The 198293-nt window shown below is 71.1% G+C and carries 192 protein-coding genes, 2 tRNA genes, 6 pseudogenes and 1 riboswitch (1 of these 201 cut by a window edge); of the genes and pseudogenes, 130 read left to right on the top strand and 70 right to left on the bottom strand.

Annotation, left to right across the window (positions count from 1 at the left end; genetic code table 11):
- Positions 1 to 238: 238 nt before the first annotated feature.
- Positions 239 to 3292, bottom strand: coding sequence for a DEAD/DEAH box helicase (locus DDE18_RS17635; RefSeq protein WP_116573553.1), 3054 nt, complete (start codon positions 3290 to 3292; stop codon positions 239 to 241).
- Between the two features lie 186 nt (positions 3293 to 3478).
- Between DDE18_RS17635 and DDE18_RS17630 the strand changes: the two genes are divergently transcribed.
- The gene (locus DDE18_RS17630) at positions 3479 to 4714 is read left to right on the top strand and encodes a pyridoxal phosphate-dependent aminotransferase (RefSeq protein ID WP_116573552.1); all 1236 of its coding nucleotides are present in this window, start codon (positions 3479 to 3481) and stop codon (positions 4712 to 4714) included.
- Positions 4715 to 4736: 22 nt separating this feature from the next.
- On the opposite strand, the gene DDE18_RS17625 is transcribed toward DDE18_RS17630, so the two are convergent.
- Positions 4737 to 5129: a hypothetical protein gene (locus DDE18_RS17625; protein WP_133241258.1), complete on the bottom strand. Its 393-nt coding sequence runs from the start codon at positions 5127 to 5129 to the stop codon at positions 4737 to 4739.
- Between the two features lie 175 nt (positions 5130 to 5304).
- Here DDE18_RS17625 and DDE18_RS17620 point away from each other — a divergent pair, with 175 nt between their 5' ends.
- On the top strand, positions 5305 to 6027 hold the full coding sequence (locus DDE18_RS17620; RefSeq protein ID WP_116573550.1) for a glutamine amidotransferase: 723 nt from the start codon (positions 5305 to 5307) through the stop codon (positions 6025 to 6027).
- Positions 6028 to 6062: 35 nt separating this feature from the next.
- Positions 6063 to 6455, top strand: a complete 393-nt coding sequence (locus DDE18_RS17615; protein WP_116573549.1) for a DUF2237 family protein — start codon at positions 6063 to 6065, stop codon at positions 6453 to 6455.
- An 80-nt stretch (positions 6456 to 6535) separates the two neighbouring features.
- Here DDE18_RS17615 and DDE18_RS17610 read toward each other — a convergent pair whose 3' ends face one another.
- From DDE18_RS17610 to DDE18_RS17605, 3 genes are all read right to left on the bottom strand, one after another.
- Positions 6536 to 7567, bottom strand: coding sequence for an alkaline phosphatase PhoX (locus tag DDE18_RS17610; protein ID WP_211754615.1), 1032 nt, complete (start codon positions 7565 to 7567; stop codon positions 6536 to 6538).
- 85 nt (positions 7568 to 7652) lie between these two features.
- Positions 7653 to 8021, bottom strand: a complete 369-nt coding sequence (locus DDE18_RS23435) for an alkaline phosphatase PhoX (RefSeq protein ID WP_211754614.1) — start codon at positions 8019 to 8021, stop codon at positions 7653 to 7655.
- Between the two features lie 79 nt (positions 8022 to 8100).
- Positions 8101 to 8478: a nuclear transport factor 2 family protein gene (locus DDE18_RS17605; protein WP_116573548.1), complete on the bottom strand. Its 378-nt coding sequence runs from the start codon at positions 8476 to 8478 to the stop codon at positions 8101 to 8103.
- Positions 8479 to 8540: 62 nt separating this feature from the next.
- Between DDE18_RS17605 and ppnP the strand changes: the two genes are divergently transcribed.
- Entirely contained in the window at positions 8541 to 8849 is a 309-nt protein-coding gene (ppnP, locus tag DDE18_RS17600; protein ID WP_116573547.1) for a pyrimidine/purine nucleoside phosphorylase, read from the top strand.
- Between the two features lie 23 nt (positions 8850 to 8872).
- Here ppnP and DDE18_RS17595 read toward each other — a convergent pair whose 3' ends face one another.
- On the bottom strand, positions 8873 to 9319 hold the full coding sequence (locus DDE18_RS17595) for a hypothetical protein (protein ID WP_116573546.1): 447 nt from the start codon (positions 9317 to 9319) through the stop codon (positions 8873 to 8875).
- A 259-nt stretch (positions 9320 to 9578) separates the two neighbouring features.
- Here DDE18_RS17595 and DDE18_RS17590 point away from each other — a divergent pair, with 259 nt between their 5' ends.
- Together DDE18_RS17590 and DDE18_RS17585 are read left to right on the top strand one after the other, a co-directional pair.
- The gene (locus DDE18_RS17590) at positions 9579 to 11015 is read left to right on the top strand and encodes an HNH endonuclease signature motif containing protein (RefSeq protein ID WP_211754613.1); all 1437 of its coding nucleotides are present in this window, start codon (positions 9579 to 9581) and stop codon (positions 11013 to 11015) included.
- Positions 11016 to 11043: 28 nt separating this feature from the next.
- Positions 11044 to 11514, top strand: a complete 471-nt coding sequence (locus DDE18_RS17585) for a GNAT family N-acetyltransferase (RefSeq protein ID WP_245916823.1) — start codon at positions 11044 to 11046, stop codon at positions 11512 to 11514.
- A gap of 100 nt (positions 11515 to 11614) precedes the next feature.
- Here the strand turns inward: DDE18_RS17585 and DDE18_RS17580 are convergent, their stop codons facing one another.
- The gene (locus tag DDE18_RS17580) at positions 11615 to 12331 is read right to left on the bottom strand and encodes a YwaF family protein (RefSeq protein WP_116573545.1); all 717 of its coding nucleotides are present in this window, start codon (positions 12329 to 12331) and stop codon (positions 11615 to 11617) included.
- Positions 12332 to 12364: 33 nt separating this feature from the next.
- Here DDE18_RS17580 and DDE18_RS17575 point away from each other — a divergent pair, with 33 nt between their 5' ends.
- Positions 12365 to 12808, top strand: a complete 444-nt coding sequence (locus DDE18_RS17575) for a winged helix-turn-helix domain-containing protein (RefSeq protein WP_116573544.1) — start codon at positions 12365 to 12367, stop codon at positions 12806 to 12808.
- Between the two features lie 16 nt (positions 12809 to 12824).
- Here the strand turns inward: DDE18_RS17575 and DDE18_RS17570 are convergent, their stop codons facing one another.
- Together DDE18_RS17570 and DDE18_RS17565 are read right to left on the bottom strand one after the other, a co-directional pair.
- Complete coding sequence (locus tag DDE18_RS17570) at positions 12825 to 13739, bottom strand: matrixin family metalloprotease (RefSeq protein WP_116573543.1); 915 nt, start codon at positions 13737 to 13739, stop codon at positions 12825 to 12827.
- Between the two features lie 39 nt (positions 13740 to 13778).
- On the bottom strand, positions 13779 to 14141 hold the full coding sequence (locus DDE18_RS17565) for a hypothetical protein (protein WP_116573542.1): 363 nt from the start codon (positions 14139 to 14141) through the stop codon (positions 13779 to 13781).
- Positions 14142 to 14307: 166 nt separating this feature from the next.
- Here DDE18_RS17565 and DDE18_RS17560 point away from each other — a divergent pair, with 166 nt between their 5' ends.
- The gene (locus tag DDE18_RS17560; RefSeq protein WP_116573541.1) at positions 14308 to 14649 is read left to right on the top strand and encodes a hypothetical protein; all 342 of its coding nucleotides are present in this window, start codon (positions 14308 to 14310) and stop codon (positions 14647 to 14649) included.
- Positions 14650 to 14685: 36 nt separating this feature from the next.
- On the opposite strand, the gene DDE18_RS17555 is transcribed toward DDE18_RS17560, so the two are convergent.
- Both DDE18_RS17555 and DDE18_RS17550 read right to left on the bottom strand, forming a co-directional pair.
- A complete protein-coding gene (locus tag DDE18_RS17555) occupies positions 14686 to 15267 on the bottom strand; it encodes a mismatch-specific DNA-glycosylase (protein WP_116573540.1) in 582 nt (193 codons plus the stop codon).
- Between the two features lie 19 nt (positions 15268 to 15286).
- On the bottom strand, positions 15287 to 16741 hold the full coding sequence (locus DDE18_RS17550) for a phosphodiester glycosidase family protein (protein ID WP_116573539.1): 1455 nt from the start codon (positions 16739 to 16741) through the stop codon (positions 15287 to 15289).
- Positions 16742 to 16795: 54 nt separating this feature from the next.
- Between DDE18_RS17550 and DDE18_RS17545 the strand changes: the two genes are divergently transcribed.
- A complete protein-coding gene (locus DDE18_RS17545; RefSeq protein ID WP_245916821.1) occupies positions 16796 to 18013 on the top strand; it encodes a site-specific DNA-methyltransferase in 1218 nt (405 codons plus the stop codon).
- Here the strand turns inward: DDE18_RS17545 and DDE18_RS17540 are convergent.
- A complete protein-coding gene (locus DDE18_RS17540; protein WP_116573537.1) occupies positions 17982 to 19382 on the bottom strand; it encodes a WS/DGAT/MGAT family O-acyltransferase in 1401 nt (466 codons plus the stop codon). The genes DDE18_RS17545 and DDE18_RS17540 overlap by 32 nt on opposite strands.
- Positions 19383 to 19496: 114 nt before the next feature.
- Positions 19497 to 20624 (bottom strand): glutamate--cysteine ligase, encoded by a 1128-nt coding sequence (locus DDE18_RS17535; protein WP_116573536.1) that lies wholly within the window; start codon positions 20622 to 20624, stop codon positions 19497 to 19499.
- Between the two features lie 51 nt (positions 20625 to 20675).
- Between DDE18_RS17535 and DDE18_RS17530 the strand changes: the two genes are divergently transcribed.
- Entirely contained in the window at positions 20676 to 21998 is a 1323-nt protein-coding gene (locus DDE18_RS17530; RefSeq protein ID WP_116573535.1) for a threonine/serine exporter family protein, read from the top strand.
- On the opposite strand, the gene DDE18_RS17525 is transcribed toward DDE18_RS17530, so the two are convergent.
- From DDE18_RS17525 to DDE18_RS17515, 3 genes are read right to left on the bottom strand one after another with little or no spacing between them, the layout of a single operon-like run.
- Positions 21995 to 22561, bottom strand: coding sequence for a DUF402 domain-containing protein (locus DDE18_RS17525; RefSeq protein WP_116573534.1), 567 nt, complete (start codon positions 22559 to 22561; stop codon positions 21995 to 21997). The two genes, DDE18_RS17530 and DDE18_RS17525, sit on opposite strands and share 4 nt — an antisense overlap.
- Before the next feature lie 34 nt (positions 22562 to 22595).
- Positions 22596 to 23471, bottom strand: a complete 876-nt coding sequence (locus tag DDE18_RS17520; protein WP_116573533.1) for an SDR family NAD(P)-dependent oxidoreductase — start codon at positions 23469 to 23471, stop codon at positions 22596 to 22598.
- Complete coding sequence (locus DDE18_RS17515) at positions 23468 to 25048, bottom strand: flavin-containing monooxygenase (protein WP_116573532.1); 1581 nt, start codon at positions 25046 to 25048, stop codon at positions 23468 to 23470. The genes DDE18_RS17520 and DDE18_RS17515 overlap by 4 nt, the downstream gene beginning before the upstream one ends.
- Before the next feature lie 49 nt (positions 25049 to 25097).
- Here DDE18_RS17515 and DDE18_RS17510 point away from each other — a divergent pair, with 49 nt between their 5' ends.
- Positions 25098 to 25691, top strand: a complete 594-nt coding sequence (locus tag DDE18_RS17510) for a TetR/AcrR family transcriptional regulator (protein ID WP_116573531.1) — start codon at positions 25098 to 25100, stop codon at positions 25689 to 25691.
- A 223-nt stretch (positions 25692 to 25914) separates the two neighbouring features.
- Here the strand turns inward: DDE18_RS17510 and DDE18_RS17505 are convergent, their stop codons facing one another.
- From DDE18_RS17505 to DDE18_RS17495, 3 genes are read right to left on the bottom strand one after another with little or no spacing between them, the layout of a single operon-like run.
- Complete coding sequence (locus tag DDE18_RS17505) at positions 25915 to 27324, bottom strand: sensor histidine kinase (protein ID WP_245916819.1); 1410 nt, start codon at positions 27322 to 27324, stop codon at positions 25915 to 25917.
- A gap of 11 nt (positions 27325 to 27335) precedes the next feature.
- On the bottom strand, positions 27336 to 28040 hold the full coding sequence (locus DDE18_RS17500; RefSeq protein WP_116573529.1) for a response regulator transcription factor: 705 nt from the start codon (positions 28038 to 28040) through the stop codon (positions 27336 to 27338).
- Between the two features lie 49 nt (positions 28041 to 28089).
- Positions 28090 to 29121 (bottom strand): GTP pyrophosphokinase, encoded by a 1032-nt coding sequence (locus DDE18_RS17495; protein ID WP_281258403.1) that lies wholly within the window; start codon positions 29119 to 29121, stop codon positions 28090 to 28092.
- Positions 29122 to 29295: 174 nt separating this feature from the next.
- Between DDE18_RS17495 and DDE18_RS17490 the strand changes: the two genes are divergently transcribed.
- The 5 genes from DDE18_RS17490 to DDE18_RS17470 all read left to right on the top strand — a co-directional run bounded on the left by DDE18_RS17490 (position 29296) and on the right by DDE18_RS17470 (position 36349).
- Entirely contained in the window at positions 29296 to 29745 is a 450-nt protein-coding gene (locus tag DDE18_RS17490) for a hypothetical protein (RefSeq protein ID WP_133241257.1), read from the top strand.
- Between the two features lie 41 nt (positions 29746 to 29786).
- The gene (gene hrpA / locus DDE18_RS17485; protein ID WP_116573526.1) at positions 29787 to 33659 is read left to right on the top strand and encodes an ATP-dependent RNA helicase HrpA; all 3873 of its coding nucleotides are present in this window, start codon (positions 29787 to 29789) and stop codon (positions 33657 to 33659) included.
- Positions 33660 to 33692: 33 nt separating this feature from the next.
- A complete protein-coding gene (locus DDE18_RS17480) occupies positions 33693 to 34259 on the top strand; it encodes a hypothetical protein (RefSeq protein ID WP_170313293.1) in 567 nt (188 codons plus the stop codon).
- A 127-nt stretch (positions 34260 to 34386) separates the two neighbouring features.
- The gene (locus DDE18_RS17475; RefSeq protein WP_165821215.1) at positions 34387 to 34890 is read left to right on the top strand and encodes a type II toxin-antitoxin system PemK/MazF family toxin; all 504 of its coding nucleotides are present in this window, start codon (positions 34387 to 34389) and stop codon (positions 34888 to 34890) included.
- An 85-nt stretch (positions 34891 to 34975) separates the two neighbouring features.
- Complete coding sequence (locus DDE18_RS17470; protein ID WP_116573524.1) at positions 34976 to 36349, top strand: ABC transporter substrate-binding protein; 1374 nt, start codon at positions 34976 to 34978, stop codon at positions 36347 to 36349.
- Position 36350: 1 nt separating this feature from the next.
- On the opposite strand, the gene DDE18_RS17465 is transcribed toward DDE18_RS17470, so the two are convergent.
- Together DDE18_RS17465 and DDE18_RS17460 are read right to left on the bottom strand one after the other, a co-directional pair.
- A complete protein-coding gene (locus DDE18_RS17465) occupies positions 36351 to 37592 on the bottom strand; it encodes an HRDC domain-containing protein (protein WP_116573595.1) in 1242 nt (413 codons plus the stop codon).
- A 14-nt stretch (positions 37593 to 37606) separates the two neighbouring features.
- The gene (locus tag DDE18_RS17460) at positions 37607 to 38221 is read right to left on the bottom strand and encodes a DUF3000 domain-containing protein (protein WP_116573523.1); all 615 of its coding nucleotides are present in this window, start codon (positions 38219 to 38221) and stop codon (positions 37607 to 37609) included.
- A gap of 71 nt (positions 38222 to 38292) precedes the next feature.
- On the opposite strand from DDE18_RS17460, the gene hemE reads away from it, so the two are divergent.
- Entirely contained in the window at positions 38293 to 39321 is a 1029-nt protein-coding gene (hemE, locus tag DDE18_RS17455) for a uroporphyrinogen decarboxylase (protein WP_116573522.1), read from the top strand.
- Here hemE and DDE18_RS17450 read toward each other — a convergent pair.
- Complete coding sequence (locus tag DDE18_RS17450) at positions 39309 to 40070, bottom strand: class I SAM-dependent methyltransferase (RefSeq protein ID WP_116573521.1); 762 nt, start codon at positions 40068 to 40070, stop codon at positions 39309 to 39311. The genes hemE and DDE18_RS17450 overlap by 13 nt on opposite strands.
- Before the next feature lie 28 nt (positions 40071 to 40098).
- Positions 40099 to 41016, bottom strand: a complete 918-nt coding sequence (locus DDE18_RS17445) for a DUF4349 domain-containing protein (RefSeq protein ID WP_116573520.1) — start codon at positions 41014 to 41016, stop codon at positions 40099 to 40101.
- Positions 41017 to 41140: 124 nt separating this feature from the next.
- Between DDE18_RS17445 and DDE18_RS17440 the strand changes: the two genes are divergently transcribed.
- From DDE18_RS17440 to DDE18_RS23790, 6 genes and pseudogenes are all read left to right on the top strand, one after another.
- Positions 41141 to 41986 carry a methyltransferase domain-containing protein gene (locus DDE18_RS17440; protein ID WP_211754612.1) on the top strand — a complete coding sequence of 282 codons (846 nt, stop codon included), beginning with the start codon at positions 41141 to 41143 and terminating at the stop codon, positions 41984 to 41986.
- Positions 41987 to 42182: 196 nt separating this feature from the next.
- Positions 42183 to 43529, top strand: a complete 1347-nt coding sequence (locus DDE18_RS17435; protein ID WP_116573519.1) for an LLM class flavin-dependent oxidoreductase — start codon at positions 42183 to 42185, stop codon at positions 43527 to 43529.
- A gap of 26 nt (positions 43530 to 43555) precedes the next feature.
- Positions 43556 to 44596 (top strand): ABC transporter substrate-binding protein, encoded by a 1041-nt coding sequence (locus DDE18_RS17430; protein ID WP_116573518.1) that lies wholly within the window; start codon positions 43556 to 43558, stop codon positions 44594 to 44596.
- 10 nt (positions 44597 to 44606) lie between these two features.
- Positions 44607 to 45425: an ABC transporter ATP-binding protein gene (locus DDE18_RS17425; RefSeq protein WP_116573517.1), complete on the top strand. Its 819-nt coding sequence runs from the start codon at positions 44607 to 44609 to the stop codon at positions 45423 to 45425.
- Entirely contained in the window at positions 45415 to 46257 is an 843-nt protein-coding gene (locus DDE18_RS17420; protein WP_116573516.1) for an ABC transporter permease, read from the top strand. The genes DDE18_RS17425 and DDE18_RS17420 overlap by 11 nt, the downstream gene beginning before the upstream one ends.
- Positions 46250 to 47626: pseudogene (locus DDE18_RS23790) on the top strand (MFS transporter); the annotation flags it as partial. The gene DDE18_RS17420 and the pseudogene DDE18_RS23790, both read left to right, overlap by 8 nt.
- A 1-nt stretch (position 47627) precedes the next feature.
- On the opposite strand, the gene DDE18_RS17410 reads toward DDE18_RS23790, so the two are convergent.
- Positions 47628 to 48566, bottom strand: a complete 939-nt coding sequence (locus DDE18_RS17410) for a LysR family transcriptional regulator (RefSeq protein ID WP_116573514.1) — start codon at positions 48564 to 48566, stop codon at positions 47628 to 47630.
- Positions 48567 to 48771: 205 nt separating this feature from the next.
- Here DDE18_RS17410 and DDE18_RS17405 point away from each other — a divergent pair, with 205 nt between their 5' ends.
- From DDE18_RS17405 to DDE18_RS17385, 5 genes are all read left to right on the top strand, one after another.
- Positions 48772 to 49293, top strand: coding sequence for an NADPH-dependent FMN reductase (locus tag DDE18_RS17405; protein ID WP_116573513.1), 522 nt, complete (start codon positions 48772 to 48774; stop codon positions 49291 to 49293).
- Entirely contained in the window at positions 49290 to 49817 is a 528-nt protein-coding gene (locus tag DDE18_RS17400; protein ID WP_116573512.1) for a flavin reductase family protein, read from the top strand. The genes DDE18_RS17405 and DDE18_RS17400 overlap by 4 nt, the downstream gene beginning before the upstream one ends.
- A 24-nt stretch (positions 49818 to 49841) precedes the next feature.
- Positions 49842 to 51239 carry a protoporphyrinogen oxidase gene (hemG, locus tag DDE18_RS17395; protein WP_245916817.1) on the top strand — a complete coding sequence of 466 codons (1398 nt, stop codon included), beginning with the start codon at positions 49842 to 49844 and terminating at the stop codon, positions 51237 to 51239.
- Positions 51236 to 51946, top strand: a complete 711-nt coding sequence (gene hemQ, locus DDE18_RS17390; RefSeq protein ID WP_116573510.1) for a hydrogen peroxide-dependent heme synthase — start codon at positions 51236 to 51238, stop codon at positions 51944 to 51946. Before hemG ends, hemQ begins: the two co-directional genes overlap by 4 nt.
- Positions 51947 to 52055: 109 nt before the next feature.
- The gene (locus DDE18_RS17385) at positions 52056 to 52973 is read left to right on the top strand and encodes a hypothetical protein (RefSeq protein ID WP_116573509.1); all 918 of its coding nucleotides are present in this window, start codon (positions 52056 to 52058) and stop codon (positions 52971 to 52973) included.
- Positions 52974 to 52982: 9 nt separating this feature from the next.
- On the opposite strand, the gene msrB is transcribed toward DDE18_RS17385, so the two are convergent.
- Positions 52983 to 53387, bottom strand: coding sequence for a peptide-methionine (R)-S-oxide reductase MsrB (gene msrB, locus DDE18_RS17380; protein WP_116573508.1), 405 nt, complete (start codon positions 53385 to 53387; stop codon positions 52983 to 52985).
- An 18-nt stretch (positions 53388 to 53405) separates the two neighbouring features.
- Between msrB and DDE18_RS17375 the strand changes: the two genes are divergently transcribed.
- Genes DDE18_RS17375 through DDE18_RS17365 form a run of 3 tightly spaced genes read left to right on the top strand, consistent with a single transcriptional unit; the run spans position 53406 to position 56099 of the window.
- Positions 53406 to 54491, top strand: coding sequence for a DNA polymerase domain-containing protein (locus DDE18_RS17375; RefSeq protein ID WP_116573507.1), 1086 nt, complete (start codon positions 53406 to 53408; stop codon positions 54489 to 54491).
- Entirely contained in the window at positions 54488 to 55045 is a 558-nt protein-coding gene (locus DDE18_RS17370) for a mycothiol transferase (RefSeq protein ID WP_245916816.1), read from the top strand. The genes DDE18_RS17375 and DDE18_RS17370 overlap by 4 nt, the downstream gene beginning before the upstream one ends.
- A 10-nt stretch (positions 55046 to 55055) precedes the next feature.
- Positions 55056 to 56099, top strand: a complete 1044-nt coding sequence (locus DDE18_RS17365) for a sulfotransferase family protein (protein WP_116573506.1) — start codon at positions 55056 to 55058, stop codon at positions 56097 to 56099.
- A gap of 1 nt (position 56100) precedes the next feature.
- Here DDE18_RS17365 and DDE18_RS17360 read toward each other — a convergent pair whose 3' ends face one another.
- Genes DDE18_RS17360 through DDE18_RS17350 form a run of 3 tightly spaced genes read right to left on the bottom strand, consistent with a single transcriptional unit; the run spans position 56101 to position 60561 of the window.
- Entirely contained in the window at positions 56101 to 58812 is a 2712-nt protein-coding gene (locus tag DDE18_RS17360) for a stealth conserved region 3 domain-containing protein (RefSeq protein ID WP_116573505.1), read from the bottom strand.
- Between the two features lie 59 nt (positions 58813 to 58871).
- The gene (locus tag DDE18_RS17355; protein ID WP_116573592.1) at positions 58872 to 59462 is read right to left on the bottom strand and encodes a hypothetical protein; all 591 of its coding nucleotides are present in this window, start codon (positions 59460 to 59462) and stop codon (positions 58872 to 58874) included.
- Positions 59455 to 60561, bottom strand: a complete 1107-nt coding sequence (locus DDE18_RS17350) for an ATP-dependent DNA ligase (RefSeq protein WP_116573504.1) — start codon at positions 60559 to 60561, stop codon at positions 59455 to 59457. Before DDE18_RS17350 ends, DDE18_RS17355 begins: the two co-directional genes overlap by 8 nt.
- A 51-nt stretch (positions 60562 to 60612) precedes the next feature.
- Between DDE18_RS17350 and DDE18_RS17345 the strand changes: the two genes are divergently transcribed.
- From DDE18_RS17345 to DDE18_RS17330, 4 genes are all read left to right on the top strand, one after another.
- Entirely contained in the window at positions 60613 to 61134 is a 522-nt protein-coding gene (locus DDE18_RS17345) for a putative molybdenum carrier protein (protein ID WP_211754611.1), read from the top strand.
- Between the two features lie 14 nt (positions 61135 to 61148).
- Positions 61149 to 61230 (top strand) — tRNA-Gln (locus DDE18_RS17340).
- A gap of 214 nt (positions 61231 to 61444) precedes the next feature.
- Positions 61445 to 62944, top strand: coding sequence for an NHL repeat-containing protein (locus tag DDE18_RS23430; protein WP_211754610.1), 1500 nt, complete (start codon positions 61445 to 61447; stop codon positions 62942 to 62944).
- Positions 62941 to 65625 carry a hypothetical protein gene (locus tag DDE18_RS17330; RefSeq protein ID WP_116573503.1) on the top strand — a complete coding sequence of 895 codons (2685 nt, stop codon included), beginning with the start codon at positions 62941 to 62943 and terminating at the stop codon, positions 65623 to 65625. The genes DDE18_RS23430 and DDE18_RS17330 overlap by 4 nt, the downstream gene beginning before the upstream one ends.
- Positions 65626 to 65633: 8 nt before the next feature.
- On the opposite strand, the gene DDE18_RS17325 is transcribed toward DDE18_RS17330, so the two are convergent.
- Positions 65634 to 65822 (bottom strand): DUF1918 domain-containing protein, encoded by a 189-nt coding sequence (locus DDE18_RS17325; RefSeq protein WP_116573502.1) that lies wholly within the window; start codon positions 65820 to 65822, stop codon positions 65634 to 65636.
- 148 nt (positions 65823 to 65970) lie between these two features.
- Between DDE18_RS17325 and glmU the strand changes: the two genes are divergently transcribed.
- Entirely contained in the window at positions 65971 to 67431 is a 1461-nt protein-coding gene (glmU, locus tag DDE18_RS17320) for a bifunctional UDP-N-acetylglucosamine diphosphorylase/glucosamine-1-phosphate N-acetyltransferase GlmU (protein WP_116573501.1), read from the top strand.
- 84 nt (positions 67432 to 67515) lie between these two features.
- Positions 67516 to 68487: a ribose-phosphate diphosphokinase gene (locus tag DDE18_RS17315; RefSeq protein WP_116573500.1), complete on the top strand. Its 972-nt coding sequence runs from the start codon at positions 67516 to 67518 to the stop codon at positions 68485 to 68487.
- A gap of 74 nt (positions 68488 to 68561) precedes the next feature.
- On the opposite strand, the gene pepN is transcribed toward DDE18_RS17315, so the two are convergent.
- From pepN to DDE18_RS23055, 3 genes are read right to left on the bottom strand one after another with little or no spacing between them, the layout of a single operon-like run.
- Entirely contained in the window at positions 68562 to 71039 is a 2478-nt protein-coding gene (gene pepN, locus DDE18_RS17310) for an aminopeptidase N (RefSeq protein WP_116573499.1), read from the bottom strand.
- Between the two features lie 32 nt (positions 71040 to 71071).
- The gene (locus DDE18_RS17305) at positions 71072 to 71545 is read right to left on the bottom strand and encodes a DUF2269 domain-containing protein (protein ID WP_245916814.1); all 474 of its coding nucleotides are present in this window, start codon (positions 71543 to 71545) and stop codon (positions 71072 to 71074) included.
- Positions 71546 to 71568: 23 nt separating this feature from the next.
- Positions 71569 to 71739: a hypothetical protein gene (locus DDE18_RS23055; RefSeq protein WP_165821192.1), complete on the bottom strand. Its 171-nt coding sequence runs from the start codon at positions 71737 to 71739 to the stop codon at positions 71569 to 71571.
- Between the two features lie 236 nt (positions 71740 to 71975).
- Here DDE18_RS23055 and DDE18_RS17300 point away from each other — a divergent pair, with 236 nt between their 5' ends.
- The 3 genes from DDE18_RS17300 (at position 71976) to DDE18_RS17290 (ending at position 74769) form a co-directional block, all read left to right on the top strand.
- Positions 71976 to 72641: a 50S ribosomal protein L25/general stress protein Ctc gene (locus DDE18_RS17300; RefSeq protein ID WP_116573498.1), complete on the top strand. Its 666-nt coding sequence runs from the start codon at positions 71976 to 71978 to the stop codon at positions 72639 to 72641.
- A gap of 129 nt (positions 72642 to 72770) precedes the next feature.
- On the top strand, positions 72771 to 73361 hold the full coding sequence (gene pth / locus DDE18_RS17295; protein WP_116573497.1) for an aminoacyl-tRNA hydrolase: 591 nt from the start codon (positions 72771 to 72773) through the stop codon (positions 73359 to 73361).
- Positions 73362 to 73653: 292 nt separating this feature from the next.
- Positions 73654 to 74769 carry a DegT/DnrJ/EryC1/StrS family aminotransferase gene (locus DDE18_RS17290; RefSeq protein ID WP_116573496.1) on the top strand — a complete coding sequence of 372 codons (1116 nt, stop codon included), beginning with the start codon at positions 73654 to 73656 and terminating at the stop codon, positions 74767 to 74769.
- A 62-nt stretch (positions 74770 to 74831) separates the two neighbouring features.
- On the opposite strand, the gene DDE18_RS17285 is transcribed toward DDE18_RS17290, so the two are convergent.
- Complete coding sequence (locus tag DDE18_RS17285) at positions 74832 to 75524, bottom strand: response regulator transcription factor (protein WP_116573495.1); 693 nt, start codon at positions 75522 to 75524, stop codon at positions 74832 to 74834.
- Positions 75505 to 76791 (bottom strand): sensor histidine kinase, encoded by a 1287-nt coding sequence (locus tag DDE18_RS17280; protein ID WP_116573494.1) that lies wholly within the window; start codon positions 76789 to 76791, stop codon positions 75505 to 75507. Before DDE18_RS17280 ends, DDE18_RS17285 begins: the two co-directional genes overlap by 20 nt.
- Positions 76792 to 77246: 455 nt before the next feature.
- Here DDE18_RS17280 and DDE18_RS17275 point away from each other — a divergent pair, with 455 nt between their 5' ends.
- Both DDE18_RS17275 and DDE18_RS17270 read left to right on the top strand, forming a co-directional pair.
- Positions 77247 to 77957, top strand: a complete 711-nt coding sequence (locus DDE18_RS17275) for a helix-turn-helix transcriptional regulator (protein WP_116573493.1) — start codon at positions 77247 to 77249, stop codon at positions 77955 to 77957.
- Positions 77958 to 77967: 10 nt separating this feature from the next.
- Positions 77968 to 78747, top strand: a complete 780-nt coding sequence (locus tag DDE18_RS17270) for a 3'(2'),5'-bisphosphate nucleotidase CysQ (protein WP_245916812.1) — start codon at positions 77968 to 77970, stop codon at positions 78745 to 78747.
- A 9-nt stretch (positions 78748 to 78756) separates the two neighbouring features.
- On the opposite strand, the gene DDE18_RS24085 is transcribed toward DDE18_RS17270, so the two are convergent.
- The 3 genes from DDE18_RS24085 to DDE18_RS23045 all read right to left on the bottom strand — a co-directional run bounded on the left by DDE18_RS24085 (position 78757) and on the right by DDE18_RS23045 (position 80550).
- The gene (locus DDE18_RS24085) at positions 78757 to 79749 is read right to left on the bottom strand and encodes a lytic transglycosylase domain-containing protein (RefSeq protein WP_116573492.1); all 993 of its coding nucleotides are present in this window, start codon (positions 79747 to 79749) and stop codon (positions 78757 to 78759) included.
- 135 nt (positions 79750 to 79884) lie between these two features.
- The gene (locus tag DDE18_RS17260) at positions 79885 to 80391 is read right to left on the bottom strand and encodes a hypothetical protein (RefSeq protein WP_116573491.1); all 507 of its coding nucleotides are present in this window, start codon (positions 80389 to 80391) and stop codon (positions 79885 to 79887) included.
- A gap of 15 nt (positions 80392 to 80406) precedes the next feature.
- Positions 80407 to 80550, bottom strand: a complete 144-nt coding sequence (locus DDE18_RS23045) for a hypothetical protein (protein WP_165821214.1) — start codon at positions 80548 to 80550, stop codon at positions 80407 to 80409.
- A 189-nt stretch (positions 80551 to 80739) separates the two neighbouring features.
- Here DDE18_RS23045 and mfd point away from each other — a divergent pair, with 189 nt between their 5' ends.
- The 12 genes and pseudogenes from mfd (at position 80740) to DDE18_RS17200 (ending at position 92568) form a co-directional block, all read left to right on the top strand.
- Positions 80740 to 84372 carry a transcription-repair coupling factor gene (gene mfd / locus DDE18_RS17255; protein WP_116573490.1) on the top strand — a complete coding sequence of 1211 codons (3633 nt, stop codon included), beginning with the start codon at positions 80740 to 80742 and terminating at the stop codon, positions 84370 to 84372.
- 47 nt (positions 84373 to 84419) lie between these two features.
- Entirely contained in the window at positions 84420 to 85103 is a 684-nt protein-coding gene (locus DDE18_RS17250) for a hypothetical protein (protein ID WP_116573489.1), read from the top strand.
- A 24-nt stretch (positions 85104 to 85127) separates the two neighbouring features.
- Positions 85128 to 86273: a gluconokinase, GntK/IdnK-type gene (locus DDE18_RS23785; protein ID WP_245916810.1), complete on the top strand. Its 1146-nt coding sequence runs from the start codon at positions 85128 to 85130 to the stop codon at positions 86271 to 86273.
- 126 nt (positions 86274 to 86399) lie between these two features.
- Positions 86400 to 87677 (top strand): phosphopyruvate hydratase, encoded by a 1278-nt coding sequence (gene eno, locus DDE18_RS17235; RefSeq protein ID WP_116573488.1) that lies wholly within the window; start codon positions 86400 to 86402, stop codon positions 87675 to 87677.
- Positions 87678 to 87752: 75 nt separating this feature from the next.
- Positions 87753 to 88271: an FtsB family cell division protein gene (locus tag DDE18_RS17230; RefSeq protein ID WP_245916808.1), complete on the top strand. Its 519-nt coding sequence runs from the start codon at positions 87753 to 87755 to the stop codon at positions 88269 to 88271.
- A pseudogene (locus tag DDE18_RS23780) lies at positions 88255 to 88728 on the top strand (DUF501 domain-containing protein); the annotation flags it as partial. The gene DDE18_RS17230 and the pseudogene DDE18_RS23780, both read left to right, overlap by 17 nt.
- Positions 88729 to 88965: 237 nt before the next feature.
- Positions 88966 to 89778, top strand: coding sequence for a Ppx/GppA phosphatase family protein (locus DDE18_RS17225; protein ID WP_281258404.1), 813 nt, complete (start codon positions 88966 to 88968; stop codon positions 89776 to 89778).
- The gene (locus tag DDE18_RS17220; protein ID WP_281258401.1) at positions 89760 to 90614 is read left to right on the top strand and encodes a uracil-DNA glycosylase; all 855 of its coding nucleotides are present in this window, start codon (positions 89760 to 89762) and stop codon (positions 90612 to 90614) included. Before DDE18_RS17225 ends, DDE18_RS17220 begins: the two co-directional genes overlap by 19 nt.
- Positions 90611 to 91273 carry a hypothetical protein gene (locus tag DDE18_RS17215; RefSeq protein ID WP_133241256.1) on the top strand — a complete coding sequence of 221 codons (663 nt, stop codon included), beginning with the start codon at positions 90611 to 90613 and terminating at the stop codon, positions 91271 to 91273. Before DDE18_RS17220 ends, DDE18_RS17215 begins: the two co-directional genes overlap by 4 nt.
- 12 nt (positions 91274 to 91285) lie before the next feature.
- A complete protein-coding gene (locus DDE18_RS17210) occupies positions 91286 to 91804 on the top strand; it encodes a glycine cleavage system transcriptional repressor (RefSeq protein WP_116573484.1) in 519 nt (172 codons plus the stop codon).
- A 79-nt stretch (positions 91805 to 91883) separates the two neighbouring features.
- A complete protein-coding gene (locus tag DDE18_RS17205) occupies positions 91884 to 92441 on the top strand; it encodes a peptide deformylase (protein ID WP_116573483.1) in 558 nt (185 codons plus the stop codon).
- A gap of 53 nt (positions 92442 to 92494) precedes the next feature.
- Positions 92495 to 92568: transfer RNA gene (locus tag DDE18_RS17200), tRNA-Leu, on the top strand.
- Positions 92569 to 92591: 23 nt separating this feature from the next.
- On the opposite strand, the gene DDE18_RS17195 is transcribed toward DDE18_RS17200, so the two are convergent.
- Positions 92592 to 93272: a hypothetical protein gene (locus DDE18_RS17195; protein WP_116573482.1), complete on the bottom strand. Its 681-nt coding sequence runs from the start codon at positions 93270 to 93272 to the stop codon at positions 92592 to 92594.
- A gap of 124 nt (positions 93273 to 93396) precedes the next feature.
- Between DDE18_RS17195 and DDE18_RS17190 the strand changes: the two genes are divergently transcribed.
- Positions 93397 to 94278: a Bax inhibitor-1/YccA family protein gene (locus DDE18_RS17190; protein WP_116573481.1), complete on the top strand. Its 882-nt coding sequence runs from the start codon at positions 93397 to 93399 to the stop codon at positions 94276 to 94278.
- Between the two features lie 145 nt (positions 94279 to 94423).
- Here the strand turns inward: DDE18_RS17190 and DDE18_RS17185 are convergent, their stop codons facing one another.
- A complete protein-coding gene (locus DDE18_RS17185) occupies positions 94424 to 95458 on the bottom strand; it encodes an SGNH/GDSL hydrolase family protein (protein ID WP_116573480.1) in 1035 nt (344 codons plus the stop codon).
- A 40-nt stretch (positions 95459 to 95498) separates the two neighbouring features.
- Here DDE18_RS17185 and DDE18_RS17180 point away from each other — a divergent pair, with 40 nt between their 5' ends.
- The 5 genes from DDE18_RS17180 to DDE18_RS17160 are packed head-to-tail and all read left to right on the top strand — an operon-like array spanning position 95499 to position 99802.
- Positions 95499 to 96917 (top strand): cystathionine beta-synthase, encoded by a 1419-nt coding sequence (locus DDE18_RS17180; protein WP_116573479.1) that lies wholly within the window; start codon positions 95499 to 95501, stop codon positions 96915 to 96917.
- Positions 96918 to 96932: 15 nt separating this feature from the next.
- Entirely contained in the window at positions 96933 to 97358 is a 426-nt protein-coding gene (locus DDE18_RS17175) for a hypothetical protein (RefSeq protein ID WP_133241255.1), read from the top strand.
- Positions 97355 to 98161, top strand: coding sequence for a sulfite exporter TauE/SafE family protein (locus DDE18_RS17170; RefSeq protein ID WP_342748969.1), 807 nt, complete (start codon positions 97355 to 97357; stop codon positions 98159 to 98161). The genes DDE18_RS17175 and DDE18_RS17170 overlap by 4 nt, the downstream gene beginning before the upstream one ends.
- A gap of 10 nt (positions 98162 to 98171) precedes the next feature.
- On the top strand, positions 98172 to 99176 hold the full coding sequence (locus tag DDE18_RS17165) for a YihY/virulence factor BrkB family protein (RefSeq protein ID WP_245916804.1): 1005 nt from the start codon (positions 98172 to 98174) through the stop codon (positions 99174 to 99176).
- Positions 99173 to 99802, top strand: coding sequence for a YigZ family protein (locus DDE18_RS17160; RefSeq protein WP_116573476.1), 630 nt, complete (start codon positions 99173 to 99175; stop codon positions 99800 to 99802). Before DDE18_RS17165 ends, DDE18_RS17160 begins: the two co-directional genes overlap by 4 nt.
- On the opposite strand, the gene DDE18_RS17155 is transcribed toward DDE18_RS17160, so the two are convergent.
- Positions 99784 to 100161 carry a YchJ family protein gene (locus DDE18_RS17155; RefSeq protein WP_116573475.1) on the bottom strand — a complete coding sequence of 126 codons (378 nt, stop codon included), beginning with the start codon at positions 100159 to 100161 and terminating at the stop codon, positions 99784 to 99786. The two genes, DDE18_RS17160 and DDE18_RS17155, sit on opposite strands and share 19 nt — an antisense overlap.
- Before the next feature lie 32 nt (positions 100162 to 100193).
- Between DDE18_RS17155 and DDE18_RS17150 the strand changes: the two genes are divergently transcribed.
- From DDE18_RS17150 to DDE18_RS17120, 7 genes and pseudogenes are all read left to right on the top strand, one after another.
- Complete coding sequence (locus tag DDE18_RS17150; RefSeq protein ID WP_245916802.1) at positions 100194 to 101438, top strand: sensor histidine kinase; 1245 nt, start codon at positions 100194 to 100196, stop codon at positions 101436 to 101438.
- Positions 101431 to 102097 (top strand): annotated as a pseudogene (locus DDE18_RS17145) (response regulator). The gene DDE18_RS17150 and the pseudogene DDE18_RS17145 overlap by 8 nt, the downstream one beginning before the upstream one ends.
- Positions 102098 to 102180: 83 nt before the next feature.
- Positions 102181 to 102807, top strand: a complete 627-nt coding sequence (locus tag DDE18_RS17140) for a DUF2867 domain-containing protein (RefSeq protein WP_116573474.1) — start codon at positions 102181 to 102183, stop codon at positions 102805 to 102807.
- On the top strand, positions 102804 to 103823 hold the full coding sequence (locus DDE18_RS17135; RefSeq protein WP_116573473.1) for a hypothetical protein: 1020 nt from the start codon (positions 102804 to 102806) through the stop codon (positions 103821 to 103823). Before DDE18_RS17140 ends, DDE18_RS17135 begins: the two co-directional genes overlap by 4 nt.
- Positions 103824 to 103832: 9 nt before the next feature.
- Positions 103833 to 104579: a VOC family protein gene (locus DDE18_RS17130; RefSeq protein WP_116573472.1), complete on the top strand. Its 747-nt coding sequence runs from the start codon at positions 103833 to 103835 to the stop codon at positions 104577 to 104579.
- A 95-nt stretch (positions 104580 to 104674) separates the two neighbouring features.
- The gene (locus DDE18_RS24280) at positions 104675 to 105205 is read left to right on the top strand and encodes a mycothiol transferase (protein WP_116573471.1); all 531 of its coding nucleotides are present in this window, start codon (positions 104675 to 104677) and stop codon (positions 105203 to 105205) included.
- A gap of 30 nt (positions 105206 to 105235) precedes the next feature.
- The gene (locus tag DDE18_RS17120; RefSeq protein ID WP_281258400.1) at positions 105236 to 105826 is read left to right on the top strand and encodes a hypothetical protein; all 591 of its coding nucleotides are present in this window, start codon (positions 105236 to 105238) and stop codon (positions 105824 to 105826) included.
- A gap of 7 nt (positions 105827 to 105833) precedes the next feature.
- On the opposite strand, the gene DDE18_RS17115 is transcribed toward DDE18_RS17120, so the two are convergent.
- Both DDE18_RS17115 and DDE18_RS17110 read right to left on the bottom strand, forming a co-directional pair.
- The gene (locus DDE18_RS17115; protein ID WP_116573470.1) at positions 105834 to 106775 is read right to left on the bottom strand and encodes an SPFH domain-containing protein; all 942 of its coding nucleotides are present in this window, start codon (positions 106773 to 106775) and stop codon (positions 105834 to 105836) included.
- 16 nt (positions 106776 to 106791) lie between these two features.
- On the bottom strand, positions 106792 to 107037 hold the full coding sequence (locus DDE18_RS17110; protein ID WP_116573469.1) for a hypothetical protein: 246 nt from the start codon (positions 107035 to 107037) through the stop codon (positions 106792 to 106794).
- A 109-nt stretch (positions 107038 to 107146) separates the two neighbouring features.
- Here DDE18_RS17110 and DDE18_RS17105 point away from each other — a divergent pair, with 109 nt between their 5' ends.
- Genes DDE18_RS17105 through DDE18_RS17090 form a run of 4 tightly spaced genes read left to right on the top strand, consistent with a single transcriptional unit; the run spans position 107147 to position 112094 of the window.
- Positions 107147 to 108553, top strand: coding sequence for a sigma 54-interacting transcriptional regulator (locus DDE18_RS17105; protein WP_116573468.1), 1407 nt, complete (start codon positions 107147 to 107149; stop codon positions 108551 to 108553).
- Entirely contained in the window at positions 108546 to 108935 is a 390-nt protein-coding gene (locus tag DDE18_RS17100; RefSeq protein ID WP_116573467.1) for an OsmC family protein, read from the top strand. The genes DDE18_RS17105 and DDE18_RS17100 overlap by 8 nt, the downstream gene beginning before the upstream one ends.
- The gene (locus DDE18_RS17095) at positions 108932 to 110980 is read left to right on the top strand and encodes a vWA domain-containing protein (RefSeq protein WP_116573466.1); all 2049 of its coding nucleotides are present in this window, start codon (positions 108932 to 108934) and stop codon (positions 110978 to 110980) included. The genes DDE18_RS17100 and DDE18_RS17095 overlap by 4 nt, the downstream gene beginning before the upstream one ends.
- Before the next feature lie 4 nt (positions 110981 to 110984).
- Positions 110985 to 112094 carry a MalY/PatB family protein gene (locus DDE18_RS17090; protein WP_211754605.1) on the top strand — a complete coding sequence of 370 codons (1110 nt, stop codon included), beginning with the start codon at positions 110985 to 110987 and terminating at the stop codon, positions 112092 to 112094.
- A 34-nt stretch (positions 112095 to 112128) separates the two neighbouring features.
- On the opposite strand, the gene DDE18_RS17085 is transcribed toward DDE18_RS17090, so the two are convergent.
- Complete coding sequence (locus DDE18_RS17085; RefSeq protein ID WP_116573465.1) at positions 112129 to 113460, bottom strand: ABC1 kinase family protein; 1332 nt, start codon at positions 113458 to 113460, stop codon at positions 112129 to 112131.
- 228 nt (positions 113461 to 113688) lie between these two features.
- On the opposite strand from DDE18_RS17085, the gene DDE18_RS17080 reads away from it, so the two are divergent.
- Complete coding sequence (locus DDE18_RS17080) at positions 113689 to 114972, top strand: HNH endonuclease signature motif containing protein (RefSeq protein WP_165821213.1); 1284 nt, start codon at positions 113689 to 113691, stop codon at positions 114970 to 114972.
- Positions 114973 to 115278: 306 nt separating this feature from the next.
- Complete coding sequence (locus tag DDE18_RS17070) at positions 115279 to 115659, top strand: RidA family protein (RefSeq protein ID WP_116573462.1); 381 nt, start codon at positions 115279 to 115281, stop codon at positions 115657 to 115659.
- A 107-nt stretch (positions 115660 to 115766) separates the two neighbouring features.
- Here DDE18_RS17070 and DDE18_RS17065 read toward each other — a convergent pair whose 3' ends face one another.
- Entirely contained in the window at positions 115767 to 116657 is an 891-nt protein-coding gene (locus DDE18_RS17065) for a S66 peptidase family protein (protein ID WP_211754604.1), read from the bottom strand.
- A 40-nt stretch (positions 116658 to 116697) separates the two neighbouring features.
- Positions 116698 to 117063 (bottom strand): thiol-disulfide oxidoreductase DCC family protein, encoded by a 366-nt coding sequence (locus DDE18_RS17060; protein ID WP_165821212.1) that lies wholly within the window; start codon positions 117061 to 117063, stop codon positions 116698 to 116700.
- A gap of 41 nt (positions 117064 to 117104) precedes the next feature.
- Here DDE18_RS17060 and DDE18_RS17055 point away from each other — a divergent pair, with 41 nt between their 5' ends.
- Entirely contained in the window at positions 117105 to 117389 is a 285-nt protein-coding gene (locus DDE18_RS17055) for a DUF1905 domain-containing protein (RefSeq protein WP_116573460.1), read from the top strand.
- A gap of 23 nt (positions 117390 to 117412) precedes the next feature.
- On the opposite strand, the gene DDE18_RS17050 is transcribed toward DDE18_RS17055, so the two are convergent.
- From DDE18_RS17050 to DDE18_RS17035, 4 genes are all read right to left on the bottom strand, one after another.
- Positions 117413 to 117763 (bottom strand): YciI family protein, encoded by a 351-nt coding sequence (locus tag DDE18_RS17050; RefSeq protein WP_116573459.1) that lies wholly within the window; start codon positions 117761 to 117763, stop codon positions 117413 to 117415.
- Positions 117764 to 117851: 88 nt separating this feature from the next.
- Positions 117852 to 118499 carry a peptide-methionine (S)-S-oxide reductase MsrA gene (gene msrA, locus DDE18_RS17045; RefSeq protein ID WP_116573458.1) on the bottom strand — a complete coding sequence of 216 codons (648 nt, stop codon included), beginning with the start codon at positions 118497 to 118499 and terminating at the stop codon, positions 117852 to 117854.
- A gap of 98 nt (positions 118500 to 118597) precedes the next feature.
- Positions 118598 to 118783 (bottom strand): hypothetical protein, encoded by a 186-nt coding sequence (locus tag DDE18_RS17040; RefSeq protein ID WP_116573457.1) that lies wholly within the window; start codon positions 118781 to 118783, stop codon positions 118598 to 118600.
- A complete protein-coding gene (locus tag DDE18_RS17035; RefSeq protein ID WP_116573456.1) occupies positions 118780 to 119283 on the bottom strand; it encodes a sigma factor-like helix-turn-helix DNA-binding protein in 504 nt (167 codons plus the stop codon). The genes DDE18_RS17040 and DDE18_RS17035 overlap by 4 nt, the downstream gene beginning before the upstream one ends.
- A 153-nt stretch (positions 119284 to 119436) precedes the next feature.
- Here DDE18_RS17035 and DDE18_RS17030 point away from each other — a divergent pair, with 153 nt between their 5' ends.
- From DDE18_RS17030 to ilvA, 4 genes are read left to right on the top strand one after another with little or no spacing between them, the layout of a single operon-like run.
- The gene (locus DDE18_RS17030; protein ID WP_245916801.1) at positions 119437 to 120612 is read left to right on the top strand and encodes a cystathionine gamma-synthase; all 1176 of its coding nucleotides are present in this window, start codon (positions 119437 to 119439) and stop codon (positions 120610 to 120612) included.
- A 4-nt stretch (positions 120613 to 120616) separates the two neighbouring features.
- Positions 120617 to 122035, top strand: coding sequence for a glutamate mutase L (locus tag DDE18_RS17025; RefSeq protein ID WP_245916799.1), 1419 nt, complete (start codon positions 120617 to 120619; stop codon positions 122033 to 122035).
- 10 nt (positions 122036 to 122045) lie between these two features.
- Positions 122046 to 123416 (top strand): AI-2E family transporter, encoded by a 1371-nt coding sequence (locus DDE18_RS17020; RefSeq protein ID WP_245916798.1) that lies wholly within the window; start codon positions 122046 to 122048, stop codon positions 123414 to 123416.
- Complete coding sequence (gene ilvA, locus DDE18_RS17015) at positions 123413 to 124615, top strand: threonine ammonia-lyase (protein ID WP_116573452.1); 1203 nt, start codon at positions 123413 to 123415, stop codon at positions 124613 to 124615. The genes DDE18_RS17020 and ilvA overlap by 4 nt, the downstream gene beginning before the upstream one ends.
- Before the next feature lie 135 nt (positions 124616 to 124750).
- On the opposite strand, the gene greA is transcribed toward ilvA, so the two are convergent.
- Both greA and DDE18_RS17005 read right to left on the bottom strand, forming a co-directional pair.
- Positions 124751 to 125248 (bottom strand): transcription elongation factor GreA, encoded by a 498-nt coding sequence (gene greA, locus DDE18_RS17010; RefSeq protein ID WP_116573451.1) that lies wholly within the window; start codon positions 125246 to 125248, stop codon positions 124751 to 124753.
- Between the two features lie 237 nt (positions 125249 to 125485).
- Positions 125486 to 125878 (bottom strand): DUF4307 domain-containing protein, encoded by a 393-nt coding sequence (locus DDE18_RS17005; RefSeq protein WP_116573450.1) that lies wholly within the window; start codon positions 125876 to 125878, stop codon positions 125486 to 125488.
- Between the two features lie 131 nt (positions 125879 to 126009).
- Here DDE18_RS17005 and mca point away from each other — a divergent pair, with 131 nt between their 5' ends.
- Both mca and DDE18_RS16995 read left to right on the top strand, forming a co-directional pair.
- The gene (gene mca / locus DDE18_RS17000; RefSeq protein ID WP_245916833.1) at positions 126010 to 126861 is read left to right on the top strand and encodes a mycothiol conjugate amidase Mca; all 852 of its coding nucleotides are present in this window, start codon (positions 126010 to 126012) and stop codon (positions 126859 to 126861) included.
- 43 nt (positions 126862 to 126904) lie between these two features.
- Positions 126905 to 127150 carry a hypothetical protein gene (locus DDE18_RS16995; protein ID WP_116573448.1) on the top strand — a complete coding sequence of 82 codons (246 nt, stop codon included), beginning with the start codon at positions 126905 to 126907 and terminating at the stop codon, positions 127148 to 127150.
- Positions 127151 to 127163: 13 nt separating this feature from the next.
- Here the strand turns inward: DDE18_RS16995 and DDE18_RS16990 are convergent, their stop codons facing one another.
- Complete coding sequence (locus tag DDE18_RS16990; RefSeq protein ID WP_116573447.1) at positions 127164 to 127790, bottom strand: class I SAM-dependent methyltransferase; 627 nt, start codon at positions 127788 to 127790, stop codon at positions 127164 to 127166.
- A 38-nt stretch (positions 127791 to 127828) separates the two neighbouring features.
- Here DDE18_RS16990 and DDE18_RS16985 point away from each other — a divergent pair.
- A pseudogene (locus tag DDE18_RS16985) lies at positions 127829 to 127981 on the top strand (DUF255 domain-containing protein); the annotation flags it as partial.
- A 514-nt stretch (positions 127982 to 128495) separates the two neighbouring features.
- Here DDE18_RS16985 and DDE18_RS24080 read toward each other — a convergent pair.
- Complete coding sequence (locus DDE18_RS24080) at positions 128496 to 129152, bottom strand: AI-2E family transporter (protein WP_165821211.1); 657 nt, start codon at positions 129150 to 129152, stop codon at positions 128496 to 128498.
- A 61-nt stretch (positions 129153 to 129213) separates the two neighbouring features.
- The gene (locus DDE18_RS24075; RefSeq protein WP_165821210.1) at positions 129214 to 129684 is read right to left on the bottom strand and encodes an AI-2E family transporter; all 471 of its coding nucleotides are present in this window, start codon (positions 129682 to 129684) and stop codon (positions 129214 to 129216) included.
- A 332-nt stretch (positions 129685 to 130016) separates the two neighbouring features.
- Between DDE18_RS24075 and DDE18_RS16970 the strand changes: the two genes are divergently transcribed.
- Positions 130017 to 130400 carry a TerC family protein gene (locus DDE18_RS16970; RefSeq protein ID WP_342748965.1) on the top strand — a complete coding sequence of 128 codons (384 nt, stop codon included), beginning with the start codon at positions 130017 to 130019 and terminating at the stop codon, positions 130398 to 130400.
- 164 nt (positions 130401 to 130564) lie between these two features.
- Here the strand turns inward: DDE18_RS16970 and DDE18_RS16965 are convergent, their stop codons facing one another.
- The gene (locus tag DDE18_RS16965) at positions 130565 to 131035 is read right to left on the bottom strand and encodes a universal stress protein (protein ID WP_116573443.1); all 471 of its coding nucleotides are present in this window, start codon (positions 131033 to 131035) and stop codon (positions 130565 to 130567) included.
- A 588-nt stretch (positions 131036 to 131623) separates the two neighbouring features.
- On the bottom strand, positions 131624 to 132262 hold the full coding sequence (locus DDE18_RS23415; protein WP_211754603.1) for a site-specific integrase: 639 nt from the start codon (positions 132260 to 132262) through the stop codon (positions 131624 to 131626).
- Positions 132263 to 132837: 575 nt separating this feature from the next.
- Between DDE18_RS23415 and DDE18_RS16955 the strand changes: the two are divergent.
- Both DDE18_RS16955 and DDE18_RS16950 read left to right on the top strand, forming a co-directional pair.
- A pseudogene (locus tag DDE18_RS16955) lies at positions 132838 to 133020 on the top strand (DUF255 domain-containing protein); the annotation flags it as partial.
- A 10-nt stretch (positions 133021 to 133030) separates the two neighbouring features.
- Positions 133031 to 133393: a hypothetical protein gene (locus DDE18_RS16950; RefSeq protein ID WP_116573442.1), complete on the top strand. Its 363-nt coding sequence runs from the start codon at positions 133031 to 133033 to the stop codon at positions 133391 to 133393.
- Here the strand turns inward: DDE18_RS16950 and DDE18_RS16945 are convergent.
- From DDE18_RS16945 to DDE18_RS16935, 3 genes are read right to left on the bottom strand one after another with little or no spacing between them, the layout of a single operon-like run.
- The gene (locus DDE18_RS16945) at positions 133390 to 134814 is read right to left on the bottom strand and encodes an aldehyde dehydrogenase family protein (protein WP_116573441.1); all 1425 of its coding nucleotides are present in this window, start codon (positions 134812 to 134814) and stop codon (positions 133390 to 133392) included. The two genes, DDE18_RS16950 and DDE18_RS16945, sit on opposite strands and share 4 nt — an antisense overlap.
- Positions 134811 to 135563: an enoyl-CoA hydratase/isomerase family protein gene (locus DDE18_RS16940; protein ID WP_116573440.1), complete on the bottom strand. Its 753-nt coding sequence runs from the start codon at positions 135561 to 135563 to the stop codon at positions 134811 to 134813. Before DDE18_RS16940 ends, DDE18_RS16945 begins: the two co-directional genes overlap by 4 nt.
- 1 nt (position 135564) lies before the next feature.
- A complete protein-coding gene (locus tag DDE18_RS16935; RefSeq protein ID WP_245916796.1) occupies positions 135565 to 136773 on the bottom strand; it encodes a DUF993 family protein in 1209 nt (402 codons plus the stop codon).
- Positions 136774 to 137054: 281 nt separating this feature from the next.
- Between DDE18_RS16935 and DDE18_RS16930 the strand changes: the two genes are divergently transcribed.
- The 14 genes from DDE18_RS16930 to DDE18_RS16865 all read left to right on the top strand — a co-directional run bounded on the left by DDE18_RS16930 (position 137055) and on the right by DDE18_RS16865 (position 151677).
- Complete coding sequence (locus DDE18_RS16930; RefSeq protein WP_211754601.1) at positions 137055 to 138653, top strand: GMC family oxidoreductase; 1599 nt, start codon at positions 137055 to 137057, stop codon at positions 138651 to 138653.
- On the top strand, positions 138650 to 139072 hold the full coding sequence (locus tag DDE18_RS16925) for a hypothetical protein (RefSeq protein ID WP_116573438.1): 423 nt from the start codon (positions 138650 to 138652) through the stop codon (positions 139070 to 139072). Before DDE18_RS16930 ends, DDE18_RS16925 begins: the two co-directional genes overlap by 4 nt.
- A 57-nt stretch (positions 139073 to 139129) precedes the next feature.
- Positions 139130 to 140206, top strand: a complete 1077-nt coding sequence (locus tag DDE18_RS16920) for a substrate-binding domain-containing protein (protein ID WP_165821209.1) — start codon at positions 139130 to 139132, stop codon at positions 140204 to 140206.
- A 78-nt stretch (positions 140207 to 140284) separates the two neighbouring features.
- Positions 140285 to 141304 carry an ABC transporter permease gene (locus DDE18_RS16915; protein WP_211754600.1) on the top strand — a complete coding sequence of 340 codons (1020 nt, stop codon included), beginning with the start codon at positions 140285 to 140287 and terminating at the stop codon, positions 141302 to 141304.
- Positions 141301 to 142836: a sugar ABC transporter ATP-binding protein gene (locus DDE18_RS16910; protein ID WP_116573435.1), complete on the top strand. Its 1536-nt coding sequence runs from the start codon at positions 141301 to 141303 to the stop codon at positions 142834 to 142836. The genes DDE18_RS16915 and DDE18_RS16910 overlap by 4 nt, the downstream gene beginning before the upstream one ends.
- A 14-nt stretch (positions 142837 to 142850) precedes the next feature.
- Positions 142851 to 144026, top strand: coding sequence for an acyl-CoA dehydrogenase family protein (locus DDE18_RS16905; RefSeq protein WP_211754599.1), 1176 nt, complete (start codon positions 142851 to 142853; stop codon positions 144024 to 144026).
- Entirely contained in the window at positions 144023 to 144805 is a 783-nt protein-coding gene (locus DDE18_RS23770; RefSeq protein ID WP_116573433.1) for an SDR family NAD(P)-dependent oxidoreductase, read from the top strand. Before DDE18_RS16905 ends, DDE18_RS23770 begins: the two co-directional genes overlap by 4 nt.
- Positions 144802 to 146394, top strand: coding sequence for an acyl CoA:acetate/3-ketoacid CoA transferase (locus DDE18_RS16895; RefSeq protein ID WP_116573432.1), 1593 nt, complete (start codon positions 144802 to 144804; stop codon positions 146392 to 146394). Before DDE18_RS23770 ends, DDE18_RS16895 begins: the two co-directional genes overlap by 4 nt.
- Positions 146381 to 147385 carry a LacI family DNA-binding transcriptional regulator gene (locus DDE18_RS16890; protein WP_245916829.1) on the top strand — a complete coding sequence of 335 codons (1005 nt, stop codon included), beginning with the start codon at positions 146381 to 146383 and terminating at the stop codon, positions 147383 to 147385. The genes DDE18_RS16895 and DDE18_RS16890 overlap by 14 nt, the downstream gene beginning before the upstream one ends.
- Positions 147382 to 147819, top strand: a complete 438-nt coding sequence (locus DDE18_RS16885; RefSeq protein ID WP_211754597.1) for a MaoC family dehydratase — start codon at positions 147382 to 147384, stop codon at positions 147817 to 147819. Before DDE18_RS16890 ends, DDE18_RS16885 begins: the two co-directional genes overlap by 4 nt.
- Positions 147812 to 148804: a glycerate kinase family protein gene (locus DDE18_RS16880; protein WP_116573430.1), complete on the top strand. Its 993-nt coding sequence runs from the start codon at positions 147812 to 147814 to the stop codon at positions 148802 to 148804. Before DDE18_RS16885 ends, DDE18_RS16880 begins: the two co-directional genes overlap by 8 nt.
- Positions 148801 to 149250 carry a hypothetical protein gene (locus tag DDE18_RS16875; RefSeq protein WP_116573429.1) on the top strand — a complete coding sequence of 150 codons (450 nt, stop codon included), beginning with the start codon at positions 148801 to 148803 and terminating at the stop codon, positions 149248 to 149250. Before DDE18_RS16880 ends, DDE18_RS16875 begins: the two co-directional genes overlap by 4 nt.
- Positions 149247 to 150008 (top strand): SDR family NAD(P)-dependent oxidoreductase, encoded by a 762-nt coding sequence (locus DDE18_RS16870; protein ID WP_116573428.1) that lies wholly within the window; start codon positions 149247 to 149249, stop codon positions 150006 to 150008. Before DDE18_RS16875 ends, DDE18_RS16870 begins: the two co-directional genes overlap by 4 nt.
- A gap of 751 nt (positions 150009 to 150759) precedes the next feature.
- Complete coding sequence (locus tag DDE18_RS16865) at positions 150760 to 151677, top strand: DMT family transporter (RefSeq protein ID WP_245916795.1); 918 nt, start codon at positions 150760 to 150762, stop codon at positions 151675 to 151677.
- A gap of 1137 nt (positions 151678 to 152814) precedes the next feature.
- On the opposite strand, the gene DDE18_RS16860 is transcribed toward DDE18_RS16865, so the two are convergent.
- On the bottom strand, positions 152815 to 153276 hold the full coding sequence (locus tag DDE18_RS16860; RefSeq protein ID WP_116573427.1) for a hemerythrin domain-containing protein: 462 nt from the start codon (positions 153274 to 153276) through the stop codon (positions 152815 to 152817).
- A 1806-nt stretch (positions 153277 to 155082) separates the two neighbouring features.
- On the opposite strand from DDE18_RS16860, the gene DDE18_RS16855 reads away from it, so the two are divergent.
- From DDE18_RS16855 to DDE18_RS16840, 4 genes and pseudogenes are all read left to right on the top strand, one after another.
- Positions 155083 to 156216 carry a matrixin family metalloprotease gene (locus DDE18_RS16855; RefSeq protein WP_116573426.1) on the top strand — a complete coding sequence of 378 codons (1134 nt, stop codon included), beginning with the start codon at positions 155083 to 155085 and terminating at the stop codon, positions 156214 to 156216.
- Positions 156217 to 156596: 380 nt separating this feature from the next.
- Positions 156597 to 157388 (top strand): hypothetical protein, encoded by a 792-nt coding sequence (locus DDE18_RS16850; RefSeq protein ID WP_116573425.1) that lies wholly within the window; start codon positions 156597 to 156599, stop codon positions 157386 to 157388.
- Entirely contained in the window at positions 157385 to 158935 is a 1551-nt protein-coding gene (locus DDE18_RS16845) for a glycoside hydrolase family 16 protein (protein ID WP_116573424.1), read from the top strand. The genes DDE18_RS16850 and DDE18_RS16845 overlap by 4 nt, the downstream gene beginning before the upstream one ends.
- A 240-nt stretch (positions 158936 to 159175) precedes the next feature.
- Positions 159176 to 159319: pseudogene (locus tag DDE18_RS16840) on the top strand (helix-turn-helix domain-containing protein); the annotation flags it as partial.
- Between the two features lie 35 nt (positions 159320 to 159354).
- On the opposite strand, the gene DDE18_RS16835 reads toward DDE18_RS16840, so the two are convergent.
- From DDE18_RS16835 to DDE18_RS16830, 3 genes are all read right to left on the bottom strand, one after another.
- The gene (locus tag DDE18_RS16835; protein ID WP_116573423.1) at positions 159355 to 160212 is read right to left on the bottom strand and encodes a GNAT family N-acetyltransferase; all 858 of its coding nucleotides are present in this window, start codon (positions 160210 to 160212) and stop codon (positions 159355 to 159357) included.
- 84 nt (positions 160213 to 160296) lie between these two features.
- Positions 160297 to 160431, bottom strand: coding sequence for a hypothetical protein (locus DDE18_RS24070; RefSeq protein WP_281258399.1), 135 nt, complete (start codon positions 160429 to 160431; stop codon positions 160297 to 160299).
- Between the two features lie 387 nt (positions 160432 to 160818).
- Positions 160819 to 162723: a helix-turn-helix domain-containing protein gene (locus tag DDE18_RS16830; RefSeq protein ID WP_165821207.1), complete on the bottom strand. Its 1905-nt coding sequence runs from the start codon at positions 162721 to 162723 to the stop codon at positions 160819 to 160821.
- A gap of 182 nt (positions 162724 to 162905) precedes the next feature.
- On the opposite strand from DDE18_RS16830, the gene DDE18_RS16825 reads away from it, so the two are divergent.
- The 10 genes from DDE18_RS16825 to DDE18_RS16785 all read left to right on the top strand — a co-directional run bounded on the left by DDE18_RS16825 (position 162906) and on the right by DDE18_RS16785 (position 173221).
- A complete protein-coding gene (locus tag DDE18_RS16825) occupies positions 162906 to 163676 on the top strand; it encodes an SDR family NAD(P)-dependent oxidoreductase (protein WP_116573421.1) in 771 nt (256 codons plus the stop codon).
- 26 nt (positions 163677 to 163702) lie between these two features.
- Positions 163703 to 164872 (top strand): thiolase family protein, encoded by a 1170-nt coding sequence (locus DDE18_RS16820; RefSeq protein ID WP_116573420.1) that lies wholly within the window; start codon positions 163703 to 163705, stop codon positions 164870 to 164872.
- Entirely contained in the window at positions 164869 to 165654 is a 786-nt protein-coding gene (locus tag DDE18_RS16815; protein ID WP_211754596.1) for an enoyl-CoA hydratase-related protein, read from the top strand. Before DDE18_RS16820 ends, DDE18_RS16815 begins: the two co-directional genes overlap by 4 nt.
- A gap of 45 nt (positions 165655 to 165699) precedes the next feature.
- The gene (locus tag DDE18_RS16810) at positions 165700 to 167379 is read left to right on the top strand and encodes an AMP-binding protein (RefSeq protein ID WP_342748963.1); all 1680 of its coding nucleotides are present in this window, start codon (positions 165700 to 165702) and stop codon (positions 167377 to 167379) included.
- Positions 167380 to 167434: 55 nt separating this feature from the next.
- Entirely contained in the window at positions 167435 to 168577 is a 1143-nt protein-coding gene (locus tag DDE18_RS16805) for an alcohol dehydrogenase catalytic domain-containing protein (protein WP_116573418.1), read from the top strand.
- Positions 168519 to 169034 carry an acyl-CoA thioesterase gene (locus DDE18_RS16800; protein ID WP_245916793.1) on the top strand — a complete coding sequence of 172 codons (516 nt, stop codon included), beginning with the start codon at positions 168519 to 168521 and terminating at the stop codon, positions 169032 to 169034. Before DDE18_RS16805 ends, DDE18_RS16800 begins: the two co-directional genes overlap by 59 nt.
- Positions 169035 to 169039: 5 nt before the next feature.
- Complete coding sequence (locus tag DDE18_RS23760; RefSeq protein ID WP_245916791.1) at positions 169040 to 169288, top strand: acyl-CoA dehydrogenase family protein; 249 nt, start codon at positions 169040 to 169042, stop codon at positions 169286 to 169288.
- A gap of 48 nt (positions 169289 to 169336) precedes the next feature.
- Complete coding sequence (locus DDE18_RS23755; RefSeq protein WP_425437579.1) at positions 169337 to 170197, top strand: acyl-CoA dehydrogenase family protein; 861 nt, start codon at positions 169337 to 169339, stop codon at positions 170195 to 170197.
- 66 nt (positions 170198 to 170263) lie between these two features.
- Positions 170264 to 171700: an NAD-dependent succinate-semialdehyde dehydrogenase gene (locus DDE18_RS16790; RefSeq protein WP_116573417.1), complete on the top strand. Its 1437-nt coding sequence runs from the start codon at positions 170264 to 170266 to the stop codon at positions 171698 to 171700.
- A 153-nt stretch (positions 171701 to 171853) separates the two neighbouring features.
- Positions 171854 to 173221 (top strand): MFS transporter, encoded by a 1368-nt coding sequence (locus DDE18_RS16785; protein ID WP_116573416.1) that lies wholly within the window; start codon positions 171854 to 171856, stop codon positions 173219 to 173221.
- 388 nt (positions 173222 to 173609) lie between these two features.
- Here the strand turns inward: DDE18_RS16785 and DDE18_RS16780 are convergent, their stop codons facing one another.
- Positions 173610 to 174575 carry a site-specific integrase gene (locus tag DDE18_RS16780; protein ID WP_211754595.1) on the bottom strand — a complete coding sequence of 322 codons (966 nt, stop codon included), beginning with the start codon at positions 174573 to 174575 and terminating at the stop codon, positions 173610 to 173612.
- 575 nt (positions 174576 to 175150) lie between these two features.
- Here DDE18_RS16780 and DDE18_RS16775 point away from each other — a divergent pair.
- Positions 175151 to 177142: a thioredoxin domain-containing protein gene (locus DDE18_RS16775; protein WP_116573415.1), complete on the top strand. Its 1992-nt coding sequence runs from the start codon at positions 175151 to 175153 to the stop codon at positions 177140 to 177142.
- A 36-nt stretch (positions 177143 to 177178) separates the two neighbouring features.
- Complete coding sequence (locus tag DDE18_RS16770) at positions 177179 to 178099, top strand: DUF1353 domain-containing protein (protein ID WP_116573414.1); 921 nt, start codon at positions 177179 to 177181, stop codon at positions 178097 to 178099.
- Between the two features lie 6 nt (positions 178100 to 178105).
- Here DDE18_RS16770 and trhA read toward each other — a convergent pair whose 3' ends face one another.
- Genes trhA through DDE18_RS16755 form a run of 3 tightly spaced genes read right to left on the bottom strand, consistent with a single transcriptional unit; the run spans position 178106 to position 179911 of the window.
- Complete coding sequence (trhA, locus tag DDE18_RS16765; RefSeq protein WP_116573413.1) at positions 178106 to 178828, bottom strand: PAQR family membrane homeostasis protein TrhA; 723 nt, start codon at positions 178826 to 178828, stop codon at positions 178106 to 178108.
- 58 nt (positions 178829 to 178886) lie between these two features.
- Positions 178887 to 179372, bottom strand: coding sequence for a DUF421 domain-containing protein (locus DDE18_RS16760; protein ID WP_116573412.1), 486 nt, complete (start codon positions 179370 to 179372; stop codon positions 178887 to 178889).
- Entirely contained in the window at positions 179372 to 179911 is a 540-nt protein-coding gene (locus DDE18_RS16755; protein ID WP_116573411.1) for a hypothetical protein, read from the bottom strand. The genes DDE18_RS16760 and DDE18_RS16755 overlap by 1 nt, the downstream gene beginning before the upstream one ends.
- Before the next feature lie 67 nt (positions 179912 to 179978).
- On the opposite strand from DDE18_RS16755, the gene DDE18_RS16750 reads away from it, so the two are divergent.
- The 4 genes from DDE18_RS16750 (at position 179979) to DDE18_RS16735 (ending at position 183902) form a co-directional block, all read left to right on the top strand.
- Positions 179979 to 180755 carry an isoprenyl transferase gene (locus DDE18_RS16750; protein ID WP_116573410.1) on the top strand — a complete coding sequence of 259 codons (777 nt, stop codon included), beginning with the start codon at positions 179979 to 179981 and terminating at the stop codon, positions 180753 to 180755.
- A 362-nt stretch (positions 180756 to 181117) separates the two neighbouring features.
- Complete coding sequence (gene phoH2 / locus DDE18_RS16745) at positions 181118 to 182458, top strand: RNA 5'-3' helicase PhoH2 (RefSeq protein WP_116573576.1); 1341 nt, start codon at positions 181118 to 181120, stop codon at positions 182456 to 182458.
- Positions 182459 to 182732: 274 nt separating this feature from the next.
- Positions 182733 to 183392 carry an aggregation-promoting factor C-terminal-like domain-containing protein gene (locus DDE18_RS16740; RefSeq protein ID WP_211754594.1) on the top strand — a complete coding sequence of 220 codons (660 nt, stop codon included), beginning with the start codon at positions 182733 to 182735 and terminating at the stop codon, positions 183390 to 183392.
- Between the two features lie 24 nt (positions 183393 to 183416).
- Positions 183417 to 183902, top strand: a complete 486-nt coding sequence (locus tag DDE18_RS16735; protein WP_116573409.1) for an HIT family protein — start codon at positions 183417 to 183419, stop codon at positions 183900 to 183902.
- Here the strand turns inward: DDE18_RS16735 and DDE18_RS16730 are convergent.
- Both DDE18_RS16730 and DDE18_RS16725 read right to left on the bottom strand, forming a co-directional pair.
- Positions 183899 to 185290: a class II fumarate hydratase gene (locus tag DDE18_RS16730; protein WP_281258398.1), complete on the bottom strand. Its 1392-nt coding sequence runs from the start codon at positions 185288 to 185290 to the stop codon at positions 183899 to 183901. The two genes, DDE18_RS16735 and DDE18_RS16730, sit on opposite strands and share 4 nt — an antisense overlap.
- 61 nt (positions 185291 to 185351) lie before the next feature.
- Complete coding sequence (locus tag DDE18_RS16725; protein WP_116573408.1) at positions 185352 to 186050, bottom strand: spermine/spermidine synthase domain-containing protein; 699 nt, start codon at positions 186048 to 186050, stop codon at positions 185352 to 185354.
- A gap of 94 nt (positions 186051 to 186144) precedes the next feature.
- Here DDE18_RS16725 and DDE18_RS16720 point away from each other — a divergent pair, with 94 nt between their 5' ends.
- Positions 186145 to 186573 carry a DoxX family protein gene (locus DDE18_RS16720; RefSeq protein WP_116573407.1) on the top strand — a complete coding sequence of 143 codons (429 nt, stop codon included), beginning with the start codon at positions 186145 to 186147 and terminating at the stop codon, positions 186571 to 186573.
- Between the two features lie 28 nt (positions 186574 to 186601).
- Here DDE18_RS16720 and DDE18_RS16715 read toward each other — a convergent pair whose 3' ends face one another.
- Positions 186602 to 188308, bottom strand: a complete 1707-nt coding sequence (locus tag DDE18_RS16715; protein WP_116573406.1) for a fumarate hydratase — start codon at positions 188306 to 188308, stop codon at positions 186602 to 186604.
- 76 nt (positions 188309 to 188384) lie between these two features.
- Here DDE18_RS16715 and DDE18_RS16710 point away from each other — a divergent pair, with 76 nt between their 5' ends.
- From DDE18_RS16710 to DDE18_RS16660, 11 genes are all read left to right on the top strand, one after another.
- Entirely contained in the window at positions 188385 to 189086 is a 702-nt protein-coding gene (locus tag DDE18_RS16710) for a DUF1707 SHOCT-like domain-containing protein (protein WP_116573405.1), read from the top strand.
- 40 nt (positions 189087 to 189126) lie between these two features.
- Positions 189127 to 189236: riboswitch (TPP riboswitch) on the top strand.
- Positions 189205 to 189819, top strand: coding sequence for a thiamine phosphate synthase (locus DDE18_RS16705; RefSeq protein WP_165821206.1), 615 nt, complete (start codon positions 189205 to 189207; stop codon positions 189817 to 189819). Its footprint overlaps the riboswitch before it by 32 nt.
- Positions 189819 to 190859 carry an FAD-dependent oxidoreductase gene (locus DDE18_RS16700; protein WP_211754593.1) on the top strand — a complete coding sequence of 347 codons (1041 nt, stop codon included), beginning with the start codon at positions 189819 to 189821 and terminating at the stop codon, positions 190857 to 190859. Before DDE18_RS16705 ends, DDE18_RS16700 begins: the two co-directional genes overlap by 1 nt.
- The gene (gene thiS, locus DDE18_RS16695) at positions 190856 to 191044 is read left to right on the top strand and encodes a sulfur carrier protein ThiS (RefSeq protein ID WP_116573403.1); all 189 of its coding nucleotides are present in this window, start codon (positions 190856 to 190858) and stop codon (positions 191042 to 191044) included. Before DDE18_RS16700 ends, thiS begins: the two co-directional genes overlap by 4 nt.
- Positions 191037 to 191804, top strand: a complete 768-nt coding sequence (locus tag DDE18_RS16690; protein ID WP_116573402.1) for a thiazole synthase — start codon at positions 191037 to 191039, stop codon at positions 191802 to 191804. The genes thiS and DDE18_RS16690 overlap by 8 nt, the downstream gene beginning before the upstream one ends.
- On the top strand, positions 191801 to 192364 hold the full coding sequence (locus DDE18_RS16685; RefSeq protein WP_116573401.1) for a thiamine phosphate synthase: 564 nt from the start codon (positions 191801 to 191803) through the stop codon (positions 192362 to 192364). The genes DDE18_RS16690 and DDE18_RS16685 overlap by 4 nt, the downstream gene beginning before the upstream one ends.
- Positions 192361 to 193212 carry a hydroxymethylpyrimidine/phosphomethylpyrimidine kinase gene (locus DDE18_RS16680; RefSeq protein ID WP_116573400.1) on the top strand — a complete coding sequence of 284 codons (852 nt, stop codon included), beginning with the start codon at positions 192361 to 192363 and terminating at the stop codon, positions 193210 to 193212. The genes DDE18_RS16685 and DDE18_RS16680 overlap by 4 nt, the downstream gene beginning before the upstream one ends.
- Positions 193209 to 194888, top strand: a complete 1680-nt coding sequence (gene thiC, locus DDE18_RS16675) for a phosphomethylpyrimidine synthase ThiC (protein WP_116573399.1) — start codon at positions 193209 to 193211, stop codon at positions 194886 to 194888. The genes DDE18_RS16680 and thiC overlap by 4 nt, the downstream gene beginning before the upstream one ends.
- Before the next feature lie 108 nt (positions 194889 to 194996).
- Positions 194997 to 196361: an ABC transporter substrate-binding protein gene (locus DDE18_RS16670; RefSeq protein ID WP_116573398.1), complete on the top strand. Its 1365-nt coding sequence runs from the start codon at positions 194997 to 194999 to the stop codon at positions 196359 to 196361.
- A complete protein-coding gene (locus tag DDE18_RS16665) occupies positions 196358 to 197503 on the top strand; it encodes a carbohydrate ABC transporter permease (RefSeq protein ID WP_245916787.1) in 1146 nt (381 codons plus the stop codon). The genes DDE18_RS16670 and DDE18_RS16665 overlap by 4 nt, the downstream gene beginning before the upstream one ends.
- Positions 197500 to 198293 carry the 5' portion of a carbohydrate ABC transporter permease gene (locus DDE18_RS16660; RefSeq protein ID WP_245916785.1) on the top strand. 121 nt of this gene lie beyond the right edge of the window, so the window shows 794 of its 915 coding nt (coding positions 1-794); the start codon lies at positions 197500 to 197502; the stop codon falls past the right edge of the window. Before DDE18_RS16665 ends, DDE18_RS16660 begins: the two co-directional genes overlap by 4 nt.

Raw genomic sequence — 198293 nt, 5'->3', positions numbered from 1 at the left:
GGGCACTGCGGGGCGTCTCAAGAATCCAGCGCGGTCGACTCTCACCCGCTCATCGACACTTCGGATCAGCCACTTCCCGGACCCGCGACCACGACGCTACGCCCACGACCGCCCACCCGGAAGAGGGACCTCGAAACCACCGGTTGACAACAGAAGGGAGCCGGAGTGACGCTCGTTTCCCGGGGCGCCTTGGGTTAAGGACCCCGGGGCTGGCCGATCCGTACGTCTGTTGGCTGGATCAGCCGGCAGCCACGGTCGCGTCGGCGAAGAACTCCGCAGGCATCGGGTGATCCAACTGCCAGGTGATCGCGATCGGACGCTCGCCCACGTGCGAGACGCAGTGCGCCGGCCCGAGGAAGAGGTAGGGCGCGGTCCCGAACTCGTTGTCGGCCTCCTGACGCACGAAGAGCAGGACGTTGCTGCTCCCCAAGAGATATCGCTGCCCAGTGGGCGACGCCACGGTCGTCGTCGACTGGGACTCCCAGTGGAACAGCGTCGGGCTGATCGGGTAGTCGCGGTACATCGTTGTCGGCGAGTAGTCGGCCTCGGACTTCTTCAAGGTGATGAAGAAGATGTCGGTGTTCGTCTCCGCCGAATAGGCGACGCCCTGCATCACGCTGGTCGGCTTCCGCTCGAGACTCGCGTAGCCAAGCGCGGCGAGGATCTCCTCCCGCTGGTAGCGCGCGTGCACCATCAGTGGCACTCCAGTCAACGAGCCGGTGAGGGGGAGGGGCTCGTGTCGCGCCCGGTCGAAGGCCAGGTCGACCACGGCGCCTGCTTCGGCGCGTAGTGCGGGGTCGGCTGCCAAAGCTGTAAGGCCTGACTCGACCGAGCCATACCCGCCGCCGTCCGGCCACACGGAAAAGAAGAGCATCTCCGCGAGTCGGCGCTCTGACCCGCTCAGCGCATCGAAGTCAACATCAGGATCGGCCAGCAGTCGACCGTACGACGAGGCTCGAAGTGGGTCGTCGACGTGCGCGAATGCCCTGACCCGCTTGAGCAGAGCAGCCTCGGCGGGAGACCCGGGAGGAGTCGAAAGCCCGGCTTCGCGACGAAGAGACGTCCACGAGCGGCTGCCGCGACGCAAGATGTCGGCCAGCTCGAGACCGGACTCGGCGAGGAAGCTGCCCAGGTCGTGATCGCCGTACGAACGAAGTTCGGCGACGATCTGCGGCCAGCGCTGAGCCACCTGGCTGCGGATGTTGTCGAGGACGATCGACTGGGCCTGGCGATCCATGACGATCTGGCAGCCCGACGGCAGGAAAGGGAAGCCGCGCTCGATCTCGCGCATCAGGCCCTGCCGTGTCGCCCCGGTCAGGGCGCGGAGCTTCTGGTCGAAGCGGAACTCCTTGCGGTGGTGCCCGACGAAGTCGAGCACGGTGAGGACAGCTTTGTCGCGGGTGCGGCGGAGGCCGCGGCCGAGCTGCTGCAGGAAGATCGTGGCGCTTTCGGTGGGGCGAAGGAACAGGACGGTGTCGACGTCGGGCAGGTCTAGGCCTTCGTTGAACAGGTCGGCCGCGAACAGTGCGTTGATGCGGCGATCACGCAGGTCTCGAAGTGCCTGAGCACGATCCGTTGCGCTGGTCTGTCCGCTGACGGCACGCGCCGGGATGCCGGCCTCCACAAAGCACCGCGCCATGAACTCCGCATGCGCGACGCTGACGCAGAACCCCAGGGCGCGCATGGCGCCCGGCTCCAGGATCTTGTCGCGCAACTGGTTGAGCACGATCGCGGCGCGAGCCTTGTTGCCCGTGAAGAGCTGCTCGAGTTCGTGCTCGTCGTAGCGGCCACGCGACCAGGTCACATCGCGGAGGTCCGTGCCGTCCGAGACCACGAAGTAGTGGAAGGGACAGAGCAGATCCGCGCCGAGTGCGTCCCACAGGCGCAGCTCCGCGGCGATGCGGCCTCCGAAGAGGTCCATCACGTGCGTGCCGTCCGCGCGCTCCGGCGTGGCCGTCAGCCCCAAGAGCTCGCGCGGCGCCAGATGCTCCATGATCCGGCGGTACGTCGGGGCGGCGGCGTGGTGGAACTCGTCTATGACGACCACGTCGAACGCGTCCGGAGGGATGCGGTCGACGCCGTGACTGGTCAGGGACTGAACGCTGGCGAAGACATGACGCCAACGCTCAGGCCTCGCGCCGCCGACGTACAGCTCTCCGAAGTCGCCGTCCGCCAGCACCTCTCGGTAGGTGCGCACCGATTGCTCGAGGATCTCCTTGCGATGGGCGATGAACAGGAGGCTTGGGCGGTCGCCGTCCTTGCAGAGTCGGCGGTAGTCGAGGGCCGCGACGACGGTCTTACCGGTCCCGGTTGCAGCGACGACGAGGTTGCTATGCCGGTCGTGCAGTGTGCGCTCTGCCTGGATTGCTTCGAGCATCTCCTGCTGGTACGCGAAAGGGCGCACCTCGAGACCGGACAGGCTGATTGTGACGCGATCGTGCTGCGTGCGCCCGGCCGCCTCGTTGAGGGCGTCGTCGAGCCGATCCGCGTCGCGGTCCGGGTGGTAGGGCTCGAAGCACGAGTCATGCCAGTAGGTGTCGAAGGTGGCGCGGAACTTCTCAAGCAGCGTCGGAGTGGCGACCTTGGAGAGGCGGACATTCCACTCCACGCCGTCGAGCAGGGCTGCGCGTGACAGGTTGGAGGACCCGACGTACGCCGTGTCGAAGCCGGTGTAGCGGCGGAACATCCAGGCCTTGGCGTGGAGCCGAGTGCGCTGCGCGTCGTACTGAATCCGCACCTCCGCGCCGTACTCGCGAACGAGGCGGTCGAGAGCCCGGCGCTCGGTGGATCCCATATACGTGGTCGTGATGACGCGCAGCGGCTTGCCACGCTCGCGCAGACGAGCCAGCTCCGGCTCGAGGAGGCGAAGGCCGTACCAGCGCACGAAGGCGCAGAGCAGGTCGACTTCGTCCGAGGTATCGATCTCTGACTTGAGCTCTGCGCCGAGGGTCGGCTCGCCTCGGGTGTTCGTGAGGAGCGCGGCATCTGAAAGGGGTGTCGCTGGCCGTCTGGATTTCTGGCCTTGGATTGCGAGGAGCTGACGTGCGGGCTCAACGACCTGCTCGGGATGCTCACCCAGCCGGCTCACGAGGTCGTTGACCAAGGCCAGGCGGGACGCAGGGTCCTTGACGCTCTCGAGCTTGCGGGTGAGCGCAGCAGCGACATGGCGCGCAAGCACGTGCGGCTGGTCTGCGGGGTCGACCTTCTCGATCGTTGTCGCCACCGCGTCCAGGGTCTCGAGGTCCTGGGACAGCGCGGTCGTGAGGAGCGACTCGTAGAGGCCTTGATGCACGACGGCAGCTTGGCATGGGGTGATGACAAACGAGGGAGAACCGGCGACAGTCGTCGGCGTCCTGTCTCAAGTGTTCACCGTGTCCACCGCCTAGCAGAGTGAGTGGTTTCGAGGCTCGCTGCGCTCGCACCTCAACCACCGAATCGCAGCCATGCGGGGTAGAGCGCCGCTCCGTAGGCTGAAGGCATGCCCGTGTCGCCGACCCTCGCCATCAGCCAGGAGATCGCCCGCCGCCGTGCGGCGGGGCTGGACACGGTCGCGCTGGGGTTCGGCGAGGCCAGCATCCCGGTGCACCCGGAGCTCGTCCGACGGCTGGCCCAGAGCGCCCACCGGGGCGACTACGGGCCCGTGGCCGGAGCGCCCGAGCTCCTCGAGGCCGTCGCCGGCTACTGGACCCGCCGCGGCGTCGCCACCACCGCGGCCGAGGTCGTCTGCGGCCCGGGCTCCAAGCCGCTGCTCTACGCGCTGTTCCAGGCACTCGGTGGCCCGGTGCTGCTGCCGCGCCCTTGCTGGGTCAGCTATGCCGCGCAGGCCGCGCTGCTCGGACACGAGGCGCTGCTGGTGCCCACTCTGCCGGGGCACGGCGGCGTACCCGACCCCGAGCGCCTGAGCGCCGAGGCCGCCCGGCTCCGCGCGGAGGGCCGCCCCGCCACGACCGTGCTCGTCACGCTGCCCGACAACCCCACCGGCACCGTCGCGGCGCCCGACGTCATCAGCGAGCTGTGTGCGGTCGCGGAGGAGCACGACCTCGCGATCATCTCCGACGAGATCTACCTCGACCTCGTGCACGGCGACACCGAGGTGCTAACGCCCGCCGAGGTGCTGGCCGACCGCACCATCACCACCACCGGGCTGAGCAAGAGCCTCGCGCTCGGCGGCTGGCGCATCGGCGCGGCGCGCATCCCCGAGCGCCACGAGGCCGTACGCCGGCAGGTCACGGTCGCCGCGAGCGAGATCTGGTCGGCTCCGGCCCAGCCGGTGCAGCAGGTCGCAGCCTGGGCCTTCACCGAGCCCCCGGAGCTCGCGCCACACGTCGAAGCGAGCCGCGCGTTGCACGGCCGGATCGCCCGGACGGTCGCCGGGATCTTCACCGCGGCCGGTGCCGAGGTCGCGCCGCCGACCGCGGGGTTCTACCTCTATCCCGACTTCGCCGGCAGGCGTGACGAGCTCGCGGCCAGTGGGATCGGGACCAGTGCGGACCTGGCGCGGGTCCTCCTCGACCAGCACGGCGTGGCGACCCTCCCCGGGGTCGCCTTCGGAGACCTTCCCGAGCGGCTGGCTCTGCGCGTGGCCCCCCCGATGCTCTACGGCCGCGACGACGACCAGCGCTGGCAGGCCCTGGCGAGCAAGACGCCGGAGGAGCTCCCGTGGATCGCCGACAGCCTGGCCGTGCTGCGCGAGGCGCTGTCCCGCCTCGTGTGACGTCACGGCGGACGGTCGGCCGTCAGGGTCGCGGCAGCCTGCCGTTGAGCGTGTCCAGCCAGGAGCGGATGGTCGGCAGCGCGTCGTCGCCGTACGCCGTGTCGACGCCGAGGTAGCGCAGCCCGACCGTAATCAAAGCGACCACGGCGAGCATCAGCCCGGCCGGCGTGAGCGCGGTGCCGGCGAGGTCGGGCCGGCTGGTCCGGATCAGGCCCACGAGCCCGAGCAGGATGGCGGCGGCACCGGTCACCAGGGCGACCGCGTGCATCACCGAGAAGGGGGCGGAGGCCGCAGCGACCAGGCCCAGAAGGAAGGATGTCTCGGCCGCGGCCGAGGTGTGCGCGTGGGGATCGGGCGAGCCCTCCAACAGCGCGTCGAGGCCCCCATCTCCCGGCGGAGCCCCGTACGTCGTCATGCCTCAAATTCTAGGTGGCCACCCAAGCGAGAACACGTCCGAAATCGGTGACTTCTGTGCACCGGAGCCGCCCACCCGGACAAGGTCGGCATGCCGTCGGTTCGATTGTGATGGCTCCGGGAGTCGAGGCCTGAGACGGCGCCCAACAGCCGGTCGGCGGGGAGACGATGGCCCGGTGAAGCCGTTCCTCATGCTCGCCACCCGCGCCGAAGACCAGGCCGCAGACGACGAGTACGACGCGATGCTCCGGTGGACGGGGCTCGACGAGGGGTCGCTGCAGCGGGTGCGCCTGGAGTCGGCTCCGATGCCGGCCCTCGACCTCGCGTCGTACTCCGGCGTGATCCTCGGCGGCGGACCTTTCGACGCGAGCGCGCCGACCAAGTCCGCCGTGCAGCTGCGGGTGGAGGCCGAGCTGCGGACGCTGCTCGACACGCTCGTCGAGCGCGACTTCCCGTTCCTCGGCGCGTGCTACGGCGTCGGGACGCTGGGCGTTCACCAGGGCGTGATCGTGGACAAGACGTACGGCGAGCCGATCGGCGTCGTGCCGGTCACCCTGACCGAGGCGGGCCGGGAGGACCCCGTCCTGGCGGGGATGCCCGCGACCTTCGACGCCTTCGTCGGGCACAAGGAGGCCTGCCGCGACGTGCCGCCCGGCGCGGTGCTGCTGGCGTCGTCCCCCGCGTGCCCGGTGCAGATGTTCCGGGTCAGGACGAACCTGTATGCCACCCAGTTCCACCCCGAGCTCGACGTCGACGGCATCGTCACGAGGATCAAGGTCTACCAGCACTACGGCTATTACCCGCCGGAGACGATGGACGAGATCATCAGCCGGGTCAGCCAGGAGCTGGTCACCTGGCCGCCGCGGATCCTCACGAACTTCGTCGCGCGGTATGCGTGAGTCGGGCGCGAGCGCCGGGCAATAGGCTGGCTGGCATGACCGAGCGCAACGTCCTGGGCGGGCCGCTGGAGCCGTGCGGGGTCGACCCGGTGACCGGCTTCTACCGCGACGGCACCTGCACGTGCGGCCCGGAGGACGTGGGGCTGCACGCGGTGTGCGCGGTCATGACGGAGGAGTTCCTCGAGCACCAGCAGGCCGTCGGCAACGACCTGTCGACCCCGCGACCGGAGTGGAGCTTCCCCGGGCTGCAGCCGGGTGACCGCTGGTGTGTCGTCGCTGCCCGGTGGCTGCAGGCACTGGAGGACGGCGCCGCCGCGCCCGTCGTACTCGCGTCGACCAACGAGCGGGCGCTCGAAGTGATCCCGCTCGAGGCGCTGCGCAGGCATTCGGTGGACGTGCCGGACGACCCGGGGACGCTGGCGGACTGAGGGTCTCGATACGCCTCCCTCGTTCCTCGGTCGGCTACTCGACCACCGACCGCGACCGTCCCTCCTCGACCAGCGACAGGTCAGACGCCGATCCTGTGCCAGGGCCCCCAGATCGCGAAGGTGATGCCTTGGCGGGCCTGGATGTTGACGAATAGCGTCTCGCCGCCAGGGCTGAACGCCGTCCCGGCGAACTCCTCGCCGAAGCGGGGCTCGCCCGAGGCGCTGAGGAGGCGGTTGAGGGCGATGTCCCAGAGCTTGCCGTTTTTCGATAGGCCACGGAGGTAGTTGTCGCCCGAGCTGTCCTCGCACAGCACCAGCGTGCCGTCATTGGACGTCGTGATGTTGTCGGGCATGTCCAGCACCTCGGCGCCCGAGGATTGGAAGACACAGCGGAGCTCCTGTGCCTCGGTGTCGTAGGCCCATACCTGGCCGGAGCCGGCACCGAAGCCGTCCGGGTCGGTCGTGTCAGGCGTGAACGCCTCGGCCGGGCCGCCGCCCTGGGTGGACGTGAAGTAGACGACGCCGTCGCGGGAGACCTGACCCTCGAGTCGGGCGAACAAGGCCGCGCCCTGCTGCCAGCCCTGGCGCGCGACGTACGTGATCGCAGTGTCGTTGCTCGTCGGTGCGGTCTCCCCGGGCGTGTAGGGGAAGTCGGGAGCCGGGTCGGCGATCGGCACCCACTCCACGCCGTACGTCGCCTTGCGCTCCTGCTCCGCCTCGAGATGGGCGTTGTCGACGCCGACGACCTTGAGCATCTCGAGCGTGCCGCCGTCCTCGAGGTGGCCGACGACCATCGGGTCGGTCGGGGGCTTGTAGCGGTAGAAGCCGGAGGGGAAGCCGAAGTCGTCCTCGGTGAGGTAGAGGTAGCCGCTGACCGGGTCGTAGGAGACGGCCTCGTGGGCGAAGCGGCCGGCCGAGCGGATCGGCTCACGGCTGCCCTGGCCCTCGCCGGGGAACACACTGGCCGGCACCTCGAAGATGAAGCCGTGCGGCTTGGTGAGCGGGATGTTGGACGTGCGGGTGAAGTCCGGGCCGACGTCGGGGCCGTTGACCGTCTCCTCGCAGGTGACCCACGATCCCCACGGCATCTGGCCGCCGGAGCAGTTCATCATCGTGCCGTTGAGGCTGGTGAAGGAGCGGATGACCTGGCCCTCCAGGGTGACCTGGACGGTGGTCGTGCCGCCGCCGGCACGGGAGTCATAGGGGGTACCGGTGCCGAACGCCGCGGGTGACGGGGTTGTTGATCTCGTGGTTGCGCACCAGTACGACCGTGCTGCCAGGCCCGGGGAACGCGCCCATGCCGTCGTGCCGGCCGGGCAACAGCGTGCCGTCGGTGAGGAACACCGGGGTCTCGGTGTCGTGGAAGGAGCGGTAGCTGAAGCCCTTCGGCACGTGCAGCCGCACGATGCCGTCACGCTCGTCCGGCACCTCGAACAGGCGCGTGCGCCGGGGGTGGGGCGCGGCTCCGGCCGGACTCGCCACGAGGCCCGCGAAGGGCCCGGCCATCGAGGCGGCGGCGGCGGTCTTGAGGATCGTGCGGCGCTCTACTGCCTGGTCTGTAGACATTCCTTTCTTCCCTCCCGATTCCGACTGATCCTTCGGACGATAGGCGTCGGGGGGTGGGGTGTAAACGGGTGCGGCGAGGTCACGCCGACGGCGTCGGGCGGGTGCCCGGCGGGGCCTCCTGGTCGACGTCGGTCCAGACCTCCGTCATGTCCGCGACCAGGCCGTCGCGCAGCGTGACGAAGGTGGCCACCTCGAAGTGCTGGAGCTGCTCGTCGACGTACGCCGTGACGTGGGCGCGGCCGGCTGCCCGGTCGTCGGACCCCACGCAGTCCTCCAGCACGAAGTGGTCGAAGCCGGGGTAGTCGGCGTTGAGGCGCACCCAGGAGTCGCGGTCGAAGGTCTCGCCGGTGTGCACGTAGCGACAGGTGAAGTCGTCGTGCAGCAGCGCCCGCAGCCCGACCCAGTCCTGGGTGTCGATGACCGTCGCGAGCTGGGTCAGCATCGTGGCAGCGTCCATGTCGGCACTCTGGCACGGCGTACCGACAACCGGGCGTGGGGCGGGCGGCTACGCTCCCGCGCGTGACCTACGAGAACGTGACCCTCGACCCCCGGGCCAACATCTACTTCGACGGTACCTGCGTCAGCCACACCTTCTACCTGGCCGACGGCACCAGGAAGTCGGCCGGTGTCATCTTCCCGTCCTCGCTGGTCTTCACCACCGGCGCGCCCGAGGTCATGGAGCTCAACGCCGGCCGCTGCCGGGTGCGGCTCGCGGGGTCGGAGGAGTGGATGGAGTACGCCGCGGGGGAGTCGTTCGAGGTGCCCGGCTCATCGTCGTTCGACATCGAGACGGTCGAGACGCTGGGATACGTCTGCCACTACGGCTGACTCCTCCAGCACCGAGCTGCGGCTCAGGCGCTGGCGATCTCGTCGTCGGTGGCGAAGACCCGGAGCTCATGGTCGTTGGCCAGGTGGACCGGGTGGCTTCGTACGCCGGCGTCTGCGGCCGCCTTCGCGAGCCCCGCGGCCCAGGCCCGGTCGGATGCGATGAGGCCCGGCCGCCCGGGCCTCGCCCAGAGGAACGCGACGCTGCCGTCGGGGACCAGATCGGTCAGCAGCTGGTCGCAGATCGCCATCAGGTTGGCGAGCATCTCGGTGTCGGGGAGCTCGGGCACGTCGGTGACCTGCTGGACAACCGGCGTGCACCGACCATCGGCGTCGAAGAACTGGAACCACAGCTGCCGTTGGCCGAAGCCGAGCTCGCCCATCATCGCGCGCCAGTGTCGGTGGAGGTCTGCCTGCGTGCGCACGGCGGGCATGTCCTCGGGCCGGCGCAGGGGAGGGATGTCGTGGGTCATGGGCTCACGATGGCGCGGATCGCCTCGCGTCCGCTGGGCTCATCCACATGATTGGCGTTGCCCGGCCAGTTGATGTCCACAGGCGCGCTGCGGGGCGGGTCGTCCACAGGCACGGCGCCGGTTCGGCGGTGGTGTCGGCGGGCGGCGATGGAGTGGTCCCAGCCCTCCCATCCCCGAGGTCCCGGCCTCACCGACACCAAGACCACCTTTCACACACCGGTTCTTGCTAGCGAACACCTCTTCGAATAGAATGGACGCCATGCATCCCGACACCCAGCTCCAGACCCTCAGCGAGGCCACCACCGGCCTCGCCGCGGTGTCGTGGGCCGAGGTGCCCGCCGGGGAGCTGCCGGCCGCGATGGTGCTGCTGGAGCAGGCCCAACGCCGGCTGGACTCGGTCCGGCTGGCGGTGGCCGAGCAGCTGGAGGCCACCGACGCCGCCGCCGCGCACGGCTGGGCGTCGGCCAAGGACTTCCTGACCCACGTCGCCGGCGGCCGGAAGGGCCATGGGGGTGGGCTGCTGCGGCTCGCCGGCCGGCTCCGGGCGCTGGAGCCGACCAGGACCGCGCTCGCGGCGGGGGTGATCTCCCAGGCCCAGGCCCGGGTGATCGCGACCTGCGCGTCGCATCTGCCCCGCGAGGGGCAGTGGCGGGAGCGGGCCGAGGCGCTGCTGCTGGACCGGGCCGCGACGCTGGATGCCTCCGACCTCGAGCTCGGCTTCGCCGACGTGGTCGCCGAGCTCGACCCCGACGGCACCCTGCTCGGCGACCCCGAGCACACCGCCGGCCAGGAGCGCGCCGCGCACCAGGCGCGGTTCCTGGCCTTCAGCCCCGACGAGGTGGGCGGGGTCCGGATCCGTGGCTACGCCAGCGTGGAGGAGTCCGAGCTGGTCAAGGCCGCGCTGCTGCCGCTGACCCGGCCGGTCCCGGCCGTTCCGGGCGCGTGCGGGGGCCGGCCCCGGCCCGACGGCGTGCCCGGGGCGCGGCCGGTGCCGTGCCCGGACCCGGGGTGTGCCCACGACGGCCGCGACCCCCGCGAGTTCGGGGCCCGGCTCTGGGACGCCCTGGTCGCCACCTGCCGGCACGCCCAGGCCCACCCGGCCGCGCCGGGAAGCCACGGCGCGCCCGCCCGACTCATCGTCACCACCACCCTGGACGAGCTCCGCACCGGCCTGGACACCGCCGCCGCCGGGCTCGCGACCCGCTCCGGACGGGACCCGGCCGGCGGGCAACCGGGGCGTGACCTGGCCGGCCGGCTCGCCGACCGGCAGCGGCTCTCGGTGGCCGCGACCCGGCGGCTGGCCTGTGACGCCGAGGTGATCCCGATGGTGCTCGGTGCCCACGGCGAGATCCTCGACGTCGGCCGGACCCAACGGCTGGTCACCACCGCGATCTGGCTCGCGCTGGTCGCCCGCGACCAGCACTGCGCCTTCCCCGGCTGCCGCCGCACCCCGCAGGCCTGCGACGCCCACCACCTCGTGCACTGGGCCGACGGCGGCGCCACCAGCCTGGACAACCTGGCCCTGCTCTGCCGTCGGCACCACACCCTGACCCACCACAGCGCCTGGACCATCCACCTCGACCCAATCACCCGCAGGCCGGTGTGGAGACCACCCCCGCGCGTCGACGACACCGGCCGCTACACCCGGCTGGTCGGACCACCCCTGCCACACGCCAGCCCACCCCACGCCGCCTGAGAGCCGCCCCCTCCGGAAGGATGGGCGCGTGCAGATCGACCTCGACGACCCCCTGCGTGCGGATGTGATCGCGCTCCTCGAGGAGCACCTGGCGGACATGTATGCCACGTCGCCGCCCGAGAGCGTGCACGCGCTCGACCCCGTGTCGCTGGCTGGCCTCTCGTTCTGGACGCTGCGGCGGGACGGCGTGCTGCTGGGCTGCGCGGCGTTGAAGCAGCTGGAGCCGGGGCACGGGGAGGTCAAGTCGATGCGTACGACGACGGCGGCCCGCCGGCAGGGCGTCGCGGCGGCGCTGCTCGACCACGTGCTGGCTGAGGCGCGGGCGCGCGGCTGGGCGCGGGTCAGCCTGGAGACCGGGACACAGGACTTCTTCGCGCCCGCGCGGTCGCTCTACGCATCCCGAGGGTTCGTGGAGTGCGGGCCGTTCGGTGGGTATGCGCTCGACCCGCACTGCGTGTTCATGACGCTGGAGCTGCAGGCGCAGCAGGTGGTTTCGTGACGGGACTGCGTCCCTCCTCAACCAACGGGAAGTCTCGACTTCGCTCGACCGGCGGGGTGGGTCTCGACTTCGCTCGACCAGCGGGGTGGAACCTCGTCCCTCATCGCCCAGCGGTGCCGACGCGCTCTCGCTCGACCGGCCGGACCCGACGCTCCCACGGCCAGGTCAGCAGCGCCCAGACGGCCAGGATGATGACGACCTCTGCGGCGACGTACCAGGGCCACGGGCCGAGGAGGTCGAGGACCGACGGCTTGGACGGCTTCGCGTTGAGGTAGCCGTAGTTGGTGCCGGCCGCGACGTTCAAGCAGAAGACGGCGACGGCCCACACGGCGGTGGTGACGACGGCGAACCGGTAGCCACGCCAGCTCGGCCGGACGTGGCGCCCCCAGGTGAGGTGCACCGCGGCCCAGATGGTGCCGATGTGCATCGCCCAGAAGAGCAGGAACACCGGGTCGGGGAACGGCGTTGCCAGGTCGGGCGTGATCACCGCCTGGCTGGTCAGGGTGATGCCCCAGTAGTAGGTGAGCGCGGTAGCCCACCAGCGATGGGTCCACAGCGCGTAGACCGCGGCCAGGGACGCCAGGTCGCAGAGCTGGACCGGCAGGGTGGTCTGGGGGTTCCAGTAGCCGGCGGTGAAGTAGAGGGCCTGCAGGGGCAGCGTCGTCGCGAGGATTGCGATCGCGAGGGCCTTGCCCAGGCGGTCACCGGGGTCGTCGAGCCGTCGGGCGGCGACGAGGAGCGCCACGATGCCGAGCGCCATCACCGCGACCGCACCCAGGTGCGACGTGTCGTAGGGGGTGAACTCGTCCGCGCTCACGGGTCCATCATGGCGCGGGATACGGTGGCCCCGATGAGCGGCGACTACTGCGACCTGTGCGACCTACCCCTGTCCACCTGCGTGCACGGCATGCCCGCGCCGCCACCGCCCGCACCCAAGGCTGCTCCGGTGCGTGCTCCGCGCGCGCCTCGCGCCGCGGCCGCCAAGCCCAGCACGCCCGTGCGCCGCGCCCCGCGCCGCTGGCAGCCGCCCGAGGTGCTGCGTCCGCACATCGTGCAGGTGCTGCAGGCGGCCGGGGGCGAGCTCGACCAGGACGACGTGTTCGCGGCCCTCGAGGCCCGGCTCGACGGCGTACTCCTCGAGGGCGACCGCCAGCTGACGCCCGAGGGGGAGCTGCGGTGGAGGTACGCCGCGCGGCGGGCGCGCCAGGCGCTCGTCTCGGACGGGTTGATGACCCGGGGGCAGCCCGGCGTGTGGCAGCTGACGCCCGAGGGGCTCGACGCGCCGGCGGAGTGAGCCAGACCGGACTACGTCACCGGCAGGGGAGCGAGCCGAGGCGGGCGAGCCCCTCGAGGTCGCCCTCGCCGTACGTCGTGCGGCCGAGGTTGGTCGCGTGCATGAGCTCGGCGGGGCTGTCGACGTGGTCGAGGCCGACGACGTGTCCGAGCTCGTGGTCGACGATGGCCTGCAGCTCGGCGGGGTGCGCGTCGTCGGTGAAGATGTCGACGTCGAGGGCGATCGAGCCGGTGGTGAAGTAGGTGCGCCCCGGGCCGGCGCCGCCGCCGGTGAAGGCGACGCTGCCGCCGATGCCCGCCACGTCGTCGGCGAGGCCGGGGAACTCGCTCGCGTCGCCGAAGCCGATGACCACCGGCTGGTCCTTCGCTGCGATGAAGTCGTGCTGCAGGTCGTTGAAGGGCCGCAGCTCGGTCTCCCCGACGTACTGGAAGTCGAGGCCGGTCGCCCACTCGGTGTGCTCGATGCCCGTCTCGATCAGCTCCGACCAGCCGTCGGGGGCGCCGGCGGGGTTCACGGCGTACTCGATCGGCGTGCACGGGTCGTAGCCCACCGGCTCGCCGTCGGCCGAGCCCGCCCGGCCGCTCTGGGTGCGCAGGAACCTGAACTCGCCCTGGCCGGGCGTGAACTCGGGCGGGTTGGCATAGATCTCCGGCGCGATCCCGAGCATCCGGGCGACCGTCATCAGGTCGCCGCCGGGGCGCAGCGCCAGCAGGCCGGCGAGCACGACGCCGACGACGACCAGGCCGACGAGGACCGGGCTGGAGCCGGCCCCTCGCGGGCGGGCCTCGGGCGTGGTCAGGCCGGGTCCGGTCGTGCCGGGCATGGCACCGAGCCCGTGCTCGCGGTCGAGGCGGTCGAGCTCACGCATCGCCTCCTCCAGCTCGCGGGCGCGGCGGAGCCGCTCGCGTTCGGAGGGCGGCGGCTCGGTCACCCTGCGATTATCCGTGCGGGCGCCAAGGCGTGCCGGGGTTCAGCGGTTGACGAGCCAGATGCCGATCACGGTCGGCAGCAGCCCGAGGGCGAGCCACGGGGTGAACGGGCTCCTCTTGTGGATCACGAAGCCCATCGCGATCGCGATCACCCCGAAGGCGCCGGCGATCACGCACAGGCCGATCTCGGCGCCGGGTCGCGGGTCGTCCAGGAACAGCGCGGCGATCACGAGCCCGGCGGCCAGGTGGAAGAGCGTCGTCACCACCAGCGCCGACATCACCCAGCGCTGCACCCGGGACAGGCTCTTCATCTCGCGGTCGAAGTCACGTGGCTGCCGGGGGGCGTCGGGGTCCATCAGGTGCCGCGGGCGGCGGGGCCTCGGTTGCCCTTGAGGATCGGTCATGACTCGCCTTCGTCGCGACGTACTGGCCTGGCCGCCAGACGCTCTGGCACCGCCATTATCGGCCGCGTTCCCTCACCCACCGACGGCGGGGGCGCGCTGGCACCGCTCGTCCACAGGCCGCGCGGAAGGGGGTTGGAGTACGCCGCGGCGCGGGAATGGTCCGTCCATGCACCACCACCTGCGGATCACCCCGACGCTCGAGCCCGACGACGCGGCGTACCTCCTGGCCGCCGTCGCCGAGGTCCGCTGGCCGGGCCGCCCCGCGGCACCCTGCCCGTGGCGGCCGTGCGAGGAGGGGTGCTGCCTCGCGCTGGTGCCCGGCGCGGGGTCGGCCCAGCTGCCCGGCGTGGCGGCGCAGTGGCTGCGGTTCCTGGTGGCGACCTACCTGCGGCCGCGGCACCGGCTCGACGGGACCCTCGAGCTGGCGACAGCCCACGGGCTGCAGCGGTCGCTGCTCATCGTCGAGGACGGCGAGGTCTTCGAGGGCGTGGTCGACCGGGCCGGGTGAGGTGGTTTCGAGGCTCGTCGCTGCGCTCCTCGCACCTCAACCACCGACAGGGCCGAGCACGCCGGCGGCGCGGGCCGGCTCGGCGTACGCCGCGGCGAGGGTCTCGATCGTGTGGTGCGCGTTGAGGCCGCTCGGGTTGGGCACCACCCAGAGCTCGGACCCGGCGAGCCCGGCGGGCTGGCGGCCGGCGGTGGCGGTGCGCAGGCCGAAGGCCTGGCGGTAGGCGGTGATGCCGGCGACCGCGACCACGCGGGGTCGAGTGCGCTCGACGAGGGCGGTCAGGGCCAGGCCACCCTCGCGGAGCTCGGCGGGCGTGAGCTCGTCGGCCCGGGCGGTGGCGCGGTGGACGAGGTTGGTGATGCCGATGCCGCGGGCGATCAGGTGGGCGCGGTCGTCGTCGGTCATGCCGGCGGCCGGGTCGATGCGGCGCTCGATGATGCCGGCGCGCAGGAGGGCGGGGTAGAACCGGTTGGCCGGGTGTGCGAAGTGGGTCTGCGTCGCGGCGGTCCACAGGCCGGGGTTGATGCCCACGAAGAGCAGGCGCAGTCCCGGGCCCAGCAGGTCGGGCACGACCGCGTCGCGGAACGCTTCCAGCTCCGCCCGGGTGAAGCGGGCCATCTCGTCTCGGCCGGTCGGCTCAGGCGGGCGGCGGCGTCGTGGGCGGCGGCGTCGTGGGCGCCGGCGTCTGGCTGATCAGCACCGGCGGGGTCCACGCGCCCCGGTAGTAGACGCCGAACCCGTTGGGCACGTTGCGCTCCTGGCCGTCGGACGGCTCGTTGACGAGGCCCATCTCGCCGGTCAGCAGGCGGGAGTAGAGCGTCGAGGAGCCGCCGCCGTCGAGGTTGAGCGCGTCGTCGGCGCCCAGCTGCTGCAGGGTGTTGGCGAGCTCCACCATCGTGAAGCCGCGGCTGGCGGTCGACCTGCCGTCCACGACCAGGAGGAAGAGCTTGCGGCCGTCGACGTCCACGCCGAGCGCCGTACGCGGGTGCATCACCGTGTCGTTGATGACCGTGCGGATGCCGCCCAGCAGGATCGGGCGGTCGCCGCTGATCGCCACCTGCGCGCCCGGCTGGACCTTGGTCTTGAAGGAGATGCGCTGGCCGACGCGTAGCCGCTTCAGCTGCCGCGCCGCGCCGTCGCGCCCGACGAGGACCTGGCCCTTGATCTTGCGACCCTTGGAGAGCAGCGGGCGGTTGGAGCGCACCTTGCCGTCGACGATCACGACCTCGCGGACGTATTTCTGCCCGTCGGTGACGGAGTAGCCCTTGGTCCAGCCCCACTCGGGCGTGTAGAGCCCGATCGAGCCGGGCGGGACGGTCGGGGCGTTGAGCTTGGTGATCGGCCACTTCGGGTGCTGCTTCAGCTTCACCTTGGCGGCCATCGCGCCGACGTGGGGGCCGGTGTCGTCGATCCAGAAGGTCGCGTTGCCGACCGAGCCGTCGACCCAGCCGTCCTTCGCTCCGTGCAGCAGCCCGCGCTCGCGGTCGACGCCGATGCCCAGCGGGGCGCCGGTGTCGGAGATGTCGAAGAAGTCGCCGTTGACGGCGCCGATGACGCCCTCGGGGGCGGCGATCCGGCTCAGCGGCTTGCGCTTGGCGACGTACTTCGGGCCGAGGTAGTCGAAGCCGATGTCGGCGGCGTTGAGGTCGACGGTCAGCAGGTTGAGGCGCACCGGGCCGCGGCACGCGGGGTCGGTGACCTGCTGCGACTGGTCCCACTCGCGGATCGTGATGCCGGGGGCGATCTGGTAGGTCTGCTCGGACAGCAGCGAGTCGACGCAGGTGCGCCCCTGGGCGCGGCGCGGCGCGAGGCGGCCGGGCTTGCCGTCGGAGGTCTGGCCGGGGTGGCGGAAGACGGTGCCGAGGTCCTGGAGCGCGCGGCGCTCGGCGGGGGTGAGGCGGCCGGGACGGTCACCGTCGCCGGCGCCGGGGGCGGGGCCGTACGACGCGGCCGCGGCGCCGCTGGGCGCGGACCCGGCCGACGGGGCGGTCAGCAGGCCGGCCGCCAACGAGCCGGCAACCAGGGCAGCGGCTACCGAGGCGGCCAGGGTGGCTGGGATCAGGCGGAGAGGGGCACGAGCGGGCGCGGACACGCGCTCCAATGTAAAGGTGCCGCGGTGGCCGATGGGGAAGCTATCGTGCCGGGCGTGGCGGCCCGCTGGAGCTCGAGCGTGTGGAACACGTTCGTCGAGGGCGACAACCTCGACGTGCTCGCCACCCTGCCGCCCGGCTCGGTCGACCTCGTCGTCACCGACCCGCCGTACAACACCGGGAACGGCTTCGCCTACGCCGACACCTTCGGCAGCCACGCCGCCTGGGTCGCGATGATGCGGCCGCGGCTCGAGGCCTGCCGTGAGGTGCTCGCCGACACCGGGGCGATCTTCGTCAGCATCGACGACCACGAGGTCGCGCACCTGCGGCTATTGATGGACGAGGTCTTCGGGGAGGCCAACTTCCTCGCCCAGGTGATCGTCAACCTCAACCCCAAGGGCCGCCAGCTCGGGCGCGGCTTCGCGACCAGCCACGAATACCTGCTGGGCTACGCCCGCGACGCCGGCCGCTGCGTCCTCGACGCCAGCAGCCCCGACCACGTCGACGAGGGCGACTTCCCGCTCTCGCACGCCGACGGCCGCCGGTTCCGGCACCTGCCGCTGCGCAACACCAACAAGAAGTTCAACCCCGCGACCGCCCGCACCCTGCACTTCCCGCTGTACGGCGATCCGGCGAGCGGGCGCGTGGCCGCGGCCCCCTTCCCGGGGAGCCGGGAGATCTGGCCGGTCTTCGGCGACGGCGCACCCGCGGTGTGGCGCTGGTCGGCGCCGCTCGTCGAGGCGCGCGCAGACGACCTGGTCTGCCGCACGATCCGCGGCCGGCTGGGCGAGCGCGACGACGTCTTCCAGCGGGACTGGCTGCACCGCGACACCCCGGGTGGCCGGCGCAAGAAGCTGCGCACGATCTGGCTGTCGGAGGAGGTCGGCTCCACGGACACGGCGGTCGCCGAGCTGAAGGCGCTGGTGGGGAAGGTGTTCGAGTCGCCCAAGCCGACCGGGCTGGTGCGGCGGGTGCTGGCGACGATGCCCAGCGACGTCGTCGTAGTCGACCCGTTCGCCGGCTCCGGCACCACCGGCCACGCCGTGGCGCTCGCCAACGCCGAGGACGGCGGCACCAGGCGCTGCCTCTCCGTCAACTCGGCCGAGCCGACCCGCCCCGGGTCGCACGCCCACGTCGCCGGCCTGGCCACGGTCGCCGACATCACCCGGGCCCGGCTCCGGGCCGTCGCCGAGGCGGTCGGCGGGGGCTACAAGGAGATCCCCGCGGGCTTGCCCGCCCGTGTCACACCCCGGCGACCTTCTCCAGCGCGATGAGCTCGGCGTCGAGGTAGGCCAGCAGCCGCTGCAGGTGCGGCACGGTGCGGCGGCAGCCGGTGAGGCCGAAGCACATCTTCCCGTCGTAGGACGTGCAGGTGATGTTGAGCGCCATGCCGTTGATCGGGATGGAGAGGGGATACATGCCCTCGAGGCGGGCGCCGTTCATGTACTGCACCGACCGCGGACCCGGGACGTTGCTGATCACCACGTTGAACGGCGGTCGCATGATGCCGTGCATCCCCAGGATCGGATAAACGATCGTGGGCGCCATGCCGATCGCGCTCATCGCCAGGATCTGCATCGGCGTCATCGACGACAGCGCGTCCTTGCCGTCGACCATCGACGTGTGGATCGCGGCGAGACGGTCGGCCGGGTCGGGCAGGTCGGTCGAGAGCTGCACCATCACCGAGCCGACGGCGTTGCCGCCCTCGGCGGAGGCGATGTTGGCCTGCTTGGCGTTCAGGCCCACCGGCACCATCGCGACCAGGCCGGCCTCCGGCAGCGCGTCGAGCTCGAGGAGGTAGGTGCGCAGCGCGCCGCTGCACATCGCCAGCACGACGTCGTTCATCGTGGTGCCGGTGGCCTTGCCGATCTCCCGCATCCGCTCGATCGGCCAGTCCTGCGCGGCGAAGCGACGCGACCCGGTGATCGGCTGGTTGAAGATCGTGCGCGGTGCGTAGAAGGACACCGCGGAGGTCTCGTTGCGTACGCCGCGGGCCAGGGTGCGCACGAGCGCGCCCGGCATTCCCGCGGCTTCGGCGCTGATGCCGAGGGCGGTGCGGAACGCCGACGCCGGCAGGTCGAGCACCGACGCCGCGTCCTGCGGCTCCCTCGGCGGCCGGGTGGACTCCCGCCTGGCCCACGGTGCGGGCATGTCGCGCCGCTCGGGGTCGGTCGTCAGGACGCTCTGCAGCAGCCGCATCGCGGAGACGCCGTCGACGAGCGCGTGGTGGGTCTTGGTGTAGAGCGCCACCCTGCCGTCGCGCAGCCCCTCGATGACGTGCGCCTCCCACAGCGGCCGCTCGTGGGCGAGCCGCTGGCCGTGCAGTCGCGAGCACAGCTCGAGCAGCTCACGGACGCGGCCGGGCTTCGGCAGCGCGCTGTGGCGGACGTGGTGCTCGATGTCGAAGTGGTCGTCCTCGATCCACACGTACTGCCCCGCCGTCTTCATCGACCGGTGCGGGCGTTTGAGGAAGAGGGGCGCGATCTCCTGGGGCGCGGACAGCTGCTCGTAGACCTGGCGCACATAGTCGCGTCCGGCGCCCTCGGGCTTGCGGAACAGCTGCAGCCCGCCCACGTGCATCGGCTGGGTGCGGCTCTCCGCGACCAGGAACGCGGCTGACGTGGGGTCGATGGGCGTCGCCACAGGGGCCTCCTCGGGGTCTGGGCCGATCCTCGCGTCTACGGGACCGAAAGTGAAGGACGCGGCGCGTGGGTCGTCACGCGACCAACGACGGGGCCGTGCCGGTGTCACGAGTGACTAGAGCGACTCGCGGAGCTCGCTGACGACCGAGTCCACGACGGCGACCAGGTCGCCGCCCGACTCGTGGGCGACCTGCCGCTGGCGCTGGTACGACGCGCCACGGCGCGGGATGTCGGCGACCGTGCGCAGCTCCGACTCGCAATCGAGACGCCGGGCGACGGGCTCCAGCCGTTCGAGCAGGTCGTCGAGGTCGTCGGTGACCAGCCGCTCCCGGGACTTGGTGTCGAGGATGACGATCGCGTCGAGCCCGTAGCGCGCGGCCCGCCACTTGTTCTCCTGCACGTGCCAGGGCGGCAGGGTGGCCAGGTGCTCGCCGGCGGCCAGCCGGGTGTCGAGGTCGACGACGAGGCAGTGCACGAGCGCCGTGAGGGCGGTCAGCTCGCCGAGGTCGGAGACGCCGTCGCACACCCGGTGCTCCAGTGTGCCGAGGTGGGGCGAGGGCCGGATGTCCCAGCGCACGTCGTGCAGGCTCTCGATGACGCCGGTGGTCATCTGGTCGCCGATGCACTCCTCGAACTGCTCCCAGGTGTCGAAGGTGAACGGCAGCCCGGCGGTGGGCAGCTGCTGGAACATCAGCGCCCGGTTGGACGCGTAGCCGGTGTCCTGGCCCGCCCAGACCGGCGAGCTCGCGGAGAGGGCGAGAAGGTGGGGGTAGGTGTCGAGCAGCGAGGCCAGCACCGCCATCACCCGGTCGCGCTCGGGCATGCCGACGTGCACGTGCACGCCCCAGATCAGCATCTGGCGGCCCCACCACTGGGTGCGGTTGATCAGCTCCTCGTAGCGCGGGCCCTCGGTGAGATGCTGGTCCGACCACTTCGCGAACGGGTGCGTGCCCGCGCCGAAGAGGTCGAGGTCCATCTCGTCGGCGGCCCCCAGCACGGTCGCCGTGGTCGCGCGCAGGTCGTCCATGGCCTCGGCGACCGTCGTACAGACGCCGCTGACGATCTCGACCGTGTTGCGCAGCAGCTCCTTGTGCAGCTTGCCGGGGTCGTCGAGGCGGCCGCTCGCCGAGGCGAAGAGGTCGGCGGCGCAGTTGACCAGGTCGCGGCTGGACCGGTCGACGAGGGCGAGCTCCCACTCGACGCCGAGCGTGGGCGTGGGCGACGCGTGGAAGTCGATGCGCACGCGACCAGCCTAGGCTCATCGAGCCGCGAGGGGCCCTGACACCATGTCCGCGTGGACGACGAGGTGCGCGAGCTCAACCTGACGATCGACCTGTGCCTCCGGATCGGCGAGGTCCTCCTCTCCTCCGGCGCGGGCGCGGCCGACGTCACGGCCACCATGCAGTCGGTGGCGCACCACCTCGGCCTGCGGCGGCCGGACACCGACGTCACGTTCACCGGTCTCTCGATGAGCTACCAGCGCTCGCCCGAGGAGCCGCCGATCGTGCTGCTGCGCCAGGTCAAGCAGCGCGACATCGACTACGACATCCTCACCCGCGTCGACCACCTCGTCCGCGACGTGCTGGCGGGCAGGCTCGATCTCTTCCTCGCGCGCTCGCAGATGGCCACGATCGTCTCCGTTCCGCGCAGCCGCAGGCGGTGGGCGATCACCCTCGGCTGGGGCGTCATGTGTGCCGCGGTCGCGTTCTTCCTCGGCGGCAACGTGGTGGTCGCCGGCACGGCGTTCCTGGCCGCCGCCGCCATCGACCGGCTCCAGCTGCTGATGTCGCGACGGCGCCTCCCGACGTTCTACCTGCAGGTGGCGGGCGGCTTCGTAGCGACGCTCTTCGCTGTCGGCGTGGCCTCCACCGACCTGCCGGCCGACCCGTCCCTGGTGGTCACCGCCAACATCATCATGCTGCTGGCCGGCATCGGCTTCATGGGCGCCATCCAGGACGCCCTCACCGGGTTCTACGTGACGTCGGGCGCCCGGATCATCGAGGCGATGATGGCCACCGCGGGGATCATCGCGGGCGTCAGCGGCGGCCTTTCGGTCGGCGCGCTGTTCGGGGTCTCGGTGGGTCGCTTCGACCCTGGCCGGATGCTCGACGTCGAGGGACTGGCGATCGTGGTGGTGGGGTCGGCCGTCGCGGCCGCGGCGTTCGCCTTCTCCTCCTACGCGCCCCGCCGCTCGCTCGCCCCGATCGCGCTGATCGCCTCCGGGGCGACGGCGATCCACGCGCTGGTGATCGCCCAGGACATCGGCCGCACGTGGGCCGCCGGCCTCGCCGCGTTCTTCGTCGGCCTGGTCGCCTACGCCGTCGCCGGCCGCGTGCGGGTGCCGCCCCTCGTGGTGGCGGTGAGCGCGATCGTGCCGCTGCTGCCGGGTCTGTCCATCTACCGCGGGCTGTCGCTGCTCGCAGACGGCGGCTCGGGCACCTCGATGGGCCTGCTCGCGATGATCACCGCCGCCTCGGTGGCGATCGCGCTGGCCTCGGGCGTGATCCTGGGGGAGTACGTCGCGCAGCCGCTCAAGAAGGAGGCCCGCCGGCTCGAGGACCGGCTCGCCGGGCCGCGGCTCGTCGGGCCGCTGCGGGCCAAGGGCCGCCCGCGCTAGACACGCCTCAGCGCGGCCAGGGCGTCGTGCCAGCGGCGGTGGCACCCGTCGTACGGCGGGTGGCCTGCGCGGACGGCCTCGAGCATCCGGTCGCAGGAGGCCCGGGCGGCGGCGACCACCTCGGGCGGGTAGCCGTAGGCCACCTGGTGCTCGGCGAACTCGTCCTCGTCGTCGACGATCACCTGCCCGTTGAAGCCGCGGATGACGTCGAGGTCGAGGTCGACGGCACGCAGGGCGTTCCCGTCCCAGGCCCACGGGGTCGCGATGTCGATGTAGACCTGGACCGCGGCGCCACCGAGCTCGTCCCAGGATGGCCCCTCGGTCGTGTAGAAGGTCGCGAGGTGCCACGGCGGCGCGCCGTCGACCGAGGCCGGCGCGAGACCGACGTGGTCCCACTGGCCGACGAAGGAGTTGCCCGGCCGGGAGAAGCGCGTGCCGGCCGGGAACCCCAGCCACTCGCCGTACTCGTCCTCGCCCAGCCACACCGCGTCGTAGGCCCAGTGCGGCCGGTCGCCCCACTTGGACAGCTCGACGCGCACGGCGTCCCCCAGGCTGCGGCTCATGGGGCGTTTCTACCCCAGTCCGACCGGCTCAGTGTCAGGGGATGACCGACTCGTCGAGGTCCTTCTCGGTCAGCACAGCCTTCCTGGTCTTCACGGTGCGCCCCGCGACCGCGGCGACGATGTCCTGGTAGCGCGAGCCGGTGAGCCGGGCGAAGTGGTGCAGCGCGTGGGCATCGATGCCGACGAGCACGCGCGCCTGGTCCTTCAGGATGCCTCGCACGATGATCCGGGCCGCCTTCTCCGGTGTCATCCGGGCGAGCCTCTTGTCGAACAGGTCGGCCGTCGCCTCGGCGTCCTGCTTGTCGGAGACGCGGGCGTTGCGGGCGATCGCGGTCTTGATGCCGCCCGGGTGCACGACGGTGACCCCGACCGGGTGGCCGGCGACGAGCATCTCCTCGCGCAGCGCCTCGGACATGCCGCGCACGGCGTACTTCGTCGCGTTGTAGAGGCTCTGGCCGGGAATGGAGATCAGCCCGAAGAGCGAGGAGATGTTGACGACGTGGCCGTCGCCAGAGGCGATCAGGTGGGGCAGGAACTCCTTGGTCCCGTGCACCACGCCCCAGAGGTTGATGCCGACGATCCACTCCATGTCGGCGTAGTCGAGGTCCTCGAAGTCGCCCGCCAGCGCTACGCCGGCGTTGTTGACGACGACGTTGACCCGGCCGAAGTGGGCGACCACGTCCCGGGCGTACGCCGCGAAGGCGGCGCGGTCGGAGACGTCGAGCGGGGCGGAGTGGACGTCGGGGGCACCGGCGTCCTTGACCAGCGCGACGGTCTCGCGGAGGCCCGCCCGGTCGACGTCGGAGACCGCGACCAGCGCCCCCTGGCGGGCGACCTCGACGGCGACCGCGCGGCCGATGCCCGAGGCCGCCCCCGTGACGACGACGACCTTGTCCTGGAGCGACTTCATGCGGAGACCTCCTCGGCTGGTCGAGCGGAGTCGAGACCCGCTGGTCGAGCGGAGTCGAGACCCGGCAGGGGAGCGGTGCGGGCCTCGACCTCGTAGGCGTCGGCATCGAAGTCGCTGAGCAGCCGGCGGAAGGTGAACGTGGTGCGCGGCCACAGCGTGGTGTTGCGGCCGTGGGCGTCGAGGTACCAGCTGGCGCAGCCGCCGGCGCTCCAGACGGTGCGCTTCATCCGCCTCTGGATGTCGGCGTTCCACTCGTCCTGCACCTGCCGCCGCGGCTCGACTGCCGGGAAGCCCTCGGCGCGCAGGCGGCGGAGCGCGGACGTCACGTAGGCGAGCTGGGACTCGATGATGAAGACCATCGAGCTGTGGCCCAGGCCGGTGTTGGCGCCGACGATCTGGAAGAAGTTGGGGAAGCCGCGGGTCGTGGTGCCCTTGTAGGAGGCCATCCCCGCCTCGCCCCAGACCGTCGCCAGCGAGCGGCCACCGCGGCCGAAGATGTGCTCGGCGATCGGCTGCTCGGTGGTGTGGAAGCCGGTGGCCACCACGATCACGTCGACCTCGCGCTCGGTGTCGTCGGCGGTGACGATGCCGGTCGGGGTGACCCGGGCGATGCGGTCGGTGACCAGCTCGGTGTTGTCGGCCTCGAGGGCGGGGTAGTAGGTGCTGGAGATCAGGATGCGCTTGCAGCCGATCTGGTAGTCCGGCGTCACCTTCGCGCGCAGCTCGGGGTCGGAGATGCCCTTGTCGATGTTGGCGAGCGCCATCTTCCTGGCGGGCGCGGCGAGTCGCGGCTGCCAGGTGAAGGCCGGGACGTAGAGCTCGCGGCCCCAGTAGATCGCCGTGCGGTAGACCCGCTGGATGGCGGGCACGCGCTTGAAGAGGAACTTCTCCAGGCCGGTGTAGGCGCGGTCGTGGCGGGGGATCACCCACGGTGCGGTGCGCTGGTAGACGTCGAGGCGGCCGGCGATCTGCTGCAGCTCCGGCACGATCTGGATCGCGCTGGCGCCGGTGCCGATGACCGCGATCCGCTTGCCGGCGAGCTCGGCGGAGTGGTCCCAGCGGGAAGAGTGGAAGAGCTCGCCCTCGAAGCCCTCGATGCCCTCGATGTCGGGCAGCTTGGGCGCGGACAGGCCGCCCGAGCCGCTCATGATCGTGGTCGCGGTCAGCTCACCGGCCGACGTGAGGATCCGCCAGAGCTGGGCGTCCTCGTCCCAGCGCGCCTCTTCCAGCGTCGTACCGAAGCGGAAGCGGTCGAGGATGCCGGCCCGCTCCGCGACCTTGCGGAGGTAGGCCTGGATCTCCGGCTGGGGGGAGAAGGACATCGACCACTCGGGGTTGGGCGCGAACGAGTAGGAGTAGAGCGGGCTGGGGACGTCGCAGGCCGCACCGGGATAGCTGTTGTCCAGCCACGTGCCGCCGACGTCCTGGCTCCTCTCGAGGACGAGGTAGTCTCGCTCGCCGATCTCGTCGAGCTTGATGGCGGCACCGACACCGGCGAAGCCGGCGCCGACGACGAGGTGCGTGACGTGCGTGGGGAGGACCGTGGCCTCCCGGCCGTCGAGCGTGTCGAGACTCATGGGGGCTAACGTATTGGCGCTATTGAATGATCGTCAATAAGATGGGCGGGTGACCACAGCCACAGGCCGGACGCGACTGTCGCCTGACGAGCGCCGCACCCAGCTGCTCGAGCTCGGCACCGACCTCCTGTCCCGGCACGGCATCGACGCGATCACGATCGACCTGCTCGCCGACGAGGCGGGCGTCTCACGCGGCCTCCTCTACCACTACTTCGGCAGCCTGCAGGGCTTCCGCGAGGCCGTCGTGCGCCACGCCGTCGACCAGCTCGTCGCCGAGACCGCGCCGCCCGCCGAGGGGGAGCCGCTCGAGCGCCTCTTCACCTCGGTCGGGGTCTACGTCGACTACGTGCGCGACAACTACGCCGGCTACGTCTCGCTCGTGCGCGCTGCCGCCGGCGGCACCGATGTGATGCGGGAGATCTACGAGGAGGGGCGGCACGCGCTGATCGACCGGGTCTTCCGGGAGGACGCCCAGGGCGAGATCATCCCCGACACCCCGGTCACCCGGCTGCTGCTGCGCGGGTGGGCGGCGATGGCCGAGGAGGTCGTCGTGACCTGGGCCGCCGACCCCGGCGACCTCACCCGCGACCGGGTCGTCGAGCTGCTCGCGCTCTCGCTGCCGACGCTGGTCGAGCTCGCCTGACTCGGCGCGTCTGCACGCGCCGGGACCGCCGAGTCGGCGCGTCTGCACGCGCTGGGACCGCCGAGTCGGCGCGTCTGCACGCGCTGGGACCGCCGAGTCGGCGCATCTGCGCGGCACTTGCGCCGACTCGGCACTGGTCTCGTGTGCAGACGAGCCGACTCGGCGGGTGTGACGTGTGCAGATGCGCCGACTCGGCGCGTGCTTCGTGTGCAGATGAGCCGGGTCAGCGGAGGCCGGAGACCCGGACGGTCGTGTCGCCGGGCTCGCTGCTCAGCGAGACCGAGCCGCCGTGCGCCGCGACGATCGACTGCACCAGGGCCAGGCCGAGGCCCACGCCGCCCTCGCGCGACCGGGCCGCGTCGCCGCGGGCGAACCGCTCGAAGGCGTGCTCGACGAGATCGGGCGGGAAGCCCGGCCCGTCGTCGTGCACCTCGAGCCCGTCCGGAGTCGCCGTCACGGTCACCGTCGTGCCACCGGGGGTGTGCGTGCGCGTGTTGGCCAGCAGGTTGGTGACCACCTGGTGCAGTCGGGCCCCGTCGCCGGTCACCTCGACCGGCTCGTCCGGCAGCACGAGCCGCCAGTGGTGATCGGGCGCCACCACCCGCGCGTCGTTGACCGCCTCGGCGAGCAGCTGGGTCAGGTCGACGGGCTCGGCGGCCAGCTGCCGGCCGGCGTCGAGCCGCGCGAGCAGCAGCAGGTCCTCGACGAGCGCGGTCATCCGCGCCGACTCCGACTCCACCTTGTCCAGCGCGGTCGGCGTCGCCTCGGGTCGCCGCCGCGCCAGCTCGGTGTAGCCCGCGATCGTCGCCAGCGGCGTGCGCAGCTCGTGGGAGGCGTCCGCCACGAACTGCCGCACCTGCTGCTCGCTGCGGTGCCGCGCCGCGAGCGACGACTCCACGTGGGTGAGCAGGGTGTTGAGCGCCGATCCCACCTGGCCGACCTCGTTGCGCTCGTCGGTCAGCCGCGCCGGCACCCGGTCGTCGAGGGCGATCTCGCCCTCCGACAGCGGCAGCTCCGCGACCCGGTGGGCGGTGGCGGCCACCTCCCGCAGCGGCGCCAGCTGGCGGCGTACGACGATCGTGCCGGCCGCCGCGGCGGCCGCGACGCCCAGGAGGGAGAGCACGATCTCCCAGGTGATGAGGGACGCGAGCGTGTCGTCGACGTTGCCGGGAGGCAGGCCCGCGACGAGCTGGGTGCCGTTGCGCTGGACCGCGACGACGCGGTAGGCGCCCAGGCCGGGCAGCCGGACCTCGTGCCCCTCGCCGTCGGTGGGCACGCGGCTCAGCCGGGTCAGCGCTTCGTCGTCGAGGGACTCCCGGGAGCCGAGGCCGCCCACGCCCGAGGTGACGACCTCGCCCCCGACGTGGTCCGACCCGATGACGGCAATGAGCGATCCGAGCCGTTGGCCGTCGCGGTCAGGTGGGCCGCCTGGCCGGTCGCCTTGGTGACCAGCCGGCCCGGGGGGCACCGCCCGGTCGCCGAAGGTGAGCATGAGGGTGCCGCGCACGTCGTCGTCGAGCTGCCCGCGCAGGTAGGCGGCCATCGCCAGCGTGGTCGCCACCGAGATCAGCAGGGCGACCAGCGCCACGAGCGCGACGGCCGTGACGACGAGGCGGGAGGTCAGCGTCCTCATGCCCAGGGTCCTCATGGCTTCAGCACGTATCCCGCTCCGCGCATCGTGTGGATCATCGGTGCGCGGCCGGCGTCGATCTTCTTGCGGAGGTAGGAGATGTAGAGCTCCACGACGTTGGCCTGGCCACCGAAGTCGTAGTGCCAGACCCGGTCGAGGATCTGTGCCTTGCTCAGCACCCGCCGCGGGTTGCGCATCAGGAAGCGCAGCAGCTCGAACTCCGTCGCCGTCAGCGTGATCTCCTCGCCCTCCCGGAAGACCTCGCGGCTGTCCTCGTCGAGCGTGAGGTCGCCGACGACCAGGACGTTGCGCTCCTCCTGCCGGTGGGCGCCGGCGCGCCGCAGCAGGGCCCGCAGCCGCGCGACGACCTCCTCGAGGGAGAACGGCTTGGTCACGTAGTCGTCGCCGCCCGCCGTCAGGCCGGCGACGCGGTCCTCGACGGCGTCCCTGGCGGTGAGGAAGAGGACGGGTACGGCGGGGCGCGTGGCCCGCATCCGGCGCAGCACCTCGAGTCCGTCGAAGTCGGGCAGCATGATGTCGAGCACGACCACGTCCGGGTCGAGGTCCGCGGACTCGGCGACCGCCGTACGGCCGGTGTGCGCCATCCGCACCTCCCAGCCCTCGTAGCGCAGGGCCATCGCGAGCAGCTCGGCGATGTTGACCTCGTCGTCGACGACGAGCACGCGCACCGGGGAGCCGTCGGGGCGGGTCAGGTCCATGGCCGACATCCTGCCGGGCGTGCCTGTGAGCGGGCTGTGAGAAGGACCGCTAGGCCGCGGACTCGGGACCGCGGAGCTTCTCCAGGCGCGCCGTGAGCTGCGGGACCCGGTGCGCGTTGCCCTTGAGGTCGACGTACTGCTCCCCGAAGATCGCGAGCAGCGCGTCGTCGAGTCGCCGCACGGCGCCGGTGGGGTGCTTGTAGCCCATCCGCCGGATCAGCGCGTCCGGATCGACCGACGTCAGCAGTCCGGCGAGCTCGTCGAGCGAGGTGATGCCGAGCTCGAGGAGGAGGCCGGCGATCCAGCCGTAGTGGTCGGTGTGCGACCAGCCGGCGTCGGCGTACTGCCCGGCCAGGAACGTCGCCAGCTCCTGCCCGCTGATCCGCGGATCGCTGGGGTCAGCGGCCGGGTGGGTCTCGGGCGCGGCCGCCTGCAGCCGCGCGCGGATCGTCTCGAACTCCCGGTCGGCCAGCTCCAGCAGCCCCGCGGCCAGCGTGAACCGCCGGTCGAGGTCGGGCGCGTGCTCCTCCGGCACGTTGCCCTTATAGCGGATGTCGTGCTCGAACTCCGCCCACGCATGCTGCAGCACGGTCCGCACCTGCACGCTCGCGACGTGGTCGCGGAGGTCGTCGTATGCCGAGGCGGTGGCGTCGTCGGTCGCGACCACCAGGTGCCGGCTGGCGTAGCCGAAGCGCCCCTCGCGCGCGGTCTCCTCGCCCATGTCGCGGTCGTCGAGGACCCGCAGCTGGTCGTCGAGCACCTCGGCCACCGCGGCGACGTCGCTGTGGACGTAGGTGATGACCCGGACCCCGATCTGGTCGGTGATCTCGCGCATCGGGTCGGCGTAGAGGGGTCGTCCGTCGACCGTGCGGGCGGCCTTGGCGGCGAAGGAGGCGACGCTCTTGGCGCGGCCGGTGACGCTGAGGTAGTTGATGCCCGCGTCGTCGAGGAGCGTGGTGACGAGCTCGACGAAGCGGTCCGTCGCCCGGTGCAGGCCGGGCTGGATGGCCGCGTAGGCGCGCACCGCCTCACGCACCGGCGCACCGTCGGTGAGGGAGTCAGCGGAGCGGCTCGGGTCCATGGGCCCATCTTGTCCGAGTGGTCGGTGCCGTGCCGGGGTAGTCCGTGACGATCGGACCCTCATCCGGGCCCCGGAAGGGTCCGATCGTCACGGACTATCCCGCCGAAGCGGCTCACACGGAGGTCATCGGGTCCGCACAGGCCCTGCACAGGCTGGGTCGCGACCGTGGTCGGCATGAGCGATCACGACGAGACCCGCCCGATCCAGCCCGGCCAGCCCGCCGACCAGCCCGCCGACCGGCCCGCTGACCCGAGGCCCGAGCCGCCGGCCGACACGCCTGCGGCGGCGGCGCACGCCGACCAGCCGGTCCCCTCAGCGCGGACCCGCCTGCGGGAGCGGGCCTTCGGCTTCAAGGCGCTCGCGGCCGCGACCGTTGCGGCGCTGCTCCTCGGCGGCCTCGGCGGGGCCGCGATCGGCGTGCTGGTGGACGGCGACGGCCCTGGCGACCACGGGCGCATGGGCTTCGAGCGCGGCCGGCCGGACTTCGGCGGCCCGTTCGGCCGGTTCGACGAGCGGGGCTTCCCGCCCGCGCCGCCCGGTGAGCTGCCCGAGTCGACCACCCCCGACGACGAGGACACCTCTCCCGCCCCCAGCGAGAGCCCCACAGACTCCTCCAACAGCTGACCGTCGGCCACCGCTGAAACCGGTTGCCCGGGTGGGCGAGAATGTCGCCCGTTGTGCAGATCTCCTACCCGCCCGAGCTCCCGGTCAGCCTCCGCCGCGACGACATCGCGGCGGCCATCCGCGACCACCAGGTCGTCATCGTCGCCGGCGAGACCGGCTCGGGGAAGACGACCCAGCTGCCCAAGATCTGCCTCGAGCTTGGCCGTGGCGCCGGGCGGGAGCACGGCGGCGGCCTGATCGGCCACACCCAGCCGCGGCGGATCGCCGCGCGCAGCGTCGCCGAGCGGATCGCCGAGGAGCTGGGCACCGAGCTCGGCGAGCTGGTCGGCTACCAGGTGCGCTTCACCGACAAGACCTCGCGCGCCAGCCGGGTCAAGCTGATGACCGACGGCATCCTGCTCGCGGAGCTGCAGCGCGACCGGCAGCTGAAGAAGTACGACACCCTCATCATCGACGAGGCCCACGAGCGCAGCCTCAACATCGACTTCCTGCTCGGCTACCTCAAGCGCCTGCTCCCGCGACGGCCCGACCTGAAGGTGATCATCACCTCGGCGACCATCGACGTGGAGCGCTTCGCCGAGCACTTCGACGCCCCCGTCGTCGAGGTCTCCGGCCGCACCTACCCCGTCGAGGTCCGCTACCGCCCGCTGCTCGAGCTGCCCGAGGAGGACGAGGAGGGCGAGCCGGTCCAGCGCGACCAGACCGAGGCGATCGTCGACGCCGTCCGCGAGCTCTCCGCGGAGGGACCCGGCGACATCCTCGTCTTCCTCCCCGGCGAGCGGGAGATCAGGGACGCGGCGGAGGTCGTCTCGCAGATCACAGACCGGATCGAGGTCGTGCCGCTCTACTCGCGCCTGTCCGCGGCCGAGCAGCACCGGGTCTTCAGCAGCCATCCCTCGACCGTGCGCCGCGTCGTACTCGCCACCAACGTCGCCGAGACCTCGCTGACCGTGCCGGGCATCCGGTACGTCGTGGACACGGGGCTCGCGCGCATCAGCCGCTACTCCCTGCGCACCAAGGTGCAGCGCCTGCCGATCGAGCCGATCAGCCAGGCGTCGGCCAACCAGCGGGCCGGCCGCTGCGGCCGCGTGGCCGACGGCATCGCGATCCGGCTCTACAGCGAGGAGGACTTCGAGGGGCGGCCGGAGTTCACCGACCCCGAGATCCTGCGGACGAACCTGGCCAGCGTCATCCTGCAGATGGCCTCGCTGGGACTGGGCGACCTGGCTCGCTTCCCGTTCGTGGAGCCGCCCGACCGCCGCAACGTCACCGCCGGCGTGCAGCTGCTCGAGGAGCTCGGCGCCCTAGGGGTCTCGACTCCGCTCGACCAGCCGGGTCGGTCGGTCGAGCGAAGTCGAGACCATCGACCCAACGGCCCCCGCCTCACCCGGCTCGGCCGCCGCCTCGCCCGCCTCCCCATCGACCCGCGCCTGGGCCGGATGATCCTCGAGGCCGAGCGCCTCGGCTGCGTGCGCGAGGTGATCGTGATCGCCGCGGCCCTCTCGATCCAGGACCCTCGTGAGCGCCCGGCCGAGCAGCAGGCGCAGGCCGACCAGCTGCACGCGCGCTTCAAGGACGAGTCGAGCGACTTCCTCACCTGGCTCAACCTGTGGCGCCACTTGAAGAGGCAGCAGCGCGAGCTCTCCGGCAGCGCCTTCCGCCGGATGTGCAAGCGCGAGCACCTCAACTACCTGCGCGTGCGCGAGTGGCAGGACTTCGAGTCGCAGCTGCGCCAGGTGTGCAAGGAGATGCGCATCGAGCTCGGCCACCCGGCCGACCAGCCCGACGCGGACGGCATCCACCAGGCGCTGCTCTCCGGCCTGCTCTCCCACATCGGCGCGCTCGAGGAGCGCGAGAAGCCGCGACCCGGGGAGCGGCCGTCGGGCAGGCGGCCGATGCGGGAGTACGTCGGCGCCCGCGGCGCCCGCTTCGCGATCTTCCCCGGCAGCACCCTCAAGGGCCGCAACCCCGCCTTCGTGATGGCCGGCGAGCTCGTCGAGACCTCGCGACTGTGGGGCCGCCAGTGCGCCGCGATCGACCCCGAGTGGGCCGAGCGGCTCGGCGCCCACCTGGTGAAGCGGTCCTGGTCCGAGCCGCACTGGAGCGCCAAGCGCGCCGCCGTGATGGCGCACGAGAAGGTCACGCTGTACGGCGTCCCGCTGGTCGCCGACCGCCTCGTCAACTTCGGGAAGGTCGACGCCGAGCTGGCCCGCGAGCTCTTCATCCGGCACGCCCTCGTGTACGGCGAGTGGCAGGGCGCCGCCCGGCATCGCTTCTGGGCCCACAACCAGCGACTGCTCGAGGAGGCCGAGGAGCTCGAGCACCGCGCCCGCCGGCGCGACATCGTCGTCGACGAGCACACACTGTTCGACTTCTACGACGCGCGGGTCGGCCGCGAGGTCGTCAGCGGCGCCCACTTCGACCAGTGGTGGAAGCGCGAGCGGCAGAAGCGGCCCGACCTGCTCACCTTCGACCCCGCGATGCTCACGCACCAGACGGCCGAGGAGATCCGCGAGGCCGACTTCCCGACGCAGTGGCGCGACTCCGAGGACGAGGGGCTGACCTTCCCGATCAGCTACCACTTCGAGCCGGGCACCGCCGACGACGGCATCACCATCGAGGTGCCCGTCGCGACCCTCAACCGGGTCGACGCCGACGACTTCTCCTGGCTGGTGCCGGGCCTGCGCGAGGAGCTCGTCACCGAGCTGATCCGCAGCCTGCCCAAGCAGCTGCGGGTCAACTTCGTGCCGGCGCCCAACAAGGCGCGGGAGTTCCTCGCCGCCGTGCCGCCGGGGGAGGAGCCACTGCTCGACGCGCTCGAGCGCTGGTGCCGCTCCACGACCGGTGTGGTCGTGCCGCGCGAGGCGTGGGACTGGTCGAAGGTGCCGGCGCACCTCCAGCCGACCTATCGCGTCGTCGACGACGCGGGCCGTGAGGCCGCCCGCGGCAAGGACCTCGAGGCACTCAAGGAGCCGTTGCGCCCGGCCTTCGCCGACGCGATCGCCGAGGTCGCCGCCGACGCCGGCGTCAGCGCCACCGGCCAGACGTCGTGGACGTTCGGGACGCTCGAGGAGTCGTTCGTGCAGCGGCGTGCGGGCCACGAGGTGAAGGGCTACCCGGCGCTCGTCGACGAGGGGAAGAGCGCTGGTGTGCAGGTCTTCGGCTCCGCCGAGGAGGCCGCCGCCCACCACCGGCTGGGCGTGCGCCGGCTGGTGCTGCTCGCGCTCGATGGTTTCGAGGCGCGCTCCGCTCGCACCTCGACCAGCGAGCTGGAGAAGCTGGGGGTCGACCAGCGGTCGATGCTGGCCCTGGCCGGCTCGCCGTACTCCTCCGCAGCGGAGCTGCTCGACGACATCCGCGCCGCCCTCGTCGGCTCCGTGGTCGACGCGCGGCCGGTCGTGCGCGACGAGGCGGCGTACGACGCGCTGGTCGCCGCCGCACGCACCGAGCTCGACGCCCAGCTGCCGTTCGTCATCCAGGACGTCGTGCGCGTGCTCGACGCGTGGCGCGCCGCCGACAAGGTGCTCTCCGGGCGGGCCGACCTGATGACGCTGCCGGCCCTGACCGATATGCGCGCCCAGGTGTCCCGGCTGATGGCACCGGGCTTCGTCGGCGAGGCCGGGCCGGCGGTACTGCGGGAGTATCCGCGCTACCTCGCCGCCGTCGTCCACCGCCGCGAGCGGCTCGAGTCGCAGGTGGCGCGCGACCGGCAGCTGATGGACCAGATCGCCGACCTGCAGCAGGCGTGGCTGCACCGCGTCGAGGCGCTGCCCGAGGGGATGCCGCTGACCGCGTCGCTCCGTGAGGCGCGGTGGCTGCTCGAGGAATACCGCGTGTCGCTGTGGGCCCAGCACCTCGGCACTCGCCAGCCGGTCAGCGACCAGAGGATTCGCAAGGCGCTCGGCTCGGCCTAGGCTGGCCAGATGCCGCGTGACCACCATCGCCCGATGACGCCGGGTGCCGGGTTCTTCGAGGAGATCACCGGCGGGGCCGACCCCGCGGCCGTGCGCGAGGCCGGTGACCTGGCCGCGACGCTGCTCGTGCGCGGCGCCCGCGGCAGCGACGACGCCGACCTCGCCGAGCGGGTGCTTCACCTCGCCGACACCGAGGGGCTCGAGACCCTCGCCCAGGTCTGGTCGGGCGCGCCCGCCGACACGCTCGCCGGCTGCCTGTGGCGGCTCTACGTCCTGCGCGCCTGGGTGCACCGGGCCCCGCAGCGGGTGGCACGGGAGTACGACGCCGGCCGGGCGCGGGCCCAGGTGGCGCGCGTCGTCGCGGGCGTGGCCGACCCGCCGGGCCCCGGCGAGCTCAAGGCGATGATCGACGATGTGCTCCGCGGGATCACGGGCGGCGACTTCGCCGTGACCCTGCTCCGGGCGGCCGCCTTCGCGCGGGTGGTGGCCACCGGGAGGGCCAGCCTCGGCAGCGAGCACGAGGAGACCGTGAGGATGCTCACGCTGGCCGAGCAGCTGGAGTCGGCCGGTCATGCAGAAATGCGCCACGCCCTCGGGTGACCACCTACACTGGGGCGCGGAGCACGCCGGACTGCGGCAGCCCCGGGTCCCAAAATCAGCCGCTACGAGCGGCCACGCGCCGTGAGGCGCTCCCGGTCCGGCGTGCTCCACATCTAGGCTCGTCGGCATGCTGCGACGACTGGCCTCGCTGGCCCGACGGACCCTGACCGGCGCGGGCGAGCGGAGGACCGCGGTGGATCCCGGTCACCGGGTGGCAGCGATCGACCACGATGTCGACACCCCGCTCGGCAGCTATGCCCCCGAGGTCGACGGCACGCCGGACCCCGGCGAGGTCGTCTGGGCCTGGGTGCCCTACGAGGACGACCCGACCCGCGGCAAGGACCGTCCGGTGCTCGTGCTCCGGGAGGACGGCGACGGCTGGGTCGGCCTGATGCTCAGCAGCCAGGACCACGACCGCGACGCCGAGGACGAGGCCCGGCACGGGCGGCACTGGATGGACGTGGGCTCCGGCGGCTGGGACGCGCAGGGACGGCCCAGCGAGGTCAGGCTCGACCGGCTCATCCGCCTCGAGCCCTCCGGCGTACGACGCGAGGGCGCCGCCCTGGAGCGCAGCATCTTCGAGGCCGTGCTCGCCGCGGCGCTGCCCTTCCACGGGCCGGGCCACGGGTAGGTGTGACGACGCGGGCACCAGCCGGCTGGCATACCCCCAGTAGGGTGTCGGGCGACCCGCAAAGCCACGCAGGGAGGGGACGGGGATGCATCGGTTGGCGGCCGCGACGGCTGCGCTCGCACTGGGCCTGACGGCCTGCAGCGACGCGACCCCGACGCCTCCGCCGCAGGAGACGACCCCGCCCACGACGAGCCAGACGCCGGAGGTCTCCCACCTGACGTACGGGGTCTACGGCAGCGAGGCCGAGCTGGAGGCGGCCCAGCGCGTGGTCGACTCGTTCAACGCGACCGCCCGCACCCGCCGCGTCGAGCTGGTCACCTGGCCCGACCACGAGACCGCGGTCCGGGCGGTGCTCTCCGGCGACGCACCCGACGTCTTCATGGCCTCGCGCCGCGACCTGCGCCGGCTCACCGACGCCGGCGCCACGCAGCCGGTCAGCCTGCTGCTCGACGAGCGGGGTGTCGACTTCGGCGACCGCTTCTCGCGGGACGCCGTCGACGCCTTCGCGCTCGACGACGAGCTGCAGTGCATGGCCTACTCGATCTCCCCGATGGTCATCTACTACAACACCGAGCTCGTCGACTTCGAGAAGATGGCCCGCCGGGGACTGGACGTGCCGACGACGGCCGAGGACCCGACCGACCCGGGGGAGCGCTGGACGCTCGAGGAGTTCACCAACGCGGCCCGGTTCGCCACCCGCAAGGGCAGGGTCGAGGGCGTCTACATCGAGCCGACGCTCAGCGGCCTGGCGCCGTTCATCTACTCCGGCGGCGGGCACGTCTTCGACGACGACAACGAGCCGACGTCGCTGGCCTTCTCAGACGAGGCGACCCGCGAGGCGCTCGACGAGACGCTGGCCGTGCTGCGCGACCCGACGCTCGCGCTGGGCGAGGACGAGCTGGCGAAGGCCACGCCGCTGGGGCTGTTCAAGAAGGGCAAGCTCGCGATGATCGCCGGCTTCCGCGACCTGGTGCCGGAGCTGCGCGAGGTCGAGGACCTGTCCTTCGACGTCATCTCGATGCCGGTGCTCGACCGGGCCGCGACCGTGGGCGACATCGACGGGCTGTGCCTGTCTGCCGAGACCGAGCACGTCAACGACGCCGCCGACTTCATGGCGTACGCCGTCTCCGACTCCGCCGTCGAGACGGTGACCCGCACCGGCTACGTCGTGCCGGCGAACACCGAGGTGGCCGGCTCGAACGTGTTCCGCGAGCCCGGCCGGATGCCCTACCACGCCGAGGTCTTCACCTCCTCCATCCGCGGCATGGTCGTCCCGCCGCTGCTCGACGACACCGCGGCCCTGGAGGCGGCGGTGCACCCCTACCTCGTCGACCTGCTGACCGCTCCTGGCGTGCTCGACCTCGAGGCCGCGACCCAGGTGATCGACGAGGAGTCGCGCACGGTGCTCGCCCCCGAGGAGACGTCCGAGGGCGACCCCGAGGAGTCGGAGACCGAGTAGGTCAGTCCGGCGGCTCGGGCGGAGGTACGTCGCCGGCGATCGCCGCGCGCACGAGCACGGGGGCGACCAGCTCCACCTGCCATGGCCGCGCGCCGAGGTCGGCCAGCTGGCCACCGAGCCCGGCCAGCAGGTCGGCCTCGTCCCGGGTCGCGGGCGGCGCCCACATGACGCGGCGCACGGTGTCGGGGGAGATGAGGTTCTCCACCGGCAGCTCGAGCTCGGCGGCGAGCGCCAGCAGCCCCGCGCGCGCGGCCTTGAAGCGGCGGTCGGCGACCGGGTCGCGGTCGGCCCACATCCGCGGGTGCGGGGGGCCCTCCTGGCGCGGGGCGCGGGTGGGCAGCTCGTCATCGGGCAGGGCGGCGGCCTCGGCGATCGCGCGCAGCCAGGTGGAGGTGTAGCGCGCGGCGCCGCGACCGTGGAAGCCGGGTGTCTTGAGCAGCGCCTGCCGCTCGGTCGGCATGGCGGCGGCCGCGGCGACCAGGGCCGAGTCGGGCACGATCCGGCCGGGAGAGACGTCGCGGCGGCTGGCGATCTCGTCCCGGGCCTGCCACAGCGCCCGGGCCGCGCCCAGGCTGCGCCGGCCGCGCAGCTTGTGGACGCCCGACATCCGCCGCCACGGCTCGGAGCGTACGGCGGGCGCGAAGCCGAGGAGGTGCTCGAACTCCTGCCGCGCCCACTCGGTCTTGCCCTTGGCCTCCAGCTCCTGGGCCATGTGGGCCCGCAGCTCCAGCAGGACCTCCACATCGAGCGCGGCGTACTCCAGCCATGGCCGCGGCAGCGGCCGGGTGCTCCAGTCGGCGGCCGAGTGCTCCTTGCGCAGGCGCATCCCGAGCACGCCCTCCACGAGGCTGGCCAGCCCGACGCGGGGGTAGCCGAGCAGCCGGCCGGCGAGCTCGGTGTCGAAGATCCGGGTCGGCTCGAGGCCGACCTCGCGCAGGCAGGGCAGGTCCTGGGTGGCGGCGTGGAGGATCCACTCGCTGCCTTCGAGCGCCTCCTGCAGCGGCGCCAGCGAGTCGAACGCGATCGGGTCGACCAGCCAGGAGCCGGAGCCCTCGCGGCGGAGCTGGATCAGGTAGGCCCGCGAGGAGTAGCGGTAGCCCGACGCCCGCTCGGCGTCGATCGAGACCGGCCCCTCGCCTGCGACCAGCGCCTCGGAGGCCTCCGCCAGGCCCTCGGCGGTGTCGATGACGGCGGGGAGGCCGTCACGCAACGTCAGCAGCGGGAGCGGCTCGCTCTCACTCATGGTCTCCGTCTCGCTCACGTGCCCCGCTGTCCGCGTCGGCTCGGGATGGCGATGACGCCCTCGGGCACCGGGGGCAGGCCGGCGGCGGTGCACAGCAGCTCACCCCACGCCTCGACGTGCGGGCGCATGTCCAGGCCGTCGTCTCCGGGCATCGGCGTCCACGAGGCGCGGATCTCGATCTGGGCGGTGCCCTCCTCGTCGGCCATCCCGCCGAAGCTCTCGGTGGCGACGCTGGTGACGGTGCCGGAGGCGGCGGTGTAGGTCGCGCCGTGCGCCTCGAGGGCCTCGGTCAGCCACGACCACCCGACCTCCGCGAGCATCGGGTCGGTGATCAGCTCGGGGTCGATGTCGGCGCGGGCATAGGCCACGCACCGGAAGGTGCCGTCCCACGCGTCATTGCCGGCGGGGTCGTGCAGCAGGATGATCCGGCCGGTGCCGAGGTCGAGGTCGTCGACCGTCACGTCGGCCGACAGCGCCGCTGACCACGGGGCGATGCGCTGGGGGGCCGGCATCTCCTCGCAGAAGATCTCCGGCCGGAGCGTGGCCGCGTGCATGCTGCGCACGGCCGCGCGGAACTCCGCGGGACCGGACGCGCCGGCTCCCGCGGGAGTCTCCTGACGAGCCACCATGTGTCCACAGTAGCCACGCAGGGGTCGGTGCCGATGTGCCGCCACGCCGCCTGACCTGCGAAGATTCGCCCGTGACGTCCCTTGCCGACAGCCCGTTCCTCCGCGCCGCCCGCGGGGAGGAGCCGTCGCACACGCCCGTGTGGTTCATGCGCCAGGCCGGCCGCTCGCTGCCGGAATACCTCGCCGTCCGCGAGGGGGTGGGGATGCTCGAGTCCTGCATGGATCCCGACCTCGTCGTCGAGATCACGCTCCAGCCCGTACGCCGCTACGGCGTCGACGCCGCGATCTTCTTCTCCGACATCGTGCTGCCGCTCAAGGCGGTCGGCGTCGACCTCGACATCAAGCCCGGGGTGGGCCCGGTCGTGGCGTCGCCGGTGCGCACCCTGGCCGACGTCGAGGCCATCCCCGACCTCACGCCCGAGCACGTCCCCTTCATCACCGAGGCGGTGCGCTCGCTCGTCGGCGAGCTCGGCGCGACGCCGCTCATCGGCTTCGCCGGCGCGCCGTTCACCGTGGCGTCCTACCTCGTCGAGGGCGGGCCCTCGAAGGAGCACGCCCGCACCAAGGCGATGATGTTCGGCGCCCCCGACGTCTGGGACGCGCTGATGCGCAAGATCGCCGGGATCTCCGCGGCCTACCTCGCCGTGCAGGTCGAGGCCGGTGCCAGCGCCGTGCAGCTCTTCGACTCCTGGGCCGGCGCCCTCACCCCGGCCGACTACGAGGCCCACGTGATGCCGCACTCGGCGCGGGTCCTCGCCGCCGCCGGCGAGCTCGGCGTGCCGCGCATCCATTTCGGGGTGGGCACGGCCAACCTGCTGACCCTGATGGGCGAGGCCGGTGCCGACGTCGTGGGCGTCGACTGGCGCACGCCGCTCGACAAGGCCATCCCCCTGGTGGGCGACCGTGCGGTCCAGGGCAACCTCGACCCCACCCTGGTCTTCGCGCCCACCGACGTGATGACGGCCCGGGCCGCCGAGGTGATCGAGGCCGGGCGCGCAGCCCGTGGCCACATCTTCAACCTCGGCCACGGTGTCATCCCGTCGACGGACCCCGACCAGCTGAAGCGGCTGACCGAGTTCGTGCAGTCCTACCCTCGCTGACCGGCGACGACGAGATAGTCGGCGCGCAGGCGGCCGTCCGTGTCGGTGTGGCGATGGGCGAGGTCGGCCCGCACCTCGGCGAGGTCGATGCCGGTGAACCGCTCGGCCGCGTAGCGCGCCGCGAAGTCGTCGGGACCGTGCTTGCCGCGCACCGCCGGGTCGATGATCAGGCTGTGCCGCTCGACCTGCACGTGAGGCGCGTGCCGTGCGAACCGGGCGCGGGCGTTCTCGGCGTCACCCCAGCCGAGGTCCTGGTCGGGGAACGACTCGGGCGCCGGCACCCGCGCCCTCAGCGCCGCGGCCAGCTCGGCCATGAAGCCGCCGTCGGGCCAGGCCGTGAGCGCCACCGTGCCGCCCGGCCGGCACACGCGGAACAGCTCCGCGACGGCCTGGTCGGGGTCGGGCGCAGCCACCGCCCCGAAGGCCGACAGCACCGCGTCGTACATCGCGTCGGGGAAGGGCAGCGCCTCCACGTCGGCCACGATGCCCACAGCCCCGGGGACGCGCGCCAGCATGCGGCAGACCTGGAGGTGCGAGATGTCGCAGGCAGCGGCCGCGCCGCCTCGGCGTACGACGATCTCGGCGATGTTGCCGTCCCCGGCAGCGACGTCGAGGACCCGCTGCCCGGGCGCGACCGCGGCGACCTCGACCAGCTGCTGGGCGGCCGGGAGGAGCGTGGCCGCGAGCGCGTCGTAGTGGCCGGCCTCGTAGAACTCGACCTGCGCCCGCTTGACCGCGTCCGCGTCCATGCGGGAAGTCTGGCACGCGGCGGGCGGCTCAGGCGGCGGCTTCGGTGGGCGGCCTGCGGCGCCGGGCCGCGCGGCGTACGACGACCCACAGCGGCCAGCCGAGGACGAGCGCGACCACCACGAACGGGAGCAGGGCGCCGGCGACCGTGGTGACGGCGACCGCAGCGGCGACGAGCGCCTTCCAGCCGGCCTCCAGGCCGGTCAGGAAGCCGGACCCGTCCTCCTCCTCGGGCTCCTTCTCGTCGAGCCGGGAGATGTCGACGGTGATCGTCGACAGCGACGTCTGGTCGGAGAGGTAGGCCTCCTGGGCCTTGAGGGAGTCGAGGTCGGACTGACGCCGGGTCAGCTGCGACTCGATCGCCATCACCTGCTGGATCGTCTCCGCCCGGGCCAGGATCTGCTCGATCCGCTTGAGGCTGGCCTGCTGCGCGCGGACCCGGACCCGGGTGTCGATCACCTGGGTCGTCACGTCCTCGGCCGTGCGCTGCGAGGCGCGCAGCTCGGCCGTCTCCTCGAGGTCGGCCATCACCGAGTCGAAGCGGCTCGACGGGACCCGCAGGACCAGTCGGGCGTAGGCCACGTCGCCCTCGTCGTCGGTCTCGGTGTTCTCCTCCGACACCGTGCCGCCGGCGGAGTCGACGACCCGCTGCACGTCGCGGCGCGCCTGGGCGACGTCCTCGCTGCGCAGGGAGACCGTGCCGGTGGAGATCACGCTGCGCTCGATGGCGCCGGGCCGGCTGGCGTCGCTGGTGGGCGCGTCCCCGGAGGCCTCGGAGAACCCGCGGCCCTCGTCCAGGTCCTGGGCGCCCTCGGCCGGCGCCTCGCTGGTCGTGCCGCCGACGTCCATGCCGTCGGTGCCGGAGGAGGTGCAGGCGGCCAGCGCGGCCGTCGTGGTGAGGGCGAGGGCGAGTGCGACGAGCCTGTGCTTTCCGGGACGACGGGTCATGCCGGTCGGACGCGCCCCGGTCGCTGCCCGTTCCCGGACGTGACCGGATCGTGACGTGGCCGGAGAGCTCCGCGATCACGCCGTTTCGGCTGCGCGTCCCGACTCCCGGTGCCACGCTGGTCGGGTGAGCGAGATCCCCGAGGGCATGGACGACTTCGACGCCACCCAGTTCCAGAAGGACAACGTGGCCGCGGACGCCGCCCGCGAGCTGGCCAACCTGGTCTTCGTGCTCGACGTGCAGGAGGCCAACCCAGGCATCACGCGGCTGCGGGACTGGACGATGGCGGCGCTCGCGCCGCAGCCGGGTGAGGTGTGCGTCGACGTGGGCTGCGGCACGGGCGCCGACGTACGGCGCTTCGCCGAGCTCGTCGGGCCGGCCGGCCGGGCGGTGGGCGTGGAGCCCCACCCGGGCCTGCGCGCGGTCGCCGCCGAGCGGGCCTTCGGGACATCGGCGGAGTTCGTGGACGGTGACGCGCTCGCGCTCCCGTTCGAGGACGGCTCGGTCGACGTGCTGCGTTGCGAACGGGTCTTCCAGCACCTGCACGACCCCGGCGCCGCCGTGCGCGAGTTCGCGCGGGTGCTCGCCCCCGGTGGCCGGGTGGCCGTGGTGGACAGCGACTGGGGGAGCGCGATCTGGCTGCCCATGGGTGACCCGGACGTGCGCCGGCGCTACGACGAGGCGTTCTTCGCGCGGACGCCCAACCCGTTCGCCGGCCGCTACCTGCGACCCCAGCTGCGCGCTGCCGGGCTCGCGGTCGACCCGGACATCGGGTCGTCGGCGCTGGTCTTCGACGAGGCCCTGGTGGCCAACCCGCTGATGGTCCGGATCAATGCGTCCCGGGCCGTCGAGGAGGGCGCGCTGACCGCCGAGGAGGCGGCGCGGCTGGAGACGGACCTGGTGAGGGCAGCCGAGCTCGGCGAGGCGTTCCTCGCCGTGACGCTCTTCAGCGTCGTCGGCCGCAAGAGCTGAGGCCCCGCGCTGGGGCTGCCCAGCCTCGATCCGGGGACGGGGAGCGCTCGGCACGCCGCTGAGCCCGATCACCCGTTCGGCGAAACCGGGCGCCCGAGGGCCCGTCCAGCGCGACATATCCCGGCCTCGTGCCCTACGGTTCTTGCTAAGTCTAGTAATTCACTCGACAAAAGTGAGTAAACCGAAGGGAAGCCACATGCGTCGTCAGCTCAGCCTCAACGCGTTCCTCCACGACACCGGACACCACGAGGCGTCGTGGCGACACCCCGCCAGCGGGGCCGAGCGGATTGGCGACGTGGAGTGGTACCAGGAGATCGCCCGAGAGGCGGAGGCCGCGAAGCTGGACGCCGTCTTCCTCGCCGACGGACCGGCCTGGTGGGGCGGCGCGCACCGCCCGGCCAACCAGTTCGAGCCGATCACCCTGCTCACGGCGATCGCCGCCGTCACCTCGAAGATCGGCCTGATCGCCACGGCCTCCACCACGTTCTACGAGCCCTACAACCTCGCCCGCCTGTTCGCCAGCCTCGACCAGATCTCGAAGGGACGGGCCGGCTGGAACATCGTCACCACCTTCAGTGAGGATGCCGCCTTCAACTTCGGCCTCGACGGCGTGCCCAGCACCGAGGAGCGTTACCTCCGGGCCCAGGAGTTCGTCGACGTCGTCGGCAAGCTGTGGGACAGCTGGGAGGACGGCGCCATCGCCGTGGACCGGGAGGCCGGCACGTACGTCGATACCGGGCGCGTCCACGCGATCGACCACGTCGGCCGGTTCCTCAAGGTCAGGGGCCCGTTCAGTGCGCCCCGCCCGCCCCAGGGACGCCCGGTCTACATCCAGGCCGGCTCCTCGAACGACGGCCGGGCGTTCGCGGCCCGGAACGCGGAGGCGATCTTCACCGCGCACCAGACGCTCGAGGACGCGCAGGCGTTCTACCGGGACATCAAGACCAAGGCGCGCGCCTTCGGGCGGGACGCTGACCAGGTCAAGGTGCTGCCGGGCATCAGCCCGTTCGTTGCCGACACCGCTGCCGAGGCCGAGGAGCTCTACCGCTCGTTCAACGAGCTCACCGTGCCGGCCTACGGCCTGCAGCAGCTCGAGAAGATGGCGGGCGTCTCGCTCGGTCACCTCGGGCTCGACGAGCGTGTTCCGCTGGAGGTGTTCGGCCACGCCGGCAACGTGCTGGACAACAACCGCAGTCGCAGGCAGGTCGTCGCCAACATCGTCGAGCGCGACCGGCCCACGCTCCGCCAGCTGCTGCACCGGCTCGCCGGCGGCCGCGGGCACAACGTCGTGCACGGCACCCCCGAGCAGGTCGCCGACACCATCCAGACCTGGTTCGAGTCCGCGGCGGCGGACGGCTTCAACGTGATGCCGCCGCTGTACCCGCACCTGCTCACCGCGTTCACGCAGAAGGTGGTCCCGATCCTGCAGGAGCGCGGCTTGTTCCGCACCGAGTACGCCGGCTCGACGCTGCGCGAGCACTACGGCCTGGCCCGTCCGGTGAGCCAGTACGCCGCCTCGCAGACCACCGCCGCCCTCGCCTGAGGCGCGGTCCCCACCGAAAGGACACCATGAGCACCGCAACCACCTCCCGCCGTCACCGCCTCCCCGGACTGGTCGCCGTCCTGGCCCTGGCCGCGCTGACCGCGCTGACCGCATGCGGCTCGTCGGCCGCCGGGGAGGACGGCGACGGCACCACCACGGTGCGTTACCAGAGCTATCCCGGGGCGGTCGACCCGCTCGAGCTGGCCGATGCGCTCGGCGAGCTCGACGGCATCGAGCTGGAGAAGGTCGGTGACGTCCAGGGCGGGCCCGCCTCGCTCCAGGCGCTGGCGAGCGACCAGGTCGACATCTCGTCCTCGGCGTTCTTCGGTGCGACCGCGCAGGTTGTCGCGAGCGGGGCACCGATCAAGAGCGTCGTGGCGACCTACGGCACCAATGAGAAGACCGGCTCCGGAGTCGTTGCCTTGCCGGGCTCGGGCTTGACGGAGGACCCGAGAAGCTTCATCGGCAAGAAGGTCGCGGTGAACACGCTGGGCGCCAACGCCGAGGCGGTGCTCGACACCTGGTTCGCCGAGGGGGGCCTCAGCCGGACCGAGATCGAGAAGGTGACCCTCGTGCCGCTGCCGCCGCTCAACACCATCCAGGCGCTCAAGGAGGGCCAGGTCGACGCGGCGTACCTCTCGCTGGCCCAGGTCAAGGCTGCGGAGGACGCGGTGCAGCTGGAGGTCATCGTCAAGGACAGCGACGTCGTCGGCTTCTACAACGGCGGTGGCGTGTCCCTGCGCAACGAGTGGATCGAGCAGTATCCGGAGGCGAGCAGGACGCTGGTCGCCGGCATCTCCGCGGCGATCGACTTCATCGAGTCACATGAGCGTGAGGAGACCCTGGACGTCTACGTGCCCTGGCTCGAGGAGCACGGCTACGGCGCGTCGGTCGAGGCCGTCGAGCAGAACTGGGCCGGCAGCACGGGCGTCTCCAGCAAGGGGGGCCTGATCTCCGAGAAGGACATCGCGATCTGGCTCGACTGGCTGGACTCGCGCGGGGATGTCGACCCCGACGAGATCGAACCGTCAGACGTCTACACCAACCAGTTCAACCCGAACGCGTGAGGAGCCCACGATGAGTTCACGGATCGAGCTGCACGACGTCGGCCAGACCTTCCTGGTCCGCGGCGACGACGACCGGAGACTGCGCGAGTTCGTCGCCCTCGACGCGCTGAGCCTGGACATCCGGGCGGGGGAGTTCCTCACCCTCGTCGGACCGAGCGGCTGCGGCAAGTCCACGGTCCTCGACCTGATCGCAGGGCTCACGCAGCCCTCGTCGGGGACGCTCAGGGTCGACGGCCGTCCCATCTCCGGGCCCGGCCTCGACCGGAGCGTGGTCTTCCAGCAGTACACGCTGCTGCCCTGGCGGACCGCCCAGGCCAACATCGAGTTCGCGCTGGAGGCGAAAGGCGGCCTCGGCAAGGCCGAGCGAGCTGAGCGCGCCAGGACCTATCTGGGTCTGGTCGGCCTCGCCAACTTCGCGAATCGCTACCCCCACGAGCTGTCGGGCGGCATGAAGCAGCGGGTGGCCATCGCCCGCAGCCTCTCCTACCAGCCCGAGGTGCTGCTCATGGACGAGCCGTTCGGCGCGCTGGACGCCCAGACCCGCGAGCGGCTCCAGGAGGAGCTCGTCTCCATCTGGGAGCGGACGGGCACGACGGTCGTCTTCATCACCCACGACATCGAGGAGGCTGTCTTCCTCGGCCAACGCGTGGCGGTGATGAGCGCCCGCCCGGGACGGATCCGGGAGGTCATCGAGATCGAGCTGGACCGCAGGCCGGCCGCGGACCACGACCTGCGTGCGACGACGGCGTTCGCGGCGTACCGCCACCGGATCTGGAGCCTGCTCCGCGAGCAGCACGTCGCCCCGCAGGAGGTGGCCCATGTCGCCTAGTCTCCTCGCCGAGCGCACTGCCGGCCGGCTCAACCCGCGCCAGGAGCAGGCCGCGCGAGCCAAGGGCGTCTCACCGGGCCGGACCCGGGCGGTCGCGATCGCCCGCGGCGTTGCCGGCGTCGTGGTGCTCGCCCTGGTCTGGGAACTGCTGCCGATCGTCGGCGTCTTCGACCGCTACTTCATCCCTCCCCTGCACGAGGTGCTCCAGGCGCTGGCGGATCTGGCGACCAGTGGCGAGCTGGCCCGGCACCTGCGAGCGAGCCTGGTGCGGTCGGGCAGCGGCTTCCTGCTGGCCACCGCGGCCGCGATCCCGCTGGGAGCGGCCATCGCGTGGTACCGGCCGGTGCGGGAGTTCGTGCAGCCCGTGCTCGAGGTCTTCCGGAACACCGCAGCGCTCGCGCTGCTGCCTGTGTTCACCCTGATCCTGGGCATCGGCGAAGCCTCGAAGATCGCGATCATCACCTACGCGTGCTTCTTCCCGATCCTGCTCAGCACGATCGCGGGCGTGGCCACCGTCGACCCGCAGCTGCTGCGGTCGGCGCGGGTCCTAGGGCTCTCTCCGGCGGCGACCTTTCGCAAGGTCGTCTTCCCCGCGGCGGTTCCGACCATCTTCACCGGCATCCGGATCTCCGGAGCGGCGTCGATCCTGGTGCTGATCGCCGCGGAGATGGTCGGCGCGAAGGCTGGCCTGGGCTTCCTGATCATGTATGCCAACTTCAACTTCCTGATTCCCAAGATGTACGCCGCGATCCTGGTGACGTCCCTGCTGGGACTCGCAGTCAACTACGGCCTCGTCGGGTTGGAGCGTCGCTTCTCCCGCTGGCGTGCCTGAGCGCCCGGCGCGTCGTACCGGGAACCCCGACTGCCCGCGCGTCGTCTTCGGCGTGCTGGTCGTCGGGGTCACCTCGTACACGCTGCTGCAGTCGATGACGGTGCCGGCGCTGCCACTCATCCAGGCCGAGCTCGGCACCAGCCAGGCGGCGGCGTCGTGGGTGCTCACGGCATTCCTGGTCTCCGCCTCGGTGGCGACGCCGATCGTCGGCCGCCTGGGGGATGCCTACGGCAAGACCAGGATGTTCGTGGTGAGCCTGGCCCTCCTCGGGGTGGGCGCGCTCGGGGCCGCGCTCGCGACCGACGTCCGCGCCCTCGTTGCCGCCCGTGTCGTGCAGGGGCTGGCCGGCGGAGTCCTGCCCCTCGCGTTCGGCATCATCCGGGAGCAGCTGCCGGTACGGCGGGTCCCGGGGGCCGTAGCCCTGCTGTCCTCGCTCATGTCGGTCGGCTTCGGAGCAGGCATCGTCGTCAGTGGGCCAGTCGTGCACATCCTGGGCTACCGGCCGCTGTTCCTCCTGCCGATGGCGACCGCGCTCCTGGCCGCGTTCGCGGCCCACCTGCTGGTGCCGGAGTCCCGGGCGCGGACTGGGCAGCCGGTGCGGCTGCTGTCTGCCGTGGCGCTCGCCGGCTGGCTGGTGTGCGGGCTGCTCGCCATATCCTGGGCCCCGACGGTGGGGTGGACGTCGCTGCGCACCGTCGCGTTCATGACGGCGGCGACGCTGCTCCTGGTCGCATGGGTGCTGGTCGAGACCCATGTCGATGTGCCCCTGATCCACCTCGACCTCCTGCTCGACCGGCGCGTGCTCGGCGCGAACGTGGTCGCACTGCTCGTGGGGGTGTCGATGTATGCGTCCTTCGGCTACCTGCCGCAGCTGGTCCAGACACCGGAATCGAGCGGCTACGGCCTCGGCGCGAGCGTCGCGGCCTCGGGCTATCTGATGTTGCCGACAGCGGTGCTGTCCTTCGTCGCCGGCGTCCTGTCTCCCCGCCTCGGTCGCCGGCTGGGTGCGCGTGCGCTGATCACGAGCGGCTGCTGGCTGTCTGCGACCGGCCTCGGGGTGACGGCCGTCGCCCACGACCACGCGTGGCAGATCATGCTGGCCAACGCCCTCACCGGGCTCGGGTCGGGGACCAGCTTCGCGGTGCTCGCGAATGTCGTGGTCGCCGCTGCTCCGGAAGGGAGGGTCGGCGTGGCCACCGGGCTCAACGCCAACCTGCGCACGATCGGCGGCGCGATCGGCTCCGCGGTGCTCGCCAGCGTGCTCGCCCAGCACCTGCTGCCCTCCGGCTACCCGGAGGAGGCGGGCTACGTGGTCGCCTTCGCGCTGCTGGCGGTCGCCTCGACCGTCGCTGGCATCGTGGCGTTCACGATCACGGAGAGGTGCCCGCAGTCGCCCTCAGCGATGAGTCGCGCACGAGTCCCCTGGCCCGCACGACCAGGTGCGAGAGGAGGTCGTGCACGGCCTCCGGAAGTCGTTCCTTTGCGGGGTGCAGGGCCGCCATCGTGACGGTCGGTTGTGTCACTGCGAGGGGGACGACGGCCAGCAGGCCGGCCGCGAGGAGCGGGTCGTCGGTGACGCTGAAGTCGGGTAGCACCGCCACGCCGATGCCGGCGGCGACCATCTGCTTGGCCATCTCGGCGCCGTCAGCGGCGTGGCGCTGTGCCGGCGGGTCGGTGCCGAACAGCCGGTGCGCGATGCGGTGCATCTGGTAGCCCGACCGCAGGCCGATGAACCGTTCGCCGCGCAGGTCGTCGACGTCCACCGACGGCCACGCCGCGAACGGGTGCTGGGAGGGAACGACCGCGACCGGTCGGCCGGTCAACAGCGGGATCGACTCGAGCCCGGGCAGCGGGTCGTCTCCGTCGAGCATGTTGACCAGGCCGAGGTCGAGGCTGCCCTCGGCGAGGCCGGCGACGACCTCGGCGCGCTGCAGGCTGCGGATCTCCACCGTCACGCCGTCGCGAGCGGACTGGAAGGCCCGCACCGCGGGCAGCACGATCGCGGCCGTACCGGTGCTGACCGTGCCCAGCCGCAGCTCCCGCCCCGCGATCAGGCCGTCGCCAGCGGCAGAACGCAACCGGGCGACCGCGTCGAGCACGTCCGTGATCGAGGGCAGCAGCTCGCGTCCGGCCGGGCTGATCCGCACTCCGGAGCGCTGACGCTCCAGCAGTCGCACGCCGAGCTCGCGCTCGAGCCTGCTGATGGCCTCGCTGAGCGCGGACTGGGAGACGTGCAGCTCCTCGCCTGCGCGGCGCAGGGACGTGTGCCGGGTGATCGCCAAGAGGTACTCGAGCTGCTCGAAGCGCATGTCGGTTTCCTGAGGGTGGGTGAGAGGGCCTGCCGATCGCCGGTTCGGGCGATCGGGATGGTGATGCGACCGAGCCGGCTTGTAATTATGCCTATTGTCAATCAAGTTTATCGACAATGTTCGAGCGTCGGGCACAACAGGAGGCACATATGGGACAACAAGGCACCCAGCGACCGGGACGCAGCAATCGAGGGAGAGGCGAGAGATGAGCGCAGCGCAGCGCACCGCTGTCGTCGTCGGCAACCCCCGGCCGGCCAGCCGCACCCTCTCGGCCGCCGTCCGCGTGGTCACCGGCCTGACGGGCGCCCCCCCGGGCCTGACGGTCGACCTCGCGACGCTCGGCCCGGCCCTCCTCGACTGGACCGACGACGGCGTTGCCGAGCTCGTCGCGGAGGTGGGCGCAGCCGACTTGGTGGTCTTCGCCAGCCCGACCTACAAGGCTGCCTACACCGGGCTCCTGAAGCTCTTCCTCGACCGCTTCGCGGGCGGCACCGGGCTCTCGGGCGTCGCCGTGCCGCTGATGCTGGGCGCCGGGCCGGGCCACGCCCTCGCTGCCGAGCACACCCTGCGGCCCGTCCTCACCGAGATCGGCGGCACCATCCCCGGTCGCGCGCTCTACGTGCAGGACACCGCCCACGACGACCCCGCGGCGTACGCCGACTGGCTCGCCGCCACCCAGCCGATCGTCGCGGCCCTGCTGGCCGCGCGGGAAGGAGCCCTCCAGTGACCGCCCAGCCGCTCGTCGACGCCCCCACCAACCAGGACCTCGACCCGCAGGCGCTGCGCAAGGCCTTCGGCGTCTTCCCGACGGGTGTCGTCGCGGTGGCCGCCGAGGTCGAGGGCGAGCTCATCGGCCTGGCGGCGAGCTCGTTCACCTCGGTGAGCCTCAGCCCTCCGCTGGTGTCCTTCTCCGTCGCCGCCACGTCCAAGACCTGGCCGGCCCTGCGCCGGGCCAGCCACCTCGGCGTGACGGTGCTCGCCGACCACCACGGAGAGGTGTGCCGCCAGCTCGCCGGCGCAGTGGAGCACCGCTTCGACGGGGTGGCCGTCAAGGCCACCGAGGAGGGCGCAGTGACCCTGGACGAGGGCCTCGCCCGCTTCGACTGCACGGTCTACCTCGAGGTGGAGGCCGGCGACCACACCCTCGTGCTGCTGCGTCTCCACGCCGTCGACCACGCCGACGACGGCACGGTGCTGCGGCCGCTGGTCTTCCACCGCAGCGGCTTCGGCAGCCTGGCGCAGCCGGCCTGAGCCCTGCCATGGCAGGCTGGCCGGGTGCAGCAGGATGTCGTGGTCGTCGGTGGCGGAGTCGCCGGCCTGACCGCTGCGCGCGACCTCGCCCAGCAGGGGCACGACGTGCTGGTGCTCGAGGCCTCCAAGCGGGTCGGCGGCAAGCTCCGGCTCGCCGAGGTGGCCGGGGTCACCCTCGACGTCGGCGCCGAGGCGATGCTCGCCCGCCGCCCCGAGGGGGTGGCCCTGGCCGGCGCGCTCGGCCTCCCCGTCGTGCACCCCACGGCGGCGACGTCGCGGATCTGGTCCCGCGGCGCCCTCCGCCCGATGCCCCGGTCGCTCATGGGCGTTCCCCTCGACCTCGACGAGCTGGCCGCCTCCGGGGTGCTGTCGGCCGACGGTGTCGAGCGCGTACGGCGGGAGGTCGTCGCCGCGGTGGACGGAGACGTCTCGGTCGGCGACCTGGTGGCCGCGCGCCTCGGCGACGAGCTCGTCGACCGTCTGGTCGAGCCGTTGCTGGGCGGCGTCTACGCCGGTCGCGCGCGGCTGCTCTCGGCGGCGGCCGCGGTGCCCCAGCTCCTCGCGGCCGCCGGGCGGGGGAGCCTGCTCGACCTGGGCCTGCCGCCCGGCGACGCGCCGGTCTTCGCGGGGATCCGCGGCGGGATGGGGCGTCTCCCGCTCGCGCTGGCCGAGCGGGGCGGCGTCGAGGTCAGCACCGGGACCGTGGTCCGGAGGCTCGCGCGCACGCCCGGCGGCTGGCGGCTCACGGTCGGCTCGGCGCACGATCCCGAGACCCTGGGCGCGCGCCACGTCGTACTCGCCACGCCCGCCGCACCCACCGCCCGCCTGCTCGCCGACGTCGCGCCGGACGCCGCCGCCGCGCTGGCGACCGTCGAGTCGGCCAGCGTCGCGGTCGTGACGCTCGCCTTCCGGGCCGGCGACCTCGACCCGGCGCTGGACGTGATGAGCGGCTTCCTGGTGCCGCCGGTCGAGGAGCGCGGGATCAAGGCGTCGACCTTCTCGTTCGCCAAGTGGGGCTGGGTCCGCGGGCTCGACGAGGGCATCAAGGTGCTGCGCACGTCGCTCGGCCGCCACCGCGAGGAGGCCGTGCTGCAGGCGAGCGACGCCGAGCTGGTCGCGGTCTCGCGCCGCGAGCTCGCCGAGCTGGCCGGCATCAACGCCGTGCCGCTGGACACCCACGTGCAGCGGTGGGGAGGCGGGCTGCCGCAGTACGCCGTCGGCCACGTCGACCTCGTCGCGCGCGTCCGGGCGGCGGTCTCGACTTCGCTCGACCAGCCGGGGGACTCGCTCGACCGGCCGGGGGGCTCGCTCGACCAGCCGGGACGCCTGGCCGTCTGCGGCGCGGCGTACGACGGGGTCGGCATCCCCGCGGTGATCGCCTCGGCCCACCGGGCGGCCGCGGAGATCGCCCGGGCAGAATGACGCCCATGACCAACCCGTCTGCCGCCCGCACCAAGGAGCTCAACGACTCCATCCGCTACACGATGTGGTCGGTCTTCCGGCTCCGCGACGTCCTCGGCGACGCGGACCGTGAGGCCGAGGCCGCCGACCTCGAGGCGTTCATCGAGGTGCTCGCCGAGCAGGACGTCGTCGTCCGCGGCCTCTACGACGTCTCCGGGCTCCGGGCGGACGCCGACCTCATGGTCTGGTGGCACGCCGAGGACTCGACGCAGCTGCAGGGCGCCTACAACGCGTTCCGGCGTACGGCGTTCGGTCGCCGCCTCGAGCCGGTCTGGTCGCAGATGGCGCTGCACCGCCCGGCGGAGTTCAACAAGAGCCACATCCCGGCCTTCCTGGCCGACGAGGAGCCGCGGGCGCACATCTGCGTCTACCCGTTCGTGCGCTCCTACGAGTGGTACCTCCTCGACGACGGCGAGCGCCGCCGGATGCTCGCCGAGCACGGGCAGATGGCCCGCGGCTACCCCGACGTCCGCGCCAACACGGTGGCGTCGTTCGCCCTCGGTGACTACGAGTGGATGCTGGCCTTCGAGGCCGACGAGCTGCACCGCATCGTCGACCTGATGCGCCACCTGCGGGCCTCCGACGCCCGCCGGCACGTGCGCGAGGAGGTGCCGTTCTACACCGGCGCCCGGGTGTCTCCGGCGGAGCTGCTCGCGCGTCTGCCCTAGGAATCGCCGCCTCAGCGCGCCTCCGGGCGCATCCGCGGGTGGCACGATGGGGCGGGTGATCCCCGCCCCCAGCCCGGAACCCACCCGGCCTGCGCTGCGTCGTACCCTCATGACGGTCCCTCGCGCGCTCGCCGCCTTCGCCCTCGTGCCCATCCTCCTGCTCGCCGCTTGCAGCAACGAGGCCGAGATGCGTGCCGTGGATCCGGGCGCTGAGCCCCCTGCCCCGGCGGACAGTCCCGACGCCACGCCGAGCGCCGTGCCCGCCGCCTCGGGCCCGGTGCAGACGCGGGGCCTCGCGACCGTCCTCGACACGGGCGAGGGCCCGCAGCTGTGCCTCGGCGCCGTCGCCGAGTCGTTCCCGCCCCAGTGCTCCGGGCTGCCGATGGAGGAGTGGGACTGGGCGAAGGCCGGCGAGGCCATGGGCGGTGGCGGGTTCGAGGAGGGCAACGGCGTGCGCTGGGGCTCCTACCACCTGACCGGCACCTTCGACGGCACGACCTTCACCGTGACCGAGGCGATCCCTGCGGCGCTCTACGACGCGATGAACAACGAGCCCGAGGCCCTGCCCGGCACGCCGTGCCCCGAGCCCGAGGGCGGCTGGGTGCCGGTCGACCCGGCCAAGGCGACCCCGGAGGCGATGGACGCGGCGTTCAACACGGCCCAGGGCCTGGAGGGCTACGCCGGTGCGTGGATGGACCAGTCGGAGGACCCGGCCGCCGCCAACGACCCGACCAAGGTGATCATCAACGTCGCCGTCACCGGCGACACCGAGGACGCGGAGGCCAGGCTGCGCGAGGTCTGGGGCGGCAGCCTCTGCGTCTCCCAGGCGCGCTACACCGAGGCCGAGCTCAACGAGATCTCGATCGAGCTGCAGGAGCGACTGCCCGGCGTGCTCACCACCAGCGGCGGCCAGGACGTCGTCCGAGTCGACGTGGTGCACGACGACGGCTCGCTGCAGGCGTGGGTCGACGAGGAGTACGGCGACGGGGTCGTCGAGGTGACGTCCGCGCTCGTGCCGGCGGAGTGACCGTGGTGGTCAGCTCTGCTCTCGGGGCCGCAACGTCAGGCTGACGCTGTTGATGCAGTAGCGGTCGCCCGTCGGGGTGCCGTAGCCGTCGGGGAACACATGGCCCAGGTGGGAGCCGCACCTCGCGCAGCGCACCTCGGTGCGCTTCATGCCGTGGGAGTCGTCCTCGAGGTATTCGATCGTGTCGCTCATCGGCTGGTAGAAGCTCGGCCAGCCGCAGCCGGAGTGGAACTTCGTGTCACTGGTGAACAGCTCGGCACCGCACGCCCTGCAGGAGTAGACGCCCTGGGTCTCGGTGTCGGTGTACTCCCCGGTGAAGGCGCGCTCCGTGCCGGCCTGGCGCAGCACGGCGTACTCCTCCGGCGACAGCTGCTCGCGCCACTCCGCGTCGCTCTTCTCCACGTCGTAGGCCATGCTCGCTAGCGTAGCCACATGTCGAAGGACGAAGCCGCCGTCGTGATCGCCGGAGAGCGCGAGGTGCGCGTCTCCTCGCCCTACCGCGTGATCTACGAGGCGACCGAGTCCACGCCCGAGGTCACCAAGCTGATGGTGGCCGAATACTTCGCCTCGGTGGAGGACGGCCTGATGCGCGCGCTGCGCGAGCGGCCGACCGCGCTGGAGAGGTGGACCGCCGGCGTGCGACCCGGCATGAAGCTCGCCACCGGGCCGATGGACAAGGACGCCGACGCGTTCTACCAGAAGCGGGTGCCCAAGGGGGCGCCCGACTACCTGGAGACCGCGCGCATCACGTTCCCCTCCGGCCGGACCGCCGACGAGATCTGCCCCACCGAGATCGCCGTACCCGTCTGGTGCGCGCAGATGGGCACGCTGACCTTCCACCCGTGGCCGGTGCGCCGGGCCGACGTCGACCACCCCGACGAGCTCCGGATCGACCTCGATCCCCAGCCCGGTACGACGTTCGCCGACGTCGTCCGCGTCGCCGGGGTCGCCCGCGAGCTGCTGTCGGACCTGGGGATGCGTGGCTTCGCCAAGACCAGCGGCAACCGGGGGATCCACATCTACGTGCGGATCTCGCCCGAGTGGGAGTTCGCCGAAGTGCGGCACGCCGCCATCGCCTTCGGACGCGAGCTGGAGAGGCGCGACGACGGCGTGACGACGGCCTGGTGGAAGGAGGAGCGCGGGAAGAGGATCTTCGTCGACTTCAACCAGAACACCCGCGACCGCACCATCGCCTCGGCCTACTCGCTGCGGCCGATCCCCGGAGCCCCGGTCTCCACGCCGGTCAGCTGGGACGAGCTCGCCACGGTCACTGAGCCGCGTGGCTTCAACCTGTTCACCGTGCCCGAGCGGCTCGTCTCCGACGGCGACCCGTGGGCGGAGATCGACGACGTGCACCACTCGCTCCGGCCGCTGCTCGACCTGTGGGAGGCCAACCCGGTGGAGCTGAACTTCCCGCCGGACCACCCGAAGATGCCCGGCGAGCCGCCGCGCGTGCAGCCGTCGAAGAAGGTCGCCGCCCACTGGGACGAGCACGGCAACCGGATCGAGGGCACGTGACCGAGGACAAGCGGGTGTCCCGCAACTCAGCAGAGCCGCCGAAGGACGGGCTCGCCGGTGCGCAGCGGTGGGCGGACTACCTCGACTGGGTGCGCGGTGACCTGATCGAAGGCGTGCTCGCCCTCTCACGCGACGACCAGCGCACGCCCCGGGTGCCGTCGGGCTGGACGCCGCTGGAGCTGCTCAGCCACGTGCTCCACATGGAGCAGCGGTGGTTCGTCTGGGGCTTCCTCGGTGAGGACGTCGACGAGCCCTGGGGCGACTGGAACACTGACGAGCCGTGGCTCCCCGACGACTCCGACGACACCCGGCCCGCTGCCACGTGGCTGGTCGCGGACGACGTGACCGCCGAGCAGCTCGCGGATCGGCTCGAGGCGGTCGGCGCGCGCACCCGCGCCGTACTGGCCCGTCATCCGCTGGACGCCCGCGCCGCGGTGGGCGGGCGCTTCGAGGGCGATCCGCCGACGCTGGAGTGGATCTGCTTCCACGTGCTCGCGGAGTATGCCCGGCACGCCGGGCATCTCGACATCGTGGCCGAGCTGGCCACCGACTAGCCTCACCTGCGTGACTGACCGACCGCGCCTCGTCCTCGTCACCGGCTCCGGCCGGTCCGGCACGTCGAGCGTGGCCGGCACGCTCAAGCGCCTCGGGCTGCACGTGCCGCAGCCGGAGGTGCCGGCCGACGACAAGAACCCGCGGGGCTACTACGAGCCGCTGTGGGTCACCGAGTTTCACAAGCGGGTGCTCAACCCCGTGCCCGTGCGGACCATCGACACCCGCCCCACGGCCGCGGCCATCGCGGCTCGCGCGGGCTCGAAGCCGGAGGTCGAGTCGGAGCTGCGGGAGTGGCTGGCCGGGCAGCTCGACACTCAGCCAGCCGGCGGCCAGGTGCTCGTCAAGGACCCGCGCGCGTTCTGGATCCTGCCGGTGTGGACCCGGGTGGCCGCCCAGCTCGGGGCCGACGTCGTGACCCTGACGATGCTGCGGCACCCGACGGAGGTCGTGCGGTCGCGCGACACGGCGTACCTCTCCGACCAGGACCCGGCCTTCCGCCGCCAGCGCGAGACCGCGAACGTCGCGGCCTGGGTCAACGCCGCCTTCGCGACCGAGCGGGCCACGCGCGAGCAGCCGCGGGCCTTCGTGCGCTACCACGACCTGCTCGGCGACTGGCGGGCCGCGATGGCCCGCGCCGGCTCGCAGCTCGGGCTCACCTACTCGCCCGACCCGTCGATCAGCCCCCACCCCGTCGACGACTTCATCGACGCCAGGCTCAACAGGTCCGCGATCTCGTGGGACGACATCGCCGTGCCGCCGCAGCTGCGCGACCTCGCGTCGCGCACCTGGGACGCGATGAACGTGCTCGTCGAGGTGCCCGACGACGCCGCCGCGGTGGCGACGCTGGGGGAGTGCGAGGCGGAGTACGCCGAGATGTTCGACTTCGCGGCGGCCGTCGCCATGGACGCGACGACCGAGAAGGTGACCCAGGCCCGTCGCGAGCTGCGGCGCAAGAAGGATGCGGAGATCGCCGAGCTGCGGGCGGAGATCGAGTCGCTGCGCGGCCGGCTGGGCGAGGCCACGGCTCCGCGGCGCTCCTTCTGGCGCCGCTGAGTCAGCGCTCCCAGGGCGCCCTGACGGGGAAGTAGTCCTCGAGGAAGTCGCCGAGCAACTGGTCGACCTCGGCCGCGTCGACGGCGAAGTCGTGGTGGTCGCCGACGCAGAAGAAGTGCTTGTCCCGGGCGCGGAGCTGGCGCAGCTGGCGCTCCACGCGGGCGTTGCTGAGGTCGACGAACGCGTGCTCGGCGGCGCCCTCGAACGCCGTACCGGTCAGCAGCCCGTAGTGCTGCGCCAGCGAGGAGAGCAGCGAGACGTCGCCCTCCGACCTGAACGGGGCGCGGGCGGTGCGGGCCAGCGCCTCGGGGAAGCGCTCCTCGACCTCGCGCAGCACCGAGATCCGCTGCGGGTGCGGCGTGTGCGCCATCACCTGGGTGATCGTCACGCCGAAGGCGTCCTCGAGGAGCCGCCGGTTGTTGGCTGCCGCGTGCAGGAACGGCTTGTTGGCGCTGCCGGGCAGCCCGATCGCCCCGTCGCCGACGTACGCCGCGAAGTCGCCGCCGGGGGAGAAGAACAGCTCCGGCCGCACCGGCCGGCCGAGGAAGACGTCGTCGTTGACGTAGACGAAGTGCTCCGCCAGCCCGGGCACCCGGTGCAGGGCGGTCTCGATCGCCTGCGAGTTGAAGGTCGGCAGCGCGTCGGCCGGCAGGATCTCGCGGTGGTCGACGACCTTGACGCGTGGGTCGTCCGCGAGCCACTCCGGTCGCTGCCCAGCGGTGACCAGATGGATGGTGCGCACCCACGGGGCGTGGGCGTGGACGCTGCGCATCGAGTAGCGCAGCTCGTCGCGGGACCGGAACCGAGCCTGGCCCGCCGCCTCCCGGCGGGCGTCCGAGCCCTCACGGGCGTCGCGCGCGGCCTGCCACTCCGGGTCGTCGCCGTCGACCCAGGTGTAGACCACGTCGATCGGGAAGGTGACCTCGTGGGCGGTCGGCGTGGCCATCGCGGCGACCGTCGGCACGGTCACGCCGGCGACGGAGACCTGTGTCCGCGGCGCCTCGGCCGGCACGCGTGAGGTCCAGCGGTTGGGGCGAGGCGCGACGAGCGTCCCGTCGGGCAGCCGGTCCCAGAACTCGATCTCGACGCCCGCGTCCTCCGCCAGGTGCGACCGGCGTCCCTTCGCCCGCGGCCACGGCTCGAGCGCGAGCCGGTTGGGCGCGGCATTGGCCAGCGTGGCCCGCATCGCCTCGACCGTGCCGCGCCGCTCGGGCCAGCCCCGGTCCCCGGGGTCGCGCAGCGAGAGGTGGTCGGGCGCGTCGGCGAGCCCGTCGAGGAAGGCACGCCGGTGCGCGGCGGGTACGACGACGGTGGGCGCTGCCGCGTCGTGCAGCGGGATCACGAACCAGCCGTCGCCGGCGCGGTCGGCCGCGCGCGTGGCGAGCGTCAGCGCCTCGTGCCGCGCCTCGACGGGCGTGACCAGGGGCGGGTCGACCGGTCCCTGCTCCCGGGTGAACGGCGGCGTAGTCCGTGACGATCGGACCCTCGTGCCACCCTCCTGGAGGGTCCCTTCGTCACGGACTATCGCGCGGCGGCGGTCGACGACGCGGCCGAAGACCTCCTCCCACTGCGCGGCGATCACGTCGGCGTCGTAGCGCTTCGCGGCCTCGAGGGCGCCCGCGCCGAGCCGCTCGCGCAGGTCGTCGTCGGCGCCGAGCCGCAGCAGCGCGGCCGCGAGCCCGGCCTTCGAGCCGGCCCCGACCAGCAGCCCGCTCACCTCGTGCTCGACGAGCTCGCGCGGGCCGGAGGGGCAGTCGTAGGTGACGACGGGTACGCCGGCGCTCATCGCCTCCTGGGCGACGAGCGGGAAGCCCTCGGTCCTCGACGACAGGGCGCACACGGCCGCGGCTGCCCACTCGGGTGCCATGTCGGTGACCGATCCGGGCAGCTCGACCCGGTCCGCGAGCCCGGCTTTGGCGACGTGCGCGACCAGCTCCTCGCGCAGCGGGCCGTCGCCGAGGATCCGGACCCGCCAGCCCGGCAGCTCGTCGGCGACCTGCTCGAAGGCGCGCACCAGGTGGATGAACTGCTTCTCCTGCACGATCCGTCCCGCCGCCACGATGGTGCGCGAGTCGAGGGACGAGCGGGGCTGCTCGGCGATCGGGAGCGGGTTGGGCATCACCACGATCTCGGGGGCCACGGCGCCGAGCTGGGCGGCCAGCCAGGAGGCGGTCGACTCGGTCAGCAGCGCGACGGCGTCAGCACGGGGGGCGAAGGCCAGCAGTGGCTCCATGCCGCCTACCCGGTCGGCCGAGGACCGGTGCTCCTGGTGGACGATCGCGACCCCGCGCCGTACGAGCTGGACGGCGACCGCTAGCAGCGCCGGGGTGACCGTGACCAGGACGTCCACGTCGAGCTCGGGGAGGTGGGCCGAGAGCCCGTGGTCGGTGAGCGCCGAGAACTGCCCGTCCCAGCGCTTCGGGACGAGCACCGAGGGCCGGTCGGCCCGCGGGTCTGCCACACCCTGGTCGGCCGGTCGGACGTCGCAGAGGTAGTCCACCCTGATCGACGGATCGATGTCGTAGTGCGGCCGGTCGCCGGACCGGGTGACCGACACCAGCCGCACGTCGAGGTGCCCGCGGCGCGCCAGCGCGTTGGCCTGGGTGATCGCCGAGCGCGACGTGCCGCCCATGCCGTCGAGGTTGAGCACGAGGAACGCGGCGCGCAGGCGCCCGCCGCGTGCGGAGAGGGAGCGGCGGCGTCCGATCTTCACGCAGTCACCCTAGAGCCACCCTCGCTGGTCGAGGAGGCGCGTCGGCGCCGCCTCGAGACCTACGCGCCGGTGACGCCCTCGCCACCGCCGGCCTGCTCGCTGAAGGTCTCGTGCTCGAGCAGGTGGAGCACGGGTACACCGAGCTTGCGGCGCGCGCGGGAGGTCCAGTCGAGGTGGAAGAACTCGGCGACGAGGTGGGGCCGGGTCAGGATGATCGCCTCCCGGCCGTCGACCTGCTCGACCTTCCGGGCCAGGGCGTCCACCGGTGGAGCGGCCGTGATGGTGCCGGCCGCGTCGCCGCCGGCCGAGCGCAGAGCGGTCAGCGTGGCCTCGAGGTCGCGCTCGGACCGCTCCTTGCACTCCTGCCGCACGGCCTCGATGTCGATGTCGCTCATCGCCATCGCGGGAGCGGCCATCACGTCGCCGGCGCCGAGGGTGCCGAGCGACGCCTCGACGCGCGCCGAGGCGTCCTCCAGCGGGAGGAGCACGTGGTAGACGACGTGGTCGGCGATGTCCTCGTGCAACGAGCGCACCTGCTCTGCATCCGCGCTGCTCATGGCCTGCTCGACGAGGAGGACGACGTCGTAGGTGCCCACTCCGTCGTCGATCCGCTCGTTGCGGGCGCTGCTGTCCGAACTGCTCTCACTCATGGCGATCGCCTCCACTCAAGATCCTACCGAGGTCGTAGCTCACCGGTTCCTCGAGCTGCTCGTAGCCGCAGGACTCCGGGTCGCGGTCGGGGCGCCATCGCTTGAACTGGGCGGTGTGCCGGAACCGGCGCCCCTCCATGTGGTCGTACTTCACCTCCAGCACCCGCTCGGGCCGCAGCGGCGTGAAGCCGAGGTCCTTGCCCTGCGACCAGCGGCTCTGGGTGCCGGGCACCCTGTCGGGGTTGGCGATCGCCCATTCCTGCCAGTCGCCCCACGGGTGGTCCGCCAGGTCGCAGACCAGCGGCTGCAGCTCCTCGATCAGCTCGGCCCGCCGCTTCGCGGTAAAGCTCGCCGAGACGCCGACGTGCTGCAGCTTGCCGTGGTCGTAGAGGCCGAGCAGGAGGCTGCCGAGCAGTGGGTGCTCCGGGGTCGAGGTCTTGTGCTCGCGGTAGCCGGCGACCACGACGTCGGCCGTGCGCTCGTGCTTGATCTTCAGCATGGTCCGCTGGTTGGGCTGGTAGGGAGCGTCGAGCGGCTTGGCGATCACCCCGTCCAGGCCGGCGCCCTCGAACTCCTGGAACCAGTCCTGCGCCTCGTCCGGGTCGGTGGTGATCCGGGTCAGGAAGCAGGGCCCGCCGTCCAGGTGGGCCAGCGCCTCCTCCAGGACTGCTCGCCGTTCGGTGAAGGGGCGCCCGGCGTACGACGTGTCGCCGAGGGCCAGCAGGTCGAAGGCGACGAAGCCCGCGGGTGTCTTCCCGGCGAGCATGTCGATGCGGCTCTTCGCGGGGTGGATCCGCTCCTGGAGCACCTCGAACTGGAGCCGTTCGCCACCCTCCGGCGTCGTCTGGGCCACGAAGAGCTCGCCGTCGAGCACGACCCGCTCGGGCAGCTGCTCCTTGATCGCGGCGACGACCTCGGGGAAGTAGCGGGTCAGCGGCTTGGTGTTGCGGCTGGCCAGCTCCACCTCGTCGCCGTCGCGGAAGACGAGGCAGCGGAAGCCGTCCCATTTCGGCTCGAACGCGTAGCCGCCCGACCGGGGGACCGCGCTGACCGGCTTGGCGAGCATCGGCTGGACGGGCGGGTTCACCGGGAGGTCCATGGGGCTGACGTTAGTGCCCTCTGCCAGTCCCTCGGAGGCCTACGCTGGTGCGTGTCCCTGCCGTTGCCGTCCGCCGTCGTCGTCCGGCTGGTCTCCGGCGGGCAGACCGGCGCCGACCGGGCGGCGCTCGAGGTCGCGGTCCGGCTCGGTCTCGAGTACGGCGGGTGGGTGCCGCGTGGCGGGTGGGCAGAGGACCTGCCCACGCCACCCGGAGTGATGGCGCTGTTCCCGGCGCTCCGGGAGGCGCCGTCGGCCGACCCGGCCGAGCGCACCCGCCTCAACGTCCGCGACAGCGACGCCACGCTGGTGCTGCGAGGCGAGGGTGTGGCGTCACCGGGCACGGACCTGACGGTGGCGGTGGCGCAGGAGCTGGGCCGGCCGTGTCTGGTGACGCCGGGGGACGCGGCGGAGGTCGCGGCCTGGCTCGCGGACGTCCACCGTGAGCTCGGCCGGGGGCTGGTGCTCAACGTCGCCGGGCCACGCGAGAGCACCCAGCCGGGCATCCACCAGGCGGCCCGCGACCTGCTGCTCGCCGTACTCCCCATCCCTCATGCGGATGACGGTTGGCCCTAACCTTGTCCAAGCATTCCCCGGTTGGTCTGCCGGCAGGGCCCGCCTGACTTTGAATCAGGACTAGCGACGTAGGTTCGACTCCTACCCGGGGAGCCAGTGAGCAGCGCAGGCCCCGCACCGCCTCGTGGCCGGTAATCGCACCCCTTCCGCGACTTTGTCCGCATGCCGCACCCCAGTTAGCGGCGCTGGCCGTTGGGTACGGGGCATATGAGGGGGCGCCCGCGGCGATCATGCGTCGGGCGACAACCGAACAGACGACGGCGTCCGAGAGGGCCGTGCCCGGGGACGCGTGGGAGGAGTAGGAGCCACCATGAGCAGCGATGATTCCGCACCCCTGACACCCGAGGAGCTGGCCGGCGAGGGAGTAACCGCGCTGCCGGACAAGGAGGTCGTCTCGATCCTGGACCTCGCCGCAGACGTCGACCTGGCGATCGACGGCGCCGCACCCATCGACCTCGCCGTGGCCCTCAATGCCAACGTAGTGGCCCCGATCGACGCCGCGGTCAGCGCCAACCTGCTGAGCGACGGCTCGAGCGCCCAGGCCATGGCCGACCAGGGCGTCATGGTCACCCAGACCATCGAGGCCGACGCCCTCGCCACCGGGATCCAGGACAGCACCATCGACCAGAGCGACACCGTGACGGGCGGAACGGCTCCGGCGGAGGGCGACACCGGCGAGCAGGCGATGCTCACGGCGGCCACGGGGACCGGCGACGCCGTCGACGGCGTCGCCGAGGCCGCAGCGGCAGCGTCGAGCGAGCCCGTCGACGGCAGCATCGTGGTGGACTCCGCCGGCAACATCATCGGCACCCTGGACAGCGTCACCGGCAACGTCGTGGCCGCCGACGGCACCATCCTCGGCACGCTCAACGAGACCACCGGGGTGGTGGTCGACTCGGCCGGCAACCTGATCGGTACGGTCACCGACCTCGTGGACGGCGCGATCGTGTCCGGCTCCGGCGGCACGGTCCTGGGCGTCCTGGATGCGGCGAGCGGCAACGTGCTCGATGCCTCGGGCAACGTGGTCGGCGTCCTCGATCCCCTGACCGGCGAAGTCCTCAACACCGCGGGCACAGTCGTCGGCACAGTGACCGACCTCCTCGACGGCACCACCGTCCTCGACTCGGCCGGCAACGTGGTCGGGACCCTCGACGGCGCCACGGGCAACGTGGTGAACTCCCTGGGCAACGTGGTCGGCTCGCTCAACCCGCTCACCGGGCAGGTCCTCGACGCCGCCGGCAACGTCGTGGGCACGGTCGGAGAGGTGGTCGACGACGTCACCGACACCATCGGCCAGCTCAACACCGGCGACCTGCTCAAGGGCGACCTGCTCAACGTCGACGTCAACGTCGACCTGGACGCCGACCTGGCAGCGCCGATCAACGGGGCCGTGGCGGCCAACGCCAACGTGGCGGCCCCCATCGACGCCTCCGTGGCCGCCAACATCCTGTCGGAGGACTCCGAGGCGACGGCGATCGCACAGCAGGACGCGATCATCACCCAGACGATCAGCGGCAGCGCGGTCGCGACCTCCGAGCAGGTGTCCGACATCGACCAGTCGTCCGTCGAGCCGGTCGACACCGACACCGCGTCGACCGACGGCACGGACGCCACGACGGGCGCGACAGGCACGACGGGCACGACGGGCGGAACGTCGGTCGGGCCGGTCACCACGGACACCACCGCGGCGACCGAGCAGCCGGCCACCGACGACACGTCGGTGGCGCCGGTCACCACGGACACCAAGGCGGCGACCGAGCAGCCCACCGACGAGACGACGGTCGCCCCGACCGACAGCTCGACGCAGTGACCACGCTGGTCGACGCCCCCACCCGCGTCGACGGCGTCCAGCTCATCGGGGAGATGGTGGGGTCCGGCTACCGGACCCCACCTGCCCTCGTGAGGCGCAGCGACGGACAGGTCCTCCAGCTCACGCCGCTGCTCTACCTGGTGCTGAAAGCCGCGGACGGCCGGCGGAGCTGCGCCGACATCGCCGAGCTGATCGGCCGCGAGCTGGGGCGGAGCGTCACCGAGACCGACGTCCGGACGCTGGTCGACGGCCACCTGCGGCCGCTCGGCCTGGTCAAGGGCGTCGACGGCTCGGAGCCCGAGCTCAAGCGCTCCAACCCGCTGCTCGCCCTCAAGCCCCAGGTGGCGATCACCAACCCGCGGACCACCCATCTGCTCACCGACCCGTTCCGGGTGCTCTTCCGGCCCGTGGTCGCGGCGGCCGTCCTCCTCGCCTTCGTGGCCGTGGTGGCCTGGGTGTTCTTCGACCGCGGCCTCGGCGCCTCGGCGTACGACGCCTTCGAGCGGCCGCACCTGTTGCTGCTCGTGTTCGTGGTGTCGGTGCTCTCCGGGGGCTTCCACGAGTTCGGGCACGCGGCGGCCGCCCGCTACAGCGGTGCCGAGGCCGGCGTCATGGGTGCGGGGCTGTACCTCGTCTGGCCGGCGTTCTACACCGATGTCACGGACAGCTATCGGCTAGGTCGGGCCGGCCGGATCCGCACGGACCTGGGCGGCCTCTACTTCAACGCCATCGTCGTCGTCCTCACCTTCGTGTGGTGGTGGGCGACGGGCTGGGAGGCGCTTCTGCTCCTGGTCGCCACCCAGGTCCTGCAGATGGTGCAGCAGCTGTTGCCGCTGCTCCGCTTCGACGGTTACCACCTCCTGGCCGACCTGGCCGGCGTTCCCGACCTCTACCACCGGATCCGCCCCACCCTCACCGGGCTGCTGCCCCATCGCTGGAACGCACCTGAGAACCGGCTGCTCACACCGACTGCGCGCGCGCTGATCACCCTCTGGGTGCTGGTGACAGTCCCGATGATGGCCCTGATGCTGATGGCGCTGGTCGCCGCCGTTCCGCGGCTCCTGGGCAGCGCCGGCTCCGCAATCCGCACGGATGCGGCCGCCACCGCCGACGGGTGGCGGGCCGGGAGCGTCTTCGACGTCGCCGCCCATGCACTCCAGGTGCTGGGGGTGGTGCTACCGCTGGTCGCCTGCGTGATGATCCTCGGCCGCATCGGCGTCCGGTGGTTCCGTGGACTCGCGCGGTGGAGCCACGGTTCTCCGGTCAAGCGGGTGGTGGCGGCCGTGCTGAGCGCAATGCTGGTCACGGCGCTTGCCTGGGCCTGGTGGCCGCACCCCGGCAGCTACCGGCCGATCCAGCCGGGGGAGCAAGGGCTGGTCACCACTCTCCTGCCGGGGTCGCAGGCCGCCCTCGCCGGCGACCGGGCCCGACCTCCCGCAGAGATGCTCGCCGATTCGGGCGCCCTGCCTGTGGGGACGGCGGCGACGGACCGGCTCGCCGGCGACAGGCCGCTCGTCGCCATGTTCCAGGAGGGCACGGAGCTGCCCACCAGGGACGACCCGGTGCTCGCCATGGTGCTCGTCCCCACGGACGGCGCAGCCGCGGACGACACGTCGTCCTTCGATCCTGACCGGGGCGTCACCGCCACCGACCCGAGCGCCGACGGCGTCCCCGACGCGACCACCGACGGCATCCCCGAGGCAAGCACCGACGGCATCCCCGACCCGACCACCGACGGCATCCCCGACCCGACCACCGACGGGAGCGCCGATCCGAGCACCGACGCATCGAGCCCGGAACCCGTCGACACGTGGGTGTTCCCCTTCGACCAGCCGTTGCCGCCCGCGGAGGGCGACAACCAGGCCCTCGCCGTCGCCACGACCGACGGCTCCGTGACCTACGACCTCGCCTTCGCCCTGGTCTGGGCAGAGGACGACCAGGTGCTCAACGTCAACGAGGCGCACGCCTATGCCTCCTGCAGGGACTGCGTCGCCGTCGCGGTCGCCTACCAGGTCGTGCTGATCATGGACGACGCCCAGGTCGTGGTCCCGCAGAACCTCGCCGTCGCGGCCAACTACGACTGCTACCGCTGCATCACCGCCGCCATCGCCAGCCAGCTCGTGCTGTCGGTCCAGGAGGAGCCGGGGGAGGAGGAGCTGCGGGCGCTGGCCGAGGTGTGGGACCGGCTCATCGAGTTCGCTCAGCTGATCACGTCGTACTCGCTCACCGAGATCACCGCTCAGCTCGACTCCTTCTCGGCCCAGATCGTCGCGATCCTGTGGGAGGCCCCGCCCGTCGAGCCGAGTCCCTCGGCGACGACCTCGCCCACCCCCTCCGATGGCGTGAGCGACTCGTCGCCGTCACCGACGGGGACGACCTCACCGTCGCCGACGCCGGGAAGCACCACGACGCCGGATCCGACGAGCTCCGGGACGACCACGTCCGATCCGACCACGTCCGATGCGACCACGTCCGACCCGACCACGTCCGACCCGACCACGTCCGACCCGACGCCCTCCGAGTCGTCGACCCCGACGTCCGAGCCGACTGCCTCGTCATCGGGAACGCCGACGACCAGCCCGTCGCCGACCGAGACCTCGACGTCCACCACGACCACGAGCCCGTCGCCGAGCGAGACCAGCAGCACCGCCACGAGCCCGTCGCCGACGGCGAGCCCGTGAGCGGCCCGTCAGCTCTGCGGCGGGACGATGTGCGCGTCCGGTCCGGGGAAGACGAGGCCCTCGTGGCCGTCGGACCAGCGCACGACATACGGCGGTGCCCCGTCCGTCCCGCGCACCTCGATCACCTCGCCCTCACGGCGCGCCTCGCCCACGGTGTGGCCCTCGACCAACAGGTGGTCACCCACCTTCGCTTGCATCGGCTTACCTCCTCGTAGCCCCGTCGTGCGTGACGGTTCCCACGATGCTCCGCCGTGGCGGCGGCGACAAGGGGCGGGCGCTCGATGCACCCGGTTTCTCGACCCCCGCGCCCGGCGCGCCGACCTGGCCGGTGAAAGACTGCGGGACATGGACAACCTCACCGTGATCGTGCTCGCCGCGGGCGGCGGCACGCGGATGAAGTCGAAGACCATGAAGGTGCTCCACCGCGTCGGTGGCCGCAGCATGGTCGGCCACGTGCTGACCGCGGTGCAGGCCATGGAGCCGCAGCGGGTGGTGGCCGTGATCGGCAACCAGAAGGAGCAGGTCGGGCCGCACGTGCGGGAGTACGTGCCCGACTGCATCCTGGCCGAGCAGGAGGTGCTCGACGGCACGGGCGGCGCGGTGCAGGTGGCCCTCGAGCAGTGCCCGGACGTGACCGGCACCGTGATCGTCCTCGCCGGCGACGCCCCGCTGCTGCGGGGAGAGTCCCTCAAGGCCTTCGCGGCCGAGCACGAGGCGGCCGAGCGCGCCGTGAGCATCCTGACCGGCCAGGTCGACGACCCGTTCGGCTACGGCCGGGTCATCCGCAACCACGAGGGCGACGTCGAGTCGATCGTCGAGGAGAAGGACGCCACCGACGAGCAGCGCGCGGTCCGCGAGATCAACTCGGGCATCCTCGCCTTCGAGGCGGAGTTCCTGAAGTCGGCGCTGCCGCGGCTCGGCAACGACAACGCCAAGGGCGAGTACTACCTCACCGACACCGTCCACCTCGCCCGCGAGGACGGCCTGACCGTCGGCGCCCACCTCGTCGACGACGTCACCGAGACCGAGGCGGCCAACGACCGCGCCCAGCTGGCCCGGCTCGGGCGGCTGCTCAACGACCGCATCACCGACGACTGGATGCGCCGGGGCGTCACGATCATGGACCCCGCGACCACCTGGATCGAGGCCGACGTGGTCCTCGAGCCCGACGTGACCCTCCTGCCCGGCACCCAGCTGCTCGGCGCGACGGTCGTGCGCGAGGACGCCGTCGTCGGACCGGACACGACGCTGGAGGACTGCGAGGTCGGCGCTGGAGCGCGCGTCGTACGCACCCACGGGAAGCTCGCCGTGATCGGCGCCGGCGCGAGCGTCGGCCCGTTCGCCTACCTGCGGCCCGGCACCCAGCTCGGCGCGGACGGCAAGATCGGCGCCTTCGTCGAGACCAAGAACGCCCAGATCCACGACGGCGCCAAGGTACCGCACCTGTCCTACGTCGGCGACGCGGAGATCGGCGAGGGCACCAACATCGGCGCCGGCACGATCTTCGCCAACTACGACGGGGTCGACAAGCACCGCACCGTGGTCGGCCGCCAGGCCCGTACCGGGTCGAACAACACCTTCGTCGCGCCGGTCAGCATCGGCGACGGGGCGAGTACGGCGGGTGGCACGGTCGTGCGCCGCGACGTCCCGCCCGGCGCGCTCGCCGTGAGCAGCAGCCCGCAGCGCAACATCGAGCACTGGGCGCAGCGCAAGCGCCCCGGCTCCGCACAGGCCGCCGCGGCCGCGGCGGCGGACGCTCCGGCCCGGAAAACGGACGGTGAACCGCAGGTGTCTCAGGACTCCTGACCCGGGGTTGGGACATGCAGCGTCCGTGGGCGAGAATCAGGTCGTAGCCACCGGCGAGGCGAGGAGCTCCAGCGCGTGAGCGGAATGAAGCGGACGACCGAGAAGAACCTGATGGTCTTCAGCGGCCGGGCCCATCCCCAGCTGGCGGAAGAGGTCGCCGAGCTGCTCGAGTGCGGGCTGGTGCCGCAGTCGGCGTACGCCTTCGCCAACGGCGAGCTCTACGTCCGCTACGAGGAGTCGGTGCGCGGGTGTGACGCCTTCGTGATCCAGAGCCACACGGCTCCGATCAACGAGTGGATCATGGAGCACCTGATCATGGTCGACGCGCTCAAGCGCGCGAGCGCCAAGCGGATCACCGTGGTCATGCCGTTCTACGGCTACGGCCGCCAGGACAAGAAGCACCGCGGTCGCGAGCCGATCTCCGCGCGGCTGGTCGCCGACCTCTTCAAGACCGCCGGCGCCGACCGGCTGATCACCGTCGACCTCCACGCCGACCAGATCCAGGGCTTCTTCGACGGCCCCGTCGACCACCTGATGGCGCTGCCGATCCTCACCGACTATGTGCGTGACAAGTACGGCGACCAGCAGCTCGCCGTGGTCTCGCCGGACGCCGGCCGGATCAAGGTCGCCGAGCGCTGGTCGGCCCGCCTCGGGGGAGTGCCGCTGGCGTTCATCCACAAGACGCGGCGTACGGACCGGCCCAACGAGACCGTCGCCAACCGCGTCGTCGGTGACGTCAAGGACCGCATCTGCATCCTGACCGACGACATGATCGACACCGGCGGCACGATCGTGAAGGCCGCCGAGGCGTGCGTGGAGGCAGGTGCCGCGGGCGTGATCATCGCCGCGACCCACCCGATCCTGTCCGACCCCGCGGTCGACCGGCTCAAGAACTCCTCGGCCACCGAGATCGTCGTGACCAACACCCTGCCGGTCGCCCCCGACCGCCAGTTCGACAAGCTCACGACCCTCTCGATCGCGCCGCTGATCGCACGGGCCATCCGCGAGGTCTTCGAGGACGGCTCCGTGACCTCGATGTTCGACGGCCACGCCTGAGGGCAGGGCAGAACCCCCGGATATCCGGGATGTCGGCGGTTCTCAGGAGTGGCAACTCCTCAGAACCGCCAGGTTCACCGGATATCCGGTGATCCCGTCACAGCCGCGATCACCCGGTCGAGGTCGTCGAGGTGGTCGTCCCACTCACGCCGGAGCACGGTCGGTACGTCGCCGGCCAGGGTGTCAGCGAGCGCGGACCGCAGCTCCCGGCGGGCGTCGTGCGACATCGGCAGCCAGGGGAACGCGTCGCCGATGACACCGCCCATCGCCTGGCCGGACCTCCAAGCCAGGTCGAGGCCGTCGCTGAGGTAGCGCGGCACATAGGGCGCGACGAGATCGGCGTGCTCCCACGCCCAGAGGCCATGCGCGATCGCGCTCAGCTCCCGGTTGGACAGCTCACCGCTGACCATGCGCACGAAGGCCGACTCCTTGGCCTCGACGGTCGGCACCGAGGCCCGGGCCGTGAGGGCCGCGTGGGCTCCGGAGGAGGTGCGGTCGCGCGCGGCCTCCGCGTCGATCCGGCTGCCGTCGCCGAGGGAGGCGAGCCGCTGCACGAGCAGCCAGCGGACGTCCTGGTCGGCCTCGGGGAGGCCACCCCCGCCGTCGAGCCAGGCCGCGAGCTGCGCCACGGAGGCGCTGGTGCGTGCCAGCGCGCGGGCGGCGGCCGGGGCCAGCGTCGACGGCCCGTCGCGCAGCACGCCCTCGGCGAGCCCCGCCACGTCGGCCAGCTGCCCGCCCAGGGTCGCCGGGTCGCCCTGCCGCCGCAGCACGCGCAGCACGAGGACGAGGGCCGCCTCGAAGACGGTCGCGTCCTGCTCGACGGCGAGGTGGCGCCCGGCCATCGCGACGAGGTCGGCCACCGGCATCAGCCCCGACTCGGCCAGGTGCCCGGCGGTCGCCCAGACGAGCGCCCGGGTCAGCGACGTGTCGATCGCGGGCAGGCCGTCGACCAGCGCCTGCCAGGAGGCGTCGTCGGGCTCGAGGGCGGCGTAGGTCTCGTCGAGCGCGTTGGGCAGCACCACCCGGCCTGCGAACTCCGGCAGCGCGACGGGGGAGTCCGCGAGGTCGACGAGACGCTCGCCCACGAGCCCCAGCGCCTCGTCGTACGCCGCGACGGTGAAGCGGTGCGGCCGCGACCCGACCCGCGTCAGCACCGGCACGCCGCCGTCGCGGGTCACCACGATCCGGTCGAAGCCGGTGGTCCGCAGCCAGGCCCCGGCCCACGCGCGCACGTCGCGGTCGGTCGCGGAGTCGAGGGCGTCGAGGAAGTCGGCGAGGGTGGCGTTCCCGAAGGCGTGGGCGGTCAGGTGCTTGTTGACACCGGCGAGGAAGTCGTCCTCGCCCAGCCACACCACCAGCTGGCGCAGCGCCGCCATCCCCTTGGCGTAGGTGATCATGTCGAAGTTGTTGAAGGCGGTGTCGACGTCGACCAGCGCCTCGGCGTCCTCGGCGATGGGATGGGTCGAGCGGCGGAGGTCGGCCCGGTAGGCCGTGGGCTTGCGGGCGAGGGCCACGGCCGTCCACGAGTTGGCCGCTCCGGCGGCGGCGTCCGCGACCTGGAAGCCCATGTACTCCGCGAAGGACTCGTTGAGCCAGGAGTCCTCCCACCAGCGCATCGTGACCAGGTCGCCGAACCACATGTGCGCCATCTCGTGGGCGATCACCGACGTGCGCCAGTGCCGCTCCATCGCGGTCGGCTCGCCGGGGCTGAGCATCTCGTCGCGGTAGGCCACGCAGCCGGGGAACTCCATGGCGCCCCAGTTCAGGCCCGGCACGAAGACCTGCTGGAAGTCGTCGAACGGGTAGGGCTCGTCGAAGACGGACGTGTAGTGCTGGAAGCAGCGCGAGGTCACGGTCCGCAGTTCGTCGGCGTCGCGCTCGAGCTCGGCGCGCTGCGAGGCGCGCGCGTGCCAGCCGAAGGGAAGGGTGCCGTCGCCGTAGGGCTCGTCCCACGTGAACGACACCCACGGGCCGCCGCAGACGACGAAGAGGTACGTCGAGATGGGCGGCGTCGGCGCGAACGTCCAGGTCCTGGGTCTCGACTCCGCTCGACCCTCCGGACGGTCGAGCGAAGTCGAGACCCCGTTGGCCACGACCGACCAGTGGGCCGGCGCCGTGACCTCGACCGCGAACGTCGTCTTGAGGTCGGGCTGGTCGAAGCAGGGGAGGACCTTCTGCGCGATGTCCATCGCGGTCAGGGCACACACGTATCGCTCGCCGTCCGCCGGGTCGACCAGCACGTTCATGCCGTCGCCATCGGTGACGTAGGGCAGCCGCCCCGTCACGGTCACCTCGTTCTCCACAGCCAGGCCGGGCAGGGCGATGCGGCGGCCGTCGTACAACGCGTCCAGCGGGCTGCCGTTGAGGGTGACCGTGACCCCGGTGGCGTCCTTGAGCTCGAGGAACGTCTCGGCGCCCGGCACCGCGCAGGCGAACCGGACGGTCGCCTCCACGCCGAAGTCGTCGGCGCTGGTGAGGTCGAGGTGGACCTGGGTGGAGACCTGGCTGATCAGGGCCGCGCGCTCGCGGGCCTCGGTGAGGGTGAGGGACACGGGGCCACCCTAGGTGCGGGCCCCGCCCCGGCTCACCCGGAAATCTGGCGCGTGCGTCGCCAGCCGTATCGCGTGAGCCCCCGGGGCTTGTAGATGTTCAGCCCGAGCGGGACCAGGAGGACGGCCAGTCCGCCGATGGAGTGGAGGAGGTCGCCGCCGAGGTGGCTCACGTCCGTCTCCGGATCGGCGGCTGTCCGCGCCATCTCGCCGACGGCCGGCAGGTGCAGCACGAGGATCACGAACGCGAAGGTGGTCAGGGCCAGGCTGATCGTCACCCAGTAGTGCCGGAACAGGCCCCAGGGCGTCCCGAGCGCCTGGACGACGCCGGTCACAAGCGACAAGGTCGCGAGCGGGACCAGGGCATAGCGCATGACGACGTCCATCATCAGGTAGGCCGCGCGGACGGCCTGGTCGTCCCCGCTGGCCAGGGCGGGCACGTTGAGGGAGATGTACGCCGCGATCGCGCCGAGCCAGCCGACCGAGCTCCCCACATGCACCGTCAGCATCAGCCTCCGGAGCCCCGCGGACATCATCCGCCGTGCCTCCCAGGGCCGTGCTCGCCGCCGACCAGGAGCATGACCACCACCACCGCGACCAGCGCCACTACCAGCCCGAGCGCCAGGAGCCTGACCCACCGGGGGACTCCGGGGGGCACCTCGTGTGCCCGGCGGCCCATCGGGTCGTGTGCGCTGCCGGTCATGTCGTGACTCCTTGGTCGGCGGAACCGCTCGGGCGGACGAGGCCGAGTCTATTTCGAGGCCCCTCGCGGTTTGGCCGGCACGGCCGGTGGCGTCTAGAGTTCTCGGGTTGCCTCGGCGAGGGAGCTTCCGCTCCGTGATCGACAGGGCCCGCGAGCTGTCAGAGCCGCGCGTCCAGGTCCGGATGCGCGGCTCTCGTCGTCCCGGGGCCCCTGGATCACACACTGAGGAGAACAGCATGTCCGCCGAGAAGATCACCGCCGAGCAGCGCACCGAGTTCGGCAAGGGTGCGGCCCGCCGCATCCGTCGCGACAACAAGATCCCCGCGGTCGTCTACGGCCACGGCCACGACCCGGTCCACGTGACCCTGCCGGGCCACGCGACGATGATGGCGATCAAGCACGGTGGCGCCAACGCCCTGCTCGACCTCGACATCGACGGCACCTCGCAGCTCGCGCTGACCAAGCACGTGCAGGTCGACCCGATCCGCCGCGTCATCGAGCACGTCGACTTCATCGCCGTCAAGAGTGGCGAGAAGGTCACCGTCGACGTCCCGATCCACGTGGTCGGTGACGCCGCCGCCGAGACCCTGGTGGTCAACGAGAACACCACCCTCCAGATCGAGGCCGAGGCCACGCACATCCCCGAGTTCTTCGAGGTGTCGGTCGAGGGCGCCGAGGCCGGCACCCAGATCCTCGCCAAGGACGTCGAGCTGCCCGCCGGCAGCACCCTCCTCTCCGACGAGGAGCTGCTGGTCGTCAACGTGACCCAGCAGATCTCCGCCGAGGCCCTCGAGGCCGAGCTGGAGGAGGCCGAGGCCGAGGTCGGCATCGTCCACGAGGAGCCCGAGGCCGAGGCCGCCGCCGAGGAGGCCCCCGCCGAGGAGCCCGCCTCCGAGGAGTGAGTCGGCGCGTCTGCGCGCTGACAACCCCTCGAGTCGGCGCATCTGCACAGCGAGTGTGTGCAGATGCGCCGACTCGGTGCATTTCGGGTGTGCAGATGCGCCGACTCGGCATTTGAGAGGATGTGCGGCGTGAGCGACGACGTCTGGCTGGTGGTCGGCCTCGGCAACCCCGGACCGGCGTACGCCGGGCACCGGCACAACGTCGGCTACCTCGTCACCGACGAGCTGGCGAGCCGGATGGGGGCCTCGTTCCGCGCGCACAAGACCGGTCGCGCCGACGTGGTCGAGGGCAGGCTGACCCCACCGGGCGTGCCCGGCCCACGCGTCGTACTTGCCCGTCCGCGTTGCTACATGAACGAGTCGGGCGGGCCCGTGAAGGCGCTGGCGACGTTCTACAAGGTGCCCCCCGAGCGGATCGTCGCGATCCACGACGAGCTCGACATCGCCTTCGGCACGCTGCGGATCAAGCTCGGAGGCGGCGACAACGGCCACAACGGGCTGCGGTCCATGCGCTCCTCGCTCGGCACGGGCGACTTCCACCGCGTGCGGGCGGGGATCGGACGCCCCCCGGGACGCCAGGACGTGGCCGACTTCGTGCTGAGCAACTACTCCACTGCCGAGCGCAAGGACCTGCCGTTCCAGGTGATGGATGCCGCCGATGCGGTCGAGTGCCTGGTCACCGAGGGCCTCGAGAAGACGCAGCAGCGGTTCAACTCCTGACCGCTCACCAATATTGGCGATTGCCCCCGCCGGCCACCCCGCGGCTGCCCCGCGGCTCGGACGATGAAAGTGCGCCCCTTAGCGGGGGCGCACCAAGAGCAAGGGGTTGCTGTATGGAGCCCAGCCGCGGAGTTCGCCGCGCAGCCCATGGAACAGGGAGGAGATGCTGGCCCACTGGCGGGGGCCGGCATCTCCGCCCGGCGCGGCATCCGGGCCGCGCATCGGCACCCGGCACACCGAGGCCGCCGGGTGCCGGTGCCGGTCCGCTGAGGAGCCGGACGGAGGTCGTGTCATGAAGGTGCCGTTCGTCGACCTGGCTGCCCAGCACGCCGAGATCGCCAGCGAGGTGCAGGCCGGGCTGGAGGCGGTCTTCGCCGAGACCTCGTTCGTCGACGGCCCGCCCGTCGCCGAGTTCGAGCACGCGTACGCCGCGTTCCTCGGCGTACGGCACTGCGTGGGCGTGGCCAACGGCACCGACGCGCTGGAGCTGGCCCTGCGCGCGGTCGGGGTCGGACCCCGGGCCGAGGTCGTGCTCCCGGCCAACACGTTCATCGCGACCGCGGAGGCGGTGGCGCGGATCGGCGCCGTCCCCGTGCCCGTGGACGTCGACGACGTCCACCTCCTCGTCGACCCGGCTGCCGTCGAGGAGGCGCTGACCCCGCGCACCCGGGCGGTCGTCGCGGTGCACCTGTTCGGCCAGGTCGCGCCGGTCGAGTCACTCACCGACATCTGCCGCGCCCATGCCCTGCCCCTCGTCGAGGACGCCTCCCATGCCCAGGGTGCCCGCCTGGACGACCGGTACGTGGGAGCGCTGGGCCACATCGCGGCGACCAGCCTCTCCCCGGGCAAGAACCTCGGGGCGGCGGGGGACGCAGGCGCCGTGACGACCGACGATCCCCACCTCGCGGCCCAGGTGAGGTTGCTGCGCGCCCACGGCTCACGGGCCCGCTACGTCCACCAGGTCGTCGGCATGAGCTCACGCCTCGACTCCGTCCAGGCCGTCTACCTGCGTGCGAAGCTCGACCGGCTGGAGAAGTGGAACGACCTGCGCTGCCGCGCTGCCCAGCGCTACGACGAGCTGCTCGCCGGCGTCCCCGGCGTTGTCCGCCCCAGGCAGCCCGTCGTGGGACGGCACGTCTGGCACCTCTACGTGGTCCGCGTCCGCGACCGCGACAACGTGCTGGCCTCCCTCGCGCGGGCGGGGATCGGGGCGGGCGTGCACTACCCGACCCCGGTGCACCTCACTCCGGCCTACCAGGACCTCGACCTGGGGCCAGGCAGCGCGCCGGTGGCCGAGCGGGCGGCCGGCGAGATCCTCTCGCTGCCCATGTACCCCCACCTGACCGAGCGGATGCAGGAGCGCGTGGTCGACGTGCTCGCCGAGGCGGTCGCGGAGGCGCGGGGATAGCCGTCGCCTCCGCGACCCCGTTCTGCCTGGCGATCTCGCGAACGGTCAGGCCCCGGAGCAGGTTAGATGCTGGGGTGGAGCCAGCCGACCCGGTGGGCGAGCCCCACGGCCGCGATCTGGGAGGAGACCTGGAGCTTGGCCAGGATCGACTTCACTTGCGTGCGCACGGTCGCCTCGGAGACGACGCCGCGCTGGGCGATGTCGCGCACGCTGAAGCCCTCGACCAGCTGGCCCAGCACGTCCTTCTCCCGGGGAGTGAGCAGCTCGAGCCGCGCATGCAGCTCCTCGGTCTCCATCCGGTCCTTGCGCCAGGCGTCGAGCAGGTCCTCCAGCTCGGCGGCAGTCGTCACGGGCAGACCCTGGTGCAGCCGGCGCACCGCGGCCAGCGTCTCCTGGAGCGGGCGGGCCTTGGAGATGACCTTGCGCGCGCCCAGGCGCATGCAGGCCCCCCAGCGGCCCTTGTCCTGCGAGGCGGTCACCACCACGACGTTGGCGCCTGCACGTGCCAGTCGGCCGATGAGCGTCATGCCGTCTCCGAAGCGGCCGAGGTCCAGGTCGAGCAGGATGATCCGGGCGTTGCTGCGCAGCGCCAGGGAGCACAGCGTGGTCATCGAGCCGCCGACCTCCGGCAGTGCGAGCCGGCGTACGTCGTAGCCCTCCAGGGAGAGCGCCAGCTCCAGCGACTCCGCGAAGAGGACGTGGTCCTCGATGATCAGCACCCGGTTGCTGGGACGGCTATCTCCCGGCGGGGTCATCGTCATCCTCAGGGGTCCGCGCGGCCGGGAGGCGGATGACGAACGACGAGCCGTCGGGCTCAGCGTGGGCAAGGGTCAGCTGTCCACCTTGCTCCGCCAGCAGCTGCCTCGCGCGGTGCAGGCCGATGCCCTCGCCGGGTGAGCGGGAGCCTCGGACGCCCCAGTCGAAGAGGTGGTCCCGCACCTCGTCGGGCACTCCGGGACCGTGATCGGTCACCGTGATCCGCACCTCGTCGTCGCCCGGTGAGACCTCGATCCGGCTCGCTGACCCCTGGCCGTGGGTGGCCGCATTGTCGAGCAGGATGTCCATCACCTCGGCGACGTCGTCGGGGCGGCACCGCACGTGTGCGCCGCTCGGCTGCCACTCGATCATGCGGCCGCGGGCGCGGTGGGCCTCGAAGACCACGTCGAGGGTCCGGTCGAGGTCGACCGCACTTTCCGCAGAATGGCGCTCGGAGAGCAGGCGCTCGAGCCGCGCGAGCTCGGCCCGGAGGGTGAGCTCCAGCCGCAGCCGGACCGTGTCGTGGATGTCGTGGTCGTGGAGCAGCCGCGTTGCGCAGGCGATCCCGGCCACCATGCTCCGGACCTCGTGCAGCAGCTCGCGTGAGTGCCGGGCATCTGATTCGGTCCGGTCGAGGTCCCTCTCGAGCCGGGCGTAGTGGTCGCGCTGGTCCTCGAACGCCCGGCCGAGGAGCAGGAGGGCGGAGTGCAGCCAGAGGAAGGCGACGGCGGTGATGGCCAGGTTGAGGGCGGCGTCGGGCAGCCAGCTTTGCGCGGTCCAGACGCTGGTGACGTGTCCGATCCCGATGAGCACCGTGGCGGCAGACAGCCGGGCGCGGCTCGCCCTGGGGAGCCCCGCGTCCCGCCACATCTCCCGGCCCAGCACGACGTAGCCGAGCAGCACCACCGCGGCCATCGAGATGGCTTCGATCTCCGACATGTTGTGCGGCCCTGACACGAAGAGCCCGATCACGCGCCCCGCGCTGAGCAGCACGCCGAGCCCGACGCCGAGCAGCAACGGGTCCGGCGTGAACCGGGTGCGGGACGCCGCGATGAGCAGCGCCATCGTGACCGCGCACGTGGCGAGGTCGAGCACGCCACGCCACTCGCCCCGCGTGAGGGGATCTCCCTGCGTCGCCGAGTCGATCCCGGCGCGCGCGAGCACCTGCGTGGCCAGCAGGATGGCCGCGCCGACCGTCCAGGCGCGGGCGGACGTCGGCTGCACCCGCCAGAAGAAGTAGAACACCAGGCTGGCGAGGAACAGCACTCCTCCAGCCCCCAGACGCAGCGCGTGAGTCCCCGCGCCCGCCGAACCCGAGACCACCAGTATCAAGATGGCGGCGCCGACCAGGGTCGTCGCCGCCAGTGTTCGCGTCCAGCGCCCCGAAGCCTGGGGGTGCCCAGTCTGACCCACGCGAGCTCGCCCTCCCTCAAAGGCCCGAAAGTCCCATGTGCACAAGGGCGGCGAAATCAGTCCGAGACCGAATCGTGCCCCGTTTTGAAGAAACGTACGGCCCGATCCGCTCCACTACCTTCGATCGTCGGCGGTTACCCAATTTGAGGCAATGGTTCGCGCGAACTTGTCTATACCTGTAAAGACCGGCGATCGTCTGGGCCATCCCCAATTCAGTGCAGGTTCCTCCGCGAGGGGCGCGCCCCGTGACTGTGCGGGTGGATCCTTGGGTAGGAGCGGGCCGCAAGGTCGGTCTCGTGGAAGGGCCCATGATGACGAAGCCGACGCCGCGCGCCCACCCTGCGGCGTCGCACGGGGTGGGCCGGATCCTGGTGCTGTCCCGGCTTCCGCTCGTCGCCCAGGCCGTCGCCGCAGCCCTGGCCAGCCGCGGCAGGGACGTGGTCGCACTGGTGTGGGCGGGTGACGACGCCGCCGCGAGCACGCGGATGGTGCGTCAGGCTGCCGAGGACGACCTGATGATCGTCCTGGACGAGCTCGAGGACGAGTCGGCAGTGGAACAGATCCTCTCCCTGGTCTCCGGCACCCGGGCCCGCTGCATGGTCATCACCACGCACCCGCCTGATCGCGCCTGGGGCGCCCTGCTCGACCACGGCGTGGCGGCGATCCTGCCGGGCGAGTCCTCGCTCGAGAAGGTCGAGGAGGTGATCGCCCTGGCCGGCAGGGGTGCAGACATGATGCAGCCGGAAGTGCGCGAGCACGCGCTGCAGGAGCACACCTCCTGGACGGACGAGCGGTCGGACATCGAGGCACGGTTCGCACGGCTGTCCCCACGGGAGCTGCAGGTGCTCGAGCTCCTCGCCGCAGGGCATCGGGTGCGGGAGGTGAGCGAGATCGTCGGCCGCACGGAGGGCACGGTGCGCAGCCAGATCAAGTCCGTACGGCACAAGCTCGGCGTGCACTCGCAGCTCGCCGCCGTGGTGATCGCGCACCGGATGGGGCTCGGGGATGGCCCCCGATAGGGTGACCGGCGTGAGCGACGCCGATGCGATGACCCTGGACCCCAGCACCCTCGACGACCATGACTTCGCGGTGTGGGCCGCCGAGCAGGCCGGTGCAGCCCTGCTCCGGGTGCGTGTCGAGGGGCTCGAGGGCAAGGCCCTCAAGGACGCCGGCGACGCGGCCGCGCAGGCGGTGCTGGCGGGCCTGCTGGCCGAGCACCGCCCCGGTGACGCGGTCCTCAGCGAGGAGGCGGCCGACGACAGCACGCGCCTCGAGGCGTCCCGGGTGTGGATCATCGATCCCCTCGACGGGACGCGTGAGTTCTCCGAGCCCCCGCGCGACGACTGGGCCGTGCACGTGGCCCTGTGGCAGGACGGGCGGCTCGTTGCCGGCGCCGTCGCCCAGCCGGCGCTCGGCGAGACGTTCTCCACGGCCGCGCCCCGCGTCGTACCTGCCCGCACGTCCGACCGTCCGCGCATCGCGGTGAGCCGCACCCGTCCGCCCGCGTTCGTGGAGGCCCTCGCCGCGGAGATCGACGCCGAGCTGGTGCCGATGGGCTCCGCCGGCGTCAAGGTGATGAGCGTCGTGCGCGACGTCGCCGACGCCTACGTCCACGCAGGCGGGCAGTACCAGTGGGACAACGCCGCCCCCGTCGCCGTCGCCGAGGCGGCCGGGCTGCACTGCAGCCGGGTCGACGGGTCACCGCTGGTCTACAACGAGGCTGAGACCTCGCTGCCGGACCTGATCGTCTGCCGCCCCGAGCTGGCCGAGCAGATCATCGACTTCGTCAAGCGGCACGGCATCGACTGACCGTCGCGGTCAGCCGGGCAGCCGCTCCGGGTGCCGCTCGAGGTAGCGGTCGACGGGCATCGGCCGGGTCGAGGCGTAGCCAGTGGGCAGCCAGACGCTCCCGCGCCGGGTGAGGTAGTAGACCTGCCACTGGTGGTAGCCGCGGAACGCGCGCGGCCGGCTGCGCATGATCTCCGCGTGCAGGGTCACGCCCTTCACGTACGCCGTGGAGTTGTTGTAGCGGTAGAGCGCGGCGGCCTTGTCGCGGGCGAACCCGTTCGCGCGCAGCAGGCGGGCGGCCGCCATGATCGCGTCGCGCGGGTCGTGGACGTCGCCGCCCTCGCCGTACATGTCCCAGGTCCCGGGTATGAACTGCATCGGCCCCTGGGCGCCGGCCACCGAGGTGCCGCGGATCCGGCCGAAGGTGGTCTCGACCATGTTGATGGCGGCGAGGTACTCCCAGTCGATGCCGTAGCGCCGCTCCGCCTCGCCGTACATCGCCCGCAGCGACCGCCGGGCGATGGGCTCCACGACGCGCCAGACCGGCAGCTCGTCGGCGAGCTCGGAGTGCGCGGTGGGATGCATGGAGCGGAAGGCGCGGAGGGCGGCGACGTTGTCGCGTACGACGCGGCGCAGGGCCGCGGGCACGCGCGCCAGGACCTTCGCGTCCCACGCGGGGCGGCCGCTGAGCTCCTGGTAGGCCAGCTGCTCGGTGTGGCCTGCCGCGGCCACGAGCTCGCCGCTCGACTCGCTGTCATGGATGACGCGCTGTGCGGCGATGATGAAGCGGGCCGTCTCGGCGGCGGAGTCGGGCCGCTCGGGGCGGCCGGCGAGGACCGGCTGCAGCTCGGGGGCGACGGCCTTGGCCGGCGATGTTGTCGGCTCGGCGGTGGGGGAGTCGCCGGCGCGCGGGGCGGCAGACGAGCTGGCCGCCTCGGGAGAGTCGACCGGGGCGGGCGAGCCGTCGCCGCACCCGGAGACCGCAAGCACCGAGACGAGGGCGACTGCTGCGAGGCGAGTCATGACAGCCAGCCTCCCCGTCGCACGCGCCGTGGACAACGGGGAGCGCATCAATTTCCCGGGCTCGACCGTGCAAATGAGCCGACTCGGCGCCCCTGCGATGTGCAGGCGCGCCGAGTCGGCGGGTGGTTCAGGAGGTCAGTAGCGCCGGGTCCAGCCCGTGCTGCTCCAGCCCAGGTAGGCGGTGTCGCCCTTGACGGTGAAGCGCCAGAACGTCTTCTTGCGGCTCGGCGCGGGCAGCTTGATGCGCCACTTGCCGCGCGCGTCGGTCTTGATGGTCTTGTACTTGCGCCACTGCTTGCCCAACTTGCGCTCGACCTTGATGGGCTTCCTGGTGTAGTCCGGCGTGACCTTGCCGAAGAAGGTGGTGCCCCTGGTGCTCGCAGTCACCTTGCGCTGCACCCCGACGGTCACGGGGAGGGACTCGCTCGGGCTCCAGACGTCGCCGTTGGTGGACGAGGAACCGCTGTAGACGACCTTGTAGATCGCGTTGGAGTCAGGCTTGACGTCGAAGAAGAAGTAGCTGCCGGCGGTCTCGTCGACCTCGACCACGGTCCAGGTGGGGCTCTTCACGGTGCTCACCATCAGGGTGGCCGAGCCGGAGTAGACGCTGCCGCCGGCGGTGGTGGTGATCGCGCCGTTCATGGTGAGGGTGTCGCCCTACTGCACCGCCGTGGCGGAGGGGGTGAGCGTCGCCTGGGTCGCGTAGGTGGTGGCGGCGCCGGCCGGCGCCGAGACGGCGACGGGGGTGAGGCCGAGGAGCCCGGCGCTCAGCAGGCCGGCGATGAGACGAGAGGTGCGCATGTCCCCGTATCTCCTTTCGAACGGACGCCGCCTCGCGGCGCCACATGAGGAGCGGCACCCAGGAGGCTGCCGCTGGCTGGGCCCTACCCGCTGCCGGGGCGGGCCAAACCAGGAAGCGCACGTAGACTCGTTGGCCCAACCCCCATCCCATCCCGGACGGGGGTTCAACGCGTGCGCCCGGGAGGACCCATGACCGCCACCAGCCAGTCCGCAGCCGTGGTTGGCCCCCTCGTGGCCGCCGCCGAGGCAGTGCTGGGCGGCCCGGTGCTGGCGGAGGCGATGGCCGACGCCCGCGACGTCAGCGCGCTGGACCTCACCGGGCCTCCCGCGATCCGCCCGGTGGTGGTCAAGGGCCTCGTCGACGCCGGGCGCACGGTGCTCGCCGTGACCGCCACCTCCCGGGAGGCCGAGGACCTGGTCACCGAGCTGGGCGACCTCGTCGACCCCGACACCGTCGCGCTCTACCCGAGCTGGGAGACGCTGCCCCACGAGCGGCTGAGCCCGCGCTCGGACACGGTCGGCCGGCGCCTCGCGGTGCTGCGCCGGCTGCGCCACCCCGGCGACGACGTCTCCAACGGTCCGCTGCGGGTGGTCGTCGCGCCGGTGCGCTCGGTCCTGCAGCCGCAGGTCAAGGGGTTGGCCGACCTGGCGCCGGTCGAGCTCGCGCCCGGCGACTCCCTGCCGCTGGAGGACGTCGTCCGCGGCCTCGCAGACGCGGCGTACTCACGCGTCGACATGGTCGAGAGGCGCGGCGAGTTCGCGGTCCGGGGCGGCATCGTCGACGTCTTCCCACCGACGGAGGAGCACCCGCTGCGGGTGGAGTTCTGGGGTGACGACGTCGAGGAGATCCGTGCGTTCTCCGTGGCCGACCAGCGCACGCTGGAGAAGGTGGAGCGGCTGTGGGCGCCGCCCTGCCGCGAGCTGCTGCTGACCGACGAGGTACGCCGCCGCGCGGCCGACCTGGGCCGCAGCCACCCGCAGCTCCTCGAGCTCACCGACAAGATCGCCGCGGGCATCGCGGCCGAGGGCATGGAGTCGCTCGCGCCGGTGCTCGTCGACGAGATGGAGCTGCTGGTCGACCTGCTGCCCGAGGACACCACCGTGCTCGTCCTCGATCCCGAGCGGGCCCGCACCCGTGCCCACGACCTGGTGGCGACGAGCGAGGAGTTCCTCAGCGCCAGCTGGGCGGCCGCCGCGGGAGGCGGGTCGGCGCCGATCGACCTGTCGACCGCGTCGTACCGCGAGGTCGCCGACGTGCGCCTGCACGCCCTCGGGCGTGGGCAGGCGTGGTGGAGCGTGAGCCCCTTCGGCATCGAGTCGGATCCCGGCGGGTCGAGCGAACTCGGCCGATCGAGCGACCTCGGCCGGTCGAGCGATCCCGGCCGGTCGAGCGATCCCGGCCGGTCGAGCGAAGTCGAGACCACCGTCCCGTCCCGACCGATCGGCGTCCAGCCGGTGGAGTCCTACCGCGGCGACCTGGAGAAGGCCGTCGCGGACATCCGGGCCTGGCTCGCAGACGGCGACCGGGTCACCGTCGTGCACCCCGGCCACGGTCCCGCCCAGCGCATGGTCGAGCTGCTGGGCGAGCACGACGTCGCGGCCCGCCTCGCCGAGGAGGGTGGCCTGGCGGACGACGTCGTCACCGTGACGTGCGGGGCGCTCGCGCACGGCTTCGTCGACCCGGTCACGAAGGTCGTCGTCCTGACGGGGGAGGACCTGTCGGGCCAGCGGGCGTCCACCCGCGACATGCGGAAGATGCCTACCCGCCGCAAGCGCCAGATCGACCCGCTCGAGCTCAAGGCCGGCGACTACGTCGTGCACGAGCAGCACGGCGTGGGGCGCTTCGTGGAGATGATGCAGCGCGAGATCGGCGGCGCGACGCGGGAATACCTCGTCCTGGAGTACGGCGCGAGCAAGCGTGGCGCCCCGCCGGACCGCCTCTTCGTGCCGGCCGACAGCCTCGACCAGGTCACCCGCTACGTCGGCGGCGAGCAGCCCAGCCTCGACCGCCTCGGCGGCGGCGACTGGACGAAGCGCAAGAACAGGGCACGCAAGGCGGTCCGCGAGATCGCCGCCGAGCTGATCAAGCTCTACGCGGCTCGCCAGGCCACCCAGGGCCACGCCTACGGCCCGGACACGCCCTGGCAGCGCGAGCTCGAGGACGCCTTCCCCTTCACCGAGACCCCCGACCAGCTGAGCACGGTCGACGAGGTGAAGGCCGACATGCGCCGCACCGTGCCGATGGACCGGCTGGTCTGCGGGGACGTCGGCTACGGCAAGACGGAGATCGCGGTGCGGGCTGCCTTCAAGGCGGTGCAGGACGGCAAGCAGGTCGCCGTGCTGGTGCCGACCACGCTGCTGGTCACCCAGCACCTGTCGACGTTCACCGAGCGGATGACCGGCTTCCCGGTGGTGCTCAAGGGTCTCTCGCGTTTCCAGACCGACAAGGAGGCCCGCGAGGTCATCGACGGCCTGGCCACCGGCGCGGTCGATGTCGTGGTCGGCACCCACCGGCTGCTCAACCCCGACATCCGCTTCAAGGACCTCGGGCTGATCGTCGTCGACGAGGAGCAGCGGTTCGGTGTCGAGCACAAGGAGCAGATGAAGCGGCTGCGCACGTCCGTCGATGTGCTCAGCATGAGCGCGACCCCGATCCCGCGCACCCTGGAGATGGCCGTCACCGGCATCCGGGAGATGTCGACGATCACCACCCCGCCGGAGGAGCGGCACCCGGTGCTCACCTACGTCGGTGCCTACGAGGACAGGCAGGTGGTCGCCGCGATCCGCCGCGAGCTGCTGCGCGACGGGCAGGTGTTCTACATCCACAACCGCGTGCAGTCGATCGAGAAGGCCGCCGCCCGGATCCGCGAGCTCGTGCCCGAGGCGCGCGTCGCCACGGCCCACGGCCAGATGGGGGAGCACGCCCTGGAGCGCGTGATGCTCGACTTCTGGGAGAAGAGCTTCGACGTGCTCGTGTGCACGACGATCGTCGAGTCGGGCCTCGACGTCTCCAACGCCAACACGATGATCATCGAGCGCGCCGACACCCTGGGCCTGAGCCAGCTGCACCAGCTGCGCGGCCGCGTCGGCCGGTCCCGCGAGCGTGCCTACGCCTACTTCCTCTACCCGGCCGAGAAGCCGCTCACCGAGACCGCCCACGAGCGGCTCGCCACTCTGGCCCAGCACTCCGACCTCGGCGGCGGCATGGCGATCGCGATGAAGGACCTGGAGATCCGCGGCGCCGGCAACCTGCTCGGCGGCGAGCAGAGCGGCCACATCGCCGACGTCGGCTTCGATCTCTACGTGCGGCTCGTCGGGGAGGCCGTGCAGGACTTCAAGGGCGACAAGGAGCCTGAGCTCCAGGAGGTGCGCATCGAGCTGCCGGTCGACGCCCACCTGCCGCACGACTACATCCCCTCGGAGCGGCTGCGGCTGGAGATGTACAAGCGACTCTCCGAGGTGCGCTCCGCCGACGACGTCGACCTCATCCGCGAGGAGATGCTCGACCGCTACGGCACCCCGCCGGACGTCGTCGAGTCGCTGCTCATCGTGGCCCGGTTCCGGGCCCGCGCTCGGGCGGCGGGCGTCGGCGAGGTCACCCTGGCCGGCAAGTACGTCAGGTTCGCGCCCGTCGAGCTGCCCGACTCCCGCGTCGTACGCCTCAACCGCCTCTATCCCAGGAGCATCGTCAAGGCGCCGGTGAAGACCGTGCTGGTGCCGCGGCCCCAGACCGCAGCTGTCGGGGGGCGCCCCATCCAGGGGATCGCCCTGCTTGAATGGGCGCGCGGCGTGCTGGACACCGTGATCGACCCCTCCTCTTGATCGACCCCCACTCTTGATCGACAGAGCGAAGCACACAGGAGTAACGCGTGAGCAAGACCTGGATGACCGGGGCGGCCCTCGGTCTCGGCGGACTGCTGCTGACCGGCTGCGCCGGCGGGACCTCGGGCCCAGGGGTGGCTGTGGCGGTCGGCGACCAGACCATCTCCGCCGCGCACGTCGACCGGACCGCGGCTCACATGTGCGAGGCGCTCGAGGAGGACTTCCGCGCGCAGAGCACCGTCGTGCCGATGTCCTTCATCCGTCAGGGCGTCGTGCAGCTGCTGTCCCTGCGCGCCCAGGCGCGCCAGATCGCCGAGCAGTACGGCGTGGAGCCGGGCCCGACCTACGAGCGCGAGGTCGCCGAGCGGTCGCGCAGCGTCGCGGGCCTGCCCGAGAACGTGCGCGAGAGCTACGTCGAGGTGATGACGGCCGACGCGCTCGCCACCGCGGTGGTGGAGCAGGTCGGCCGCGCGAAGCTGGAGGAGGAGGGCTTCGCCGAGCCGACGGCCGAGCAGGTCTCGCAGGCCGGCAACGACGTGTTCGCGACGTGGCCCGACCAGCACGGCATCGAGATCGACCCGCAGTACGGCCTGGAGTTCAGCGACGGGGCGCTCGTGCCGACCGACACCAGCCTCTCCGTCGCGGTCAGCGACCTCGCCAAGCTGGGCCAGGCCTCCGAGCCCGACCCCAGCTACGCCGCGTCCCTGCCCGCCTCGCAGCGCTGCGGCTGAGGACCCCGATGCCACTGCGTCGCCATGGCTGAGCAGCCGCCCCTCCTGGAGTTCCTGGAGGTGATGCGGCTGCTCCGCACGGAGTGCCACTGGAAGCGCGAGCAGACCCACCGGTCCCTGGCGCGCTACCTCCTCGAGGAGGCGCACGAGACGCTCGAGGCGATCGACACCGGCGACGCCGCCCACCTCCGTGAGGAGCTGGGCGACCTGCTGCTGCAGGTCTACTTCCACGCCGTGATCGCCGAGGAGCACGGCGACTTCACCCTCGACGACGTCGCCCGCGACATCACCGAGAAGATGCGGCGCCGCAACGCCCACGTCTTCGGCGACGCCTCGGCCCTCGACGCCGCCGAGGTGCTCGAGGTCTGGGAGCGGCAGAAGGCTGCGGAGAAGCAGCGCTCGTCGGTGCTCGACGGCCTGCCGCCCGGGCTGCCGGCCCTGCTGCTCGCCGACAAGGTGCTCGACCGGCTCGAGCGCGCGGGACGTGCACCCTCCGGGGTCGAGGCACGACCGGAGCGAGCCTCGAGACCACCCGGCTCCCCCGAGGATGACCTCGGCGACCGGCTGCTCGCCCTGGTGGCCGAGGCCCGCGAGGCGGGCGTCGATCCCGAGCAGGCGCTGCGCGGTGCCGTTCGCCGGGTGGTCGCCGCGGCGGGCGACGAGCCCCGCGCCCGGCACCTGGTCTTCATGGGCGTGTCCGGGACCGGCAAGAGCGCAGTCGGCCGGCCGGTGGCCGAGCGGCTGGGCTACGACTTCGCCGAGGGCGACGACTTCCACCCGGAGGCCAACGTGCGCAAGATGCGCGCCGGCGTCCCGCTCACCGACGAGGACCGCTGGCCGTGGCTGCGGTCATTGGCCGAGTGGACCCGTGAACGCGCCGGGCAGGGACGGTCCACCGTCCTCACGTGCTCGGCCCTCAAGCGGGCCTACCGCGACGTGCTGCGCGAGGCCGCCCCCGACACGGTCTTCGTGCACCTCGTCGGCGACAAGGAGGTGCTCGCCCGGCGGATGGCCGAGCGGGAGCACTTCATGCCCAGGTCGCTCCTGGACTCCCAGTTCGAGACGCTCGAGCCGCTCGGCCCCGACGAGGAGGGCGTGGAGGTCGACAGCTCCCGCCCGCTCGACGAGGTGGTCGGGGAACTGGTGGCCCGCTTCCCGCGCCAGCCCTGAGTCGCGGCGAGGTGACCGGTCGGTAGTACCAGCGGCCGAACCGGGGGAGCCGCCGCGGGTCGGCGCACGGCTAGGCTGGCGCCGGCTTCGCGCCGTACCCCATCCGTCTCACCCCAGGAGCACCCCGTGGCATCCATCGCAGCTGTCGGCGCCCGCGAGATCCTCGACTCGCGTGGCAACCCCACCGTGGAGGTCGAGGTCCTGCTCGAGGACGGCGCGTTCGGTCGCGCCGCGGTCCCGAGCGGCGCCTCCACCGGCGCGTTCGAGGCCGTCGAGCTCCGCGACGGCGGCAAGCGCTACGGCGGCAAGGGCGTGCAGAAGGCCGTGAAGGCCGTCGCCGAGGGCATCTCGGGCGCGATCGTGGGCCTCGAGGCCGACGACCAGCGCCTCGTCGACCAGGCGATGCTCGACCTCGACGCCACCCCCAACAAGGCGAAGGTCGGCGCCAACGCCATCCTCGGTGCCTCGCTCGCCACGGCGCGCGCGGCGTCGGAGTCGGCCGGCCTGCCGCTCTACCGCTACGTCGGCGGCCCCAACGCCCACGTGCTGCCCGTGCCGATGATGAACATCCTCAACGGCGGCGCCCACGCCGACACCAACGTCGACGTGCAGGAGTTCATGATCGCGCCCATCGGCGCGGCCACCTTCTCCGAGGCGCTCCAGCAGGGCGCCGAGGTCTACCACGCGCTCAAGGCCGTGCTGAAGAAGAAGGGACTCGCCACCGGCGTCGGCGACGAGGGCGGCTTCGCGCCCGACCTCGAGTCCAACCGCGCTGCCCTCGACCTGATCGCCGAGGCGGTCAAGAGCGCCGGCTTCAAGCTCGGCAAGGACTTCGCGCTGGCTCTCGACGTGGCCGCGTCGGAGTTCCACGACAAGAAGAAGTACACGTTCGAGGGCCAGAAGAAGACGTCGGCCGAGATGATCGACTACTACGCCGAGCTCGCGGCCGCCTACCCGATCGTCTCGATCGAGGACCCGCTCGACGAGGACGACTGGGAGGGCTGGAAGGCCATGACCGACCAGCTCGGCAGCTTGGTCCAGCTCGTCGGCGACGACCTCTTCGTCACCAACGTCGAGCGCCTCCAGCGCGGCATCAGCGGCGGCCAGGCCAACGCGCTGCTGGTGAAGGTCAACCAGATCGGCTCGCTCACCGAGACCCTCGACTCGGTCGACCTCGCGCACCGCAACGGCTTCCGCTGCATGATGAGCCACCGCTCCGGCGAGACCGAGGACACCACCATCGCCGACCTGGCCGTCGCCACCAACTGCGGCCAGATCAAGACGGGTGCCCCCGCTCGCTCCGAGCGCGTCGCGAAGTACAACCAGCTGCTCCGCATCGAGGACGAGCTGGGTGACGCAGCCCGCTACGCCGGGGCGGCGGCGTTCCCGCGATTCGCAGACTGACCGGGGCAGACTGGGCCCATGCCTTCCCAGCGACGCACTCCTCGGGGCGGGCCCGGCGGCAGCACACGACCGGGCATGCGCCCGCGTCCCCGCGCCGCCGCGCCTCGTCCCGCCGCCCCGGAGAGTGCGTCGCGCCGGCCCCGGCTCACCGGCCGGGCCGCGATCCTGGTGCTCGTGCTCGCCGTGCTCACCGTCTCCTACGCCTCGTCGCTGCGCGCCTACATCCAGCAGCGCTCCCACATCGGTGACCTCAAGCAGGCGATCGCCGAGCGGGAGGCGAGCATCAACGAGCTCGAGCGAGAGAAGCAGCGCTGGTCCGACCCGGCCTACGTCCGCGCCCAGGCGCGCGCCCGGTTCGGCTACCTGATGCCGGGGGAGACCGGCTTCCAGGTGCTCGACGAGAACGGCCGGCCGCTGGAGAGCCAGGCGACCCTCCACGACCCGGGAGACGTCGTGAAGACCGTGCCGACCCCGTGGTGGTCCGACGCCTGGGACTCGGTCGAGCTGGCGGGCAACCCCCCGGCTCCGGACTCCGGCCCGGCCGACAAGATCGACGGCACCACCCAGCAGGCGCCCGGTGATCGATCCCGCTGACGAGGCGGCGGTCGAGGCCCAGCTGGGCCGGTCACCGCGCGCCATCCATGCCGTCGGGCACCGCTGCGCCTGCGGCAACCCCGACGTCGTCACGACCGAGCCGAGGCTCCCGGACGGCACGCCGTTCCCGACGACCTTCTACCTCACCTGCCCCCGCGCGGCGTCGCGGATCGGCACCCTCGAGGGCTCCGGCCTGATGAGGGAGATGCAGGAGCGACTCGGGGAGGACCCCGAGCTCGCGGCGGCCTACCGCGCCGCCCACGAGCGCTACCTCGCCTACCGCCGTCAGCTCGGGGAGGTCGCCGAGATCGACGGCATCTCCGCGGGCGGCATGCCCGACCGGGTCAAGTGCCTCCACGTCCTGGCCGGCCAGTCGCTCGCCATGGGTCCGGGGGTCAACCCGCTCGGCGACGAGGTGCTCGAGCTGCTCGGCGCATGGTGGGCCGAGGGCCCGTGCGTCCAGGTGGCCGACGGCTCCGTCGGGGCCCCGGATGGGCGCCCTCGGTCGCTCGCTGGTGCCTCGCTCGGCTCCGTCGAGGCCCCGGATGGGCGCCCTCGGTCGCTCGCTCGTGCCTCGCTCGGCTCCGTCGGGCGGCGCCGGGTCGCGGCCTTCGACTGCGGCACCAACACGATCAAGCTGCTGATCGGCACCCACACGCCCGACGGGCTCGAGGTGCACGTCCGGGAGACGCGGATGGTGCGCCTCGGCCAGGGCGTCGACGCGACCGGCCGGCTCGCCGACGAGGCGCTGGCGCGGGCGTTCGCCGCGCTGGACGAGTACGCCGCGATGGTGCGCGACGCCGGCGTCGACCGCATCCGCTTCTGCGCCACCTCGGCCACCCGGGACGCCAGCAACGCCGAGGTGTTCCGCCGCGGGGTCGTGGAGCGGCTCGGGGTCGAGCCCGAGGTGCTCTCCGGCGACGAGGAGGCCGCGACCGCCTTCGCCGGGGCCATGCGCGGCCTGCCCGACGACGTCGCGGCTCCGGTCCTCGTCGTCGACATCGGCGGCGGCTCCACCGAGCTCGTGCTCGGCGACCGGACCGGGGTGGTCGCGGCCCGCTCGATGGACGTCGGCTCGGTGCGCCTCCACGAGCGGCACGTGCGGCACGACCCGCCCACCCGCGAGGAGATCGCCTCGATCGTCAGGGACGTCGACGACCACCTGGAGGGCTCCGGGGTGCCGGTCGGTGACGCCATCACCGTCGTGGGGATCGCCGGGACCATGACGACGCTCGCCGCGGCGGTCCTCGACCTCCCGGCGTACGACCCGGAGGCCATCCACCGGTCGGTGCACCCGGCCGAGGGCGTCCACGCCGTCGTCGACCGGCTCGTCTCGATGACGGTGGCCGAGCGGCTGGCCCTGCCCTACATGCACCCGGGCCGGGCCGACGTGATCGACGCCGGCGTGCTGATCGCCGACCGGGTGCTCCGGCGCGCGGGCGCCGAGGCACTGACCGTCGTCGAGTCGGACATCCTCGAGGGCATCGCGTGGTCGATGCGCCCCTGAGCGGCGCCACCCCGCTCCCGCACCCGGTGACCGGGCAGCTGTTCACCTCGCCGGTGCCGCCGGGCACGGGCTGGCCCGACGACCCGGCCGCGCCCGGGACGCCGGTGGCCCGCTCCGCGGGAGGCGTACGCCGGCTGGCCGGCGCCCGCACGCTGGCGGAGCTCGACGCCCGGGCGAGCGTGTGTGCGGCCTGCCCGCGCCTGGTGCGCTGGCGCGAGGACGTGGCCCGGGACAAGCGGGCGTCCTTCGCCGGCCAGCCCTACTGGGGCCGGCCGATCGCCGGCTGGGGAGACCCGGAGCCGCGCCTGCTGATCGTCGGCCTGGCGCCCGCCGCGAACGGCGGCAACCGCACCGGCCGGATCTTCACCGGGGACAGCAGCGGGGACTGGCTCTTCGCCTCGCTCCACCGGGTCGGGCTCGCCACCAGGCCCACGAGCGTGCACGCCGGCGACGGCCAGCGGCTCGTCGGCACGCGGATGGTCGCGACGGTCCGCTGCGCGCCGCCGGCCAACAGGCCGACCCCGGAGGAGCGCGACACCTGCGCCCCGTGGATCACCCGCGAGGTGGCGCTGCTGCTGCCGGACGTGCGGGTCGTCGTGGCGCTGGGCGCCTACGGCTGGGAGGGCGCGCTCCGCGCCCTCGCGGCCGCCGGTGTCGCCGTGCCCCGGCCGCGCCCGCGGTTCGGCCACGGCGTCGAGGTGGAGCTCGGGGACGTGCTGCTGCTGGGCTGCTACCACCCCAGCCAGCACAACACGTTCACCGGCCGCCTCACCCCCGACATGCTGGACGCGGTCTTCGCACACGCCCGCGACCTGGCAGGCATACTGCCGGTATGAGCGTCGCCGCTGCGCCGATGACCTACGGGGACTTCGGCGACAACTTCATCCGGATGGTCCTCCACCCCCGGCGGGTCGCGGAGAGCGTCGACCGGGTCCTCGGCGAGCAGCTGGTGCTCGGGCCGATGGGGGCGGGGCCGGGCCGCAGGGTCGCCAAGATCACCGCGTTCGCGGAGTTCGCGCCCACCACGGCCACCCTCGTGCCGGGCGAGCTCCTCACCTACCGCGTCGAGCTGCCCGTCCGGGTCACGTTCGACCTCGACCTCGCGGTCGACAGCCACCGCTTCGAGGCCGACGTGCTCGTCCCGCTCGAGCTGATCGTGGTGGTGGAGCCCCCGCTGACCATCGTCTGGCAGTTCACCCCGCCGGACCCCCAGCAGGTGCGGATGACGATGGCCACCGGCACCCGGCGCGGGGCCCTGATCCAGCGGGTCGCGGGGCTGGACGAGGAGCTGCGCCAGTTCCTGGTCAAGATCGTCTCCAGGGAGCTCTCGAAGCCCCACGTGCACCGGGCCACGCACCTCGACATGTCCGCCCTCATCGACGGCGCCTGGCCGGCGCTGGCCGCGCAGTTCCTGCCCCACGGCCCGGAGGACCGGCTCTTCGAGCCCGGCTGGTCGAGCCCGGCTGGTCGAGCGAAGTCGAGACCTGGGCCCTGACACAATGCGCCCGTGACACTCCACGCCATCACCGTCCTGGGCCACGACCGCCCCGGCATCATCGCCGAGACCACCCACAGGCTCGCCGGCCTGGGCCTCAACCTCGAGGACTCCACCATGACCCTCCTCCGGGGGCACTTCGCGATGATGCTGATCTGTGCCGGTGACGCCCGAGACACGGAGATCGAGGAGGCGCTGGCGCCGCTCACCGCCGACGGGAGGCTCACGGTCACCGTGCGCGAGGTGCCCGAGGAGCAGGTCGAGCGCACCGACGCCTCGTCCTGGGTGCTCACCGTGCACGGCGGCGACCGGCCCGGCATCGTGTCCCGGATCATCGGCGAGGTCGCGGCCGTGGGCGGCAACGTCACAGACCTGACCACCCGGCTCGCCGGTGACCTCTACCTCCTCGTGGCCGAGGTCGACCTGCCCGCCGGCGTGGACGCCGAGGCCGTACGCCGCTCGCTCGCCGCCGCCGCCGCCGAGCTCGGCGTCGGGGTGACCCTGCGCGCGGCCGAGGCGGACGAGCTGTGACCGTGAGCGAATCGTCCGACCGCATCGGTCGTGAGCCGCACGCAGACCACACGCTTGCGGTCGGATTGCGAGCTCACCCATGGCACTGAACGAGCGCCTCCTCGAGTGGACGGAGGCCGAGCTCCGCGTCGACGGGCGGGCGCTGGACGTCGTACGCGCCCCGGCGGCCGTCCTCTCCGCCGACGGCGACCAGGTCGACCCGAAGGCTCCGGAGACCGTGCAGCTCGCCGCCGACCTGGTCGCGACCATGCGGGTCTCCCCGGGCTGCGTCGGGCTGGCGGCGCCGCAGGTCGGCGTGGGCGTGAAGGTCTTCTGCGTCGACGTCTCCGGGCACCCCAAGACCCGCGACCACCACGGCACGTTCGTGCTCTGCAACGCCGAGGTCGTCGACTCCTCGCGCAACGAGAAGGCGCGGGAGGGCTGCATGAGCGTGCCGGACCTCACCGGCGACGTGAAGCGCGCCGGCCGGATCGTCGTCCGCGGCCAGCTGCCGGGCACCGGTGAGGAGGTCACCGTCGAGGCCAACGCCTTCGAGGCGCGGGCGCTGCAGCACGAGATCGACCACTGCTACGGCTACCTGTTCCTCGACCGGGTCGCCGGCGCGCACGCCGTCTACGCTCGCAAGACCTACCTCTGATCCGTCATGCCGATCCGAACCGGTCGGCTCGTAAGCGCATGACGGATCCAGCGGCCCCCGTATCCCAACCGGCAGAGGAAGCGGTCTTAAAAACCGCACAGTGTGGGTTCGACCCCCACCGGGGGCACCGGCGTCAGGTACGCCGCGCCGTCAGGGCCGGCTGGCGAGACGCCTGCCGCCCAGGAGGATGTCCACGACGCCCACGACGAGCGCGGTCCACGTCCAGAAGCCCCGGTTGCCGGCGGCGAGCATCACCAGCGCCACCAGCGTGACGACGATGCCGATCACGAGCAGCACGATGTCGTCCCGGCGCCGCCGCGTGGTCACCGGAGGCGGCTGCCGGGTCGGGTCAGGGACCGGTGCAGCGGCTGCGTGGTCCGGGACACCCATATCGGCACCGAGCTGGCGGACGGCCTCGAGGCCCGACTCGTCCTCGAAGGTGCCGTCGAAGGCCTCGCCGGTCTGGGGGTCGTAGGGCTCCATCCCGGTCTCCTCGGCGACGACCGCGACCAGGCGTCGTACGGCGGCGTGGAAGGCGGCGGGGTCGTCCTGCTCCCAGTAGGGATAGCTCAGCGAGGCCATCGAGGAGTAGACGCCGATCTGCACCCCGGTCGTGGGATCGGTCAGCTCGCCGACGAGGGAGCCGTCCTCCTCGTCATACCGCTCCCAGGGTCCGAGGGTCCCCTGCACCCCGGCCTCGATCCTGTCGAGGACCCGGGCCAGCCGGGCGCGCTCCTCGGGGGAGGCGTCCTGACCGGACCCGGTCGACTCGAGGGCGTCGTCCCACCCCTGTCCGGGCGCGCGGGAGACGAAGGCGATGTCGTAGCTCACGGCTGCATCATGTCTGCCGCGGGGGAACACGGGTGGCCGTTCGCACGTTTGAATCGGTGAGTCCATGCGTAGAGTGGACGGTGGGACACCAGTTCCACCCAGCAGCGGCCTCCAAGGAGAGACCATGAAGAGCAACAACCCGGTGTTCGCCCGCTCGGAGGAGTTCAACGGGCAGGGCAACGCCTACGGCAACCAGACCTACCCAGGTGGCGGCCAGTCCTACCCCGGCTACGGCCAGGCCCCGCAGAGCCCCTACGGCGACCCCTCGCAGTGGGGCACGGGCACGACCACGCCGCAGGAGACCGGCCAGCGGATGACGATCGACTCGGTCGTCCAGAAGACCGCGCTCACGCTCGCGGTGGTCATCGCCACCGCAGCGGCGACGTGGTTCTGGACCGGCGACCTGAGCGTCGAGGGGGCGGGCAAGCTCTACCTCGCGCTGTTGGTCGGCTCCGGCGCCGCGTTCATCCTGTCGATGGTCAACTCGTTCAAGCGCGTGATCAGCCCCGCCCTGGTCCTGGTCTTCGCCGCGGCCGAGGGCGTCGCGCTCGGTGCGTTCAGCAAGTTCATCGACGCGCAGTTCGTGCAGGAAGCCGGACTCGGCAGCAACATCGTGCTGCAGGCCGTCGTCGGCACCTTCGCCGCGTTCGCCGGCACGCTGGCCGCCTACAAGATCCTCAACATCCGGGTCGGCCAGAAGTTCCGCACCTTCGTCGTCGCCGCGATGTTCGGCATGGTGGCCCTGGGCCTCCTCGAGCTGGTGCTGAGCTTCTTCGGCAGCCAGATCGGGTTCTTCGGCTTCGGCGGCCTCGGCCTGATCTTCGCGATCGTCGGCCTGGTGCTCGGCGTGTTCATGCTGATCCTCGACTTCGACTTCGTCGAGAACGGCGTCCGCGCCGGCCTCCCGGAGCGCGAGTCGTGGCGGGCGGCCTTCGGCCTGACCGTCAGCCTGGTCTGGATCTACACCAACCTGCTGCGCATCCTGGCGATCTTCAACCAGGAGTGACCGCTGGTCGCACGCGCGACCACACAGCCCAGGGCCCCCGGAGTCGACTCCGGGGGCCCTGCTGCGTGTGTGGTGGTGGTTCTCGAGGCTCGCTTCGCTCGCACCTCAACCACCGAGTGCGACCTCGCAACCACCGAGGAGCGCCTCAGCCGCCGAGGGTCGGGGCGGCGTCCTCGGACTCGTCCGGCTCGGGCGCCTCGGCGGCCGGGCCGGGCCGGCGGCGGCGGTGGCGCAGCTCGACCCAGCGGCCGCGGAGGCCGCGCTGGGAGCCGGCCACCTCGGTGCCGTCGAGCTCGGTGCCGGGCGTGTTGACCGCGTGCACGGCGGCCGTGGCGACGGGCAGCACGCCCTCGCCGCGGTAGGCCTCGGGCAGCGCCTCGTCCTCGGGCACCAGGCCCAGGGCGGCCAGCGTGGAGGGGACGAGCAGGGCGGCCAGCGCGCGGTAGCCGTCGGCGGACGGGTGGAACCGGTCGGGCCCGAAGAGCAGGGCCGGCGCGGCCGCGAACTCCGGGCCGAGGATGCCGCCGAGGGAGACGGTGCGCCCGCCGGCCTCGACGACCGCGATCGTCTGGGCGGCGGCCAGGCGACGCGACCAGGTGCGCGCGACCTGCTTGAGGGGCGGCGCGATCGGCTTGATGGTGCCGAGGTCCGGGCAGGTGCCGACGAGCACGTCCACGTCGGCCTCGCGGAGGCGGCGTACGGCCTCCGACAGGTGCCGCACCGACTGGGGCGGCAGCACCGAGTGGGTCACGTCGTTGGCGCCGATCAGGATCACCGCGACGTCGGGCCGCGTCGGCAGGGCCGCCTCCACCTGGGCGGCGAGGTCGGACGACATCGCCCCCACGACGGCGAACTCGCGCAGGTGCACCCGGCGGTCGGCCTGGGCGGCGACGCCGCTGGCGAGCTGGGCGCCGGGCGTGTCCTCGACATGGTCGACGCCGTAGCCGGCGGCGCTGGAGTCACCCAGCAGGGCGATCCTGATCGCTGGCCCGGGGCGACCGCGGCCATACCAGCCGGTCGCGTCCGGCGGCGGGTCGTCGCGGATCACGCCGATGGCCCGCCGGGCCAGCTTGGCCTCGGCGACCAGCACGCCGTAGAGGCCCGCTCCGAGCACGGAGAGGCCCCCGCCGCCGAAGGCTGCGGCTGAGGCCAGTTTGCGCGCTGCTGCTGCTCGTCCCACGGGTTCATGCTACGGGTGGGTAGGTGGCTAGATTGGCCGGGTGAAGTACGCCAGCTCACTCCTCGACCTCATCGGCCACACCCCGCTGCTGAGGCTGTCCACGTCGCTGGGGCCTGAGATCCAGGTCGACCCCGACACCCCGCAGGGCCAGGAGACCGGCCCGGTCGTGCTCGCCAAGGTGGAGTACCTCAACCCCGGTGGCTCGGTGAAGGACCGCATCGCCACCCGGATGATCGAAGCCGCCGAGGCGGAGGGCCTGCTGAAGCCGGGCGGCACGATCGTCGAGCCCACCTCCGGCAACACCGGCGTCGGTCTCGCGATGGTCGCCCAGCGCAAGGGCTACAGCTGCATCTTCGTCTGCCCCGACAAGGTCAGCGAGGACAAGCGCAACGTCCTCAAGGCGTACGGCGCGGAGGTCGTCGTCTGCCCGACCGCGGTGGCTCCCGAGCACCCGGACAGCTACTACAACGTGAGCGACCGGCTCGCGTCCGAGCCGGGCGCGTGGAAGCCGGACCAGTACTCCAACCCGCACAACCCGCGCTCTCACTACGAGACCACCGGCCCGGAGATCTGGGAGCAGACGGACGGGAAGATCACCCACTTCGTCGCAGGTGTCGGCACCGGCGGCACCATCACGGGCGTCGGCCGCTACCTCAAGGAGAGGAACCCCGACATCCAGGTGATCGGCGCCGACCCGGCGGGCTCGGTCTACTCCGGCGGCACCGGCCGCCCCTACCTCGTCGAGGGCGTCGGCGAGGACTTCTGGCCCGAGACCTACGACCGCGACATCGCCGACCGGATCATCGAGGTCTCCGACGCCGACTCCTTCGCCTTCACCCGCCGGCTCGCCCGCGAGGAGGCGCTGCTCGTCGGCGGCTCGTCGGGGATGGCGGCCTTCGCGGCCAAGCAGCTCGCGACCGAGCTCGCGGCCGAGGGGCGCACCGACGCCGTGATCGTCGTGCTGCTGCCCGACTCCGGCCGGGGCTACCTCACCAAGGTCTTCAACGACGAGTGGCTGGCGCAGTATGGCTTCGCGACCGGCGGCGCCGGCGACCGTCGTACGGTCGGCGAGGTGCTGCGCGGCAAGTCCGGCCGGCTGCCCGACCTCGTGCACACCCACCCCGGCGAGACCATCGCCGAGGCCGTGCAGATCCTCCAGGAGTACGGCGTGTCGCAGATGCCCGTCGTGCGTGCGGAGCCGCCGATCGTGGCCGCGGAGGTCGCCGGGTCGGTCTCCGAGCGCACCCTCCTCGACGCCCTCTTCGCCGGGAGGGCCCGCCTGACCGACTCGGTCGAGCAGCACATGTCCGACCCGTTGCCGACGATCGGCTCCACGGAGGCGGCGGCCGACGCCGTACCCCTGCTGGAGACCGCCGACGCGGTGCTCGTCCACGAGGACGGCAAGCCGGTCGGCGTGCTGACCCGCCAGGACCTCCTCGCGTTCCTGGCGCGGGGCTGACGCATCATGGTCCGCATGCGCACGACCACGCTGGCTGCCGCCGTGGCTCCGATCCTGCTGGCCCTGCCGCTCCTCGCCGCCTGCTCGGAGGACGAGCCGGCCGACCCTACGGCGCCGGTGGAGGTGGAGCTGGGCAAGGAGTTCACCTGGAACGACTTCACCGTCGCCGACGGCTGGTCCCTGGAGACCATGAACCCGAGTGCCGGCGTGGAGTCGGTGGAGATGCCGGTGATCGCCGCCGAGGCGACCAACGGCGCTGACGAGCCCCGCTTCGTGCTCTTCGAGGTGGTGTTCGCCAAGGAGGGCAACCGCCTCGCGACGATCCACTGCACGTCGGTCAGCATCGAGCCGGGGGCGACCGAGCCGCTGGACTGCACCGGCTTCGGCCAGGAGGTGCCTCAGGGGCAGGACACCATCGTGGTGCAGGAGATCACCCGCTGAGCCTGGGCGAGCTGGGGCTCGGTGACCTCGGCGGCACCACGGTCCTGCTGCTGGCGCTGGCTGCGCTGGCGGCCGGGTTCGTCGACGCGGTGGTCGGCGGAGGGGGACTGGTCCAGCTCCCGGCGCTGGTGATCGGGCTGCCGGGCGCGAGCCCGGTGCAGCTGCTGGCGACCAACAAGCTCTCCAGCTTCTGCGGCACCACGATCAGCTCGGCGACCTACTACCGCCGGGTGCGGCCCGACCCGCGCACGTTCCTGCCGCTGATGGCGTTCGCGTTCGCGGGCTCGCTCGGCGGGGCGTTCGTGGCGACCCTGATCCCGCGCTCGGCCTTCGACCCGATCGTGCTCGTGGTGCTCGTCGTGGTCGGCGCCTACGTGCTGCTCAAGCCGTCGGTCGGCGACGTCACCGCGCTGCGCTTCTCCGGTGGGCGGCACCTCTGGGCGACCGGGCTGCTGGGGCTGGCGGTCGGCTTCTACGACGGGGCGATGGGCCCGGGCACCGGCTCCTTCTTCGTCTTCGGGCTGGTCGGCCTGCTCGGCTACAACTTCCTCGAGGCCTCGGCGAAGGCGCGGCTGGCCAACTGGGCCACCAACCTGGCCTCGCTCGTCGTGTTCGTGCCGATGGGTGCCGTGCTGTGGGAGCTGGGGCTGCTGATGGCGGTGCTCAACGTGGTGGGCGGCTACGTCGGGGCGCGGGTGGCGGTGGCCCGCGGGGCACGATTCGTCAGGATCTTCTTCCTCGTGGTGGTCGCGGCCTTCGTCGTGCGGATCGGCGGCGACGTCGTCGGACTCTGGGGCGGGTAGCCTCCCGCTCGTGGGGGCGATCGACGCGGTGGACCGGCTCCAGCGCCGCCATAGGGTGCTGGGGTTCCCGATCGCGGTCGTCTACAAGTACTTCGACGACCACGGCAACTACCTCGCGGCGACGATGACCTACTACGCGTTCATCGCGATCTTCCCGCTGATGCTGCTGGGGGCGTCGATCCTCGGCCTGGTGCTGCAGGGCCGTCCCCACTGGCAGGAGACGATCCTCAACTCGGCGCTGAGCCAGTTCCCGATCATCGGTGACCAGCTCGGCCGGCCCGAGGGACTGCAGGGCTCCGTTGCAGGCGTCGCGCTCGGCTTCCTCGCCGCGCTCTACGGCTCGCTCGGCCTGGCCCAGGCGCTGCAGCACACCCAGCACGTCGCCTGGTCGGTGCCGCGCAACAGCCGCCCCAACCCGTTCTATGCCCGGCTCAAGAGCCTCCTGCTGCTGGTCGTCGCCGGCGCCGCCCTCCTCTCGGTCACGATCGTGTCGACGGTCGCCAGCACCACCGCGGAGTTCCTCGACATCACCCTCCGGTGGCTGCTGCCCCTCCTCACCGTGCTCGTCATCGGCGCGATGCTGTCGGTGCTGCTGCGCTTCGCCGCGACCGGCCAGCACTCCTTCCGCCGCGCGGCCCCGGGCGGCTTCGCGCTCGCGGTGATGTGGCAGCTGCTCCAGCTCGTTGGCGCCGTCTACGTCGAGCACGTGCTCGTCGACACCTCCTCCATGACGCAGACCTTCGGCCTGGTCCTCGGCCTCATCGGCTTCCTCTTCCTCGGCTCGGTGATGGCCGTCTTCGCGCTCGAGATCAACGTCGTGCTCGCGCGTCGGCTCTACCCGCGCGCCCTCCTCACCCCCTTCACCGACTCGGTCGAGCTGACTGCCGCCGACCGTCGCGCCTATGCCTCCTACGCGCGGATGCAGCGGCACAAGGGCTTCGAGCACGTCGTCGTGACCTGGGAGCCCCGCGACCAGCTCGAGGAGCAGGCGCCCGAGCGGGAGGACCCCGCGTGACGTCGTACCTCACCCTCGGCTGCGACGCCGAGGCTGCGATCGAGGTCAAGCACTCGCGCTTCCTGTGCACGCTGAGGCGGGTCGAGTCGGACGCCGAGGCCCGGGACGTGGTCGCGAGGCTGCGCAAGCAGCACTGGGACGCGAGGCACACCTGCTCGGCCTTCGTGATCGGGCCCGACGCGGCGCTCCAGCGGTCGTCCGACGACGGTGAGCCGGCCGGCACGGCGGGGGCGCCGATGCTCGAGGTGCTGCGCGGGGCGGGGCTGAGCGACGTGGTGGCGGTGGTGACGCGCTGGTTCGGCGGCACGCTGCTGGGCGCGGGCGGGCTGGTGCGGGCTTACGGCGACGCCGTCCGCGCCGCGGTCGAGCGCGCCGGCACGACGAGGCGGGCGCTGGTCCACGAGGTCGCGGTCGACCTCTCGCATGCCGACGCCGGCCGCGTCGAGAGCGAGCTGCGCTCGCGTGGCGTGGCGGTCCTGGGCACGTCGTACGACGCGCGCGTGCGGCTGCTGCTCGGCACCGCCTCCCCGGCTGCCCTGTCCGAGGTGGTCGCCGAGCTCACCGCCGGCGCCGCGACGCCGGTCGTGGTGGGGGAGCGCTGGGTCGATCAGCCGCCGTCGACGTAGACCCACCGCCCGGCCCGCTTGTCGAAGCGGCTGCGCTCGTGCAGGCGGCCGGGACCGGCCGAGGTCTCGAAGTGCGCCACGAACTCCACCTCGTCGCCGGTCGCGTCCAGCACCTCGAGACGCGTCCAGCGCGTGGAGGGATCGGGCGTCACGTCGTCCGGCCGGGTGCGCGGGTGCCAGGTGCGGAAGACGTAGCCGGACTCGCCCAGCGCGTAGGCGGAGTAGCGCGACCGCATCAGCTCCTCAGGGGTCGCCGCCGCCCGGGCGCCGCGGTGGAGCGGCCCGCAGCACGCGTCGTACGCGAGGCCGGTGCCGCAGGGGCAGGAGCGCTGGAGGGACACCCGGCCAGTCTCGCTCACGCGTCTCCTCGGGCGGGCGTAGGTTGGCCGGCGTGCTCGTGACCTCCTCCGCCGCGGACGCCCTCGCCGGGCAGCCGGGCCCCGGGCCCCGCTGGCTCGGCGACCTCGGCCAGGCGGCGCTGGCGGCGCTGCTCGCGCTCGTGCTCCTGCCGGTGGGCGTGCGGTCGGTCCGCGAGGGCGACGTCGGCACCGGCTGGACCGTGACGCTGCTCGGCGCGCTCGTCGTCCTGCACCTGGCCGTGGTCGTGGCCCGGCGCCGGCCGGTCGCGTCGTACGCCGTCGGGGCAGGCGCCATGCTCGTGCTCGTCACGGGGCCGGATCTCTCCGGGCTGACCGCGAACGCCGCCGGGGGTGCCTTCTCGCCGGTGCTGCTGCCCAGCAGCCTGTGCTTCTTCCCCCTGCTCTACGCGGTCAGCGCGCGCGGCTCGCGGCCCTGGCCGACGATCGCGCTCGGCGTCGCGCTCATCGGCTGCCTGCTGACCGTGGTGCGGATCTGGAGCTTCTCGGTGCCGGGGCTGGAGTGGTGGACCTGGCGGCTGATCCTGACGACCGCGATGCTCGCCGGCACCCTGGCGGCGTGGGCGCTGGGGCGCTTCCGCGCCACCCGGGAGGCGTGGATCGCCGAGCTCGCCGACCGGGGCGCCGCGGACGAGCGGCGCCGCATCGCCCGCGAGATGCACGACGTGGTCGCCCACTCGCTCGCCGTGGTGGTCAGCCATGCGGAGGCCGGCCGGCTCGTCGTGGCCCGCGACCCGGATCGCGCTCCCGAGATCCTGGGCACCATCGCCGACGCCGGTCGCGGGGCACTCACCGAGATGCGCGGGCTGCTCGGGGTGCTGCGCGACGAGGCAGGCAGCAACGCGCCGCAGCCGGGCCTGGACGAGCTGCCCGGCCTCGTCGCGGGGGTCCGCGCGGCCGGCCTCGAGGTGGCGTACGACGACGCGGCGCTGCCCGAGGCCCGGCCACCCGCGACGGTGGGACTGACGGCCTACCGCGTCGCGCAGGAGGCCCTGACCAACGTCACCCGGCACGCCGGCCCGGGAGCGCGTGCACGCGTGGTCGTGGCGCGCGAGGGCACCGAGCTGGTGGTGGAGGTGACCGACAACGGAGCCGGGCCGGGCGCGTTCGCGGGCTCGCCCGGCCGCGGACTGATAGGCATGCGTGAGCGCGTGGAGGCGGTCGGCGGTGTGCTGAAGGCCGGCCCCGACCCGCGCGAGGGGACGGGCTGGCGCGTGCACGCGCGCCTGCCGTGGGGAGAGGAGGACTCGCGTGGATGACTCCATCCGGGTGGCGATCGTCGACGACCAGGAGCTGATGCGCTCCGCGCTGCGGATGATGGTCGAGAGCCAGCCCGACCTGGAGCTGGTCGGCGAGGCGGCCGACGGGCACCAGGCCCTCGCGCTCGTGCGCAGCCGCCGGGTCGACGTCGTACTGATGGACCTGCGGATGCCCAGGCTCGACGGGATCGCCGCGACGAGCACCATCACGCGCGAGCACCCCACCACCCGCGTCGTCGCGCTGACCACCTTCGACCTCGACGACTACGCGTTCCCGGCCATCCGGGCCGGGGCGAGCGGCTTTCCTGCTCAAGGACGCGCGCGGCGACGAGATCGTGGAGGCGATCCGGACCGTGCACGCCGGGCACGGCGTCGTGGCGCCGTCGACGACCCGCAGGCTCATCGAGCACGTGGCGGCCAGCACCCCCGACGACGACGCCCGCGCCGCCCAGGTGCGCGAGCGGCTCACTCCACGCGAGCTGCAGACGCTGCTGGAGATCGCCACGGGCGACTCCAACGCCGAGATCGCCCGCCGGCTCCACCTCGCCGAGGCCACGGTCAAGACGCACGTCGGCCACGTGCTCGGCAAGCTCGGGCTCCGCGACCGGGTGCAGGCCGTGGTGCTCGCCTACGAGTCCGGCCTGGTCAAGCGGCGCTGAGCTGGCGACCTCATCCTGGAGGATGAGTCACGCGCGACCTGGGGGCGAGGTCCCGGGGTCCCTCACCGCAGCATCGTGGGGGCATGACCTCACGCACACGGATCCAGACACATGTCGAGACCAGGCCGCTCCCGCCGAGTGCACACACCCGTCAGCCTTGGCGGATCCACGAGCTCGCGCCTGACTTCCGGCTCGAGGACGTCTGGGCCCTGCCGACGCCCGGCGGCCCCGACGACCTCTCCCGGCTCGTCGAACTGGTGCAGTCCGGCGACGACCGCGACTTCCCGGTCCTCTACCGGCTGCTCTTCGCGATCCGGTGGAAGCTCGGCGGCCTCCTCCGGCTCGACCGCGAGGAGTCCGGCGTGGGGAGCCGGGTCGCCTCGCTGCGCGACCGGCTGCCTGCCGACCTCCGCGACCTGCCCCGGCCGCCGGACCATCCCGACCTGCCGTTCCGGGTGGTCTACCTCACCGACCGGGAGTTCGTCGCCGAGATCGCCAACAGCACGGTGCACGGGCTGATGCACCTCGGCTGGGTGGAGGACGGCGAGGGCGGCTACCGCGGACAGATGGCCGTGCTCAACAAGCCCAACGGGCTGCTGGGACAGGCGTACATGGCCTTCATCAAGCCCTTCCGCTACCTGGTCATCTACCCCGCCCTGCTCCGCACCCTCGCCCGCGGCTGGGAGTCGCAGGCGGGAGGTGCCCGATGAGCCGGACGCTGCAGGCCTCCCCGGGGCTGGCAGGGGCGTGGGCGGTGACGTTCGTCGCGCTCTCGCTGCTCGGGCTGCTGGGCCGCACGCCGCACCCCTGGCAGCCGGTGTCCGGTGCGCCGCTGGGCGAGCTCTCTCAGGCGCAGCTGTCGTGGGTGGTCGGCATGCTGGGCCTGGTCACCCTCGCGGCCCTGGCCGTGGGCCTGGCGAGCCAGGTGTCCCGGCGGGTCCACGTGGCGGGCTGGCTGCTCGTCGTCACCGGTGTCGCCGTCGCCGTCGTGGTCTCCGACGTGCGGGCGCTGGCGGTGCTGGGCTACCTGCCGATGATCCTGCTCGCCCTGGGGGGCGTCGGCCCGGCCGCCGGGCACCTCGAGTGGTCCCTGTTCACCGAGGACGTGGTGCCGCTGGCGCACGCGGCCGGTGGCGTGGCGATCGCGGCGACCGGGGCCCTGACCCTGGCCCGCGCAGGCGCACTCGCCGGCCGCGGCGGGCTCGACTGGAGCGGCTGGGTCCGCTGGACCCGCCCGGCGGTCGTGGTGGCCGCCGTGGTCCCGCTGGCCTACGCGGCCACCCGGATCGCATGGGCCGCCGGCGTCCCGCTCGGCATCAGCCAGGAGACGCTCGACATGCTGGACTCGGCCCGGTTCGCGGGCCTCGGCCTGGCGCTGTTCGCCTGCGTCGGCGCCTGGCTGACGACGGGGCTGGTGTCCCGCTGGGGAGAGGTGTTCTGGTCGTGGCTTCCCGTCCTGGGTGGGCGTCCGGTGCCGGTCTCGCTCGCCGTGGTGCCCGGCCTGTTCGTGGCCGGGGCAGTCATGTCGGCGGGCCTGTCCTTCTGGGCGATGGTCGTCGTGGGCGGCCTCTCGACCGTGCCGGGCGCGGTGGAGGACTGGGCGGCGTGGGGGCCCGCACTGCTCTGGCCGCTGTGGGGCGTCGCGCTGGCGGTGGCGACGCTGGGCTACCTGGGCCGCCGGCTCACGCGCGCGGTGTCTGAGCCGGCTGTCCGGGCTGGCACCTAGTCTGGCGCCATGTCGGAGATCTTCTGGGTGACAGCCTTCCTCGACGTGCCGGCGGCCTCGCACCCGGCGGCGCTGGAGTTCTGGCAGGGGGTGACCGGCTACCGGGTCTCGGAGCCGCGCGGCGAGCACCTCGAGTTCGCCTCCCTGGTGCCGGACGGGGCCGACGACCACCTGCGGGTGCAGCGGCTCGAGGACGGCCCGCCGCGGATCCACCTCGACCTGCACGTCCCCGACCCGAGGGTCGCCGCCGACCGCGCGGCGGCCCTCGGGGCGCGCGAGGCTGTGCCTGACCAGGGGAGCGACCGCGGCTACGTCGTGATGCGCTCACCCGGCGGGTTCGTCTTCTGCTTCGTCAGCCACCCCGCCTCGCGGCGCGCCCGTCCGGTCGAGTGGGCCGACGGCGGGCGGAGCCTCGTCGACCAGGTCTGCCTCGACATGCCGGAGGAGACGTACGACGAGGAGGCGGCGTTCTGGGAGTCGGTCACCGGCTGGGAGCGCCGGCCGAGCACCGGCTCCCCGGAGTTCGAGCGCCTCAACCCGCCGGCCGAGCAGCCGCTCCAGTTCCTGCTGCAGCGGCTCGGTGAGCCCTTCGGCGAGGTCCGCGCCCATCTCGACCTCGGGTGCGAGGGCCGGGAGGCCGAGACCCGCAGGCACGTGCGGCTCGGTGCGGTCGTCGAGTCCGTGGGCGAGTGGTGGACCGTCCTGCGTGACCCCGCGGGCGCGGCGTACTGCATCACCGACCACCCGCCCCGCTGACTAACCCCGGTGCCCGGGACTCGCGCCACAGCTAGCGTCCCGGGCATGACACCCACCGCCTCCGCCCACCGCCCCTCGTCGCCGACGAGGTCACGATGCTTCGCGGCTTCCTCGACTTCTTCCGCGACACCCTGCGCCGCCAGACCGAGGGGCTGACGGGCGAGCAGCTCGCCGCCCGGCTCGAGCCGTCCACGATGACGCTGGGCGGGATGCTCAAGCACCTGGCCTACGTGGAGCAAGTGGTGGTTCTCGGTCATGCTCCACGGCCGGGAGCCGTCGGGGATCTGGGCCGACATCGACTGGAAGGCCGACCAGGACTGGGACCGGCACTCGGCCGCGCAGGACACCGCCGAGGAACTGAGGGAGATGTTCGACGAGGCCGTCGCGGTGGCCGACCGCGAGCTCGACCTGGCGCTCGCCCAAGGCGGCTGGACACGATCGCGGCCCGGCCGCGCCGCGGGCAGGCGGTGAGCCTGCGCTGGATCGTGGTGCACATGGTCGAGGAATACGCCCGCCACTGCGGGCACGCCGACCTGATCCGCGAGTCGATCGACGGGGCCACCGACCTGTTGCCGCCGCCGCCGCCGCCGCGGAATGCACTCCTTGCATGCATCGTTACGATGTAATCATGTAATGACACCGTAAGGGGAAGCACCATGAACACCAAGGACAACGAGTCGGGCCGAGGCCGGGGCGGCCGCCGCGGCGGCCCACACGCCGAGGGTCGCGGCGGCCGAAGGGGCGGCTGGCAGGTCGCCGACCTGCCGAGCGCCGACGACGCACGCGACTGGTTCGCCGGCCGCCTGCCCGAGGACTGGTTCACCGACATCACGGTGACCGCCGACCGCGAGGAGATCACCGTGATCGGGACGCTCCCCGACGAGGGCGTCTCCGGCGCCGAGGCCGAGGGCCGGATCGGCCGGTTCCGCTCCGAGACCCGCGACCAGCGGATCGAGATCGCGCTCGAGGCGCAGGCGCGCTACCAGCGCAAGGTCTCCTGGGGCGTCCGCCTCGGCGACACCGAGGCCCTTTTCACCCACGTGGCCGCGCCGGTGATGACCCGGCTCCGCCAGCCGGAGCGGCAGGTCCTCGACACGCTCGTCGACGCCGGCGTCGCCCGGTCCCGCTCCGACGCGCTCTCGTGGTGCGTGCGGCTCGTCGGCCAGCACGCCGACGAGTGGCTCGGCCAGCTGCGCGAGGCGATGGCCGAGGTGGACAAGCTGCGCGGCGAGGGCCCGGCGGTCTGAGGCGACGTCACTCCCGGTCGGTGATCAGCCCGCCCGTCGTCGGCTGGTAGGGGTTGAGCCCGGCGTCGATGGCGTACTGCTTGAGGTAGCCCTCCTTGCCGAGCACCTTGATCCGCTCGGCGATCTTGGCGGCTTCGGCCTTCTCGACCGCGACCTGCGCCTCGGCGGCCTTCACCTGCGCCGCGGCCTCGGCCTCCTTGGCCTTCGCCCGCGCCACGGCCTCCTGCTGCGCGACCAGCGCGGCCTTCACCGACTCCGGGGGCACCGGCTTCTGCAGGGTGATCGCGAAGTCGGTGAAGAACGCTTCATCCCCGTCGATCTGCCGCCCGACCAGGTCGGGCAGCTGCTCGAGGACGTCGCGCTCCCACTGCGCCTTCACGGTCGGGTCGGTGTAGAGCTCGGTGTAGGTGTAGTTCTGGCTGGCGCGGTCGATCGCGGTCTCGAGCGGACGGCTGAGGTAGACGCTGAGCATGGCCAGCCAGCCGGCGGATCCGTTGCCGTCGGAGGAGTCCATGTACGCCGCGTAGCGGTTGCCGATCAGGTCGTGGAACTTCCGCAGCGTCTCGCAGTCGCCCGTGTCGAGCAGGAACGCCGCGACGCCGTCGACGCTCATCTCGATGCCGTCCTTGGTCACGAACGTCATCGGCCCGCGGTCGCCGCCCTCGCCGAACACGTAGTTGCGCTGCGACGCGGGGTAGGAGTAGTGCTTGTCGCCCGGGCCGTCCCACGCGCGCGTCGAGCTTGGCACGCATTCCTGGAAGCGACGCGGGGTGAACGCACCGTCGCTGTAGTGCAGCGCCACCTGGTCGGGGCCGGTCGACACCGTGGTCGGCCGGATGAAGACCAGCATGAGCAGCAGCACGAAGAGGAGCAGTCCGAGCCCGGCGGCGATCTTGCCGAGCCGCCGCGCGGCGGACGCGGGCGCGGAGAAGGAAGGGGTCTGCGGCATGGGCGGGCCTCTCAGGTCAGCCGAGCGGGCGGTGCTGGCGGATGTGGGTCGAGATCTCGTCGAGCACGATCGTGCTGAGCTCGGGAGCGAGCTCGCGGTGCTCCCAGGTCAGCTCGCGCAGCTGCTCGAGGAACTGGTCACGCCGCTGCAGCTCTGCGCGCGCGGCCTCCAGCTCGTGCGAGCGGCGGGGAGCGGCGAGCCAGCCGAGCCCGAAGCCGAGCACCAGCGTGAGGAGGGCGAGGGCGAGGAGCTGGACCGGCATGGCGTCATCCTGCCCAACGCGAGCATGGTTCAACCGCTGAACGTGCCGGTTGGGGTCTCGACTTCGCTCGACCAGCCGGGAGCGTTGACCGACGTCGTAGCGTGAGTGCGTGAGCGCCACGACACCCGCCACCCCCGCCCCCGCGATCCACACCCTCGGCGAGCTGCGCGCCGCCGGCCACCACCTGAGGTCGCTGCGCGAGGAGATCCGCGACAACCTGCTGGCCCGGCTCCGTGACGGGATCGACCCCTTTCCGGGGCTGCACGGCTTCGAGGAGACGGTCGTCCCGCAGCTCGAGCGTGCGCTGCTCGCCGGCCACGACGTCGTACTCCTCGGCGAGCGCGGCCAGGGCAAGACCCGCCTCCTGCGCTCGCTGGCCGGCCTGCTCGACGAGTGGTCGCCGGTGATCGACGGCTCCGAGCTCGGCGAGCACCCGATGCAGCCGGTCACGCCTGCGTCCGTACGCCGTGCGGCCGAGCTGGGCGACGACCTGCGCGTGGCCTGGCGGCACCGGGACGAGAGGTATGCCGAGAAGCTCGCCACTCCCGACACCAGCGTCGCCGACCTGATCGGCGACGTCGACCCGATGAAGGTGGCGGAGGGTCGCCACCTCGGCGATCCGGAGACCATCCACTTCGGCCTGATCCCGCGCAGCCACCGGGGGATCGTGGCGATCAACGAGCTGCCCGACCTCGCCGAGCGCATCCAGGTGGCGATGCTCAACGTGATGGAGGAGCGCGACATCCAGATCCGCGGCTACGTGCTGCGGCTGCCCCTCGACGTGCTCGTCGTGGCCAGCGCCAACCCCGAGGACTACACCAACCGCGGCCGCATCATCACCCCGCTCAAGGACCGCTTCGGCGCCGAGATCCGCACGCACTACCCGACCGAGCTGGACGACGAGGTCGCCGTGATCCGGCAGGAGGCCCACCTCGTGGCGGACGTCCCCGACCACGTCGTCGAGATCCTGGCCCGCTTCACCAGGGCCCTGCGGCAGTCGAGCTCGGTGGACCAGCGCTCCGGCGTCTCCGCCCGCTTCGCGATCGCCGGCGCCGAGACGATCGCGGCCGCCGCGCTGCACCGCGCGACCCGCCAGGGCGAGGAGCAAGCGGTCGCCCGGGTCGTCGACCTCGAGACGGCGGTGGACGTGCTTGGTGGCAAGATCGAGTTCGAGACCGGCGAGGAGGGCCGGGAGCGGGAGATCCTCACCCACCTGCTTCGCACGGCCGTCGCCGAGACCGTGCGCGCCCACCTCCGCGGGCTCGACCTCCGCCTCCTGTCGGAGGCGATCGAGGACGGTGCGACCGTCACCACCGGCGCGCAGGTCACCGCGCTCGACTTCCTCGCCGGCCTGCCGGTGCTGGGGGAGTCGGAGCTGTATGACGACATCTGCGACCGCTTCGACGCCGACACCGACGGCCCCCGCGCGTCGGCGATCGAGCTGGCGCTGGAGGGGCTCTACCTCGCCCGCAAGATCGGCAAGGACACCGACGGCACGGAGACCGTCTATGGCTGAGCACGCCTTCCCCGTCCGCGTCTCCGCCGGCTGCCTACGGGCCAGCCCCGGAGTGGAGCTGCCGCACCCCTGGACGCCCGAGGGCGTCGTCGCCGCTCCGGTGAGCAACGGTGCCGAGGCCCTGCACCTCGCGGTAGCGCTCTGCGTCCTCAACGACACCTACCGCGAGGCGCAGCGCCTGGGCGTGCAGGTCGACGGCGTCGCCGTCGTAGCCAGCGGCGGCTTCGACGACCAGTGGGCATCCACCGGCATCACCTGGTCGCTCGAGGTCGAGTCGCCCGCGTCCCCCGATGAGGTCGAGTCGCTCGCGCGGGTGGTCGACTCCGTTGCCGAGGTCCCGAAGGCGCTTCGCGCCGGCACCACGGTGACGAGGGCGCCATGAGCCGCTACCGCAAGTACGACGGCGGCGACCCGCTTGCCCCGCCCGTCGACCTCGCCGAGGCGCTGGACGCCATCGGCCAGGACGTGATGGCCGGCTACAGCCCGGAGCGGGCGATGCGGGAGTTCCTGCGCCGCGGCGGCTCCGACCAGGCGGGGCTCGACGACCTCGCCCGTCGCGTCGCCGAGCGCCGCCGCCAGCTCACCCGGGAGCACCACCTCGACGGCACCCTCGAGCAGGTCCGCGAGCTGCTCGACAAGGCGGTGCTCGCCGAGCGCGGACAGCTCGCCCGCGACGTCACCATGGACGAGGGTGACCGGGCGTTCCGCCAGCTCCGCCTCGACGAGCTGCCGACGTCCACCGCTGCCGCGGTGGCCGACCTCGCGTCGTACGACTGGACCTCCAGCGAGGCGCGCGAGGCCTACGAGGAGATCCGCGACCTGCTCGGGCGCGAGCTGCTCGACCAGAGGTTCGCCGGCATGAAGGAGGCGCTCGAGGGCGCCACCGACGCCGACCGCGAGCGGGTGGCCGAGATGCTGTCGGACCTCAACGACCTGCTGGAGAAGCACGCCCGGGGGGAGGACACCGACGAGGACTTCGACGAGTTCATGCGCAAGCACGGGGACTTCTTCCCCGAGGGCCCGCGCAACGTCGAGGAGCTGATCGACGCGATGGCCCAGCGGGCCGCGGCCGCCCAGCGGATGCTGAACTCGATGTCGCCCGAGCAGCGCGCCGAGCTGATGCAGCTCTCCCAGCAGGCCTTCGGGTCACCGGAGCTGATGCAGCAGCTCGCCCGGATGGACGCCAACCTCCAGTCGCTGCGGCCCGGGGAGGACTGGACGGGCTCGGAGCGCTTCGAGGGGCAGCAGGGTCTGGGGCTGGGCGACGGGACGGGCGCGCTGCAGGACCTGGCGGACCTCGACGCCCTCGCCGACCAGCTCGCGCAGTCCTACAGCGGCGCCCGGCTCGACGACGTCGACCTCGACGCGCTCGCCCGCCAGCTCGGCGACGACGCGGCGGTGTCGGCCCGCCAGCTCGCGGAGCTCGAGCGGGCGCTGCGCGACAGCGGCTACCTCAAGCGCGGCTCCGACGGCGAGCTCAGGCTCTCGCCGAAGGCGATGCGCCAGCTCGGCAAGGCGCTGCTGCGCGACGTCGCCACCCGGCTCTCCGGCAGGCAGGGCCAGCGCGAGGCCCGCAACTCCGGGCTCGCCGGCGAGCCCAGCGGGTCGTCGAGGGCATGGGAGTACGGCGACACCGAGCCGTGGGACGTGACGCGGACCCTGTCCAACGCCGTGCTCCGCCAGGCTGCCGAGCCCCGTTGGTCGAGTAGGCCCCCGAGGAACGAGCGGGGCGTGTCGAGACCCCGCGTCACGCTCCAGATCGACGACGTCGAGGTCGCGGAGACGGAGGCGCGCACCCAGGCCGCCGTCTGTCTGCTGGTCGACACGTCGTTCTCGATGGCGATGGACGGCCGCTGGGTGCCGATGAAGCGCACCGCGCTGGCCCTGCACCAGCTCGTCCGCACGCGCTTCCGGGGCGACCACCTCCAGCTGGTCTCCTTCGGCCGGCACGCGCGGGTCATGGAGATCGACGAGCTCACCGCGCTCGACGCCCGGTGGGAGAAGGGCACCAACCTCCACCACGGCCTCCTGCTCGCCAACCGCTTCTACCGCTTGCACCCCAACGCGCAGCCCGTCCTGCTCGTCGTCACCGACGGCGAGCCGACGGCCCACCTCGAGTCGGACGGCGAGGTCTTCTTCGACTACCCGCCCCACCCGTTGACGATCGCCCACGCGGTGCGCGAGCTCGACAACGCCGCCCGGCTCGGCGCCCAGACGACCTTCTTCCGGCTGGGCGAGGACCCCGGGCTGGCGCGGTTCATCGAGTCGATGGCCCGCCGGGTCGACGGGCGGATGGTCTCGCCCGAGCTCGACGACCTCGGCGCCGCGGTCGTCGGGTCCTACCTGGGGTCCCGGAGCGCCGCGTCGACCTACCGCGAGCAGTTCGGCGGCTGGATGGGGTCGCGGGGATTCTGGGTGGGAGAGTGAGCCCGTGGAGATCCTCGGGGCCTCGCTGGCCGAGCTGCGGGCCACGCGCAGCAGCGTGAAGTGGCGGGCCTACCCGCCTGACGTGATCCCGGTCTGGGTCGCCGAGATGGACGCCGAGCCCTGCCCGGAGGTGGTGGTCGCGGTGACCGACGCCGTGCGCCGCGGCGACACCGGCTACTCGTGGGGGCCGCCGTTCGCCGAGGCGTTCGCTGCCTTCGCGCAGCGCCGCTGGGGCTGGGCCGTCGACCCGCGCACGGCGTTCCAGGTCGCCGACGTGATGATCGGGGTGGAGTCGCTGGTGCACGCGCGCGTGCCTGCCGACCGCGCCGTCGTGGTCAGCCCGCCCTGCTACGACGCGTTCTACGGGTTCGTCGAGTCCACCGGCCGCCGGCTGGTCGAGGCGCCGCTCGGCGACGACCTGAGGCTCGACGAGGCCGCGCTCGAGGGTGCGTTCCGCGACGCCGGCGCCGGCTCGGCGTACCTCCTGTGCAACCCGCAGAACCCCACCGGCACCGTGCACACGCCCGACGAGCTGCGGATGGTCGCGCGCCTCGCGGATGCCCACGGCGTGCTGGTGATCAGCGACGAGATCCACGCCCCGCTGGTGCAGCGCGGGGTGACGTTCACGCCCTATCTCGCGCTGCCGGAGGCCGCCCGCGGCGTCGCGCTCGTCAGCGCCTCCAAGGCGTGGAACCTCGCCGGCCTCCGCGCCGCCCTCGCGATCCCCGGCGCCGCGATGCGGCTGGGGCTGCACGAGGTCGTCACCCACGGCGCGCAGCACGTCGCGACGATCGCGCAGACGGCTGCGTACGCCGAGGGCGAGGGGTGGCTGGAGCAGCTGCTCGACGAGGTGGCCGACCGTCGGGCGCTGCTGGGCGAGCTGCTCGCGTCGCACCTGCCCGGTGTGGTGCTGGCGCCGTCCGAGGCGACCTACCTCGCCTGGCTGGACTGCTCTGCGCTCGGGCTCGACGACCCGGCGGCGACGTTCCTCGAGCGCGGGGTCGCGGTGGCCCCCGGGCCTCGCTACGACAGGCGCGCCACCCAGTGGGTGCGCTTCAACTTCGGCACCTCGCGCGAGGTGATCGCGGCGGCGGTCCGGCGGATGGCGGGCTGACGCCGCGGCGTACCGCTCAGCCTGTCCAGCCCACTCAGTCCGCGAAGCCGGGCAGCGACTCCTCGAGGATCGCGCGGAACGGCGCCTCGGTCCCGAGCTGGCTGAGCACGCCGATGCCGCCGAGCCAGGTGCGGTGGATGAGGAGGTAGGACGGCGGCAGGTTGAGCTTGGTGGCGAGCGTGAAGGCCGGGTTGCGGGGGTCGTTGATCCGCTCGAACTGCTCGCGCATCCACGCCCGCGTGAAGCGGAACCGCTCCACCTGGGTCGGCTCGATGAAGGGCGCGAGGTAGTCGAGGACCAGCTGCGGGTCCACCCGGACGTGCTCCTTGATGAAGCCCTCGTTGCGCAGCCCGTCGACCAGCTCGGTGGCGCTGTGCTGGGAAGCGACGCGGATCAGGCGCCCCATCGCCTGCGGCAGGTTGCGCTCCTCGAGGCGGGCGACGGCGCCGAAGTCGAGGACCCCCACCCGGCCGGGGCTGCCGTCGTCGTGCGGGATGACGCGGAAGTTGCCGGGGTGCGGGTCGGCGTGCAGCATCCCGGTGCGCGCCGGGCCGGCGAAGATGAAGCGGACGAACAGCTCGCCGTAGTGGTCGCGCTCCTCCTGCGTGCCCGTGCGGATGATGCTGGCCAGGCTGGCGGGCGACTCCAGCCACTCGGTGACGAGCGCCTGGTCGCCGACCTCGACGACGTCGGGAACGACGATGTCGGGGTCGCCGCGGAACGCCTCGGCGTACGCCCGCTGCGCCTCGGCCTCGAGGTGGTAGTCGAGCTCGTCGGCGGCGCGGGCCTGGAGCTCCTCGACGAGGGGCTTGAGGTCGAGGCCGGGGAAGACGGGGGCCACTCCGCGCACGACCCGGGCCAGCTGCCGGAGGTCGGACATCAGTGCCTCGCCGGCGCCGGGATACTGCACCTTCACGGCGACCTCGCGGCCGTCGTGCCACCTGCCCCGGTGCACCTGGCCGATGCTCGCCGCGGCAGCCGGCGCGCCGTGGAGGTGGACCAGCCGCTCCGGCCAGTCCTCGCCGAGGTGGGTGGTCAGCTGGTCGCGGACCGTCTGCGTCGGCATCGGCGGAGCGTCGTCCTGCAGCCTCGTCAGGTGTTCCCGATACGGGGCCGCGACGTCCTCCGGCAGCGCGGCCTCGAGCACGCTCAGCGCCTGGCCGAACTTCATCGCACCGCCCTTGAGCTCGCCGAGCGTGCGGAACAGCTGCTCCGCCGTGCGCTGCTGCACCTCGAGCAGCACCGCCTCCGCCGGCTTGCCACCCAGCCGCTTGCCCAGACCGACGGCCGAGCGACCCGCGAAGCCCAGCGGGAGGGCCGCGAGCCGGGCCGTGCGGGCTGCTGCCTTGCGGGGGAGCTCGGTCATGGGGCCATTCTCCGGGTCGGATGGTCGGCGCGTGGGGACTTGGGGGTATGCGTGGCGGCTGGTCGAGACCAGCACCACGCCCCCGGTGGTTGAGGAGGCGCGCCAGCGCCGTCTCGAAACCACGCCGCAGGCCAGATGATGTCCACAGGCCGTCGCCGAAGTGGGCTGTCCACAGGTTCGAACGGGTGTACTAGTCGAGTGTCGCCAGCCGCTCGTAGCGTGCTCGGCATGACCACCCACCAGACACCTCTCGAACGGCACCCGATCCGTCGGGCCGCCGCCGAGGTGACGGCTGCGGTGAAGTCGGTGGCCGGCCTGGACGCGGTGTTCATGACCCTCGCCGACAAGCAGGCCGCCCTGGTCGAGCTCGCCCAGGCCCGGGACCTGCTCGAATCCCTCTGGCTGCGGCAGCTCGCCGGCTCCGCCGACGTGGCCGAGCAAGACGGCTGCCGCGACATCGCCGCCTGGCTGGCCACCCACGCCCGGATCGACCGGCCCACCGCGGCCGCGCAGCTGCGCACCGCGACCGCCCTCGCGACCCGGTGGCGCCAGGTCGAGACCGCACTGGCCGACAGCTCGGTCAACACCGGCCAGGCGCGGGTGATCGTCAAGGCCCTCGAGACCCTCGACGAAGCCCTGCGCGCCGACGAGACCGTGCTCAACCGTGAGGAGCTGCTCGCCCGCGCGGAGGCCAAGCTCATCGAGCTCGCCGACCTCCACGGACCCAGGGACCTGGCCCGGCTCGCCGAGAGCATCCTGACGATCGTCGCGCCCCTGGTCGCCGAGGAAGCCGAACGACGCGCCCTCGAGGCCGCCGAACGCCGCGCCGCCGCCACCACCCGGCTCACCCTGCGCCGCCGCGGCGACGGGTCGGTCGACCTCCACGCCCGGATCCCCGAGCTCGCCGCCGCCCGGCTCAAGACCTACCTCGACGCCTACACCTCACCCCGCCGCGACTCCCTGACCAACGGCCTCACCGATCCTGCGACCGGGGAACGCCTCCCGGCCGAACGGCTCAACGGCGACGCCTTCGTCGCCCTGCTCGAGGCCATCGACCCCACCCGCCTGCCCCAGTACGGTGGCAAGGCCACCACCGTCGTCGTCACGATCACCGAGGAACAGCTCCGCACTGGGCTCGGAGTCGCGACCACCAGCGACGGCACCCTGATCAGCGTCGACCAGCTCAGACGCCTGGCCTGTCAGGCCGGCATCATCCCCGCCGTCATGGGCGGCAAGAGCCGGGTCCTCGACCTCGGCCGCCGACGCCGGTTCCACACCAAGGCCCAACGCCTCGCCCTGGTCATCAGCATCGCCACCTGCCAGGCCGAAGGCTGCACCGTCCCCGCCGCCTGGTGCGAAGTCCACCACCACGTCCCCTGGTCCCGAGGCGGCCGCACCGACCTCGACGACGCCCGGCTCTACTGCAGCCACCACCATCACCGCGCCCACGACCCCGCGTACACGACGACGCAGACGCCCGACGGCCGCACCAGGTTCCACCGACGGACCTAGGGCGTGTCTCCTCAAGATCCGTGGTGTGGACCGGGACATATTGACCCATGTCGCGTTCTGCCGTGCTGAACGACGCCCCGTGGGCCCGGATCGAGCCGTTGATGCCGTCGTCGGAAGGACAGATAGGCCGTCCGCTTCGTGATCATCGTCAGATGGTCGAGGCGGACCTCGACAAGTTTGCGTCACCCATGGCCCGCTGAATCCACGGCGCGCAAGACGGCCGTGACCGCCCGTGGATTTCCGCGGCCACCTGTCCTGGCTGCAACCCTTTCCTCTCCAGCCCCCACGAGAAGATCGGAACACAGAATGCCTAAGACCATCCCCGCCATTGAAGGTGTGCAGCCCGGAGGGGGCTCTTACTCCCAAGTGGTCGAGGCCAACGGGCTCGTCTTCCTCGCCGGCCAGGTGGGAAGCGTCGGAGGCCGACCGGAAATCTATCCGGCCGACTTCGAAGCGGAAGTCCGTGCCACGTTCGGCAACGTGGAACAGCTCCTCGCCGGCGTCGGGCTCGGACTCGAGGATGTCGTGCGGTGCGTCTGCTACCTCACAGACTTCAGCGACTTCGCTGAGATGGAGAGGATCTTCCGCGAGATCTTCCCCACCAATCCGCCGGTGCGAGCCACTGTTGGTGTCGCAAGCCTCGCGCGGGACTGCAAGTTCGAAGTCGAAGTCACCGCAAGCCGGTAGGGATCACGCGCTCCGGTCGCTTCGGATGGGGCAACCTGCAGCGCCACAACCTCCCCGCGGGGCGGGCATGGCTTCGCGAACAAGGGGACACGCCCTGGGCGACATCATCAAGCGGGCCAGCGCGTGCGCGTCGGCACGTGGGCCGTCAGCGTCCCGGCATCCGCATCGAGCGAGGACATGACACCGAGCAGGAGGGGCACAGGATCGTCGAGGTGCCCCAGAGGGAGACCCGCGAGGATCGGGACGTCGAGCAACCCGAGCCGGTCGCGCAGGACGTCGAGGACGGTCCAACCCCGGTCCACGTATCCCTCGAACCCCTCGAGTGCGCCGACCGCCACCCCGCGGACGCCGTCGAGCGAGCCCGACAACAGCAACTGGGTCAGGGCGCGGTCGACCATCCCGAGCCCCGCCGACCTGTTGATCTCCAGCAGCAGGATGTGGCCGTCGAGATTGCGGTCCAAGATGCCGACGCAGCGAGCCAGCATCTCGAGATTCCCGCCGACGAGGGGCCCGGTCGCGGTCCCGGTCGTCGTGAGCTCTGAGCCGAACTGGTCGGCGTCGGCCTGGACGGGCTCGGTCGGCTCGTGCATCAGGAGCCGCCGAACGACATCGGAGTGGCGGCCGCCGTGACCGCCGTGCACGGAGGGGACACCGGTGTGCCCCCAGAGTTTGTGCATCGCGGTGATGTCGCTGAAGCCCACGATCGACTTGGGGTCTGCACGGAGCGCGTCGGTGTCGATGTCGGCCAGCAATCGCAGGCTTCCGCACCCACCCCTGAGCGTGACGATCGCCCTGATCTCGGGGTCCCGGAGGGCGTCATTGAGGTCCGCGGCACGGTCCTGGTCGCTCCCCGCCAGATAGCCGAGCCGCCCCTCGACGCGCTTGCCGACCCGAGCCTGGAAGCCCCACCCCTCGATGGTCGAGACACTTGCCGCAAGCCACTGCGCCTCGCACCAGCTCGCCGGTGCGACCAGGGCGACGGCATCGCCGGGTGACAAGGCTGGAGGCAGCGGCGTTGCTCGCGACAAGGGGACGTGTCTATCGATCCAGCCCACAGGTCCCGTCGGACCCGGGCAGGCTGCCGCGCCGACCCGCCAGCGCGGCGTACGCGCGCGAGGCGAGAGGCGAGAGGAGGCGCGACCCGATGACCCTGCCCAGCAGCGCCCACGGCCCGCCGCACTCACGCAGCGCCGCCGCGATCGCGAGGTGGCCGCGTAGTCCGGTGCCCGCCGAGGGCAGGAACCAGGCGGCCTCGTCGACGTCCTCCCGGGACAGCCCGGCAGCGTGGAGTTCGAGCGCGTGCGACGGCACCACCTGGTTGCCGGCCGCCATCCGCGCCTCGGCCCAGCGGGCGCAGCGCGCGCAGAAGCCGCAGTCCGCGTCGTACACGAGGGTGCCGGTCACGCGTCCATCGTGACAGGTCCGGCTCGGCATACGCTCGGGCCATGGAGCTGGAGTTCACCGGCGAGATCGTCGAGTGGCGGGGGCCGTCTCCCTTCCACTTCGTGCCGCTGCCACCCGAGGAGGCCGAGGCCGTCGACGAGGTGAAGGCCTCGGTCGTCTACTGGGGCGTCGTGCCGGTGACCGCCTGGGCCGGGGACACCGAGTTCACGACGTCGATGTTCCCGCGCGAGGGCACGTGGTTCCTGCCGCTCAAGGACAAGGTCCGCAAGGCCGAGGGACTCTCGCTCGGCGACGAGGTGACGATCAGGCTGCGCGTCGCCGAGTGATCGGCGCCCGGCCGGCTCCGGCGTTACTGAGGCCCCGGCCCGAAGCGGCGGACCTCCTGGGGCCAGCCGCACGCCTCCGCCAGCTTGCCCGCCCACAGCTTGGCTGCCTCCTCATCGGCCACCTCCACCACCGCGAACCCGCCCAGGAACTCCTTGGTCTCGACGAAGGGTCCGTCGGTGATCATCACCGTGCCACTGGTCGGGTCGGCGCTGTAGACGGGGCCGTCCTCCTCCAGGCCGCCGGCGAAGACGTACACGCCGGCGTCCTTCATCTCGTCCACGACCGCCTTCGCCAGCGGTCCGCGCCCGCGGAACCAGTCCTCGGAGTGGTCGCCCACCCACTGCTGGTTGAAGTAGATCAGGTACTCGGACATGACAGCTCCTTCTGCTCGTGCGGACCTTGTGGTCGGCGTTCACCCGCTCCACGAACGGCGGCAGCCCGATCCGACAATCCGTCGAGGACTATCCACGGGGGAACTTCACGCCCGTGTTGGCGTGGCAGCGGTAGCCGAACGGGTTCTTCGCGAGGTACTGCTGGTGGGCGTCCTCGGCGTAGTAGTAGCCGGCCTCCGACGCCGGCCGGATCTCGGTGGTGACCGAGCCGAGGCGCCGGCGCTCCAGCTCGGCCCCGTAGATGTCGGTCAGGGACCGTGCGGCCGACTCCTGCTCGGGTGAGGTGAAGTAGATGGCCGAGCGGTACTGCGTGCCCACGTCGTTGCCCTGCCGCATCCCCTGCGTCGGGTCGTGGATCTCGAAGAACGTCTTCACCAGGTCGGCGTAGGACACGACCGCCGGGTCGAAGACGATGCGCACGGCCTCGGTGTGGCCGGTGCGGCCGCTGCAGACCTCGTCGTACGTCGGGTGCGTGGTGTGGCCGCCCGCGTAGCCCACCGACGTCGACCAGACGCCCGGCACCTGCCAGAAGATCTCCTCCGCGCCCCAGAAGCAGCCGAGGCCGAAGATCGCGACCTCCATCCCCTCGGGGACGTCGTCGGTGACCACCGGCGTCCTCAGCACGACGTGGGTGCCCAGCGACCAGGGGCGGGCGTCACGCCCGGGCAGGGCCTGGTCGGGGGTCGGCAGCGAGGTCTTCAGTCGGTCGGTGAACACGTGCACTCCCGTGACGGGCTGGTGGGGTGGGCCGACGGCTCGGTCGGCCCTGCTGGCAAGTGTGCCAACACCGAGGGCACGCGGAACGTTCCCGGGGCTCACCGACTGGCGACGGCGACGGCGAGGGCGGCGGCGAGCACCGTGGCGGCCGCGGCGGCGGTCGCGATCGCCAGCCGGCGGCGGCGCACCCGGCGGCGACCCTCGTGCAGCAGGGCGTGGTGGTCGGCGAGCCAGTCGCGGTCGGGCGTCGCGGCGTCGAGCATGATCTCGCGCAGCTCGCTCATCGGACCCCCTCCAGCTGCTGGGAGAACAGCGGCATGTCGTCGAAGCCCTGGCGGCTCAGCTCCCGGCGCAAGGCGACGAGGCCCTCGGCGGTGCGGGCGCGCACCTCGGCGGTCTCGCAGCCGAGCACCGCGGCGCAGTCGTCGAGCGCGAGGCTGTCGTAGAACCTCAGCACCAGGCACTGCCGCTGCTCCAGTGGGAGCCTGGCGAGCGCGCGGACCACCACCTGACGGTCGGTGTCGGGCTCATCTGCCCAGGCGGGCGCAGCGGTCCCAGCGGGGGCGAGCTCGGCCACCGCGGCGACGAGCGACTGCCGGGCGCAGGTCGCGAGGGCGCCCGCGCGGACGGCGCGCGGCCACTCGACGTACACCCGCACGAGTGCCTCCTGCGTCGCGGCGGCGGCCACCTGCCAGTCGCCTGTCATCAGGTAGGCGATGCGGCGCAGCCGCTGCTGGTTGGCCGCGACGAACTCGACGTAGCGCGCGTCGTCCCTCACCGGCATGTTCGTGCCCCTCCCCGAGTGCTGAGCCCTCCATCCTCAACAGACGCAGCCTAGGGGCGTTTGGTTGCGTCAGGAGGCCGTTTTGACATGTTCACGACCTCGAACCCGGTGGCCGGGCAGGGCTGTCGATGGGGCGTGAGTAGTGTCGGCACCGTGAGCCAGGAGCATGCATTCAAGGCCGGGTTCGAGACGCGTGCGATCCACGCGGGATACGAACCCGACGAGATGACCGGCGCGGTGATCCCGCCCATCTACGCGACGAGCACCTACAAGCAGGACGGCGTCGGCGGCCTGCGCGGCGGCTATGAGTACAGCCGCTCCGCCAACCCGACGCGCACGGCGCTCGAAGGAGCGCTCGCCGCGGTGGAGGAGGGGGAGCGCGGCTTCGCCTTCGCGTCCGGCCTGGCGGCCGAGGACGCCCTGATCCGCGCGCTGACGAGGCCTGGCGACCACGCCGTCATCCCCGACGACGCGTACGGCGGCACGTTCCGCCTCTTCGACAAGGTGGCCCGCCCCTGGGGCCTGGAGCACAGCCCGGCGCCGGTGGGCGACGTCGACGCGGTGCGCGCCGCGATCGTCCCGGGCCGGACGAAGCTGGTCTGGATCGAGACACCCACCAACCCGATGCTCACGATCGGCGACATCGAGGTCCTCGCCGCCGTTGCACACGAGGCCGGCGCCCTGCTGGTCGTCGACAACACCTTCGCCTCGCCGTACCTCCAGCAGCCCCTCACCCTCGGCGCCGACCTGGTGGTGCACTCCACGACCAAGTACGTCGGGGGGCACAGCGACGTCGTCGGCGGAGCCGTCGTCGTCCGCGACCACGAGGTGGCCGAGCGGATCGGCTTCCACCAGAACTCGATGGGCGCCGTCGCCGGCCCCTTCGACGCCTTCCTCACCCACCGCGGGCTGAAGACCCTCGGCGTGCGGATGGACCGCCACTGCGACAACGCGGAGAAGGTCGTCGACTTCCTCGTCGGCCACCCGCAGGTCTCGGAGGTCATCTACCCCGGCCTCGAGGAGCACGCCGGCCACGCACTCGCCGCCCGGCAGATGCGGCGCTTCGGCGGGATCGTCAGCTTCCGGGTCACCGGCGGCGAGCAGCAGGCGCTGCAGGTCTGCGCGCGCGCCGAGGTCTTCACCCTCGGCGAGTCGCTCGGCGGCGTCGAGTCGCTCATCGAGCATCCCGGCCGGATGACCCACGCGTCGGTCGCCGGCACCGACCTCGAGGTGCCGGCCGACCTGGTCCGGCTCAGCGTCGGCATCGAGACCGCCGATGACCTGCTCGCCGACCTCGACAGGGCCCTCGGCGGGTCCGGCAGGGAGTGAGTCGTTGTCCGAGCCCGGCGTGGTGGTCTGCGTCGACTTCGGCTCCACCTTCACCAAGGCCGCACTGGTCGACCTCGCCGCCGGCCGCATCGCCGCGAGCGCGAGCCATCCGACGACGCTGCCTTCCCCGGAGGATGGCGGTGACGTACTCGACGGCTTCGACGCCTGCCTGGCCGTGCTGGTCGCGCGGGACGCGCGCGCCCGCGACGCTGCGGTGCTCGCCTGCTCCAGCGCCGGGGGAGGGCTCCGCATCGCCGTCGTCGGCAACGAGGAGCTGGTCACGTCCGAGGCCGGCCGGCGGGTCGCGCTCTCGAGCGGTGGCAAGGTCGTGCACGTCGGCCACGGCGGCCTCGACCCCACGTCGTACGCCGCGCTGACGGCGGCCGAGCCGGACGTGCTCCTGCTCGTCGGCGGCACCGACGGCGGCAACGCTGAGGTGCTGGAGGCCGACGCCGAGCTCCTCGCAGCGCGCGGCTGGCCCAGGCCCGTGGTGGTCGCCGGCAACGTGGAGTCGCAGGGCCGCATCGCCGCCCTGTTCGAGGAGAGCGGCACTCCGCACGTGCCCGCCGACAACGTCGTGCCGTGCATCGGCGTCCTCGCCCCGGAGAGCGCCCGCGCCGCCATCCGCGAGATGTTCCTGGCCCACGTGATCGGCGGCAAGCACCTGAGCGAGCGGCCCGATTTCACGGCGATGGTCCGCGGGGCCACGCCCGACGTCGTGCTGACCGGCGTCGAACTGCTGGCGCGCGGGCTCGGCCCCGACCGGCCGGGAGCCGGTGACGTGGTCGTCGTCGACGTCGGCGGTGCCACCACCGACGTGCACAGCGTCGTCGAGATCGACCCCGAGGAGGCCGGCCTGTCCCGCGAGGTCGTCGCGGTCACGCCCGTCACCCGCACCGTCGAGGGTGACCTCGGGATGCGCTGGTCGGCACCTTCGACGGTCGAGGCGGCCGGGCTCGCGGACCTCGACGGATCCCTCGACCTCGTGCAGGAGGCCGACCGGCGTCGCCGGGACCCCGGCCTGCTGCCGGCCGACGAGGCCGGCCGAGCCGTCGACGAGGCGATCGCCCGGGCGGCCGTCGACCTGGCCCTCAGGCGGCACGCCGGGCGCAGCCGGGTGGTGCTCAGTCCGGACGGCCGGGTGGTCGAGCGCAGCGGCAAGGACCTCCGCGAGGTCGACCTGCTCGTCGCGTCGGGTGGTGTGCTGCGCAACGGCGCGCCGGGCGTCGTACGCCGTGTGGTGGGGCCGTCCACCGGAGACGTCGAGGGCGGGTGGCAGCTGCCACGGGCGCCCAGGGTGGTCGTCGACCGCGACTACGTGCTGGCTGCGGTCGGGCTGCTGGCCGACGCCCACCCGGAGGCGGCCTACGCGCTCGCCCGCGGCCTCGTCGAGTCGGCCGGGGAAGACGGTTCCGGTGAGTAGCGTGTCCGGCGTGACGGAGGGAAGCCAGCAGGACGAGGGACCGGCCGGAGCCGGGGACGGAGAGCCCGGCGGGGGGCTGGGGGAGCGGCTCACCCAGCAGCTCGCCCACCAGTGGGCCCTGATCCGGGCCGAGCGCCGCGCCGAGCCGGTGACGATCACGACCGGGCCCTCCAACTTCAGCCGCGCGCAGGTGCCGTGGGGCCTCGACCTCGCCGCGGCCTGGTCGTGGCGGATCCTGGTGATCGCGGCGGCCGGCTATGCCATCGCCTGGACGTTCGCCTACTTCGCGGTCATCACCCTGCCGCTCGTCATCGCGCTGCTGTTCGCCGCCCTCGCCGGGCCGTTCGTGCGCCTGATGGCCGGCGGGCTGCCCCGCTCGCTCGCGGCCGGGGTGACGGTCCTCGGCGGGCTCGCCCTGGTGGTGCTGCTGCTCACCTTCGTGGGGCAGCAGGTCGCCGAGGGCGTCGACGACCTCGCCGGCTCCGTGGTCGCCGGCCTCGGCAAGATCCGCGACTGGCTGCGCGACGGGCCCCTGGGGGTCACCGACTCCCAGCTCAACACCTGGATCGACCAGGCCCAGCGGTCGATCGCCGAGCGCACCCGGGAGGGCCACCTCCTGACCCAGGTCACCGAGGTCGGCACGGCCGTCGGCCACGTCCTCGCAGGGGTGTTCATCGTCCTCTTCGCGAGCTACTTCTTCCTCGCCGACGGCCACCGGATCTGGGCCTGGCTGGTGCGGCTCGCCCCCCGGGCCGCGCGGGAGCACGTCGACACCTCCGGCCGCGTCGCCTGGATCTCCCTGACCCAGTTCGTGCGCGCCACCGTGATCGTGGCCCTGGCCGACGCGGTCGGCGTCATGGTCGTCGCCGCGGTCCTGGGCGTGCCGTTCGTGCTGGCCATCGGCGTGATCGTCTTCCTCGGTGCCTTCGTCCCCATGGTCGGCGCGACCGTCGCCGGCACCGTGGCGATCCTGGTGGCTCTGGTCGACCAGGGCCCCTTCACCGCGCTGCTGATGCTCGGTGGCGTGATCCTCGTCCAGCAGATCGAGGGCCACATCCTGCAGCCGTTCCTGATGGGCCGCTTCGTCTCGCTGCATCCGCTCGGGGTCATCGTGGCCATCGGCTGCGGCGTCCTGGTGGCCGGCATCGCAGGCGCCCTCATCGCAGTGCCGCTCGCGGCGGCGGCGAACGCCGTCGTACAGCACCTGGCCGCCCACACCGAGGTCGGCGACCCCGACGCCACCGACGACCTCGCCGAGGACATCGAGGACGTCGGCGCCGGCAGCCCGCCGGTCCCGGCCGAGGACGGCATCGGGGACGAGGCGGCCGCGCAGACCACCCACGAGTCCGGGGAGCCCCCGGCGGAGGAGGCAGACCGGTGAGCGTCACCCTCGCCCACATCGAGGCGGCCCGCCCGCTCGTCGAGCAGATCGCCGTGCACACTCCGATGCAGGACTCGCACTGGCTCTCCTCGCTGGTCGGCGGGCCGGTGCGGCTCAAGTGCGAGAACCTCCAGCGCACCGGCTCGTTCAAGGTGCGCGGCGCCTACGTCCGCATCTCGCGGCTCAGCCCCGAGGAGCGCGCGGCCGGCGTCGTCGCGGCCAGTGCCGGCAACCACGCCCAGGGCGTGGCCCTGGCCGCCGCCAGCCTCGGCATCCAGGCCACCGTCTTCATGCCCGAGGGAGCGCCCATCCCCAAGGAGAAGGCGACCCGGGGGTACGGCGCGGAGGTGGTGTTCCACGGGCGCTACCTCGAGGACGCGCTGGCCGCGGCCCGGGACTTCTCCGAGCGCACGGGGGCCGTGCTCATCCACCCGTTCGACCACCTCGACGTCGTCGCCGGCCAGGGCACGCTGGGGCTGGAGATCCTCGAGCAGGCGCCCGAGATGACGACGCTTCTCGTGCCGACAGGCGGTGGGGGGCTGCTCGCCGGCATCGCCGTCGCCGTCAAGGCGACCCGGCCCGACGTGCGGATCGTCGGGGTGCAGGCCGAGGGCGCAGCCGCCTGGCCGGGGTCGCTCGCCGAGGGCCACCCCGTCGCCCTGGACGCGATGAGCACGATGGCCGACGGCATCGCGGTCGGCCGCCCCGGGGACATCTGCTTCGAGGCCGTCCAGCAGCACGTCGACGACGTCGTGACCGTCTCCGAGGAGTCGCTCTCCCGGGCCCTGCTGTCGCTCATCGAGCGCGCCAAGCTCGTCGTCGAGCCGGCCGGCGCCGCGGCGGTCGCTGCGATCCTCGACCGGCCGTCCGACTACCGGGCCCCCGCCGTCGCCCTGCTCTCGGGCGGCAACATCGACCCGCTCCTGCTCGGCAAGGTCATCCGCCACGGCCTCGCCAGCGCCGGGCGCTACCTCTACCTCCGCGTCCTCATCCCCGACGTCCCCGGTGGGCTCGCCGGGCTGCTCACCCAGGTCGGCGCGTCCGGGGCGAACGTCCTCGACGTCGTCCACGAGCGCACGTCGCCCGACCTCGACTTCGACGAGGTCGAGGTGCGGATCCAGGTCGAGACCCGCAGCGAGTCCCACGCCGAGTCCGTGGCCGCGCGGCTGCGCGCCCACGGCTACAAGGTCTTCGAGTAGCCGACGCCGCTGGAGCTAGGAGCGGTCCTGGACTGCCCCTTCGCAGCTCGGCCTCGTTCCTCGGGCGGCCTCACGCGTCAGGAGCGGTTCTGGATCGCCCCTTCGCAGCTCGGCCTCGTTCCTCGGCCTCACGCGTCAGGAGCGGTAGGGCTCCGCGTCGACGATCTCCACCTGCAGGTCCTTGCCGTTGGGCGCGGTGTAGGTGACCGTGTCGCCGCGGGACTTGCCGTTGATCGCGGAGCCCATCGCGGACTGGGGGGAGTAGACGTCCAGCTTGTCGCCCTCGGCGAGGTTCTCCCGGGCGCCGAGCAGGAACTTCTCGCGGTCGTCGTCACCGGCGAACTTGATCGTGACGACCATGCCCGGCTCCACGACGCCGTCGTTGGCCGGGGTCTCGCCGACCTCCGCGCGCCGGAGCATGTCCTCGAGCTGACGGATGCGGGCCTCCTGCTTGCCCTGCTCGTCCTTGGCGGCGTGGTAGCCGCTGTTCTCCTTCAGGTCGCCCTCGTCACGGGCAGCGGCGATGCGCTCGATGATCTCCTGGCGGCGCGGACCCTTGAGGTCCTCGAGCTCGGCCCGAAGCTTGTCGTAGGCGTCCTGGGTCAGCCAGACGGTGCCGGTCGACTGCGTCATCGTGTCACTCCTGCTAGTGGTGCGACGCATCGCACCACGTGGTTGTGGTCGTGTCCTGTCCCCGTCCGTCCGGTGCTCTTCAGCGCGGTGCTGTTCAAGCACGGGGGCGCTCGGGGGCCGCGACGGGCCGGCGCTGCCGGACGGGCAGAAGTTCTAGGGTAGCAACCCGACCCCCCACGTCCCGCATATCGGTGTGACAGGCGACTCCGGCCGGCCTGGCGCCGGACCGGTGAGAGGTCAGCGCGGCCGCGCCTGGTCGGGGGTCGTGCAGCCGACCTTCTCGACGGCGGTCGCGCGCCGCTCGGTGCGTACGACGACCTCGTTGCGGCCGTCGGTCGGGGTGAACGCCAGGTCGCCCACCACCGTGTGGTCGGCCGCGAGGGCCCGCACCCGGCAGGTCGCCTCGACGCCGTCGGCCACGTCGACCTCGAGCACCGCGGTCGCCTCGTGGTCGCTGACCACGTCGTAGCCGACCAGCTCGGACGAGACGTCGGGCGTGGAGTGGAACCATGCGGTCCAGGCCAGCCAGGCCCCGAACACCAGCGCCAGCAGCACGCCGACGACCACGAGCAGCGGGCGTCGCCACGCCGGGGGCGCGCCGTACCGGTCGGACAGGTCGGTCGGGGTCACCCGCTCAGCCTAGGGCTCGGCCCTCGGGCGGCACCGACCTCCCTAGACTGCGGGGCATGCCCTCAGCCGAGCCGACTGCCCAGTCGTCTGCCACCGACGCCGCCGCGAAGCCGCGAGCCGGCTATCGGCTGATGCACGTGCATGCCCACCCCGACGACGAGTCGAGTAAGGGCGCCGCGACCACGGCGAAGTACGTCGCCGAGGGCGTCGACGTGCACGTCGTCACGTGCACCGGGGGCGAGCGCGGGTCGATCCTCAACCCGAAGATGGACCGGCCGGGCATCCTGGAGAACATCCACGAGATCCGCCGGCAGGAGATGGAGCGGGCCCGCGACATCCTCGGCGTGACCCAGGACTGGCTCGGGTTCGTCGACTCCGGCTGGCCGGAGGGCGACCCGCTCCCGCCCCTGCCGGACGGCTGCTTCGGGCTGATGCCCGTCGAGGAGGCGGCCGAGCCGCTGGTGCGGCTGATCCGCTCGTTCCGGCCGCACGTCGTCACGACGTACGACGAGCGCGGCGGCTATCCGCACCCCGACCACGTGAAGTGCCACGAGGTCTCCGTCGAGGCGTTCCACGCCGCCGGCGACCCGACGCGCTACCCCGACGCCGGTGAGCCCTGGCAGCCGCTCAAGCTCTACTACCACCACTCCTTCAACCGGCCCCGGATGCAGGCGCTGCACGAGGCGATGGTCGAGCACGGACTCGACTCGCCGTGGGGCGAGCGCCTCGAGACGTGGAAGCCGGAGCCGGAGTGGGACGCCCGGATCACGACTCGGGTGCCGTGCGCCGACTACTTCGGCGTGCGCGACCAGGCGCTGCTGGCGCATGCGACGCAGATCGACCCCGACGGCCACTGGTTCGCGATCCCGCGCGAGCTGCAGGAGAAGGTCTGGCCGACCGAGGACTACGAGCTCGTCGTCAGCCACGTCGAGACCCAGGTGCCCGAGGACGACCTCTTCGCGGGGATCACCCACACCTGCTGAGGCCCGTGCTGGCCGCCGGAGGCCCTGCTGGGAGAATGGCGGCATGAATGGCCTGCTGATTCTCGTCCTCCCGCTCGTGACGCGTCTCACCCAGGACCCGACGCCGGCCAAGGAGGACGTGAAGGCCGGGCCGATCGCCCTGGTCGTCTTCCTGCTCCTGATCGCCGCCGTGGTGTTCCTCTCCTTCAGCCTGGTCAAGCAGCTGCGGAAGGCACAGGCCGCCAAGGACTCCGGCGTCTACGGCGACGAGCCGGCGGCGTCCGACGACGAGCCGGGCCGCACCGACTGATCCGCCCTGTCGGTCAGCGCTTCGTGACGCGCACCAGGCAGTCCCACGCGGTCAGTGCCTGGTCGCCGCGATGGTCGTCGCCGGCCTGCACGGTGCGCGCGACGCGTCCCGCCTTCACCACGTCGTACGCCCCGCCCGCAGCGTCGAGGTCGGCGAGCACGTCCTCCGCGGTCATCAGCACGGCGGGGTCCTGCGGGCCACCCGTGCCCTCGGCCAGGTTGGTGCTGTCGTGCGCGACGAGCAGGAACGTCCCACCGGGCTTCAGCGCGTTGAAGGCGTTGCGGTGGGCGGCGGCGCGCTCGGCGCGGGAGAGCTGGAGGTAGGCGATGACGGCGAGGTCGAGGTGGGCGCCGATCCAGGTCGTCGCGTCGGCGCAGACCCAGTGCACGGTGCCGGGTCGGACGCCGATCTCCGCGGCCAGTCGAGCGCCCTTGTCGAGACCGACCTGGGAGTAGTCGACGGCTGTCACGTTCCAGCCCTGCTGGGCGAGCCAGATCGCGTTGCGGCCCTCCCCGGCGGCCAGGTCGACCGCGATGCCCGGCTCCAGGTCGGCGCACTCGGCGGCCACGAACTGGTTGGGGCCGGCCGACCAGACCAGCTCGGTCGCGGCGTACCGCTCGTCCCAGGCCTTCGAGTCCATGCGCCTCAGGCTAGCCCGCCCGTGACAGGCTGGGTGGCATGGCCAACAGGCTCCAGCACTCGACCAGCCCCTACCTCCAGCAGCACGCCGACAACCCGGTCGACTGGCGGGAGTGGGGCGAGGAGGCCTTCGCGGAGGCCCGGCGCAGCGGCGTACCCATCCTTCTGAGCGTCGGGTACGCCGCCTGCCACTGATGCCATGTTGCAGTGCTCCGTGTTGGGGAGAGGTGGCAGCGCCGAGATGACCGTGGTTGAGCGTCATTTTGGGCCACGTCGGTCCATGGAGTGATGCGCGCGGACACGGGTTCCGCGATTGTTTGCATCACTTTTTTGCATCACTCCGGGATCGATGAGGGGTTCGGTGGGGACGGTGGCCGCGCAGGCGGAAGGGCGGAGCGTCCGGCTCTACCACTACGGCCACGTCGAGCCCGGGCAAGGAAGGAACGGCCACCAATAGGCCAGTCGCAGTACGGCCGGGACAAGCACCGAAAAGTTGCGGACCGTGTCACAGGTCTGTCCGGTGGTGCGGCCGGACCGAACTCTTCCGGCAGGCGGAGTTGCCCCTATTGCCCGATTGCCCGCCCTGGCGCACTGCCACAAGCACGGGGATCAAGGTTGGTCTCGCTGGGCCGGCGGAGTGGGCGGCGGAGTGGGCGGCGGAGTGGGCGGCGGAGGGCTGGTTCCCGGTCGCAATCGGCGGAGCAGGCTACGGCCGACGGACGGGCGTCGCTTGAACGGCTGGGCCAGTTGCCGCGGCCAGGCCGGTCCTTGCGGCCTTGCCGGCTGGGGGCGCGATCGCATCGGCTGCGGCGGCGGTGCGCAGCGCGGCCGCGGTGGGGGTGCCCCACGGTTCCAGTACCAGGTGTCGTCTCAGGTACAGCACGGTCACTCGGGCGACCGCGGCCAGGGGCAGCGCGACCAGAGCGCCGGGTATCCCGTGCAGGTGTCCACCGACGAGCAGCGCGAGGATCACTAGCAGCGGGTTGATCCGCAGATGGTGGCCGAACACCATGGGCGCCACGATGTGGCCCTCGATCTGTTGCAGTCCGATGAACAGCAGCACCAGCCACAGAGCAGTCAGCGGGTCCCCCTGGAGGAGTGCGACCAGGATCGGCGGTGCCGCGCCGAGCACCGGGCCGAGGTAGGGGATGAGCTCCATCAGTCCGTAGAACACGCCGAAGAACACTGCGAAGGTCCGTCCGGCCGGGAAGATTCCGAGCACCCCGAACAGCCACAGCGCGACGCCGGCACTGAAACCCATGACCAGGCTGAACACCGCCTGGCCCCGCACGTAACCGGACACCGCGTGCTGAACCAGGGTCGGGTAGTCGTCTTCGGCGGTGCCGTCGCCTGGCGGCGTCACCCGCCGGGTCAGATTCCCGTCTGCTGACCGTAGACGAGCATATAGATCGCGATCACCAGGATCAGCACAAGCACGAAGCTGGCCTCGGCGATCTGGTGACCAGGTCCCGGGTGAATCCCAATACGTCGGTGGATCCGCTCAGCAGCGAGTCCTGCAGGGTCTCCAGGCCGGTCTGGCCCGGCCGTTTGACCTGGACTCCGAGGCCGCGGTCGTCCAACCATGCCTGCAGGTTTGCTAGCGAGCTGTTCGCCGAGTCGACCAGCCCCGGTAGATCCCGCTGGATGGCCTGCACCTGCTCGGTCACCGGCCGCAACAGCACTGCCACCATGCCGGCCAGACCAGCCCACAAGGTTGCCAAGACCACGGCGATGGCGATACCTCGAGGTACTCGGTGGCGCTGCAGCCAGGTCACCGATGGATTCAGGATCAGGGCCACGACTGCGGACACCAGGAAGATCAACAGCACCGACCCGGCTGTCCGGGCTAGGCTGGCCAGCCCCAGCAGCGCGGCCGCGGCGGCGATCGCCTGCACCCACCGGGGCACCACAACCGGCTCGGGCGCCCCTTCTCGGCTAGTCTCTGGCGGTGGCTCTGGGGTCCGCTCGCTCGGCGCCGACCATGACGGGGTGCCGGACTCAGCTGCTGGCGTGTCCGCCTTTTGCTGCGCGTCCGCTTGCTGGTCGAAGAGGTCCTCACCATCCTGAGAGCTCATCGCTCGCCCCCGGGTCACGGCGGTGTCGTCGGTAGCCGCAGCGCGTAAGCGATCCGCACCAGTATCAAGTGTGCGCGCATTGGTCGATCCCTGCCACGACCGCTGCTGGCAGGCATCGGTCGACTGGGACAAGAACTGGCTGCGACAGCAATGTGACGCCCATCCCCGCCGAGCACGAGCAGGAGCCCTACATCGTCTTCACCGCCAACGCCTTTGCGCTGCTCGCCCTGCGGGCGCTGTTCTTCTTGGTCAAGGGTCTGCTGGACCGGCTGGTTTACCTGTCCACCGGGCTAGCCGTGGTCCTCGGCTTCATCGGCGTCAAGCTGGTCCTGCACTGGGGCCATGGTCTCGACGACGGGTCCCCCCGAAGTCGAGACGTCGTTCTCGCTCCTGGTCATCGTCGTGGTGCTGGCGGTCCCCACGCTGGCGAGCCTGGTCAAGGTGCGGCGCGACCCGTCCGCGCGTGCGCGCGCGTGCGCTGCACGCGCACAAGACCAAAAGCCGAAGGTCGCGTCCAGGGCCACGAGAGGCGCTAGAGATGATCCGCCCCTGCACGGGCGCATTTTCCACTTCCGACCCGGTCGAGGGCGATCGGTGCGACCGTGTATCCCACGCTGAGCGGGGTGCGCGCCCATGCCCGCCCAGATCGGGGTTAGGCGTTCGCGCCTCGGCGTCAGCATCGACCGGGACGGTGAGCAGGTCACCGGCCGCTGTCGCGTACGACCGTGACCGGGCAGTGGCTGTGCCGCACCAGCTTCTCGCTGACCGAACCAAGCCGCAACCCGGCGAAGCCGCCCCGGCCCCTCGATCCAACCACCACCATGGCCGCTGTCCTCGAGGCGTCGAGCAGAGCCTGTGCGGGCCGCTGGTGCACCGGCTGGAGCGAGATCTCCACCCGGGAGCCGTCGCGGATCACCTCGCGTACCTGCCGCTCGAGATCGGCGTGAACTGCCGTCTCGTACTCCTCCAAGCTCGGCATCACCGGATGCGGGACGTCGGCGGGCCGCGGCGCGGTGGTGATGCTCCACGCCCGTATGACGACCAGCGGAGCGCCCCAGCGCCGAGCCTCCTCGACGGCCCAGCGCAGCGCGTGGTCGGAGCATTTGGACGCATCGACGCCGACGACGAGGACGCCCGGAGCAATGTCGACGGTCTCAACCGGCTCGGTCATCGGCGCGACTCCCAGTTCCTCTGCGGCGAAGGCCAAAGTCCCACTCGATGATCACGGTAGGGCAGCGGCAGCGGTGTATGCCACCCTGATCGTCGAGTTCGCCGCCCCCTCTGCGCCACACAAGGGTAGAGATGAGTCGACTCGGCGGCGACATATCTGGCGCGATCACAGCTGAGTGGCAAGGCTCGTCGTACGAGGCCATAATGTCGACGAGTAACTGAGCTGTCGGCCAGCGCGACATCGCCCGATCAGGTGGCGTTAGTTGCGTGTTGGTCAGCAGCCAGCTGTTCACCGACCAGGAGGGGTTGGGCGCATCGTCTCCTCACAAATGAAAGACAACGAAGCTCGCCCCGTCTCGCTCACCAATGAGGTGTCGTTCATCCATTGCTCGGACGTCCCCCGCAGCGTAGACACCAGCTGGCGACACGTTCGCGCGATCCGCGGTGCGGGTTCAAGCGGTCAACGCAACACCTCGGCTAGTGCCTGTGATCGTGTCTTGAAGCCGAGGGTCTTGTGGAGCTCGGGCCTCACTGGCAGGCCCGTGACGGTGTCGACGAAGATCCACTGCTCTTCCGTGGGAGGAACTGGCTAGTTCCACCAGGCGAGGTTCTTGTCGGCTTCGCGTGCGGCGAGGGTCGTTCGTCGCTGTCGCTCTTCCTCCTGGCATTGACCACCTGCTGGAGCGAGCGTCGGGGGGAGTCCGAGGAGTTCCTTGACGCGGGGGAGGAGCTCGTCGTGCATGACGGAGCGGGGGAGGGGGACCTCGCGGATGACGTGGTTCTTCACCGGGCCACGGAAGCCCGCCTGGCCGCGAGGCGTGATCCAGGAGCCGTTGACATGGACGTAGCCGCGCTCGAAGAAGACATCGATCGCGCGGAGGCCGTTCTGCTCACCGAGTCGAAGGCCGCCGAAGCCTGCGACGCGGATCTTGGTGCCGAACAGTGGCAGCCGGGTCAGCCGTGCGTCCGTTCCCTCCGGTCCGCACAGTGCGTCGGCCGCCGCGGCCATCGCGTTCACTTGCCGGGTCTCGGGTCGCAGCCTCGGGTCGATGTAGTGGGCCGTGGCGCCGTGCAGTATCGAGGCTCGCCCGATCTCCAGTCCGTCGAGCGGGTCGATCCTCCGGTCCAGCCAGTCGAGCCTCCAGGCCAGGTTGCGCAGCGCTGCCAGGCAGCCCCGCATGTCCTCCCTGCCGCGCGCGGAGTGGATCGTCTTCGAGGCATGGTCCATGACCTGGCGGCTGTGCTCGATCCGCCACCTGGCGACCGGAACGTGGCCGTTGGCCAGGAGGACGTGCGCGTTGAGCCGTGACTCGCGGCCCTGGATGGTGCGCGGGGCCTTGGCGCGCTTCTTGCTGTCCTCGATGTACTTGACGCCGAGCGCTTCGATCGTTCGGGCTGCGCAAAGGGGGCGCTGGCCGGCACCGCCTGCTCCGTGTCCAGCGCAGCCTCCGCCTGCGCGAAGATCTTGCGTGCCTCGGCCTCGGAATTGGCCCGGCGCAGCACCCGCTTCCACGGCTCTCCCTCGCCGGCGGGCGCCTTGAAGATCACCTGGTAACCGGTCCCACCCGGAGGCGGCGCGCGTAGAGGCGAACGCGCCTGGGCCACCAGAGCCATCCAGGCGACTGACCTTGCCCTGCGCGAGCAGCGTTGACTTCGGCGTGCCGCCATCGTGACCGCCCTCCTACGCTGGGACGAGGAGCACTTCACGGCCCGCAGCTCTGAGGGGCCAGAAGTGGAATTTGTATCAGGGATTTGTGTCATCGAGGCCCGGTGATGCAAACACCACTGGAACGGAGTGCGCAGATGGCGAATCGGCTCGCGGACTCGACCAGCCCCTACCTCCAGCAGCACGCCGACAACCCGGTCGACTGGCGGGAGTGGGGCGAGGAGGCCTTCGCGGAGGCCCGGCGCCGCGGCCTACCCATCCTGCTGAGCGTCGGCTACGCCGCCTGCCACTGGTGCCAGGCTCTACGACGAAGGCGCTTTCGTCGCCAAGGTGGCTGATCTCGGCCTGCTGAAAGACCTGAACCACGAGTTCACGAAGACGAATACCGAACTTCGAGGGACGCGGGTCGATCCAGCCTTGGAGTCCTTCAAGGACTTTCAGCTGATTCACGAGATGTATGCGGTGGCATGGCTGCTCTGGTTCATCTTCACTGGGCGCGACGGCATCGACGACGACACGACCGGACCCGTAGCTGACCTGGTGCGGCGCTGCATCCACAGCGACAACTCGGGTGAGGTTCCTCCGCGCCGATCTGGCGCAGTTCCCCCGACCGGGGTCACACAGTCCTTCCGTGAGTGGCGCCTCTGCCTCAGCAAAAGAAGGGATACCTTGCTGCGAACCGCTCTGACCTAGGCTGGATAGCCGCTTGTCTCGCGCGGCAGGGCGCCACGCAGAGCAATCGTCTTGACCTGCGTCAGTTCGTGGAAGCTCGCTCGAAGGCCCTCGCGGCCGAAGCCGCTCATCTTGTAGCCCCCGTACTCGATAGCGTCCGGGCGGTACAAGCCTGAAGCGTTCACAGACACCGTTCCGGACTGCAGGTGGTGGGCCAAGTAGATGGCCCGCTGAAGGTCTCGCGTGAAGATCGAGGCGTTGAGTCCGAACGACGAGTCGTTCGCGATGCGGATGGCTTGGCGGTCGTCGTCGAACGCCACGACGGGAAATACCGGTCCGAAAACTTCGGCATCGGATGCGATCGAGGAACCGGGCCTCACGCCGCCCAGCACGATGGGTCCGACGAAGTTGCCACTCGCCGTTGGCTCTCCGGCGAGCAGCTCGGCACCTTCGTCCATGGCCGTCCGCACCTGGAGCGCCACGCGTTCGGCGGCAACGTCCGTGATCAGGGGGCCCAGCTCGACGGTGCGATCGGCGGACGGATCGCCTACGTGTAACGCGGAGACACGTTGGAGCAGGCCGTCCGTGAAGTCCTCGACCAGATCACGATGCACAAGCAGGCGCTTGTTGGCACAACAGACCTGGCCGTTCGCGAGGGTGCGGCCGAACATCACTTGGTCGAGGGTCACCTCGAGATCTGCGTCGTGGCACACGATCAAGGGGTCGTTGCCTCCGAGTTCGAGCATCACCGGTCGCAGGCGTGCGATCGCTGCCGCAGCGACGCTGAGACCGGCCCCCGTGCTTCCGGTGAAGGAGACGACGTCGATCCCCGGATGCGCGGCAAGGGGTGCCCCGGTGGAGATGCCTAGCCCATTGACCAGAACCAGAACATCTCGCGGCACTCCTGCCTCGTGAAGCAGCTCTGTCGCGCGCATCACCGTGAGGGGGTCGACCTCGGGCGGCTTGATGACGGCACAGTTTCCGCTCGCCAGGGCGGGTCCTATTTTGTGCGCGAAGATGTCCATCGGGGAGTTGAACGGGATCACCGCACCCAAGACACCGCGTGGCTCCCGGCGCGTCAGGATCAGGTCACCCTCGGTCCCTGGCTGCGCGTCACCCGGAATCGTCTCGCCGTATAGTCGCAGCGCCTCCTGGCCGTACTTCTCCAGCAGGCGCGCCGCATCACCGATCTCACCGAACGCCTGGGTATACGGCTTGCCGTTCTCCCGGGTGAGCAGCTCGGCGAGTTCGACCCGGTGTTCCTGCAGGAGGCCACCAGCCCGCTGGAGGATGGCGCAGCGCTCATATGCGGGGGTCGCCGCCCAACCAGGGAACGCCTCCCGGGCCCGTCGAACGGCAGCGTCCACGCCGTCCGCGCCGACGTCGGCGATGGAGTCTAGGCGTTCACCAGTGGCCGGGTTGAGTACGTCGATCGAGGTCATGATTGCGTCCTGTCGTTGATTGGGCGAGTTCTCGTGGGGTTGCCGGCGGCGAGGAAGAACCCGGCTCCGAGGGCGTCGAGGAGGGGGCTCCCGGCGGGGCCGAGCGCTGCGACGGCCAGCTTGGCGGCCGTCACGGCGTCGGGTGGGTGGCTGGCGATGGTGCTTGCCAGCGAGTCGACGGTGGCCGTCAGCTGATGCCGGTCGACGACCTCCTCGAGGAGGTCGAGCTCCCGTGCCTCCTCTGCGCTCAGCCGGCGCCCGGTCAGGAGGAGCTCCTTGGCCCTTCCGGGGCCGGCCTGGGCGACGAGCCGCGGAACGCCTCCCCAGGCCGGCGTGTTTCCCAGCGTGACCTCGGGAAAGGCAAGGATGCTGTCCCGGCTGGCGACGCGAAGGTCGCAGGCGAGAGCCAACTCCAGCCCACCGCCGAGGCACCAGCCGTCGATCTGCGCGATCACGGGGACTGGAGATTGGGCGATCATCGCACACGCACGACTTCCCACGAGGCTCGTCCGCGCACCCTCCTGTGGTGTCTGGGCGCGGTGCTCGTCGAGGTCAGCACCGACGGAGAACGCGCGCGGTGACGACGATCGCAGGACCACCACCCGGGTCTCGTCCGGGAGAGATCCGAACGCCGCCACAAGGTGCTGGAGCATGCAGCGCGTGAGGGCATTGAGCTTGGCGGCACGATTGAGGACGACATCGGTGCGCCCCTCACCGTGTGTGACCAGGACGTGGTCGGTGTCTGCCATATCAGGCAACCCCGTAGGTGGCCATGATGCTGCGGATTCGCCGAGCCGCCTCCTCGATGTCGTCGAAGACGCCAGCACGGTCGGCCAACCGGACGATCTCGGCCAGGTGCATGACTGATCGCGTGGTCTCCATGCCTCGAATCATGCGGAAGTGGTCCTGGTGCCCGTTCACGTAGGCGAGGAAGACGATCCCCGTCTTGTAGTACTGCGTAGGGGCTGCGAAGATCTTGCGGGACAGGGGCACGGTCGGCAGAAGCAGCGAGTCATAGCTTGCGACGTCGTCGTCGTCCAGCGCGCGCAGGGCTGCTCCTGCAATCCGCGCCATGGGGTTGAACGCGCCGAGCAGGGCATCGCTGGCTCCATGCGTGTCGCCGCGGATGAGGTCGGCGTAGTTGTAGTCGTCGCCGGTGTAGACGCGCACGCCGGCGGGCATACGGGAGCGGAGCGCAGTCTCGCGGTCGGCGTCGAGGATAGAGATCTTGACACCATCGATCTTGTCGGGCGCGAGCGCGATGACCTCGAGCAACGCGTCTGCCGCCCCGTCATGGCCGGTGGATCCCCAGTAGCCGCTGAGTTGGGTGTCGAAGGCTTCTCCCAACCAGTGGAGCAACACGGGACCAGAGACTTCGGCAAGCACCTGACCATACACATTGACGTAGTCGGCAGGGGAGGACGCTGTCGCTGCCATCGCCCGACTGGCCATCACGACAGGTACGGCCCCGCATTCCTCGATGTACTGACATTGCTCGATGTAGGCAGCCGCGATGGCGTTCAAGCTGTGGCGGTCCGTCTCCGGCAGCTGGTCCGTAGCGGCGCCAGCGACAATAGGTCGACCTTGAGCCGCATCCGCGCTCAAGGAGATCAGCTGCTTGGCGTGCGGCCAAGTCAGGCCCATGCCGCGCTGAGCAGTGTCCATGGCTTCAGCGACTCCCAGTCCGTGGGACCACAGGTGCTCGCGAAAGGCCAGCGTGCGTTCCCAATCGACCGCGTCGATCCCGGTATCGCCGCCGCTGCGGGGGTCAGCGACGACATGGGGGGCAGCGAAGCACGCACGTGACTTCGGCGGCTCCGAGCCGGTCAGAGAAGGGTCGACCGTGACCGGCGTACCGAGCTCGTACTGCTCGGTCCCGCCGCCGGCAATGGGAAGTGGAACCACGACGCCGCTCGGTGTGCTCTCACGCTGCGCCGCATCGGCGGTTTGGCTGTGCACCAATCTTCCTCCTCGTATCGTGAATCACGGCAACCGCTTGCCACGGTAGACAGATTTGGGGGCTCCGGCAAGCCCGTTTCGGTGTTGACGGGCACTTTTCATCAGGTTCTAACGCACGCTTGACAGCGCAATGCCGCCTGTGTAGCGTCCGTCACATCGGTTTTGGCAAACGCTTGCCACTGGTTCGTCATCACACTCGATGGAGGCATGGACGGATGGACACGCAGACGAGCGCTCAGCAGGCGGCTCGTGAGCACCACGACGACGATCACTACGACGTCGTGATCGTCGGCGCAGGGCCCAGTGGCGCCGTCACCGCCAAGCGGCTCGTCGAGGCCGGTTTTCGGGTCGCCGTGGTGGAGCAGGGGGACTGGCCCGACTACTCCAAAGCCCGCGCGAACTTTCCCGACTACGAGCTGACTCTCGACCGACACTGGCCCTGGAACCCCAACCGTGACGTGGAGGGACATGGCTTCGAGTTCGACGACTCCGCGTCGACCCTGACGCCCTTGATGTGGAACGGCGTCGGTGGCAGCGCTCTCGTCTGGGCCGCGCAATGGCAGCGGAACCTCCCATCGGACTTCCGGGTGCGCACCCTGGACGGTGTGGCCGACGACTGGCAGCTGACCTACGAGGATCTCGAGCCTTTTTATGTCCGCGTCGAGCGCGACTTCGGTGTCTCAGGTCTGGCAGGAGACCCGATGTTCCCCGCCGGCGACGGCCCGCCCATGCCTCCAGTTCCCATCCGCGAGCACGGTCGACGGATTGCGAAGGCGCACAACGAGCTGGGGTGGCACTGGTGGCCAGGAACTAATGCCATCGCTTCACGGCACTACGAGCACGCAAACCTCAAGGCGTGCACCCAACGCGCGGCGTGCATGCGCGGCTGTCCTGAGCGCGCCAAGTCATCACCCGATATCACTCACTGGCCCCAGTCCCTGGCCAAGGGCGTCACCTTGATCCTGCGTGCCCAGGTCCGCCGGGTCCTCATGTCCTCTCAAGGCTTGGCAGAGGGGGTCATGTACACCGACGAGCACGGCGTCGACCGTAGCGTTCGGGGCGATGTGGTCGTCTTGGCGGCCAACGGAATCGGGACGCCTCGCCTGCTCCTCCTTTCCGCCGACGCTCGGCACCCTGACGGGCTGGCGAACGGGTCTGGTCAGGTGGGACGCCGACTCATGATGCACCCGCTCGGGCAGGTCATCGGAGTGTGGGACGACCCGGTAGGCACCACGCATGGCGTCCATGGTCAGCAGCTCCACTCGCTGGAGTTCTATGAGACCGACGAGAGCCGGGGCTTCGTGCGCGGCGCCAAGTGGGGGCTGTTGCCCTCGTCGGGCCCCCTCACCCAAACTCGGAGCTATCCGTGGGGAAGCGAGAACGCCATCTGGGGACCGGGATTCCAGGACGCGTTGCGCGGACGCCTCGGACATTCAGCCTGGTGGGCCATCATCTGCGAGGACTTGCCCGAGGACCACAACCGGGTGAGTCTCCACACGGAGAAGCGCGACCGCTTCGGCGACCCGCTCGCTTCGATCGAGTACAAGACGTCAGACAACTCCGACCGGATGCTCGAGTTTCATCTCGACCGCGCCGTCGAATCCATGCAGGCGGCCGGTGCCCGACAGGCTATCCGGGGCTCGTGGATCAAGGAGAGCGCCTTTCACCATCTCGGCACCGCCGTCATGGGAGCAGACCCCGCCACCAGCGTCGTCGACGGCTGGGGTCGGGCCCACGAGGTCCCGAATCTCTTTATCTTCGACGGCAGCGTCTGGCCCACATCGGCGGGCATGAACCCGACCGCCACGATCGCGGCCCTCGCCCTGCGCAACACCGAGGCGATGATCGCCGCACGCAGTGGACAGGTGACGGCGTCATGACCGGACCCTTCAACACCGACCAGCTCGATCTCCTGATGGCAGCAGCGGCCTGGCTCATGCCAGACGAAGGAAGCCTGCCCTCGGTCGAGGACGCCGGGCTCAGGGAGACCTACATCGCCCAAGCTCTGCTCGCACGTCCGGACGGCACGCCGAAGCTTGCTGAGTTCCTGCGACTCGCCGAACAAGACGGGGTCGAGGAAGCGCTCGAGCACTGCCGCGACCACCGGCCCGAGCTCTGGGAGGCCGTGACCACGATCCTTCCCGGGGCCTACTTCTTGAGTCCCCAGGTACGTGACGCGCTCGGTTATCGCGGCCAGACACCACAGCTGATCCCCACCGAGGGCAGCCCCGATTACGACGAGTTCCTCTCAGGGGTGCTCGATCGAGGGCCGCAGTACCGGCCCACTCCATCGCAGTAACTCCCTGGCGGTCAACGCTGACCGGCTCCAAAACCGCACCTCATGAGGAGATCAACAATGAAGCGAAAGCAAGCGATGCGCATCACAGCGGTGACAGCCCTGGCTGCAGCCTGCTTGAGTGCCTGCGCGGACGACTCAGGCGGGTCTGCGAGCGCCGAAGACGTTGACGCCCGAATCGCCGAGATCAACAAGTCGCTCGAAGACAACCTGTACGTCAAGGCCGCAGCCGAATCCGGCGAGGGGGAGAACACGTGCCCCAAGACCCTGCCCGAGGGTGAGACAGCTGAGATCGTGTTCTCGATCGAAGGTCTCTCGCATCCGTTCCTCGTGGGCCAGGTGGATAAGGCCAAGGCCAAGGCCGAGGAACAGGGCGCCACGCTCACCGTCATCAGCGGAGACGACGACGTCAACAAGCAGCTCAACGGCGTCGAAACGGCGCTGGGCAGCAATCCCGATGCGCTGATGATGATGCCGGCCAACACCGAGGGCCTCGGTCCCATCCTCCAGCAGTACGAGGACGCCCAGATCCCCTACTTCTTCACGCAGAAGGGGCTGCTGGAGTCGAACGCGACCAACCAGGTGCTGGCGCCCTACGGCGAGGAGGGCAAGATCCTGGGCGAGTACGTCGTCGAGCACTACGCGGACTCCGAGGAGCCCGTCAAGGTCGCCCTGATCAGCGGCATCACCGGGGACGTCTCCAGCGTCGCCCGCACCGGCTCCTTCGAGCGCGAGCTGCTGGAGTCCGGGAATTTCGAGATCGTCGCTGAGGAGCCGGGGGAGTACCGCCGCGAGGAGTCGCAGACCGCGATGGACTCCATCCTCGCAGCGCACCCTGACGTTGAGCTCGTCTTCGGCGCCAACGACGAGGGGGCGCTGGGTGCTCTCCAGGCCATCAAAGCGGCTGGCAAGGGTGGCGAAATCGACGTGGTGGGCATCGACGGCCAGTCCGACATCTTCCCCGCCATCGAGAGCGGCGACGTGCTGGCCACGGTCAAGCACATGCAGACGGCACCGTACGTGGTCGAGAACATCATGAAGTGCCTGAGTGGCGAAGCCGTGCCCGCCTTCCAGGTGTTCCCCGGCGACCTCGTCGACGCGGCCGCCATCGAGGAAGGCGCTGAGCCGGCGTTCTGATCCCCGGTTGGGCCCGAGCAATCGACGTCTCGGGCCCAACTGGCTCACTAGAGCAACCAAGGAGCACAAACTATGACCATGACCGAGAAGAGCGAACTCTCGCCCGCATCCAGCACGCGCCGCACTCGTGGCGCCGCGCGGCTGTCCTCGATGAACCTGCACGACTTCGGCCTCCTCGGTGCGCTGCTCCTCCTGGTGTGCGTCTATGCCATCATCGCGCCGAACTTCCTGACCGAGTTCAACCTGCTCAACGTGCTTAGGCAGGTCTCCATCGTCGCGATTGCAGCCGTGGGCATGACCACTGTGATCTTGATCGCTGGCATCGACCTGTCCGTCGGCTCGACTGTCGCGTTCAGCGGCACCCTTGCCGCCTTGTTCCTCACCGAACGCACAGAGATCGGCGTCATTGCCGTCCTGATTGCCGTCACGATTGCAGTGCTGGCCGGCGCCGGGGTCGGTTTGCTGAATGGCCTCATCATCGGCCTCTTGGGCGTACCCGCGTTCATCGCCACGTTGGCGACCCTTACCGGAGTGCGCGGCTTCGCGCTCCTGCTCACCGAGGCGAAACCGGTGTCGGTGCCAGTCGGGGACTACAGCTGGTTGGGAACCGGGCACATCGGTCCTCTGCCGGTTCCGGTACTGATCATGGCCCTGGTCTTCTTCATCGGGTACGTGCTCTTGTCCCGCATGAAGATCGGGCGGCGCATCTACGCAGTGGGCGGCAACGAGAGCGCCGCCCGGCTCAGCGGCGTGCGCGTCACCCGGCTGATCCTCTTCGTCTACATCTTCGCGGGAGCCTGCACCGGGTTGGCCGGCTGCCTGGCCTCCGCACGACTGTCGTCAGGGCAACCCGCCGGCTTCATCGGGTTTGAGCTCGACGTCATCGCCGCGGTGGTCGTCGGCGGGACCAGCCTGATGGGGGGACGCGGACGGCTGAGCGGCACCTTCTTCGGCGCGCTGCTGATTGGTGTTCTGGGCAACGGATTGACTCTGATGGATGTCCAGACATATTGGAAGCAGATCCTCACCGGCATCGTCATCGTCGTCGCCATCGTCGTCGACGGGATCATCCGCCGTCGCGGAAGCCAAGCGTCATGAGTCTTGACGCACTCCTCGAGGGAGATATCGCCGGCCCGATGGCCAGCCCTGGAACCGTCATTCTGCGCGGCGAGGGTCTGTCGAAGGCGTTCGGCGGAAATCAGGCAGTCGACCAGGTCTCGTTCGACCTGCGCGCCGGGGAAGTCCACGCGTTCGTGGGCGAGAACGGTGCCGGGAAGTCAACCCTCGCCAAGCTCATCGCGGGCGTTCTCAACTCCGATGAGGGAACCTTGGAAGTCGACGGCTCGCCCGTGCACTTCCCCGGCCCGCACGACGCACAAGCGGCTGGCATCGCCATGGTGCACCAAGAGCTGAGCGTGGTCTCCTCGCTGTCGGTGGCAGAGAACGTCTTGTTTGGCGTGGAGCCTTCCAGGTGGGGGTGGATGCACCGGCAGAAGATGTCAGCCACCGCCAGGAAGTATCTCGACGTGGTGGGACTGCACGTGCCTCCGAACCTGTCCACGGCCAGGCTGAGCACCGCGCAACGGCAGTTGCTCGAGATCGCACACGTCCTCGCCCTCAACGCGCGAATCATCATCCTCGACGAGCCGACGTCCTCGTTGGCCACGTCCGACGCCCACCACCTCCGCGAGCTCATCGGAGCCCTGCGGGAGGCGGGACGGACCGTGGTCCTGGTATCGCATGACTTCGACGAAGTCCTCGACGTCGCGGACCGCGTCACGTGTCTGCGCGACGGTCAATGGGTGTGCACCGAGCCGGCGGAGACACTCGATCACGACAAGCTGATCCGGTTGGTGACAGGTCGCGACGTCCTGGTCGCCCCACGCGAAGCGCGCGTCCACACCGGTGAGGCGCCCGTGCTCGAGGTTCGCGAGCTCACTGGTCCAGGGCTGGTCCATGCTGACCTGGTGCTGCATCCGGGAGAGATTCTCGGGATCGGTGGACTGGTGGGCAGCGGCCGCACCGAGCTGATGCGGATCTTGGCGGGAGACGTGCGTCCGACCGCAGGATCCATGATGCTGTTCGGTGAGTCGTTCGCCCCATCCGCGCCCAGTGCGGCGCTCAAGCGCGGTGTGTCGCTGGTTCCTGAGAGCCGGAAGGAGCAGGGACTCATTCTCCACGCCACCGTGCTGCAGAACATCGAGCTGGCAGCCCTCGACAGTCTTGGCAGTGGGCCGTTCTTCCGTGCCGGCGCCGCCCGGATGCTTGCAGCCGAGTACGTCGAGAAGTTGCGCATTAAGGTGTCCTCGGTCCACGCGCCGGTGAACTCGTTGAGTGGTGGCAACCAGCAGAAGGTGGTTCTGGCGAAAGTGTTGGCCACACAACCCCGCGTCCTGCTGCTGGACGAGCCCACCAAAGGAATCGACGTAGGCGCCAAGGCAGAGATTCTGACCCTCATGCGTGGTCTCGCAGCCCAAGGCATCTCGGTGGTGATGGTGAGCTCGGTGCTCCAAGAGCTGCTCGACAGCTGTGACCGAATCGTGGTCATGCGAGGTGGGCGAACCGTCGGCGACCTGGAGAACGTGGATATCTCCGAGGAAGACCTCGCACGTTTGGCGTTCGCGGGATGAGCACCTTGCCGACCGTGGAGGACGTGGACCTGTTCTGCTCGGAAATGGTGGCGCCGGCCGCCGAGGACATCGAACTGACAGCACGGTTCTTCCCCGAGCTCCTCAGCGAGGCCGCCCAGCTGGGCCTCCAGAGCCTGCTCTTCGAAGCTGACGGCTCCCTCGACCTCGCCCGAATGGCTCTCGTCCACGAGAGCACCGAGCGGATCGCCGCAGAGTCTGCAGCCGTGTCACTGGCGGTCTCGGTGGCTCGCCTGCACACCTATCTGCTGGCTCGCTATGCCGCGTCGGAGGTGTGCGACCGATGGCTGCAACCGACCTTGCGCGCAGAACTCTTCGGCGCGTTCGCCATCACCGAACCGCACGCAGGCACTGACATCCGGGCCCTGACGACTGTTGCCCGAAGGCAAGGGGACCACTACGTCCTCGACGGGCAGAAGTGCTGGATCGGGTTGGCGCCGGTCTGCTCCTACGCCATCGTCCTGGCCAAGGTCGATCATCGCGAGCGCGATGCTGACACCATCGCGCTCGTGGTGGACATGGCCAGCGACGGAGCCGTGGGAGCACCGGGCCCAGAGCTCGCAGGATTCCGCGGGATGCCGAATGGGACCCTCACCTTCGAGGCTTGCCGCGTTCCGGTCCAGAACGCCCTCGCCTGCGACGGGTTCGGCGGCATGATGGACGGGCTCAACATGGCCCGCATCGAGGCCGCGTCCTACTCCGTCGGCCTGCTTCGTGGCGCCATCAGGGAAGCGACAGGCTGGGCAAACCATCGAGAGGCGTTCGGGAAACCGATCGCCGCACTGCCCAGTATCCAGTCGAAGATCGGCCGCATGGTGACCGACTACCGAGCTGCCCGCGAACTGGTCCTACGCGCAGGTGAGACCTTCGCCCTTGGCAACGGTGGCGACCAGGCAGTGATCTCGATGGCGAAGATGTTCGCCTCGGATGCGGCCCGCCGCCATACCGATGCTGCCCTGCAGATCGTTGCCGGAGCCGGCATGGCTCGTAACCACCCCCTACAACGAATGGACCGAGACGCCAAGGTGACCCAGATCTTCGACGGCACCAGCGAGATCCACGAGACGATGCTCGGGCGGCGGGTGCTGCGCGAGGCTGCCAACGGACTCATCGGCCCCTCGTTCTTCCCCGACAGCAACACCGCACACGAGAAGACGGACAACGTTCGATGACCCCCCCTCCCTCTGACGAAGACGCCCTCGCGAAGCGCCTCGCGGGGCAGCGCATCCTTGTCACCGGCGCCCCCGGCGATCTGGGCCGCGCCATCTGCCTGGAGGTCGCGCGTGCGGGGGCCGACGTCGTCGTCCACCACTGGCAGACACCGGAGGCGGCGCTAAGGCTCTCCGAGCAGCTCACTGCGCTCGGAGTCGACGCATCGGTTATCGAGGCAGACGTCTCAGACCCCGATCAGGTCGGCGAGGCCATCCGTCACCTCGAGGAGGAGCACGGCCCCCTGACCGGCCTGGTCAACAATGCCGGAATCATGGACGAGCAACCGTTTCTCGCCACCACCATTCAGTCGTGGCAAAAAACTTTGGACGTGGATCTCACGGGAGTCTTCATTGTCTCCCAAGAAGTCGGTGGTCGCATGTTCGGCCGAGGACACGGCTCCATCGTCAACATCTCCTCGCAGCTGGCGTTCAAGGGCGGTATGCACGTTGCTGCGTACTGCGCAGCCAAAGCCGGCGTCCTGGGCTTGACCCGCGCGATGGCCCGCGAGCTCGGCCCCCAGGTGCGGGTCAATGCGGTGGCTCCCGGGCCTCTCGAGACGGCTATGACGGCCCCCTACGCGGACGAGGCTTGGCTCGCAGTGCGGACCGGGCCCCTCGTCACCGGTCGGCTCGGCCTGCCGACCGAGGTTGCGCCCGCAGTCGTCTTTCTTCTCGCGGCGGAATCGGCGCTTTTCCATGGACAGACATTGCATCCGAATGGTGGAGGGGTGATGGCGTGAGAACCCATGGCGCACCGTTGGTCGTGACAGCACGCGAGGCCGTCGATCTGATCGGAGACGAAGATGTCGTCTACATCGAAGGATCCGGCGGGGGGCTGGTGGAGCCGGACCTCCTGCTGAAGACCCTCGGCGAGCGTTTCAGCGAGACAGCCCACCCGCGTGACCTCACCATCGTGCACACCACCGGTATCGGCGACCGAAAGGGTGCTGGCATGGATCACCTGGCCCAACACGGACTGGTCGCGCGAGCGATCGCGGGCAACTGGGGCATGGCACCGCGCATGTCCGAGATGGCGATGGAGAACGCGTTTGCTGCGTACAACTTCCCGCAGGGCGTCATGGCGCAGATGTGCCGCGAGATTGCCGGCGGGCGCGTCGGGGTCATCACCCACGTGGGACTTGGCACCTTCTGCGACCCGCGGGTCTCGGGTGGCCGCCTCAACGCCAAGGCGACCGAGGAACTCGTCCAGATCCTCGAGATCGACGGCCGCGAGCTTCTCCACTACCGCCCCGTAGCTCCCGACGTCTGCTTCATTCGCGCCACCACGGCCGACGCCGATGGCAATCTCTCCCTGGAAGAAGAGGCCGCGCGACTCGAGGTGTTGGCCATGGCGCAAGCCACCCACAACTCAGGCGGAGTGGTGATCGCCCAGGTCAAGAGGCTCGCCAAGGCGGCATCTCTCGATCCCCGCACGGTCGTGGTCCCCGGATTCCTGGTCGATCGAGTGGTCGTGCACCCGGAGCAGCGGCAACTCGTGGAGACGGCCTTCAACCCCGCCTACAGCGGTGCGCTGCGGGGACCGGCTGACGCAGTGCCCGTGATGGCACCCGGCGCGCGGAAGCTGGTGGGTCGACGAGCACTCATGGAGATCCGACGTGGTGACGTGGTCAACCTCGGAGTGGGAATCGCCGACGGCGTGGCCTCCGTAGCAGCCGAGGAAGGTTGCTTCGAACAGTTCACTCTCACCGTCGAACAGGGACTCGTGGGCGGCATCCCCGCGGCCGGAGTCAGCTTCGGGGCCTCCTACAACCCCGTTGCCATCCTCGAACAGCCCGCTCAGTTCGACTTCTACGACGGGGGCGGACTGGACGTGGCGTTTCTGGGGTTCGCCCAGCTGGACAGGCAGGGCAACGTGAACGTCTCGCTCTTCAACGGACGGCTGATCGGGACGGGCGGCTTCATCAACATCACCCAGAACGCCCACAGCGTGGTCTTTTGCGGAACCTTCAACGCGGGTGGACTCGACGTGGCGATCGAGGACGATCAGCTCGAGATCCTCGCCGAGGGCAGGCACACCAAGTTCGTCGACGAGGTCGAACACGTCACCTTCAACGGCGAACTGGCAGCCAAGCGCGGTCAGCGAATCCTGGTCGTCACCGAACGAGCGGTCTTCACCGTGACCGACCACGGCTTGCGACTCATCGAAGTAGCACCCGGCATCGACCCGCAGACACACGTGCTGGACCAGATCCCCTTCGAGGTCGAGGTGGGTGAGGTCGAGCTCATGGACAAACGCATATTCGGCCATGGAGTCATGCAGTGGCACGTGCCCGAATTCTCGGACGGTGACCACGATGGCCTCGCTTGAAGACGTAGCGGCGCATGCGAAGGTCTCGGTAGCCACCGCCTCCCGTGTCCTCAACGGGTCACGACACCCGGTGTCCGACGCGACGAAGGCCAAGGTGCACGCTTCAGCTGCGGAGCTCGGCTATTCGCCCAGCGCCGTCGCCCAGGCTCTTGCCAACAAGCAGAGCCGCATCATCGGGGTGATCGTGGAGGACAGCGCCGACCCCTACTTCGCCGAGATCACCCGCGGTGTCGAGGACGTGGCCAGCCGTGCCGGCTACCTGACGATCGTCTGCAACGCTGACCGGAAAATCGACGTCGAGGTCGAGCAAATGACCCTGATGCGCCACTACAGTGCCGCAGGAGTCATCTTCGCCGGGTCTGGGTTCATCGGCGGTGACCACGCCCGGCTCGCCGGTCTCGTCAAGGCCGCCCGGGATGACGGGATCACTGTGGTCTCTCTCGGCCGTCGCGAAATCGAGGCTGACGTCGTCACCTACGACAACGAGGCGGCCGCGCACGACCTCACGGTGTCGCTGATCGCATCCGCTCACAAGCGCATCGTCCTGGTGGGCGGACTGCCGGGCGTGTACGCCGCAGAAGACCGCAAGCTGGGTTACCTGCGCGCGATGGATGAGGCGGGTCTGGCACCCGAGGTCATCCCCGGGACGTTCGGCCCGGAATCGGGCAGCTCGGCCGCCTTGCGTCTGCTCGTCGGCGGCTCCCTCCCGGACGCCGTCATCGGGTCCAACGACCAGACTGCGGGAGGGATCCTTACCGCGTTCCGCCAAGCCGACATCAAAGTGCCCGAGCAGGTGGCCGTCGCGGGCATCGGTGGCACCAGGTTGGCCGCACTCCTGGACATGACCACGGCCGCCGTGCCGCTCCACACGCTCGGCGCAACAGCAGCCCACCGGATCCTGCACCCGGAACGGAGCAGGGAACCGATCATCCTTCCCCACCAGATCGTGCCCCGCGGCACGACGGCGCACGCGGGCTACGCAAGCCTATGAGCACCATGGCGGACCTGGAGTCGCTGATCGGGCAGGTGGCGAGCTTCCGGAAGACGGTGGGCGAGTCCGATGTCTACCTGTTTGCCGGGTTGACCGGAGACCTGAGCCCTAACCACGTGGACGAGCAGGCCATGGCTACGACGCCCTTTGGGACACGCATCGCGCATGGCGTGCTCCTCGTCGGGTTCATGTCCACCGCCGCCACCAGGTTCGTGGAGACGACCGGCGCCGTCGCCGTCTCGGCCGGGTACGACCGGGTTCGCTTCGTCGCACCAGTGCGGATCGGCCAGACCGTCGCGGTGACGTACACGATCACCGCTGCCGACCCGGTTCGACGCCGCACCACCGCACACGTGGAGGCGCACACCGAGGACGGTCGGCTGTGCGCGGTGGCCGACCACCTGCTCACCTTCCTGGACGGTGCCTATGCCTGACCGCCGTCATCGGGTGCTGATCGCTCCCGACTCGTTCAAGGGCACGTTCACGGCCGTACAGGTGGCGGAGGCGCTCGGCGAGGGCTTCGCAAGCGCAGGCATCGCGATCGACCTGTGCCCGTTGGCAGACGGGGGAGAAGGCACCGTTGCTGCACTCGTGCCATCGCAGAACCTGGTCTTCGTGGACACGGTGGACCCGCTAGGTCGGCCGATCAGAGCCGCGTACGGCCTGTCCGGGGACACCGCCTACGTCGAGTGCGCCGCCGCCAGCGGGCTCACGCTCGTCGAGCCGGAGGACCGTGATGCCAGCACTGCCTCAACCTTCGGGACCGGGCTCCTCATCGCCGACGCCGTTGCGCGAGGTTCGCGCCGAATCGTTGTCGCGTGCGGTGGCAGCGCCACCACCGATGGTGGCCTCGGGTGCTTGGCTGCGATCGAAGCGGCTGGTGGACTTAGGTCGGCCGACGTCATCGTCCTGACCGACGTGACGTTGCCCTTCGAGGAGGCCGCCGTCTGGTTCGCTCCCCAGAAAGGCGCCGACCCCGCCGAGGTCGCGGCGCTCACCCAACGGCTCCACCAGACGGCATCAGGCCTTCCCAAGGACCCCCGCGGTGTCGAGGGCAGCGGAGCTGCCGGGGGGCTGGCCGGAGGCCTGTGGGCCGCTCACGATGCCTCGATCGTTTCCGGCGCCGGATATGTGCTGGACGCACTTGAAGTCGGCACACGCGTGGAGTCGAGCTCGCTTGTCGTCACTGGCGAAGGACGGATCGACGAGCAGACCTTCCACGGCAAGCTCGTCGGCGAGCTCGCCCGCCGGTGCCAAGCCGCCGGGGTGCCCTGTGTTGCCGTGGTCGGACGCGACGAGCTAGGTCGCGACCGAGGAACCGACCTCGGCCTGGCCGACATCGTCCAGGCCAGCTCACGGCTCGAACTAGTCGACACCGCCCGACGTCTTGCCCGACAACTCACCGAGGAGTCCCCATGACCACCGTCAGCCAAGGAAGCACCACCTTCATCCTGGACCCAGAACCGACACCCGAACTGGACCTCGGGGCTCGCGACCTGGATCTACTCGTGTTCGACACCACCCACCAGACTGCAGACCCCCTTGTCGACTGGCTGCTCGACGGAACCACCCGACTATTCGAAGAGTTCCGCGTGAGGCTGACCACGAGCGGCCTGGCTCGCCCCGTGAGCGTCCTGTTCCTGGACGCGGGAGACGACGACCGCGCCCCGCTCGTGGAGGCAACCTTCGCCTCGGTCCAGGCGACCGCGCTCTCGCTCGCCCTCGAGTATCCGCGCACTCGCATCACCGTCCTCCGAGCACATCGCTCTCAGCTCGAATCGATCCAGGACACCGCCGACTTCCTCTCTAGCGATGCCAGTGCCTACGTCACCGCAACGACCATCGACCTCAGGAGCGCGTCATGAAACTACTCGTCATCGGCGGCAGCCAAGGGATCGGACGAAGCGTCGTGCTCCAGGCCCTCGCGGCCGGGCAGGTCGTACTCGCTCACGGCCGCGACGAGGCAGCGCTCGCCGAGCTCGCCACGCATGGAGCACACACCATCGTCGGGGACCTCCGCGAGAGCGCGACGCTCGAGGCGCTCGGCAACCGAGCGGATGAGCTCGGCATCGACACTGTGGTCGCCTCCCAGGGCGTTGCCGGGGACGGTGCTCTGACAACCCTGACGCCGGAACGCATCAGGCTTGTCATGGAGATCAACACCGTGAGCGTCATCAGGCTCTACCACGCGCTTCGGGCCACACTGCTCGAGCGGCGAGGCATCTTCGTCGTCATCGCGTCCCAGGCTTCGTTGCGTCCCGAGCGCTTCGATTCCGCCTACTGCGCCTCCAAATGGGCAGTCCTCCACTGGGTCCAGTCCATGGCAGCTCTCGAGTCGCCGCATGGGGTGTCGGTCCGCGCGATCTGCCCGGGGCGCACTAAGACGGCTCTCTTCGACGACGCCATGGCCGGCTTCGCCGCAGCTGCCGAGATGTCCTTGGAGGAGTACACCGAAATGATCCTCGGGCTCATCCCCTTGCGGCGTTTCGCCCCCGTGGAGGAGACCGCGGCAGCGACCCTCTTCATGGCCGCACACGCCCCGCGGCCAACCGTGCTGGCCGAGACGGGAGGCGAAGTGCCCTACAGCATTGCGCCCTTTCTTGTCGGCGGTCACCAGGGCTGAGCTCACTACGCCCCTCCGCCATGCTCTCGGCATTGAGCCACTGCGGTGAACACGAACCGCACGTCGCCGTACGGTCGCCAAGCGTCGTGCTTCGGCGGCTCCGCGGACACCTCGACGCATCAGTACGTGGCGGGCAGCTCGGTCATAACCACTTCTCGACGGCCCCCACCGCCCGCGGTGAGTTGACGGTCCTGTCCGGGGTAGGCGGCGGCCTTGTTCGGATCGCGGTTCGGGCGGTGCTTCGCGTCCGCTCGGGCAGCCACCGGCGCGCGGGTCGCAGCGCTGGTTCTGATTCCAGTGCCGGCTTCGCGGCAGTGCGCCAGAGCCTGACTTGGGACCAGGGCACGGAGATGGTGCGTCACCTCGAGATCACCGCGGCGATCGGCCTGAAGATCTACTTCTGCGACGCCGCTAGCCTCCTGGAAGCGGCGCTCAAACGAGAACGCCAACGGGCTGCTGCGCCAGTGCTTCCCGAAGTTGGCCTACCTCGCGGTCCACACACTACGCGATCTCGCGAGGATCGAGAACGCGCTCAACGGCGGTCCGCGACTCATCCTCGGCGACCGGGCCCCAACAGAGCTGTTCAACGCACTGCTAACGTCCGCATCCACCCAGAGATTGCGATGACCCCTGGAAACCAAGGCGTAGCTATGACCTCGTTTTCGAGCGTCGTCGACACCGAGCCTCGTCAGTCACCGGTCCTGAGGCATAGAACAAGTAGTTTGACGAGCGGGAATGGGACACTTCACCAGTGACTCGACCGGCTAGCGCCGCTTTCGTCGCGCTCGGGGTGATCTGGGGGAGCAACTTCATCGTCATGAAGTGGGCATCCGACAGCATCACCGCTGGACAGATCACCCTTCTTCGAGTGCTGTTCGGGTTTCTCCCCGTGCTGGGATACGCGCTGGCCCGCCGAGCGCTGTCCAGGCATCATGCCCGACACCTGCACCACTACTTCGCCATGTCGCTGCTGGCCACCAGCGTCTTCTACTACGCCTTCGCCGCCGGAACCGCACTTCTCCCCTCTGGAATAGCCGGGGCGTTGAGCGGTGCGATCCCGCTCTTCACCTTCGTCTGCGCCCTGGCGTTCCTGCGTTCTGAGCCCGTAACTCTCCTGCGCTTCCTAGGGGTCCTCATCGGCTTCGGCGGAGTGCTGCTCATCGCGCGACCTTGGGAGACCACTCATGGCGTCGACCCGACAGGCGTGTTGTTCATGCTCTTGGGCGCTGCCAGCGTGGGGGCATCGTTCGTATACGCGCGCAAGTTCATCTCGCCCTTGGGAATCGCTCCCGCTGCACTGACCACCTACCAGATCGGGCTGGCCCTGTTGACCCTAATGGTGGTCACCGATCTGGACGGGATGACGACGCTCGCTGACGATACAAGGGCCCTCGTCGGGGTGGTGATCGGCCTCGGAATACTCGGCACCGGCGTGGCTTACATCCTGTACTACTTCATCGTGGAGACGCTTGGTGCGGTCACCGCCTCCAGCGCCACCTACATACCTCCCGTAGTAGCCCTCGCGATCGGGTGGCTCCTCGTGGGTGAACCGCTGCAACTTCGGGACGGCATCGCAGTGCTACTCATCCTGAGCGGCGTCGCGGTCCTCAGGGTAACCCCACGCAGTGGGGCGGCGGTGTCTCCCACGCCTCGCTGGGGCCCACGCTGATGAGCGAGTTACGGCGGGCGGGGTGTTCCATCGAGGCGGCGTTCTTCGCCTGGGTGAGTTCGTCCACGACCCGCTATACCGCCCGGGCACCAGGACACCGGCATCGGTCCCGCTCGATGGGAGGGCTAGGAGCGGCGTTTGGGCGGGGAGGATTCGGAAGCCGTCAATGGTTGGCGACGAAATGTGCGGTGAGTTTTGGATGCGCAGGTCATCAGACGGCTGTTTGCGGGAGCAGTTGTCAAGGTGTGTACCGCCGGCACCGGCTGCGCGGTCGCGACCGAGACCAACTACAACCTCGGTCCGGTCAAGCCGCAGCTGACCCACCTGGTGAACGTCCTAGCGCCGATGTTCGACATCAAGACCGTCGGCGGCTACCGCGAGAGCGCCACCAACCCTCACGGCCACCCCCGCAGGACTCGCCGCCGACTTCATGGTCCCTTTGACCCCCGGCCGGCAGGGCCCAAGGTGACGTCCTCGTCGCGTACGCCAGGTGCACGCGAAGGAACTCGCCATCGACTACATCATCTGGTACCTGCAACCGGAAGATCCGGTAACCCGTGGCACCGGACGCCTGACGTCCCCCGACGTCCTCGCCGAAGGCCTCGCGCCACAGGTCGTAGTCGCGCACCCTTCGAACGGCAGACCTCCGATCACGGGCTATTCCTATTCCTAGCCGCCTAGGTCGTCGGCCTTGCGCCACCTCGCACAGTTGGGCCACCTCATCTCAGGAGTCGGTACGTCGCGGCTTGCGCGCAGCGCCACCAATCCCGCGGCCAGCTGCGCCGGCTGCGAGCCGCTCGAGGGAGCCGCGGTCCGGTGCCGTTCTCGCACCTACTGGTGGCGGCACGTCCGTCCCCTCGCGGCGAGCGCACCGCTGCGCCCCGCAGGCAGTGAACGCGTGCTCGCGAGTACTTCCCGGACCGTGCCTGCTGGGCGCTGGCGCCGCTGCCCTTCGACGAGGCGCCGGCGGACACTCAGCTGCGTAAGGGAATGACCCGGGCGCGGCGTCGAACACGGACTATCGCAGGCGCAGGTGACAATGCTTGAATGGTCAACCTCGGATCGCATTTCGACTGACATATGTCTTGTCCAGCTCTAGCTGGCCTGTCGTACGGGCCTTGGCTGCGGGGGCTCTGCTCAGGTCTCGCCCCCGATGTCGAACTCGTAGGCCTCGAAGACGAGATCGGAGCCTCGCTGCCGGTGTCGGACGAGTCTCCCTAGGATCGCCATGCCCAGGTCGCGAACTCTGTCCACGTCCTCGATGCCGTCCGAGGCTGTCACTCGGGCCAGCAGGTTGTCGACCTGACGACAGATTAGGGCGTGTTCGCGAATGAGGCTGGCAACGGACTCGGACAACCGTGGCGAGGTCTTGAGGAGGTCGCTGTACAGCCCGTTGGGCCCCTCTGTGATGTCGATGTGTGTACGGAAGTCGGCAGCGAGTTCCACCAGGGCAGCGTGGAGACGCGGGGCCCAGGGCGGGGCGGTGGCGGGCGCGGCCAGGGCGTCTTCCAGCGCGCTCATCGACTCGCGCAGTTCGGCGCGGTGCCGCCGCAAGTCGGCCAGGAAGGCCTGGTCTGATGTGGACGGGTGCGGTTCCATCGACTCTCCGTGCCCCGGATCAGTGTGTACGCACCAGTGTCGCGCGTTCCCCGCTGCTTGGCGATCGACAAGCTAACCTGGCCGCTCTGGCCGGCGGCAGTCAGGTCTCGTCAGTGGCACGCCGAGGCGCTCGCAATACGCAGCGGCGCGGAAGGCGGTCGTCGGCGGCGAGGACGCAGGGTCGGCGGCGTGCCGGTCCACCGGTGAGCTGTCCGCCAGGTAGTGCTGCGCGACCTGCACCGTCGGCGCGAGGATCTGCTCGATCGGGAGGGACGCGAGCGGCTCGACCTTGAAAACGTAAGACGAGGGTCGACGCGCCCGCTCCTTCGACCATGTGGCTATGGCCGATCAGCAAGTTCGAACCCTGTAGCAGCACGTTGAGTTGCTCGTTGAGGCGGTTGACCATGCTTGAGTGCCGGAGCCCGTCCATGTGCGGGGGTGTGGGTTACGCGGGGAAGTCGGGTTCTCGCGAGAGCAGGAGGGTGACGGTGGCGCCTGCGTGAGACTCGGAGATGTCTAGGTGACCGTCGTGAGCAAGGGCTACTGCTTCGGCCAGGAGCATTCCCAGACCGCGGGGGTTGGCCGTCGAGTCGCCGCGAAAGTTCGTGAGCTTGGCGTCGATGGAGGGGGCCCCTGCCGTGGACCGCCAACCTGCTGCAGAACTTCGAGGTCGGCTGGTTCGCTCGCATGGATCTGACCCCGTTCGCGTTCACCGTCACCGGCGGGGTCCTGGTTGGGACCTCGTCCACGAACGCGGTCAACCGGACCATGCTGACCACGAACCGCGCGGTTGCGGCCACCAACAGGAGGTTGTTGTAGATCAGGATCGCCCAGAATGTCGGTTCGAACTCGACGATCAGCGGGTCCTAGGTCGAGGCCGATGCCGGATAGGAGCGCACCAGGTCATGGGTGGCGCGGATCGCGAGGACTGTCAGCGCGGCGACGGGCACGATTGCCAGAAAGGCCAGCATGCGCCTGGTCACGCGTCGTCCGCGGCCGGTGCACACCACGAAGGCGAGCCACGCGGCGCCAGCGCCGTGATCCCGACGTACTTCACGTCACCCTAACGGCTCTTGGCCGCGATGTGCTCGACAGAGAGTTCGACGGCGTAGGCAAGACCCCACCAGGCGACGGAGGCGAGTAGGACCGCCGGGCTCCAGCCCATGCGGCGCCTCTCGACGTCAAGCGACGTATGCCGCCAGGACGGCCAGGATCAACCAAACAGAACCATCAGGGCTGCGAACAGCGTCAGCACGCCGACATCCCTTTCGCACCAACAGCTATCGGCACACATACCGCGTGCCCGAGGGCTCCACGCTAACCGCGGCGAGCCACCGCGTCCGGCGATTGTCCGGGTCGATCCGGCCATGCCGAGTGGGGGTCGGCGAAGAAGACGGAGATCCCGGTCTCGATCGAACAGTGTGTGGGCCGAGAGTTCTGTGCCGTGTCCAGGTCAACGACCGTCCGCAGTCGCTCGGGCAGGGTGCTCATCGTTGGGAGTCTCCTCGAGGGTCGGAACTCTCAAGCAATTCTCAAGAAACCCACCCAAATGTGACTCAGCGTGTAAAGGTTTAGACAAGAACGCCTGGCAAACTCACCGTCGCATGACGGATCGCAAGGACCTCTCGATCTCGGGACGGGGATCTCGGCATCTTTGCGCGAAATTTCGGGATTCGGTGACAGGCCGCCTGGTGTCGTGCAGCATTGGCATTGCCCCGCAGGTGACCCGAGACGCCTGCGGGGCATTCCTATTCCACTCTCTCGGGGAGCGCCGGCCGTTCCCGTTTCGATCACGAGGACCGCCGCATGAAGCTCCGACGACGTCCTGCCCTTCGCCACATGTGCGCCACGGTGGTTGTGACGGGCCTCGCGCTGGCGCTGGCTCCCGCAGCGTTCTCCGCCGGCGCCCGCGACGCCGCTGGGCAGGGCGCCGCACGCCCCGCGATCGTGACGGCAGAGTACGGCGACTCCGTGCACGCAGACGACGCGGCAAAGCTCAATCGCGCTGCGCGGATCGCGGTGACGGCGCCGGAGAGCGCCGAGGCCGGCGCGCGCCTCGTCGTCTCCGGGGTGGTCCTGGTCCGGGCCGGCCGCCACGCTCGGCCTCGGCCGGTGGAGCTGCTCGAGTCCACGTCGTCGGGCTGGCAGGTCCTCGCCCGGAGGCGCACGGCCCGCACCGGCGCCTTCCGGTTCGAGGTGAGTGCCGGGTCGGAGGATCGGACGCGCGCGTTCCAGGTCAGGAGCCCGCGCTTCGACGGACTCCGCGCCGCGCAGACCCAGAGGCTTATCGTGAAGGTGGTCGCGTCGGCCCCCACGCCGACGCCGACGCCCGCACCGGTCACGGACCTTGCGCCTGCTGGGCTAGCAGACGACTGGTCCTACCTGTTCGTCGAGGGCGGCGCCCGCTGGAATCCCTGCACGCCGATCCGCTGGGCCTACAACCCACAGGGCGGCTACGCCGGCTCGCTGGCGCACGCCCAGGAGGCGTTCGCGCAGATCGCTAACCGGACAGGGCTGAGGTTCGAGTACGTCGGGGAGACCACCTATGTCCACCGGACCGGGTCGACCTTCCCGGCCCACATGGACATCGCAATTGCCTGGTCCGACCAGACCCAGGTCCCGGAGCTGCAGGACGACGTTGTGGGGCTCGGCGGTGGGTCGGCACATGCAACCGACCGCGGGGCGGACGTCGCCTGGCGGATGGTGCGTGGGTTCGTCGTGCTCGACCGCGACCACGCGCTCCGTCCCGGTTTCGACACCTCGGGCTCGACCACGTGGGGCCAGGTGATTGTGCACGAGACGCTCCACGCCCTCGGCCTCGGCCACGCGAACGGCGCCGAGCAGGTCATGCACGGGGGCATCTCCTCGCTCAACCACAACTTCGGCGCCGGCGACCTCACCGGGATGGGGGTCATCGGCGCAGCACGCGGCTGCCTTTGAGGCCGTCCAGGGCGTACCGCGGTGACATGGACCCACGGGGCAGTGACTACATCGAGCAGCGCCGCGCGCGTCCCAGATGCCCATCTGTCATCCAATCTGTCTGGGTGGCCTCGTTTCGACCGGCTATGGCCTCATTTTCGAGCGTGGTCGACACGGGGCGCTTGCTCCGTCCGCAAGGTCAACCCTCTTGTGCGCCACCGACGTCTCGGTGGAGGAGCAGCTTTCTCAACAAGCCGGGCCCCTGCCTTTGGACTGCTGGTCGGGTCTCGCTGGGAGCTGGACCGATCAGGCGGTTAGGCGTCAAGCCGGGGTGCCAGACGGCCGATAACCAGAGCGATGGCCTCGATCGGCGGGGCCGCCCTGAATCTGGAGTCGATTTTGTGTACGAGGGCATGCTTCCCACCTCCGCTTCTACGCCCTCGGACGTCGCAGTTAGGTCCATGGCATTTGCGCCTGCGTCTGTCGCGGCGCCGGCGACACATTCCACCCGGGAGGCGTACATCGGGCTGGCAGGCAACTCCACGCCGATCGGCGAGGCACTCCGGCGCAGGATCATCGCGGACATCACGCACGCCGATGCGGCTCTTGCCAGCCTCCTGGATCGGTGCCCCGTGCGTCGCCTCGACGGCGACGCGCAAGCGCGCCTCGCCGTCTCGGTCGCCGGCGATCGGGATCTACTCGCGGGGCTCGCGGATGGCGCGCATGTCGCAACGACCTGGGCCGGCCTGCCAGCGATCGTGTCACAGGTTCGCCGGAGTCGCCCCGTGGCCGACAGCTTCGGTGCCGGCCACCTGCAGGACCTCGCGGCACTCTGCCAGGTTGCAGAGGCCAACACGACGCGGCTCGCGAGCCTCGACGAGGTGGTCGTGAAGACCGAGGGCTCCGCTGGGCTGATCGCCGTCCGGAGGGAGCTGGCCACGGCGCGTCTCCTCAACTCCGAGGCCGATCTCGCGGCGACGGCCGCCCGCGACGCAGCCCTCATGCTGAGCGCGTCCAGCACCCGGAAGGAGATCCTGGCCGTCACCGGGCAGGTGCTGCGGTTGGATATCCAGCTCGACCGGGTCGACCAGATCCTCACGTTCGTCGAACTCGGCCTCGAGGTACGCGAAGGCGGGGTGACTTCGGGCGCCCCTTCTCGAGACCCCGAGGGTTTCGTCGAGGTCCTCGGATGAGGTACCCGATCGGGACTCGACTGCGCCTGGGCGCCGTCCTGGCCCCGCTGCTCGCGTTCACCGTGGTGGGGTCGCTGACCGCGGTGCTGACCGTCAACACGGCGTCCCCGGCCGGTGCCGCGTTCGGGCGGTTGCGCCCGCCGGCCGTCACGCCTGTCGCCGGGTCCGGCTTCGAGCTGACCGGATACCTCGGCTCCAAGCTGCGGCGCACCGTGCAGCTACAGCAGCTCAGGGGCGGCCGCTACGTCACTATCGCCACCAAGAAGTCGACGCAGGTTGGCAACTTCACCTTCAAGAACATCGTTCTCGAACGGCCGGCCACCCTGCGCGTCAAGGCTCCCCGGCACAAGGTCAAGCCCGAGTCCCAGGGGCTGCCGTCCATCATCACCAAGCCGGTCGACGTCGACGTCCAGGGGCAGTCCTCCCAGCTGGCGGCTCTCCCGCCGATAGTGCAGCCAGGCCCCGCGCCCGCCGACCCCGAGGACAACGGCCAGGTCGTGGCCCAGTTCAGCCCCGCGCGCCCCGGCCGTCTCGTTCACCTCGAACGCCTCACCGGTGACCGGTGGAGCATCGTGCAGACCGAGGTCCAGGATGCTGCCGGTACGGCCGTCTTCCAGGTGGCCGACACGGCCACCTACCGGGCGACCACGATCGCGACCGCCGACGGCGGGGCTGCCACAACCACCAACACCGTCATGACCCGCGGCTGGTCTCCGAGCTTTGAGGAGACGTTCTCCGGCGCCCGACTCAACGCCGCGGTATGGAACGACCAGGTTCGTGAGAACAGCACCGAAGGCCGACGCACCTGCGCCCGCGTCGACTCCTCCACCCGGCACGTCGTCGACGGGGTCCTACACCTCGGTGTCGGCTACGACCAGTCGCGGCTCGGCCAATCATGTGGCTACTCCTCCGACTACGGCTCCGGCTCGGTTGCGTACCTGACCAACTCCCAGATCGCCACGGAGAAGTCGTTCACGTTCCAGTACGGATTCGCGGCGGCCCGGATGAAGCTCCAGCGGGGCAAGGGCATGCACTCTGCGTTCTGGATGCTTCCCGTAGACGGCAGCCCGCTGCCCGGTGACATCGAGGTCGACGCCATGGAGTTCTTCGGTGAGAGCTCCACTTCGGTGAGCGCGATCGGCGCATTCCTTCACCACAACACGTCGCGCAGGCAGGTCACCACCTACGGCGACATCTTCAAGCAGACCGCGGCGATGAAGCCGGTCGGCGACACCTGGTGGGACTCCTTCCATGTCTTCTCGGTGGAGTGGACGTCGAAGGAGTACATCTTCCGCGTCGACGGCGCGGAGTTCTATCGGGAGACCCGGGCGGTCAGCCACAAGCCGGCGTTCCTCATCCTCTCCATGCTGACTTCGGACTATGAGCTGCGGCACCTGACCCCTGGTCGGATGAGCCAGACCGCCCAGGTCGACTGGGTACGTGTCTACCAGGAGGCCCCACGGGTTTCAGGCGGTGACACATCGAGCCTGACCGACGGCGGCAAAGGTGTCATGGATGACCTGGCAGAGATTTCGCCCTTGTCTTGAGCAGCAAAGCCGCCTTCGTGGCCCATTCGCCGAGCAGCTCGCCGAACTTGCGGACACGACGACGCGGCTCGGGCGGGGGACCGAGTGATCGAGCTGTCTTTCGCGCAGCTCGTGCTGTCATGGCAGCGGCGCGCCTAGACCAATAGGCATTGACCGTCTACGGCGTAGATTGTCGACGGCGGTCGAAAAACTGGACGGTGACGGCGCTCGGAAAGTGAACACTCTCTCGACGATTGGAGTGTGATCACTGTGGAGGATTGGGCGCTGATCAGGAGGCTGGCCGCTGAGGGGGTGCCGAAGGCCAGGATCGCTAGGCGGCTGGGGATCTCTAGGACAACGGTCGTGAAGGCGGTGGCCTCGCAGGCTCCGCCGAAGTACGAGCGGAAGGCGACGCCGACGAATGAGGCGCCACCTTCACGTCAGATGCGGCGGGGCTCGGCGAGCGAGATCCGGACTGTGAGCGAGTCGCCGGCGATCCGGATGCGTCCGCGCAGCCCGGCCGCCAGCACCATCGGCAGCACCGCGCGGCTGTCCGCCGGTGCCGTGACCACGATCTCGGCGATTCCCTGAGCGCAGGCCATCCTCACGATCTCGTTGAGGAGGCGGGTGCCGACGCCGTGCCGGCGCCAGCCCGGGTCGACCTCGAGGTCGATGTACCGCGCGTCGGGTGCCTCGGGGTCGGCGGCGCCGATGCGGCCGCGGCCGACGACGTGCCCGCTGGCGAGAGCCGTCACTTCGGCATCGCCGACGACATACTCCGGCGTCTGACCACCGGGTTGGACGCCGGTCGACAGCGGTGCCTGCCGCTCGAGCACCTCGGCCACCAGTTCGGCGAACGCCGCGCCGCGGGCCCGCTCGGTGTCGGTGAACGGCGTCGCTCTCCGGATCTGGACCTCCACGTCCTCGCCCAGCGTCATTACCATCACGTCCTCGCGGTCGTCCGCCGGCGCGACGTCGGCGTCGAAGAGATGCGCGGCGACGTCGGGGAACGACGACGGCTGCGCGAGCACCGCACGCGCGGCGTTGACGTAGCGGGTGGGCTGGTCGGCGAGGGCTGCCTCCGTGCACCGCATCGACTCGACGTGCTGGGCGCCGCCCCGGTGCACCAGGTCGACTAGGTCGGCCTCGACGGTGTCCGGGGCCTCGACCACAAGCTCGACGGTGGCCGCCTCGGCGCCGCGGAAGATCTGCATTCCGACGATGTTGACGCCGGCCTTGCCGCACTCGTGGGCGAGCGCTGCGAGCGTGCCCGGTCGGTCGGGCAGGGTCGCGCGCATTCTCCACAGCACAGGTCCATCATGACAACGCGGTGTGCAGGCCGTAGAGGCAGATCACGAACACCCCTACCGGGAGTGCGACGCTCACTGGCCGATGAGCTCGTATCCGACGACGGTGACGATCGGAGCGAGCATGACCATCACAAAGCACACCGAGAGCGCAGCGCCCGCTGCCGACAGCGCGACCGCGGCTCCAAGGACCAGTGCCGTCGCGGCCATGAGCGCTAAGTGAAACCTGTCTCCCACTCGTACCAAGCACGTGGCGGTGATCTTGCAAGGGATCGAGGCAGATTCCTAAGGCACCGCCGCACACAGGGCGGCCCGCATCCATTTCCTCGGCCGTCGGCCTGAGCCCCAGGCTCGACCATCTCAACGACACTGGCCCCCGCGGGGGTCGGGCTGGACTACCATCCGGACTAGGAGCCCCTTCTAGCACGTCGAAACGCTGCGTGACGATGCGGTTCGTGTCGTCCGCAGCGCTGCGGACGGCGTGGACACACTCAGAGCACAGGCGAAAAGGGCAAGGGCCGCAGATTGGCCGAGCCGACCTCGCGCGAGCCGTCGCTGGCGTAGGGAGGCACAGCGGTCACTAGGAGGCAGTGCCCTTCAGTCTGCGTCCCAGATCGGTGATCCGTCGGCGTAGTTGCGGAGCAACAGGGCGACCCGGAGTCGGGTGGCGCTCGGTTCGGCCTGCCAGTCGTCGCCGAGCACGTCGGCGACACGCTCCAGCCGCTTCACGACGGTGTTTGCGTGCACAAACAGAGAGCGGGCGGTCTTGGCCACATTCAGGTTGTGGTCGAAGTACGCCGAGATGGTGTCGATCAGTTGGGTGTTGTGGTCACGGTCGTAGGCCTCGAGGCGGCCCAGCGCGTGATCCAGGAATGACGTGAGTTCGTGCTCGCGGCCAGGCGTGAACAGCACACTGAACAGCGCCAGCTCGTGCGTAGTGACGGCCTTCGGCTCAGTGCCTAGGCCTCGGAGCAGGGCTGCACATCGACGGGCCTCGACAAACGCATCGGACACCGCGCCCGTGGTGCCGTCGACCGGACGCGAGGCACAGACGAGCGCCGGGATCCGCAGCTCCCGGGTGAGCCTGGCGTGGACCGATGTGGCTGTCTCGTGCGGGTCGTCGCTGGGTAGGACGACGGCGACGATCCCGTTGTGTTCACCCCCGACGCCCTTATGCAGTCGCGCGAAATCGGCCATTGCCCGACGTGCGCCGAGCTGTCTCTGGGTGGGCACCGAGATGGCGATGGCTACCACCCGGCGGGCGAGGTCGATTCCGCGGCTGTGGGCCCGAAGCCGCGAGGCGTCGGACAGCTCGTGTCGCGTCTCGAGCAGTTCATGGAGGAACTCCCCGCGTACCTGGTTCTCTGCCTCGACCAACGCTTGCTGCTGCAGTGTGAGCAGAGCAACGACGTGCCCGGCACGCTCCAGTGTGCGCCGGTCGAGGTCGCTGAGGGGTTGGTCGGACTCGATGACCAGGGCTCCGTGGTAAGCATTGCGGGTTGCTACGGCGACCACGTGCCGGAAGCCGTCGGGCGTGGGCTGTGAAACGGCTCCGCCTGCGCGTTGGCTCTGCCGAATCTGGGCGAAGGCTTCCTCCGACATCGTGGATTCGCCATTGGCCGCCAGCACCCGATCGGACGCATCGAGGAGCTTGAGATGGCCGGGGAGAACCGCGCTGATCGGCGCCAGGACATCGGTGATCTGTGCCCCCTCCACCACTAGCTTGGTCAGATCCGCGTGCAACTGCGCGGCCCGCTCGAGCGCGGTCATGTCTTCGCCGATGTCATGAGCGGTCCGTTGTAGGCCGGCGAAGGACTCGGCGTTCTCGATCGCGATCGATGCCAGGTCCGCGAATTGTTGGAGGACGGAGACTTCGTCGGCCGTGAAGGAGCGCTCCACGCGGTTTGCCGCGTACAACACGCCCTGCGGAACCCCTCGGACGATCATGGGGATCCCGAGCACGGAGCGCAGGCCGTCCTCGGCGAGCGTCCGGTCCACCACGCTGTCGTGGTCGAAGCTGGAAGACTCGGTGTAGTTGCGCGTCCACAGGGGTGCTCGAGTCTCGTAGATGCGGCCGACCATGCCGTAGCCGTCGCGGACCCGCACGTGCATGAAGTCAGGGTTGTGCAGACCCACGCTTGCCTTGACGTAGTTCCAGCCTGTTCCGGGTTCTGAGAGCAGCAGGTAGGTGGCGTCAGCCGATGGGATCACCGCCTGTGCCGCCCGCACGATGGCCTGCAACGTCTCGTCCGGGTTCCGTACGCTGGCCAGATCGACCGCAATCTGGTGGAGAGCCGTGAGCTCGCCGACGCGACGTCGGTGGTAACTGGTCGCTTCGTGTGCGCGGAGCGCGGCATTGCGGATGCCGGCGAGTACCTCGTCCGACGATGTGGGGCGCAGCAGCTCGATGAGTTCCATCACGGCCCGGTCAACCGCCTCCAGGTCCGACTCGCCCACCGCCTCGAGCAATCGCTGCGCGGTTGATCCGAGGCCCTCGGCCACCGGGGGAACCAAGGCGAAGTGTTGGGGTGATTCGATCGCGCTCTCTGGCATGCCTCTGCCCCGCTTCCGTGTTAGAACCTCACACCTATCCGGGCATGACGGTGTGCACATGATCAGTGTGCCGCGTCACAAAAACAACCTAGCGTCGAGGACGGAACAGCGACTTACGACAGGGAGACGCGATGCAGGTTGAGGGCCGGGTTGCACTCGTGACGGGTGCCGGGTCGGGGCTTGGGCGGGCGACGGCCGAGCGGTTGGCGTCCCGCGGGGCCGCCGTGGCGCTCGTCGATGCTGATGCGGACCGACTGCGGGAGGTCGCTTCGGGGCTGCCGAGTGATCGGGCGTTCCCTGTCGTCCTCGATGTGGCCGCCGCGGACGCAGCCGAGAGCGCCGCCGACCAGATTGTCGACCGTCTGGGTGGGATTCATATCAACGTCAACTGCGCAGGCATCGCGCCAGCCGCCAAGGTGGTCAGCCGCGGACGACCGGCCGACCTCGATGTGTTCAGCAACACTCTGGCGGTCAACCTCGTTGGCACCTTCAACATCAACCGCGTCGCCATCGCCGCCATGCTGAACAACGAGCCGGATGAAGGTGGCGAGCGGGGTGTCGTGGTGAACACCGCTTCCGACGCGGCCTTTGACGGGCAGATGGGCCAAGCCGCGTACAGCGCGAGCAAGGCGGGCGTGGTCGGCATGACGCTGCCACTTGCGCGGGATGTCGCGGGCAAGGGTGTCCGGGTCAACGCGATCGCGCCCGGCCTCTTTGCGACCAGCATGGTCCACGGTATGCGCGAGGACCTGCAAGAGCGGCTGATCGACATGATCCTCGAGCCCAGGCGAATGGGACGACCCGAGGAGTTCGCCTCCCTCGTTGAGCACATCGTTACCAACCCCTACCTCAACGCCGAGTGCATCCGCATCGACGCCGGTCAGCGGATGCTGCCCCGCTGATCGCGCGAAAACACGAAAGGTCTCCCATGGACACCACCTACATCGCCGGCGTCGGCATGACGCGGTTCGGCAAATTCCGCGACACCCCGCTGTCCGATCTCGCGAACCAGGCGGTCGACGAGGCGCTGAGCGACGCCGGCGTGCGCGGCGAGGACGTCGGTTTCGTCGCCTTCGGCAACGCCACGAGTGCGGTGATCAGCGGCCAGGCGATGATCCAGGGGCAGCTCGCCCTGCTCGACGGCCAGCTCGCCGGCGCGCGCGCCGTCAACGTTGAGAACGCATGTGCCTCATCCTCCAGCGCCCTACACCTGGCGATGATGGCGGTCGCATCCGGCAGCTGCGACGTGGCGGTCGCTCTCGGCGCAGAGAAGATGTCACACCCCGAGAAGTCCAGGGCCTTTGACGCGCTCGGCCGTGCCATCGACATCAACGACCCGGCCGTCGCCGAGAGCCCGTCGCGCAACTCGATCTTCATGGACCTCTACGCACAGGAGGCTCGCCGGTACGCGGCGGACACGGGCGCACCCGTCGAGGCCTTCGCCCAGGTCGCGGCGACCGTCCACCTCCACGGCAGCCTTAACCCCAACGCGCAGTACCGCGACCCACACACCGCCGAGGAGATCCTCCAGTCCCGCACGATCGTCGACCCCCTGACCTTGCTGATGTGTTCGCCCATCGGCGACGGCGCGGCCGCGGTCGTCGTCACGCGGGACCGGCCGAGCACCGCCCCCATCGCCATCACCGGCGCCGCGCTTCGCTCCGGACGACGGCGCGAGGGAGGACAGCTGGTGACCCGGACCGCCCAAGCCGCCCTCGAACAAGCCGGCAGGAGAGCCAGCGACGCAGACGTCATCGAGCTCCACGACGCCGCCAGCCCCGCCGCCTTGGTCATCCTCGAGGAGATCGGAGCCGTCGGGCACGGGGAGGCCTGGAAGCTGGCCATGGAGAACGAGCTCCGGTACGACGGGCGGCTCCCGGTCAACACCAGCGGAGGGCTGATCAGCCGCGGCCACCCCGTCGGAGCCACCGGAGCAGCTCAGATCGTCGAGCTCTTCGACCAGCTTCGCGGTCGGACAGGGGACCGTCAGGTGGCCGACGCACACATCGCATTGGCGCAGAACGCCGGCGGCGCGGTGACGCTTGACGATCCGTATACCGCAGCCGTCTGCGCCGTCACGATCCTGGAGCGAGTGTGAACGACCTCGCCGTGCCGGAAGAGGGACGAGTCACGACGCGCAGAGATGGGCCGGTTCTGGTCATCACGCTCGACCGTCCGCACCGCCGGAACGCCATGACCACGGCCATGGCAGAGCAGCTCGAGGCGGGGCTGGCCCAGCTCGAGGACGACCCGAACCTGCGCGTCGGTGTGCTCACCGGCGCCGGCGGGTTCTTCTGCGCCGGCCAAGACCTCGGCCAAGCGGTCAAGGGCCAGTTCGCCCGCACTACCGACCGCGGCTGGTTCGGCATCATCGACCGGCCGCCAAGCAAACCCATGGTCGCCGCGATCGAGGGCTTCGCCCTCGCCGGGGGACTTGAGATCGCCCTCGCCTGCGACCTTGTCGTCGCCGCACAAGACGCGAAGTTCGGCATACCGGAAGTGCGCAACGGACAGGTGGCCGCCGCCCGCGGCCTCACCAGGCTGCCAATCCGACTCCCGTATCACGTCGCGGCAGAGCTGGCCCTCACCGGCGACCCAGTCGACGCCCCCGTGATGTACCAGCACGGCCTGCTCACGCGCATGGTCGAGCCCGGCCGAGCCGAGCAGGAGGCCGTGACACTGGCCCAGCGGATCGCGAACAACCCGCCCGCCTCCACTGCGATCACCCTTGGGGCGATCCGCGACGCCGCCGGCTCACTCGAAGCAACCGCATGGGCACGCCAGTCCACCGCGCTCAGCGTCTATGCGCTCGCCGGGACCGCCGAGTACCAGGAGGGCGTCTCGGCCTTCCTGGACAAGCGACCACCTAACTGGACCTGAACCGGGTTCGGTGTGGAAACCCGCACCGAACCTCCCGAACAAGTGATGAGAACACACGTCAACCGCACCGGTCCTCGGCCGGCCCCCGGCGAAGCCGCACCTCTCGCCTCAGGCCAGAGGTCCAACCCTGATCTCGACCTCCAGCGGAGAGAAGCCATGACCCACCCCGACGCGCACCTGGCCGGACGTTCCTCCACGCACAACGACCTCGTACTCAACGCGCTCCGCGCCTGGTCGACGCGCACCGCGTTCATCGACGGCGAACGACGGTTCACCTATGGACAGACGAGCGACCTCATCGCCCGGTTCATGCGTGTGATGACTGAGTACGGCGTGACCAGGGGGTCCGCTGTGGGCATCCTTTCCCCCAATCGGCCCGAGGCGTGGATGGTCGCCATGGCAGCTCAGTTCCTCGGCGCCCACTCCGTCGGCATGCACGCCCGCGCGAGCGTCGAGGACCACGTCTTCGAGTGCAAGGACGCCGATGTGCGGCTGCTGGTCGTGGATGAGTCCTATGGGTCGGTCGCCTCGGACTTGAGCGATGCTGGCGTCGAGCGAGTCCTCTCCATCGGCCCTGCAGACTTCGGTCACGACCTTCTGGCACTAGCCGAAAACGCCGGGTCGAGCGAGTTGCGCCTCGCGGCAGATGTCGACGAGAACACCGTCGTCGAGATCCTGTACACCGGCGGCACCACCGGGCGCTCCAAGGGAGTCGTGCAGACCCAACGTGCCCGCGCGGCCATCACCCTCGCCTCGCCGCTGGCCTACGAACTACCCCTTCACCCCGTCTATGTGGCTGCCGCCCCAATCACCCACGCGGCAGCGCACTTTCTGGCTCCCACTCTGATCCGGGGCGGGACCGTAGTCACGCTCAATGGGTTCCGTCCCGACGAGTTCATCGACGCGGTCAACCGACACCACGGGTCGCTCAGTTTCTTGGTGCCGACCATGATCTACCGCCTCCTCGACGCCGGCCTGGACCTCTCCATGCCGTCCCTCGAGCGCATCGTCTACGGCGCCGCACCAATGGCGCCGTCCCGCCTGATCGAAGGGCACGAGCGCCTGGGCAGGGTGTTCACCCAGATCTACGGACAGACCGAGTCCTTGGCCCTCGGCACCGCGCTGTGGTCGGACGAGCACGACCTGGACCGCCCCGATCGGCTGCTCTCGTGCGGCCGCGCCGTACCGGGCACCTGGGTGGAGTTGCTGGACGACGAGGGTCTCCCGGTGCCGGCGGGAAATGTGGGAGAGATCTGCATCCGAAGTGCCGGCGTAATGCTTCGCTACCACAATCTGCCGGACCTCACAGCGGAGGCTCTGGCGGGCGGGTGGCTGCACACCGGTGACATGGCCAGACGTGACGACGAGGGCTACATCACCATCGTCGACCGCAGGAAGGACTTCATCATCTCGGGCGGCTTCAACGTGTACACCCGCGAAGTCGAGGACGTCCTGACCGCGGACCCATCGGTCGCGTACGCCGCGGTAATCGGTGTCCCCGACCCCGACTGGGGGGAGGCCGTCAAGGCGGTGATCGTGCCCGCACCCGGGGCCGAGGTCGATCCCGAGCGGCTCATCGCGCGGGTCCGGTCCGCCAAGGGCGCCGTACACGCCCCCAAGTCCATCGACGTTGTTCCCGAACTGCCGCTCACCCCGGTGGGGAAGACCGACAAGAAGGCGCTCCGCGCGACCTTCTGGACTGACCATGAGCGATCGGTCAACTGATCACCTCCCGGCCCAACCAGGCATCCCAGCCCCCCGCACCTGAAAGGTCCCTCCCGTGAAGATCACAGGCGCCGTGCTGCGCTCCTCGCCGGCCGCTACGCCCTATCGCGACACCCAACCTCTCGATGTCACCACAGTGGAGCTCGACGAGCCCGCCTCCGGAGAGATCTTGGTTCGAATCGAAGCGGCCGGGGTCTGCCACTCCGACCTGTCGGTCATCGACGGCAACCGACCGCGGCCGCTGCCGATGCTCCTCGGTCACGAAGCCGCTGGTGTTGTGCAAGCGATCGGTGACGGCGTCCGCAACGTCCAGGTCGGCGATCATGTCGTGCTCGTGTACGTGCCCAGTTGCGGGACCTGCCGGTTCTGCGTCTCCGGCAAGCCCGCTTTGTGCACCACGGCGATTGCGGCCAACGGCGCCGGCGACCTGATCGGTGGCGGCACGCGACTCCACGCTGGTGCCGAGGAGGTGCGCCACCACCTCGGGGTTTCCGCCTTTGCCACGCACGCGGTGGTTGACCGCTCCTCCGTGGTGGTCGTCGACAGAGACGTGCCACTGGAGACGGCCGCCCTGTTCGGATGCGCCATGCTCACCGGCTACGGCGCCGTCAACCACACCGCCGGTGTGCGGCCAGGTGAGTCCGCTGTGGTGTTCGGACTCGGAGGCGTCGGTCTGGCAGCCGTCATGTCGGCAAGCGCCGTGGGCGCCTGGCCGGTTGTCGCCGTGGATCCCGTTGCGGAGAAGCAGCAGCTGGCACTGCAGGTGGGAGCAAGTCACGCCTGCGCCCCCGACGAGCTCGACGAACTGAAGGAGAAGGTCGCCCCCGAGAAGTTCGATTGGGCCTTCGAAGCGGTCGGGTCGACGAAGGTCTTCGAAGCGGCCTTTGCGGTCACTGGCCGCGGAGGCGGAACCGTCTCCGCGGGCCTTCCGCACCCCTCAGCGGTCCTGCGACTGCCTGCCCTCAGCATCGTGGCGGAGAACCGGCGCGTTCTCGGGTCGTACATGGGCACCGCCCAGCCTGCGGTCGACATCCCGGCCATGATCGCCCTCTGGCGAGCCGGCCGGCTCCCGGTCGACCGCTTGATCTCTGCGGAGATGCCGCTGGACCACATCAACGACGCGATGGACGAACTCGCGTGTGGTCGCGCCGTGCGCCAGATCATCCGCCCACATCGACTCCCGGAGGCGAGCGCATGACGTCCCCCGCCCCAACCGCGAGGGCTTCGGCGTCTTTTACCCGATCACGCCGCGGTGGAACGACAACGACCAATACGGGCACATCAACAACGTCATCTACTACGAGTACTTCGACACCGCGGTCAACGGCTGGCTCACCGACCAGTGCGGCCGTGTGACCGACCTCGACGCCCTCGGCGTGGTCGCCGAGACGGGTTGCCGGTACCTCAACTCCGCGTCGTTCCCCGAACCTCTCGAGGTCGGTATGGCCGTCCTGAGACTGGGTCGTTCGAGCGTCACCTACCAGCTTGCTGTCTTTCCCCGCGGAGGTCACCAGCCGCACGTCGTCGGGCACTTCGTCCACGTCTACGTCGACCCGCACTCCCGCAGGCCGACCGAAGTCCCGGCGAGGGTCGCCGCGGCAGTCGGCACCCTCCTTGCAACTGACCTCAGCGTTCACGAGCTGGCCTCGAGGTGACCTCCATGTTGGTGACCCGCCTACTTCCCGGGCCCGAGTTCGAGGACCTGTTCGCGACCGTCTCTGCATTCGCGTCACGCGAACTCGAACCCCTTGTGGCCGAGGCCGAGGAGAACGCGCGCTTTCCGCGTGACACCTTTCGGCAACTCGGCAAGCTCGGCGTGCTGTCGCTGCCCCACGACGAGGAATACGGCGGCAGTGAACTGGCCGACGAGCTAAGCCTGCAAGTCGTGGAGGAACTCGCCCGCACCTAGGCCACCGTCGGCGTTGGTGTAACGGTTCACTGGGCCAGCGTCCACCCACTGTGGAAATGGGGCAGCCACGACCAGCGCAAACGCTGGCTGCCCGATCTGATCCGCGGGGACCTCCTCGGCGCCTACTGCCTGTCTGAAGCCGAAGCCGGGTCCGACCCTGGTGCCATGAAGACAACCGCCGTCCGGGATGGGGACGAGTACGTCATCAGCGGGGTAAAGACCTGGATCACCCACGGCGGCGAGGCCGACTTCTACACCGTCATGGCCCGCACGTCTGACGAAGGCTCGAAGGGGATCAGCTGCTTCCTGCTGCCGGGGGACGCCCCGGGCATCTCTGCCGCCGCGCCCGAACGCAAGATGGGCCTCAACGGCTCGCGTACTTCGCAAGTGTCCTTCGATAAGGTGCGCGTCAGTGCGGACCGGCGCATCGGTGACGAAGGCCGCGGGCTTGCCATCGCTCTCGACGCCCTGGACACCGGGCGGCTCTGCATCGCCGCCGTCGCCACCGGAGTGGCCCAGGCCGCCCTCGACTATGCCAGCCAGTACGCCAACGATCGGGTCCAGTTCGGCAAACCGATCATCGACTTCCAGGGTGTCTCGTTCATGCTCGCCGACATGTCGGCCCGCATCTCCGCGTCGCGTGCGCTCTACATCGACGCCGCCCGCCGCAAGGACCTCGGCATGGAATTCGGGCGCCACGCTGCCGAGGCCAAGCTGTTCGCCTCCGACACCGCCATGGCGGTCACCACCGACGCCGTCCAGGTGTTCGGCGGTGCTGGCTACACCCGGGACTACCCCGTCGAACGACTGATGCGCGAAGCGAAGATCATGCAGATCTTCGAGGGGACAAACCAGATCCAGCGGCTCGTCATCGGACGCCACTACCGCGAACGCCACTCCTCCAGCTGATCCCAATGGGCCGGGCGCCTTCGAGGCCCCCATGAACCTTGCACCACTTCTCGACAGGAGTGACCCATGACCATCGACCAGCTCTCCCCGGACCGCGGAGCGTGGATCGCAGGCGAGTGGCGCCACACCAGCGACGTGACGCCCGTGATCAACCCATCCACCGGTGACCAGCTGGCCGAGGTCGCCAACGCCGGAGTTGAGGAGATGAAGGCCGCGGTCGACGCCGCCAGCGAGGCCCTCTCCTCCTGGAGCGCGACCCCGCCTCGGACGCGGGCGGAGGTGCTGCGGACGGCCTACGAACTCACAGTCGCGCGCACAGACGACATCGCGATGCTCATGTCCCTCGAGATGGGCAAGACCCTTCCCGACGCGCGCGCCGAAGTCGCGTACGCCGCGGAATTCTTCCGCTGGTTCGGCGAGCAGGCCGCGCAGATCGGAGGGGAGTTCCGCACAAGTCCCTCCGGGGCGGCGAAGATCCTCACCAGCAGGAAACCCGTGGGCGTCTGCCTTCTCGTCACTCCGTGGAACTTCCCGGCAGCGATGGCCACACGGAAAATCGCCCCCGCGCTTGCCGCAGGCTGCACCCTCGGTCTCAAGCCAGCCGCCGAGACGCCCCTGACCGCGCTCCTGCTAGCCCGATTGCTCGACGACGCCGGCCTACCGAGGGGCGTAGTCAATGTGGTCACCACGGAGAATCCCGGACCCGTCGTCGGCGCTGCACTGGACGACAATCGGGTCCGCAAGCTCTCCTTCACCGGCTCGACCACCGTCGGACGCGCCCTGCTCGAGCGTTCAGCCACGAACGTGATTCGCACGTCGATGGAGCTCGGTGGCAACGCCCCCTTCGTGGTCCTTCCGGACGCCGAGGTCGAGGACGCGGTCGAAGGTGCGCTCATCGCCAAGATGCAAAACGGTGGCCAGGCATGCACCGCCGCCAACCGGTTCCTGGTCCACCGAGCCGTGGCCGATCAATTCTTGGACATCTTCAGTCACCGGTTGGCGGCGCTACGCATAGGCATGGCCTACCAGCCGGACACTCAGCTCGGCCCCATGATCACCGACCGCGCCGTCTCCGGCATCCAAGCGAAGGTCGCCGAGGCAGTCGCCCACGGCGCCACGGCGGACACACTGTCCTCCAGACCCGGCCGGGGCTACTTCCACCCGCCCACTGTCGTGACGGGAGTCGCTCCCGACAACCCGATCCTGCAGCAGGAGATATTCGGGCCGGTGGCGCCGATCGTCGTCGTGGACGACGAGGAAGAGGCCGTGCACCTGGCGAACGACACCGACGCAGGGCTCACGGCCTATGTCTATGGCTCTCTCTCCTCCGCACTTCGTGTTGCGGAGCAACTCGAAGTCGGCATGGTGGGCGTCAACCGTGGTCTGGTCTCCGACCCCGCGGCTCCCTTCGGTGGCGTCAAGAATTCAGGGCTAGGGCGCGAGGGAGGCCACGAGGGCCTGGCCGAATACCAGGAGACGTCCTACATGTCGGTGGCGTGGTAGCCCGCCCGGGTCATGGAAACGCACACCAAATCCAGGCCAGCAGTGTGAGTAAGTGACGTATATCTCGGCGCGCGGGACGACGAGGCTTAGTCCAAGCACCGCGCCACGGGCGCACCGGGGCGTTGAGTCTCAGCATCGAAAGGGTCTTTGAACATGAGTAGCGTCAGACAAGCCGACAGGAACTCGATGCGGCGGGTCGCCACCGCAGGTTGTATCGGCACGACCATCGAGTACTACGACTTCTTCATCTACGGCACGGCCGCGGCCCTGGTCTTCCCGACCGTCTTCTTCCCGGCCCTCGGCTCCACCGCCGGCACCGTGGCCTCCTTCGCCACCTTCGCCGTCGCGTTCGTCGCGCGTCCACTCGGAGCCATCATCTTCGGCCACTTCGGCGACGTACTCGGCCGCAAAGGCACGCTCATCACCACGCTGCTCCTCATGGGTTCCGCGACGGTGGCAGTCGGACTCCTTCCGTCCGCCGATTCGATCGGGGTCGTAGCCCCGATCTGCCTCGTCGTCCTTCGCTTCGCGCAGGGTCTCGCCGTGGGCGGTGAATGGGCCGGAGCCAACCTGCTCACCGCCGAGTACGCGCCAGCCGGCCGACGAGGCTTCTACGCCGTCTTCCCCCAACTTGGCGGCTCGCTCGGCTTCGCCTTGTCCAGCGCGACCTTCCTGGCGACAGACAAGATCATCGGTAACAGTGACGAGGCATTTCTCTCCTACGGGTGGCGCATCCCGTTCATCGCCAGCGCCGTCCTCGTGCTCATCGGGCTTTGGGTGCGAGGGACCATCGATGAGACGCCGGTCTTCCGAGCGGAGCAGGAAGCGACCCGATCGACCAAGCGCACTTCTCCCTTCGCCGGCGTGCTTCGCGATCAGTGGCGCGAGGTGCTGCTCTCCGCCGGCCTCATGGGGGTCCAGTTCGCACTCTTCTACGTGGGCGCCGCCTACCTCACTTCCTACGGCACCGCCGTCGCTGGTATCGAGCGCGGAACCGTTCTCGCCATGGGCATCGTCGCTGCACTTGTTGCGGCCTGTTTCGTGTTCCTGGGCGGCAAGCTGTCAGACCGGTACGGCCGTCGCCGGATCATCATGGGAACAAGCGCCGCGGCGGGCGTCTGGGCATTCGTCATGTTCCCGCTCGTGGACACGGGTAGCGGCTTCGCGTTCGGCGTTGCACTGGCGGGCACACTTGCCCTCTACGGCCTCGCCTACGGACCGGTGGGAGCGTTCCTCCCCGAGCTCTTCGCCACCCGATACCGCTACACCGGGGCCGGCACGGGCTACAACCTCGGCGGCATCATCGGCGCCGCAATCCCACCGCTCCTGGCGCCTGTCTTGGCCGACGCGATGGGCGGTGTCGCCGTCGGGGCGATGCTCGCCATTTTGGCACTCGTCAGCGTCGCGTGCACCTGGGCCCTGGCAGAAACGTCGAGTCGCCGCACTCTGCGGGATGAGGACCTCCTTGAGATGCCTTCGTCGAGCGGCCTTGGCAACGGCATCACGAAGCCAGCGGTCTGACAGCAAGATTGTTCAAACCAGGCCCAGTCCGGACAAACGTTGGAGACTCTTCGTCGGCCTGTGCGTTGTCGGCGGAGCCGGAGCCACCCGCGTCGACTGAGGAGCGGCCTCACTGGGTGAGGCCGCTCCTGACCGTGCTAGGGAGTCCTGGTCCAGTTGGGTGGTGGATTCGAGCGGCTGCCAGAAACCGGTCACTTAGACTCCGCCGCGGTCCCATGGCGACCCGCTAAACTCCGAGTTGGCCGCGAGGTCTCTCCGCGTAAACCCGAGGAGATCCCCGATCTTCCAGGCCTTTCCGTGGCGCCCGATCTCTTCCAGAGGGTTCCGGTTCAATTCCCGGTCCGCACACGATCGGGCTTCCCGTCCGGCGCGGGGCCTCATCAATGCGTCACAGCCTCGCCAGCCTCATGACCGAATCGCGCAGCGCGTCCTCGCCGGCACGGACATAGTGGTTCAGCACGGTGGTGAGCTTGTCCCCGAGGTATTGGGCGACAACCTCCCAGGGCTCGCCGAGCTCCTCGTGGAACCACCTGGTCGCGGCGTGGTGGCGGAGGTTGCGGTACACGATGGACCGCGGCCACGCGTTTTCCGGATCGTTCTCCTCGACCCACGTGCGGACGCGGTGCCAGCGCTCGTTGTGCATCTCGGGCTTGACGGGCAGGCCCGTGGCAGTGTCGACGAAGAGCCACAAGTCCTCTTCGGGTGGGACGGGGTAGTTCCACCAGGCGAGGTTCTTGTCCTTCTCCCGAACCGCCAGCGACGCCCGGCGCTCACGCTCGGCCTCCTGAGCATTGACGACCTGCTGCAGCGTCGCTTTGGCGGGCAGGTCGAGCAGCTCCTTGACGCGGGGGAGGAGCTCGTCGTGCATGAGCGACTTGGGGAGTGGCACCTCGTGGAGCGTGTGGTTCTTCACCGGGCCACGGAAGCCCGCCTGGCCGCGAGGCGTGATCCAGGAGCCGTTGACATGGACGTAGCCGCGCTCGAAGAAGACATCGATCGCGCGGAGGCCGTTCTGCTCACCGAGTCGAAGGCCGCCGAAGCCTGCGACGCGGATCTTGGTGCCGAACAGTGGCAGCCGGGTCAGCCGTGCGTCCGTTCCCTCCGGTCCGCACAGTGCGTCGGCCGCCGCGGCCATCGCGTTCACTTGCCGGGTCTCGGGTCGCAGCCTCGGGTCGATGTAGTGGGCCGTGGCGCCGTGCAGTATCGAGGCTCGCCCGATCTCCAGTCCGTCGAGCGGGTCGATCCTCCGGTCCAGCCAGTCGAGCCTCCAGGCCAGGTTGCGCAGCGCTGCCAGGCAGCCCCGCATGTCCTCCCTGCCGCGCGCGGAGTGGATCGTCTTCGAGGCATGGTCCATGACCTGGCGGCTGTGCTCGATCCGCCACCTGGCGACCGGAACGTGGCCGTTGGCCAGGAGGACGTGCGCGTTGAGCCGTGACTCGCGGCCCTGGATGGTGCGCGGGGCCTTGGCGCGCTTCTTGCTGTCCTCGATGTACTTGACGCCGAGCGCTTCGATCGTTCGGGCTGCGCAAAGGGGGCGCTGGCCGGCACCGCCTGCTCCGTGTCCAGCGCAGCCTCCGCCTGCGCGAAGATCTTGCGTGCCTCGGCCTCGGAATTGGCCCGGCGCAGCACCCGCTTCCACGGCTCTCCCTCGCCGGCGGGCGCCTTGAAGATCACCTGGTAACCGGTCCCACCCGGAGGCGGCGCGCGTAGAGGCGAACGCGCCTGGGCCACCAGAGCCATCCAGGCGACTGACCTTGCCCTGCGCGAGCAGCGTTGACTTCGGCGTGCCGCCATCGTGACCGCCCTCCTACGCTGGGACGAGGAGCACTTCACGGCCCGCAGCTCTGAGGGGCCAGAAGTGGAATTTGTATCAGGGATTTGTGTCATCGAGGCCCGGTGATGCAAACACCACTGGAACGGAGTGCGCAGATGGCGAATCGGCTCGCGGACTCGACCAGCCCCTACCTCCAGCAGCACGCCGACAACCCGGTCGACTGGCGGGAGTGGGGCGAGGAGGCCTTCGCGGAGGCCCGGCGCCGCGGCCTACCCATCCTGCTGAGCGTCGGCTACGCCGCCTGCCACTGGTGCCACGTGATGGCGCACGAGTCGTTCGAGGACGAGGCCACGGCGGAGTACCAGAACGAGCACTTCGTCAGCATCAAGGTCGACCGGGAGGAGCGGCCCGACGTCGACGCCGTCTACATGCAGGCCACCACCGCGATGACCGGGCACGGCGGCTGGCCGATGACCTGCGTGCTCGACCACGACGGCAACCCGTTCTTCGCCGGCACCTACTTCCCCGACCAGCCGCGCCACGGCCAGCCGTCCTTCCGCCAGGTGCTCGAGGCGCTCGCGGACGCGTGGCAGGAGCGGCCCGACGACGTACGCCGGACGGCCGAGCAGGTGCGCGAGCACCTCCGCCGCGAGGCCGCCCTCGTGCCCGGGGCCGTGGACGCCCGCACCCTCGACCAGGCCGTCGACGTGCTCGCCGGCGAGTTCGACCCGATGGCCGGGGGGTTCGGCGGGGCGCCGAAGTTCCCGCCGTCGATGGTGCTGGAGTTCCTGCGCCGCTACGTCGGCAGGCCGCGGCCGGAGGGCCTCGACGACGAGGGCAGCCACCGGGTCCGCCAGGCCGCGCACATGCTGGCGCGCACCGTGCAGGCGATGGCGGGCAGCGGGATGTACGACCAGCTCGGCGGCGGCTTCGCCCGCTACGCCGTGGACCGCGGCTGGGTGGTGCCGCACTTCGAGAAGATGCTCTACGACAACGCCCTGCTGCTCGGCGTCTACGCCCGGCTCGGCACCGACCTCGGCGACCGGATCGCGCGCGAGACCGCCGAGTTCATGCTGCGCGAGCTGCGAACGCCCGAGGGGGGCTTCGCCTCCGCCCTGGACGCGGACACCGAGGGCGTGGAGGGGAAGTTCTACGCCTGGACCCCCGCCCAGCTCGTCGAGGCGCTCGGGGACGAGGACGGCGCCTGGGCGACCGAGCTGCTCGGCGTCACCGTCGAGGGCACCTTCGAGCACGGTACGTCGACGCTCCAGCTGCGCCACGCCCCCGACGACCCCGAGCGGTGGGCCCGGCTGCGTGCCCGGCTGCTGGAGGTGCGCGAGGAGCGGGTGCGCCCGGCGCGCGACGACAAGGTGGTCGCGGCCTGGAACGGCCTCGCCGTCAGCAGCCTCGTGGCCGCGGCCCAGCGGCTCGACGAGCCGGCCTTCCTGGACGCGGCCCTCGCCGCCGGGACGCTGCTGCGCGACCTGCACCTGCGGGGCGGTCGCCTCAGGCGGGTCTCCCGCGACGGCGTCGTCGGCGAGGCAGACGGGGTGCTCGAGGACCTCGGCTGCGTCGCCGCGGCCTTCGTCGACCTCGCGGCCGCCACCGCCGACGCCGCCTGGCTGGAGCCGGCCAGGCTGCTGCTCGACGACGCGCTGGCCCGGTTCCGCGCCGACGACGGCGGCTTCCACGACACCGGCTCCGACGCCGAGGCGCTCGTCGCCCGCCCGCGCGACCCCTCCGACAACGCCTCGCCGAGCGGGCTGTCCAGCACGATCCACGCGCTCGTCTCGTACGCCGCGCTCACGGCCGAGGACGCCTACCGCACCGCCGCCGAGGAGGCCCTGGCGACGGTGTCCTCGCTGATGGCCCGGGCGCCCCGGTTCGCCGGGTGGTCGCTCGCCGCCGCGGAGGCGATGCTCGACGGACCGCGCGAGGTCGCCGTGGTGGGCCGGCCGGGACCCGAGCGCGACGCCCTGGCGCGTGCCGCCCGGGCCCTGCCGGGAGCCCTGGTGGTCGTGGCCGAGCCCGGTGCCAGCGGGATCCCGCTGATGCGCGAGCGTGGCGAGGTCGGCGGCGCCCCCGCGGCGTACGTCTGCCGACACCACGTCTGCGCCGCCCCGGTGACGGACCCGGCGGCGCTGTAGCGCGACGGTGTCCCTGCTCGCTGCCACAGTGGTGGCATGCGAGCTCGGGTGCTGGAGGAGCAGGTGCGTGTCGAGGCACGCAGGTTCTACGACGGGGGCGCGCTCCCCGACGGTGACTCGCCGGAGGTGCCGCCCGCTCCCGGCCACGCGCCACGCATCGTGCTCGAGCGGCACGCGGAGCAGGAGATCGAGGTGTTCAGCATGGAGCGCCGGCTGGCCTACCTCGACCGCCACCTCGGCGAGCTGCTCGTGCCGGCCGCCCGGGGGTTCCGCACCGACCTGACGTCGGTGCCCGCGCTGTTCACCTGGCTGGTGCCCAAGACCGGGGCCCACCTGCCGGCGGCGCTGCTTCACGACGGCCTGGTCGGCGGGGAGGACGGCGCGTCCTACGTCTCCACCGAGGGCCATCGGCTGTCCCGCGTCGAGGCCGACCGGGTGTTCCGCGACGCGATGGCCGACACCGGCACCGGGGTGGTGCGGCGCTGGATCGTGTGGTCCGCCGTGACCCTGGCGACGATCTTCGTCGGCTCCGGCACGGCACGCACGGCATGGGGCCGGTGGGCGCTGCGCGCGGGGGTGGGCGCGACGCTGCTCCTGATCGTGCACCTCGGCTACAGCGCCACCGCCGACCTCTTCGACCGCAGCTGGCCGCTGGCGTGGCAGGTGCCGTGGATGGGCGACCGGTCGTGGTGGGTCGAGGTGGCGGGTGGGCTGGCCGCTGCCATCGTGGTCCCGCTGGTGCTGTGCGCCGCCTGGGGGCGCTTCTGGCCGGCCGGGGCGATCGGCGGTGTGATGCTCGCGGTGCTGCTCCACGTCACCGTCGGCCTGGCGGTGATCACGCTGGGCTACCAGGCCGTCGAGTGGGTGGCGCGGCGCGCGCCGTGGGCAGCCAGGCTGCTGCTCGTCGGCGTGGTGACCGTGGCGCTGGCGACCTTCGCCTGGCTCGTCGGGAGCTGAGCCGGCTCAGCGCAGGGAGTAGGTCGCCAGCGAGACGCCGACGTAGTGGGCCACGAACGCGACGATCGTGAAGGTGTGGAACACCTCGTGGAAGCCGAACCAGCGCGGCCAGGGGTTGGGTCGCTTGGTGCCGTAGACGATGCCGCCGAGCGTGTAGAACGCCCCGCCGAGGATCACGAGCGCCATCACCGCGGTGCCCAGCCCCGCGCCGTACGACGCCATCGCGCCGCGGAAGAAGTCGCCGAAGAAGAACACCGGCGCCCAGCCGAGCGCGATGTAGATCGGGACCGAGAGCCCGCGGGGAGCCGAGGACCAGAACACCTTCGTGAGCACGCCGGCGATGGCTCCGCCCCAGCTGATGGCGAGCATCGTCCAGCGGTCGGCGCCCTCGAGAAGGAGCAGCGCGAACGGCGTGCAGGACCCGGCGATCAACAGGAAGATGTTGGAGTGGTCGAGGCGCTGCAGCACGGCGTGCACCCGGGGCGACCAGTGACCGCGGTGGTAGACCGCGGAGACCCCGAAGAGCAGCACGGCCGACAGCGTGAAGATCGCCGAGCCGGTGCGCGTCAGGTCGTCGGGAGAGAGCGCGATGAGCACGACGCCGGCGGCCAGCGTCAGCGGGGCGGTGACCGCATGCAGCCAGCCGCGCAGGCGCGGCTTGACCTCGGCGATGACCCCGTCGACGCGGTCGCCGAGGTCGTCGAGGCGGTGGCGCAGCATGTCGTTCATCCAGATCAGGTTACGGGACCGTAGGTCAGGAGGCCACGGTTCCGGCGGGAGTGACGCGTCACTGGACCTCCTGGTCGTCGCGCGAGCCGTCCTTTCCCCGCGGCGCGTCGTGGGTGAAGAAGGAGAACGCACCGTCGGTCTCCAGGACGCACATCTCGATGTCGGAGAGCCGGCGGATGCCCTTCTCGCGCGCGGCCTCGTGGAGGTCGCCCAGGGTCAGCTGCTCGCTGTGGAGGACGTCGAGCAGAGGCTCGCCGTCGCGGACGACGATGCGTGCGCGGCCGCCGATCCACGGCTGCAGGGCCGGGAACCGCAGGTTGGCGAGGCTGAGCACCAGGCTGGCCACCGTGAACGTCGACACCGCGATGAGGGCCGCGGTGAGGGAGTAGTCCTCCTGCACGACGCCCTGGGCGACCAGGTCGCCGACCGTGACGAGCAGCAGCATGTCGAACGCGGAGAGCTGCGCGACCTCGCGCTTGCCGCCCACGCGGACGACGAGCCAGAGGAAGACGAAGATGACCAGCGCGCGGATCAGGATGTCCATCAGGGCAGCCTCCAGACGGTGAACTCCGTGGTCAGGACCGGCTCGTCCTCGACCAGCACCGAGACCTCGCAGTCGTCGACCTCGCCGAACTTGCCAGGCGCTGTGCGGGCGTCGAGGCTCACCTCGAGCACCTCCCCGCGGGGCGGCGGGTCGAACTCGTAGACCACGTAGGGCGGCGACGACGTCTCGGCCGCGGGGTTGGGATACCAGTTCTGGAAGTCGAGGTCGTCGAACAGGTCGTCGCACAGGCGCACCTGGACGGTCTTCCCGAAGCCGGCGAACGCCTCGATCCTCAGGTGCAGGGGCGCGGGCTGGCCGGCTCGGGTGGTCTGCGCGTGCTCGACGTGGAGCCGCCAGCTGCCCGACTCGACCGACTGCTCGGCGGTCCGCGCGCCGAGCAGGCCGAGCGCCGCGGCGACCAGAATCGCGACCAGCAACGCCTGGCCCGCCCAGCGGCCCAACCGGGCGGCCGGGCGGGGCGGCGAGTCGCGCAGGTCGCTGGTCGTCTCGTCCCGGCCGAGCAAGGGATGGTGCTTCACCCACCCACCATGCTCTGCCTCGCTGGTTGTCGCGAGGCGGCGCGCCGCTGCGGGCTACGATCGGCCGGTGACCACGTGGAAGGACGCTGTGCGCCGGATCCTCTACCCGGCGTACGAGGCTCGCGTGGTCAAGTTCCTCCCGAGCGACCGCATCCCCAAGCACGTGGGCGTGATGCTCGACGGCAACCGGCGCTGGGCCAAGGCGGTCGGCCTCGACACCGCGGGCGGCTACCGGGCCGGTGCGGACAACATCCGTCCGCTGCTGGGCTGGTGCGAGGAGGTCGGCGTCGAGGTGGTCACGCTGTGGCTGCTCTCGACCGACAACCTCAACCGCCCGCCCGAGCAGCTCGAGGGCCTGCTGCGGATCATCGAGGGCGCGGTCGACTCGCTCGCCGCGGAGCGCCGCTGGCGGATCCACCCGGTCGGCGCCCTCGACCTGCTGCCCGACTCCACGGCGTCGCGGCTCAAGGCGGCCGAGGCCGCCACCGGGGACATCGACGGGATCCTGGTGAACATCGCGGTCGGCTACGGCGGCCGGCGCGAGATCGCCGACGCGGTCCGCTCGCTCCTCCAGGAGCAGGCCGGCAGGGGGATGACGCTCGAGGAGCTCGCCGACGTCATCGACGTCGAGCACATCGCCGACCACCTCTACACCAAGGGCCAGCCGGACCCCGACCTGGTGATCCGCACGTCGGGGGAGCAGCGGCTCGGCGGCTTCCTGCTCTGGCAGAGCGCGCACTCGGAGTTCTACTTCTGCGAGGCGCTGTGGCCCGACTTCCGGCGGGTCGACTTCCTCCGTGCCATCCGGGCGTACGCCGAGCGCGAGCGCCGGTTCGGTTCCTGAGGTGCTCGGCCACGGAGCGTTCACCCCGAGTTCGGGCGTGTCGCGGGGTTTGTCGCACGTCGCGGCGTACCGTCTTAGTCACCGGCGGGTGGGGAAGCCCGCCGTATCGGGAGGCCCGTTCGTGAAAACTCACGACTCGACGCACGACACTCCGGGAGCGCTGGCGCCCCCGGACAGCGTGCAGGGGGGCCGGCACTCCGGCCTTCGGGCCCAGCGTCGAGGAGCAGTGCTCCGCGGGGCGGCCCGGTCCATCTGCTGAAGTCTGGGCCGGGCGAGGAGTGCACGCGCGGACCCGAAAAGGGGTAGTCGTAGCCGTGGCCGCCAAGTCAACTCCACGCAGCTCCGTACGGTCCGAGACAGTCCTGCCCGAGACAGCCCAGTCCGAGGCGCCTCGTCAGGACGCTGCGCAGCACCGCACGTACGTCCTCGACACCAGCGTCCTGCTGGCGGACCCCGGTGCGCTCAAGCGCTTCGCCGAGCACGAGGTCGTGCTGCCGGTGGTCGTGATCACCGAGCTCGAGGGCAAGCGGCACCACCCCGAGCTGGGCTTCTTCGCCCGGTCTGCCCTGCGGATGCTCGACGAGCTGCGGATCTCCCACGGCCGGCTCGACACCCCGGTGCCGGTCGGCGACGAGGGCGGGTCCGTGCGGGTCGAGCTCAACCACACCGACCCCGAGGCGCTGCCGTCGGGCTTCCGGCTGGGCGACAACGACACCCGCATCCTCGCGGTGGCGCGCAACCTCGCCAACGAGGGCCGCCGCGTCACCCTGGTCTCCAAGGACCTGCCGCTGCGCATCAAGGCCAGCGCGGTCGGGCTGGACGCCGAGGAATACCGCGCCGAGGCGATCAGCGACTCCGACACCGGCTACACCGGCATGACCGAGCTCGACGTCGCGGCCGCGGACCTCGACGAGCTCTACGACGACGGCGTGGTCGACCTCGAGGCAGCCCGCTCCCTGCCCTGCCACACCGGGCTCGTGCTGCTCTCCGACAGGGGTACGGCGCTGGGCCGGGTGGGTCCGGACAAGCACGTCCACCTCGTGCGCGGCGACCGGGAGGTCTTCGGCATCCACGGCCGCTCGGCCGAGCAGCGGATCGCGCTGGAGATGCTGCTCGACCCGGAGGTCGGCATCGTGTCCCTCGGCGGCCGGGCCGGCACGGGCAAGTCGGCGCTCGCGCTGTGCGCCGGCCTGGAGGCCGTGATGGAGCGGCGCCAGCACAAGAAGGTCGTGGTGTTCCGGCCCCTGTTCGCGGTCGGCGGGCAGGAGCTCGGCTACCTGCCGGGCTCGGAGTCGGAGAAGATGTCGCCCTGGGCACAGGCGGTGTTCGACACCCTGGGGGCACTGACCTCGACCGACGTGATCGACGAGGTGCTCGACCGGGGGATGCTCGAGGTCATGCCACTGACCCACATCCGCGGACGCTCGCTGCACGACGCCTTCGTCATCGTCGACGAGGCCCAGTCGCTGGAGCGCAACGTGCTGCTCACCGTGCTCTCGCGGATCGGCGCCAACTCCAAGGTCGTGCTCACCCACGACGTCGCCCAGCGTGACAACCTGCGGGTCGGGCGGCACGACGGCATCGTGGCGGTGGTCGAGAAGCTCAAGGGCCACCCGCTCTTCGCCCACGTGACGCTGACCCGCAGCGAGCGCTCACCGATCGCAGCTCTCGTCACGGAGATGCTGGAGAACGTGACGCTGTGACGGAGTCGGCAGCCCACGCTGGGTTGAGGTGACCTGTGGGGCTGGCGCGACCCGTGTGACGGATGTGGCGCCAGCCCGCAGTCGGACCGCTCCGGCGTTCGGCGTCGGGGTTTGCATGACCACGCGGCTTCCTGCATGGTTGCCCGTGATCGTTTCGTGATCAACGAGTGTCTCGGGGCCCGGTCCAGGGCCTGCTCGGCAGTGACGCGATCGAACCTCGGTCGGCAACCCCGGCCTGCGTTGCCCTGACGTCTACCCCCGTGAGTCCTTACCCGTGACGAAGCCCGAGAAGTACGTCCCCAAGCACCGCTCCCAGTCCACCCGCTCCACCCGCTCCACCCGCTCCACCCGCTCCACCCAGCGCGCCATCCGCACCACCGTCGTCCTCACCGGTGTCGCCGCCGCCGCCACCGGCGTCGCGGTGTCGGGCGGCGTGGTGGCCGCCCCGGTCACGGCCGCGCACGACCAGACCGACGTGGCCGTGCACGCCGGCGACGACACCGCGTCGATCCTGCAGGAGCGCGAGCAGGGGACGGTCGTGTCCCGCTCCGACCGCCGCGGCGACACCGACCCGGCCAAGGCCACCGCGCTGAGCAGCGTCGACGGGCCCGCCGTCGCCCGCAGCGAGGACCTCTCCGACGCGGACCCGCGCGACATCGCCAAAGCGCTGCTGCCGCAGTTCGGCTTCGACGCCTCGCAGTTCTCCTGCCTCGACTCGCTCTACGTCTCCGAGTCCAACTGGCGGGTCACGGCCGACAACCCCACGTCCTCGGCGTACGGCATCCCGCAGGCGCTCACCCAGCTGCACGACCTGCCGGCCGACTACATGACCTCGGCAGAGTCGCAGATCCGCTGGGGCCTGGGCTACATCCGCGACACCTACGGCACGCCCTGCAACGCCTGGTCGTTCAAGTCCGGCAACGGCTGGTACTGACCGGCGCCCGGCTACGGTCTGGCCGTGACGACTGACTACAAGGCCGACCGGGTCGGCTCTGCCCTCGCCGGCACCAACCCCACCGTCCTGGCCCGCCTCGACGCCGGCTTCGCCGTGATCGGGGACAACCAGCACCTGCCCGGCTACTGCGTGCTCATCTCCGACGACCCCGGCGCCGACCAGCTCACCGACCTCGACCCGGCCCGGCAGCTGGTGTTCCTCCAGGACATGGCCGTCCTCGGCCGGGCCGTCGCGGCGGTGTGCTCGCGCCGCGACCCGCAGTTCCGGCGGATCAACCTGGAGATCCAGGGCAACACCGACGCCTTGCTCCACGTCCACGTCACGCCGCGCTACGAGTGGGAGCCCGCGGACCTCGTCGGCTGGCCGGCGGCGCTGCACCACTGGGAGGGCAGGGTCGAGCAGCGCGACGCGCTGGGGGAGGAGTACGCCGACCTCCGGGCTGCGCTGATCGCCGAGCTCGGGGCCCAGCAGGCCCGGCGGCGCGGCTAGCGGGTCGGCGGGCGGGTCATCGAGGCCACGTCGAGGGCGGCGTCGAGCTGCTCGAGCGTCAGCACCCGGCGGTCGACGTAGCCCATCGCCAGCACGGTCTCGCGGATCGTCGAGCCCGTCTTCAGCGCCTGCTTGGCCACCTTCGCCGCCTCCTCGTAGCCGAGGTAGCGGTTGAGCGGCGTGACGATCGACGGGGAGGACTCGGCGTAGGCGCGCATCCGCTCCACGTCCGGGGTGATCCCGTCGACGCACCGCTCCGCCAGCAGCCGGGACGACGTGGACAGCAGCCGGATCGACTCGAGCAGGTTGCGCGCCATCACCGGCATCATCACGTTGAGCTCGAAGCTGCCGCTGGCGCCCGCCCAGGCCACGGTGGCGTCGTTGCCGACGACCTGGGCGCACACCATCAGCGTCGCCTCGGGGATGACCGGGTTGACCTTCCCGGGCATGATGCTCGAACCCGGCTGGAGGTCGGGGAGGTGGATCTCGGCCAGGCCCGTGGTGGGCCCCGAGGACATCCACCGGAGGTCGTTGCAGATCTTGGTGATGCCGACGGCGACCGTCCGCAGCACTCCGGACAGCTCGACGAGGGAGTCGCGCGCGCCCTGGGCCTCGAAGTGGTCGCGCGCCTCGGTGAACGGCTGGCCGCTGTCCTCGGCGAGCAGCTCGATCACGCGCGCGGCGAAGCCGGGCGGGGTGTTGATGCCGGTGCCGACCGCGGTGCCGCCGAGCGGCAGCTCCCGCACCCGGGGCAGCACGGCCTCGAGCCGCTCGCGCGCATACCTCGCCGTGGCGGCGTACCCCCCGAACTCCTGGCCGAGCATCACCGGCGTCGCGTCCATCAGGTGCGTGCGGCCGGACTTCACGACGTCGGCGAAGTCCTCGGCCTTGGCCGCCAGCGAGGCCTCGAGCACCGAGAGCGCCGGCAGCAGGTCCTCGACGACCGCGAGGGTCGCGGCCACGTGGATCGAGGTCGGGAACGTGTCGTTGGAGCTCTGCGACGCGTTGACGTGGTCGTTGGGGTGCAGCTCGACGCCGGCCCGGGCGGCGAGCGTCGCAAGCACCTCGTTGGTGTTCATGTTGGAGCTGGTGCCCGACCCGGTCTGGAAGACGTCGAGCGGGAAGTGGTCGTCGTGGTCGCCGGCCGCCACCTCGGCGGCCGCCGCCACGACCGCGCCGGCCTGCTCGTCGGACAGCACGCCGAGCTCGGCGTTGGCCCGGGCGGCCGCGGACTTCACCAGGGCCAGTGCCTGGATGTGCCGCCGCTCGAGGCGGGTGCCGCTGATCGGGAAGTTCTCGACGGCACGCTGGGTCTGGGCCCGCCACAGGGCGTCGACCGGCACCCGGACCTCGCCCATGGAGTCGTGCTCGATGCGGAAGTCGCTCACGGAGCGACGGTACCCGGATGCTACGTCTTGCCCCCGCCAGGCGGGGGCAAAACCTAGCGCGTCAGCCGACGGTGTGCCGTGCGACGACGAGGTAGTAGTGCTCCGGGCGGTCCTGGAGGAGGACGTCGTGGACCTGCTCGTCGACGTCGCCGAACACCTCGCGCATCGCCTCGACCAGCTCGGGGGAGTGGTCGGCCGACCAGACCGCCAGCACGCCGCCGGGGTTGAGCACGTCGCGGCAACGCTGCAGGAAGGCCGGCTCGTAGATGCCGGCGTTGGCGCCGTGCACGAGGTAGCCGGGGCCGTTGTCGACGTCGAGGAGCACCAGGTCGTAGGTGGAGCGGGCCTCGGCGATGGCCATCAGGATGTCAGCATTGACGATCCGCACCCGCTCGTCCGCGAGGATCGCGGGGCCGTGCGGCACCGTCCCGTCGCGCATCCAGCCGACCAGCGCCTCCTCGACCTCGACGACCACCACCTTCTCCACGCGCGAGTCGGCGAGCACCCGCTGGGTGGTGAAGCCCAGCCCCAGGCCGCCGACCACCACGTCGCGCGGGTGCTCGACGAGCTCCAGCGCCGCCGCGGCCAGCGCAGCCTCGGTGGTGGTCTCCAGCGTGTCCATCACGAACACCCCGTTGACCCGCAGCTCCAGGACGTGGGCGCCGGGCCCCGACGTACGACGCCTCAGCACCAGCTCGCCGCGCTCGGACTCGGCCCGGGCGATCTCGCCGATCTCGGGGTTCTCGACGTTCTCGGACATGTCCCCACCGTAGGAGGCGGTGATCTCTCAGGGAGCGCTCAGGTGCCGCTCCTAGCATCTGGATGAATCATCAACCACTTCGAAAGGTTTCCGCATGCTGCTCGGGAAGCGCATTCCTGCTCCTGTCCAGGACACCGTCCTGCTCCTCGCCCGGCTGGTCGTGGGCGTCGTCTTCGCCGCGCACGGCTGGCAGAAGTTCAGCGAGTTCGGCCTCGCCGGCACCGGCGAGAGCTTCGCCGCCATGGGCGTCCCGGCGGCCGGGGCCGCCGCGGCCTTCGCGGCCACGGTGGAGCTCGGCGGTGGCATCCTGCTCATCCTGGGACTGCTGACCCCGGTCGCCGCCGTGCTGCTCGCCCTCAACATGCTCGGCGCCTGGTGGTTCGTCCACCGCTCGTCGGGGATCTTCGTGGCCGAGGGTGGCTGGGAACTCGTCGCCGTGCTCGCGGCCGCGGTGCTGGTGATCGGGGCCGTGGGGGCCGGCCGGCTGAGCGTGGACCGCGTGCTGGCCCGACAGCGCGCCTGACCGCCCACGCCGCCGGGCTACCGCCGGGCTACTCCGCCGAGCGCACCCGGATGCCGGAGATCGGCACGGAGACGGCGCCGGAGGGGTCGGTGAAGAAGTCGTTGCCCTTGTCGTCGACGACGATGAAGGCGGGGAAGTCCTCGACCTCGATCTTCCAGATCGCCTCCATGCCGAGCTCCTCGTACTCCAGCACCGACACCGACTTGATGCAGTCCTGCGCGAGCCGGGCGGCGGGGCCGCCGATCGAGCCGAGGTAGAAGCCGCCGTGGGTGTGGCAGGCCTCGGTGACCTGCTTCGACCGGTTGCCCTTGGCGAGCATCACCATCGAGCCGCCTGCGGCCTGGAACTGGTCGACGTAGGAGTCCATCCGCCCGGCCGTCGTCGGTCCGAAGGAGCCGGAGGCCATGCCCGCGGGCGTCTTCGCGGGGCCGGCGTAGTAGACCGGGTGGTCCTTGAGGTACTGCGGCATCTCCTCGCCGGCGTCGAGGCGCTCCTTGATCTTGGCGTGGGCGATGTCGCGGGCGACGACCAGCGGGCCGGTGAGCGAGAGCCGCGTCTTGACGGGATGCCTGGAGAGCTCGGCGAGGATGTCGGCCATCGGCTGGTTGAGGTCGATCTTCACGACCTCGCCGCCGGCGATCTCGTCGGAGACACCGGCGTCGGGCATGTAGTGAGCCGGGTCGGTCTCGAGCTGCTCGAGGAAGACGCCCTCCGGCGTGATCTTGCCGAGCGCCTGCCGGTCGGCCGAGCAGGAGACCGCGATCGCCACCGGGCAGGAGGCGCCGTGGCGCGGCAGCCGGACCACGCGCACGTCGTGGCAGAAGTACTTGCCGCCGAACTGCGCGCCGATGCCGAACGCCCGGGTCAGCTCCTGCACCTGCTCCTCGAGCTCGGTGTCGCGGATGCTGTGGGCGCTCATCGAGCCTGACGTGGGCAGGTCGTCGAGATACTTCGCGGAGGCCAGCTTGGCGGTCTTGAGGGCGAACTCCGCGCTGGTGCCGCCGATCACGACGGCGAGGTGGTACGGCGGGCACGCGGCCGTGCCGAGCGAGCGGATCTTCTCGTCGAGGAACTGCATCAGGCGCGTCGGGTTGAGGACCGCCTTGGTCTCCTGGAAGAGGAAGGACTTGTTGGCCGAGCCGCCGCCCTTGGCCATGAAGAGGAACTTGTACTCCGGGACGTCCTTGGCGGGCGTGGAGTAGAGCTCGATCTGGGCCGGCAGGTTGGTGCCGGTGTTCTTCTCCTCGAAGGTGCTCAGCGGCGCGAGCTGGGAGTAGCGGAGGTTGAGGCGCGTGTAGGCGTCGTACACGCCGCGGCTGATCGCCTCGCCGTCGTCGGCGCCGGTGAGCACGCCCTCGGACTTCTTGCCCATCACGATCGCGGTGCCGGTGTCCTGGCACATCGGCAGCACTCCGCCGGCGGAGATGTTGACGTTCTTGAGCAGGTCGAGCGCGACGAACCGGTCGTTGCCGCTCGACTCGGGGTCGTCGATGATCTTGCGCAGCTGGGCGAGGTGGCCGGGCCGCAGGTAGTGGCTGATGTCGTGCATCGCCTCCTCGGTGAGCCGGCGGATCGCCTCGGGCTCGACCTTGAGGAAGGTACGGCCGTCGACCTCGACCGTGGAGACCCCCTCGGTGGTGACGAGGCGCCAGGGCGTCTCGTCAGCGCCGTTGCTGCCGTGGGTCGGCAGGAGGTCGGAGTAGTGGAATTCGGGACCGGCTGCGGGGGTGCTCACGAGGTGTCAGGGTACGCCGTGGGTGGGTCTGCCGACGCCCTGCCCCGTCCTCGGCCGGGCCGCTAGTCTGGCCTGCATGGGGGAGCTCCAGGGCAATCTCGGAGGCGGCGCCTCCGACGGCAGGGACCCGGCACTTCTGCGGATCTCCGACGCCGACCGGCACAAGGTCGCGGAGATCCTGCGCGAGGCTGCCGGGGAGGGTCGGCTCGACCTCGACGAGCTCGACGAGCGGCTCGAGGCCACCTTCGCCGCGCGCACCTACGCCGATCTCGTGCCGATCACCGCTGACCTCCCGGTGCGTCCGGGGCCGCACGCCCCGGCGGTCTCGGTGCCGCCGCCGGTCCCGGCCGGGTCGGCCCGCCGCTACGAGACCAGCCTGGCCATCATGAGCGGCCACGACCGCAAGGGCGTCTGGGAGGTCGGCACCCACTACAACGCGCTTGCGCTGATGGGCGGGATCACGATCGACCTGCGGGAGGCGATCTTCACCAGCCCCGAGGTGGTGATCAACGCCAGCGCCGTGATGGGCGGTGTCGACGTGGTCGTGAACGCCCGCACCCGGGTCGCCGTCGACGGCGTGGGCATCATGGGCGCCTTCGAGGAGGCCCGCTCGCGGGTGCTGCCCGCGTTCGACGCGCACTCGCCGCTGGTCCGGGTCCGGGGCCTGGCCCTGATGGCCGGGGTCACGGTGGTCCGCAAGCAGATGCCGGGCGAGCCGAGGCCCAAGCGGCGCCCGCGGCTCGACCCGCCACACCACCGCCACCTCCCCGGCCACTGAGCCGCGGTGTCGCCGAGCCGCGGAGGGCTGCTAGGTTCGGTCACGTCCACACGGGAGTCCGCGGCAGCGGGCTGAGAGGGAGCTGGAGCCGCTCCGACCGTCGCACCTGATCCGGGTCATGCCGGCGAAGGAAGTGATCTTCGTGCTCCCACGCCTCTTCTGTCTGGTCTCCTCGACCGACGACCTCGCGCTCCTGCCCGCCTTGGCGGGGGCGGGGGTCGAGGGCTTCCAGGTCCGCGACAAGTCCGCCACGACGGCCGAGCTGGTCGACCTCACCCGGGTCGTGCTGGACGCCGTGGCCCCGTACGGCGCCCGGGTGGTCGTCAACGACCGGGTCGACGTGGCGCTCGCGACCGGCGCGGCCGGGGTGCACCTCGGCGCGGACGACCTGCCCGTGGCGGCGGCCCGTCGGCTCGCTCCCGACCTGCTGATCGGGGCGACCTGCCGCGACGGCGAAGCCGTGCGGCGCGCGGCCGAGGAGGGCGCGAGCTATGCCGGCTTCGGCCCCGTGGCCCGCAGCGGTAGCAAGGCCGGCCTGCCGGAGCCGCTGGGCACCCGCGCCCTGGGCGAGGCGGCCGGCCCGCTCCCGCTCGTCGCCATCGGTGGCGTCGACGCACAGGTGGCCCGCGCGGCCCGGGAGGCCGGCGCGCACGGGGTCGCCGTGATCGCCGCCGTCTGGCGACATCCGGATCCGATAGCCGCAGCGAAGGAGCTGGTCCGGGCGGTCGCCTGATGAGGGTGCGGATCCTCGGGGCCGGGATCGTCGGTCTGGCGTGTGCCGACGAGCTCGTAGGGCGCGGTCACGACGTCGTCGTGGTCGACCCGGCCCCGGGCTCGGGCGCCTCGTTCGCCGCAGCCGGCATGCTCTGCCCCGGCGGCGAGGCGTGGCACGGCGAGGACGACCTGCTGGCGCTGTGCCTCGAGGGGGTCGCCCTGTGGCCGGAGTACGCCGGGCGGCTGGGCGTGCCGCTGACCCGCACCGGGACGCTCCTGGTCGGCCGCGACCACGGCGACCTGCAGCTGGTCGAGCGGCAGGCCGAGCTCCTCGCCGGGGCAGGCGTGGCGATCCAGCCGCTGACCCGCCGCGAGCTGCTCGCTGCCGAGCCGGGGCTGGACCCTCGGGCGGCGGGCGGCGCCGTGCTGCCGCACGACCAGGCCGTCGACCCGCGCGCCGTCGTGGCCGCCCTGCTGGCCAGGCTGGGGGAGCGGGTCGTGTCGCCCGGCTCGCCTGCTGCAGTGCCGGCCGAGGTCGAGGTGCTCGCGACCGGCGCCCGCCTCCCCGCGCCGTACGACGCGCTCGTGCGCGGCGTCCGCGGCGAGATCCTGCGAGTGGCCACCGACGACCCGCCGGCCCACGTCGTGCGCGGCTGGGCGCGGGGCGAGCCGGTCTACGTGGTGCCCCGGCCGGGGACCCGGGAGGTCGTCATCGGGGCCACGTCGGAGGAGCACGACGAGCCCCCGGTGGCGACCGTCGGGGGCGTGCGGCGCCTGCTGCTGGCCGCCGTCGACCTGGTCCCCGCCCTCGACCGCGCCGAGCTCGTCGAGGTGACCGCACGCGACCGCCCCGGCACGCCGGACAACCTGCCGCTGGTCGGACCGTCCGGGGACGACGGCGTGCTGCTCGCCGCCGGTCACCACCGCCACGGCGTGCTGCTCGCCCCGCTGACCGCCGTGCGGCTCGCAGACCATCTCGAGTCCGGCGCCGTCGACGCGCGCCTGGACCCCCGCCGCTTCTCCCCATCCCCGCCCACCACCGAAGGGAGCACCCGATGAGGATCACGCTCAACGGCCGCGTCGAGGAGCGGTCTCCCACCACCCGGGTGGCCGACCTGCTGCCCGACCCACGAGGCTGCGCGGTCGCCGTCAACGGCCAGGTGGTGCCCCGTGAGCACCACGCCGCCCACCTGCTCGCCGACGGCGACGTCGTCGAGGTCGTGACGGCGGTGCAGGGTGGCTGACGCGCTCACGATCGCGGGCCAGGAGCTGTCTTCCCGCCTGCTGCTCGGCACCGGCGGACTGCCCCGGCTGTCGCTCCTCGACGACGTGCTCGACGCGGCCGACCCCGGGCTGGTGACCGTCAGCATCAGGCGCACGTCGGGCACGGGCCCAGGCAGCCTTCTCGACACCCTCCAGCGACGCGGCATCCGGATCCTGCCCAACACCGCCGGCTGCCTGTCGGCGCGCGAGGCCGTGCTGACGGCCCGGCTCGCCCGCGAGGCCCTGGAGACCGACTGGGTGAAGCTCGAGGTCATCGGTGACGAGGCGTCCCTGCTCCCCGACGCGCTCGGGCTGGTGGAGGCCGCCGAGGAGCTGGTGCGGGACGGGTTCGTGGTGCTGCCCTACGCACCCGCGGACCCCGTCCTGGCCCGCCGGCTCGCCGACGCCGGCTGCGCGGCCGTGATGCCGCTGGGCTCGCCGATCGGCTCCGGGCTCGGCCTGCTCGACCCGCTGGCCGTCGAGTCCGTGGTGGCGGCGGTCGACGTGCCGGTGGTGCTCGACGCCGGCATCGGCGCGCCCTCCGACGCGGCCCTGGCGATGGAGCTGGGCTGCGCCGCGGTGCTGGCCGCGACGGCGGTCACCCGTGCCGACGACCCCGTCGAGATGGCGCGGGCCATGCGCCTCGGCGTGGACGCGGGGCGTGCCGCGCGGCTCGCGGGGCGCATCCCGCGGCGCGCGACCGCCCGCGCGTCGAGCCCGGTCCTGGGGAGGGTCGGATGAGGGTGCCGAAGGTCGTGCTGCTCACCGACCGCTCCCAGCTGCAGCTCGGCCGGGCGCTGGTGCGCACGGTCCGTGAGTGCGTGGACGCGGGCCTGGAGTGGGTGGTCGTGCGCGAGCACGACCTCGGCGCCGAGGCCCGGCACGCGCTCGTCGAGGCGCTGGCCGGCATCCCGTCGCTCACCACGATCACCTCCCGGATCCCCGACCCGGCCGCCCACGGCCTCCACGCCGGCGGCAGCCAGGCCGCCCCGGCCGCCGGCCCCTGGGGCCGCAGCTGCCACTCCCGCGCCGACGTCGCCCGCGCGGCGCAGGAGGGAGCGCGGTGGGTGACGCTGTCGCCGTACGCCGCGAGCGCGAGCAAGCCGGGCCACGGACCCGCCCTGGCCGACGGTGACCTCGAGAGCCACCCGGCGCCGGTGCTCGCGCTCGGCGGCATCGACCCCGGCAACGCCGCGGATGCGCTCGCCGCCGGCGCCCACGGAGTCGCGGTGATGGGGGCCGTGATGCGGGCCGACGAGCCGGCCGACGTGGTCGCCCGGCTGCTGGAGGCCACCCGGTGAGCCCGCCCGTCGTGCTCTCGGTCGCGGGCACCGACTCCGGCGGGGCAGCCGGGATCGCCGCCGACCTGGCCACCTTCAGCCACCTCGGCTGCCACGGCGCCTGTGTCGTCACGGCCGTCACGGCGCAGGACACCACACGGGTGCACGCGGTGCACCGGGTGCCGCTCGACGTGGTCGCCGCCCAGGTCGACGCCGTGGTCGCAGACCTGCCCGTCGCGGTCGTCAAGACCGGGATGCTCGGCGGTGCCGACGTGGTCGACCTGGTCGCCGACCGGCTCGGACACCTGCCGCTCGTGGTCGATCCCGTGCTCGTGGCCACCAGCGGTGCCGAGCTCGGCGACGCCGCCGTCGTCGCGGCGTACCGCGACGTCCTGCTCCCGGTCGCAGCCCTGTCCACGCCCAACCTCGCCGAGGCCCGGGCGCTCGCCGGCCGCGACGGCCCACCCGCCGAGCTGGCGGCGCGGCTGGCCGACCTCGGCGGCGCGGTGGTCGTGACCGGCGGGCCCCAGTGGCAGCCGGGGGACCAGACCGCCCAGTGCACCGACTGGCTGTGCCTCCCCGGCGGCCGCCCGGAGCCCCTGGCGCATCCGGGGGTCGCCACCACCCACGACCACGGCACCGGCTGCACCTACAGCAGCGCCCTCGCCGCCGCTCTCGCGCAGACACGCGGACACAACCCCGCTCCCGGACCCGGGTCCCCGCACGACCCGCGCTCGGCCGGGGCACTTGTGTCCGCGTGTCTCCGGGCTGCGGACTACGTCACCAGCCAGCTCACCACCAGCAGCACCTGGACCCTCGGCCGCGGCCGGGGCCCGATCGCCCACACCACCGACAGGAGTCACCGATGACCGTCCACGAAGCCCACACCCGCATCACCCGAGGAGAGCTCGGCGTGCCGTTCACGCGCGTCGACCTCACCAACGGGGAGACGCACGAGCTCTACTGCACCAGCGGCCCCGGCTCCGTCCCCGAGGCCGGGCTGCCCCGGCTGCGGGAGGCGTGGATCGAGGAGCGCGGCGACACCGAGCCCTATGCCGGTCGCCGCACCGACCTGCGCGACGACGGGCGGGCGGCGCTGCGGCGCGGGGCCGCCAGCGAGGAGTGGCAGGGCGAGCGGGTCGCGCCCCGCCGCGGCCAGCACGTCACCCAGATGCACTACGCCCGGCGCGGTGAGGTGACCCGGGAGATGGAGTACGTCGCGCTGCGCGAGGGCTGCGACGTCGAGCTCGTGCGTCGCGAGGTCGCCGCCGGGCGGGCCATCATCCCGGCCAACGTCAACCACCCCGAGCTCGAGCCGATGATCATCGGCCGGCGGTTCCTGGTGAAGGTCAACGCCAACATCGGCAACAGCGCGGTCACCAGCAGCATCCGCGAGGAGGTCGACAAGCTCACCTGGGCGGTCACCTGGGGCGCGGACACCGTGATGGACCTGTCCACCGGCGACGACATCCACACGACGCGCGAGTGGGTGCTGCGCAACAGCCCGGTGCCGATCGGCACGGTGCCGATCTACCAGGCCCTCGAGAAGGTCAACGGCGAGGCGGACAAGCTCACCTGGGAGATCTTCCGCGACACCGTCATCGAGCAGTGCGAGCAGGGCGTCGACTACATGACGATCCACGCCGGTGTGCTGCTGCGCTACGTGCCCATGACCGCCAACCGGGTCACCGGCATCGTGTCCCGCGGCGGCTCGATCATGGCCGGGTGGTGCCTGGCGCACCACGAGGAGAACTTCCTCTACACCCACTTCGACGAGCTCTGCGAGATCTTCCAGCAGTACGACGTGAGCTTCAGCCTCGGCGACGGCCTGCGGCCCGGCTCCACGGCCGACGCCAACGACGAGGCCCAGCTGAGCGAGCTGCGCACCCTGGCCGAGCTCACGAAGCGCGCGTGGGAGTACGACGTGCAGGTCATGGTCGAGGGCCCCGGCCACGTCCCTCTCGACCTGGTGGAGGAGAACGTCGTCCTGCAGCAGGACTGGTGCCACGGCGCGCCGTTCTACACGCTCGGTCCGCTGGTCACCGACATCGCGCCGGGCTACGACCACATCACCTCGGCGATCGGCGCGGCCACGATCGCCTGGCACGGCACGGCGATGCTCTGCTACGTCACGCCAAAGGAGCACCTCGGCCTGCCCGACCGCGACGACGTGAAGACCGGTGTGATCACCTACAAGATCGCCGCCCACGCCGCTGACGTCGCCAAGGGCCACCCGCGAGCCCGCGAGTGGGACGACGCGCTGTCGAAGGCCCGCTTCGAGTTCCGGTGGCGGGACCAGTTCGCACTGGCGCTCGACCCGCAGACCGCGGAGGCCTTCCACGACGAGACGCTGCCGGCCGAGAGCGCCAAGACGGCGCACTTCTGCTCGATGTGCGGGCCGAAGTTCTGCTCCATGCGGATCAGCCAGGACGTGCGCGAGAGGTTCCGCGAGAAGTCGGCCGAGTTCGTCGAGTGGGGCGGCACGATCTACGCAGAACCCGCCTCGCGGGCGGCGGTCGTGGACATTGCCAGCGCACCCGAGTAGAACTCTTGTCCATACTGTGACGGCGCTCACAGGGGGCCGTCCGGGCTCGGAGAGCCGGCAGCCCGGTGTCCAGGGGGCCCGTCGCACCATGCGAAGAAGGGATGGCACATGCGCACAGGGAACAGGCGTCGCGTCGCCGCGCTCGGCCTCGGCCTGGCCGCCGCGCTGACCACCACGGGCTGCCTGCAGTCGCCGGTGGGAGGCCAGGGTGAAGGAGCTGGTCTCAGCGGCTTCGTGGACAACGCCCAGGCGGACGGCGACGGCAAGGTCGTCGTCCTCGGTGCCTTCGGCGGCGTCGAGCAGGAGTCCTTCGAGGCGAGCATCGCGGCCTTCGAGGAGGAGTCCGGGATCGATGTCGAATACACCGCCGACCAGGACTTCACGACCACCATCAAGACCCGGGTCGGCAGCGGTGACAGCCCCGACATCGGCATCTTCCCGCAGCCGGGCGGCCTGGCCGAGTTCGTCGACGAGGGAGCCGTCCAGCCCATCGACACCTTCCTCGACTACGACGCGCTCGACCGCACGCTCGTGCCGGGCTTCCTCGACTTCGCGCGCTTCGAGGGCCGCGTCTACGGCGCCCCGATGCGGATGGCGGTCAAGAGCGTCGTCTACTACCCGAAGAAGGCCTGGGAGCAGGCGGGCCACCCGACCGAGTTCGAGACCTACCAGGACCTGATGAAGTTCAGCCAGGACCTGGTCGACCAGGGTGAGACACCCTGGTGCATGGGCTGGGAGTCGGCCCAGGCCACCGGGTGGGTCGGCACCGACGGACTCGAGCAGATGGTGCTGGTCACCGCCGGCCCCGACGTCTACGACCAGTGGGTCGACCACCAGATTCCGTTCAGCGACCCGGTCATCGCCACGGCACTGGACGCCTATGGCGAGATCGCCAAGGGCGAGGGCATGGTGCTCGGCGGCAAGAGGGCGATCCTCAACACGCCCTTCGCCGAGGCTGGCCTGCCGATGTTCGACCAGGCCGGTCCCAAGTGCTGGATGGAGCGTCAGGGCAACTTCGCCATCGGCTTCTACCCGGCCGAGATCCAGGACGTGCTGGACGAGGAGCTGGGCGTCTTCAAGTTCCCACGCTTCGAGGGCGGGTACGACGGTGACCCCACGCTCGTCGGCGGCGACTACGCCGCGGTCTTCAACGGCAACGACGAGGACGTCCAAGAGTTCATGCAGTTCCTCAGCTCCGACCAGTTCGGCGCCGAGTGGGCACAGGCCGGCGGCTGGCTGTCCCCGCACGCGACGTTCGACGGCAGCCACTACCCCGATGACGTCACACGGGCGATCGCCGACATGGCCTACCAGGCCTCGGCCACCAGCTACGACGCCTCGGACCTGATGCCGAAGTCGGTGGGCTCGGGCACCTTCTGGACCGAGATGGTCAAGTGGATCGACGGCGCCTCGACCCAGGAGACCCTTGACGCCCTCGAGGAGAGCTGGCCCGCGGAGGGTGAGGAGCAGTGACCGCCCGGAGTGTGGAGACGACGAGCGGGCCGGATCCCACCGAGAGCCGCGAGATCTCGGCGCCCCGGGGGGCCGACCCGGTCAAGCTGGGCATCGGCATCGTCGGCATGGTCGCGGTCGCGTGGCTGGTGGGCAACCTCTTCCTGGCCTTCGCCTACTACCCGGAGTGGTTCGCCAACAGCAAGATCCTGATCGGCGCCCTGGCGCTGGTGGCCGGCGTGGGCGGCGCCTACCTCTTCTTCCTGTTCCTCAACATGGCGGTGGAGGGGTTGCCCGAGCGGATGTCCGAGAAGGCGACGCCGTACGCGTACCTGTTCCCGGGCTTCGGTGCCATCGCGCTGATGCTGCTCTACCCGACGATCCAGACGATCAACTACTCCTTCGCCAACGCGGACAGCACGGAGTACGTCGGCCTGCAGAACTACCAGGACATCTTCGGCTCGCAGGAGTTCCGCGACTCGATCCTCAACAACGTCCTGTGGCTGCTGATCGTGCCGGCCGTCACCGTGGCGATCGGCGTGGTGGTCGCAGTGCTGGCCGACAAGCTGACGCCCCAGGGCGAGAAGATCGCCAAGAGCGTCATCTTCGCGCCGATGGCGATCTCGTTCGTCGGTGCCTCGGCGATCTGGCTGCTCGTCTACGCCTTCGACACGACCGGCCTGCTCAACGCGATCTGGGCCGCATTCGGTGGTGACCCCGTCGCCTGGCTCAACACGTCGACGGCGCGGCTCAACTCGATCCTGATGATGGTCATCCTGATCTGGCTCCAGGTCGGCTTCGCGATGATCCTGCTGTCGTCGGCGATCAAGGGGGTCCCCGAGGACACGATCGAGGCCGCTCGCATCGACGGCGCCACCGAGCTCCAGATCTTCTGGCAGGTGGTCATCCCCCAGATCAAGGGCACGATTATCACCGTGTTCATCACGGTGCTGATCCTGGTGCTCAAGGTCTTCGACATCGTCTACGTGCTGACCAACGGCAACTTCAAGAGCAACGTGATCGCCAACCTGTTCTTCAACCGGCTGTTCGCCGACGACCAGGCCGGCCAGGCCGCGGCCATCGTGGTGATCCTGTTGATCGCGGTCCTGCCGGTGCTCTGGTACCAGGTCCGCCACTTCAGGGAAGAGGAGGCAGGACGATGAGCACGACGTCCGCCAACGTCACGACGGCCACCGTCGAGAAGAAGCCCAGCCGCAGGCGCAGGATGAGCGACGGGCGGCCACGCAGCATCTTCGCCATCGTCGTCATGGTGCTGCTCTGCCTCCTGTGGACGATGCCCACCCTGGGGCTCCTGGTCACCTCGTTCCGCACCCGCGAGGACGCGGCGAGCACGGGCTGGTGGAGCGCCCTGCTCAACCCCATCACGGCCAACTGGACGACAGCCAACTACTCGGGTGTCTTCGAGGGCCAGGACATGGGGACGGGCTTCATCAACAGCCTCGTCGTGGCCATCCCGGCCACGGTCATCCCGATCATGTTCGCCGCGTTCGCGGCGTACGCGTTCTCGTTCATGGACTTCCGGGGCAAGGACCTTCTGTTCGTGTCGATCGTGGCCGTGATGGTGGTGCCGATCCAGGTGGCCTTCGCGCCGATGCTCGACATCCTCGGTCCGCGTGGGCTCGGCATCTCGGGCCAGTACATCTCGGTCTGGCTGCTGCACACCGGCTTCGGTATGCCCCTGGCCATCTACACGATCCGCAACTACATGGCGACCCTGCCGCGCACCGTGATCGAGTCGGCCAAGATCGACGGGGCCACCCACTTCCAGACCTTCTGGAAGCTGATCGTGCCGATGTCGGTGCCGGTGATCGCGGCGTTCGCGATCCTGCAGTTCCTGTGGGTGTGGAACGACCTGCTGATCGCCAAGCTGTTCCTCAACTCCGGGAACGCCACGGTGATCGTCCAGCTGCAGCAGCTGCTGGGCACGCAGGG

The sequence above is a fragment of the Nocardioides gansuensis genome (assembly GCF_003076135.1).
Taxonomy (GTDB): domain Bacteria; phylum Actinomycetota; class Actinomycetes; order Propionibacteriales; family Nocardioidaceae; genus Nocardioides; species Nocardioides gansuensis.
Note: the sequence above shows the minus strand (reverse complement) of the source record. Positions and strands in the feature narration are given on the sequence as shown.

Excerpts from the sequence above, each read along its gene's own strand:
- DDE18_RS16845 (WP_116573424.1), top strand. The coding sequence starts at position 157,385 with ATGAGGTACCCGATCGGGACTCGACTGCGCCTGGGCGCCGTCCTGGCC.
- DDE18_RS17110 (WP_116573469.1), bottom strand. The coding sequence starts at position 107,037 with ATGCCGGTCCAGCTCCTCGCCCTCGCCCTCCTCACGCTGGTGCTCGGC.
- DDE18_RS17140 (WP_116573474.1), top strand. The coding sequence starts at position 102,181 with ATGACCTCACGCACACGGATCCAGACACATGTCGAGACCAGGCCGCTC.
- DDE18_RS17445 (WP_116573520.1), bottom strand. The coding sequence starts at position 41,016 with ATGACCCGTCGTCCCGGAAAGCACAGGCTCGTCGCACTCGCCCTCGCC.
- msrB (WP_116573508.1), bottom strand. The coding sequence starts at position 53,387 with ATGGCCTACGACGTGGAGAAGAGCGACGCGGAGTGGCGCGAGCAGCTG.
- thiC (WP_116573399.1), top strand. The coding sequence starts at position 193,209 with ATGACCGTCCACGAAGCCCACACCCGCATCACCCGAGGAGAGCTCGGC.
- DDE18_RS17495 (WP_281258403.1), bottom strand. The coding sequence starts at position 29,121 with ATGGACCCGAGCCGCTCCGCTGACTCCCTCACCGACGGTGCGCCGGTG.
- DDE18_RS17460 (WP_116573523.1), bottom strand. The coding sequence starts at position 38,221 with ATGGTGGCTCGTCAGGAGACTCCCGCGGGAGCCGGCGCGTCCGGTCCC.
- DDE18_RS16860 (WP_116573427.1), bottom strand. The coding sequence starts at position 153,276 with ATGGAACCGCACCCGTCCACATCAGACCAGGCCTTCCTGGCCGACTTG.
- DDE18_RS16990 (WP_116573447.1), bottom strand. The coding sequence starts at position 127,790 with ATGGACTCGAAGGCCTGGGACGAGCGGTACGCCGCGACCGAGCTGGTC.
- DDE18_RS23430 (WP_211754610.1), top strand. The coding sequence starts at position 61,445 with ATGAGCAGCGATGATTCCGCACCCCTGACACCCGAGGAGCTGGCCGGC.
- DDE18_RS16925 (WP_116573438.1), top strand. The coding sequence starts at position 138,650 with ATGACCGGACCCTTCAACACCGACCAGCTCGATCTCCTGATGGCAGCA.
- DDE18_RS23415 (WP_211754603.1), bottom strand. The coding sequence starts at position 132,262 with ATGGACCATGCCTCGAAGACGATCCACTCCGCGCGCGGCAGGGAGGAC.
- greA (WP_116573451.1), bottom strand. The coding sequence starts at position 125,248 with ATGACGCAGTCGACCGGCACCGTCTGGCTGACCCAGGACGCCTACGAC.
- DDE18_RS17085 (WP_116573465.1), bottom strand. The coding sequence starts at position 113,460 with ATGACCGAGCTCCCCCGCAAGGCAGCAGCCCGCACGGCCCGGCTCGCG.
- DDE18_RS17465 (WP_116573595.1), bottom strand. The coding sequence starts at position 37,592 with ATGAGTGAGAGCGAGCCGCTCCCGCTGCTGACGTTGCGTGACGGCCTC.
- DDE18_RS17575 (WP_116573544.1), top strand. The coding sequence starts at position 12,365 with ATGAGCGGCGACTACTGCGACCTGTGCGACCTACCCCTGTCCACCTGC.
- DDE18_RS23435 (WP_211754614.1), bottom strand. The coding sequence starts at position 8,021 with ATGTCTACAGACCAGGCAGTAGAGCGCCGCACGATCCTCAAGACCGCC.
- DDE18_RS17505 (WP_245916819.1), bottom strand. The coding sequence starts at position 27,324 with ATGAGGACGCTGACCTCCCGCCTCGTCGTCACGGCCGTCGCGCTCGTG.
- trhA (WP_116573413.1), bottom strand. The coding sequence starts at position 178,828 with ATGAACGACATGCTGCGCCACCGCCTCGACGACCTCGGCGACCGCGTC.
- DDE18_RS16945 (WP_116573441.1), bottom strand. The coding sequence starts at position 134,814 with ATGACCTCGATCGACGTACTCAACCCGGCCACTGGTGAACGCCTAGAC.
- DDE18_RS23055 (WP_165821192.1), bottom strand. The coding sequence starts at position 71,739 with ATGACCGGCAGCGCACACGACCCGATGGGCCGCCGGGCACACGAGGTG.
- DDE18_RS17630 (WP_116573552.1), top strand. The coding sequence starts at position 3,479 with ATGCCCGTGTCGCCGACCCTCGCCATCAGCCAGGAGATCGCCCGCCGC.
- DDE18_RS24070 (WP_281258399.1), bottom strand. The coding sequence starts at position 160,431 with ATGGCCGCGACGGCACTGGTCCTTGGAGCCGCGGTCGCGCTGTCGGCA.
- DDE18_RS17095 (WP_116573466.1), top strand. The coding sequence starts at position 108,932 with ATGAGCCGCTACCGCAAGTACGACGGCGGCGACCCGCTTGCCCCGCCC.
- DDE18_RS23770 (WP_116573433.1), top strand. The coding sequence starts at position 144,023 with ATGACCCCCCCTCCCTCTGACGAAGACGCCCTCGCGAAGCGCCTCGCG.
- DDE18_RS16700 (WP_211754593.1), top strand. The coding sequence starts at position 189,819 with ATGAGGGTGCGGATCCTCGGGGCCGGGATCGTCGGTCTGGCGTGTGCC.
- DDE18_RS16780 (WP_211754595.1), bottom strand. The coding sequence starts at position 174,575 with ATGGACCATGCCTCGAAGACGATCCACTCCGCGCGCGGCAGGGAGGAC.
- DDE18_RS17080 (WP_165821213.1), top strand. The coding sequence starts at position 113,689 with ATGACCACCCACCAGACACCTCTCGAACGGCACCCGATCCGTCGGGCC.
- DDE18_RS17275 (WP_116573493.1), top strand. The coding sequence starts at position 77,247 with ATGATGACGAAGCCGACGCCGCGCGCCCACCCTGCGGCGTCGCACGGG.
- DDE18_RS16835 (WP_116573423.1), bottom strand. The coding sequence starts at position 160,212 with ATGCGCGCGACCCTGCCCGACCGACCGGGCACGCTCGCAGCGCTCGCC.
- DDE18_RS17050 (WP_116573459.1), bottom strand. The coding sequence starts at position 117,763 with ATGTCCGAGTACCTGATCTACTTCAACCAGCAGTGGGTGGGCGACCAC.
- DDE18_RS17035 (WP_116573456.1), bottom strand. The coding sequence starts at position 119,283 with ATGCCGGTGAGGGACGACGCGCGCTACGTCGAGTTCGTCGCGGCCAAC.
- DDE18_RS17525 (WP_116573534.1), bottom strand. The coding sequence starts at position 22,561 with ATGAGCCGCAGCCTGGGGGACGCCGTGCGCGTCGAGCTGTCCAAGTGG.
- DDE18_RS16760 (WP_116573412.1), bottom strand. The coding sequence starts at position 179,372 with ATGGACATCCTGATCCGCGCGCTGGTCATCTTCGTCTTCCTCTGGCTC.
- DDE18_RS17305 (WP_245916814.1), bottom strand. The coding sequence starts at position 71,545 with ATGCTGACGGTGCATGTGGGGAGCTCGGTCGGCTGGCTCGGCGCGATC.
- DDE18_RS17315 (WP_116573500.1), top strand. The coding sequence starts at position 67,516 with ATGAAGCGGACGACCGAGAAGAACCTGATGGTCTTCAGCGGCCGGGCC.
- DDE18_RS17350 (WP_116573504.1), bottom strand. The coding sequence starts at position 60,561 with ATGGACCTCCCGGTGAACCCGCCCGTCCAGCCGATGCTCGCCAAGCCG.
- DDE18_RS17100 (WP_116573467.1), top strand. The coding sequence starts at position 108,546 with ATGGCTGAGCACGCCTTCCCCGTCCGCGTCTCCGCCGGCTGCCTACGG.
- DDE18_RS16685 (WP_116573401.1), top strand. The coding sequence starts at position 191,801 with ATGAGGGTGCCGAAGGTCGTGCTGCTCACCGACCGCTCCCAGCTGCAG.
- DDE18_RS17420 (WP_116573516.1), top strand. The coding sequence starts at position 45,415 with ATGTCGCCTAGTCTCCTCGCCGAGCGCACTGCCGGCCGGCTCAACCCG.
- DDE18_RS17560 (WP_116573541.1), top strand. The coding sequence starts at position 14,308 with ATGCACCACCACCTGCGGATCACCCCGACGCTCGAGCCCGACGACGCG.
- DDE18_RS17500 (WP_116573529.1), bottom strand. The coding sequence starts at position 28,040 with ATGGACCTGACCCGCCCCGACGGCTCCCCGGTGCGCGTGCTCGTCGTC.
- DDE18_RS24280 (WP_116573471.1), top strand. The coding sequence starts at position 104,675 with ATGCTTCGCGGCTTCCTCGACTTCTTCCGCGACACCCTGCGCCGCCAG.
- DDE18_RS16995 (WP_116573448.1), top strand. The coding sequence starts at position 126,905 with ATGAATGGCCTGCTGATTCTCGTCCTCCCGCTCGTGACGCGTCTCACC.
- DDE18_RS17590 (WP_211754613.1), top strand. The coding sequence starts at position 9,579 with ATGCATCCCGACACCCAGCTCCAGACCCTCAGCGAGGCCACCACCGGC.
- DDE18_RS16720 (WP_116573407.1), top strand. The coding sequence starts at position 186,145 with ATGCTGCTCGGGAAGCGCATTCCTGCTCCTGTCCAGGACACCGTCCTG.
- DDE18_RS17405 (WP_116573513.1), top strand. The coding sequence starts at position 48,772 with ATGAGCGCAGCGCAGCGCACCGCTGTCGTCGTCGGCAACCCCCGGCCG.
- DDE18_RS17135 (WP_116573473.1), top strand. The coding sequence starts at position 102,804 with ATGAGCCGGACGCTGCAGGCCTCCCCGGGGCTGGCAGGGGCGTGGGCG.
- DDE18_RS17615 (WP_116573549.1), top strand. The coding sequence starts at position 6,063 with ATGACCGAGCGCAACGTCCTGGGCGGGCCGCTGGAGCCGTGCGGGGTC.
- DDE18_RS17175 (WP_133241255.1), top strand. The coding sequence starts at position 96,933 with ATGCGCACGACCACGCTGGCTGCCGCCGTGGCTCCGATCCTGCTGGCC.
- DDE18_RS17480 (WP_170313293.1), top strand. The coding sequence starts at position 33,693 with ATGACGCCGGGTGCCGGGTTCTTCGAGGAGATCACCGGCGGGGCCGAC.
- DDE18_RS16870 (WP_116573428.1), top strand. The coding sequence starts at position 149,247 with ATGAAACTACTCGTCATCGGCGGCAGCCAAGGGATCGGACGAAGCGTC.
- DDE18_RS17055 (WP_116573460.1), top strand. The coding sequence starts at position 117,105 with ATGGAGCTGGAGTTCACCGGCGAGATCGTCGAGTGGCGGGGGCCGTCT.
- hemQ (WP_116573510.1), top strand. The coding sequence starts at position 51,236 with ATGACGCCCATGACCAACCCGTCTGCCGCCCGCACCAAGGAGCTCAAC.
- DDE18_RS17215 (WP_133241256.1), top strand. The coding sequence starts at position 90,611 with ATGAGCGTCGCCGCTGCGCCGATGACCTACGGGGACTTCGGCGACAAC.
- DDE18_RS17475 (WP_165821215.1), top strand. The coding sequence starts at position 34,387 with ATGCTGCGACGACTGGCCTCGCTGGCCCGACGGACCCTGACCGGCGCG.
- DDE18_RS16775 (WP_116573415.1), top strand. The coding sequence starts at position 175,151 with ATGGCGAATCGGCTCGCGGACTCGACCAGCCCCTACCTCCAGCAGCAC.
- DDE18_RS24085 (WP_116573492.1), bottom strand. The coding sequence starts at position 79,749 with ATGACTCGCCTCGCAGCAGTCGCCCTCGTCTCGGTGCTTGCGGTCTCC.
- DDE18_RS17385 (WP_116573509.1), top strand. The coding sequence starts at position 52,056 with ATGACGGTCCCTCGCGCGCTCGCCGCCTTCGCCCTCGTGCCCATCCTC.
- DDE18_RS17225 (WP_281258404.1), top strand. The coding sequence starts at position 88,966 with ATGGTGCGCCTCGGCCAGGGCGTCGACGCGACCGGCCGGCTCGCCGAC.
- DDE18_RS16825 (WP_116573421.1), top strand. The coding sequence starts at position 162,906 with ATGCAGGTTGAGGGCCGGGTTGCACTCGTGACGGGTGCCGGGTCGGGG.
- DDE18_RS17070 (WP_116573462.1), top strand. The coding sequence starts at position 115,279 with ATGCCTAAGACCATCCCCGCCATTGAAGGTGTGCAGCCCGGAGGGGGC.
- DDE18_RS17515 (WP_116573532.1), bottom strand. The coding sequence starts at position 25,048 with ATGAGTCTCGACACGCTCGACGGCCGGGAGGCCACGGTCCTCCCCACG.
- DDE18_RS16910 (WP_116573435.1), top strand. The coding sequence starts at position 141,301 with ATGAGTCTTGACGCACTCCTCGAGGGAGATATCGCCGGCCCGATGGCC.
- DDE18_RS16880 (WP_116573430.1), top strand. The coding sequence starts at position 147,812 with ATGCCTGACCGCCGTCATCGGGTGCTGATCGCTCCCGACTCGTTCAAG.
- DDE18_RS17040 (WP_116573457.1), bottom strand. The coding sequence starts at position 118,783 with ATGAGCGAGCTGCGCGAGATCATGCTCGACGCCGCGACGCCCGACCGC.
- DDE18_RS16915 (WP_211754600.1), top strand. The coding sequence starts at position 140,285 with ATGACCGAGAAGAGCGAACTCTCGCCCGCATCCAGCACGCGCCGCACT.
- DDE18_RS17230 (WP_245916808.1), top strand. The coding sequence starts at position 87,753 with ATGCGCCCGCGTCCCCGCGCCGCCGCGCCTCGTCCCGCCGCCCCGGAG.
- DDE18_RS16940 (WP_116573440.1), bottom strand. The coding sequence starts at position 135,563 with ATGGCAGACACCGACCACGTCCTGGTCACACACGGTGAGGGGCGCACC.
- DDE18_RS23760 (WP_245916791.1), top strand. The coding sequence starts at position 169,040 with ATGTTGGTGACCCGCCTACTTCCCGGGCCCGAGTTCGAGGACCTGTTC.
- DDE18_RS16920 (WP_165821209.1), top strand. The coding sequence starts at position 139,130 with ATGAAGCGAAAGCAAGCGATGCGCATCACAGCGGTGACAGCCCTGGCT.
- hrpA (WP_116573526.1), top strand. The coding sequence starts at position 29,787 with ATGTCGCCCGTTGTGCAGATCTCCTACCCGCCCGAGCTCCCGGTCAGC.
- DDE18_RS17605 (WP_116573548.1), bottom strand. The coding sequence starts at position 8,478 with ATGGACGCTGCCACGATGCTGACCCAGCTCGCGACGGTCATCGACACC.
- DDE18_RS17260 (WP_116573491.1), bottom strand. The coding sequence starts at position 80,391 with ATGAACGGCGCGATCACCACCACCGCCGGCGGCAGCGTCTACTCCGGC.
- DDE18_RS23045 (WP_165821214.1), bottom strand. The coding sequence starts at position 80,550 with ATGCGCACCTCTCGTCTCATCGCCGGCCTGCTGAGCGCCGGGCTCCTC.
- mca (WP_245916833.1), top strand. The coding sequence starts at position 126,010 with ATGCACGTGCATGCCCACCCCGACGACGAGTCGAGTAAGGGCGCCGCG.
- DDE18_RS17435 (WP_116573519.1), top strand. The coding sequence starts at position 42,183 with ATGCGTCGTCAGCTCAGCCTCAACGCGTTCCTCCACGACACCGGACAC.
- DDE18_RS17190 (WP_116573481.1), top strand. The coding sequence starts at position 93,397 with ATGAAGAGCAACAACCCGGTGTTCGCCCGCTCGGAGGAGTTCAACGGG.
- DDE18_RS16725 (WP_116573408.1), bottom strand. The coding sequence starts at position 186,050 with ATGTCCGAGAACGTCGAGAACCCCGAGATCGGCGAGATCGCCCGGGCC.
- DDE18_RS16965 (WP_116573443.1), bottom strand. The coding sequence starts at position 131,035 with ATGACCGAGCCGGTTGAGACCGTCGACATTGCTCCGGGCGTCCTCGTC.
- DDE18_RS17120 (WP_281258400.1), top strand. The coding sequence starts at position 105,236 with ATGAACACCAAGGACAACGAGTCGGGCCGAGGCCGGGGCGGCCGCCGC.
- DDE18_RS17425 (WP_116573517.1), top strand. The coding sequence starts at position 44,607 with ATGAGTTCACGGATCGAGCTGCACGACGTCGGCCAGACCTTCCTGGTC.
- thiS (WP_116573403.1), top strand. The coding sequence starts at position 190,856 with ATGAGGATCACGCTCAACGGCCGCGTCGAGGAGCGGTCTCCCACCACC.
- DDE18_RS17610 (WP_211754615.1), bottom strand. The coding sequence starts at position 7,567 with ATGATGAACTGCTCCGGCGGCCAGATGCCGTGGGGATCGTGGGTCACC.
- DDE18_RS17300 (WP_116573498.1), top strand. The coding sequence starts at position 71,976 with ATGTCCGCCGAGAAGATCACCGCCGAGCAGCGCACCGAGTTCGGCAAG.
- DDE18_RS17375 (WP_116573507.1), top strand. The coding sequence starts at position 53,406 with ATGTCGAAGGACGAAGCCGCCGTCGTGATCGCCGGAGAGCGCGAGGTG.
- DDE18_RS16710 (WP_116573405.1), top strand. The coding sequence starts at position 188,385 with ATGGGGGAGCTCCAGGGCAATCTCGGAGGCGGCGCCTCCGACGGCAGG.
- DDE18_RS17520 (WP_116573533.1), bottom strand. The coding sequence starts at position 23,471 with ATGAAGTCGCTCCAGGACAAGGTCGTCGTCGTCACGGGGGCGGCCTCG.
- DDE18_RS17595 (WP_116573546.1), bottom strand. The coding sequence starts at position 9,319 with ATGACCCACGACATCCCTCCCCTGCGCCGGCCCGAGGACATGCCCGCC.
- DDE18_RS16705 (WP_165821206.1), top strand. The coding sequence starts at position 189,205 with ATGCCGGCGAAGGAAGTGATCTTCGTGCTCCCACGCCTCTTCTGTCTG.
- DDE18_RS16885 (WP_211754597.1), top strand. The coding sequence starts at position 147,382 with ATGAGCACCATGGCGGACCTGGAGTCGCTGATCGGGCAGGTGGCGAGC.
- mfd (WP_116573490.1), top strand. The coding sequence starts at position 80,740 with ATGACCGCCACCAGCCAGTCCGCAGCCGTGGTTGGCCCCCTCGTGGCC.
- DDE18_RS16770 (WP_116573414.1), top strand. The coding sequence starts at position 177,179 with ATGCGAGCTCGGGTGCTGGAGGAGCAGGTGCGTGTCGAGGCACGCAGG.
- DDE18_RS17430 (WP_116573518.1), top strand. The coding sequence starts at position 43,556 with ATGAGCACCGCAACCACCTCCCGCCGTCACCGCCTCCCCGGACTGGTC.
- glmU (WP_116573501.1), top strand. The coding sequence starts at position 65,971 with ATGGACAACCTCACCGTGATCGTGCTCGCCGCGGGCGGCGGCACGCGG.
- DDE18_RS17285 (WP_116573495.1), bottom strand. The coding sequence starts at position 75,524 with ATGACCCCGCCGGGAGATAGCCGTCCCAGCAACCGGGTGCTGATCATC.
- DDE18_RS16890 (WP_245916829.1), top strand. The coding sequence starts at position 146,381 with ATGGCCTCGCTTGAAGACGTAGCGGCGCATGCGAAGGTCTCGGTAGCC.
- DDE18_RS16670 (WP_116573398.1), top strand. The coding sequence starts at position 194,997 with ATGCGCACAGGGAACAGGCGTCGCGTCGCCGCGCTCGGCCTCGGCCTG.
- DDE18_RS16790 (WP_116573417.1), top strand. The coding sequence starts at position 170,264 with ATGACCATCGACCAGCTCTCCCCGGACCGCGGAGCGTGGATCGCAGGC.
- DDE18_RS17450 (WP_116573521.1), bottom strand. The coding sequence starts at position 40,070 with ATGGACGCGGACGCGGTCAAGCGGGCGCAGGTCGAGTTCTACGAGGCC.
- DDE18_RS17290 (WP_116573496.1), top strand. The coding sequence starts at position 73,654 with ATGAAGGTGCCGTTCGTCGACCTGGCTGCCCAGCACGCCGAGATCGCC.
- DDE18_RS17555 (WP_116573540.1), bottom strand. The coding sequence starts at position 15,267 with ATGGCCCGCTTCACCCGGGCGGAGCTGGAAGCGTTCCGCGACGCGGTC.
- DDE18_RS17325 (WP_116573502.1), bottom strand. The coding sequence starts at position 65,822 with ATGCAAGCGAAGGTGGGTGACCACCTGTTGGTCGAGGGCCACACCGTG.
- DDE18_RS17115 (WP_116573470.1), bottom strand. The coding sequence starts at position 106,775 with ATGCCGCAGACCCCTTCCTTCTCCGCGCCCGCGTCCGCCGCGCGGCGG.
- DDE18_RS23785 (WP_245916810.1), top strand. The coding sequence starts at position 85,128 with ATGGCTGAGCAGCCGCCCCTCCTGGAGTTCCTGGAGGTGATGCGGCTG.
- DDE18_RS17490 (WP_133241257.1), top strand. The coding sequence starts at position 29,296 with ATGAGCGATCACGACGAGACCCGCCCGATCCAGCCCGGCCAGCCCGCC.
- DDE18_RS16785 (WP_116573416.1), top strand. The coding sequence starts at position 171,854 with ATGAGTAGCGTCAGACAAGCCGACAGGAACTCGATGCGGCGGGTCGCC.
- DDE18_RS17470 (WP_116573524.1), top strand. The coding sequence starts at position 34,976 with ATGCATCGGTTGGCGGCCGCGACGGCTGCGCTCGCACTGGGCCTGACG.
- DDE18_RS17565 (WP_116573542.1), bottom strand. The coding sequence starts at position 14,141 with ATGACCGATCCTCAAGGGCAACCGAGGCCCCGCCGCCCGCGGCACCTG.
- DDE18_RS17355 (WP_116573592.1), bottom strand. The coding sequence starts at position 59,462 with ATGAGTGAGAGCAGTTCGGACAGCAGCGCCCGCAACGAGCGGATCGAC.
- DDE18_RS16855 (WP_116573426.1), top strand. The coding sequence starts at position 155,083 with ATGAAGCTCCGACGACGTCCTGCCCTTCGCCACATGTGCGCCACGGTG.
- DDE18_RS16875 (WP_116573429.1), top strand. The coding sequence starts at position 148,801 with ATGACCACCGTCAGCCAAGGAAGCACCACCTTCATCCTGGACCCAGAA.
- DDE18_RS17625 (WP_133241258.1), bottom strand. The coding sequence starts at position 5,129 with ATGACGACGTACGGGGCTCCGCCGGGAGATGGGGGCCTCGACGCGCTG.
- DDE18_RS17410 (WP_116573514.1), bottom strand. The coding sequence starts at position 48,566 with ATGCGCTTCGAGCAGCTCGAGTACCTCTTGGCGATCACCCGGCACACG.
- DDE18_RS16820 (WP_116573420.1), top strand. The coding sequence starts at position 163,703 with ATGGACACCACCTACATCGCCGGCGTCGGCATGACGCGGTTCGGCAAA.
- DDE18_RS17205 (WP_116573483.1), top strand. The coding sequence starts at position 91,884 with ATGGCACTGAACGAGCGCCTCCTCGAGTGGACGGAGGCCGAGCTCCGC.
- DDE18_RS16810 (WP_342748963.1), top strand. The coding sequence starts at position 165,700 with ATGAGAACACACGTCAACCGCACCGGTCCTCGGCCGGCCCCCGGCGAA.
- DDE18_RS17130 (WP_116573472.1), top strand. The coding sequence starts at position 103,833 with ATGTCGGAGATCTTCTGGGTGACAGCCTTCCTCGACGTGCCGGCGGCC.